Here is a 230,686-nt window from a genome sequence, read left to right on the forward strand (position 1 = left end):
AACACGCCTTGGAGTTGGCGGAGGATTTCTTCGGTGGGTTCGGGGCCGTCGTGGTCGATGACGTCGATCCAGCGTTTGGCTATTTTGGTGACGAAGTCGGGGTCGGTTTCGACCGCGGTGGTGGTGAGGGCGTGTTCCATCCGGGTGAGGGTGTCCTCGTCGGTGAGGTTCCGGACTTTGTCCAGGGCGGCGCTGATGATCGAGGCCGAACGGGAAGGCACCAGTGCGGAACCAACCGCTTGGGCGAGTATTTCGCGGCGGGCCGGGATCTCCTGCCCGGCCATTCCTGTCCGGGGGAGCACGTCGGGGGCGAGGGCGAGCCTGCGTTTGGCTTCGCCGATGCCGATCCTCAACCGTGCCCGCAAGAACTCCGCCGCGTTCCGGTACCCGTCATCCAGAACGCTGACCGCTCCCGGAGCCGTTGCGGCCGTGGCTGGTTCCGTCCAGCCCGTCCGCAATTCCGGCGCTGCCGCCGAGGACACCGGACCGGCCTGTAGTGCTTCCGTCCGGGTCCGTTCCACAGCCTGCGCTGCGACAACCTGCAAGTACTCCACTGACCGGGCGATCTCCTCGACCTTGCCGGCAAAATCAGCCGCCTCAACAAACCCGAACAATCGCGCTTCGGAGAACGCTGACGAACGCATGGAATCCACTGCGGCAGCGCTTTCGGGCAGCGCCGCTGCAAGAACAGGGGCTCCGTGTGCGGAATCCATGGGTGGGTGGGGACCGGCAGGGCCAGCTTGCAGGGAGTCAACGCCCTGCCAAGAATCCGGGTCCCTGGAGGGATCCGTGGAACTGAACATCGCGGTAGTGCCCCGAAACGATGCAATCCGGGCTGGCACGCTCATGTACCGACGGGAACGCTGACGCAGCAGGTCGACCGCGCGGGGCGATGCCGCCCGCCTCGTCAAGACCTGCCCGTTGTTTCCCATAGATAGAGGTTGTCATGAGGGTCTGACATTTTTACCCCGTCAATGTCACGACGTGCTTTTCGGCGAGAGGTGAACATCGCTCGAAGGAAATCAGCCGACGTGGTGATTCACCAAGGGCTACAGATCAGGCAGCAACCATGCGGGCTCGGGCCGGTGAACGCCGCGGGGCCTGTATCCCAATGCTTCGGCGCTGCCCAGGAGGTCGGCGAGGTACCACATGATGGCAAGCCACATCTCCGTCCCTTGAAGCGTTGGGAGATGCTGGTTTCCGCTCTCCTCCGCAGCGCTGAAAGCCATTCCTTCGGCCGGATGCCACCTGCCCAAGGCCTGCTTCAGCTGGCTTCCCGCCCAGCTGCTGATCTCTGCCCGGCGATGTGGGGTCTGCTTGGACGCCAGCCACAAAGGATGCACGACGTCCAGGACATTGCAGGCATTCTGCCGCCCGGGGGAGAAGAAGCGTGGATCCGAGGAGTGCTCAAGGACAGCGTCCACGAGGCGTTCAACGTGGGGGACCGGTACCCCGTACTGCGCAAAAGTGCCACGCGTCAGGCGGTAGTACCCATTGACGACCTTCAACCGGGTATCTGATGTGGGTGTACCCCACGTTCCGGCCATCGGGTTGGCGTGCGTCAGCAGCCAGCCGAACAGCGCCTCCAGCGAACCCACGGAATTGGGATGGTTCTGCGCAAGGTTCCAGTACGCGGCAGTGCCCCAGGCGTCCACCCAAGCACCTGATCCCCAGGCTTCCTTTCGCCACGGGAGGGCGTCCAAGGAAGAAATCAGCGTTGCCGGTTCCATGTCGGCGATGGAGTGCACCGGATGGCGGAACCGGCTCCCAAGGAGGTCCAGGGCATAACCAACCGAGAGGACGTGATAGGTGGGTGGCCCCTCGCCAAAGATCAGCGGAGCACGGGTGTCGGAGCCGAACTCCGGCACCAGCCCGGTCGCCGGGTCTTGGAGTGCCCGCAGCTGTTCGATGTGATCCTCCCGTGTGAGCTGCGGTGGGACCGAGCCCAGCAGGAGGTCGGCGATTTCGATGGCATCGCAGTGTGCCCTTACGGTCGGCGAAGTGTCAGGACGGTCCACATAGTGGCCGCCGCCGGCAGGGGTCCAACTCCTTGCGAGAATCAGCTCGGCATCGGTGCGGGCCGTATCGGCGAAGGCCCCCAACTCTGCCAACAACCCGCCGTCGGCCGCGGGTGGGTGCCCCGCCGTCCCTGCCGGAGCGGCATCCCGCCTGTCGCGGATCCTGCGGGCGGGGTTTCCGCCCACGATGGACCATTCGGGCACATCCTTGGTGACTACCGCGCCCGCGGCGAGAACTGCATGCGAGCCGACGGTGACTCCGTCAAGGACCACCACGTTGGACCCGATCCAGACGTCGTCCCCGATGCGGATGCCTTTGCTGGTCAGCGGCTGCTTGAAGACGGGTTCGGCGGGATCCATGGAATGGTTGAATCCGAGGATGGAGGTGTGGGCGCCGATCCTCACGCCGTCGCCCATGGTGATGTTGCCCCGGACCACAGTGAAGGCATTAACCGTGCAATCGTCGCCAATGGTGACGGTACCCGTGACATAGGCGTGGGCGGCAATGAAGGAATCGGCCCCGATTGACAGCGCATCGGGATCGATACTGGCCAAGGGAGACAGGAAAGCCCGCTCGCCTATAGTGACGCCATCCCGTGCGGCGAAGCCTTTTTGGTATGCGTGCTGGGCCTCGCGTTCAGCCTCCGCGGCATAACCCCAAAACGTCCAAGGGGAATAGTCATAGTTGAGGTGGTGCTGGGGATTCACGTCGTAGTCTCCGCGATGACAGATGGTGGAAAGCGCTTCCCCTCAGTATTCCCGGCGGCCTCACCCCCGGTCAATGCGTCCCACCCAAACAATCAGGGTCGATCACCCCGGGTAGCCAAACTCGGGTTACTGGTGGTGACGGAGAGGCTCTGCGTCTGCGGCCGACGCGGGAGTGGTCGCAGCCCAGCTTGCGAGCAATTGAAGGGCGTCCGCAGTGCCCGTCCCGGGTTCGGCGTTGTAGACGGTCAAGGTCAAACCGGCGTCAGCGGATAGTTCCAGGGCCTCGTAGAGCAAGTGCAGGTCACCGACTATCCGGTGCCGGAAGTGTTTTTTGCCGGTGAAATGCTGGCGGACATTGTGTGATGCCCAGCGGACCCGGAATTCCTCGCTGCGGGTGGACAGCTCGCCCACAAGGTCACTGAGCCCCCGGTCATAGGGATCACGGCCGGCCTCCGTACGCATGATGGCCACGGTGTCATTGGCGGCGCGCTCCCAGTCCGTGTAGAAATCGTGGCTGCGGGGATCAAGGAAGAGGAAGCGTGCATGGTTGGGCGGTCCGGATGGGCTGTCGTAGATGTCCGCGTACAGGGCCCGACCCAACGCGTTCGTTGCCAGGAGGTCCAACCTGCCGTTGCGGATGAAGGCCGGCGAGCCGGTGATCGCATCCAGCGTGAGTTGCACTCCCGGCCGGATGAGCTGTTTCCGGACAGGACGACGCCGGGACTTGCCGCCGTCGCTTGCCGCTCGGGCGAGGTCATACAGATGTGCGCGTTCGGCGTCGTCCAGCTGCAGGGCGTTGGCCAGCGACTCCAGCACACTTTCGGAGACTCCGGAGAGGTTTCCGCGTTCCAGCCGGGTGTAATACTCAACACTCACCCCGGCCAGCATGGCCACTTCTCCGCGTCGAAGTCCCGGGACCCGGCGGTTGCCGCCGTAGGCGGCCAGTCCCGCTTGTTCCGGGGTGATCTTCGCCCTCCGGGTGGAAAGAAAGTCACGCGTCTCGGTCCGGTTGTCCATGCTTTCAACGGTATGGCTTTTGTCCGGCTAAGGGAGTCCCTGTCATTACCCCTTACAGCAGTAACTCCTTGCGCCCAGGGAAAGAGTGTTAGATGGAAATATCCACCAACGTTCACAACGCAGGAGAAACATGCCTACCGCTAACGCTTACGCTGCCCCCTCGGCTACGGGCGACCTGACCCTGACCATCATCGAACGTCGCGAGGTCGGTCCGAACGACGTCCACATTGACATCAAGTTCGCCGGCATCTGCCATTCCGACATCCACACTGTCCGCGGTGACTGGGGACCGCAGCAGTACCCGCTGGCCCCTGGCCACGAAATCGCCGGCATCGTCACCGAGGTCGGGTCCGATGTGACCAAGCACCAGGTGGGCGACCGCGTTGGCGTCGGCTGCATGGTCAACTCCTGCAAGGAGTGCCGGAACTGCCTGGCCGGAGAAGAACAATACTGCCTCAAGGGAAACGTGGGCACCTATGGTGCCGTTGACCGTGACGGCACCATCACCCAAGGTGGATACTCCAGCCACGTGGTGGTGAACGAGGACTTTGTCGTCACCATTCCGGAGGGCCTGGAACTGGACGTCGCTGCTCCGCTGCTGTGCGCAGGCATCACCACCTACTCGCCCCTGCACCACTGGGGCGCCGGTCCTGGCAAGAAGGTTGCCGTCGTCGGGCTTGGCGGACTCGGCCACATGGCCGTCAAGATCGCCCATGCCATGGGCGCTGAGGTCACGGTCCTGTCGCAGTCGCTGAAGAAGATGGAGGACGGGCTTAAGCTCGGCGCGGACCACTACTACGCCACCAGCGATCCCGCCACGTTCGAGCAGCTGGGCGGCACCTTCGATCTCATCATCAACACGGTCAGCGCTTCGATCGACATCAGCGCGTATCTCCAGTTGCTGACGCTCGACGGAAGCCTGGTCAACGTCGGCGCCCCGGCCGAACCACTGCCGGTGAACGTCTTCTCCTTGATCACGGGGCGTCGCCGGTTCGCAGGCTCAGCCATCGGCGGCATCCGCGAAACGCAGGAAATGCTGGACTTCTGCGCAGAACACGGCCTTGGTGCCGAGATCGAGGTCATCCCGGCCAGCAAGATCAACGAGGCGTACGAGCGCGTGCTCGCCTCCGACGTCCGCTACCGCTTTGTCATCGACGCTTCCACGATCGGCTAGATACACAGCACCAGAGGAAAGGCCACGCCCGGTTCGCTCCGGCGTGGCCTTTCCCGTGCCAGGCAACAGGGACAATGGTCTGGTGACTTTCAGACTGGACACCATCGGTAAGGGGCTGGTCTTTGCTCAATCCCTCGCGGACCTGACCGCGGCGCTGGAACGCCAGGGCGACGGCGGCGTGGCGGTCGTGCAGGCGCCACCCGGCACCGGCAAGACCACGCTGGTGCCTCCACTGCTGGCCAACCTGCTGGCCAAACGCCGGTCTCACTCCGAACGGCAGGCCGGCCACCCGCGTGTCGTCGTCACCCAACCACGGCGTGTTGCCGCGCGATCCGCTGCCCGCCGGCTGGCGTCACTGGACGGCAGCCGCTTGGGCGGCCGGGTGGGCTACACCGTGCGCGGGGAGAGCAAGACCGGCAAGGACACGGTGGTGGAATTCGTTACGCCCGGCATTCTCCTCCGCCGGCTCCTGAGCGATCCCGGTCTGGAGGACGTTCATGCTGTGGTCCTGGATGAGGTGCACGAGCGCGGGCTTGATACCGATCTGCTGATTGGCATGCTTGCCGAGGTCCGTGAGCTCCGTGGCGACCTGACGTTGATCGCCATGTCGGCAACCCTCGACGCCCGGCGTTTTGCAGCTTTATTGGAGCAAAGCGGGACAGCTCACGACGACGGCGGCCCGGCTCCCGTGGTTGACTGCCCTTCTGCGCTGTACCCGCTGGAGGTTCAGTGGGCCCCCTCCGGTGAGCACCGCCTCAACGATCGTGGAGTGGCCCGCACGTTCCTGGATCACGTGGCCCGCACCGCAGCGACCGCCCACGGACTGGCTTTGGCTGCCAACCCTGATGCTGATGCGTTGGTCTTCCTGCCGGGCGCCCGCGAAGTGTCCGACGTCGCACATCGCCTCAACGCCCTGGTTCCCCGAGGTGTTGAGGTACTGGAGTTGCACGGCCAGATCGGCCCCGACGCCCAGGATCGGGCTGTGTCCGGCCGTGAGCCCGGAGGTCCGCCACGGATCATTGTGTCGACGTCCCTGGCCGAGTCATCCCTCACCGTTCCCGGTGTGCGGCTCGTGATCGATTCGGGGTTGGCCAGGGAACCGCGGAGGGACTCGGGGCGTGGAATGTCAGGCCTGGTGACCGTCTCGTGCTCGCGGGCTTCGGCCGAGCAGCGAGCCGGACGCGCGGCACGGCAAGGGCCAGGGGCAGTGGTCCGCTGCTACGACCAGCAGGCTTTCGCAGCGGCCCCGGCCCACCAAACACCCGAGATCTCGGTTGCCGACCTCACTGGAGCCGCGCTGGTCCTCGCATGCTGGGGTGCCCCGGGAGGCCTCGGCTTGCAGCTGCCTGACGCTCCACCTTCAGGAACCATGGATGAGGCTGTGGAAGTCCTCCGGGAACTGGGTGCAGTGGCCGGGGACGGATCCGTCACAGCGTTGGGCAAGGCACTGGCACGCATTCCGGCCGATCCCCGCCTGGCCCGCGCCTTGCTGGATGGTGCTGCAGTGGTCGGCGCGCGGGCAGCGGCGGAAACAGTAGCCCTCGTTGCTGGTGACCAGCGCGCACCCGGTGCAGACCTCACCGCCTTGCTGACGTCGCTGAGGTCCGGTTCCGATCCCGCCGCGCGCCGTTTCGCGGAGGAGGCCAAGCGGATGGAATCGATGGCCCGGCAGGAGGCGTCCGGCGTCGTGCCTTCACAACTTCCAACGGACGTTACCGCCAGGGAAGCGCCCGGGTTTGTGGTGGCGTTGGCTTTCCCGGACCGGGTTGCGCGTCGCGTTGCCGGCGATGGTTCCACGTATCTGTTGTCCTCCGGGACGCGGGCCGGACTTCCTGCCGCAAGTCCGTTGTCCGGGCATGAGTGGCTGGCAGTGTCCGAAGTGTCGCGGGCGCAGGGCCGCGACGCTGCAGGTACGGGTGCGGTGATCCGCTCAGCGGCGCCGTTGTCCGCGGAACTTGCCCAAGCTGCTGCCCCGGATCTGATGGTCACCAAAGTGCAGGCGAAGTTTGACCAAGGGAAAGTGACCGCCCGCCTGGAGCGTTGCTTGGGATCGATCGTCTTGTCCTCCACGCCTGTGCGACCCAGCGCCGACGCCGGACGTCACGCGGTGGGCGAGGCCTTGGCAAAGACCGGGTTGTCCATGATCGGGTGGTCAACAGCCGCCGACGCCCTGCGGAGGCGGCTCGCCATGTTGCACCATGAGCTCGGCGCGCCATGGCCCGACGTCCGCGAGGCCAGCCTGCTGGCCCGGCTGGAGGACTGGTTGGCCCCGGAGCTGGAACAGGTGGCCACCGGGACGCCCGTAAAGTCGATCAACCTGGCGGAACCCTTGCGTCGGCTGCTGCCCTGGCCGGAAGCAGCCCGCCTGGACAGCCTTGCTCCTGAGCGTCTGGAGGTTCCCAGCGGCTCGCGGGTCAGGATCGATTATCCCGAAGTGTCAGAGAAAGGACCGGAAGAGCACGACGGCGGCAGGCCGGTGGTGGCGGTCAAACTCCAGGAATGTTTCGGCTGGGACCGCACGCCACTGCTCGTCGACGGCCGGGTGCCTGTGCTGTTCCATTTGTTGTCGCCGGCAGGCAGGCCATTGGCCGTCACCGACGATCTCGCCTCTTTCTGGTCCGGTCCCTACGCCCAAGTCCGGGCCGAGATGCGTGGGCGCTACCCCAAGCATCCCTGGCCCGAAGACCCGTGGACTGCTCCGGCCACCGCCAGAACCAAGAACAGGATGCAGTCCGGCCCCGCCACCTAGGCGAGCCGCTCCAGCATGAACTGGATCTCGCCGTCCACGAATGTTCCCAGGACCGCACTGGCAGCCAACTCGTCGGGGTCGGTGGTCAGGGGATCCAGTTCGAAAGCCGTGAAGTCTGCCCGTTTGCCCACCGAGATGGAACCGGAGACATCCCAGAGGCCTGCCGCTTTTGCAGCATGCGAGGTGTAGCCCTCCAGAGCTTGGTACGCGGTGAGGCCTTGCGCCGGCGCGATGGGCTGTTGCCCGGGATGTCCGGAACGCCGGCGCAACTGTGCGTCCGCGATGATCGGAAGGGGTTCAAACGGAGCGATCGGCCAGTCAGAGCCGATGCCCAACGTCACTCCGGCTTCACGGAGGTCACGGCAGCGCCAGGCCCGGTCCGCCCTCTCGGCGCCCAGTCGGGTGGACCAGTTGTCGCTGTGGTCCGCCGCTGAATAATGGGTGCAGTGCGTTGGTTGCATACTGGCCACGACACCCGCACTCCTGAAGCGCTCCACGAGCCCGTCCGGAACTGTCTCGATGTGTTCAATGCGGTGGACGGTCCGGCGCAGGACATCGGCCGGTACCGTACCGGGCAACGACTCCAGGGCAGTCAACACATGTTCCACGCCTGCATCACCGATCGCGTGCGTCGCTGTCGGGATGCCGCGGGAGGCGAAGTAGCGGACGGCGGCCGAGTATTCTTCTGGCCGTGGCCAGAACGGCGCCGTGGATTGGCCGTAGGCGTCGGGTTCGTAGAGCCAGGCGGTTCCGTTGTCCACGGTTCCATCGACGAACAGTTTGATGGCCTCAACGGACCATCGTCGCCCGCCGGTTCCCACGGTGCGGGCAAGTTCCTTCCACTCGGATTCATCGGTGCCGGGCATGCACCACGGGGCGCTCCGCAGGCGCAGCGGCAGCCCGCCGTCGATTTCCAAGGCCCGGAAAAGGAGGGCGGATTCGTCGCTGTGGTCCATGATGTGGCCGCCGGTCAATCCTGCCCGGGCAAAGTCCTCCAGCAGGGCGGCGAGCCTGGCCTTCCGTTCGTCGAACGTTTCCTGGGGGATGTGCCGTTGGACAAGTTCCATGGCGGCTGCTTCGAGGAGGAGGCCGGTGGGAACGCCGTCGGCATCGCACACTACCTCGGAAGCCTGCTCGAAGTCGTGCCTGCCCCGGATACCTGCCACGTCCAGGGCCCGGCTGTTGGCGAGGGCTGAATGACCGTCGAACAAACGGATCAGCGCGGGCTTGTCACCGCTGACTGCATCCAGGACGCTCCGGTGCAACGGTACGGCGCCGAAGGCGTTGGGGTTCAGGCCCCAGCCACGCAACCAGCCGCCGTCGTTTTCTGATTCGAACTGGAGCAGGGCGCATACTTCCTCAAGGGTGGCAGCGCTGGAAAGGTCAACACCGATTGTCAGGTCCAGCCCGAACACCGGGTGGATGTGGCAGTCCACCAGTCCCGGGGTCAGCGTCGCGCTGCCAAGATCTACCACGCGGGTACCGTCGTGCGCCCAGTCCTGAGCTTCAGTTCGGCGCCCGACGGCGGTAATCACCCCATCGCGAACGGCTACAGCCTGGTGGGAATCGCCCATGTGGCCGTCCATGGTGTGGATGGTATCGGCGAGGACTATGAGGTCAGGATTCATGTTTTTCGAAGCTTCCAATCCGGGCAAAGACGTCAGGGCGGGTACTGCGCAGGCGGCGTGCAATCAGCAGGCCCGCCAGGAAAACAACAGGTGCCACCAGAAGGAGGATGGTATTGGTGAGGGGATCGGCAAACGTGAGGAGTTCGATATTGATGGCAATCAGCGCCACCACTCCGAACAGCAGAATGGCCGAGGCCACGCTCACGGGAAGTAGGAAGCGGTTGGTGACGGCCGCCCGATGGCGTCGCAAATAGATGAAGGCGGCCACGGACACCAGGCCCTGCAGGGCAACGATCCCCACGATTCCCGGTGTGTTCACCCAGATCAGCAGCTGCTTGTACGGGTCGGCGTCGGCGATCGCACAAATGATGATGACGACGGCGGCCAGGATGGTTTGGATCTGCCCGGCACGGTGCGGGGATTTGTACTTAGGGTGGGTCCTGCCGAGGAACGCGGGGAGCACACCGTCCTTGGCGAGCATATACACGTAGCGGTTGATGGCGTTGTGGAAGGCCAGTTGCGAGGCGTACACGCTGGTCACGATCAGCACGTACATCACTACCTCGGCCCACGGTCCCACGTACTGGCTGATGGTGGCGAAGAACATTCCGTCGGCCAGTTCACCGGCTGCGGCGACCACGTTCCCGTCGCCGAAAGCCTGAATGACTGTCCAGACAATAAAGGCGTAAAACACGGACATGAACCCGACGGCGATGTACGTTGCGCGCGGGACGGACTTGTCCGGGTTGCGGGCCTCGCGCCGGTACAGCACGGTGGATTCGAAGCCCATGAATGCCGCGAAGCAGATAGCCAAGATGGCCAGGACACCCGGCGTGAAGGCGTGCTCGGGGGAGAAGGAGGCGAAACTGATGCCGGCAGCTCCGCCGCGCACAAGGATCGCTACGCCCATGATTCCCAGGATGGCGGTTTCAGCGATGAGCAGTACTCCGAGGACCTTGGCGCCGACGTCAATGCCGCGGAATCCCAGAAGCCAGACGGCCGCGATGGCCACCAAGGCCACAACCGGCCATGGCACGTCCAGGCCAAAGAGCGTGCGGAGCATGGCCTGGGTCTGGACGGCGAACAACCCGTAGACGCCGATCTGCAAGCAGTTGTAGGACACGATCGCCAGTATGGCCGCGGCCAGTCCCGTTGTCTTGCCCATGGCCAGGCTGATGTAGGTGTAGAAGCCGCCGGCAGCTTTGACGTGTTTGGTCATGGCCATGAAGGCAATGGCGAAAACCAGCAGGACTGCCCCGGCAATGACGTATCCCATGGGGGCGCCAATGCCCCCGATGCCGATAGCCACAGGGGCTACGCCGGCCATCACTGTCAGGGGGGCTGCTGCCGAGATCACCAGGAAGGCGATGCCGCCGGTGCCGATGGCATTCCGTTTGAGCCCATTTCCAGCATCTGCTGCTGGAGGTCGGGTTTCGAGGTCAGACATGGGGATCCTCAGGTGTTGGGGGAAGGAATGTTCAAGGAGTGCCAGTCGTTAAGCGAAAGGCTTTCGTTTAGCGTAGGGCCTAGTGATTCAGAGCACAATACCTGGACGCAAAGTTCTGGCTAGAGTCGTAACAACAACCTTGAATGGAGACACCCGTATGGCACGCCCGCTGGTCCCGCTGATATCCATCGATGCCCTCGTCACCGCCGCCCTTGAGTTGGTGGACGAGGCCGGGGACTTCAGCCTGCCCAAACTGGCCAAGCGGATCGGCGTCAGCCAATCCTCCATCTACAACCATGTGAGCGGACGGGAAGAAATCCTTGAGCTGATGCGCGGCAGGATCATCGGCGAAAGTCCCTACGTCCTGGAGGACGAACAGGACTGGGAGGCGTCGCTTCGCGCCATTGTCCGGAGTTATCGGGATGCCTTCGCCCGCCATCCGAAACTCGCACCCCTGCTGGTGCTCCAAACAGTTCAGGACGACCAGGTGATGGCCCTCTACGAGAACCTTGCGGTTGCCCTCCACGCCGCCGGGTTCCGGGGCCGGGATGTCATGTCAGCGATTTCCACCATTGACAGCTTCGCCCTGGGTTTCGCCCTGGACCTGGCAGCGCCGGATGTCGTCTGGGCTCCACCTGTGCAGGGGTACCCTGCCCTGACCAATGCCTTGGCACAAGCTGGACCTGCCGTGGAGCGTGGCGAGGCGGCTTTCGACTTCGGCCTTGAGATCCTCATCGCCGGGCTGCATTCCCGCCTTAAGCCGACAGTGTTGTGAGGGCTGTGAGGCTGTCGGTGCAGGGAATCCGGAAGGCGCAATGAGCTTCTTTCACACGTGGTGGGACGCGGTCGTCCGCGGTTTCACCGAAACGCACACCACTGCGGTGCCACTGCCGGCCTTGCTGGGCATCCTTGCGTGTGCCGTTGTCCTGAGCATCCCGCGCGTGACCTGGCGCTGGTTCGGCCTGTACGTCACGTTCGTCCACGAGCTCGGCCACGCCTACGCGGCGCTGATGACAGGGCGCTTTGTGCACGGGCTCCGGATAGGGCTCGACCATTCGGGACGCCTTGTCAGCAGTGGCCGGAGTGCTTTTGGTGCGGCCTGGTCCGGGTTTTGGGGATACCCGGCACCGGCGGTTGTTGGCCTCGGGCTGATCGCCGCGTTCGCGGCAGGCCGTTCCGGCGCGGCCATGTCCATCGGGGCCTTGATCCTGCTGGTGTCGCTCATTTTCCTGAGGAATTTCACCGGGATTCTCGTTGCCGTGGTGAGCGCTGGAGTCGCCCAGCTCCTGATCCTGTTCGCTGCGCCGACAACAACGAACTATGTGGTCCTTGCCCTTGGCGTCGCCCTGTCAGTAGGCGGTGTCCGCGACCTCTTCAAACTGGCCAGTGTGCACACCAGCCGCCGGGACCGGATTGGTGCCTCCGACGCCTTCATCCTGGGCCGCACCACAGGCCTCCCGGCCTTCGTGTGGTTGACGGGTTTTACTGTGGTGATTGCCGGATGCGCGGCAGCGTCCGCCTGGTTGCTGTGGGGAATGCTCGCCCTGTAGTCCGTGGTTCAGCACACTGCCAAGGGCCCGACGACGGCTGGCCGGTTTTGCTGGCTGCCAGCCCTTGCCCTGTGGTCACCTCAGGGTGTCCAATCCTGTTTAACGTTCGAACGGGATGTGTTCGGACTCCGTGCCGGGATCCAACACCAGGAGGTGCCCATGTCCGCGAAGGGCACGCGCGAAACACCAAGAGGAGCCGGACCCGGCATGCCTGAAGCCCGACGGGGTGACAACGGAGCGGCCATGGCAGCAAGGGACCCTTCCCGCATCCGGAATGTTGCACTCGTGGGGCATTCGGGGGCCGGCAAATCGATGCTGGTCGAAGCATTGCTCGCCGCAACCGGAGCCATCACCAGGATGGGATCCATCAGCGAAGGCACCACCGTCAGCGACTCCGATCCGTCCGCGATCCACCAACAACGCTCAGTGGCCATGTCAGTCGCGCCAATCCTGGTGGGCGATGTCAAGGTAAATCTGATCGACACCCCGGGCTACACCGACTTCACCGGCGAATTGCGCGCTGGTTTAAGGGCCGCTGATGCGGCCCTTTTTGTTGTCTCCTGCGCCGACGGTATTGACGCAGCCACCATTGCTCTGTGGGGCGAATGCGAGAAGGTCCGCATGCCCCGGGCAGTGGTACTCAGCAAGCTGGACCATCCGCGCGGCGACTTCAGTGCCGCCGTCGTGCGGTGCCAGGAAGCTTTTGGTGAGTCGGTGCTCCCGTTGTACGTTCCTGGGGCGGGCAATACCGGCCTTGTCGGCATCCTCAATGGCCCCGCTGATGGAGATCCGGCATCGGTGACGGAGGTCGAGGAGGCGCGTGGCCCTTTGATTGAAGGGATTATTGCCGAGAGCGAAGACGAAACACTCATGGACCGGTACCTCGGTGGCGAGGAGTTGCCACTGGCAGATCTGGTCAAGGACCTGGAAACCGCTGTGGCCCAGGGAGGCTTCTTCCCGGTCATTCCGACGTCGGCGGAAACCGGGGTGGGCCTTCCCGAGCTCATGGCCTTGTTGACCGATGCCTTGCCATCGCCCCTGGAGCGCATCACCCCCGCGGTGATGAAACTGGACGGTTCGTCGATGAAACCGTTGGAGTGTGATCCTGCCGGGCGTCTTGCCGCCGAAGTGGTGCGGACCACCGTGGATCCATTCCTCGGCCGCGTGTGCCTGGTCCGTGTCTTCTCGGGGACGTTGCGGGAAGATTCTTCCGTCCATGTGGGCGGCAGGGGACTGGCGGACAGGGGCCATGAGGACCACGACGCCGATGAACGCGTCACCCACCTCTATTCTCCGGTGGGCTCCAGCTTGAAGGCAGTTCCGCAGTCTATTGCCGGGGACATGTGCGCCATCAGCAAGCTCGCCAGCGCCGAGACCGGCGATACGGTGTCCGACAGGGAAGCGCCGCTGCTGATCGAAACGTGGAACATGCCCGAGCCACTGATGCCCATCGCCATTGAAGGTGCTTCACGGAGTGACGAAGACGCGCTGGCAAAAAGCATCGGGAAGGTGGCGGCCGCTGATCCGACGCTTCGATTGGAACGCAACCAGGACACCCACCAGCTCATCCTTTGGTGCATGGGAGAAGCCCACGCAGAGGTGGTCCTGGACAGGTTGCGCAGCCAGGGCGTCAAACTGCAGACCGTGGACGTCATCACTCCGCTCAGGGAGACTTTCGCCGGCAAAGCCACGGGACACGGACGGCACGTCAAGCAATCCGGGGGCCATGGTCAGTTCGCCATCTGCGACATCGAGGTGGAGCCCTTGGCCAGAGGCGAAGGTTTCGCCTTCACGGACAGAATCGTCGGCGGAGCGATCCCTTCTACGTTCGTTACCAGCGTGGAGAAGGGCGTTCGTTCCCAGATGCTCAAGGGTGTATCCGCGGGATTCCCGGTGGTGGACATCAAGGTGACGTTGGTGGGCGGAAAGACCCACAGCGTTGACTCCTCGGATGCTGCCTTCCAAGCGGCCGGGGCGCTGGCCCTTCGGGAAGCTGCGGCGAACACCAAAATCCAGCTGTTGGAACCTGTCTCTTCAGTTGTTGTCAGCGTCCCCGACGAGTATGTGGGTGCCGTGATGAGTGATCTTTCGGGACGGCGCGGCCGGGTCACCGGCACTACTGCAGCCGACGCCGAGGGAACGGAAGTGAGTGCTGAAGTGCCGGACCAGGAACTTCTGCGCTACGCCATCGAGCTGCGTGCCCTCACCGCCGGTACCGGTAGTTTCCGCCGGTCTTACCTCCGCCACGAGCCCCTGCCAAAGTAGTGCCCAGAGACAGGCTTAGGAGTTGGCCCGCAGGAACGCAGCCACCGCGGGCGCCAACGATGCCCCGGTCTCGGACGCCCCCCGTTTGACGCCTTTGACCGCGAACGAGTGGTCACCGCCTTCACTCCACTGGAGCGACGCCGTCGGGCCTATCTTTTCCACCACGGACTCCAACAGTTCCGGTGTTGCGAACGTATCCCGCGTGCCTTGGAGGAAAAGCATGGGCGTTGTGACGCCGTAGAGGTGTTCGTCGCGCAGTTTTTCCGGTTTGCCGGGCGCGTGCAGGGGGTAGCCGAGGTACACCAATCCACTGGCAGGCATGCCTTCGGCCACTGCCATGGACGCCATCCGGCCGCCAAAGGACTTGCCGGCAGCCCAGAGGGGCTCGCCCTCACCCAGCTCCGCGGCCTTGTCCATGACGGCGCGCCACGTGGCGATGGCCAAGGGCGGGCGGTCGGGGAATCGCCGGCCTGCCTCGCGATAAGGAAAATTGAAGCGCAGGGTAGCCACTCCTTCGTCCGCCATTGCCTCAGCGAAGCCCTGCAGGAATGGATGTTCCATCCCAGCTCCGGCGCCGTGTGCCACCACCAACGTGGCAAACGGGCTGTCCGGCCTGATGTGGAGGGCGGAAATGTCGGATTCACCGACCGTGATGGTGATGGGTGTTTCAGTGTTTGGCATGTATCCATCATTGCCCACGGCAGCGAAATCGCCGCAGGTGCTGACGAACCAGCCCTTAACGGGGTAGCTTGTGCCCATGGCGAGCGAAGCAACCACTGTCACAGTGCCCGGTCCCGACGGCCCCCGGGAGGTCCGGATTTCCAGTCCAAGCCGGGTGATGTGGCCGGAAGCGGGGCTGACCAAACTGGACCTCGCCAACTATCTCATCGACGTCGGCGACGCGTTTGTTGCCGCCAACGGAAGCCGGCCAGTCAGCCTTCAACGCTATTCGGGGAACATAGATGGTGAGATGTTCTTCTCGAAGAACCCGCCCAAGGGCGCGCCGGAGTATGTCCGTTCCGTCCCGGTGACCTATCCCAGCGCGCGGTCCCATCCGCAACTGGTCATCGACGAGCCCGCAGCGGCCGTGTGGGCGGCACAGATGAACACCGTGGTGTTCCATCCTTGGGCCTCGCGGGCCGACGATCCCGATAACCCCGATCAACTGAGGATCGACCTCGATCCCCAACCGGGCACCGACTTCGACGACGCCATTCCCGCCGCACAGGAGCTCCGGTCCGTGCTGGAAGAAGCCGGATTGACGGCGTTCATCAAGACATCGGGCAACCGGGGACTCCACGTCTATGCGCCCATCCACCCCAAGCATGAGTTCCTCGACGTACGCCATGCCGTGATTGCGGCAGGACGCGAGCTGGAACGCCGCCGGCCCGACAAGGTCACTACAGCCTGGTGGAAGGAGGAACGCGGGGCCAGGATCTTCGTGGACTTCAACCAGGCAAACCGGGACCGGACCATCGCCGGGGCTTATAGCCCCCGTGCCGTACCCACGGCGCAGGTGTCCTGCCCGCTGACGTGGGATGAACTGGAGAGCTCAGATCCTGCGAAGTACACCATCACCACAGTCCCGGACCGTCTGGCGAAGACAGGCGACCCCTGGGCATCCATGCACGATCACCCCGGCGACATTGACGTGCTGCTCGAATGGTGGGAACGCGACGTCAAGAACGGCCAGGGCGAGATGCCCTTCCCGCCTGAATTCCCCAAAATGCCGGGTGAACCCATGCGCGTGCAGCCCAGCCGGGCCCGCAAGCCCGAGGAGTAAACCGGGAGTCCGCGTGCCGCGACGCCCAGGTCAGGGAGTAACAGGCCTCGCACTTGCGTGCGGGTTGTTTCTCTGTGGGTGCACCGCAACGCCGAACCCCCTGCCGACGCAGCCCACCACGCCAACACCGCCTCAGGTGACAACAACGGTGGCACCTACGACGACGACCCCTCCTTTGGTGCCGACGGTCACCGAAACACCAAGCGGGCTGCCCACGGACACCTCCTCGGTTTCGCCGGCCTTCCAGGAGCTCCGGGCCACCTTGGAGCTCTTCTCCCGGGAGAAACTGGAGGAGGGTGCCTCGGCGGTGCTCATCAGGGCAAAAGTCGGCCGGCAGGAATGGACCAGCGCAGCAGGATTGAGGAGCCGGGAAGTGCGCACGGCAGTCCAGCCCGGCGACAGCTTCCCTGTGGGTGGGCAACTCCGGACCATGGTGGCAGTGTCCATTTTCAAGCTCGCGGAAGAGGGGCTGCTGACGCTGGACGACGCCGTCACCACGTACCTGCCGGGTTCCGATGCTGCGGGCCGCCCCCTCACCATTCGGCAGCTCCTGGGAGTCACGACTGATCTCCCGGACATGACGCCTGCCCAGGCTGATGCCTTGCTGGGACGGGTGGTGGAGCAGCTCCGGGGTTCCCCGCTGGAAGCCGTCCTGCGGGCCGACATCCTGACGCCCCTGGACCTCGGGGCCACCCAGCTGCTGGTCCCAGGCTCCACGATGCCGGATGACCTTGTGCACGGTTACATCCAGGTGAGCGGCAAAACCGTGGATGTGACGTTTCCCTCTGCGCCACCCGGGATTGCACCAGGCGGCCTGGTGTCCAGCGTCGGGGACATCAGCACTTTTCAGGACGCCTTGCTAAGGGGGCGGCTGTTGGCACCGGCAAGCCTCATTGCCATGAAGGGCACCGTATTCGCCGAGTACGGCCTTGGCTTGGACCATTGGGACGACCGTTGTACAAACGGCTACTATTACGGCCATGCCGGAGATGTCCCAGGCTACGGAAGTGTTGCCCTCAGCAGCGCCGACGGCAACCGCCAGCTGGCCATTTTCGTGGCCTACCCTCCGACGCCTCTTGTCACGCAACCGTCCGCACTTTCCCTGGAGATGACAGGCGTTGCCCAGGTGGCCTTGAACTCAGGCTGCCGCTTCCAGTTCCGGTGAGCGTGCTTTCCAGGCATACTCACGCTTACTCGAAGCGTGAAGTATCGCCCATTCCGCGACGCACAACCTCGGCCACTCCGCTGGAGAAATCAATCACGGTAGTGGGCTCTGAGCCGGTATCGCCGGCGTCGATAACGCCATCCACCTGGTTGTCCAGGAGTTCCTTGATTTCCCAGCCCTGGGTCAACGGTTCTTCCTCGTCCGGCAGCAGCAGGGTGCTGGAGAGCAGAGGCTCGCCGAGTTCGGCCAACAGCGCCTGGACTACCTTGTGGTCGGGAATGCGCACCCCCACGGTCTTCTTCTTGGGGTGCAGCAGCCGCTTTGGGACTTCACGCGTGGCCGGGAGGATGAAGGTGTAGCTGCCGGGAGTGACGGCCTTGATGCTCCTGAAAATGTCATTGTCCAGCATCACGAACTGACCCATCTGGGCAAAGTCCTTGCACACCAGGGTGAAGTGGTGTTTGTCGTCCAACTGCCGGATGGTCCTGATCCGGTCCAGCGCTTCCCTGTTGCCGATCTGGGCGCCCAGCGCGTAGCAGGAGTCGGTGGGGTAGGCGATCAGGCCGCCGCCTTGGAGCATGTTCACCACTTGGCCGATGGCGCGTGGTTGTGGATCTTCCGGGTGCACGTCAAAGAATCTGGCCATGGGAAGAGCCTACGACAAAGCTACGACAAGACGTCCTTGCTGGAGAATTTGGCGTAGGCCAGCGCGCCGCACACTGCGATGTACCCGGCTTGGAGGAGCGCGTTGTCGCCGAATGACGTCCAGGAGATGGGTTGCCGCAGCAGATCCGCGAAACCCAGCCAATGGTGGCTGAACAGCCAGGGGTGAAGCCATTCAAGTTGGGGGAGGTTGTCCAGTACTTGCGAGACCACCGATAGGACGATCGTGGCCGCCATAGCCCCCACCGGTACGTCCGTGAACGTCGAAATGAGCAGGCCGATCGCCGACAGTCCCAGCAACGAGACCGTGATGTAGGCAGCGATCAGCAGTGATCGCACGGTGGATTCACCCACGCTGATGGTGTCCCCGGACAGCAGGGTCACCGGCCCCACAGGAAAAAGTACGACGCCGGCCAGGGCACCGGAGGCTGCGACAGTCGCCGTTGCGGCGAAACAGAAGGCAACGGCCCCGGCATACTTCACCAACAGCAGTCGGATCCGTCCTGCGGGAGCCAGCAGAAGGTACCGGAGAGTTCCACTGTTGGCCTCTCCCGCGATGGTGTCTCCGGCCACCACGCCAACGGTCAGCGGCAGGAACAGTGGAACGCACACCACCAAGGCAGTCACAGCCACGAAGAGACCGTTCTGGGTGATGCGATCCAGGAAGAGCGGTCCCCGCCCGGGCGTCGTGGGCCGGGACGACAACTTCACCGCCACGGCAATCAGCAGGGGAACTGCAGCCAAGGCGATCAGCATGGCCCACGTGCGGAGCCTGCGGAACAGCACGGACAGTTCGGAGCCCAGCAGCGCCCATCCGACTCCGGGACGAGCAGCGGCCGGGGCACGGTGACCAGCAGGTTCAGCCGACAACGTCGAACCCCTCTCCGGTCAGTGACACAAAGCGTTCTTCGAGGCTCGCGTTTTCCACGGCGAAGCCACGGACCCGGACACCCCCGGCAACCAGCGCGGCCACGATCATGTCGGGTTCCATGCCATTGAGCCCAGTGCCCAACAACGCCGTCTTTCCCCAAGGGCTGCCGGTACCGGGCGCTTCGCCGGGAACCATTCCCAGGCGGGCCAGGACGCCGGCGGCACGTTCGACGTCGGGTGTGTGGACCACAACGTGAGCCTCCCCGGCGGAGCGCAACTCATCCAAAGGTCCTTGGGCAACCAGCCGGCCGGCGCTCATCACGCCCACGTGGGTACACATCTGTTCCACCTCAGCCAGCAAATGGCTGGAAACGAACACGGTGGTCCCGCCCGCGGCCAGGGCACGGACCAGGCCCCGCACCTCCCGCGTGCCCTGCGGGTCCAGTCCATTCGTTGGTTCGTCGAGGACCAGCAGTTTGCGTGGCCGCAGCATGGCGTTGGCCAGGCCAAGGCGCTGCTTCATGCCCAGGGAATAGGCACGGACCTTCTTGCCCGCGGCGTGGCCAAGCCCCACCTGCTCCAACGCTTCATGGACGCGTTGCCGTCTGGTGGACGAGGCAGCATGGCGGTCGGCCGTGTCCAGGCGCATCAGGTTGCCCGTACCCGAGAGGAACGGATAGAAGCCCGGACCCTCCACCAAGGCGCCGACATCCGGCAGCACGGTCGCCAGCGACTGCGGCATCTCCTGGCCCAGCACGCGGATGTCGCCGCTGCTTGCTGAAGCCAGGCCCAGGAGCACCCGGATAGTGGTCGTTTTTCCCGAACCGTTGGGCCCCAGGAAACCGAAGACAGAGCCGCGGGGGACTGCGAGATCTATTCCATCAACGGCGGGCCGGTGTCCGTAGCGCTTGACGAGGCCGTGCGTTTCTATGGCGAAGTCAGTTGGAAAGGAGTCGCTCACTGGGCGGCAGCGGCTGACTGGAGCCGTTCCAACGGCACCATGCCCGCGTAGACGCGGCCGTCGTCGAGAATCAAGATACTGACCAGCGACGTCGTCAACGCACGGCCGCCGTCAACAGGTTGCAGGGCCTGGGAGAGCTGTGGGTTTGACGTGAGCCCGGCCGGGGCAGAGCCCGCCGGCACGGCGACAACCAAATCCCAACCCTCACCAGTGATGGTGGGGCGGGGCCGGACATGCTCCGGCGCACCTTCCGGTGTGGGCGTGCCGGGAGCGGCCATGGTGGGTACCGGCTTGGCCGGCAGTGCCTTTTCCGTCACGGTGGCGCCCGGCGGCGGGGTGAACTCGAACAACGCAGCATCCGGGGTGGACAGGTTCACCTCAGTGAAGGCCAGTGAATACGCGGGGTCGGACTGACCTTTGGCCCGCACTTCAACGCCCAGGGGCAGGCCGGTCTCAGCATCAACATCGATCGCCACAGACTCAACCAAGGTCGCGGTGCTGCGGGGATGCAGGCTGAGCCGGTACGCACTGCGGCCGGCAACCGAGGAGGAATCACCAACGGATACCTCGGTGCTGTCGTCGATCGCCGCCAGGAAGCGGCTGGCCATGGCCTCGGGTGTGGGCAGGTCCCGTGAGGACATGTCCGGTGAAGGCCGGTCCGTTGAGGGCCGGTCCGTTGATGAGGTGGGCGGAAGCGACGGCCTGGGGCCCGCGAAGGACGGGACCTCGGCTGGAGATGGCTGTGGCGCAGTTAAATGCGTGGCGCTGTTGTCCGCCGAGTTGTAGAACCAGGCGTCACGCCCGTTGATCACCACGTCACGCTCGGCCATACGGTCCATGATCTGCAACCGGGCCTTGGACGGACCGTCGAGGTAAACCCGGGCTGTGTGGGAGCCGGTCAACAACTCCATCGCAGAGGCCGCCCCGGGGGCAATCCCGGGGCCCGCCGCGGGGATTTCCGGCAAACCCAAAGCAGCGGTTTGTTCTACGGTGCCGGACAACGCACGAACTTCCGTCCGGGCAATCATCGCCAGGATTTCGTCAGCGGTCTTGGCCGGGAGGGAAACGGTGGCGCCGGCTTGAACCGAGCCGAACACGGCGGCCATCGCTGCAACAAGCGCGATCACGCCGGCAGGCAGCCATCGCTGCTTGGACCGCGCCATTGTCACCAACCACCGAACGTGAAAGGCATGAACCCAGACTACTCCGGTTACCTGTGCGGATCACCTGTCCGCGTGTCAGTCCTTGATGAGTTGGCGTGCAAGTTCCACCGCCCCGTGGACCGGGGTTTGGGAGAGAATCCGGATCGACGACGGATCTTCCAGAGAGACCTTCCGGGCAACGGAGCCCGCGAGTTGGCTGTGGTTGACCAGTAAGCTGCCGGCCATGACCAGCGGCAGCTCAAGGCCGAGCTCTCCCAGGACCTGCCTGGCCAAACTTGCCAAGTGGTGGGCGGCCTCAGCCTGAATCCGCACGGCTGCCGGGTCGCCTTCGGCCGCGAGTTCAAGGACCAGCGGGGCGAGAGTCGCCCAGTGATCCGGCTCCGGCTTGGCGTAGAAGGAATCCATGAGTTGCAAGGCGTCCACATTGGCCGTCGCGGCCATCAGCGAGCGGACCAACGTCCCGGGTTCCAGGCCTGCGTAGTACTCCCGAAGGGCTTCACGCACGGCGTCACGCACTACGGAGTAGCCACCGCCCTCGTCGCCCAGCAAGTAGCCATAGCCGCCACTGCGGGCTTCCACCCCGTCTGCGTTTCTGCCCCAGGCCACCGAACCGGTACCAGCAACCAGGACAACCCCGGCATCCAGGCCTGCAGCTGCGAGGACGATGCGCGTGTCATGGACCACCTCGACGCGGGCGCCCGGAAAGTGCTCAGTCAGGAGCGCGGACAGCACAGCCCGGCTGGCCGGGGTGTCGGCGCCGGCTGCGCCGGCACATACGGCTTCGATTCCGCTGCCCACGCTCGCGGCAATCCTTCGCAGAACTGCGTCGGCTCCTTGGTGGCCCACGGAGGAAAGATTGGCGCTCGCTTCGGTGATTTCGACGCCCCCGCCCTCCGCGGGGGTTCCGTCCCAGCGAACGGCATGCGCCTTGGAGCCGCCGATGTGCAGGCCGAGAACCGCCGGCCCGGAACTCTCCCCGCCGTTTTCACGCAACTGCTGTATATCCTCCAACTGACGTCCCTTCGTTTCCTGGCTTTGTCAGGTCAGCCTTTGTCAGGTCAGCGTGGTGCACGTGAGCCCAGTTCACATTGGCATAGACCAATTATGTTGTCTACAAGTAGGATGTCCAATATGCCCACAGACGTCGCGCCGGCAACGCCCAAGTACTACCTCCTCAAGACCGAGGTTCTTGGGCTCATCGCGGGCCTCCAGCCAGGAACGCTGATCCCCACCGAACGTGCATTGGCCGGGAGGTACGCCACGTCCCGTACTACTGTCAGGCAAGCGATCAGCGAACTGGTGGCCGAGGGCAAGCTGGGGCGGATCCAAGGGCATGGAACCTTTGTGGCCCCTCCCAAGGTGACGCATGTCAGGCAACTGACGTCCTTTTCCGATGACGCCCGCAACCAGGGGCTGCGGCCGGATTCCCGGCTGCTCTCCCTGGATGTGGTCGGGGCCGATGACGGCGTCGCAGTCCGGTTGGGACTTGAGCAGGGCCAGCCTGTGACCCGGCTCGAGCGCATCCGGTTGATTGAGGGGGAGCCGCTGGCCCACGAGGTCGCCTGGCTTCCAGGCAGGCTGCCGCGCTTCAAGTCCCATCTGGCTAAAGCCGGTTCGCTCTATGCCGTACTTGCCGATGTCTACGGCCTCCGCGTCGCCGAGGTTGAGGACACCGTGGAGACGGCCCTTGCCGGCCCGGAGGATGTCAGGCTGCTGGGGATCGAGATGGGCGCGCCCCTGTTGGTGGTCCACCGCCTGGCCCGTGACGCCAACGGCGCGCCGGTGGAATGGACCCGGAGTGCGTTTCGTGGTGACAGGTTCCGGTTCGTATCCCGCGTGAAGTCGGGAGGCTGAGGTGGCCAACTCGTCCTCGGGGGAGTCAATCATCAGGCGCCTGGTCCGACTGGTGGGAGCGTTCGACGACGCCCACCTCACCATGAGCGTCGCCACCCTGGCCAGGCGCTCCGGGCTTCCCGTGACAACTACCTACCGCCTGGTGGACGAGCTCTTGAATGAAGGTTTGCTCGAGCGCGAAGCCAATGGCGAGGTGCGGATCGGCACCCGGCTGTGGGAGCTGGTGTCCAGGAGCTCACGGATGGTGGGCCTCCGCGAAGCGGCCCTGCCCTTCATGGAGGATGTGCAGTCAGTGGTCCAGCACTCCACCACTTTGGGAATCCTGGATTCGGACGAAGTCCTGTATATCGAACGGATTGGCTCCCGGGATTCCCAGGTGGACATCACCAAAGTCGCCGGACGCCTTCCGGTTCATGGAACCTCGTCGGGGCTGGTGCTGCTGGCTTATTCGCCCCCTGCGTATCAGGACCTGTTCCTGTCGCGCACGCTGGAGAAATTTACCGATGCAACGCTGACCCAGCCCACTGACCTGCGCCGCCACCTGGCAAACATCCGGCAACAGGGGTTTACGTCCATGCCCGGAATCATCGTTCCGGAGTCCAGCGGAATCGCAGTCCCCATTTTTGGCCGTGCGAATACGGTGGTCGCCGCCCTGAGCGTCGTGGTACCCAGACATGAAGAAAACGTCGCAGCCCGGGTGCCGGTCCTGATGACTGCGGCGCGCGGCATCTCACGGGCGCTGGGCTGGCGGGGAGAGCTCAAGGGCGCTGTCCGGCAAAGCAACGGAAGCATCTGATTACCGTTCATCGGTAACCCTGTGGTTCCACTCACAAGCGCGCTGGCAGAGTGGAACCCAGCAGGGCATCACTGCCCAATCTCCACCTCTTCAGGGCCCCTGGGGCCCTGTTCCGTGCTGCCCTGCGTCGTACGCAGGTTTCAGTAGCCGCAACGCCGCGGCAGGAGGAGTTGGTCATGGAAACAGCAACGCAGGCAGGGCAGGAGACCTTCGGCGGGAGAGTGGCCGGCAAGGTCGCCGTGGTGACCGGAGGCAGGGGAGACCTTGGCGGTGCAACCGCCCGTCTGCTTGCCCTCCACGGAGCGCTCGTTGCCAGCCTGGACCGGGCAGGAACATCCGCCACAGCAAGCCACTCAAGGATCACTGAGTACGACGTCGATGTCACCAATGAAGCCAGCGTCGCCAAGGCCGTGCAGCAACTGACCGCTGACCTCGGCGCACCGGACATCCTGGTCAACGCGGCAGGAATCATCGGTCCGGCAGGTGCCAGCCATACTGCCGGCATGGACCAGTTCAACCTCATTTTCGACGTCAATGTCAAAGGCGTGTGGCTCCTGACCAAGCACGTCGTTCCGGCCATGATCGCCAAGCAGTCCGGCAGCATCATCAACTTTTCCTCCATCCATGGATTGACCGGTGGGCGCAACGTCCCCCTGTACCACGCCACCAAAGGAGCCGTCCGGCTCTTGAGCAAGTCGGATGCAGCGGCCTATGGCGCCTACGGAGTCAGGGTGAACTCCATCCATCCAGGATCCATGAACACCCGGATGAGCAGGCGCTCGGCAGAACAGTCGGACATCGGCGCGGAGGCCTACTATCAGCAACTGGTGGGCGGAAACCCGCTCCCGCGCCAGGGTGAACCGGACGAGATCGCCTACGGAGTGCTCTATTTGGCTTCCGATGAGTCCCGGTTCACCACCGGCTCCGAGCTGGTCATCGACGGCGGTTACACGGCCGTCTGACAGCCCCCCCCATCCATCACGTTCTTTGAGAGGTACCACCATGAAATTCCTGAACGGCACACCTTCCGATACCTATGACGTCGTCGTCGTCGGTTCCGGTGCCGGCGCCCTGACTGCAGCCGCCACGGCCGCACGTGCCGGCAAGTCCGTCGTCGTGCTTGAAAAGACCCACTTGCTGGGCGGAACAACCGCCGTCTCAGGAGGCATGTTGTGGGTCGCTGACAACCATCATGCCCGCGAAGCCGGGCTGAGCGACTCCAAAGAAGCGGCGGCCCAGTACGTCCGAGCCGTTGCCCGGGGCCGGAGCCGCGAAGAACTTCTGGACGCGGCGCTGACCTACGGCGACATCATGCTCCGCTTCGCCGAGGACGAATGCGGAGTCCGTTTCATCTTCCTGGACAATTTTCCGGACTACCGGCAGGACCTGCCCGGTTCCGTGGAAGGCGGCAGGACAGTTGAACCTGACCTGTACAACATTCGTGAAGCGCTCGGCGGGCTCGCCGGCCACGTCCGTTCCGATGGCCGGGCCCCCTTCACCATGCAGGAGTACGAGGCCTGGGGCGCTTTCACCAAGTTTCCGTGGGCGCAACTGCAGCAACGGCAGGAGCAGGGGCTGGTTGCCAAAGGCCAGGCGCTGGTCTCCATGCTGTTGGCCAGCCTGGTGCGGGATGACGCTGCGCTGGTGGTCGGCGCCCGTGGGCATCGACTCCTGAACGACGGCGGCAGGGTAGTGGGCGTGCAATTGGCGTCAGGCGAAACCTTCCATGCAAACGACGGCGTGGTCCTCGCCACGGGCGGCTTCGAGTGGGATAAGGCGCTGGCGGACTCGCTGCTCGCCTCACGCCTGTACATCATGTGCTCCCCGCCCTCGAATACCGGCGATGGCCTCAAGATGGCGCAGCGGGTGGGGGCACAAACCCGGGGAACCCGGGAAGCGTGGTGGGCTCCCATGTCCATTACGGGAGACACCCGGGATGGTGAACCGGTTGGTACGCTTCTGCGTTTTGAGCGGCAAGGGCCAGGATCTCTCATGGTCAACCGCCATGGCCGGCGGTTTGCCAACGAATCCCAGAACTATAACGACCTCGCCCGCTGCCTCCAATCATGGGATTCGCCCAACAACCAGACCCTGAACACCCCTGCCCACGTGGTGTTCGATCACAGTTACCTGGAGCGCTACGGCATCCTCGCGCATCGGGCAGGACAACCGACGCCGGCCTACCTGATGGAAGCCCCCACGCTGCTGGATCTGGCAGGGCAGATCGGCGTCCCGGCCGACAATCTGGCGGCCACCGTCGAACGATTCAACCACTATGCAGTCAACGGCGAAGACCCCGATTTCGGCCGCGGCGAAAGTGCCTACGACAAATATTGGGGTGACGACGACTGCCCTTGGCCCAACCCTTCCCTGGGTCCGCTGCAGTCCGGTCCGTTTTATGCGATGGAGGTGGTCAATGGTGCCTTCGGCAGCAACGGAGGCGTGGCCACTGACGGCCTGGCACGGGTCCTGGACGTTGACGGGGAGCCCATCCCCGGCCTGTTCGCCGCCGGAAACACAACGGAGAATGCCTACGCTGCAGGCTACCCCGGGGCGGGTGCCACCCTGGGGCCGATCATGACCATGGGCTATCTGGCAGGACGCACCATCGCAGGCGAACCGGCAGAGTACACGTCCGCGGGGTATCAGGGCGTAGCAGCAGGTGTTGAAGCATGATTCGACACGCGGTGCTTTTCAAGTTCAAGGCCGACTTTCCCGAGGCGGACAAGGCTGCCTGGCGGGATGGCCTGGACAGGATGAAGGGCAATATTCCCGGCCTGCTCCAGCTCACGCATGGGCCGGATGTCCTCCAGCATGACCAGTCCTTCGACTACGCCATCGTGGCTGACTTCCGCGCCGTGGAAGACGTAGAGGTATACGCCACGCATCCACTGCACGAGCCGCTCAAGAAGTACTCCTATCCCAACAGCGAGCAGATCATCGCCGTGGATTTCGCGCTCTAGCCTGCCGTTTCCTTCAAGGTTCGGCGAACAAACTCCGCACTGGGCTCCGCATAGGCGGCAACGGTCCGGCTGAACAGGGCCGAACCTTCGGCCCCGGGCCAGTCCTCCGGCAGGAATGCAGGAGGCAGCCCGGGGTCGAGGTACGGGATGATCCGCCATCGGTCGATGCACTGCACGTAGGTGGAGAACGCTTCAGCAGAAGGCTCTACCGTCCGGCCGGAAGACACGGGGACGCCACCACCGATGGCGCCGGCCGAACCGTGCTCATGGATAAAGTCCCTGTGCAGTGCGGCCACTGCTTCCAGGTCCCACCATTTGGAGGCTGCGTCCCGAAGGCTGCCGCCAACCATGGGTGTTTCCGTCACGAAGATCGTCGCCATGTCCCGGAGCGACAAATCCGTCAGGATTTCCTCCACTTCCCCACGCAGTGAATCAGGGCAGATCCACAAACCCGCCGCCACGGTCCCGCAACCGATCCAATGGAGCCGGCGCCGCAGCTGATGCCGCTTTTCGCGTTCCGTCTCCGGAATGGAGAAGGAGATCAGGCACCAGGGATCCTCCAGCGACATGCTCCGTGGGTTGTAGATCCGGCGGTCACCGCGCGCCAACATGGTGGCGGCCCCGTCGGTGAGCGTGAAACCGGGAACCCCGGCACGCGCCTCCTGAAGCACCACATCCTTTTTGCGCAACCGGCCCAAGGCGGTCCGGGTCACTGTTCCCGACGTGCCCAAGGCCTCCATGAGTGCCACGATGTCCTTGGCAGACATCCATCCGCCGGCGTCGCGCAGGTACAGGCCGATCACGGTACGCAGCAACGACGTCGTACTCCCCGGGCGGGAGTCCATGTCATCGAGGACGGCACTCATTTCCGGCTCACTGCATTTCGGAGAGTGCGTCGTGGATGGCTGCCACTCCCAGTTCAACTTCGGCAAAGCTGGTGCTCAAGGGGGACAAGCCAATGCGCAGGCCGTGCGGGGGACGGAAGTCGGGGATGACACCCTTTTCCCATAGCCTCGCCGTGACGTCTGCGAACAACGGGTGGTCCACGGTGATGTGGGATCCGCGCTCGGCCACATTGCGGGGGCTCACGATCTCCGCGCCGAGAGGCACCAGGAGCTCCTCGGAGAGTGCGATTGCATACTCGGTGAGCTTGATGGACTTTTCCCGGACCGCGTCCATCCCCACGGAGGCAATCAGTTCCAGCATGTCCTTCATGGGCTGCATGGCCAGCACGGGAGGAGTTCCCGTGATGAACCTGCGCATCCCCTGTGCGGGACGATAGGCGTCCGTCATGCCAAACGGATTATCGGCGCCCATCCAACCCCAGATGGGTTGCTGTAAACGATCCTGCTGCGTTGCGTTGACGTAGGCGAAGGCCGGCGAGCCGGGACCGCCGTTGAGGTACTTATAGGTGCAGCCCACTGCAATATCCACGCCCCACTTGTCCAGCTCCATGGGCACGGAACCTACGGAGTGGCAAAGGTCCCAGAGCATCAGGGCACCTGCCTGGTGAACCTTGGCGGTGATGCCCTCGGCGTCGGCCAGGAAGCCTGACCGGTACGCAACATGGCTGAGGACCACCACTGCGGTCTTCTCGCCCAGCAGTCCGTCCAGGTCCTCCGAGCGGACACCACTGGCAGGGTTCGCAGCGATCCACTTGATGCTCGCCCCACGTTCCGCGGCAATGCCCTCAATGATGAACCGGTCGGTGGGGAAGTTATCGCGGTCAATGATGATCTCATCCCGACCCGGCTGGGCATCCACTGCGGCGCGGATCATCTTGTAGAGCATCACGGATGTGGAGTCGCCTACGGTGGTCTGCCCTGCGGCAGCGCCCAGTGTCACCTCGCCAATGCGGTCTCCCACGACCGTCGGCTCATCCATCCACTGCTCGTCCCAACCCCGGATAAGGCGGCTGCCCCAAGCCCGGTGCACAAACGATTCGAGGTTCCCTGCCGTGACCTTCAGCGGGCGTCCCAGTGAGTTGCCATCCAAATATGAGGTGAGTTGGGCGGCGTCGGGCGCGTAGAAGGCCTCGCGTTGGGCGGCGAGGGGATCAGCGGCGTCCAGTTCGGCCGACGTTGGCCGTTGGGTTTGCTGTGCTGTGGTCATGGTTCCTCCTGCGGAAGTGTTGGCCCCGGCGATGGCCGGATGGTTGCCTGGGTGCTTAGTTGCCGATTTCGGTGCGTACGGCGTAGAGCTCGGGGAAGAAGGTCAGGTCCAGGGCGCGCTTGAGGAAGTCCACGCCGGACGATCCTCCGGTGCCCACCTTGAAACCAATGGTTCGTTGAACCGTCCGCAGGTGGCGGAAACGCCATGCCTGGAAGTTGTCCTCAATGTCCACCAGGTCTTCGCAGGCTTCGTAAAGGCCCCATTGGGTGTCGTCCGATTCGTAGATCTTCTGGAAGATCGGGACCAAATCCTTGCGGAAGGTCCACGGCTCGCTGGTGTCCCGTTCAAGGATGTCGGCGGGAATGTCATAGCCGGCGCGGGACAGCACTGCCAGGAAGGCGTCATACAGCGTGGGCTCTTCCAGGAGCTTGCTGAGCAAAGCGTGAGCCTCGGGTTCGCTTTCGAAAACACGCAGCATCCCGCGGTTCTTATTGCCCAGCAGGAACTCAACGCCGCGGTACTGATAGGACTGGAAGCCGGACGAGCTGCCAAGGAACCCCCGGAACTGGGCGTATTCACGTGGCGTCAGCGTCCCCAGGACCGACCATTGCTCCGTCATGGTTCGCTGGATGGCCTTGACGCGTGCGATGCACTTCAGCGCCTTGCCCAGATTGTCCGCGTCAAACAGTCTGCGGGCTTCCAGAAGTTCGTGAAGGACCAGCTTGAGCCAGAGTTCGCTGGTCTGGTGTTGGATGATGAACAGCAGTTCATCATGGTGTTCCGGCTCGCTCAGGGGATGTTGGGAGCTGAGCAGGTGATCGAGGTCCAGATATCCGCCGTAGGACATGGCATGGCGGAAATCGGTGCGGACCGTGTCCTCGATGTCCCGGACGCTGTGGGCGGAATGGACTGTGGGCTTTTCCATGCTCTGAGATTATCACTTCCATGACGCACGTCAAGGGATTGATTTCCGGGTGCGGAGGATTACCGTCACGTAGGCTGAAGCACAACCGTTGGGGAAGGGGGGAGTGCGATGGAAAGTGCGGAAAGGGCTGCCGCGCCCGTGTCGATCTACCTCGACGTCGACGGCGTGGTCAACCCCTTCAGTCCGGTCGGAACCACTGAATGGGGTGGCCAATGGACCACCGCCGACGCCGGGATTTTGGAGGTGGTCTTCGCGCCGGAACTCGTGGCTGGACTTAATGACCTTGCCCGGCATCCGGCTGCGCGTTTCGTGTGGCTGACCACGTGGGAGCGCCTTGCGCCCGAGTTCCTCTGCCCGGCTATCGGCCTCAAGGGGGAGGATTGGCCGGTACTGTCCAGCCAGGGCTGGGACCAAGGTCCGGAGTGGTGGAAACTTGTCGCCCTCCAAAAGGACCTGGCGGCTGCGGGAAGCCAGCGGATCGTATGGTTGGACGACCAACTGAGCCGGGAGTCCGACGCCCGCTCCTGGGCTGAATACCAGCACGACCGTGTGCTTTGCATCTCACCTGATCCCCGCAAGGGACTGTCCCCAAGCCACCTTGAAGCAGTACGGAAGTATCTGGGATGAAGCGAAGGCCGTGTACGTTTGTCCGCTCACTGGATGCCACGTAAGATTCTTAAGGTTTCAAGCCCGCCAGAGTGAATTCCGCAAGCCCGGTCAGTTGAACACTTGCTGAACTATGCTGTGGGTGGCAGGTACGGGGAAGTGAAACTGCTGAACGTCGACGACTCTGCAGATTGGGCAACAGGTGGATATCACCTTCATGGTCGCGCTGGTAATAGCGTTGGCCCTTTTCTTTGACTTCACCAACGGGTTTCACGACACGGCGAATGCGATGGCCACGCCTATCGCCACGGGGGCGATCAAGCCCAAAACGGCCGTTGCCTTGGCCGCTGTGCTCAACCTCGTCGGCGCGTTCCTCTCCACGGAAGTGGCCAAGACCATTTCCGGTGGACTGATCCGGGAGGGCTCGGATGGTATCCACATCACCCCGGACATCATCTTTGCCGGACTCATGGGCGCAGTTCTCTGGAACATGGTCACGTGGCTCAAGGGCCTGCCATCGAGCTCTTCGCATGCCCTGTTCGGCGGCCTGATTGGCGCGGCAGTGGTGGGCATCGGGCTCCACTCCATCAACTTCGAGACCGTGCTGCAGAAAGTGATCCTGCCCGCGATCTTCGCGCCGTTGATCGCCGGCCTGGTGGCTTACATCTGCACCCGCCTCGCCTACGCACTGACCTCGCGACACGATCCGGAAACCGGTGACAAGCTCACGCAGAAACGCGGCGGCTTCCGTACCGGGCAGATCTTTACGTCCAGCCTGGTGGCTCTCGCGCACGGCACCAATGACGCCCAGAAGACGATGGGCATCATCACCTTGGTTCTCATCGCAGGTGGAACCCAGGCTCCGGGCAGCGGTCCGCAGTTCTGGGTGATTGCGGCCTGTGCCTTCGCCATCGCCATCGGAACCTATGCGGGCGGCTGGCGGATCATCCGCACCATGGGCTCCGGCCTGACCGAGGTCAAGCCCGCCCAGGGTTTCTCTGCCGAAACCAGCACGGCTTCGGCCATCCTCGCCTCCTCCCACCTCGGCTTTGCCCTGTCCACCACGCAAGTCGCTTCGGGATCGGTCATCGGCTCTGGCCTTGGCCGTAAAGGCACCTCGGTTCGTTGGGGTACCGCAGGCAAGATCGCGTTGGGCTGGCTCTTTACCCTTCCGGCCTCGGCCATTGTCGGTGCGCTGACGGCGCTCTTGGTGAGCATCGGCGTCGTGGGCGTCATTATCGCGGCAGTTGTTGGAACATCAGCGGTGCTTTTCATGTTCGTGGCCTCAAGAAAGTCGCACGTGGGCCACCACAACGCCGTCGAGGTTGAAGAAGCCGGCCACGCCGTCCGGTTCCGCAAGAAGAAGAAGACCCGTAAGACCACCCAGAATGAGGATGTGCAGCGATGAAATGGTTGGAATTGCTGCAGGTAGGTGGAGTCACCCTGGTGGCAGCCGTGACCTTGGTGGTCCTGTATTCACTGGGGGTCCGCCTCACGGCGATCGCCGGTGACGCCCAGCAGAAGTCGCCTGTGCTGGTCCGGTCCCTGGCCTATGTTTGCTTTGGCGTGTGCGCCGCGGCCGTGCTGTTCGGGATCTACCTGATTGTTCCCTACTTCGGAAAGTAGCAGCCTCTCTGGCAGTCAGGGGCTTTCGGGAGAATAATCAGCAGTGTAGTTATGCACATAACTGCGTGGTTGTGATCCGGCAGATGCGGGGCTGTCATGAATTGCCCATCCCGAAGCCATCCCATCCGACTGGCCCTGGTTCCGGTCTTGATGCTGGGGCTCTCCGCCTGCCTTCCGCCCGCTGCTGAGGGTGGGGGATCACCCCCTCCGGGTTCCACCTCTTCCACGGCCGCCAACACCGGGCAACCAGCACCAAGCACGCTTGTTCCTACTGCCACACAACCGGTTGGCCCGGCAGGCCCCGGGGCGCCGCAGGCAGATGCTCCAGTGGTTCGGTGGGTGCCCATCGGACCGATTGGTCCGAATGATCCCACCTCAGGTCAGCGCTATCTGCTGCTCCAGCAGTTTCAATGCGATGCCTTGGTGCAGAGCGTGGAGGGTGCCGAGGACGCGGCAGTCTGGCTGGCGGGCGCCGCCGTGTGCAAGGCGCTTCAAAGCGGGAGCCAGCAGGATTGGCAGCGGGCTTCCATCGCAGTTGCTGCCACGCCACGGATTCCGCAAACCCAGTGCCTTGAATTCCGGGTGGCAGCCACTTCGGCGTCACTGCTCGCCCAACACCGCAGCAATCCCGACGCCGTTTTCACCGTGGAGCCGGGACAGGGCGAAGCATGCCCGAGGCAATTGGTTGGATTGACGGTGGTCGACGAAGAGCTCAGGCCGATCCCCGGGCTGGCACGCGCGTCCGGGCCTGGCAGTGGTGGAACGATCGTTCGATTGGACGGCTACTACGTCCGGGTGGGCGACGTCCTGTTCGACGGTGTTCCCGTGGATGCTGAGTTCGTTGGCGCCAGGGACGACTACCAGCCCGTCTATCTGCGGATGCCCTCCTCCGGTGGCCGGGACTCGATCCGGATCTCCATCACGGACACCGTGGATGTTGCCGGAACGGTGACCTTCTTCTATGACGACACCGGAGGTGCCTCTGGATCCGCGCCACCCCCGGAAACCGCAAGTCCGAGCACTGGCACGCCTGGCAGCAGTCCCTCCGACGCTCCATCCCCCACTGCGCCGCCGTCCGGCGATGCCTCCCCAACGGCTGCGCCGTGAGCGACACACCGGATACCGAAGAAGAAATCAACAACACACGCTGGCAGCGGACCCTTGAGGTCCTCTCCGTCATCGGCCCGCCTCTGACCATAGCCACGGCGCTGTTGGTTTATTTTGGGTGGGCCCGCACTGACGCGCAGGCCAAAGCCATGGGCCTCGATGTCAGCCTGTTCGGTTACACAGTCCAGGACTTTGTCCTGAGGAGTATCCAATCGCTTTTCCAGCCGTTGGCATGGCTCGTGGTCATCGGTTTGCTGTGGTTCATGCTGGACCGCGCAGTATCCCGGCTCCTTGAAGCCGGGCGGCACAGAAAAGCCGTCCACTTGACCGCCACCCTTGTGATGTTGCTCGGCTTTGCCTATGCCTCGGCGATGTGGCTGGCCATTTCAGCACGTCCCGGCCAGATCGTGCTGTACGCGCCTTTCCTGATCGCCGGGGGATTGGTGGTGGGGGCCTGGGGCCTGAGTGTGCGACGCCGGGCGGTTGAGCGCGGCCACGCGGCGCCGAGGATCACCCCAAGGGCCCTTGAGAGGTCGCTGGTGTTCGTGCTGGTGACGCTGCTGTTGTTTTGGGGTACGTCGGACTACGCCCAGGCACTGGGGCGCGGTGCCGCCCTCGACTACCAGGAACGGTCCAGCCTCTTGCCCACGGCGGTGGTGTACAGCAAGGAGCGTCTTGCAGTGGGTGCCCCGAACGTCCGCGAGGAGTCTGCGGGCTCGGAGGCGGCGCCCCTGTATCGGTACACCGGGCTGCGGTTGCTGGTGGTCAGCGGCGGACGGATCTTCCTGCTCAACGAAGGCTGGTCCCTTGAGCGGGGCCGCGTGGTGGTGCTGCAGGATGACGGCAGTGTCCGCGTGGAGTATGGGAACCCTGCGTCGGACTGACTAGTCTGGGCCCATGTCGACGTTTCAGTACTACGTAGCTTGCACCATCGACGGCTTCATAGCCTCCCCGGAGGACGACCTCGGCTGGCTCCTGCAGTTCGACCGGGTTGAAGGCGTGAACCAGGGCATCGAGGCCTTCATGGCGGGCGTCGGGTGCGTCGTCATGGGCGGGGACACCTACCGCTGGCTCATGGAACACGAGCCCGGCCAATGGCCCTATCCGGACACTCCTTGCTGGGTGTTCACCCACCATGAGTACTCGGCTCCGCCCGGAGCCGACATCACTTTCGTCCGCGGAGACGTCCGCGAGTTCGCCCCGGACCTGCTTAAGGACGCCGGGGACAAGAATGTCTGGTTGGTGGGCGGAGGCGACCTCGTGGCCCAGTTCGCCAATGCCGGGCTGCTGGACGAGATGATCGTCACGATCGTGCCCGTGGTGCTGGGCGCGGGGAAGCGGCTGCTGCCGCTTAAGGGCCCGACGGCGCCCCTTGAGTTGGTCTCGCACAAGATCATTGCCGGGGCCGCGGCCGAGCTGCACTACCGGCTGCCCAAGGGCACTGTTTAGGTCATCAGTGGCGGTTGTCCCGGATCATGTTGGTGATCCGGGCAGTCGAGAGCCGGCGGCCTTTATCATCGGTAATGACGATCTCGTGGGTGGCCAACGTGCCGCCGAGATGGATGGCCGTGCAGGTGCCCGTCACCAGCCCACTGGCCACGGAACGGTGATGGGTGGCGCCCACTTCGATGCCCACTGCGTGCCGGCCCCGGCCGGCATGGAGCGATGCGGCGAATGATCCCAATGTTTCGGCGAGGACTACGTGGGCTCCGCCATGGAGGATGCCCGCAACCTGGGTGTTTCCTTCCACCGGCATGGTGGCGACCATTCGTTCCGCGCTCATCTCCGTAAAACGGATCCCGAGCTTTACCACCAGCGCTCCCACACCGTGGGCTGAGAGCCATTCGTGGAATTCTTCGGGCACCCCTGCCTCGTTGAGCTCATCGACAAAGGGGTTCGGCGTGAAATTGTCCATCATGCCAACTAGGCTGGCATCTGTGAGTGAAACAACCAAACCGGACCAGGTTCCAACGGCCCAAGCTGCTGCCATCGCGACAGCACCCACCCCCTCTGCCACAGCATCGGCCAGCACCGCGGGGGAGGGGCGGCCCAGGTTGCTGGTCCTGGACGGCCACTCCATGGCGTTCCGGGCTTTCTACGCCCTTCCCGCTGAGAACTTCTCCACTGCCAGGGGGCAGTACACCAACGCGGTCCATGGGTTCACGTCCATGTTGATCAACCTGATCAAGGACCAGAAGCCCACGCACGTCGCCGTAGCCTTTGACGTCTCTGACGACACCACGTTCCGCAAGGCCGAATACAGCGAATACAAGGGCGGGCGCAACGCGACGCCCGCAGAGTTCGCGGGCCAGATCGGCCTCATCGCCAAGGTCATGGAGGCCTGGGGCATCAAGACCATCGCCATGCCCGGATACGAGGCAGACGATGTCCTGGCCACGTTGGCCGCGCAGGGCGACGCCGCCGGCTTCGAAGTCCTTCTGGTCTCCGGCGACAGGGATGCATTCCAGCTGATCAACGACAACGTCTTTGTGCTCTACCCCAAGCAGGGCGTGAGCAACATCCCCAGGATGGACGCTGCGGCCATCGAAGAGAAATACTTCGTCAAGCCCGGCCTGTACTCGGATCTCGCCGCCCTCGTGGGCGAGACCGCTGACAACCTGCCCGGCGTTCCGGGCGTTGGCCCCAAGACAGCCGCAAAGTGGATCAACCTCTACGGTGGCCTCGAAGGCATCCTGGAAAACCTTGATTCCATCGGCGGCAAGGTGGGCGGGGCACTCAAGGAGAACCTGGAGAACGTCAAGCGCAACCGCAGGCTTAACCGGCTGCTGACCGACCTCGAACTGCCCCTCACCCTTGCCGACCTGCATGAGCCACGTCCGGATCGCCAGGCGATCGAGGAACTCTTCGAGGAACTTGAGTTCAGGACCCTCCGCACGCGGCTGTTCGATCTTTACGGTGATGACACCGCAGGGGAGGCTCCGGACACCCTTGAGGCCCCGGAATTCGCGACGCTCACTGATGCTTCCGGGTTGGAGTCCTTCTTCACTGCAGGAGCTGGGATGCGCTCCGCCCTCGCCGTACACCTGGTTCCCGGCAGGATCGGCGACGATGCGAATGCCCTGGCTGTGGTCAGGAACAACGGCGCCGCGTATATAGACCTCACCACCTTGGACGCGGCAGCGGAGGCCGTAGTGGCTACGTGGCTGCGGGACCCCGAAGAAGCCAAAGTCCTGCACGAGTTCAAGTCGGCACTTAAGGCCCTGCACCACCGGGGGCTGGCCTTGGAAGGCGTAGTGGATGACACCTCCATCTCGGGCTACCTGATCCAGCCGGATCGCCGCAGCTACGACCTCGCCGAGCTCGCCCAAGTGCACTTGAAGATCTCACTCAGCACGGCCGTTGCCAGCTCCGGCCAGCTGGAGCTTGACCTCTCCGGTGAGACGGACCAAGCTGCCGCAGCAGCGCTCGTTCAGCAGGCCGCCGTCGTGCATGCCCTCAGCAAGCACTTCGAAACTGAACTCGCGGCCATCAAGGCCGATGCCCTGTTGACCACGCTGGAACTTCCCGTGGCCCGCGTGCTCGCCCACATGGAGCTGACGGGTATTTTCGTTTCCACGGACCGGATGGACGAACAACTGGCCGACCTCACCAAAGTGATTGAAAATGCCCAGGAACAGGCGTTCGCGGCAATCGGTCACGAGGTGAACCTGGGTTCTCCCAAGCAGCTGCAGACCGTCCTGTTCGAGGAACTGGGGCTGCCCAAGACCAAGAAAATCAAGTCCGGCTACACCACGGATGCTGCGTCCTTGAAGGGACTGCTGGAGAAGACCGGCCACGAATTCCTGGTGCAGCTCATGGCCCACCGTGAGTCCTCCAAGTTGGCCCAGATGGTGGAGACGCTCAAGAAGTCCGTGGCAGATGATGCGCGCATCCACACCACGTACGCCCAGAACATCGCCGCCACGGGCCGTATTTCTTCCAACAACCCCAACCTTCAGAACATCCCTGTCCGCAGTGAGGAAGGCCGGCGGGTCCGCGGAATTTTTGTGGTCAGCGAAGGCTACGAGTGCCTGTTGTCGGCAGACTACTCGCAGATCGAAATGCGCATTATGGCCCACCTTTCCGGTGACGAAGCACTGATCCAGGCATACCGCGATGGAGAAGACCTGCACCGTTTCGTGGGTTCCCGGATCTTCAATGTCGAGCCGGCCGACGTCACCAGCGCCATGCGATCCAAGGTGAAGGCGATGTCCTATGGCCTCGCGTACGGACTCACGTCCTTCGGACTCTCCAAGCAGTTGGAGATCTCCGTGGACGAGGCACGGACGCTCATGAAGGACTACTTTGACCGCTTCGGCGGCGTGCGCGACTACCTGCGTGGTGTCGTCGACCAAGCACGGACGGACGGCTACACAGCCACCATCGAAGGCCGCCGGCGCTACCTCCCTGACCTGACCAGTACCAACCGGCAGGCGAGGGAAGCAGCAGAACGCATCGCCTTGAACTCGCCCATCCAGGGCTCTGCAGCAGACCTCATCAAGCGCGCCATGCTGGGCGTGTCCGCCGAGCTCGCCAGCCAGGGCCTGAAGTCCCGGATGCTGCTGCAGGTCCACGACGAACTGGTACTGGAAGTGGCACCGGGAGAGCGTGAAGCCGTGGAGAAGCTGGTCATCGAACAGATGGGATCAGCTGCCGAGCTGTCCGTTCCCCTCGATGTCCAGATCGGCGTTGGCTCCAGTTGGTACGAGGCCGGGCACTAGCCCGGTCCCGGAATTTCCGGGTATCGCCGCAGGGCGCGCCGCCGAGATGGTGGCGCGCCCTGCGGCGTCTGGCTAGGCTCGGGATCGTGGCTGATCCCAATGAAACAACCTCCCGAAAATATTCCATCCAGCGGTTCCCCGCTGTCGCCGGCAAGGACGACTCCGATGCCTATGGCCGCTGTGCCACCTGGGTGCAGGCTGTATCGCACGGATTCCACCAGCAACGGCGTGATGACGAGTACCTCGCGAAGACCCTCGCCGCCTACCAGACCGACAAGCGCGAACTGACGGGCGTCTACGTCAACGGCACGGTCCCTGAGCACTCTCTCGGAGCGAATGTGCCGGTGGCAACCTATGCCACCATGCGCAAGGCCCTTAATATCGGGTTTGGCCGGCAGCTTGAGTCCAACCTGGTCACGGCTGTGACGGTCCGCGGAACACACCGCCGCCAAGGAATCCTGCGTGGCATGATCACGGCCGACCTGGAGGGTGCCAAGGATGACGGCCTGGCCATGGCGGCACTGACGGCTTCCGAAGGATCCATCTATGGTCGTTTCGGTTTTGGTGTAGCTACTTTTGAGCGCAGCATCAAGGTCGACACCGGACCCCGCTTCCGGATGAAGGGACAACCCGAGGGAACCGTGGAAGTCGCGGATCCTTCCGTCCTGCTGGAATTGGCGCCCCGGGTGTTCGAGCGCGTCCAGCGTCTGTCGCCGGGCTCGGTGGACCGGCAGGAGTATTACCGGCTTGTTGCCTCCGGTTCCATCGGGCATGACGGCAAGCCCGACACCAGCGTCCGATGCGCCCTGCACTACGATCTGTCCGGAGCACTGGACGGCTACGTTTCCTACCGGTTCAAGGGTTGGGACCACAAGCCCTACACCATGGAAATTGTGGACTTCGTGGCCGCTACCAACGCCGCCTACCTTGATCTGTGGCGCTTCATGGGCAGCATCGACCTCATCGACGACGTGACCTGGGCCGAAGCCCCTGTAGATGATCCCTTGGCATGGGCCCTGGAGGACCCACGGTGCATCGAAGCCTCCGAGGTCCGCGACATGCTGTGGCTCCGGATCCTGGATACTCCGGCCGCCTTGCAGGCACGGCGCTTCGCCTCTGCAGGACGCCTGGTCTTGGAAGTGACGGACTCCCTGTCCTTGGCAGGCGGCACTTGGGTCCTGGAGTCCGACGGCGGTGCTGCCGCCATCGTGACTGAAGCCCCGGGCCAATCCGCGGATTTGACGTTGGACGTGGCCGACCTTGCGTCCATCTATCTTGGTGCGGTCTCGCCGGTAACACTTGCTGCTGCGGGACGCATCCGTGAGAAGACGGCCGGTGCCGCGTTCCTGGCCCAGCAACTGTTTGCGGTGGAACGCCCGGCGCATTGCCTGACGCACTTCTAAGCTTCACCGTTTCGTCAAAAACCGTAGCCACACCTAATTAAGGACATCCAAGGGGGATTCCAAGCGGCGGCCTTTGGCCGGCCGGCGATCAGTGCTGCTTGGAATGGCAGGCATCGCATCGGCTGCGTTGGCGGCATGCGCGCCGGTCGAAGAAACGTCAGTAGCGCCAACACCTGCGGTTGCGCCGGCGACAGGCCCGGCCACGCCACCGCCGTCGATTGCTGCCATATCAAGCGAGCAGGCCGTTGCTGCCCTTGCCCCTACGGCAACCGCGACAGCGGCCACAGTGCCCGGCAAACAGGAGATCCTGGCCGAATTCGCCGGCAGGCGGCCCAAGGAGTGGGGGCTGCACATCCCGGGAGTGGTCAACAATTCGCCGTCGAAGCACGTGGCGCTGACGTTCGACGCGTGCGGCGGTCCTGGGGGCACTGCTTGCGACCACGCCCTGCTGAAGACACTCCGTCGGCTCAATGTCCCGGCGACGCTCTTCATCAACAGCCGCTGGCTCCACGCCAACCCATCGCTGGCCGCCGAGCTGGCCGCCGACCCATTGTTCGAGCTGGCCAACCATGGCACCGCCCACCTTCCTTTGTCAGTGTCCGGAAAGTCGGCCTACGGGATCGCCGGAACGGCCAACGCGGCCGCTGCCTATGACGAGCTGATGGGCAACCAAGCGCTGCTGCAGGAGCTCAGCGGCGCGGCTCCGAAGTTTTTCCGGCCAGGGACCGCGTTCTACGACGATGTCGCAGTGGAGATGACGCGCAGGCTTGGCATGCTGCCGGTCAATTTCACGGTTAACGGAGACGGTGGTGCCACCTATCCGGCAGCCACGGTCGCAGCGGAGGTGGCGCGCGCGGCTGCCGGCGACATCGTCATATCGCACTTCAACAGGCCTGCTGCGGGCACTGCCGAAGGCTATGCCCGGGCCTTGCCGGGGATGCTGGGCAGGGGCGTCACGTTCGCCCGCCTGCGGGACGCGCTGACCGCGTGACACTCCTTTTGACCCTGCTTTGCCAATACGACTAGAATAAACGGGCGTGTACTACGTGCATGCATCCATTTTGTATTAATCCACAAATCAGGATGACCCGGTATTTTGCCGTGTTCTGCCGTCCGGACCCGGACGGCAGCGGTTTGCCTGACCGACTCACTATCCACAACGGAGCCCCTACTACATGACCATCACCTCCACCGAGAAGCCCGGTACCCCCGTAGTCGCCATTAACGACATCGGTACCGCTGAGGACTTCCTCGCAGCTGTCGACGCCACCATCAAGTACTTCAACGACGGAGATCTCGTCGAAGGTACCGTCGTCAAGGTCGACCGCGACGAAGTTCTGCTCGACATCGGTTACAAGACGGAAGGTGTCATCCCTTCCCGCGAGCTTTCCATCAAGCACGATGTTGATCCCGGTGACGTTGTCGCCGTTGGCGATCAGGTCGAAGCTTTGGTTCTCACCAAGGAAGACAAAGAAGGCCGTCTGATCCTCTCCAAGAAGCGTGCTCAGTACGAGCGCGCCTGGGGCGACATCGAGAAGGTCAAGGAAGAAGACGGTGTCGTTACCGGTACCGTCATCGAGGTTGTCAAGGGTGGCCTCATCCTGGACATCGGCCTGCGTGGCTTCCTGCCCGCATCCCTCGTCGAGATGCGCCGTGTCCGCGACCTCGCTCCGTACATCGGTCAGCAGATCGAAGCCAAGATCATCGAGCTGGACAAGAACCGCAACAACGTTGTGCTGTCCCGCCGTGCATGGCTCGAGCAGACCCAGTCCGAGGTTCGTTCCACGTTCCTCAACAAGCTGGAAAAGGGCCAGGTTCGTCCGGGCGTTGTTTCCTCCATCGTCAACTTCGGTGCCTTCGTGGACCTGGGCGGCGTAGACGGCCTCGTTCACGTTTCCGAGCTGTCCTGGAAGCACATCGACCACCCCTCCGAGGTTGTCGAGGTTGGCCAGGAAGTCACCGTCGAGGTCCTCGAAGTGGATCTGGACCGCGAGCGTGTCTCCCTGTCGCTCAAGGCTACGCAGGAAGATCCGTGGCAGACCTTCGCCCGCACCCACGCCCTCGGCCAGGTTGTTCCGGGTAAGGTCACCAAGCTGGTTCCGTTCGGTGCGTTCGTTCGCGTCGAAGACGGCATCGAAGGCCTCGTGCACATCTCCGAGCTGGCTGTCCGCCACGTGGAGCTCGCCGAGCAGGTTGTCTCCGTTGGTGACGAACTGTTCGTCAAGGTCATCGACATCGACCTCGAGCGTCGCCGTATCTCCCTCTCCCTCAAGCAGGCCAACGAGGGCGTTGACGCTGACAGCACCGAGTTCGATCCCGCTCTGTACGGCATGGCCGCTGAGTACGACGAAGAGGGCAACTACAAGTACCCTGAGGGCTTCGACCCCGAGTCGAACGAATGGCTCGAAGGCTACGAGACCCAGCGTGCAGCTTGGGAGCAGCAGTACGCTGACGCCCAGACCCGCTGGGAAGCCCACAAGAAGCAGGTTGCCCAGCACGCTGCTGACGACGCTGCTGCTGCAACGTCCGGTGAGAGCGATTCCGGCACCACGAGCTACTCCTCGGAGCCAGCTGCTGCTGAGTCCAACACCGGCGGCGGTACCCTGGCGTCCGACGAAGCACTCGCCGCACTGCGCGAGAAGCTGACCGGCAACTAATTCCGCCTCCCTCACGGGATGTGCTGAACAGCCAAAGAAGGACCCCTGCCTCCGGGCGGGGGTCCTTTTGCTTTAAGCCTTCGCGATGCGGGAACTGCTCAGCGGGGGACGTCGACCCACTCGGTTCCCTGGGGCCGCAGCTCAAGATGTCCCGCCGTCAGGGAAGCCAACCGCGCGCGGGCCTCGGAGATGGCCGTTGCCTCGTCGGGCAAGGCGACTCGAAGAACCGTGTGCTGTGGCTCGTATCCGGTGTCCGCCATCACGTACCCGGCACCGCGAAGCTCGTTTTCCAAGCGGCCGGCCCCGGCATGGGGGACGTCAATGGCGCATAGACGCAATCTTCGACGGAGAACCAAAGGAGCCAGATCCAAACCTGCGGACACCGATTCGGAGTATGCGCGGACCAGTCCTCCCGCGCCCAGGAGGATCCCACCGAAATAGCGCACGACGACGACACTGACGTCGCTGAGGTCCGTCACCCTTGGTGAGGTCTCACGTTTGAGGAGTGCCTCGAGCATGGGGATACCCGCTGTACCAGAAGGTTCGCCGTCGTCGCTGGAGCGTTGAATCATCCGATCGGGCCCTATGACGAAGGCTGAGCAGTGGTGGCGGGCGTCGTGGAATTCACGCCGGAGATCATGGACCAGGGACCGCGCAGTTTCCTCATCCGGGGAGCGGCGAAGGACTGTGATGAAGCGGGACCTGCGGATCTCCAGTTCGTGTCGGAAATCCGGACCAACCGCGATGGTCGTATACGTTGTCGCGCGGCTGTCATCCTCATTTTCCACCGCTTCAGTCTAGTGTTGGAGGGTGCTGAAGATTGGGTTGACGGGCGGCATCGCCTCGGGGAAATCGCTGGTGGCGGCCAGATTACGGGAATTGGGTGCCATCCTTGTGGACGCAGACCTTCTTGCGCGGGAAGTGGTGGAGCCTGGGACTCCCGGCCTGACGCGCGTTGTGGAAGCATTCGGCCCTGAAATTCTCGACTCTCATGGGAGGCTTGATCGGCCCAAGCTCGGGGCTATCGTGTTCCACGATCCCTCACAGCGCGAAGTGCTTAATGGCATCGTTCACCCGCTGGTCCGCGAGGCAGCCGGGGCGGTCGTTTCAGGAGCCGGCCCCGGCGACATCGTGGTCCAGGACATTCCGCTGCTTGTCGAGACAGGGCAGGGCAGCACCTTCCACTTGGTGGTGGTGGTGGATGCACCGGAGAAGGTGCGCGTCCAACGAATGGTGGACTTCCGGGCGATGACTCCCGACGATGCCCGGGCCCGTATTGCGGCCCAGGCCACGCGGGAGGAACGCAATGCAGCTGCCGATGTTGTCCTGGTCAACGACGGTGACCGCGCAGAGCTCCTCGCCAAGGTTGAAGCCTTGTGGACGGACAGGCTGTTGCCTTTTGCAGAGAATCTCCGCCGGGGGACAAGAGCTGAACGGCATGTCGGTCCGGTCATGACGCCATCCAACAGTGAATGGAGCAGGCAGGCTGACCGCCTCGCCGCCCGTATTGCCGTTGCCGCCCCCCACCAGATCCTCGCAGTGGACCACATCGGCTCCACATCGGTGCCGGGACTGGCGGCCAAGGATGTGATTGACCTTCAGGTGGCGGTAGCCGATCTCGAGGCCGCTGATGTGATGGCGGATCAACTCACTGCAGCGGGGTTCCCTGCGGTCCCGGGAGCCACCCGGGACACACCGAAACCCACCCAGCCTGATCCCGCAGAGTGGCAGAAGCGGTTCCACGCCAGCGCCGATCCCGGCCGGCCGGTGAATCTCCATGTCCGCGTGGCCGGGTCGCCGGGGTGGCGGTATGCCCTGCTGTTCCGTGACTGGTTGCGCTCTGAGCCTTCCGCCATGGCGCTCTACGAGGCGCAAAAACGCACGTTGGCGACCACTTTTGCGGGGGAAAGTGGCACGGCCGCCTACGCCGACGCCAAGGAGCCGTGGTTTACCGACGTTGCCTGGCCACTCATGGATGAGTGGGCCAAACGCACAGGGTGGCTGCCGCCGTCGTATATCTCTTCTGCTGAAGGCAAACGCGGACAGTAGCTGTCCTGGGGCAGGGGTAGATTGGTTTCATGAGCCTTGCCCAGGAAATCAACCGTGTCGTCGCGCCGTTCGAAGTGATCAGTGAGTTCAAGCCCGCCGGTGATCAGCCGACAGCCATTGCGGAACTGACGGAACGCATCAACAACGGTGAAAAAGACGTAGTGCTCCTCGGTGCCACCGGTACGGGTAAGAGTGCCACCACGGCGTGGCTCATTGAGCAGGTCCAGCGGCCCACCCTGGTCATGGTGCAGAACAAAACCCTTGCCGCGCAGCTGGCCAATGAATTCCGGGAGCTGCTGCCCAACAATGCGGTGGAATACTTCGTCTCGTACTACGACTACTACCAACCCGAAGCGTACGTAGCGCAGACAGATACCTTCATCGAGAAGGACTCGTCCATCAATGAGGAAGTCGAACGGCTCCGCCACTCGGCCACCAACGCCCTGTTGACCCGTCGCGACGTCATCGTTGTAGCCACGGTGTCCTGCATCTACGGCCTGGGTACGCCTGAGGAATACATCGCCGGCATGGTCACCCTCCGCAAGGGCGCGGAGATGAATCGCGACCACCTCCTGCGGAAGTTTGTCTCCATGCAGTACGCGCGCAACGACATGGACTTCCACCGGGGCACGTTCCGTGTCCGCGGTGACACCGTGGAAATCATCCCCATGTACGAGGAACTGGCCATCAGGATCGAGTTCTTCGGTGACGAGATCGAGAACATCCAGACCCTCCACCCCCTGACCGGAGAGGTCCTCCGCGACGAAGAGGAGATGTACGTGTTCCCGGCATCGCACTATGTTGCCGGTCCGGAACGCATGGCCCGTGCCATCAAGCGCATCGAGGACGAACTTGCTGACCGCTTGAAGGTCCTCGAAGGCCAGAACAAGCTGGTGGAGGCCCAGCGGCTCAGGATGCGCACCACGTACGATCTCGAGATGATGCAGCAGATGGGTTTCTGCAACGGTATTGAGAACTACTCCGTCCACATTGACGGCCGTAATCCCGGGACCGCCCCGCACTGCCTCATTGACTACTTCCCGGACGACTTCCTGCTGGTCGTTGACGAATCGCATGTCACTATCCCGCAGATCGGCGCCATGTATGAGGGCGACATGTCACGTAAACGGAACCTCGTGGACTTCGGCTTCCGCCTCCCGTCCGCCATGGACAACCGGCCGCTGAAATGGGATGAGTTCCTGGAACGCATCGGCCAGACGGTGTATCTGTCCGCAACCCCCGGTAAGTACGAGCTCGGCAAAGCTGATGGCTACGTGCAGCAGATCATCCGTCCCACCGGCCTCATCGATCCCGAGGTAGTGGTCAAGCCCACCAAGGGACAGATCGACGACCTCCTCGGTGAAATCAGGACCCGCACGGAAAAGAACGAACGCGTTCTGGTCACCACGTTGACCAAGCGCATGGCGGAGGATCTCACGGACTACCTGGTGGGCCACGGCGTCAAGGTGGAGTATTTGCACTCCGACGTCGACACCCTCCGACGCGTGGAACTGCTCCGTGAGCTCCGGATGGGCGTGTTTGATGTCCTCGTAGGCATCAACCTCTTGCGTGAAGGCCTTGACCTGCCGGAGGTTTCCCTCGTGAGCATCCTCGACGCCGACAAGGAAGGGTTCCTGCGTTCTTCCACCTCACTGATCCAGACCATCGGCCGCGCAGCGCGTAACGTGTCAGGCCAAGTCCACATGTACGCGGACCGGATCACCGACTCCATGGCCCACGCCATTGAAGAAACCAACCGGCGCCGCGCCATCCAGGTGCAGTACAACACGGACCATGGCATCGATCCGCAGCCGTTGCGGAAGAAAATCGCCGATATCACGGACCAGCTGGCCAAGGAAGACGCAGACACCCAGGAGCTGCTCAAGAACAACCGGCTCGCCAAGGGCGGCAAACGCGGCAAGTCGGCCGCCAAGGGTGCGGCAACGGTTCGGCAGGATGGCCTCGCCGCCGCTCCCGCCGAGGACCTGGTTGGCCTCATTGAGAAACTGACCGAGCAGATGCACGGGGCTGCTGCTGAACTGCAGTTCGAAGTCGCAGCCCGCATCCGTGACGAAGTCAAGGAGTTGAAGCGCGAATTACGCCAGATGCAGTCCGCCGGGCACGCCTAAGGTAAGGTTGAGGTCACGTAGGGGAGTATCCCAAGCGCTACGTCCGTCAGCACGCAAGGCACAGATGCCTCGCCGGATGTAGCGGGCCGCCAATTTCTGCATTCACCGCACCCTGGCAGGCCGGAGAGACTTACACCGCTTTCCCGTACCCTGCGAAAGGCACCTTTAATGCAGCTTCCCGTCTGGTTTGAGATCGGCTCCTTTGTCGTTCTCGGAATCATCCTGCTGATTGACCTCCTGTTGGTCGTCAAGCGTCCCCATGAACCTTCCATGAAGGAAGCCGGCCTGTGGGTCGGCTTCTATGTAGGACTGGCACTGCTCTTTGCGGTAGCCATGTTCGCGTTCGCCGGCCCGGAATATGGCGGCCAGTTCGTCGCCGGTTGGGTCACTGAGTACAGCCTCAGCATCGACAACCTCTTTGTCTTCATCATCATCATGGCCCGCTTCTCCGTGCCCCGTAAGTACCAGCAGGAAGTGCTGATGGTGGGCATCATCATCGCGCTGATCCTCCGCGGTATCTTCATTGCCCTCGGCGCTGTGGTCATCGAACAATTCAGCTGGGTCTTCTACATCTTCGGCGCCTTCCTCCTCTGGACTGCCTGGAAGCAGGCCAAGGACTCGGGCGAAGACGAAGAAGAGGGTGCTGAGAACCCGCTGATTGCCCGCCTCCGCAAGGTCCTGCCGATGTCCGAAAAGTTCGACGGCAACAAGATCCGCACCGTCGTGGACGGCAAGAAGGTCTTCACCCCCATGCTGATCGTCTTCGTGACCATCGGCCTGACGGACCTTCTCTTCGCTGTTGACTCCATCCCCGCGATCTTCGGCCTGACCCAGAGTGCCTTCATCGTCTTCACCGCGAACATTTTCGCGCTGATGGGCCTGCGCCAGCTGTACTTCCTCCTCGGCGGTCTCATGACACGCCTGGTGTACTTGAAGCATGCCCTGTCCGTGATTCTGGCCTTCATCGGCGTCAAGCTTGTCCTGCACGCAATGCACGTTAACGAACTTCCGTTCATCAACGGTGGCCACCACATCGAGTGGGCTCCCGAGATCCCCACGTATGTGTCCCTGGCGGTCATTGTTGGAACCATCATCGTGGCTGTTGTCGCCAGCCTCCTGAGCCCGCAGGCACGCCAGGCCAAACTGGATGCCAGGCTCGAGGAAGATGCAAAAAAGAGCATGAGCGAGGCAGAGTAACTCTCCCCGGAAAGTTGTAGTCTCGTGAAGTGACTACCACTTCAACTACGGCGCTGGACCCACAACGGGTTCAGCGCCGTACTGTTTTCCTGCTCAGTTCCGCACAACTTCTTAGCGGGGTCGGCAACGGAGCCACGCTCTCCATCGGATCGTTGCTGGCAGTGGACCTGTCAGGTTCAGAAGCCTGGGCCGGTTCCATCACCACAGTGCTGACACTGGCCGCGGCGATCGCGGCTCTGCCCTTGGCGCGGCTGGCGGAAACGCGAGGACGCCGCACCGGTCTGGTGACGGGGCTGGTGGCCGCGATGATGGGGGCGCTCCTGATTATTGCGTCCGTGGTGGGTCAGTCCTTTGTGCTGCTCTTGTTGGGCGCAGCTTTCCTGGGTCTTGGTACCGCCGCAAACCTGCAGGCGAGGTTCGCCGCCGTCGACCTCGCTGACCCGGAGCACCGCGGACGGTCACTGTCCACCGTGGTGTGGGCCATCACCATTGGTGCTGTTGCCGGACCCAACCTGATCCAGCCCGGTGCAGTGGTAGGGGAGGCACTCGGGCTGCCGCCTATTGCCGGTCCCTTCGTCTTCTCTGCCGCCGGCCTGTTCCTTGCAGCCGTCCTGTTGTTTGCGGGCCTCCGCCCGGACCCCCTGTTGCTGTCCCGGCGGCTGGCGTCCCAGGCAAGCGGCGACGCAGGCGAGGGCGCGTTGCCCGCCAGGGGTACCATCCGTTCGGGATTGCGTGCCGTGCGCTCATCACCGTCGGCGATGCTGGCCTTGGCCGCCGTTGTGGCCGCGCACGGCGTCATGGTAGCCGTCATGTCCATGACGCCCCTGCACCTTCAGCAACTCGTCGGCGGTTCCCCTGCAGGACACCATGGCGGAACCACCGACAGCGCGGATGCTCTGGTGATCATCGGTCTCACGATTTCGCTTCACATTGCCGGAATGTTCGCGTTGTCGCCTCTCTGGGGGTGGCTGACTGACAAAGCAGGGCGCCTGCAAACCATCGCCATGGGCCACGGCCTGTTACTGGTTGCGGTGTTCATTGCCGGATTCGGCCAGCATGAGCCCGGTCTCGTCACCGCTGGCCTGATCCTCCTGGGCCTGGGCTGGTCTGCAGCAACCATCGCCGGTTCAACGTTGCTGGCTGAAAGCGTTGCCCCTGATGCGCGCGTTACCGTTCAGGGCGTCTCCGACACCCTCATGGGTGGTGCCGGCGCCATCGGCGGCGCCACCTCCGGCCTGCTGCTCGCGTGGATCGGATACCAGGGCTTGAACATCGCGTCCAGCGTTCTGGCCGCTGCGGTGCTGGCCTTGACGCTCGTCATGGCCGTAAGATCTGCAGGGGCCCAGGACGCGCCGACGCTCCAGCCACCGGCCTAACGGACTGCCCGAACCATCCCAAGGAGACGCGCGAAGATTCCCTCGCCATCTTCGCCGATACCATCGTGGTGGAAGTCTGCGGTGACCCATGGTTGAAGCCCACGCACTGCCGCAGCCGTTTCCAGGGACAGATCATGATCTACGTAGATATCGTCCTTGTACACGGCGGCAGCCACGGGGACGGTGTTTGCCGCCAACTGTTCGGGACTGTAGAGGGGCTTCCAGTCTTTCTTGGCGGCCAACTGCTCAGCCACATCCCGCAGGGGGACCAAGGCCGGATCCTGTTCGAAATACCAGGGGTAGACCATCTCACCGGTGAGCAGTGGCTCCTTGGCGTCGGGTTTGAATTCCGGATGGTCCTCCAGCACCCGCCACGCGGCCCAGTTGGTTGCCTCACCCTGTCCGTAAATCGACTCATGCACCACGGCGTACAGAGGGTTGGCCGCGCGGCTTACGAGGCTCCGCACTTGTTCAAGGAACGCCTCGGACAGGCGCGGGCCGGAGGGCGTGTCAATAAATGCATCCTCAAGGAGGTAGTGAAGCGCGTCCACCCGCGTGTTGCCACCGAGGAAGGATCCGATCATCTGGAAGCGCTCGGTCGTGAGCCGTTCGCCGCTGGCGAGGTATTCAGCATTCCGGTCCAAGTGGCGCGCGATCCGGGTGACGGCGTCCCGGTCTTCCGGGTACCAGGAGAAGTACTCGGCGTTCCGCAAACCGACGCGGTGGAAGGTGGCGTGGTACACGCGGTCCGCCGGACCGTGGAGCGGTGCCAGCCCGCCGGTGATCAGGACCTCGCGGAGGCCCTGCGGCGCGAAGGAAAGATACGTCAACGCGCAGAAACCGCCGAAGCTCTGGCCGAGGACGGACCACGGACCAGAGCCGAGCACATGGCGGATGTACTCAGCGTCAGCAACAATCGAGTCGGCACGGAAGTGTGTCAAGTATTCGGCTTGTGCTGCGGCGTCGCCCCGGAGTCCGAGTGACTGCGGTTCAACGGGAGTGGACAAGCCTGTGCCGCGTTGGTCGAGCATCAGGATGCGGAAGTCTTTCGCGGCCGCCTTCATCCAACCCGACAATGACGTGACCCGGTTGCCACGGCCGCCCGGGCCGCCTTGCAGGAACAACAACCAGGGCAATCCGGCCGCTTCATCGGCCGTGTGGTCGGTGGATGAGTATTCCCTGGCGAAGACCGTGATGGTCTCGCCGGCGGTGACTGATTCATCCGGTACATGCACCAAGGGAACGGTGAAGTAATGCTCCGCCGTTCGCAAGCCGCGGAACTCGTGGCGCGCGCGGACTCGGTGCACGCCGGCAGCGCTGCCGCCGGTGGTCTGGTTTGGGTTCCGGTCAGCCACGGGCGAGAGCCTCGTTGGCCTGGCCCGCTTTCGAGCCGAAGGCTTCAAGTGCCCCGCCGGTCAGGCGGAACGTGGACCACTCTTCCATGGGGAAAGCGCCCAGGTTCTTGTAGAACTTGATGGAGGGTTCGTTCCAGTCAAGGACGCTCCACTCCACACGGGCGTAGCCACGTTCGACGGCGGTGGCCGCCAGATGCTGCAACAGCGCCTTGCCATGGCCCTCGCCCCGTGCGTCGGGGATCACGTAGAGGTCCTCGAGGTAGATGCCGTGGACGCCCTCCCACGTGGAGTAGTTCAGGAACCAGAGGGCGAACCCCTGAACTGTGCCGGCACTGTTTTCGGCCATGGTGGCGTAGACGCGGGGGTTCTCGCCGAAGAGTACTTCGGTGAGCATGGCCGGGGTATTTTTTACCGCGTCCGGTTCCTTCTCGTAGATCGCAAGATCATGGATCATCCTGAGGATGGCAGGGACGTCGTCTACAGTGGCTGGGCGGATTACACTCATGGCTCCGAGCTTACTAGGGGAGCCCTGCCTGCCGCTCCCGGTTCTTCCTTACTGCCAGGCCAGGGCGGACGTTCCGTACTTCACCGGTGCCTTGCCGTACTGCAGGGGAACACAGTCCACGGTCAAGGGAGGCCCTACGAAGCGGAGTGGCCCGTAAGGGCTGTCCACCAGACGGAAGTCCGGAAGGGGCACTCCGCCGACGCCGCCGGCGGAGTCCACCAGACGGAAGTCCGGAAGGGGCACTCCGCCGACGCCGCCGGCGGGCCCGTTCGACGGCAAGCGGAAGAGCACCTCCGCCGTGCGGACCAGGGAAACGTGCGCTGATCCTCCGCGTCCTGTGTGGAGGCGTTCGGCCAGGAGTGCCAGTGCGCCTGCAGCGATCCCGTACCCCGTTGCGTGATCCAGTGCCTGGACGGGCAGCGCGCCGGCCTTCCAGCCGTCGTCGTCGTGTCCGTATCGCTCCGCGATTCCGCAGGCTGCCTGGACGAGGCTGTCGAAGCCCCGCCGGCCATTCCAGGGTCCTGTACTGCCCCAGGCGCTCATTGTCACCACCACCAGCCCAGGCCTGGCGGCGAGCATCTCGTCCGGGTTCAAGCCAAACCTGTCCAGTCCGCCGTGGCGGTAGCCGGTCACTACGACGTCGGCCGCCGAAAGCAGGCGGTGCACCACATCCAAGGCTCCGGCATTGTTGAGGTCGGCTTCGGCGCTGCGCTTATCGAACCCGGAGTCAACAAAGGCGTCGGTGAGCTCGGGAAGGCCGGGAGGATCGATCCGCAGGACATCCGCACCCAACGCCCCAAGAAGCCGGGTGGCCGTGGGCCCGGCTATGACGCGGGTCAGGTCCAGGACCCTGAGTCCGGTCAAGGGCCGGAACGGATCCGTGGAGGGCATCCACCGCGACAGCCGTGGACTTTCGTCCTGCACTGCAGAACGGGTGAAACCGATCCACGGTCCCGCGTTTGCCGTCGCATGCATGGGTGTAGCCATCCACTCTTCACGGGTACGGACGGCGGCGGCAACACCCCTCCCGGCAGTGATGGCTTCTTCTGCCTCCAGCGCGGTCATTGAACGCAGCACCCGGTCCAGCTCTTCAGGAGTAGTGGCCTGGAGCGTTTCCATCAACCGGGCCGCATGGTGCGGGTAGTTGGCATGCAAGCGGACCCACCCATCCAATGTGGGGCGGAACCCGGACATCGGAGCAAAACCCTGGGGTTTCCTGCCCGAGATCCTGAGGTGTCCCAACGAATCGAAAGAGGCTGCCGTCAGTTCTGACGACACCGAGTATCGGCCCGTGGAACCCGTCAGGGATTCGAGCGCAGTGGCTGCAGCCTGGACGGACCCCAACGCGAGCCCTTCGACGTCCAGGCTGCCACCCCACCACCAGCGTGGACCGTTGCAGGCTGCCGGTTCCGCCGCGCTGAAGGCTTCCAGCGACCGCAGGCTGCCGGTCAGGTCCGGAACCTGTTCCACGGCAATTGGCCTAGAGCCTGTTGGCGTCGGTCACCCGGACCACGGCGGTACCGGTTTCGTCGGATGCGGCCAGGTCTACTTCGGCCGAGATTCCCCAGTCATGGTTGCCCGCTGGATCGTCGAAGATCTGCCGCACTTTCCAAGTGCCGGGTTCCTCGGTGATGATAAGGAGTCCCGGACCACGGGCATCAGGACCCGTTCCGATGTCATCGTGTTCATCGAAGTAGTCGTCCAGGACTTCTTCCCAGCGTTCTGCGTCCCAGCCAGCATCGCCGTCCAGCTCACCCAGTGCCGCAGAATCCTCATCCGCGAACAGTTCAACCCTGCGGAACATTTCGTTCCGCACCATCACGCGGAAAGCCCGGATGTTGGACGTCAGGAGCGGCGGCGGGGGCGGTGGCGCGTCGTGTGGTGTGGGGGCGAGGCCCGAGGTGAGCTCTTCCCATTCATCCAGCAGGCTGGAATCAACCTGGCGGACCAGTTCTCCCAGCCACGCAATCAGGTCTTCAAGGTCTTCACGCAGGGAATCCTGGGGAACAGTCTGCCGCAGGGCGCGGAACCCGTCCGCCAGGTAGCGCAGGACGATGCCCTCCGAGCGGGCCAGGCCATAGAACTGAACGAACTCACCAAAGTTCATGGCGCGCTCGTACATGTCCCGGATAATTGATTTCGGCGCAAGCTCGAAGTCGCCCACCCACGGGGCGGCCTTGCGGTACACCTCAAATGCTTCGCCGAGGATCTCCGCCAACGGCATGGGGTACGTCACTTCGTCAAGCATGGCCATCCGCTGGTCGTACTCGATGCCGTCGGCTTTCATGGCCGCAACCGCCTCGCCGCGTGCCTTTTTCTGCTGTGCCGAAAGAATCTGGCGGGGCTTCTCCAGGGTTGACTCGATCACGGAGACCACGTCCAGGGCGTAGGACGGCGACTCGGGATCGAGCAACTCCAGGGCGGCCAAAGCGAAGGGGGAGAGCGGCTGGTTCAGGGCGAAGTTTGCCTGCAGGTGCACTGTAAGGCGTACGGAGCGCCCCTCAACTTCCCGCTCTTCCTCCGGGATCCGTTCAACCACACCTGCGGCCAACAGTTCACGGTAAATCCCCAAAGCCTTCTTCATGAGTTTGAGCTGGGCCGCGCGGTTCTCGTGGTTCTCGCTGAGCAAGCGCCTGGTTGCCTGGAACGGGTCACCAGGGCGTTCCATGAGATTCAGGAGCATTGCGTGCGTCACGGTGAAACTGGACGTCAGTGGCTCAGGCACGGACTCCACCAGCCGTTTGAAGGTGGGCTCACCCCAGGAGACGAATCCCTCAGGAGGCTTTTTCTTCACCACCTGGCGCAACTTTTTCTGGTCATCGCCGAACTTGGCCGTTGCCTTGGCCATCGCTTTGGTGTTCTCCACCACGTGGTCCGGGGCCTGGACTACCACCGTGCCGGCGGTGTCGTAGCCCGCGCGACCGGCACGTCCGGCAATCTGGTGGAACTCACGTGAGTTAAGCGATCTGGTGCGTACGCCGTCGTACTTGCTCAAAGCAGTCAGCAACACGGTTCGGATAGGCACGTTGATGCCCACCCCCAAAGTGTCGGTACCGCAAATGACTTTCAGCAATCCGGCCTGGGCAAGTTGCTCCACCAGCCGGCGGTACTTGGGGAGCATGCCGGCATGGTGGACACCGATGCCGTGGCGGACCAGTCTGTTGAGGGTCTTTCCAAAGCCGGCGGCGAACCGGAAACCTGCAATGAGCTCAGCGATCCGGTCCTTCTCCGCGCGGCTGCACATGTTGATGCTCATAAGGTTCTGGGCACGCTCAATGGCTTCAGCCTGGCTGAAGTGGACCACGTACACCGGGACCTGCTTGGTGGACAGCAGTTCTTCCAGGCTCTCGTGGACCGGGGTCAGGTGGTAGTAGTAGTGCAGCGGAATGGGACGCTCCGCTGAGCTGACTGTGGTGGTGGACCGGCCGGTGAGTTCGGTCAGCCCGGTTTCGAAGCGAGTGACGTCGCCCAGGGTCGCGGACATCAGGAGGAACTGTGCCTGGGGGAGTTCCAGCAGGGGGACCTGCCACGCCCAGCCGCGCTGCGGGTCGGAGTAGAAGTGGAATTCGTCCATGACCACCGAGCCGAGCTCCGCCGTCGGGCCTTCACGGAGGGCAATGTTGGCCAGGATTTCAGCGGTGCAGCAGATGATCGGGGCGTCCTGGTTGACGCCAGAATCGCCGGTAATCATTCCCACGTTTTCCGCACCAAAGATGTCGCAGAGGGCAAAGAACTTTTCGGACACCAATGCCTTGATCGGAGCCGTGTAATAGCTCCGCTGGCCGCGGGCCATCGCCTCGAAGTGTGCCGCGATGGCCACCAACGACTTTCCGGAGCCCGTGGGGGTGGCGAGGATGACGTTGGCGCCGGAGGCAAGCTCCATAATCGCTTCGTCCTGGGCCGGGTACAGCTGCAGCCCGCGGGTTTCGGTCCACTCAACGAACCGTGTATAGATTTCGTCCGGGTCCAGGGGACCGGTAGCGGTGGAACCGGGAAGCTGCTCAAGAAGTTTCATTGGTTTCAGCTTAGTGCCCGCACGGTTTAGGCTCGGCCCAGCAATGGTGGCAGATGCGAGGAGGCTTTAATGAAGTGGGATCCGTCCAAGTATGTGGAATTCGGAAACCATAGGGAACGTCCTTTCCATGACCTCGTCGCGAGGGTCCAGTCCAGTGACCCCCGCACGGTAGTGGACCTCGGCTGTGGCCCGGGAAACCTGACCGCTACGCTCACCGAACGCTGGCCAGGCGCCCGTGTTGTGGGCGTTGACTCTTCGGAGGAGATGCTCCGCAAAGCCGGCGCGCTCACGCAGCAGTTCAATCATCTGGAATTTACACTGGGCGACATCGCGGACTGGTCGCCCGCCGCCGATACCGATGTAGTCGTGAGCAATGCAGCCCTTCAATGGGTCCCGGGCCATCAGGAAATGCTGGCCGGGTGGCTGCGCGCCCTGAAGCCCGGCGGGTGGTTTGCCCTGCAGGTTCCCGGCAATTTCAGCTCTCCCTCCCACACTCTGATGCGGCAACTCGCAGAGTCGCCCCAGTGGTCGGCCCGGCTGGGCGGCGTTCTCCGACATGACGGGGCCGTGGGGAACCCGGCGGATTACTTGGGCATAATGCTCGACGCCGGATGCTCGGCTGACGCTTGGGAAACCACCTACCAGCAGGTACTTCCGGGCAGTGACCCGGTCCTGCAATGGGTCCGCGGCACAGGGCTCCGTCCCGTCTTGGCGGCACTGTCCGGTGAAGAAGCTGCCGGGTTCGAGACTGAGTACGCCGCGATGCTGCGTGAGGCGTATCCCGCAACAAGCCATGGAACCGTCTATCCGTTCCGACGCATTTTTGCCGTGGCCCGGAAGAATGCATGATGCCGGTGGAGTCTCCTCCCGGGATGGCAACGAACTTCCCGGGCAATGAGCTGCCTGGTGTTCTGCCTCGGCGTGGATGCCAAGGTACCCGCCGTCATGGCTTGTCCGCTGCCGTCGTCGCTGGTCTAATTCTCGACATGGACCAAGGACGCTTCCAACATCAGATGCCCCGCCTCATTCCGGCACGCGGTCGGAGGTCCTCGTGACTCCCTCAGGCGATTTCCCGGGGAATTGGCGACCCAACACCACCAGCGCCGTCGCCCTCTTTGAACAGTTGAGGTTGCGGATCATCGAGCTCGCTGACTCGGGAGTCCTGGCGGTGGGAGCAAAACTGCCACCAGTGCGCAATCTTGCCGGCGTGCTGGATGTCGCACCACACACCGTCGCCCGGGCTTATAAAGAACTGGAAGCTGCGGGCGTCGTGGCAACCCGCGGTCGGAATGGCACCGTGGTCTGTGCCCGGGACGATCGTTGGGGAGCGCTGGCCGAAGTGGCCGGGCAGTATGCGTCCGCGGCGAAGGCACAGGGTGCTTCTTTCGCTGAGGCAGTCCAGCTTCTCGCCGCAGCGTATGACGCGGATTGATACCGATCGGTAGCATGTGAGGCACGACATGGAAATTCGAAGAAGTTTTCGATTAGCATTGGTAAGTGCCCAAAGCCTTAGCTGAAGATACCGCCATCGAATCCCCGAACAGTATCCCTGTGGTTCCTGACACCAAACCCGCGAGGCCAGACCTTTCGCGGCTGGTGGTCAAGGGTGCCCGGGAACATAACCTGCGCAACGTGGACGTCGACCTTCCGCGCGATGCGATGATCGTGTTTACGGGACTCTCGGGTTCCGGTAAGTCGTCGTTGGCTTTCGACACCATCTTCGCCGAAGGGCAGCGCCGCTACGTAGAGTCGCTGTCAGCGTACGCGCGACAGTTCCTTGGCCAGGTAGACAAGCCTGATGTCGATTTCATCGAGGGATTGTCGCCAGCGGTCTCCATCGACCAGAAATCCACCAGCAAGAACCCGCGCTCCACCGTGGGAACCATCACTGAGATCTACGACTACATGCGGTTGCTGTGGGCCCGCGTTGGCCGCCCGCACTGCCCTGTCTGTGGCGAACCCATCGCGCGCCAGACACCGCAGCAGATCGTTGACCAGCTTTTGGAGCTTGAGGCGGGCACTCGTTTCCAGGTCCTGGCCCCGGTGGTCCGTGGACGCAAGGGCGAGTTCGTTGACCTGTTCAAGGAACTGACCGCCAAGGGCTATTCCCGTGCACGCGTTGACGGCGAGCTGGTCCAGCTGAGCGATCCTCCCAAGCTGGGGAAGCAGTTCAAGCACACCATCGAAGTGGTGGTTGACCGCTTGGTGGTCAAGGAAGATATCAGCCAGCGGCTCACGGATTCCGTGGAGACCGCCCTGGGCCTGGCGGAGGGCCGAGTCCTGGTGGAGTTCGTGGATCTTGACGCCGCGGATCCCGGTCGCATCCGGGCTTTCTCCGAGAATCTTGCCTGCCCCAACGAGCACCCTTTGGCGATCGATGAAATTGAGCCACGCTCGTTCTCCTTCAACAACCCCTTTGGTGCCTGCTCAGCCTGCAGCGGCATCGGAACCAAGCTTGAAGTGGACGAGGAACTCATCGTCCCCAATCCTGAGCTCTCCTTGGGCGAAGGCGCCATTGCCCCGTGGTCCTTGGGAACGGCGACCACTGAGTACTGGAACCGCCTCCTTGAGGGCCTGGCCCATGAGCTCGGCTTCTCAATGAAGACACCCTGGGAGAAGCTCTCCAAGGCAGTCCGGAACACCGTGCTGCATGGCAAGGACCACAAGGTTGTTGTCCAGTACAAGAACCGTTTCGGCCGTGAACGCAAGTACAGCACGGGCTTTGAAGGCGCCATTCAGTACGTGCACCGGAAGCACGGGGAAACCGATTCCGAGTGGGCCCGTGACCGGTACGAAGAGTACATGCGCCAGATTCCCTGCCCTGAGTGCAATGGTGCGCGCCTTAACCCGGCATCGTTGTCCGTGCTGATCAACGGCAAGTCGATCGCCGCCGTTGCTGCCATGCCGATGCGCGAGTGCGCAGAGTTCCTCGGCAGCCTGACCCTCACCAGCCGGGAGGCGCAAATCGCCAACCAGGTGCTGAAGGAGATCCAGGCCCGCCTGACCTTCCTGCTGGATGTGGGGTTGGAATACCTCAACCTCGAGCGGCCGTCAGGAACCCTGTCCGGTGGAGAGGCCCAGCGCATCCGGCTGGCAACCCAGATCGGTTCCGGCCTGGTGGGCGTCCTGTATGTCCTTGACGAGCCCTCCATTGGCCTCCACCAGCGTGACAACCGGCGACTCATCGAGACCCTGACCCGTCTCCGGGACCTCGGCAACACGCTGATCGTGGTGGAGCATGACGAAGACACCATCCACGAGGCTGACTGGGTGGTGGACATCGGACCAGGCGCCGGTGAGCACGGCGGCCAGGTGGTGCATTCAGGCACCTACAAGGAGCTGCTGGAGAACACGGATTCCCTGACGGGCGACTACCTGTCAGGACGCCGGAAGATCGATATTCCCACCAAACGCCGTAAATACGACAAAAAGCGTGAGCTCAAGGTTGTTGGTGCCCGTGAGAACAACCTCAACAATGTCGATGCCACGTTCCCGCTGGGGCTCTTTACTGCGGTGACCGGCGTCAGCGGTTCCGGCAAGTCCACGTTGGTCAACGAGATCCTCTACAAGGTCCTCGCCAATAAGCTCAACGGCGCCAAGCAAGTGGCAGGACGCCACCGGACTGTGGCCGGCCTGGAACACCTGGACAAGGTGGTCCACGTCGATCAAAGCCCCATCGGCCGAACTCCCCGCTCCAACCCCGCGACGTACACCGGGGTGTTCGACAACATCCGCAAGCTCTTCGCCGAAACCACCGAAGCCAAGGTTCGTGGATATCAGCCCGGACGGTTTTCATTCAACGTCAAGGGCGGTCGCTGCGAGGCCTGTTCAGGCGACGGCACCTTGAAGATCGAAATGAACTTCCTGCCGGACGTCTATGTTCCTTGCGAGGTGTGCCATGGTGCCCGGTACAACCGGGAAACCCTTGAAGTCCACTACAAGGGCAAAACCATTGCTGATGTCCTCAACATGCCCATTGAGGAGGGTGCGGAGTTCTTTGCTGCCTTCACCCCGATTGCGCGCCACTTGACTACCCTGGTGGACGTTGGCCTTGGATACGTACGTCTGGGACAGCCGGCAACCACGTTGTCCGGTGGGGAGGCCCAGCGCGTGAAGCTTGCCGCGGAACTGCAGAAGCGTTCCAACGGGCGCAGCATCTATGTCTTGGACGAGCCCACCACGGGCCTGCACTTCGAGGACATCCGAAAGCTCCTTATGGTGCTTCAAGGCTTGGTGGACAAAGGCAATACGGTCATCACCATTGAGCACAACCTCGACGTCATCAAGTCCGCCGACTGGATTGTGGATCTGGGCCCCAATGGTGGCTCGGGTGGCGGAAAGATCGTTGCCACGGGAACACCCGAACAGGTGGCAAAATCCACGGACAGCCATACCGCCACCTTCCTGGCCGAGATTCTCGGATAATCGGCAGAAGTATTCCGGTAGCGGCATGCGAGTTTCAGGCATGCCGCTACTCGTGAGAAACTAACCCGGTGACTCAAACAACGGTGCCCGTAATATTCGATCTGGACGGCACCCTTGTCGATCCGGCCGGCGGTATCACGGGAGGAATCTCTGCGGCCCTCCGTGAATTGAACCTTCCCGTTCCTGACCAGGCCGTGCTGAATTCCATGGTGGGTCCCAAGCTCAGCGATTCCCTGCTGCATTTGGCCAATGTCCCCGAAACGCTGGTCAATGAAACCATTGAGCGCTACCGGCGCCATTACAAGAAAACGGGTATCGGGCAGAGCAAGCTTTACCCCGGGATCCTCGAACTTCTTGAGTACTTTGCTGAATCCGGCCGTGCTGCAGCAGTTGCTACGCAGAAGCCGCAGTCCATTGCGAGGCTTGTTCTCGAGCACCATGGACTTGCCGATTTCTTCGTCTCCATTCGCGGGGCGGCGGACAACGAGTCGTTGGAAGCGAATACGGCATCCGGCAAAGTCGAAATTGTGGGGGCAGCCTTGGCTGACCTTCATTCACAGCCGGCAGTGATGGTGGGGGACAGGCACCAGGACGTTGCAGGGGCCATGGCAAACGGCCTGGATTGCATCGGGGTGGCTTGGGGATTCGCCCCGGACGGAGAACTCGAAGAAGCCGGCGCCGTGGCCGTAGTGCACACCGCAGCCGAGTTGCGGATCAAAATTGAAGAACTTGACGCTGTCCGTGCGGCAGCCCTGAGCGAGGTACAAAACGATGGCAGTCTTTGATGCGATCCGGTGGACTACCCGTGGACTGATTTCCTCCACGTGCCGGCCTACTGTCATTGGTTTGGAGAACGTTCCCAAAGAGGGACCCTTCATCGTGGCGCCCAACCACCTTTCCTTCCTTGACAGCGTGATCGTCCAGGCCCTGATGCCGCGTCCGGTCGCCTTCTTCGCCAAGGCCGAGTACTTCACCACCAAGGGCGTCAAGGGCGCCTTCATGAAGTCCTTCTTCGAAGCTGTGGGCTCCATTCCGGTGGAGCGCGGTGAGCAGGCTGCCAGCGTGCAGGCGCTCAAGACCTTGCTGGACATCCTCGAATCAGGCAAGGGCATCGGCATCTACCCCGAGGGCACCAGATCCCGCGATGGCATCCTTTACCGCGGACGCACGGGCGTGGGATGGCTCGCCCTGACCACAGGCGCGCCTGTCATTCCCGTGGGCCTGATCGGAACCGAAAAGCTGCAGCCTGCGGACAAGAACGCAGTAAGGCCACAGCACTTCACCATGAAGGTGGGTGAGCCGCTCTATTTCGAGAAGACCGGGCCGGACCACTCGCTTCCGGCGCGGCGTGAAGTCACCGATAGAATCATGGACGCCATCGCCGTGCTCAGCGGCCAGGAACGCTCTACAAGCTACAACCAGAGCAAATCCGTCGACTAGCAGCTGATGCCGCCGCGATGGCGTGGCTTTGGCTGTCGTTCCGGTTCACTAGACTGGAAACGTGGCAGATCCAGCAAGTTACCGGCCCCAAACAGGTGAGATTCCCACCACCCCGGGCGTCTATCGATTCCGTGACCCCCATGGCCGGGTCATCTACGTGGGCAAGGCAAAGAACCTCAGGTCCAGGCTCAATTCCTACTTCGCCAATCCGGCAGGGCTGCTTCCCAAGACCCACGCGATGGTGCATGCGGCCAGCAGCGTCGAGTGGACCGTGGTGGGCAGTGAGCTGGAGTCGTTGCAGCTGGAATACACGTGGATCAAAGAATTCAAGCCGCGCTTCAATGTAGTTTTCCGCGACGACAAAACTTACCCCTATCTTGCCGTCACCATGGGGGAGAAGTACCCCCGGGTGCAGGTCATGCGGGGCGAGCGCCGGAAGGGCACCAGGTACTTCGGCCCCTACACCGCGGGTGCCATTCGCGAAACGATGGATACCCTGCTGAGGGTTTTCCCGGTCCGCAGCTGCAGCACCGGCGTCTTCAAGCGCGCCGAATCCAGCGGGCGTCCTTGCCTGCTCGGCTATATCGACAAATGTTCGGCCCCCTGCGTCGGCCGCGTGAGTCCGGATGAACACCGCAATCTGGCCGAGGATTTCTGCTCCTTCATGGGCGGCGAAGCGAAACGCTTCATAGGCCGCTTGGAAAAGGAGATGGCAGCAGCCGTCGCCGAACTCGACTATGAGCGGGCTGCCGGGCTCAGGGACGACATCATCGCGCTGCGGAAAGTCTTTGAGCGAAACGCCGTGGTCCTCGCCGAAGATACCGACGCTGACGTTTTCGCCCTCCACGACGACGAACTGGAGGCTTCCGTGCAGGTCTTCCACGTCCGCGGCGGCCGGGTCCGCGGACAGCGCGGCTGGGTTGTGGAGAAGGTCGAAGACGCTACAACCCCTGAATTGATCGAACATTTGCTGCAGCAGGTCTACGGAGAGGACAGCGAAGTCCAGGGCCGGATTCCCCGGGAAGTCCTGGTGCCGGAAGCGCCCAGCAACCATGCCGAACTCACTGAGTGGCTGGGCGGGCTGCGTGGTGCCAAGGTGGACATCCGCGTGCCCCAGCGTGGTGACAAGGCCGCCCTGATGTCCACGGTGCGCGAGAATGCGGAGCAGGCCCTCAAACTGCACAAGACCCGTAGGGCCGGCGACATCACTGTCCGCTCCGTGGCACTTCAGGAATTGCAGGAGGCCCTGGAAATCCCGGTTCCCTTGCTGCGGATAGAGTGCTTCGATATCTCGCATGTGCAGGGCACCAATGTGGTGGCCTCCATGGTGGTGGTGGAGGACGGTCTGCCCAAGAAGGCGGACTATCGCAAGTTCTCCATCACGGGCGCAGCGGCAGCTGACGACACCGCGGCCATGCACGACGTCCTGACCCGGCGGTTCCGGCATTACCTGACGGACAAGGCCGCCCAGGTCCCCGTGGTATCCGGGGAGATCGTCAACCCGACGCGTGCGGGGGCAAAGAGCACCACTGAAGCCCCGCCGTCGGACCCCGCCATGCCGGCCCCCAAGGCCAAGTTCGCGTACCCGCCCAACCTGGTGGTGGTGGACGGCGGCCAGCCGCAGGTCAACGCTGCCAAGCGTGCGTTGGCGGAGCTTGGCATCGACGACGTCTACGTGGTGGGCCTTGCCAAGCGCCTGGAAGAAGTGTGGCTGCCCGACAGCGACTTCCCGGTCATCCTGCCAAGGACATCGCAGGGACTGTATTTGCTTCAACGGATCCGTGACGAAGCCCACCGCTTCGCCATCACTTTCCATCGGCAGAAGCGTGGAAAGGCCATGACGGTTTCCGTCTTGGACGGGGTGCCGGGCCTTGGTGAAGCCAAGCGCAAGGCCTTGGTGGCGCACTTCGGCTCGCTTAAAAGGATCAAAGCAGCTTCCGTTGAAGAGCTCACTTCTGCCAAAGGCATTGGACCAGCGTTGGCAGCTGCCGTGGTTCAACACCTGGGTTCTACGGACGACCCCGCCGGGGCAGTCCCGGCGATCAACATGACCACCGGCGAAATCCTTGAATCTTAGCTAGGGTTAGAACTTGGCCGATGGCCGCATCAGCGGTCACCGGCGCTTGAACATGTCGAGCGTGCGTTGACCCAACGGAAGCGCATCACAGGCTGTAAACACCACTTCGGACGAAACGGGGAGCAACTCATGGATGAGGCAACGGCAGGGTCCGGAACGGAGCAGGACGGCCTCACGCCCGTCAAGCCCCCGGAGGCGGAACTGCTGGTAGTCACCGGCATGTCCGGGGCAGGTCGCAGTACGGCCTCGGATGCCTTGGAAGACCACGGCTGGTATGTGGTGGACAACCTCCCGCCGCAGATGCTGGGAACCCTGGCCGAAATTGTCTCCCATGCTCCCAAATCCATTCCCAAGCTGGCAGTGGTGGTGGATGTCCGCAGCAAGGACCTCTTCACTGACATCCAGACGGCGCTGGGCGCGCTCAGCGCCAGCGGCATTACCTTCCGGGTGCTGTTCCTTGATGCCAATGATGACGTCCTGGTCCGCCGGTTTGAACAAGGACGCCGTCCGCATCCCCTGCAGGGCGGCGGCAGGATCCTCGATGGCATCGGGGTTGAGCGCGAGGTCCTGCGGGAACTGCGGGAGCATGCCGACGTCGTGCTGGACACGTCCGACTTCAATGTCCACGGCCTGGCGACAGCCATCACCGAACTGTTCAGCGACACAGGCCCGGTGACCCTGCGCCTGAACGTCATGAGCTTTGGATTCAAGTACGGCCTCCCCGTGGATGCCAACTTCGTGGCCGATGCCCGCTTCATTCCCAACCCGCATTGGGTTCCCAAACTTCGCCCGCACACAGGGCTGGATGAGGACGTCAGCAATTACGTGCTCGCTGCCGATGGCGTGCACGAGTTCGTGGACAGGTACGTCCGGGCCCTGGAGCCGGTCCTGGATGGCTACCGCCAGGAGAACAAGCACTACGCCACCCTGGCTGTTGGCTGTACCGGAGGCAAGCACCGTTCGGTGGCGGTCGCCGTCGAACTTTCCAAGCGTTTGGCGCAGTATCCCCGCGTCACCGTCACCACCACCCACCGAGACCTGGGACGCGAGTAGTGGGCGTCCTCACGGGCCCGCTGCCCCTGATTCCGCCCAAAGGCGTTCCCGGCAGCCAGCAGAAGAAAAGTCCGTCAGTGGTTGCCCTGGGTGGCGGTCACGGACTGGCGGCGTCGCTGTCGGCACTGCGCTTGCTCACCTCCGAGCTGACGGCAATCGTCACGGTGGCGGACGACGGCGGCTCGTCGGGGCGTCTCCGCGAGGAGTACGGCGTCCTTCCGCCCGGGGACCTGCGCATGGCGCTCAGCGCCCTGTGCGACGATACCGACTGGGGCCGGACCTGGCGGGACGTGATGCAGCACCGTTTCAATGCCGGGACCGCCAAAGGCGGCTCATTGGACCATCACGCCATGGGCAATCTGCTGATCGTGACCCTTTGGGAGCTCTTGGGAGACACTGTTGCCGGCCTGAAGTGGGCCGGCGCCCTGCTGGGAGCCAGGGGCCAGGTTCTGCCCATGTCCAGCGTTCCCCTCACCATTGAGGGCCAGGCCCACCTTGATCTTCCGGGGGGCGGCAAGGAACTGCGCACGGTCCGGGGCCAGGCCAAATGCGCTGTGGCGGGCAAGCTTGAAGACGTCAGGCTGTTGCCAGAGGATGCTCCGGCCTGCACAGAAGCCCTGACGGCCATCGAACTGGCAGACTGGGTCATTCTTGGACCAGGCTCCTGGTACACCTCGGTCCTTCCGCATCTACTGCTGCCTGAGCTTCGCCAAGCCCTGGGCGACACCGCTGCGAAGCGCTGCCTCACCATGAACCTTGACGTCGAAACCAAGGAAACCTCAGGCATGACAGCCGCGGACCATCTGGACGTCCTGCGCCGTTATGCACCTGAGTTCAGCGTCGATGTGGTCCTTGCGGATCCTGCTGCCATCCAGGACCTCAAAGCCTTCGAGAAGGCCGCGGGGATGATCGGGGCCGAGGTGGTGTTGGGTAGAGTAGGGGCGTCGAGGCGCCGCCCCGTCCATGATCCACTGCTGCTGGCAGCGGCGTACCACGATATTTTCGGGAACAGTTAGGAATACGCGATGGCACTTACTGCGTCGGTCAAGGACGAACTGTCCCGGCTGGACATCAAAAAATCTTCAGTCCGCAAGGCTGAAGTCTCGGCAATGCTGCGCTTCGCGGGCGGCCTGCACATCATTTCGGGCAGGATCGTCATCGAAGCTGAAGTCGACCTCGCATCCACGGCCCGCCGCCTCCGGGCCGCGATCGCGGAAGTGTACGGCCATCAGAGCGAAATCATCGTCGTTTCCGGAGGAGGCCTTCGCCGGGGGAGCCGCTACGTTGTCCGCGTGGTCCGGGACGGCGAGGCACTCGCCCGCCAGACGGGCCTGCTGGATGGACGCGGGCGCCCGGTACGTGGGCTGCCCTCGGTGGTGGTCAACGGCTCGGCTGCAGACGCCGAAGCTGTCTGGCGGGGAGCGTTCCTCGCCCACGGTTCGCTCACCGAACCGGGACGTTCTTCATCCCTGGAAGTTACTTGCCCCGGCCCCGAATCGGCGCTGGCGCTCGTTGGAGCTGCCCGGCGGCTCGGCATCCAGGCCAAGGCGCGTGAAGTGCGCGGAGTGGACCGCGTGGTCATCCGTGACGGAGACACCATTGCTGCCCTCCTGACCCGGATGGGAGCCCATGACGCCCTGATGGTTTGGGAAGAGCGGCGCATGCGCAAGGAAGTCCGGGCTACAGCCAACAGGCTTGCCAACTTTGATGACGCCAACCTGCGCCGTTCCGCCCAAGCAGCAGTGGCGGCCGGTGCCAGGGTGGACCGTGCCCTGGAAATTTTGGGAGACGACGTCCCGGACCACCTCAAGTATGCGGGGGAGCTCCGTGTTGCCCACAAGCAGGCCAGCCTGGATGAACTTGGACGCCTTGCGGATCCGCCCATGACCAAGGACGCCATTGCGGGTCGCATCCGCCGCCTTCTCGCCATGGCGGATAAACGTGCCCTTGACCTGGGTATCCCGGGTACTGAGGCAAATGTGACTCCGGAAATGATGGACGAGTAGTCCGCACCCATAGAATCGAAAATGCGTGGAGGAAATACTGCGAGGCCACCCGGGGTTGTTCCCGGTGGAGGCAAGAGCCAAGCTTCTTCGCCAAGGATTTCCGGCCGGCATGCTGGCCGGATGACATAACGAGAGTTACCAACCCGGACGTCAGTCCATTACATTGGAGGATTTCGTGACAGAGTACGTTCTGCCCGAGCTCGGCTACGACTACGCAGCACTCGAGCCGCACATTTCGGCAAAGATCATGGAGCTGCACCACAGCAAGCACCATGCTGCTTACGTTGCAGGCGCCAACAATGCCCTCTCCCAGCTGGCCGATGCCCGCGAGAAGGGCGACTACGCCAACATCAACCGCCTCTCCAAGGACCTCGCGTTCCACACCGGCGGACACATCAACCACTCCGTTTTCTGGAACAACATCTCCCCGGACGGCGGCGACAAGCCCGAGGGTGAGCTCGCAGCAGCCATCGACGACGCCTTTGGTTCGTTCGACGCCTTCCGTGCACAGTTCAGTGCCGCCGCACTGGGTCTGCAGGGCTCCGGCTGGGCATTCCTGGCGTACGAGCCCATCGGCGGCAACCTGCTCATCGAGCAGCTTTACGATCAGCAGGGCAACGTTGCAGTAGGCACCACGCCGCTGCTGATGCTGGACATGTGGGAGCACGCCTTCTACCTGGACTACGTCAACGTCAAGGCCGACTACGTCAAGGCCTTCTGGAACATCGTCAACTGGGCAGACGTTGCCAAGCGCTTCGAAGCCGCGCGCGCCAACGCCACGGGCCTCATCGTCCTCTAGTTGGTGAGCCCCGGTTCACGCAGATGTAACAAAAGTCACTTTTTGCGTGAATTGGGGCCAAATGCTGGAAAGCCTGCCTCCGCAGTTGCGGGGGCAGGCTTAGTTAAACGTAAGATGGATCACGGAAGGCGGTTAGCCTTCAGCAACGTGGCTGGTCGCCCTCCGATCTGATAATCACCTCTGCCCAAAGACGTGCGGGGTCTGTTGGTTGGAATTAATAAATCCGACTCACTAGGCGTGCTTGCAAGAGCACCAAGGAGATTGACACATAGTGACCACCCGTATTGGTATCAACGGCTTCGGCCGCATCGGCCGTAACTACTTCCGCGCAGCACTGGCCCAGGGCGCTGACCTGGAGATCGTCGCAGTCAACGACCTCACCAGCCCCGAGACCCTCGCCCACCTCCTGAAGTACGACTCCGTCGGTGGACGCCTCGCCCAGACCGTGGAAGTTGTCGATGGAAACCTGGTAGTCGATGGCAAGTCCATCAAGGTCCTGGCTGAGCGCGATCCCGCCAACCTTCCGTGGGGCGAATTGGGCGTTGACATCGTCATTGAGTCCACCGGCTTCTTCACCAAGGCCGCAGCAGCCCAGAAGCATATTGATGCCGGCGCTAAGAAGGTCCTGATCTCGGCACCCGCCAGCGACGAAGACATCACCATCGTCATGGGCGTCAACCACGAGCTTTACGATCCCGCAGCGCACAACATCATCTCCAACGCCTCCTGCACCACCAACTGCCTCGGCCCGCTGGCCAAGGTAGTGAACGACGCCTTCGGCATCGAGCGTGGCCTCATGACCACGGTCCACGCCTACACTGCCGACCAGAACCTGCAGGACGGACCGCATGGCGATCTTCGCCGCGCCCGCGCCGCCGCCATCAACATGGTTCCCACCTCCACCGGCGCAGCCAAGGCCATTGGCCTGGTCCTGCCGGAGCTCAAGGGCAAGCTGGACGGCTACGCCATCCGCGTTCCGGTCCCCACGGGTTCCGCTACGGACCTCACTGTCACCGTCTCCCGCGAAGTAACGGTTGAAGAAGTCAACGCAGCCGTCAAGGCTGCCGCTGAGTCCGAGCAGTTCGCCGGCATCCTCAGCTACACGGATGCTCCCATCGTGTCTTCGGACATCGTCGGGGACCCGGCGTCGTCCATCTTCGACTCCGGCCTCACCAAGGTCATCGGCAACCAGGTCAAGGTTGTTTCCTGGTACGACAACGAGTGGGGTTACTCCAACCGCCTCGTAGACCTCACGGAGCTCGTCGCATCCAAGCTGGGCTAGGGTAGACACATGACATCTCACACCCTCAACGAACTCATCGCTGAAGGTGTCCGCGGGCGGTACATTCTGGTCAGAAGTGACCTGAATGTGCCGCTCGACGGCTCTACAGTGACCGACGACGGCCGCATCAAGGCCTCACTTCCGGTCCTCAAGAAGCTCTCGGACGCCGGTGCCCGTGTGCTCGTTACCGCACACCTGGGACGCCCCAAGGGCGCTCCTGAAGACAAGTACTCCCTGAAGCCCGCAGCAGCCCGCCTCGCGGAACTGGCGGACTTCCCGGTACAGCTCGCTGCAGACACGGTGGGGGACTCCGCCAAGGAGCTCTCCTCCGGCCTCAACGACGGTGACGTACTCGTCCTGGAGAACGTTCGCTTCGATGCCCGCGAAACCAGCAAGGACGACGCCCAGCGCGGCGCCTTTGCCGACGAGCTGGTTGCCCTCACGGGAAGCAACGGCGCCTTCGTGGACGATGCCTTCGGCGCTGTCCACCGCAAGCACGCCAGCGTTTATGACGTGGCCACCCGGTTGCCGTCCTACCTGGGCGACCTCGTCCACACCGAGGTAGAGGTTCTCCGGAAGCTCACCACGGACACGCAGCGCCCGTACGTCGTGGTTCTTGGTGGTTCCAAGGTCTCGGACAAGCTGGCCGTGATTGAGAACCTCCTGGGCAAGGCGGACACCATCCTTGTTGGCGGCGGCATGCTCTTCACCTTCCTGGCCGCAGCGGGCCATAAGGTTGCGGGAAGCCTTCTCGAGGAGGACCAGATCACCGTCGTCCAGGACTACCTCCAGCGCGCGTCTGCTGCGGGTACCTCCTTCGTGATCCCCACTGACGTCGTGGTGGCCAGCCGCTTTGCAGCTGATGCAGACCACGAGGTCGTCAGGGCGGACGCCATTGAGGACAGCGCGTTCGGCGCTTCCGGTATTGGCTTGGACATCGGCCCGGAATCCGCTTCCGCGTTCGCCGCCCAGATCGAAGGCGCCAAAACCGTCTTCTGGAACGGGCCCATGGGTGTCTTCGAATTCGAAGCCTTCTCCAGCGGAACGCGGGCCATCGCCCAGGCGCTGACGGATACGGTTGCCTTCACCGTGGTGGGGGGTGGCGATTCCGCCGCAGCCGTTCGGACCCTGGGGTTCGAGGACGCGCAGTTCGGACACATCTCCACTGGCGGTGGCGCAAGCCTGGAATACCTTGAAGGCAAGGAACTTCCCGGCCTGAGCGTCCTGGACCGCTAAGTACCATCCGGCCGGCAGGACGCCATCGCGTTCTGCCGGCCGTTCCATATTTCAACGCATTCTTTGGAGTTCATGTGACTACCTCTGCCAACGGCAACTTTGTCCGCAAGCCCTTCATCGCCGGCAACTGGAAGATGAACATGGACCATGTCCAGGGCATCACCTTGCTGCAGAAGCTCGCTTGGACGCTGTCCGACGCCAAGCACGACTACAACCGTGCCGAGGTCGCTGTCTTCCCGCCGTTCACGGACCTCCGTGGCGTCCAGACGCTGGTCCAAGGTGACGACCTCGAGGTCGTCTACGGTGGCCAGGACCTCTCCCAGTTCGACTCCGGAGCCTACACCGGTGACATCTCGGGTCAGTTCCTCAGCAAGTTGGGCTGCGCCTACGTCCTGGTGGGCCACAGTGAGCGCCGCACCATCCACAACGAATCCGACGACGTCCTGAACGCCAAGGTCAAAGCCGGGTTCCGCCACGGCGTCACCCCTGTCCTCTGCGTCGGCGAAGGCCTTGAGATCCGGCAGGCAGGAACGCATGTTGAGCACACCCTCGCCCAACTGCGCGCCGGTGTTGACGGACTCACTGCTGAGCAGGCTGCGGAACTCGTGGTCGCCTACGAACCCGTCTGGGCCATCGGCACGGGTGAAGTTGCCGGTCCGGAGGATGCACAGGAAATGTGTGCAGCCATCCGCGCCGAACTTGCCGAACTCTTCGACGAAACCGTCGCAGCAAAAACCCGCCTCCTTTATGGCGGGTCCGTCAAGGCCAATAATGCAGCCGCCATCATGGCCGAAAATGACGTTGACGGATTGCTTGTGGGTGGCGCAAGCCTGGACGCCGCTGAGTTTGCTAACATTGTCAGGTTCGAGAGCCACCTCGTCACGGACTAGTCCGGCTCCCGTTTTCCGCTTCTTCGAAAGGCCGTCGTGGACGTTCTTCAAGTCATTCTGCAGATACTGCTGGGAATCACCAGTCTTCTGCTGACGCTGCTCATCCTCCTGCACAAGGGACGTGGCGGCGGTTTGTCCGACATGTTCGGTGGCGGAATGAGCTCCGGATTGAGTTCGTCCGGTGTAGCCGAGCGCAACCTGAATCGCTTCACCATCATTCTCGGTATTACGTGGGGAGCTGTCATCATCGGCCTTGGCCTGATCATGCGCTTCACTTCGGGTGGCGACTCCTAGTCACCACCCCAACGGATCTATGACAAGAGGAGTGGTTCCTGCCAAGGGACCACTCCTTTTATTGTTGGCTACCCAACACCAGTGCCGTCGTCGAGCCCTTCGCATTAGAATGACGGTGTTGGCCGAAAGGCCCACAGGCCGTGACGGCCGACCACCGAGTCGCTAGGGGTTCGAAAATGGTTCATGGCACGCCAGGATATCGGGGCACCCGCGTAGGCGTGGCCCAGGGTTCCACTCCGAGAAACCAAAGCGACCATGGCGAGGGAGTGCAGCTGCCGCGAATCCGGGTTCCCTATTGGTGCGCCAAAGGACACGAAACGCGGCTGGTTTTTCTTAAGCTGCCGGACGATCAAATTCCCAGAAACTGGGACTGCCCCAAGTGCGGGCTTCCGGCCTCACGGGATCCCGGCCATCCGGCCTCGGCCCGGCCGGGGGAGGAGCTCTTCAAATCGCACCTCGATTACGTTAAAGAGAGACGCTCCAGCCAGGACGCTGAAGTTGTCCTGGCTGGAGCGCTGGAGCGGCTACGCGCCCGCGGGGTCCTTCCGGACCAGTTGCTGGGGGACGCGTGACGCTGCGTTCTCGTCGATAAGCCACAGGGTCCGCGCACGGCCTACGGGGCCGGCTGCGGGCACCTGGACCGGGTTGGCACCCGCCAAGGCCAGGCCAACAGCTCCTGCCTTGTCCTCGCCGGCAACAACCATCCAGATCTCCTGGGCGGTGTTGATGGCGGGGAGGGTCAAGGAGATACGCGACGACGGCGGCTTGGGCGAGTTCTCGACCCCCACCACCGTACGTTTCTTCTCACGGACGCCGGCCTGCTCGGGAAAGAGCGACGCCACGTGGGCGTCCGGCCCGACGCCAAGAAGCAGGACATCGAAGCGTGGCAGGATGCCGGGCTCATCCGAGCGGTTATCAGACATATCAGCTGCATGCTCGGCTTCGGCTGCTGCCTTGAGTTCCTCGGCATAGGCAGAGGCGGCTTCGTCAGCTGTGGCGAACTGGTCCGTCGCACCAGGCTCGTGGATCCTGGCAGGATCTACAGCCAGGTGGGCCAGCAGGGCCTGATGCGCTTGACGGGTATTCCTGTCCTCGCTGTCAGCGGCAACGAAGCGTTCATCACCCCACCAAAAGTTAACCTTCGACCAGTCGACGGCCGGTGCTGCAGCCGAATCAGCCACGGCCTTCAGCGTTCCGATACCGACGGTGCCGCCGGTCAGGACCACCGTGGCCTCGCCATGCTTGTCTTGGACATCCACAAGCTTGGTAATGAGGCGTGCCGCGATGGCGGCCATCAACACCTTGGAGTCGGGATGGATGCTAACTCTTGGCTCAGCGTGCACTTGTCTGGACTCTCCTCTGGCTGGTAAGTGGCAGTCCCATCGTAATCACTTCTCCGAAGACTTCGTCGGGGTCGAGCCGTCGGAGTTCTTCGGCGAGGCAATCTTTCAGGCTGCGCCGGGGGAGGGTGATACGCTGTGCCGGCTGCCCGGGCTGGGTCAGCTCCGCCACGGACAGTCCGGGACGGAAGAGCTGGACGTCGCCACTTGCACGGGTCAGCCGGACGCGCCGAATGCCGGTACCTGCGGGGTCCGCCACAATCGTCACGGGCGCCTCCAGTGCCAGGCTCAGCCAGGCGGCAAGCAGCAGGGTGCTGGGGGAGTCCGATGCGCCTTCCACAGCCACAGCTGAGACGGGGTCGCTGTCGACCTGGTCGAAGACGGCGGCGAGTTGCATGCGCCAGTTGGTCAGTCGGGTCCAGGCGAGGTCGGTGTCGCCGGCTTTGTACGTTGCCCGGATGTTCTCCAGTGCCCGGCGGGGGTCGGGTTCATTGGCCGAGTCCGTGATGCGCCGGTGCGCGATCCGGCCGATGGACGTCTCGCAGGCACTCTCCGGGGCTCCGTGCGGCCACCAGGCCACAATCGGGGCATCCGGCAGGAGCAGGGCGGCCACGAGCGATTCGCTCTCGTGGGCCATATGCCCATGCCCGCGAAGGACGATGACCTCGGACGCGCCGGCGTCGCCGCCAACCCGGATCTGCGCGTCAAGACGGTCCGGACCCTCAACGCCGGCATCGGCCAGGACAATGATCCGGCAGGGGTGTTCCCGGCTGGCCTCATTGGCTGCCTCGATGGCTTCTTCTTCCTGCCCGGACTTGGTCACCACCACCAAAGTCAGGACACGGCCCAAGGCGATGACGCCGCCTTGTTCACGCAGCGACATGATCTTCTTGGAGATTTTGGAGGTGGTGGTGTCGGGAAGATCTACAATCATGGCCTTCTCCAGGTTCGTCCGTCGCGGGCGAGCAGGTCATCGGCCGAGGCCGGTCCCCAACTGCCCGGTGCGTAGGGTTGCGGTTGTTCGTCCAGGCCGGCCCAGTATTCCTCGAACGGGTCCAGGATCTTCCAGGACAATTCCACTTCCTGGTGGCGCGGGAAGAGCGGCGGCTCACCCAGGAGTACGTCCAGGATGAGTCGTTCGTAGGCTTCGGGGCTGGACTCCGTGAAGGAGTGACCGTAGCCAAAGTCCATGGTGACGTCGCGGACTTCCATCTGCGTGCCCGGGACCTTGGAACCGAAACGGATGGTGGCGCCTTCGTCGGGCTGGACGCGGATCACTACGGCGTTCTGACCGAAGTCGTCCTCGCCATGGTCACGGAACAACAGGTTCGGTGCGCGCTTGAACACCACGGCAATTTCGGTGACGCGGCGGCCCAGACGCTTACCGGCACGCAGGTAGAACGGCACACCATTCCAACGGCGGGTGTTGATGTCCACCCGGATCGCAGCGAACGTCTCGGTCTTCGAATCCGCAGGGATGCCGTCCTCGTCCAGGTACCCGAGGACTTCCTCACCGCCCTGCCAACCACCGGTGAACTGCCCACGCGCCGAATGGGTGGAGAGGTCATCGGGCAGCTTGACTGCCGCGAGGACCTTTTCCTTCTCCGCCCGCAAATCATCGGCATTGAAGGAAATGGGCTCCTCCATGGCCGTCAACGCCAGAAGCTGGAGCAAGTGGTTCTGGATCACGTCACGGGCAGCGCCCACACCGTCGTAGTAGCCTGCACGGCCGCCGGTGCCAATGTCCTCGGCCATGGTGATCTGGACGTGGTCCACGTAGTTGGCGTTCCAGAGCGGTTCGAACAACTGGTTGGCGAAGCGCAGTGCCAGGATGTTCTGGACCGTCTCCTTGCCGAGGTAGTGATCGATCCTGAACACTGCGTCGGCCGGGAACACCGATTCGACGATGTCGTTCAGCTGACGTGCGGACTCGAGGTCATGCCCAAACGGCTTCTCGATGACCACACGGCGCCACTGGCCCGGCTTGGCCTGCGCCAGTCCGTGCTTGGACAGTTGGCGGCAGACCTGCTCGAACGCCTTGGGCGGGATGGACAGGTAAAAGCCGTGGTTCCCCCGGGTACCGCGGGTCGCATCCAGCTCATCGAGGACATCACCGAGACGCTCAAAAGCGTCGTCGTCGTCGAACTCGCCCTGGACAAAGCGGATGCCGGAAGCAAGCTGTTCCCATACTGCTTCGTCGAACTTGGTTCGCGCGTGGGCCTTGACGTTTTCCTTGACCTCGGCCGCGAAGTCGGCGTTGTCCCAGTCACGGCGGCCGAAACCAACCAGCGCGAAGCTGGGAGGCAACAGGCCACGGTTGGCGAGGTCATAGACCGCCGGCATGAGTTTCTTACGGGCGAGGTCGCCGGTGACTCCGAAGAACACCAACGACGACGGCCCGGCAATGCGGTTCAGGCGCCGGTCGCGCGGATCCCGCAAAGGATTCCGCAGACCGGCGGTTTTCCTGCCGTTTTCAGTTTCTGGCATGTTTGGTTCTGTGCCTTAGCTTTCGAGTGCGCTGGCCTGGTCGGCCAACGCAGCGACGACTTCCTGGAGTTGGGCCACGCCGGCAGCACGCTCGGTGAGGTGCAGGCGCAATACAGGGCGGCCATGGCCTTCCAGGACCTGGGCGTCGCCCGTGGCTTGGGCGGCAATGAGCTGGCCGAAAGTGAAGGGCCGCTCCGGGATGTCCAGATCGGTGGAGGATGCTGCAGTGACCTGCAGGAACACTCCGATGGCCGGTCCACCCTTGTGGAACTGGCCCGTGGAGTGAAGGAACCGCGGACCCCAACCGAACGTCACCGGACGCCCGCTGACGGCTGCGAGTTCATCGCGGATACCTTCAAGGGGTGCGTGGGAGATACGGTCGAGGTAGGCCTGGACACTCAGGTATCCATCCGTGCCGAGCTGGCTGAGCAATGCCTGCACAGCCTCCGAAACGGTGGACGCTGAGCCCAGCCACCCGCCTCCGCGTACTTCCACAGCCCCGTCCGTGAAGGCCGCGGGGGTGGGTTCGGGACGGGCATCCAGCAAGCCGCGCGCTGCCACCTTGGCGGCCTCGACGTCGGGCTGGTCAAACGGGTTGATGCCCAGCAGCCGACCCGCTACAGCGGTTGCGAACTCCCAGACGAACATCTGCGAGGCCAGCCCACCGGCAATGGCAACCTCGTTCTCACGAAGCTCGACGTCGGCATCGGCACCGACCAGCCGCACCACCAGGACGTCCTCGGCACCGTTCAGGGCCTCAGGAGACGCCGGGCCGGCAACGACGGGCAGAACACCAGTGCCCAGCTTGCCGGTGGATTCCGCGATGAGCTGTTCGGCCCAGTCGGCGAAACCGACAATGCCTGAACCGTCTTCGGCGATGACGACCTTGTTGCGCAGCGGGCTTGTACCACCCAAAGCTATGCCCAGTGCCAGGCCGATGTTGTCAGTGGAGTCCTCGTTGAGGATCTCCGCAGCTTCCTCTGCCTCATCCAGGAAAGCCTGGATGTCCACACCGGCAAGCCCACAAGGGACCAGGCCGAACGCAGTCAGTGCCGAGAAACGGCCTCCCACGTTGGGGTCGGCGTTGAACACCGCACGGTAGCCTGCCTCGCGCGAAGCCTTATCCAGGGGCGACCCCGGATCCGTGACAATGATAATGCGGCTCGCAGCGTCGATGCCGGCGTCGTTGAACGCCTTCTCGAACACACGGCGCTGGGAGTCGGTCTCAACGGTGGAGCCGGACTTGGAGGAAACGACGATTGCCGTTTCCGCCAGCCGGTCGTTCAAAGCAGCACTGACCTGTTCAGGGTCAGTGCTGTCCAGCACAGTCAGCTCGACGCCGGCAGTACCGGCAATGACCTCGGGAGCCAGCGAAGACCCACCCATGCCACACAGGACAATGCGGGTAACTCCTTCGGCGCGAAGAGCGTCACGAAGTTCCAGAATGTCGCCGACCAAGGCCTGCGAAACTGTGGCGGCCTCCACCCAGCCGAGACGGATCGCGGACTCGGACTCGGCGTCAGGACCCCACAGGGTGTGGTCCTTGGCGAAAATCCGCGTGGCGATCCTGTCTTCGACCAGGCTGTCAATGTGCTGGGCGATGGCCTGCTGCGCGGCACCGCTGGCGTCGTAGCTGATTGTGCTCATAGTGGGTTAGGAAGCCTTCCGTGCGGTGGCGAGGGCGCCTTCGACGTCGGCGAGGAGTTCCTTCCAGGAGCCTACGAACTTCTCGAGGCCTTCGGTCTCCAGGAGGGTGACGACGTCGTTGTAGGAAACGCCAAGGGCTTCGAGTGCGTTGAGGGTCTCGTTTGCCTCGTCGTAAGTGCCGGTGATGGTGTCACCAGTGACGACGCCGTGGTCAAACGTGGCGTCCAGGGTTTTCTCCGGCATGGTGTTGACCACGCCGGCTGCCACGAGTTCGGTCACGTAGAGGGTGTCCGGGTAGGCCGGATCCTTGACGCCGGTGGAGGCCCACAGCGGACGCTGGGGGAGGGCGCCGGCTTCTGCCAGCACTGCCCAGCGCTCGGTGGAGAAGAGCTCCTCGTAGACCTGGTAGGCCAGGCGTGCGTTGGCGACGCCGGCCTTGCCCTTGAGTGCCTTGGCTTCATCGGTGCCGATGGCGTCGAGGCGCTTGTCGATCTCGGAGTCAACGCGGGACACGAAGAACGATGCCACGGAGTGGATCTTGGAGAGGTCGTGGCCGTTCTCCTTGGCCTGCTCAAGGCCGGACTGGAAGGCGTTGATGACCGCGCGGTAGCGCTCCAGGGAGAAGATCAGGGTCACGTTGACGCTGATGCCCTCGGCCAGGGTGGCCGTAATGGCTTCGAGGCCTTCCAGGGTTGCGGGGATCTTGATGTGGACGTTGTCCTTGTTGACCTTGGCGTAGAGGTGCTTTGCCTCGGCGATGGTTCCGGCGGTGTCCCAGGCAAGGCGGGGGTCCACCTCGATGGAAACGCGGCCATCCACGCCGTTGGTGGCGGCAGCGACCGGTGCGAAGAGATCGCAGGCGTCAGCGACATCAGTGGTGGTGATTTCGAAGATGGTCTCTTCGACGCTGGCGCCGGCTGCGGCCTGCGCAGCGATGGTGGCGTCGTAGTCCGTGCCGGAGGTGATGGCGGCGTGGAAGATGGACGGGTTGGTGGTCACACCAACCACGTTCTTTTCGTCGATGAGCTTCTGCAGGGTGCCTGTATCCAGGCGCGTGCGGGAGAGGTCATCGAGCCAGATGGAGACACCGGCGTCGGAGAGCTGCTGCGTGGGAGTGCTGGTCATGGGTTTTTCTCCTTGTGAGAGGGAAGCAGACTGTTATGCGTTGGAGTCTGCGAGGGAGTCTTTGGCAGCGGCTGCAACGGCTTCGGCGGTGATGCCGAACTCGTTGAAGAGCCGCTTGTAGTCTGCCGAGGCACCGAAGTGTTCCAGGGAGATGGAGCGGCCGGCGTCACCGACGAATTCGCGCCAGCCCAGTGCCAGGCCTGCTTCAACGGAGACGCGGGCCTTCACGGATGCCGGCAGTACCGACTCGCGGTAGGCCTCGTCCTGCTTGTTGAACCACTCAACGCACGGCATGGACACAACACGGGCGGCGATTCCTTCGGCCTGGAGGGTTTCGCGGGCCTGGACGGCGAGCTGGACTTCGGAGCCGGTGCCGATCAAGATGACCTGCGCGTCAACGGTTTCGCCGTCCTTGGAAGCTTCGGCCAGCACGTAGCCGCCCTTGGCAACACCTGCGGTGGAACCGAACGTGTCGCCCGTTGCTTCACCTTCGCCGCGGGCGTAGGTGGGGATGTTCTGACGGGTCAGGACAATGCCGGCCGGGTTCTCGTGGTTCTCCAGCATGACCTTCCAGGCAGCGGAGACCTCGTTCGCGTCGCCGGGGCGGACAACGTCCAGGCCCGGGATGGCGCGCAGTGAGGCGAGCTGCTCCACCGGCTGGTGGGTGGGGCCGTCCTCGCCCAGGCCGATGGAGTCGTGCGTCCACACGTACAGGGACGGAACACCCATCAGAGCGCCGAGGCGGATGGCCGGGCGCTGGTAATCGGAGAAGATCAAGAACGTGCCGGAGAAAGCGCGGGTGCGGCCGTGCAGGGAAATGCCGTTCACGATCGACGCAGCAGCGTGCTCACGGATACCGAAGTGCAGCACCCGTCCGTACGGGTTGCCCTTCCAGGCGTCCGTGGAGCGTGAGGTGGGGATGAACGACGGCGAGCCTTCGATGGTGGTGTTGTTCGACTCAGCGAGGTCGGCAGAACCGCCCCACAGCTCCGGCAGGACCGGGCCGATCGCGTTCAGGACCTTGCCCGAAGCCGCGCGGGTGGAAACATCCTTGCCTGCTTCGAACACGGGAAGCGCAGCGTCGATGCCCACGGGCAGCTTCTTCGCTTCGACGCGTTCCAGCAGGGCAGCGGCGTCCGGGTTGGCGGACTGCCATGCCTCGAACGAGCTCTGCCAGGCAGCGCGTGACTCCGCACCGCGGTCCAGGACCTTGCGGGCGTGGGCCAGAACGTCTTCGTCAACATCGAAGGACTTGGCAGGATCGAAGCCGAGCACGGTCTTCAGTGCTGCGACTTCCTCGGCACCCAGGGCGGAACCGTGGATCTTGCCGGTGTTCTGCTTCTTCGGAGCCGGGTACCCGATGATGGTGCGCAGCGAAATGATGGACGGCTTGTTCGTCTCAGCCTTCGCAGCGAGCAGTGCTGCGTAGAGCTCCTGGACGTCTTCGACGTAGTCGCCGGTCTTGGTCCAGTCCACGCGCTGGGTGTGCCAGCCGTAAGCCTCATAGCGCTTGAGGACGTCCTCGGTGAAGGCGATGTCGGTGTCGTCTTCAATGGAGATGTGGTTCTCGTCGTAGATCACCACGAGGTTGCCCAGTTCCTGGTGGCCGGCCAGCGAGGAGGCCTCGGAGGTGACACCCTCCTGGAGATCGCCGTCGGAGGCGATGACCCAGATGGTGTGGTCGAACGGCGATTCGCCGGCGGGAGCATCGGCGTCGAACAGGCCGCGCTGGCGACGCTGGGAGTACGCAAAACCGACAGCCGAGGCCAGGCCCTGACCCAGCGGGCCAGTCGTGATTTCCACGCCGGCGGTGTGCTTGTACTCGGGGTGGCCCGGGGTCAGAGAACCCCAGGTGCGCAGTGCCTCAAGGTCCTTCAGTTCCAGGCCGTAACCGGACAGGAACAACTGGATGTAAAGGGTCAACGACGTGTGGCCGGGGGACAGGACAAAACGGTCGCGGCCAAGCCAGTCCGGGTTCTTCGGGTCATGGCGCATCAGCTTCTGGAACAGCAAGTATGCTGCCGGAGCCAAGCTCATCGCCGTACCAGGGTGGCCGTTGCCGACCTTCTCCACGGCGTCAGCGGCCAACACGCGAACGGTGTCAACTGCCTTCTTGTCCAGATCGGTCCATGACAGTTCTTGCTCTTCCAAATGTGGCACGAAAACCGAGCCCCTCTCTGTGCTGACGGCAGGCGTATGGACACGGCACGCAGGAAGCACAGGATGGCGCCCGCTGCAATGTGTCTACCAGCCGTTCACCATTGAAACGTTGATCTCTCATCCAGACGCACGGACACCCGAGAATACGGTTTCCCGGATCGTCAACGTGTGCTGATCTGCTCAACAGCTTAGCCCTAAACGTGTCACGGAACTCAGGGAATCCCACTAACTGGACAGAAATTCCCTTATATGAATCACGATGGCCCGGAAGCGGAGTGAAGATTCGGAAACATTGACGAATTTTGCGGACATTGGGCCACTTCCGGCCACGGTATGATATTTGGAGGCCACCAGCGGTTCATGCGCCCGTGTCAGCTTTCGAAGACCGGGACGGCAGCCGTTGCGAGAACCCCAGAGCATAGAACAGAGTGACTGCCGCCGTGAGCACAACTGATACGCCCCTCAACGCGTCCCCGGCCCGGGGAAGCATCGGAATTTCCCGTAAGTTCAAGGCGTATCTGGCACTCACCAAACCCCGGGTCATCGAGCTCCTCCTGGTCAGCACCCTGCCCACCATGATCTTCGCCCAGCGTGGCTTCCCCTCCATCGGCCTGATCCTGGCCACCCTGGTCGGCGGAGCGTTTGCGGCCGGCAGCGCCGGCGTCTTCAACTGCTACATCGACCGCGACATCGACAAACTGATGCACCGCACCGAGAAGCGCCCCTTGGTCACGGGTGAAGTGACCCCGCGCGAGGCCCTGGTCTTCGCCTGGATCCTGGGTGCAGCGTCCATCGCCATCCTGTGGTTCGGCGCCAATCCTCTGTCCGCCTGGCTCGGACTCGGTGCCATCGTCTTCTATGTGGTCATTTACACCATGATCCTGAAGCGCCGCACGGCCCAGAACATTGTGTGGGGCGGAGCGGCCGGATGCTTCCCCGTACTGATCGCCTGGGCCGCTGTCACCAACACCGTGGAGTGGCCGGCAATTGTGCTCTTCATGGTGATCTTCCTGTGGACACCCCCGCACTACTGGCCCCTGTCCATGCGCTACGGCGAGGATTACCGCAACGCCAAGGTGCCCATGCTGGGTGCCATCGCCGGAGCCAAAGTGGTCTCGGTACAGGTTGTCCTCTACGCCTGGGCCATGGTTGCCTGCTCTCTCTTGATGGTGCCCGTTGGCGGTGCCGGCTGGGTTTACACGATCGTCGCCGTTGCCGCCGGCGCGTGGTTCCTCTATGAAAGCCACGCTCTGTACAAGCGCGCACAGGGTGGCGACGTGTCCAACAAGGGCGCCATGAAAGTCTTCCACGGCTCCATCAGCTACCTGACGCTGCTCTTCATCGCACTGGCCGTCGACCCGTTCATCGGCTCAGCGATCGTCGGCGGCTAAGTACCGCAGTTCCAAGGACGCTCGCTCACATCCCAAATGACGCAACCAAGTGAGTTAGCGGGGGAGGTGCCTTGCCAGCGGGCAGCGCAGAGACCAGCAAGGGAGCGTAGCGAATCTTGTTTCCGCTCCGGCCCCCTAAGAACCGCCGTAGCTGGGCTTCCACGGACCGGTCGCGCAGTGAGGGCTGGCGTTGGAGGAGCTTGAACGAGGCCAGCTCGCGTTGGGCCTCGATGACCTCAAGCACTGAGTTGATTCCCAGGCATCGGATAAGTTCATCCTCCAGATCGGAGTCACAAACTTCGAACCCGCGCTCTTCCAGTGGTCCGGATCCCATGCCGGCTCGCAGGAGTGCCTTGGCAATGCCTCGGGACTCAGCGGCGTCACATAGCCCAAGCAGCCGGTGGTCGGCTCCTTTCGGGCCGTAGCGCTCGAGGTAGTGCACGATACTCGTGGCACCGCCCATAGGGACGATTTGCACACCCTCTGATGCCAAGTCGTGGTCACATCGCAAGGCCAGGGCCTCCACGGCCAACCTGTCGCTTTCACCTTCGACCAGCACAGTTGTCACCCGCATAGGACAAGTATGTCGGCCGCGGACAGCGGATGGCCTAGACCCGCGGCGATACCTAGTAGGCCCATTGCAGCACCTAGTTTCGCCCCTCTAGGTACCTAATTCTTGCCCAAATGCCACCTAGTTTGCAGAAAAGTCGTCTAGGTGGTGCCGTGCGCAACCTAGTGTTCGAGACGGAACAGAGCTGTTCCACACCGCACGAGCATTGGGGACCACAGTGAAAGCACTCCTCCGTACCGCAGGAATCGTGACCATCGTTTCAGCTTCGGTTCTCACCGGGGTGACGGCCGCGCAAGCCGCACCGGCGTGCTCCACAGCCAGGGTCTGCCTCTACGACAACTACTGGTTCACCGGAACGCAGCGGACCTACAACTGGGTCGCATCGTATGTGGGCGACGCGGCCAACGATAAAGCCAGCTCCATCGTCTTAGGCCCGGCTGCGAACGTTCAATCTCCGTACGTGTATCTCTACAGGGACCTCAATTACTCCGGCCATGCAGTGATCTTCCGTGGTGGCAACGCAGTTAACGATCTTCGGGGTGTGTCAATGTATGCCGGCGTGAACTGGGACGACGAGATTTCAAGCATTTGGGGTTAGCCTTGCGATCTCCCGCTCTTCGTTCCACCGTGAAGATTGCCGCGTTCCTGGCAGGGATCGCGATGGCCGGCGCGGCCTGTTCCGCCCCGCCGGTATCGTCGCCCATTGAATCCATGGCCACTAGCCTGCCCGCCATCGATCGCTCTGCCGGCGCCGGGGCCAAGGCGTCCCTCAACGAAGCGAGCGGCGAGGTGCTTCTTCCCATGAGTGCCTACTGGTACTCGGACCGTGAGAACGTGATCGTAAATTCGGCGGTCGCCTTCCTCATCTACGACTGCGTGGAAGATGCCGGGTTCACGGTGGCGCCGTGGGGCGGCGGAGGCAAGGCCCTGCAGGACTACAGGTTTGGCCAATGGTCCCGTCCTTTGGCAGCCAGGAACGGCGCCATGCCGGAGATACGTGAGGTACCAGGGGTGCTGGACGAGCAACCGGAGCGCCCGCCCCTCAGCGCAAGGCACCAGGCGGAAGAAGTGAAGTGCACCAACTCCGTGGGGCGGGCAGGCTTGCCCGAACTCCTGGAGGGGCTGGCCGGCGACACATCCCTCCCACACCAGATCACCAGTAACGCCGTGGCGCTGACGGAGCACGATTCGGACTACGTCGCTTTCCGGAAGAGCTGGGAGGACTGTGTGGCCGGCAAGGGCCTGAAGGTCGCGGAGGAGGGTTCCTGGAATCTGTCATCGAGCGGCTCCAAGGAAGACGAGATCCGAGTCGCCTTGCTGGACTTTGATTGTAAAGAGGCCAGCGGCGGGGCCAGGAAACCTTATGACATTCTCGCTGAGTACCAGGCAGCACAGATGAAGGACCACCAAGCCGAGCTCAACGCCTTGGCAGACGAGAAGACGGCCGCCGTGGAGCGAGCCAAACAAATACTGCGGGACCATGGCGTGGCTGATGCAAGACTCTGAGTCAATGCTGATTCGCCGCGGCATGCGGCGTGTTCCGCGATGGTGGCTGATGCCCGTCGCCGTGCTCATCGTCCTTGCAGGTTTGGGCATAACCTACTGGGCCGGGGCTTCCAGCACGGCCGGGACGGAGCCGGTGCCACCCGCGCCCGGGGTGGTTCCTGTTTCGGCAACGGTGGAGCGCCGTGCGGTGGCCAAACAGGTGGTTCTTTCGGGAAAAGTCATAGCAGGAGCTCAGTCCGCATTGCAGGCAAGCCCGACCGAAGGTGTTGACAGGCTAGTGGTGACTGCCGTGGCCAAAGAGATTGGGAGCCTCGTCGTGCCCGGTGAACTGCTGGCGGTCGTCTCCGGCAGGCCCCTGCTGATACTGCCCAGTAGTGTGCCGTTGTACCGTGACGTCATCCATGGGGAGTCGGGACCTGACGTCATAGCCCTTCAAGCGGCTTTGGCGACGTTTGGTTTTGCATGCACCACAACAGGAACCTTCGACTTGGATACTCAGCAGGCACTGGGATCGTGGTACAAAGCCGCAGGGTTCGAAGCTCCCACCGCGCCCGCTCAACTCCCTCAGGAGGACGCTGGAAAGGCAGCCCCAAAGGCTGCCTCGTCCGACGTCATGTTCCGTTGGCGGGAATTCGTGCAGATTCCCGGCAACACCGGGACAATTGCATCCCTGGCTGGCCCGGGGGCTCTGCTGGCAGCGGATGGGATCGTAGCCCGCATAAGAGTTGCCGACGATTCAATAGTTGCGCGGGCCGACGTTGTCCAGTCCGAGAGTTTTGCGGTGGGCGCGCCCGTAACGGTCAGGGCCGGCTCAACGGTCCTGGACACCACCGTGGCGAATATCAGCGGCTTCTTGGAGGGTGACTCAAGCAAGAACGAAATCCCTGGAAAAGACATCACGGTGGCAATCCCCCCAGGGTCACCGGGATTCCCCGCGGACCAATCAGTCACCGTCACTGCAGGCAGCGCAACTGCAGAGTCCCTCGCCGTTCCCCTGATAGCGATTCGCCAGGATCGTGGGATACCGTACCTCTTGATTGAGGGGGACGACGAGCCCCGCCGACTTGAGGTGAAGGTCACCGCACAGGCGGATGGCTGGGCGGCGATCGGTGACGTGGACGGCCTGGTTGTTGGGGATCAGGTGAAACTCCAATGAGCGCACTGGCGCCCACTCACGAATCAGCAGGGCCTGCACAGCCCCTGCCTGTCCTTAGCCTGCGAGGCATAAACCGGGGGTTTCCCGGAACGAAGGCACTGGTGGACGTGGATCTCGATATCCATGAGGGCGAGTTTGTTGCCATTGTAGGACCCTCCGGTTCGGGAAAGTCCACGCTGCTTAACGTCCTCGGTCTCCTGGACACACCTACCGGGGGTTCTTATCGGATCAGGGATGTAAACGTCGCAGATCTCAGCGTTAGGGAGAAAGCAGCCCTACGGGCCGATGTTTTCGGCTTCGTCTTCCAGGAATCACATATGGTGGGCCGGGACGCCACGGCCCGCAACGCCGTGTTGGGGCTGCGTGTACGGGGCGTAGGTATGAGGGTCCAGAAACAACTGGTCATGCCCGCGCTGAAGAGATTTGGGCTCGCACAAAGGGCAGCAACTCCGGCGTCGCTGTTGTCCGGGGGAGAGCGTCAACGTCTGGCTATGGCACGGGCAGTAATCGGAGCGCCAAAGGTTGTCCTGGCAGATGAGCCCACAGGCAGCCTGGACACCGGGAACGGCAAGATCGTCATCCAGCATCTCCGCGAGCTCAGTGACGCCGGGACCACTGTGGCCATGGTGACCCACGATCCCGGTATTGCGGCGGCAGCGGATCGCATCATCACGATGCGCGATGGAGCCATCATCAAGGACACCGGACACACCAGGGACACCGCCAGCAGTCCAGCAGCAACGCAAGGGCCCGAAAGCAAACGGGCCTTCGCCCAGAGCCTGCGCCATGAGGCCGCAGATGCTGTTGCCGACGCGCTCTCCGGGTTGACCGTTCGCCCAGCAAAAGCCCTTTTGCTGATCATGGCATTCCTCCTTGGCAGTGGAGGGTTGGTAGCGGCCATCGGACTGAGCGAGAGCGCTTCTGTGAAGGTGTCCGCCCGGATCGACGCAGCCGCCAGCGATGAAGTCAGGGTGACACGCGAGGCTGGATATTCATCATGGGAAGCCGTCAAAAGCGATCTCAAGGCATCCATGAAGCTCTCCGGAGTGCATGATGCCGGCGTCATCGCCGAACTCTCATCGTCAGTGGTGCAGCCATCCACCTTTCGGGCTGCGTCCTTTCCTGAACAACCGACTTTCAACGGCGCAGTCCGGATCATCGACTCTGCGTACCTTAGGCTCCAAGGGGCAACCGTGTCCTATGGTGACGTTGCCTTGCTGGATCACTCATTTGGAGGGCCTGTCACCATCCTGGGCCAGGATGCCGCCCAAGAGCTGGGAATCGCGAAGCCAGGTCCCGGCGTCGTGGTGTGGCTGTATGGCCAGGCGGTCCCGGTGGTGGGGATCATTGACGAGCCTGGCCGTGACCCGGTCCTGCCATCAGCGGTGATGGTGGGTGTCGGGTCTTACGCTTTGACCAGCAACGTTGCAGCCAGCCTGGTCCTTCGGACGAGTCCAGGGATGCCGGCAGCCATAGCAGAGGCCCTTCCGAAAGCACTCAACCCTGCTGAACCCGGGACCGTGGAAGTACAGACGGTGGCCGACCTCCGGGAGCTCAAACAAGGGATCAATACGGACCTCGGCAGGCTGGTGGCCATTGTCTCCGTCATCCTGCTCGCCATGGCCTGCCTCAGCGCCGGAACCACCATGTATTTGGGCGTGCTGGCCCGATCAAGCGAGATTGCACTGCGACTGGCCCTGGGCATGCGACGCGGAGTGCTGGCCTCGATGTTCCTCACCGAAGGTGCCGTGGTGGGAGCATTGGGCGGGGCAGCAGGCGCAGCAGCCGGAATGGGCGCCATCCTGGCTTACGCATCCAGTGAAGGCTGGGCTGCAGTGATTCCCTGGTACGCATCGATGTGGGGCATGGGGGCTGGACTTGTCAGCGGGACCCTGTCGGCCGTATATCCGGCAATGCTGGCCATGCGGTCCAATCCTGCGCATCTGATCCGGGCGTAGGAGAGGCGTAGGAGAACTTATCTGACCGGGCTGTGCTTCGCAAGGTCGGCGGCATTGGTGGCTGCACTCATGAGGACGGCTGCCCCGAACATGTGCGCACCGACCAAGAGAGCCGGAATTCCGTTGTAGTACTGGGTGAAGCCGATAACAGCCTGCAGCAGTGTCACGCCCAGCAGGAGGTATGTCGCTGTCCGGAAGGGACCGGTGATCTTGTGACGGACCACCAAGTACACCGCGAACAGCGTTCCGGCCGTGATCAGGTAAGCGGGGACGGCGTGGATGTGGGAGAAGAGGTCCCAGTCGAGGTCGTTCCGCGGCGCGTCAGCGTCTCCAGCATGGGGACCTGCGCCAGTGACTACGACGCCGAGCATCACCGAGAGTGCGGAGAAGACGGCAACAGCCAGCATCACGGGACGTGCGACGGCGGGCAGGCCCGGGAGGGTCCGGTTCATGAAGCCTCCGGCGCGTCCATAGGCCCGGTTGACCAGCAGCGTTGCGAAAACCACCAAGGCCATGGAAACCAGGAAGTGGAGGCCAACAACCCAGGGGTTGAGGCCGGACAAAACCGTGATGCCACCGATGATGGCTTGGGCCGGGATGCTTGCCAGCAGGCCCAGGGCAAGCATGAACAGGTCGCGGCGTTCTTTGCGGAGGTTCCACAAGTACACCAGCATGAGCGCGGCAACGGCGGCGAGGGCAAAGGTCAGCATGCGGTTCCCGAATTCGATGAAACCGTGGATACCCATTTCCGGGGTGTTGACCAGTGAGTCATTGGTGCATCGTGGCCAGGTGGGGCAGCCCAAACCGGACGCGGTAAGGCGGACGGCACCACCGGTCACCACGAGGACTGTCTGCCCGATGAGTGACAGCAAAGCCAAGCGACGGACGGCCTTATTTACCTCGGTAGGCAACTTGGACGTGAACCGCTGAATGGTTTTGGGGAGGCGCGATGCCGTGCTCACAGTTTCTCACTTCTCACTTCTGCATTGTTGGTAGGTGCCCGGTTGAATTAGTTCCACTTGAACCAGCGGATGGCTGCGGCGCCGGCGAGTACCGTCCACAGCAGAAGGACAAGGACGGCGGGGAATGGTACGGCTCCTGCAAGGAAAGCATCGCGGAGCGCCTGGCCCAGGGCGCCGGACGGAAGGAAGTGGACGATGCCTTGAAGCAAAGAGGGCAGCCGATCGGCCGGCACCACAATGCCACCCAGGGCGCCCAGCAGGATCCACAGCAAGTTGGTGATGGCCAGCGTTGCCTCCGGACGCACGGTGCCCGCTACCAGCAAACCCAGTGCAGTGAAGGCGGCAGCGCCAAGAACAAGCAGTCCAAGCCCAGGGAGCCAAGCCTCGGGGCGCGGCTGCCACCCCAGGAAGCCGGCGATGGCGCCCACCACCACTACCTGCAGGAAAAGAACCACCAGCACGGCAAGGATCTTGCCGGCGATGAGCCCACCCCTGCCCAGGGGAGTGGTGGACAGGAACCGGAGTACTCCGTAGCGACGGTCAAAGCCGGTGGCAATACCCTGCCCGGTAAAAGCCGTGGACATTGCACAAAGCGCCAGGATGCCCGGTGTGGCAACGTCCACACGTGATCCCCCGAGGCCATCCAGGAGGGGAGTCACTACGAGTCCCACCAAAGCCATCAGGGGCAGGACGATGGCAAGGATCAGCTGTTCGCCGTTCCGCAGCATGGTGATGGTCTCATAGCGTCCCTGCTGCATGATGCGGCGCGGCAGTGATGCGGGTCCCGCGTTGGGGGAGAGGAGCTTGCTCATCGGAGGTCCCTTCCGGAAATGTCCAGGAACACGTCTTCAAGGCTACGGGCTTCCAGGCGGAGTGAGGCGGGCATGATGTTCCGTTCCGCCCACCAGGCAGTCAGCGCTGCAAGGTCTTTGGGTGTGATCGCACCCGTGATGGAGTAGCTTCCCGAGCGTGTCTCGGTCAGTTGAAGGCCCGGCCCGAGGGCACCGGCAAAGTCCAGTCCGCCCGGCGCATCGAAGTAGAGCGTCCGGTCCGTGATGGCAGAATCCGTGGCGTGGTCATGGCGAAGCAGTTCCGCGACGGTTCCCTCCACCACGTTGTGGCCGCCGTCGATGATGTAGACGTAGTCGGCCAAGCGCTCGGCGTCGTCCATCAGGTGGGTGGTCAGGACAATTCCCATGCCGGCGTCGCGAAGTTCGGCAATCAGGTCAAAAACCATCTGGCGCGATTGCGGATCCAGCCCCGCACTGGGCTCATCAAGGAACAGGATTTCCGGATTGCCGACCAAGGCAGCGGCCAGAGCCAGGCGTTGCTTTTGGCCGCCGGACAGCCGACGCACGCTGGTCCTGCTGAACTGGCTGATTCCCAGCCGTTCCACCAGCGCGTCAACATCCATGGGGTTTTGGTACATGCCGGCAACGTGCCGCAACAGCGGGATGGGACGGGCCGACGGCGGCAGCCCGCCGTCCTGGAGCATGACGCCTACGCGGGACCTCAAGTCGGCGCCTGCTCCATCAGGGTCCGCACCAAGGAGCGAGATACTGCCGCCGGTCCGTTTCTGCAGTCCCTGCGCACATTCAAGGGTGGTGGTCTTGCCGGCACCATTGGCGCCGAGGAGGGCTGTTACCTGGCCGCGCTCCGCAACAAGGGACAGTCCACTGACCACCCGGAGCATTTTGCCGTCAAGGGAGGCCAGGGGGCCTACATCCTTAATGAGTCCGTCTATGGTGAGGACAGGGGATTCGGGTGAGCGCACCAGAGTATTCTACGTGAAGTAGTACGGTCACACTTGGCGGGCGGCTGAGGTCAGTCTTGCCTTACTGGATGCATGAAACAAATTACGACATGATTGTGTTGTGTATTCCATGAGCAGTCCAACTTCCATGCCCTCACCACGGCATGCTGCAGCGGCAGGGGCATTCGTTGCCCCGCCTGCGCTGCCGGACGCGGATGACCGCACAAGGGACCGGGTGCTGAGCGCCGTTCTCGAGAACGGTCCGGTGAGCGCTGCGGAACTCGGCGACCTCCTCGGCTTCACACCGGCTGCAGTCCGCCGCCACCTTGACCATTTGGAACGAAGCGGCGTCATAGAGGTCAAGCGTGTGGCCAAGGCCGGCTCCGGGGCGGGCCGTCCCGCACGCCGCTACGTCCTGAGCTCCCAGGGGCAGTCCACTCTGGGCGACGACTACCTGAACATCGCCAGTTCGGCGCTCCGCCGCCTCCAGGAACTCGCCGGCGAAGACGCAGTCCGTGAATACGCGGAGGAACGCTTCTCCGATATGGAAAGGCGCTACGCTCCCGAGGTCGACGCTGCCGGAGATGACATCACCGCCCGGGCCATGGCACTCTCCAAGGCCCTGAGCCGCGACCGCTTCGTGGCTTCAGCACACTCCATTGAGGCCAAGGCCCCGTTGCCTGCTGCGCTGTCAAGCGTTCAGCTGTGCCAGGGCCACTGCCCCATCCAGCGGCTCGCCGCTGAGTTTCCGGTATTTTGCGATACCGAGACCAAGGTCTTCTCGCGTTTGGTGGGCGTCGATGTCCGGCGCCTCTCCACCCTCGCGCAGGGCGGCCACGTCTGCACCACCCACATACCTACCGGGCGCCCGGCTGCCACGGCATCCCCAGATGTCGCAGAGCAGTCCGGGAACCCGTACCAGGAATCAAACAACCAGCAAGAAAGGCCGTGATGACGGACCAAATAGCAGAGAAAGCGGTAGCTGACGGCACTGTGATCTCGGAGATTCTGGAGAAGAATCCCGAACTGCACGGTATCGGAAACTACGAGTACGGCTGGGCCGACAAGAACGACGTAGGCGCCAACGCCCGTCGTGGCCTCAACGAGGAGGTCGTCCGCGATATCTCCTCGAAGAAGAACGAGCCCGAATGGATGCTCGATCTACGGCTTAAGGGCCTGAAGTACTTCGACCGCAAGCCCATGCCTACCTGGGGTGCAGACCTCTCCGGCATCGACTTCGACAACATCAAGTATTTTGTGCGTTCCACCGAGAAGCAGGCGGCAACGTGGGAAGACCTTCCGGAAGACATCCGGAACACCTACGAGAAACTGGGCATTCCGGAAGCTGAGCGCAGCCGCCTCGTCTCGGGCGTCGCTGCCCAGTACGAGTCCGAGGTGGTCTACCACCAGATCCGTGAGGACCTTGAAGCCCAGGGTGTCATCTTCCTGGACACCGATACCGCGCTGCGCGAACACCCGGAGATCTTCCAGGAATACTTCGGCACCATCATTCCGGTGGGCGACAACAAGTTCGCATCGCTGAACACGGCTGTCTGGTCCGGCGGTTCCTTCGTGTACGTTCCCAAGGGCGTCCACGTGGACATTCCGCTGCAGGCCTACTTCCGTATCAACACGGAAAACATGGGCCAGTTCGAGCGCACGCTGATCATCGCCGATGAGGACTCCTACGTTCACTACATCGAAGGCTGCACGGCTCCGATCTACACCTCGGATTCCCTGCACTCGGCCGTTGTGGAGATCATCGTGAAGAAGGGCGCCCGCGTCCGCTACACGACCATCCAGAACTGGTCCACCAACGTGTACAACCTCGTCACCAAGCGCGCCATCTGCGAAGAGGGCGCCACCATGGAGTGGATCGATGGCAACATCGGTTCCAAGGTGACCATGAAGTACCCGGCCGTGTACCTCGTTGGCGAGCACGCCAAGGGCGAGACGCTGTCCATCGCTTTCGCCGGCGAAGGCCAACACCAGGACACCGGCTCCAAGATGGTGCACATCGCACCGAACACCAAGAGCTCCATCATTTCCAAGTCCGTGGCCCGCGGCGGCGGTCGTGCTGCATACCGCGGCTTGGTCCAGGTCCGCGAGGGCGCCAAGCACTCGGCCAACACGGTCCGTTGTGACGCCCTGCTTGTGGACACCATTTCCCGCTCGGACACGTACCCGTACATCGACATCCGTGAGGATGACGTTGTCATGGGCCACGAGGCCACCGTTTCCCGCGTCAGCGAAGAGCAGCTCTTCTATCTGATGTCCCGCGGCATGCCTGAAGACGAGGCCATGGCCATGATCGTGCGCGGCTTCATTGAGCCGATTGCCCGTGAACTGCCCATGGAATACGCCCTTGAGCTGAACCGCTTGATTGAACTGCAGATGGAAGGGTCCGTCGGTTAACAATGACTGATATCACTACTGAAAAGGCGCGCATCGGCGCGCCCTCGGCCCAGCCGTTTATCAACGGCTTCACCGAGGAAGGCGAGAACCTTTCGCCCGTAAACACTGGAACGAACACCAGCACGACGTCGGAGCAGCCTTCCGCAGGTCCGCTGGCCGGCGCTTCGGCCAAGAGCCACTCGCATGGCGGCGGCGTAGGCATCCCGGACAGCTCGCGTGCCGGCCGTCTCACCTCCTACAAGCTGGCAGACTTCAAGCCCCTGAACGGGCTTGAGGAAGACTGGCGTTTCACCCCGCTGAAGCGGCTTCGTGGCCTCCACACCGATGTCCTCAACGGGGCAGCTCCGGCTGTCAGCGTTACCGCACCCACCGGCGTCGTTGTTGAAACCGTTGGTCGCGATGACCAGCGCATCGGCCAGGCAGCCATCCCGGAGGACCTTGTGTCCGCCAACGCCTGGGAGAACTTCGCCGAGGCCACGGTCATCACCGTGCCCGCCGAGCTGCAGGCCGAGAGTGAAGTTTCGGTCCTGATCACAGGTGCAGGCGAGGCACCGTCTGCCCAGCACATCGTGATTGTGGCAGAACGCTTCTCAAAGGCTGTTGTGGTCCTGGACCACCAGGGCACCGCGGTGGTCTCCGAGAACGTGGAAATCATTGTTGAAGACGGTGCTGAACTGACCGTTGTCTCCTTGCAGGAATGGGCAGACAACGCCGTCCACGCGTCATCGCAGCAGGCAAAGATCGGCCGCGATGCCAAGTTCAAGCACATCGTGGTCAGCCTTGGCGGCGACCTCGTTCGCGTCACGCCGTCCACCCGCTTCACAGCTCCCGGAGCCGACGTCGAAATGTTCGGCCTGTACTTCGCCGATGCCGGACAACACCTTGAGCAGCGCCTGTTCGTTGACCACGCTGTGGCCAACTGCAAGTCCCGCGTTCTCTACAAGGGTGCCCTCCAGGGCCGCAACGCCCACAGCGTCTGGGTTGGCGACGTCCTGATCCGCAAGGAAGCAGAAGGCACGGACACCTACGAGGCCAACCGCAACCTGGTCCTCACCGACGGTGCCCGCGCCGACTCCGTACCCAACCTCGAAATCGAAACCGGGTTGATCGAGGGTGCCGGCCACGCCAGTGCCACCGGCCGGTTCGATGACGAGCACCTGTTCTACCTCATGGCCCGCGGCATCCCTGAGAAGGTTGCCCGCCGCCTGGTGGTCCGAGGCTTCCTCAACGAGATCATCCAGCAGATCAAGGTCCCGGCAATCGAAGATCGCCTGACCGCAGCTGTTGAGCGCGAACTCGCCGCGACCGACAACTAAGACAGGCCAGGCAGAGCAAGAATGAGTGAAGAAACCAAGGGCGAACTGGTATGCAACGCCAATGACATCCAGGTCAAGCAAGCGCTGCGCGTCCTGATTGATGACTACCCTGTAGCCATCGTCAAGGACTCGATGGGCGAGATCCACGCCATCGCCGATACTTGCTCGCACGCGGACATCTCATTGTCCGAGGGTGAGGTTGAAGGCTGCGCGATCGAGTGCTGGGGCCACGGTTCCCAGTTTGACCTCCGCAGCGGACAGCCGCTCCAGCTGCCTGCTTATGACCCCGTCCCTGTTTTCGCCGTCACCATCGACGGAGACGACGTGTATGTGGACGTGACCAATGTTGTGAACGGTGCCTCCGTAGATCACTACTGAGCACCCAGTACCGCCAGACTTACGAACGGAAAGAAAGAAGAGCATGTCAACTCTTGAAATCAAGGACCTGCACGTCAGCATCGAGACGGAGCAGGGCACCAAGGAGATCCTGAAGGGCGTCAGCCTCACCATCAAGACCGGTGAGACGCACGCCATCATGGGCCCCAACGGCTCGGGCAAGTCCACTCTCGCCTCCACCATCGCCGGGCACCCGCGCTACAACGTCACCAGCGGCACCATCACGCTGGATGGCGAAAACGTGTTGGAAATGAGCGTCGACGAGCGCGCCCGTGCAGGCGTCTTCCTGGCCATGCAGTACCCGGTAGAGGTTCCCGGCGTCACCATGACCAACTTCCTGCGCACCGCCAAGACCGCGATCGACGGCGAAGCCCCGGCTTTGCGCACGTGGACCAAGGACGTCAAGGCCGCCATGCAGCAGTTGCGCATCGACGCCGACTTCGCACAGCGCAATGTCAACGAAGGCTTCTCCGGTGGTGAGAAGAAGCGTGTTGAGATCCTTCAGCTCGAACTCTTCAAGCCGAAGTTCGCCATTCTTGACGAGACCGACTCGGGCCTTGACGTTGACGCCTTGAAGGTTGTCTCCGAGGGCGTTAACCGCGCTCATGAAGAGGGCAACATGGGCACACTGCTCATCACCCACTACACCCGCATCCTGCGCTACATCAAGCCGGACTTCGTTCACGTGTTCGTTGACGGCAAGGTTGTCGAAGAGGGCGGCCCCGAGCTTGCCGACCGGCTTGAAGACGAGGGCTACGACCGCTACGCCCCAGGCGCCGGCGTTGCCGTTGCTCCTGCCGTGCAGGCCTAGTTAGGATCGTGCCATGACCGAAATCAACACGGCGCGCACCAGCCTCGAGGACGTCGAGGAAGCGCTCAAGGACGTCATTGACCCCGAACTGGGGGTCAATATTGTGGACTTGGGACTTCTTTACGGACTGAAGTATTCCGACGACGACGGCGCTCTCCTGATCGACATGACACTGACCACTGCGGCTTGCCCGCTGACGGACGTGCTCGAAGAGCAGGTGGGCAAGTCCCTTGACGGCGTGGTTGATGATTGGCGCCTGAACTGGGTATGGATGCCGCCATGGGGTCCCGAGCGGATCACAGATGACGGCAAGGACCAGATGCGGGCCCTCGGCTTCAACATCTGATCAGCAGTATTCCGCTCGCTTCGGGCGAACACAAGGAAGGGTTCCGGGCTTAAGGCCGGGGGCCCTTCCTTTCTTCGGTTCAAAGCTCCTCCAGGCAAAGTCGAACGCGCTGGCTTAGGCCTACCGTGACGTTCCGCCACCGAGTAGGATACGGCCATCCGAGGCGCTATTCTCTGCATCCCTGGAGCAATGCCTCCAGGGGGGTGGCAACGTCTACTGGCTGGGGAGTGGCCGTGCGGGAGCGCGTCTGGGTGATGTAATTACTACTCGTCGATCAGAGGCACTCCCATGAAAGCGAAATTCGCAATACCAAGTGCTATTGCCATTGCCACTGCAGGGCTGCTCGCCCCGCCCGCATTTGCCGCGCCCCCAGCAGGTTCCCAGCTCTCAGGAGCCATCTTCACCACCAACGGATCTGGTGTCCCGGTAAATCTCAACATCTATGACGCCAAGGAGGACGTGTATCTCAACGGCGGACCCGGCATCAACGCTCCTGACGACGCTGCAGGGCTGCCCGCCGGAAACTACTATTTCCAAGTCACAGATCCCTCCGGCAAAACACTGCTATCCACTGATGACATCAGCTGCCGCGAACTTACCGTCAACAGTTCGGGTGTTTTCGAAGACGTCGTAACGGCCGGCGGCTGCGAGCATGTAACGGGAACGGATGGAGAGGACGGCGGCGCAACGATTCAACTTTTCCCGTTCGCTGATACCCCAAACAACGGCGGGGTCTACAAGGTGTGGGTTACGCCAGTGGACAGGTATGACTGCACGGCCCCGGGCAACAAGCAGTGTTTTGTCCCGCGATACAGCAAGGTGGACAACTTCAAGGTCCGCAACCCCTTGATTGTCGAGATTGATGTTCGCTTCTTCAAGAACGGCACAGCGCTGGATGGGTATGCCGCTGAGTGGACTGATACCAACGGTGCGCACAACATCAAGTTCTCTGAGTGGAATCCGGCAGTGCTGGCATATCACGAAGCACATTTTGAGGCGACGGAGCAGGGCGCGCACACCATCAAGGTCTCCAGCCAACCCGGCTGCGGGCTTGGAGCGGTGTATGGCCCGGATGGATCCCTGGCAAAGATCAAGGGCAGCAGCGCCACGGTCGGCGTCATTGTGGCCGACCATCGGGAGGGCGATTACACCTACCGAGTAGACGTCACCTGCAAGTAACGGACGGGCCCCCAAAAGAGCCTGATTCCACCAACCGGCCCGGAACTCGTTGGAGAGCCGGGCCGGTCGGCCGCTTGGACGGGCTTCCCGATCGACGGATCGCCTAAGGGGCAGCTACACCAAACGTGTCGCACTTATTGATGTCGCCCGTGGTGTATCCCTGATAGAACCATTTCTGCCGCTGCTCACTGGAACCGTGGGTCCATGACTCCGGAGAGACTCGGCCCGTAGCCGCCTCCTGGATGCGGTCATCGCCGACTGCGGAAGCAGCGGAGAGCGCATCCTGCAGATCCTGCTCGGTCAGGGGATCAAGGAAGGGTTTGCCGCTGGCGTCCGTTTGGGTCGTTGCATGCCTGACCCACAATCCCGCATAGCAGTCAGCCTGCAGTTCCACCCTGACCGCACCCGATTGCGGACCTTGGGGATCCTGCTGTGCCTGTTCCAGGTTTCCGAGGACATTCTGGACATGGTGTCCGAACTCGTGGGCCACCACATACTCCTGTGCCAGCGGTCCTCCGGAGGATCCAAAGCGGGTCACCAGTTCGTCGAAAAAGCCAGGGTCAAAATATGCGGTGGTATCTGCAGGGCAATAGAACGGACCCACAGCGCTGGTAGCTGCACCGCAGCCGGTGTTGGTGGCCGCACTGAAGATGACGGTCTTGGGCCGTGGGTACTGGACGTTGTAGTCGGCAAGGTAGTCAGGCCAGAAAGCGTTCAGGCTGTTCACCGTTCCGGTGATCCGGCAGTCCAGGCGTTTGTCCGCGTCAGCACCTGTCTGGCATTCCTGGACACCTCCGGCGCCGCCACTTTCGACGGCGGGCGGCTGGGTTCCGCTGCCTGTCAGGTCGCCCAGGATGTTGGGGTTTATGCCGAAGAGTGCCAGCAGCAGCACCACGATCCCGCCGCCAATGCCACCGCCGATCTTGGTCCCGCGGCCCATTCCACCGCCACGTCGGTCCTCCACCTGGGAGGGGTCAAGCTGTGCGCCGTCATTGAAACTCATACAGTCAGAATAGACGTCACTATTGATGCCCGGCGCCTGACACTGCCGTAAAATTGTGTGGATGCCTTTCCTGGAAAAACTTCAGCTCTGGGCCGATGAGCGCCCCCACGACACCGCGGTCGTTGTGGGCAGCAGCCGGCTCACCTGGGCGGGACTCCGCGACGCAGCAGCAGGGCTGCTGGATGATGCGACCGCCACTACTGTTCTTGCCGAGCCCAACTCGGTTCGCTTCGTAGAGCGCTACACGGCAGCAGTGGCTGGGGAGCGGAGCTGCGCCGTGCTCGACCCCGAATGGCCGATTCCGATGATCGAAGAAGTCACGTCCCGCATTGGTGGGGCCATCAGGCCGGTCGAGACCGGGTTGTTGGACGGGGACCCGTCCAGTACCTTCCTCATCGGCCTTACCTCAGGCACTACCTCCGTCCCCAAAGCCTTCACCAGGTCCCGCCGTTCCTGGCAAGTGTCCTTCGAGGCATCCATCGAGTTCTTCGGCCTCTCACAGAACGACCGGACACTGGCGCCCGGCCCTCTGTCAGCCAGCCTTAATCTGTACGCGCTCTCGGAATGCCTGTATGCGGGTGCCGCTTTTCACACGCTCGAATCCTTCGACGTCGGAGACGCCCACGCTGCCATCAGCCACGACGGCATCACCCGCTTGGTCCTCGCACCCACCGCGCTGCGGTTGCTCAGTGAACGGGGACTGGCAGGAGACGTGGACGCCTCAGGGATCCGCAGCATCATCTGTGCTGGTTCCAAGTTGGACGCCCGGACCTTGGAGGCTGCCCGGCGGTGGGCACCCCGGGCGGCCATCTACGAGTATTACGGCGCTTCCGAGTTGAGCTTTGTTTCGGGCACCCGCCTTGCTGCCGGGGAACCAATGGACGCCGGTGGTACCGGCATTGGCTCGCCTTTCCCGGGTGTTGAACTGAACATCCTTGACGACGCCGGCAAGCCACTGCCGGACGGCAGGCACGGAAATATCAGCGTGCGCAGCGGAATGGTCAGCAACGGCTACCTATGGGGAGACGATGGGCAAGCCCTGAGGTGCCTCGACGGTTGGTACACCGTGGGGGATCAGGGATTCCTGGAGAAGGGCACCCTTCACATCCTGGGCCGCCGCTCGGACATGATCATTACCTCGGGGAAGAACGTCTACCCGCATGAGGTGGAGCTCGCCGTCGCCTCCGTGCCCGGCGTGGACGGTGCTGTTGCGGCGGGAGCGCCCGACGATATCCGCGGCCAAAAGGTGATCGCCGGCGTCGTGCCTGCCTGCGGTGCGGTCACTGCCACCCAGCTCCGCACGGGACTGGATGGTCTGCTGGCACGGGACAAATGGCCCCTTCAGTACTACTTGTTGGCGGAGTTGCCCCTCACAGACCGGGGCAAAGTCAGCAGAAAAGTTCTCCTGGACTGGATCAAGAACCATGACCCCCGGGCGCAGCTCCTTGGATAGCGGCTACGACTCCGCCAGAGAAACCGACGAGTCCCGGCAACCGGTCATCATCGCTGCACTTCGATCTCCCATTTGCCGCGCCAACGGCCAGCTGAAGCATCTCCGTGCGCCGGACCTCCTGGCACCTGTGCTGGCTGCCCTGGTGGAAACAGCAGGTGTGGACCCGGCGGACGTTGACGACGTCATCGTGGGCAACGCCGTGGGCGGCGGCGGGAACGTGGCGCGCTTCGCAGCCCTCCAGGCGGGCCTGCACGTCACCGTTCCCGGAATCACCGTTGACCGGCAATGCGGTTCGGGCCTGGACGCCATCGCGCTGGCCTCCCGTCTGGTGGCGTCCGGCGGCAATCCGCTGTTCCTGGCGGGCGGCGTTGAAAGCATCAGTACCGCCCCCGCAAGGGCCAACAGGAACGACGACGGCGAACTCGACTTTTACTCCAGGGCCAGCTTTGTGCCACCACAATTTGGCGACCCCGACATGGGCGTTGCCGCCGAGAACGTTGCCCGGGGGTTTGGCGTGACGCGTGAGCGCCAGGATGAGTACGCGCTCCGGAGCCATCGCCGTGCCGTTGAAGCGGCCAGGGCAGGCTGTTTCTCTGCGGAAATCGTTCCGCTGAACTGCGGGGGAAAGATGGTGGATTCCGACGACGGCCCCCGGGCGTCTTTACAGGCATCGCTGATGGCCAGGTTCCCGGCGGCATTCGTGCCCGGCGGAACGGTCACGGCAGGGAACTCTTGCTTCGACGCGGACGCAGCATCCGCCGTCGTTGTCACGTCACTGAAGCGTGCCCGCACTATGGGGGCCACCGACGGATTGCTGGTGCTGGGGTGCGACACCACAGGGGTCGATCCGCAGTACCTCGGTATCGGCGCGGCGCATGCGGCTGGACGTCTCCTGGACACCCACGCGGTAGCGGCGCGTGATATTGATCTAGTGGAATTCAACGAGGCGTTCGCATCCCAAACCGTCGCCTGCCTGGAGTACGTGGGCATCGATCCGGAGAGGGCCAACCTGCAGGGCGGCGCCTTGGCACTGGGTCACGGCTATGGTGCCTCCGGGGCTGTCCTGGTGACCCGCCTGTTGGCCCAGGCGCGCAGCATCTGTTCCGCCGAAGGACAGGGCCCGCTGGCGTTGGCCATGATCAGCAGCGCCGGCGGCATGGGAACTGCAGCGCTCCTGCGGTACTCAAGGCTCTAGTCCCTGCCCTGGTCAGTCCCCTTCGCCCAATCCGCGGGCTGCCAGAGCATCACCGGTTTGCCGGGCATACGCCACAGTGGTGATGAAGACCGGAAGAACCAGCGCCCGGGGATTGCGTTCAAGTCCGCGTGCCCGCGCTGAGTCACGGACGTCCGAGAAAGCGCCGGCAATAAAGGGAATGCTCCTGAGCATCACCGCGATGGTCAAGGCGAAGCGCTCAGGGTCGGCACCGAAGCGCCGGAAGGGCTTAGCCAGTGCCACCACACCATCCAACAAGTCCTGCACGGGAGTGGTTGCTGTCAACACTGAAGCTGCCACCACACACACCAGCACGTTCAACACGATGCGGGCAGCGGTGGGCGCGCCGAGTTGCCACCACTGGAAGAGGCCGATGACCAAGAGGACTGGCATCACCATCCAGACAGCCCGCATAAGGCGGCGCAACCCGGCACCGGTCAGCATGAACAAACCACACATGACGGCAAGGATCGCCAGCGAAACGGCCCAGTCGACGATGAGGAACGACGCCGCTCCACAGACCGCCACCACCAGGAACTTCAGCCACAGGGGAGTGCGGTGGATGACCGAGTTGCCGCGAACGTAGTTGGCGATCAGGAAACCATGGCCTCTCACCTGGACACGTCACCCAAGCGGGCACCGGGCAGGGCAGTTGCGCACAGCGCACGGTAACGGGCAACGCCTTCGACAGCACCGCCGTCGAACACGATACGGCCGGACTCCACCACCAGGACCCTGTCCATGTCCAGCGCAAGGTCCAGATCATGCGTGGACATGATCACCTGTTGGTCCAGGCCGGCGACGGTACGCCGCAGGAGTTCACGGTTCCGAAGGTCCAGGAGCGTGGAGGGTTCATCGAGCACCAGCACCGTGGGATCGACGGCCAGGACTGCGGCCAAGGCCAGCAACTGCCGTTCACCACCGGACAGTTCGTAGATGCTCTGATCGGCCAGGTGCAGCAGGCCGAATCGATCCAGGACTGTTTCTGCCCGGGCCGCCCGCTTTGTGGAGTTCTTGATGGAGCGGCGCAAGGAAAGCTCAACATCTTCGCGCCCTGTGGGCATCACCAGCTGGGACAGCGGATCGGTGAAGACAAAACCCACGTTGCCCCGGACGCGGCGCACGGCGTCAACAGTGTTGTTCCCGTTGACCACTACGCTGCCTTGGGTCGGCTCAACCAAGCCATTTATGAGCCGCAACAGGGTGGACTTCCCGGATCCGTTGGCACCGATGACTCCGATCCGGCGTTCGGCCAGTTCAAGGGAAAAATCGTGCAGCAGGGTCTTGGGTATGTCGCTGCCATCGACGGCGACATGCACCGAAACCCTGCTGAAACTGATGGAATTCATGGAGTGATTGTTCCCGCTTACTTGACCCGACGCACCAGGACGTCCGGGAAGGCTTTGTGGATTGCCATGGCGATGATCACGGCCAGGACGTTCTTAAGGATATCTCCGGGGACAAAGGGAAGGTCGGCGAGGACGGCCTTGGAGAAGTCCAACTTTGCGTTGACCATCATGCCCACAACACCCAGCCCGTGGATGATGACGATGCTGCTGACCATGGTGGCGGCGAACAGCCAGAGGGCCCGGAACTTGACTGTCCGACGGATGATGACGGCCGCGAGGTAGCCGGTGGCTGCTGCCGCCAAGGGGAACGCAATGATGTAGCCGGCGGAGGCAGTCGCAAGGATTCCCAATCCGCTGCGGCCGCCACTGAAGATCGGCAGCCCCGCCAAACCCAACAGCACATAAAGCCCGACGGCGGCGAAACCGCGCCCGGCGCCCAGCACCAAACCGCTGAGCATCACCGTCAGGGTGACCAGGGTGATGGGCACGCCAAGGGCGCCTACCGGAATGCCGGGCACGATCGCGGAGGCCGCCACGAGGGCAGCGAAAACCGCGATGAGGCCGAGGTCGGTGGCAGTCCACCGCTTACGGGACGTTGGCTTGTGCTGCACGGTGGCAGCGTTGGTCTGGCTCATGACGGGTCCAATCAGGTGTGATGCGATGTGATGAATGCGGAGCTTTCTCCCCCTGTCCTTGAGAATACGGAGGGCACGGTTGCGGAATTTTGGAGCCTTCCCACAAAGCCGGCCAGGAATTGTTTGGTCGTTGGCACAGTTTCCCCCTGCGGGGCCCGATGTCACCCCGCGGCCGGGGTACCGGTAGACTTGGACAGGCTGTTCTCACAGCCGCAACCCGCCGCACTTATCGGACCCGCCGGTCCCCGCGAGCGTTCCCCATTGAAAGGCATCACCCGAATTGATTACCGTCCAGGACCTCGAACTCCGCGCCGGCGCACGCCTGCTCATGGACCAGGTCAACTTCAGGGTGGACAAAGGGGACAAGATCGGTCTCGTCGGACGCAACGGTGCCGGCAAGACCACCCTCACCCGGGTTCTCGCCGGCGAAGGTCTTCCTGCTGGCGGCAAGGTAACCCGCACCGGTGAGATCGGCTACCTTCCGCAGGACCCACGGACCCCGGACATGGAGCAGCTCGCCCGCGACCGCATCCTCTCCGCGCGAGGCTTGGACGTGGTGGTGGGCAAGCTCAAAAAGGCCCACGATGACATGGCGAGCGACGACGCAGCCGTCCAGCGCAAAGCAATGAACCGCTACGACCGTCTGGAAGCTGAATTCCTGGCCGGCGGCGGCTACGCTGCCGAGGCTGAAGCCGCCGCGATCTCCTCCAACCTCGCGCTGCCGGACCGTCTCCTCAACCAGCCGCTGAAGACCCTTTCCGGCGGCCAGCGCCGCCGCGTGGAATTGGCGCGTATCCTGTACTCCGACGCCGAGACCTTGCTCCTCGATGAGCCCACCAACCACCTCGATGCCGACTCCATCACGTGGCTGCGCGACTTCCTGAAGAACCACCAAGGTGGTCTGATCGTGATCAGCCACGATACCGAACTGCTGGAAGCAACGGTCAACAAGGTCTACCTGCTGGACGCCAACCGCGCCCAGATCGACTACTACAACATGGACTGGAAGCGCTACCTGCTCCAGCGCGAAACGGACGAGCGCGCCAGGAAGCGCGAACGTGCCAACGCTGAGAAGAAGGCCCAGGTCCTGATTGACCAGGCCAACAAGATGCGCGCCAAGGCCACCAAGGCTGTCGCCGCCCAAAACATGGCCAAGCGTGCGGAGCGGCTCCTGAGCGGCCTGGAGGCTGTACGCGAGAACGACCGCGTCGCCGCACTGCGCTTCCCGGACCCCTCGCCCTGCGGCAAGACTCCCCTCACCGCGGAAGGCCTCAGCAAGTCTTACGGTTCGCTGGAGATCTTCACGGACGTGGACCTCGCCATCGACCGCGGTTCCAAGGTAGTCATCCTTGGTCTCAACGGTGCCGGCAAGACCACCCTGCTGCGCATGCTGGCAGGCGTTGACAAACCCGATACGGGCGACATCATCCCCGGCCATGGCCTCAAAGTGGGCTACTACGCCCAGGAACATGAGACGCTCGACGTCGACCGCACCGTCCTGGAAAACATGCGGTCTTCCGCGCCGGACATGAAAGATGCTGAAGTCCGCGGCATCCTGGGTTCGTTCCTCTTCTCCGGTGACGACGTCGACAAGCCTGCAGGCGTACTCTCCGGTGGTGAGAAGACCCGCTTGGCCCTCGCCACCATCGTGGCTTCCAGCGCAAACGTTCTCCTCCTCGATGAGCCCACCAACAACCTGGACCCCGCCAGCCGCGCGGAAATCCTGGGTGCCCTCAAGAACTACAGCGGCGCCGTCGTCATGGTCAGCCACGACGAAGGCGCTGTGTCCGCACTTAACCCGGAGCGGGTTGTGTTGCTCCCGGACGGCGTGGAGGATCACTGGAACGAGGACTACTTGGACTTGATCACGCTGGCTTAGCCCTCGCTGGGCGGGCCGTTGGCGGTGCTTGCGTCCGCTGCGCGCTGTTGTTGCGTCCGCTGCGCGCTGTTGTTGCGTCCGGTGCGCGCTGTTGTTGCGTCCGCTGCGCGGCACGCTTGATGTGCCGCGTGCTCGCTCGTTCCTCGCTTGGACGCACGCTACGCACATCGAGCGCGTCGCTCCGCTGGTGACCAAGTCACCCCATGCGATTTATCGAACCTGCAGGGGTTCCGCGCTCGTGATTCGTGCCAGTTCTTCGTAGTTGATGGAGAACATGGAGTTGTGGTCTCCCGCTCCCGCCCATAGCAGAGGGTGTTCTTGAAGCGAGGTGTCCAGGATGGTGCGCAGTTTCTCTGGGTGGCCCACTGGCGCCACTCCGCCTACTTCCTGGCCGGTATGTACCAGCACGAATTCCGACGTGGCGCGGCGGATCTTGCCCGTGCCCAACTGTGCTGCAACCAATGCTGTATCAACCTTGGCCACACCGCTGGCCAGGATCAGCAGTGGTTGGCCGTCCAGCTCAAAGATCAGGCTGTTGGTGATCGCCGCGACATCGCAACCGAGCGCGGAGGCGGCGGCTGCCGCCGTCGGGACCTTGTCCTCAAAGATCCGGACAGTGTCCTCGGCTCCGGCGGCAATCAGGGCTGACTTTACGTTGAGTACGGGATCCGGAATCATTCAGTAGCCTTGGGCATCCAGGATGGCGTCTTCCTCTTCTTCGGACGTAGCACGCTTGTTCTTCCGGGCCGCAGGAGTGCGCTTCCTGGGCGTACCGCCCGCGGCGATAATCTGCTCGTCCTCTTCCTCTTCGGCATCGATGGCCGCGTTGCGGGCCTGCTGCCGTGCTGCGTAGCCGAAACCGATAAACATCAGGACGCCAAAGGCAAACCATTGCAGTGAATAGGAGAGGTGTGTCCCCTCTTCGGTGGCCGGTTTGGGGAACGGAGTCGGCATTGGCTGCACTGCGGGATCTTCGCTGGCCAGCTGCCCGTAGGCTCCGGTGGCGATGGGGTAGGGGAGCTCGCTGGCGAAACCGGCCAGGTCAATGGAGGCCAACTGTCCGTCCACCGCTCCGCGGTCCAACTTGGGTTCGGCAGGCTTGAGTCGCGCCACCACGGTAACTTGGCCCGTTGGAGGGTCCGGGACAACATCGGGACGGCCGGGAGTGTTGTTGCCGATGGGCAGCCAACCACGGTCAATGACCACCGCTTCGCCGGTGGTGAGCCGGAAGGGAACCACGACGTCGTAACCTGGCTGGCCGTTCAGAGGGCGGTTTCGGACAACCCGCTGGCCCTCCATGTCGTAGCTGCCGCGCAGCTGGACCTGGGTCCATTCACGTTCAGGATCCAAGGTGTTGAACTGGTCCTTGATTTCCGCGAAGGGAACAGGCGTGGCCGAGTAGTTGCTCACGACGCGATTGATTTCAGCCAAAGTCTCGGCACGGCGGTCCATCTGCCAGCGGCCCAGGAAAACGCACGCGGTGGCAAATATGACGGCCAGGACAAAGTACCCCAGCCACTTGCTGGAGAAGAGGAAGCGGTACATTCAGCCGGCCTCGTTCACTGCAGCTTCGCCCGCCGTGAAGGCGATCGTTTCCTTCCACAGTCCCCGGGTGGTCAGATACTCCTCCAACCACTCCCGATGGTCTCCACAGGAAAGCCATACCTTGCGCCGTTCCGGAGTGTGGATACGCGGGTTGTTCCACAGGAGTTGCCACTGGGCGCCGGACCGGCACCCTTTCCGCGAGCACACCGCCGGAGCCGTGGCGCGTTCGGAGTTCTGGCCGGCCGGACCTGGGCCGCCAAGGTTAAAGATGTTCATGAAGCCGCCCGTTCGTCGCCGGGGTGTCCGGCCTCGCTTGCAGGTCCCGTCGAAGGGCCACCTGGATTTCTTGTTGGTTCGTCATCCACCAGCTCGCCCTGAAGCACCGTGGGTCCCTCGGCCGTGGCTTCTTCCGGCTGGGAGGAGCGTTCGATTTCGGGGACTGCCACGTAGTCGAGCAATGACTCGCTGTGGTCCTCAGCTTTGTCATTGCCGTTGGCGATGACAACCGCGATCCAAGGGAGGAAAACAGCGCCGGCGATCGCAATGATCTTGAACCATCCATCCACCACGAAAATGAGGACGATGCAGACCATGCGGATACCCATGGCCACCGCGTACTTGATCATGCGCTCACGCATGTCCTCGGAGTGGGCAGCGGCGGCATCCGTGATGCTGTGGACCTCGGGGTCGCCGGAAAAAGCGTCCGGTTCCCCGGGCACTTGCTGCAGGGGACTGTTTTCTCGTGTCACAACTGAATCATCACGCTCCAAAGGCCTCTACCAATTCTCTCACCAAGGCTCTAACCACCCAAACCGCGCAGGTTGCTGGTTACCCGCGGGTTGGGATGGGCGGCGGATAAGATCGTCACAGGAAAATCCCCCTTCAATGCGGCACTTCGATGCCGCGGAACCTGGAGCCACAGCATGTCTGAAGCAGTCACAACCGGCCGCAGCGTCTTGATCACCGGCGGCAACCGCGGCATTGGCCTGGCCATTGCGGAATCGTTCCTCGCCAACGGCGACAAGGTGGCGGTGACCTACCGAAGTGAAACAAAGCTGCCTGAAGGCATCCTGGGCGTCCAGGCGGACGTCACGGACGAGGCCTCCATTGACGCAGCGTTCAAGATCGTCGAAGAAGCCCATGGACCCGTCGAAGTCCTGGTTGCCAATGCCGGCATCACCAAGGACACGCTCCTGCTCCGCATGAGCGAAGACGACTTCACCTCGGTCCTCGACACCAATCTCACCGGCGCATTCCGTGTGATCAAGCGGGCGTCCAAGGGAATGATCCGGCTCCGCAAGGGCCGTGTAGTCCTCATCTCTTCCGTCTCCGGCCTCTATGGCGCACCCGGCCAGATCAACTACTCCGCGTCCAAGGCGGGCATGGTGGGCATTGCACGTTCCCTGACCCGCGAGCTCGGCAGCCGGGGCATCACGGCCAACGTGGTGGCGCCCGGCTTCATCAACACCGACATGACGGCCGAACTGCCCGAAGACACCCAGAAAGCCTACCTGGCCAACGTTCCTGCAGGTCGTTTTGCCGAGGCCTCCGAGGTGGCTGACGTGGTGCGCTGGGTGGCCAGCGACGAAGCTGCGTACATCTCAGGGGCCGTGATCCCGGTTGATGGTGGCTTGGGTATGGGGCACTAGCCTGCACCGCAGTTTTTTGTCCGGGGCCCACAAGCGATTTCGTCCATGCCGCTGGCATGATGGAAGGCGAGGCCACGGAATTTGGATGAAGTGAACAAAAGGAGCATGAATGGGAACGCTGGATAACAAGACGGCCATCGTCACGGGATCTTCCCGGGGAATTGGGGCCGAAGTTGCCAAGATCCTCGCAGGCGAGGGCGCCGCCGTCGTCGTTAACTACCGGCAGAAGGCGCCCCGCGCCAACAAGGTAGTAGCGGGCATCCAGGAGGCAGGCGGCCGTGCGGCTGCAGTGGGCGCAGACCTCACCACTGATGAAGGAGTGCATGCCCTTGCCAGCAAAGCCATGGAGGAGTTCGGATCCCTTGATGTCTTGGTGCTGAACGCTTCAGGCGGCATGGAATCGGGCATGGAAGAGGGCTACGCGCTCAAGCTGAACCGCGATGCCCAGGTCAACATGCTCAACGCAGCCGTTCCTCTCATGCCTGAGGGTTCGCGCGTCGTTTTCGTGACCAGTCACCAAGCGCATTTTGTGGAGACTGTTCCCACCATGCCGGAGTACGAGCCCGTCGCGAAGAGCAAGCGCGCCGGGGAGGACGCACTGCGTGAACTGATTCCCCACCTCGCGGACAAGGGCATCTCTCTGGTGGTGGTCTCCGGAGACATGATCGAGGGCACAGTGACCGCGACCCTGCTGGACCGGTCCAACCCAGGAGCCATCGAAGCACGCCGTGCCGAGGCCGGCAAGCTTTACTCCGTGGAGGAATTCGCTGCCGAGGTTGCCAAGATGGTCACCGCGGACGTCGAATCCGGACACACGGAATACGTAGGCGGAGCCGATTACTTCGGCAAGACTGCCGAGTAGCAAATACACCATAGCTGTGGCCCGGGACCCTTTTCCCGGGCCACAGCTGTTTAACGCCGCACTGCCGGAGCAGCCACCTCACGCATTGAAGTACCAGTTTGATAAATTATGCGGATTCTCGCGTCACGAAATGGGAATCTTTGTTTCGCAAATTTGGCTTTGCATTATGAGAATCCTTCTGATTGACTCTCCAAGGCAGCCTCGCACGTAGTTGTCAGCACGTTGCAAAACCACAATGGGATGGTTTATGCATGCCTTAGGAGCTTCTTTGGACCTGTTATTACATGCTGATGATATTCACGCGTCGTACGATCAACGGCGCATCCTCAAAGGTGTTGGGCTTTCGTTGCATCGCGGCGAGATCCTGGGGTTGATTGGGACCAACGGCGCCGGCAAGACCACCCTGATGGGCGTCCTGGCCGGCTCCGTCAAGCACGACCATGGTCGGATTACCCTGGCCGGTGAAAAGTACGTGCCGGATTCCATCGCCGAAGCGCAGGCTTGCGGAGTGGGGCTTATTCCCCAGAACTTCCACATCGACCCGGAACTGACCATCACCGAAGCCATCTTTCGCGGGACCTTCCAATCGGGCCGGTCACACGCCGAACTCCGCGATCAAGCGGGCAAGCTCATCCGGGACATTGGCATCACCATGGACCCTGACGCGAAGGTCGGAACGCTGATTAGAGCCGAGCAGGCCTTGGTGGAGGTCCTCCGAATGGTGGCTGAGGAAGCGCAACTGGTGATCATGGACGAAGTGGCCGCGTCACTTCCGGACCACGATGTCGCGGTCCTGCATCAGGTGCTGAGAATGCTGACACGGCAGGGTCGGGCCATCATCTACATCACCCACCGCCTTGATGAGGTCCGTTCCATAGCCCACCGCATCGCCGTCATGCGCGACGGCGAGGTGCACAAGATCGTGGAGGCCAGCAAGACCGACGTCGACGAGCTTGCCTTCCTCCTGCTTCAGCACGAACTGGAGCGAATTTCCCGGCCTTCCGGCCCGGCGGCCGGGGGAGAGGCCCTGCGGGTCTCCAATTTCAGTGTGGAGGAGAAAGTCCGCGACGTTGGCTTCAGTGTGGCCAAAGGCGAAATCTTCGGCCTGGTAGGAACCCACAGATCGGGCGTCTATCAACTGATATCAGCACTGGCGGGCATCCGCCCTTGCACCTCGGGAAAGATCTACGTAAACGGAACGCACGTCCACATCCGCGGGCCCCAGGATGCACAGCGGTTGAGGATCGGTTACTCGCCGGATGCTGCCGATACCCTTGAGCCGGGGACCAGCATTGCGGAAGGGCTTCAGCAGGGCGCTGGGGCTGGCGCTGAAAGCCTGCGGGATGAGATCACCCACCTCAGGGGTGTCGCTGAGGTTGTGCACCGCATGCGCATCAACACCACCAACATCCAAGGCGCCCTCTCCACTCTCTCCGGCGGCGACCGCCAGAAGGTGGAACTGGCCCGATGGATCTCTACCGACTGTGACGTCCTGATCCTCAGTCATCCCAGCCGCGGGATTGATATTGGGGCCAAAGAGATTGTGTACAAGATGCTGACGCAGCTCAGCAAGACCGGCGTCGCCATCATTCTGTTGTCCTCAGATCTCTCGGAGATGGTCAACTGGTGCCACCGAATTGGTGTCATGCGGGACGGGGAACTTGTCACCATTGAGGCCAACGCCAATACCAATGAGGATGTCCTGGTTCACCATATGCTGGGCGTTAAGTTCGAATCGGGCAGCAGCGAGGCCCGGCGCGTGAAGATCTGACCCGTCCTGCATCACCGATGACTGAGGGGCGGCTGCGATATTCGCAGCCGCCCCTCACGATTAACATCAGGATCAGATGGCGATGGCCTTGGCGATGTTATTGAGCTTGTGCCGCGCCAGCGCCAGGTTGGCATAGGTCCGGTCCAGGACGAGGTAGACAAAGAGTCCCTTGGATCCTGCCGAGTTCAGGACATTGATGAGGTGGTACTGCGAATCCAGAGTGATGAGAACGTCCTCAATGGAGCCGTCCAGTCCGAGGTCGGCCATGGTTCGGAGCTTGGAGCTGACAACATTGGAGTTTCCGGCCGCAGCGACGCCCAGATCGAAGCCCGGGTTACCGCCCTGTGCCAGGGCCATTCCGCTGGTGTAGTCAACAATGGCCGCACCGGTGGCGCCTTCAATGGAAAGCAGTTGCTTCGTAGCTTCGTCAAGTGAGCTCATGATCAGTTCTTCCTGTTCTGTGGTTTCATCACTGGCAGCCATGAAATAAACGGACGGAACTTCCTGGTAGGCAGGAGCACCAGGACCGGAATCCCATTGGTTGGGAACCATTCCCGTTGCCACCGCGTCAGGGTGCCGCTCGCGAATGATCTCGTGGAGAGGTGTTGGAAAGGCTTCAAATCCTTCGCTGCGTTTCCACCATTTCCACGTACGCTCCGAACGGTTCACTTACTGACCCTGCACTTCCGTCATTCAGACTGCCGTATGTTTTACGGATTTCTTCGTCGAGTTTTTCACTCTACACATCAATTACGGGCAAAGGGAAAGAGCGTTCATTTCCCGTGGATTCCACGGCAAATAATGCGCCGTAAATGACATTTTGATAAATAGTCAGAATAATCGCGTCACGAAATGCGCATTGTTGTTTCACCCACCGGCAGCAGGTCGGCGCAGATTCGGCACCAGTTGTTTTTGGGCGCGCCACAGCGACCCGCAGCCAAGTGCGGGTTGGCCGTGGGTCACCGCGGCGTGGGCAAAGCAGGAGTCAGACGTTGGCGATGTGCCGGACGGCGTCCAGGTAGGGCATGTTGATTGCAGCGTCCGCTGCCGCACGAACAGCCGGCTTGGCATTGAACGCAATTCCTATTCCTGCCGCACTGAGCATGTCCAGGTCATTGGCGCCGTCGCCCACGGCGATGGTGTGCTCAAGGCTGATGCCCTCCGCTGCTGCCCACTCACGCAGATACTTCTCTTTGGCCGCCCTGTCGATGACAGCACCGAGCACCTTGCCGGTCAACACGCCGTCGACGATTTCGAGCTCATTGGCGATCCAATGGTCCAGTCCAAGGTCCACGGCAATGGGACGGAGGATCTGGTTGAAGCCGCCGGACACCACCGCCACAACGTGGCCTGCTTCCTTGAACGCGGCCACGAGTTCTGCAGCACCAAGACTGAGACGCACCTCTTTACGGACGGACTCGACGACGTCCACGGGCAGCCCGGCAAGCACGGCAACCCGGGCGTGGAGACTCTGGGCAAAGTCCAGCTCACCACGCATGGCGGCCTCGGTCACAGCGGCGACTTCCTCGCGCTTGCCCGCGTGGGCTGCCAGCAACTCAATGACTTCCTGCTGGATCAACGTGGAATCGACATCCATGATGAGGAGCTTCCGGGAGGCCTGGCGCAGGCCTTCGGGAACGATGGCGGTGTCAATACCGGTACTGGCTGCCGCAGCAACGTGTCGGCGAACAGTTGCAAGATCCGCCAACTTCTCCGCGCCGGCAGCAAGACCGGCCGTCATGACACTGAAGCGATGGTCACCACCCTGTGATTCCGATGACACTTCGACGCCGGCGTCAGCAAGTGCCTTCCGAAGGTCAACGAGGGATTCGGGGGACAGATGCACGCCATAGCTGACCGCAGCCAAGTTCGAAGTCATGGCCTCAATCCTACTGAGCGGTGCCTATCCGCCCGAATTCGTTTCGACCGACAAACACTGCCATGTGACCGGTTATCAGTCATATGGATTTTTGTCCTAGTGTCTACTGCTATGAGTGATGTTCTGGAATTGGCTTCCGTCAGCGTTGTCCGCGGCAAGAAAATCCTGCTGGACAAGGTTGACTGGGAGGTCAACGAAGGTGAGCGCTGGGTCATCCTGGGACCGAACGGCGCCGGCAAGACCACCCTTCTCCAAATTGCCGCAGCCCGGCTCCACCCCAGCAGCGGCACGGCCGGGATCCTGGATGAGGTCCTGGGCCGCGTGGACGTCTTCGAACTCCGCCCTCGGATCGGACTGTCCTCGGCTGCTCTTGCTACCCAGATTCCCGAGCACGAGAACGTCCTGAATGTGGTGGTAACCGCCGCCTACGGTGTTACCGGACGGTGGCGTGAGGGCTACGAGCGCGACGACGAGCGGCGCGCCTTTGGCCTGCTGAACGACTGGGGGATGGGCCCGCTGCTCAACCGGACCTTTGCTACGTTGTCCGAAGGGGAGCGAAAGCGTGTGCAGATTGCCCGCGCCCTCATGACGGACCCCGAACTGTTGCTCCTGGATGAGCCGGCAGCGGGCCTGGACCTCGGCGGCCGGGAGGAACTGGTCCACAAGCTCGGCGAGCTCGCCAGCGATGAAGCGGCTCCCGCGATGGTCCTGGTCACCCACCATTTGGAGGAAGTCCCACCGGGATTCACCCATGCCATGCTGCTCCGCGAAGGCGGAGTGGTTGCCGCAGGCCCCATCAGGGACGTCCTGACCGACGAACACCTCAGCAACACTTTCGGTTTGCCTCTGGACGTTTCAGAAAACGCCGGGCGATACACCGCCAGGGCCCGCCGCTAGGCCGGGGCGATAGTCAAAAGTGGACATTCTTAGCAGCATCCTGGTCTTTTTTGCGGGCTTGTGGGCCGGCACCATCAACGCGGTGGTCGGTTCCGGCACGCTGGTGACTTTTCCCGTGCTCATCGCCATTGGCATCACTCCCGTGGTTGCGTCCATGAGTAATGCCATGGGACTCGTAGCAGGAACTGCGGCGGGAGCGTGGGGTTACCGCCGCGAGTTGGCCGGCAGGGGACGGCAGCTGCTGAAGCTGCTGCCGGCCTCGCTGTTGGGCGGCATTACCGGTGCCTGGCTCCTGCTGCACTTACCTGAGAAGGTCTTCCACTACGTTGCTCCCGTCTTGCTGGTGATGGCCCTGTTGATGGTGCTGTTCCAGCCCAAGCTGCAGGCCTGGGTACGCAGCAGGGAACAAAACCCCGAACACGCCATCCGGGATCGCAGCCACGGCATCCTCCTGGTGGTTCTTGTCTACCTTGCCGGCGTCTACGGTGGCTATTTCGTGGCGGCGCAGGGAATCTTGCTGGTGGGCATCCTCGGTGTATTCCTCGCGGGAACCATGCAAAATGCCAACGCCATGAAAAACATCCTCGTGCTCGGCGTCAATTTGGTGGCAGCAATCTCCTACCTCATCTTCGCTTTCGACCGTATCGAGTGGCTGGTGGTCCTGCTCATTGCCGTGAGCTCCACCATCGGCGGTTTGGTGGGTTCAAAAGTTGGCCGGAAGTTGTCCCCGCGCGTCCTCAGGGCCGTCATCTTCACCCTTGGCATCGTGGCCCTTGGCTTCATGATTGCCAACCTGCTGAAATGACCTCCCGGTGACCTTCCACTACCTTGAGTCAGCGGATGATCCGCGCGTAACGGACTACACCACCCTCACCGATGTGCACCTGCGGAAGTTGCGCGAGCCGGAAGAGGGCATGTATATCGCCGAATCCTCCAGGGTCCTGCGCAGGGCACTGGCGGCCGGGCATCAGCCCCGCTCCTTCTTTTTGGCCGAGAAGTGGCTGGAAGACCTCCAGGACGTTTTCCAGGCATATCCGGACGTACCGGTGTTCATCGGCAAGGCCTCCCTGCTGGAAGAAATCACCGGTTTCCATCTGCACCGCGGTGCCATGGCAGCAATGCACCGGCCGGCCGCCGTTCCATTGGAAGTGCTCCTGGCCGGCGCGCAGCGCGTGGCCGTGCTCGAGGACATCGTTGACCACACCAACGTGGGAGCCATCTTTAGGTCCGCTGCCGCACTTGGCGTGGACGCCGTCCTGGTCTCTCCACGCTGTGGAGATCCGCTCTACAGGCGCAGTGTCCGGGTCAGCATGGGCACGGTCTTCCAGGTTCCCTGGGCGCGCCTGGAAAGCTGGCCTGGGGACTTGTTCCGCCTCAAGGAGCAGGGCTTCACCGTGGCGGCCATGGAGCTGACCGAGGACGCGTTGGACCTGGATGACCTTGCGGCAAAGCAGTTCCCCAAACTGGCCTTGGTGCTCGGTACCGAGGGTCCCGGCATGAGCCGGGACACGTTGGCCGCAGCTGACGTCGCGGTCAAGATCCCCATGCGTGCCGGCGTTGACTCACTCAACGTCGCCGCCGCCTCGGCGGTGGCCTTCTGGGAGCTGCGTCCACGGGACTGACCGCGGTTCGTCTGCCGGCGCGCTTTCCGCTATGATTGGTTGTTGGCCCGGCAGCTGGATTATTCATCCTGCAGCAACCGGACCACCTCCATTCATACCTGGCAGCTGGCAAAATCCAGTTGCGTGAACAAAAGGTCCCATTATGAAGTCTGATATCCACCCGAAGTACGAAGCTGTTGTTTTCAACGACCTGGCTTCCGGTACGCAGTTCCTGACCAAGTCCACCGTGTCTTCCTCGAAGACCATCGAGTGGGAAGACGGAAACACCTACCCGGTTATCGACGTCGAAATCTCTTCGGAGTCCCACCCGTTCTACACGGGCAAGCAGCGCATCATGGACTCCGCTGGCCGCGTCGAGCGCTTCAACGCCCGCTTCAAGGGCTTCGGCGGCAAGAAGTAACCACTTCACCCCAAGGCTTTCAAGGCCCGCATTGCCGGATTTCCGGCAATGCGGGCCTTTGCGTTTTCCGGCAAGATGGACATCATGACTTCCAGCCCTGAGCAGCAACCCACCATCAACGACGCCGACACCCGCCTTCACGGCGAATATAAAGTTCCCGGCGGCAAACTGGTGGTAGTTGACCTGGACGTCATGTCGGGGAAATTCGCCAACGTCTCGCTGAGCGGTGACTTCTTCCTGGAACCGGACGAAGCCCTGCAGGCCATCAACGCGGCACTCACCGGACTTCCGGACAGCTCAACGGCAGCAGACATCGCCGCAGCCGTCACGGCCGGGCTGCCCAGGGATGCCGTACTGTTCGGCTTCTCCGCAGAAGCTGTAGCTGTCACCGTCCGCCGTGCACTGTCCAAAGCCACAAGCTGGGCCGACCACCAGTGGGAAGTCATCCCACCCTCCGTCCTGCCCACCCAGGTGAACGTCGCCCTGGACGAGGTCCTCACAGAGGAGGTAGGTGCCGGACTGCGCAACCCTACGCTGCGCTTCTGGGATTGGGAGGAACCATCCGTGGTGATCGGCAGCTTCCAGTCGGTACGCAATGAGGTGGACCCGGAGGGTGTAGCCCGCCACGGCATAACGGTGGTACGACGCATCAGCGGAGGCGGCGCCATGTTCATGGAAGCCGGCAATTGCATCACCTACTCGCTCTACTTGCCGCAAACCTTGGTGGACGGCATCAGTTTTGCCGACTCCTACGCGTTCCTGGATGCCTGGGTGATGGCAGCCTTGGAGAAGCTCGGTATCACGGCTTTCTACGTTCCCCTCAATGACATCGCTACCGAACAAGGCAAGATCGGGGGCGCAGCACAGAAGCGCCTCGCGAACGGTGGCATGTTGCACCACGTCACCATGAGCTACGACATCGATGCCGACAAGATGGTGGATGTTCTTCGCATTGGCAAGGAAAAACTCTCGGATAAGGGGACACGGAGCGCTAAGAAGCGTGTTGATCCGCTTCGACGTCAGACGGGGCTCGCCCGCGCAGCCATCCTCGCGGCCATGCAGGAGGTCTTCGTGGAACGCTATGGCGCCGAGGAGTCCCGCCTCACCGAGGCCGAGCTCGGTGAGGCGAAGAAACGCGTCGAGGCCAAGTTCGGCACCGACGAATGGTTGAACCGGGTCCCGTAGGCCGTCGGCGGGAACTACACCCCGGCCGCTTGTGCCGTGAGTGCCCGCATCAGGTGGCTTCGCTGCTCGATGACTATCCGGCGCAGTGCTCGGGGGGCGTCGGCGTGCGTCGTCAGCCAATCATCTGTCCGCACCAGGACCGGGTGTTCGGCAGGCTGCATGCCTTCGGCCAGGTCCTGGGCGACCGGGAACAATCCGCGCACTATCCTGCCGGCAATCTCGATGCTACGTTCCGCCCATACCTGTTCAAGGCAGTCGAAGTAGCGTTCCACATACGGTTCCAGCAGGAACCCCGGCGCCGTGGCGAAACCGGTGATTGTCGCGCTCAGGATCTCGTTGGACAGCCCGGGGCTGTTAACCGCGGAATCCCAAGCAGCTGCCTTGACGGAGGCCTCCGGCACGGCGGCGGCAGCCAAGGCATGGCCCTCCCTGCCGGACGCTGTCTTATCGGCCTGCAGTTCCCGGTCCAATTCGGCACGTGACGCCTGGCCTCGGGCGGACAGGGCCTGCCAGAAGCTCCACCGCAGTTCCGCGTCGACCGCAAGTCCGTCAACGACAATGCTGCCTTCCAGGATTCCACGCACCAAAGGAAGTTCGGCATCTCCATGCCGGGACACGTCCGCCAGGGTCCTGGCCCATGCCAGCTGATGATCGGAGCCGGGGGCCGCTGCCTTCATCCTGGCCGCCACTACTGCCAGGAAATCTTTGCGTACCCCTTCACGGGCTGCCGCCGGAACGTAGCGTTCTATGGCGCCGGAGGCATTGCCAAGCACGTTCAACAGGACCCCGATGCCGGTCTCTGCGGACGCAAACTGCTCCACGGCGGCCACGTAGCGCACGGCGGGCGTGACACCGTCGCGGGCAGAGTCCCACAATGCGGTCCAGCACAGGGCGCGGGCCATGGGATCGGTGATTTTATCGAGCGACGTCCGGACAGTGTGTTCGGACCCTGGATCAAGGCGGACCTTGGCGTAGCTCAGGTCGTCGTCATTGACCAGAAGCAGGGCAGGACGGCGCGTGCCGTTCAGCTGGGGCACCAGGGTGCTGGGCCCTGTCACATCCAGCTCATGGCTTTCGGACCGGACGAGCCGGCCCGAAGCATCAGCGTCGTACAGACCCAACCGCAACCTGTGCGGGCGGAGTTCCTGATGACCCGTGATGGGGTCGATGGCATCCTGCCGGAGCGTCACGGCGCCAAGGACGCCGCCGTCGTCCACGATTTCCGCCGTAATGGTGGAGATGCCGGACGTCTGGAGCCATTGACGGGCCCAGTCTCCAAGGTCCCTTCCTGAAGCGGTGCTGAGTGCACGGAGGAGGTCCTGGAGGGAGGTATTGCCGAACGCATGGTCCCGGAAGTACTGACGGGAGCCGGCAATGAAAGCATCAAAGCCCACGTAGGCCACCAGTTGCTTCAGGACCGAGGCGCCCTTGGCATAGGTGATCCCGTCAAAGTTTTGCTTGGCGGCTTCAAGGTCCGGGATGTCGGCAACAATCGGGTGCGTGGTGGGCAGTTGGTCCTGGACATAGGCCCAGGCTTTGCGCTTGTTGGCGAAGTTCACCCATGCGGTGTCCCAATCGGTGGCACGGTCCACGCCAAGTGTCCCCATATAGTCGGCGAACGATTCCTTGAGCCAGAGGTCGTCCCACCAGTTCATGGTCACGAGGTCGCCGAACCACATGTGGGCCATCTCGTGCATCAAGGTGTTGGCGCGGGCCTGGTACTGGGCATCGGTGGCGCGGGAGGCGTAGACATACTTTTCCGTGAAAGTGACCAGCCCGGGATTTTCCATGGCTCCGAGGTTGTATTCGGGCACGAAGGCCTGGTCATACTTACCCCACGGGTAGGGGTAGTCGAAGAGGTCGTTGAAGAAGCCCAGCCCGCTCTTGGTCAACCGGAACAGTTCATCGGCATCGAAGGAGTCCGCCAACGAGGCCCGGCAGTAAAGTGCCAGCGGCACGTCAAGGCGGGTGTCGTCGTCGAACGTCGCCTCCCAGTGATCCGTTGCCTTGAAGTAGGGCCCCGCGAGCACGGTGGTGATGTACGTGGACATGCGTTGGGTTGTGGCGAAATCCCAGCGTGCGGCGCGGGTGTCGCCCGCCTCCGGTGTGCGCAGTTCCTCAACTCCGTTGGATGCCACTTCCCAGCCTGCCGGAGCGATCACGTGGAAGGTAAATTCGGCTTTGAGGTCGGGCTGTTCGAAGTTGGCGAAAACGCGGCGGCTGTCCGCAGGTTCGTACTGGGTGTAGAGGTAGCACTGGCCGTCGGCAGGATCAACAAAGCGGTGCATGCCCTCGCCGGAGCGGCTGTAGAGGCCTGTCCCGGTGACCGTGACCGTGTTCTCGGCCGCCAGTCCGGCCAGGATGATCCTGTCGCGGTCCACCACCGATCCGACGTCCAACGCCTGGCCGTTCAGCACCACGGACTGCACGCCGCCATGGATGAAATCCAGGAAGGTGGCAGAGCCTGGCTCAGCGGAGAAAGTGATGGTGCTGGTACTCGGGTAGCCGGAAACGGCGGGATCTTCCGCGTCGCGGACATCGAGGGTGACGTCGTAGCTGTGGGTGGTGATCAGGGCTGAACGGAGAGCGGCTTCATCGCGCGATAGATTGTGATTCGACACACAGCTATCTAATCATGATCAAGGCGGCGCCCAGGCCCAGCGATGCGATGAGCAGCCAGGAGCCCAGGGCCACCAGAACGGCACGCCCGCCGGTGTGGATCAGGGTCCGTATGCGCACGGCCGAGCCCAGTCCAAAGAGCGCCGCCGCCAGCAGAATGTCCTGGACCGCTGCCGCGATCTCCAAGGCCACCGGCGGCGCCCAGCCCAAGGACCGTACGGCCACCAACGCGAGGAAGCCCACCACGAACAGGGGAACAACCGGCGGGACCTTACCGGCTGTTCCGGCGGTTCCGGCCACTCCATTGGCGCGTTCCCGGACATCGAGGATCCGCTGATGAAGCCCCGCGGTGGCTGCTATCGGCGCCAGCAGGACAACCCTCGTCAATTTCACGACGACAGCGATCGCCAACGCCGAAGTCCCGGCGGTTTGGGCGGTGGCCACCACCTGGCCAACGTCGTGGACGGAGGCGCCTGTCCATGCACCGAACTGCTCAGGACTGAGGCCCAAGGGGTGCATGAGCAGGGGAAGCACTCCAATGGCCAAGGTGCCACAGAGGGTTACCAGCGCTACTGGCAGGACGGTGTCCTGGTGCCTGATCCGCCGGACTGCGGCCATGGCCCCGATCGCCGAAGCGCCGCAGATGGAAAAGCCGGTGGCAATCAACAACGCCGCCTCGCGAGGGAGGCGCAACAAGCGGGCCAGGCCGTACGTTCCTCCGAAGCTCACCAGGACCACCCCGGCGATCAGCAGCAGTGCCACCCACCCAAGTCCAAGGACATCGCCCATGCTGACCTTGAGTCCCAGCAGGACGATCCCCGCACGCATGAGGTGTTTGCCCGCGAAGTCGAGGCCCGGGCGGGCGCGCCCCGCCGTCAGGACAGCCGTGCCCGGTATATTTGCTGAGAGCAAGCCCAAGGCAACAGCGAGCGTCATGGCGGGAACCGCCGGAAACACGGTATGGATTGCGAAGGCAAGTCCCGTGGCGGCGATGCTCAGGACCAACCCGGGCCCCAGCCGGGACAGCTGGGGCGCAAGACTGTTGAAGGGCATGCCACAACCCTGCCGGATGGGGGCACGGAAAGGCGAACCGGGAGCATCCCGAAACCGCGACACAATCAGTGCGTAATGCGCTCGACTCAAAAAGGTGATTGTCTAATTCCCATGTCTGACCTATTCCAGGATTACTCCGAGGCCGCTGCGCGCAGCGGCGCCTATGACGAGATGTTTGCCCCCGGCCACGTTGCCAGAAAATCCTACGGTCAGGTTTCCGGCGCCTTGCGGGAGCTGTCCCTGGCCGATGTGACAGCCCGGGCCGACTCCATGGCGCGCACATTCCTGGACCGCGGTGTCACGTTCGACTACGCAGGGGAGGAGCGCCCGTTCCCGCTGGACATCGTTCCCCGCGTTATCCCTGCCGACGAATGGAATGTCCTGGAACGCGGGGTTGCCCAGCGGGTCAAAGCGCTGGAGGCCTTCCTCAACGACGTCTACGGACGGATGGCGGTAGTCACCGATGGCGTGATTCCCCGGCAGCTCATCACCACCAGCGCACACTTCCACCGGGCAGTCCATGGATTCGAACCATCCGGAGGTGTACGTGTCCATGTCTCGGGCATCGACGTCGTCCGGGATGCTGCCGGTACCTTCAGGGTACTGGAGGACAACGTCCGAGTTCCCTCCGGCGTCAGCTACGTTCTGGAGAACCGCCGGGCCATGGCCAAGGGCCTTCCAGAGGCTTTCGGCCAGCAGCACATCCGTCCCGTGGAGGAGTATCCCCGGCGTCTTCTCTCAGCACTCCGTAAGACAGCGCCGGCGGGCGTGGACGATCCCACAGTGGTTGTCCTGACGCCGGGCGTGTTCAACAGCGCCTACTTTGAGCACACGCTCCTAGCCGGCCTCATGGGTGTGGAACTGGTGGAAGGCCGCGACCTCATTTGCCGCGGCAACCGCGTCTACATGCGGACCACTGCGGGCGAACAGCGCGTGGACGTCATCTACAAGCGCATCGACGACGACTTCCTGGATCCGCTCCAGTTCCGTTCCGATTCCATGCTGGGTTGTCCTGGCCTGGTCAATGCTGCACGTGCCGGGGGAGTGACCATAGCCAACGCTGTGGGCAACGGCGTAGCTGATGACAAGCTCGTGTACAGTTACGTGCCTGACCTGATCCGGTACTACCTTCACGAAGAGCCGATCATCGCCAACGTTGACACTTTCCGGCTTGAGGAAAAGGAAGCCAGGGAGCATGTGCTGGACCGCCTTGACGAACTGGTGGTGAAGCCCGTGGACGGCTCAGGCGGCAAGGGACTGGTCATTGGACCTGATGCCACCAAGGACGAGCTCGATGCCCTGCGCAAGCGGGTTATTGCCGATCCCCGCGGATGGATCGCGCAGCCTGTCCTTCAGCTCTCGACCGTGCCGACGCTTTCCGGGGACAAATTTGGTCCCCGCCACGTTGACCTCCGGCCCTTCGCAGTCAACGACGGCGACGACGTCTGGGTCCTCCCCGGCGGACTGACCAGGGTGGCACTCAAGGAAGGTTCCTTGATAGTGAACTCCAGCCAGGGCGGCGGTTCCAAGGACACCTGGGTATTGGCCGACTCGCCGAAGCTCCCCGCCGAGGTCATCCCACGCCAGTCCGTCACCGTCCGTGAACAGGTATCTGTTTGGCCCGTGGAAAGCAATTGGCGTGACCGCCAAACGGAGCAGCAACAGTGACCCCGCTCCACCACCACTTGAACTTCGACCTGCACCACTCGAAGGAGGCAGTTCCATGCTGAGCCGTATTGCTGAGTCTCTCTTTTGGATCGGACGCTACGTAGAACGCGCCGATGGCACGTCCAGGATCCTGGATGTGCACCTCGAACGACTGAACCACCTGCCCCTCGAGGAGCAGCGGAGCGTAGCCAGGGAGCTCCTTGCCGTTATGGGTGCCAAACCCCAGAGCGAGGACTTCGGACTCCCTGAACTCCTGCATGCCCTGGCTTATGACAAGCAGAGCGCGTCCTCCATTGCCGGTTCCCTGGGTGCTGCGCGCGAGAATGCACGTCGTGCCCGGGAGACTGTCTCGCAGTCCCTCTGGGAAAGCCTCAACACCACCTATTACGGCCTCAACCAGCATCGCAAGGACGTGGTGGGAACCTACCGTTTCTGCAACTGGGTCCTGGAGCGGACAGCAATGGTCCGCGGTCTTGCGGACACCACCGTCAGCCATGACGAGAGCTGGTTGTTCATGGTGTTGGGCCGTTCCCTGGAACGGGCTGACATGACTGCCCGCATGCTCTCAACGCGCGATGTCCAGTCTGCGGGCATGTCGTGGGTCAACATGCTCCGGTGCGCCGGCGCCTATGAGTCGTTCATCCGTACGCGCAGGGCTGCCTTCGGCGACCAGCACGCCGCGGAGTTCCTGCTGCTGGACCGCTTGTTCCCGCGGTCCATCGTCTACGCCCTGCGCGATGCCGATGAATGCCTGGCGAAACTGGACCCATCAGCCCAGCGTGTGGGCTTCATCAACGATGCCCGGCGCATTGTTGGCCAGGCCCGGACGTTCCTCGAATTCCACCGCACAGACGACCTCATGTCCGAGCTGCCCGAGCACATGGAACGTGTGCAGAAGGCCGTGACGCAGGCCTCGGACGCAATTTCCCGTAAGTACTTCAATCAGGCTGATGAGCATGCCTGGGTGGGAGAAGTTTCATGACCCGGCTGAGCATCGTCCACAAGACGGCATACAAGTACAACCGCCGCGTGACGTTGTCCTACAACGAAGCCCGGATGACGCCCCTCACCGACGGCCAGCAGGTGGTCCTCGAGTCGTCTCTGAAGGTCTCACCCAACCAGGCGTCCGTCAGCACATACCGTGACTACTGGGGTACCAGGGTCACGGCATTCGATATGCAAATGCCGCATGAGAGCCTTGAGGTCCTCGCCACTGCCACCGTGGAAGTGCACCGCACCGAACGCGTGGCAGTCGAGGACGACATCGTCGGATGGGACGTCATCGCTTCGGACAAGGTCCAGGACGAGTTCAGCGACTGGTTGCCCCAGTCCAGGCTCAGTGGCCCGGGCGAGGAAGTCCTGGGCATTGTTCCCGGTGTTGTGGAAGGGAAGAATCCCCACGAGGCAGCCTTGGCGGTATTCGCCTGGATGGCCGGTGAGATGACCTATATGAAGGGCACCACCGGGGTGACGACCAATGCCGAGCAGGCGTGGTCCCAGCGCCAGGGCGTGTGCCAGGACCTGGCACATTTGGCCATCGGGGCATTGCGCTGCAGCGGCATCCCCGCCCGCTATGTTTCGGGGTACATCCACCCGAGGTCCTCGGCCGACATTGGCGAAACCGTTGCGGGCCAGTCACACGCGTGGCTGGAATGGTGGGATGGGGAATGGCGCAGCTGGGACCCCACCAACCACAAGCCGGCAGGGGATTACCACGTCACAGTGGCGCGGGGCCGTGACTACCGCGATGTTCCCCCGCTGAAGGGCATCCTGTCCGGTGGCGGCGGCTCGGGACTCTCCGTTTCGGTGGAGATCACGCGCCTCGCGTAGGAGTTTGAGTACAGATAAGGCCCTTAAGAGCTGCTCTTAAGGGCCTTATCTGTACAAAAACTCCAGGATTTTTTACCAGGGCGAGGGCTTGTAGTCCTTCAGGAAGACACCGTACTGGTCCTCGCCTTTCTCGCCCATCACGATGGGGTCGTAGACTCTCGCGGCACCATCCACCAGATCCAACGGGGCATGGAATCCTTCTTCCATGAGCCTGACTTTGGTGTAGTGCGGCCGTTCGTCAGTGATCCACCCCGTATCCACCGCCGTCATGAGGATGCCATCGGAGTCCAGCATTTCCTGGGCGCTGGTCCGGGTCATCATGTTCAAGGCGGCCTTGGCCATGTTGGTGTGGGGATGTCCGGGGCCCTTGTAGGCACGGGAGAACTGCCCCTCCATGGCCGAGACGTTGACGATGTACTTCCTGTGGGCCGTTGACCGCTTCATGGCATCCCGAAGACGGCTCACCAGCAGGAAGGGTGCCGTGACGTTGCAGAGCTGGACCTCGAGCATCTCCAAGGGATCCACCTCGTCCACCACTTGGGTCCAGCTGTTGATCGAGGCGAGGTCCGGAACCAAGCCGCCGGCATCGATCGCCGTTCCCGACTCGATCCGTTCCAGAGACGCGGACCCGGTGGAGAGCGCCAGAGAGGTGATCGCATCGCCGGCCAGGACGGGGTGCTCGGTAACACTGCTGGCCAGGGCCAAGGGGTGTTTGTCATGGGCATGTCCGAACGTGACCAGCTCCGGGCCACCGTTGGCAGCATCAAGGGCGGCAGGCAACGGCTCGTCCTCTGCGTCAACCAAGGGCTTGTAGGCATTGCCGGAGCGCCGAACGGTCTGGGCTGCGTTGTTGATGATGATGTCCAGCGGGCCGGCCTCGTTGAGGGAGTCCGTCAGAGCCATGACCTGAGCGGGGTCGCGGAGGTCAATGCCCACGATCCGCAGCCGGTGCAGCCACTCGCTGCTGTCTTCCATGGCGGCAAAACGACGGGCGGCGTCCTTGGGGAAGCGGGTGGTGATGGTGGTGTGGGCGCCATCCCTGAGCAGGCGCAGCGCGATGTACATGCCGATCTTGGCGCGTCCGCCGGTCAATAAGGCCCGGCGTCCCGTGAGATCGGTGCGGGCATCGCGCTTGCTGTGGCTGAAGGCCGCACATTCAGGGCAGAGCTGGTGGTAGAAGGCATCAACCTGCGTGTAGTGCTTTTTGCAGATGTAGCAGGGACGCGAGCGGATGAGGTGGCCGGCGACCTCACCGGTGGCGGAGGGTGCCAACTTGTTGCCGCGGGTTTCGTCGTCGATGCGGTCCGGAGCGGCGGTGGCCGTCAGGGCGATGACGGCCCGGTCAGCTTCGGCGATGGAGTCGCGCTTGGTGACCCGGCGGTGCCGCTTGACGGCTTTGAACATCTTGCCGGTGGCACGGCGGACTGCAACGTAGTCCGGGTGCTCCTCGTCATAGACGTGGATCGTGGTCAGAACCTTGAGGCAGGCCTGGATCTCTTCAGGCGTCAGATCGGTGGAGCTCATTGACCTGATTTTACAGCCTTGGGAGCCAGTGGCCTGCCTCGGGTTCTGTCGGCGTCAGCCGGGCGTCCTGCGTTTAGTGCGAGGCACCCTGCGCAGCGGCATCGGCTACGCGTGACTGGATTCCTGCTGCCACCTTTTCGGCAGAGTCGCGGATGTCCGGATCATCATGGGTGGCGGCCTTGACAGCCTCGGGCAGTCCACGGCGGTGTTGCGCGGACAGCGCGAGCTCTGCCTCACCGGGCTCAGGCACAACCTGGCCCTTGGCCAATACCGTGATGCCTGACTCCGTCACCTTGTATCCCCGTGCCTTATCCAGTGCGGGGTCCAGGCCGATGGCCGCACCTGCAGGAACCTTCACGTTCTTGTCCAGGATGGCGCGTTTGATCACGGCGCCTTCGCCGACCCGGACCTTGTCCATGAGGACGGAGTCCTGAACACGGCTGCCGGCGGCCACATAGGCGTCGTTGGAGATCACGGAACCTTCAACGATGCCACCGGATACCACCACGCCGCTGGCAACAATGGAATCGAGGGCCGTACCCACGGTGTTGTTCTCGCCCCGGACAAACTTTGCCGGGGGCGAGATGCTCTGGCGCGTGTAGATCGGCCACTCGGAGTTATAGAGGTTGAAGATCGGCACGGGGGAGATGAGGTCCATGTGGGCGTCATAGAACGAGTCGATGGTACCGACGTCCCGCCAGTAGGTGCGGTCCCGATCCGTGGCGCCCGGGATGTCATTGAGCGTGAAGTCGTACACGCCGGCTTCGCCCTGGTCCACGAAGTACGGAATGATGTCCCCGCCCATGTCGTGCTTGGTATCGAGTCGTTCCGCATCCACATGCAGGGCTTCAACCAGGGCGTCTGCGTTGAAGACGTAGTTGCCCATGGAAGCCAGGAACTGCGTGGGGTCCGCTGCCAGCCCGGGGGTGCTGGCCGGCTTTTCCACAAAGGCGGCAATCTTCTGGGGATCGTTCTGGTCTACCTCGATCACGCCGAACTGGTTGGCCATATTCAGGGGTTGCCGCACTGCAGCAACCGTCGCTTTGGCGCCACTGGCAATGTGCTGCTCCACCATTTGGGAGAAGTCCATGCGGTACACGTGGTCAGCGCCAACCACAACCACGATGTCCGGGGCGTCGTCATGGATGAGGTTCAGCGATTGGTAGATTGCGTTGGCACTGCCAAGGAACCAGCTCTTGCCCACGCGTTGCTGCGCGGGCACAGAAGCTACATACCGGCCCAGTTGCGTTGACATCCGCCAGGTCTCCGAGATGTGCCGGTCAAGGCTGTGCGATTTGTACTGCGTCAGTACGACGATTTTCAAATATCCCGAATTAACGAGATTGGATAGTGCAAAGTCAATGAGCCTGTAGCCGCCTGCGAACGGAACCGCGGGCTTGGCCCGATCCGCCGTCAGCGGCATGAGTCGATTGCCTTCTCCGCCTGCCAATACGATTGCCAGAACTTTCTTCAACGCCATGGTCACAGCTCCCCGTACGTCTTCGTATCCCCCAAAAGTCCGATTTTCCGGACTCTTTCACACTAGAACACATACGCCGGAACGACTACGTTGGTTAGCGTGCGAATAGACATTGTGACTAAAGAATTCCCTCCGGAAATTTATGGCGGTGCCGGTGTCCACGTTGCCGAGCTCAGCCGGGTGCTGGCAAAGCACGTCGACCTTCACGTGCGGGCCTTCGGTGCTCCGCGTGATGCCGACTATCACGGGGCTTCCGTGGCGTCCTACGCCACGCCTGAAGACCTCGGCGATGCCAACGCAGCCCTTCAAACCCTGGGCGTGGACTTGAGGATCGTTCCGGACATTGCGGGAGCGGACCTGGTCCACTCGCACACCTGGTATGCCAACATGGCGGGCCACCTCGCCTCGCTGCTGCATGGAATTCCCCACGTTCTCAGCGCCCACAGCCTTGAGCCCCTGCGCCCGTGGAAGGCAGAACAGCTGGGGGGCGGCTACGCGTTGTCCTCCTGGGTGGAGAAAACGGCCTATGAGGCAGCAGCCGCGATCATCGCTGTCTCCGACGGCATGCGCCAGGACATCCTCCGCAGCTACCCCGACGTTGATCCGGACAAGGTCCGCGTTGTCCACAACGGCATCGATGTTTCCCTCTGGGAACGCGATGAAGAGGATGACGCAATCCGCGCACTGGGCATCGATCCCGCCAAGCCCAGCGTGGTCTTCGTGGGACGCAACACCCGCCAGAAAGGGGTGCCGTACCTGCTTCGCGCGGCGTCCAGCCTGCCTGACGACGTCCAGTTGGTGCTGTGCCTCGGAGCCGCCGACACTCCCGAGCTTGCCGCCGAAACCGCACGGCTCATCGAGGAACTGCAGACCAAGCGCCAAGGGGTCGTCCTCATCGAGCGGATGCTGCCCCGGAAGGAACTCATCCAAGTGCTCAGCCATGCCACGGCATTCGCCTGCCCTTCGATCTACGAGCCCTTGGGCATCGTGAACCTCGAGGCCATGGCATGCGGCGCGGCAGTAGTAGCCAGTGCCACCGGCGGCATTCCCGAGGTGGTCCAGCACGGCGAAACCGGACTCCTGGTGCAGCTGGAGCAAGTCACCGACGGAACCGGAACGCCCCTTGACCCGGAGAAATTCGTCAGTGACTTCGCGGCTGCCTTGAACGAGGTAGTGGCAGATCCTGCACGCGCCCGGGAAATGGGCATTGCGGGGCGCCGCCGCGCCGAAGAGCATTTCTCCTGGGAATCGATCACTGAAACAACGCTTGAGGTCTACCGGTCCGTCCTGCGCTAGACCACCAGCGCTCCAACAGCAGTAGACAGAAAGTACGACGGCGCCGCCCCCTTTGGTGGGGACGGCGCCGTCGTGCTGTTCAACAGTTCCGCAGCTGTTAACCGTGCGGCTGCCTGGCTCTGCTAGCGGGTTTTGGACGCTTTCAGGGCAAGAAGGGTTTTCTCGTCGGCAGGGGCACTGCCGCTGGCCCGCTGCTCACGGAAATGCTTTCGGGCCTCGTCCTGACGGATGGATTCTGCGCCGGTCGCAATCGAGGCCCTCAGGTGCTCGGGACCGTAGCCGAAAGCATCAACGAGGTCCACGGCGTGCGGGCGGATCTTGACGAGCAACCGGTTGATGTACGTGCCCACCGTCCGGCCCCGCTGCATCGAGAGCCTGCCGTTCATCAAGTACCACGAAAGGTGCTTCTCAATGAGGGACAAACCGAACAAGTCGCGCAGCCAGGTCAGCACGCGCTTGGTTCCTTCATCCGTGACGTGGGTCAGGGCCTCGGTGAAGGCTTCCCACTGGAGCAGTTCAGCGTGCGCCTGGGCCGCTTCAATGAGTTCGTTTTGGTGCTGGTTGAACAGGGCCGCGGCCTGGTGTTGGGGGAGTTTGTTGGCGCCCTTCAGTGCAGAACCAACCTCGGCCACCATGGACTGCACGCGGTCAGCCAGGAGGGTGCGCTGGCCTTCCTCGTCCCGCAAAGCCAACGCCGCCTTCTGAACCGATCCGGTATCGGCCACAAACTGTGCTACCTGGCGAAGCCCCGTCCGGTGGAGGGCCACCCCGGCAGCCTGGTCCACCACGTAGCGTGCAAGGACACCGAAGTCAGCGCTGCGGAATTCCTTGGCGTAGTCGGCCAGGAGCCGCTTGGCCACCAACTGCAGCAGCACGGTGTTGTCGCCTTCGAAGGTGACATACACATCAAGGTCCGCGCGGAGGGATGCAAAGCGGTTTTCGATCAGGAATCCGGCGCCACCGCAGGCTTCGCGGCATTCCTGCAGCGTGTCCAGGGCATGCCACGTGCTCAACGGCTTGAGGGCGGCGGCCAACGTTTCCAGGTCCTGGCGGTCGGCGTCGGTGTCGTGCGCGCCGGAGAAGACGTCGTCGAATTTCTGCAGGAGTTGTTCGTGCGCGAAGCTGGCCGCATAGGTAGTGGCCAGACGGGTGAAGAGCCGGCGCTGGTGCCGCTGGTAGTCCAGGAGGACTTCCTCATCAGTTGCCGAGGAGGCGTTGAACTGACGGCGTTCAGTGGCGTACTGGATGGCAGTCTTCAATGCCAGCTTGCTGGCGGCAACCGCTGCTCCGTCAAGGGAAACACGTCCCTGGACAAGGGTGCCAAGCATGGTGAAGAAACGGCGCCCCGGGCTCTCGATGCTGGAAGAGTAGGTGCCGTCCACAGCCACATCACCGTAGCGGTTCAGCAGGTTGGTGCGGGGGATCCGAACATCGGTGAAGTGCAACCGGCCGTTGTCGATGCCGTTGAGCCCGCCCTTGATGCCGTCGTCTTCACCGCCAATGCCCGGAAGGAACTCCTTGGTGGTTGGATCCCGGAGTTCCACATAGAACGCATGGACTCCGTGATTGACGTTCCTGGTGATCAACTGGGCGAACACCACAGCGGCGAGGCCGTCGTTGGCAGCATTGCCGATGTAGTCCTTCCACGCCGCCCGGAAAGGTGTATTGATGACGAATTCCTGGCTGGCTTCGTCGTACGTCGCCGTGGTGGCGATGCTGGCAACGTCAGAGCCGTGGCCGGTCTCGGTCATGGCGAAGCAGCCGGGAATTTCCAGGCTCATGATGCCGGGGAGCCACTTGTCCTGGTGTTCCACCGTTCCGAGGTGCATCACGGCAGAGCCGAACAGGCCCCACTGGACGCCGGCCTTGATTTGAAGTGACGGATCGGCCGTGACGATCTCTTCGAAGCCGGCGATGTTTCCGCCGTGATCGTCGGAGCCACCCAACCGGGTGGGGAAGGCACGATGGACGGTGTTGTTGTCCACCAGGAACTTCAATTGCTCGAACACGCGGGCGCGGTGCTCGGTATGGTGAAGCCCTTCGATCTTTTGTACCGCCGGATTGCCCGCGACCTTGCGGGCCTCGTGGCGGATGTGCGCCCACTTGCCAAGGAGTTGCTCTCCAAGCCCGGCGACGTCCACCGCAGGCTCGGCGCCGGAGGCGGCATCCTTGCTGCCTGTGGGGTGCTGGGCGGATGCGGTCCGGTCCACTACTTCAGTCATGTTGCTTCCTTCTTTGGTTCCGACAACTGATGAGTCATTGCTGGTGTCAGGTGGATGTCTTGAGCGCTGGAGCAATGCCGAGGCACAGCCAGTCCGTGATTTGAGCTGCCATGGTTTCCTGGTCCGGCTTGGTGCCACCTGCCGGGCTCCCCAGCCACATTTCACCGGCGTTCCTGACGAGGCCGATGGCGGCGGTGGGCCAATACACAAGCACCGCTTCCTTCTCTTCGCCCAAGTACTCCCGCATGGGGGTGGCGATCATCCCGGTGATTTGCTCAAAGAAGTTTCCCAGCGCTCCTGACGCAGCAATGGCGTCCTGAGCTGAGGCTTCGCCGGGCGTGAGCCGGGTGATGAACGCATACACATGGGGGCTTGATTCGGCCATCTGGAGGTAGGCGGAGACCATGGCGAACAACCCTTCCCGGGGCGTCTGGGCCAGCTGCGCGGCTTCCTGCATGCGACGCTGCATTTGCCCCAGCACCACCTCGCCCATGGCTTGCTGAAGTCCGGCTTTGTCACCGAAATAGCGGTAGAAGACAGACTTCGACGTACCGGCGGCTCCCGCTATGTCCTCCATGGACGCGTCACTACCAAGCCTGTGAACGGCCTTTCGCGCTTGCCGGATGAGCTCGGCACGCCGCTCCTCACGGTGGGACTGCCAACGGGCAGCCCGGCCGTCGACGGCGGTATTCTGCGCATCCGCTGCGGCACTGGCGAATTCTTCGTGGCGACTGTTCACGATACCCAGCGTATCAGGTACGCTGGGTATCAGTAACTGGCATTGATCGAAGGAGACCAGCATGGCTGCAGCAGACGTCACCACAGGTGGGACCCGCGAACCGGGCTCCACCCCCCAAGCACCACGCAAGGCGGTCATCGTGGGCGGCAACCGCATCCCCTTTGCCCGCACCGGAGGCGCATACGTCAAGTCCTCCAACCAGGACATGCTCACCGCGGCACTGGACGGCTTGATTGCCAGGTTCGGGCTGCAGGACGAACGCATTGGCGAGGTAGCGGCCGGAGCCGTGCTCAAGCATTCGAGGGATTTCAACCTCACCCGGGAAGCCGTCCTCGGCTCGGCGCTGTCACCGGAAACTCCCGCCTATGACCTGCAGCAAGCGTGCGCAACCGGGCTCGAAACAGTGATCGGGTTGTCCAACAAGATCAAGCTGGGGCAAATTGAGTCAGCCATAGCCGGCGGAGTGGATTCTGCATCCGACGCCCCGATTGCCGTGAGCGAGGGACTGCGTGAGATCCTGCTGGACCTCAACCGCGCCAAAACCCCTGTCCAGAAACTCAAGATCATCGGCCGTATCCGCCCCAAGGACCTGGCTCCGGACGCACCGAACACGGGTGAGCCACGCACAGGCCTGTCCATGGGGGAGCACCAGGCGCTCACTACGGCGCAGTGGAAGATCAGCCGCGAGGCCCAGGATGAACTTGCCTTCAACAGCCACCGCAATCTTGCTGCAGCTTATGAGCGCGGCTTCTTCGATGACCTCATCACTCCGTACCGCGGCCTCACCCGCGACTCCAACCTGCGCGCAGACACCACCTTGGAGAAACTTGGATCGCTGAAGCCGGTCTTCGGCAAGAACCTCGGCGCGGAAGCGACCATGACGGCGGGCAACTCGACACCGCTCACTGATGGCGCATCCACCGTCCTGCTCGCAACGGGTGAGTGGGCTGACGCCCACGGCCTGCCCAAGCTGGCAACGGTCCTGGACGGCGAAGCCGCCGCAGTGGACTTCGTGCACGGCAAGGACGGCCTCCTCATGGCGCCCGTCTTCGCGGTTCCGCGCCTGCTGGCCCGTCACGGTCTGACGTTCGAGGACATCGATTTCTTCGAAATCCACGAAGCATTCGCCGGCACGGTCCTGAGCACACTCGCCGCCTGGGAGGACGAAGACTTTGGCCGTACCAGGCTCGGACTCGATGGAGCGCTCGGAAAGGTGGACCGGGCCAAGCTCAACGTCAACGGATCGTCATTGGCTGCCGGGCACCCGTTCGCCGCTACCGGTGGCAGGATTGTGGCATCACTTGCGAAAATGCTGCATGAGAAGGGCTCCGTGGACGGGCGTCCGGCCCGCGGCCTGATCTCCGTCTGCGCTGCAGGCGGCCAGGGCGTCGTTGCCCTTCTGGAAGCAGCATAGGGGGAACTCCATGACGGACAAATACACACAACTGGTGAGCCACGGCCTGGGAAGGGACGTCGCCAAACGGCTCGGATTGCCGCAGCCGGTGGAGCTTCGCCGCTATCAACCCGGCAGCCCGCTGGTCACCGGCCCGGTCCTGGTCAACGGAGACAGTCCGGGTGCGGATGATATTGCCACCACACTCCTCGGCTGGGGTCTTGACGTTCGGCGGAACGCATTGCCCAAGGAAAAACTGGGCGCCATCATTGTGGTCCTCGATGCTGTCCAGCACCCCGGAGACCTTGCCAAGCCCGTACTGACCGCAGGCACGTCGCTCCGCGATCTTGGCACCAACGCACGGGTAGTCACCATCTCCCGGACATCCCAGTCAGCCCAAACCCCTGCCGGGGCCGCAGCGCGCCAGGGCATTGACGGGCTGGTGCGGTCCTTGGCAAAGGAACTCCGTGCAGGCTCCACCGCCAACGGCATACTGCTCGACGACGACCTCGCCACCACCAGCCCCTCGGCAATGGGTGCACTCAGGTTCTTCCTCTCCGGGCGTTCGGCCTACGTGGACGGACAGTTCCTGACAGTCAGCTCGACGTTGGGCACCTTGCCCAGCGACCCGGACAAGCCTCTGGCCGGCAAGGTCGCAATAGTCACCGGGGCGGCCCGGGGTATTGGAGCTGCCATCGCCCGGACCCTGCACCGCGACGGCGCCACAATAGTTGCAGTGGACATCCCGGCGGCAGGGGACCACCTGGCTGCCGTAGCCAACGAGGTACGGGGCACCGCTCTTCAGCTCGATATCAGTCGTGACGACGCCGGCCACCGGATCATCGAGCACGCCGTGGAACGCCATGGCCGGCTCGACATCGTGGTCCACAACGCCGGAATCACCCGCGACAGGCTGCTGGCTAACATGGACGAAAGCCGTTGGCAGTCGGTGATCGCGGTCAACATCGCAGCCCAACTGAGCATCAACGAGGTCCTTCTGGCGTCCGAACACTTCAAGGACGCACCGCGCATCGTTTCGGTGGCTTCCACCAGTGGCATCGCCGGCAACAGGGGACAGACCAATTACGGCGCCTCCAAGGGCGGGGTGATCGGCATGGTGAGGTCCACGGCCCTGCTGATGGAACCCTTCAATGGAACCATCAACGCGGTGGCCCCCGGGTTCATAGAAACCGAAATGACGGCCCGGATGCCCTTTGCCATCCGCGAGGCTGCCCGCAGGCTTAACTCGCTCAAGCAGGGCGGACAGCCGCGGGACGTCGCCGAGACCATCTCCTTCCTGGCCAGTGACGCCGCTGGTGGAATTTCCGGCCAGGTCCTGCGGGTCTGCGGTCAGCAATTGGTGGGAGCATGACCAACCCCCAGCCAGTGATCCTCGGAGAGCTGCCCTCACTTTCCAAGCTCTACGTCAACGCGGCAGCAACGGCTGCCCGCCGCCGGGTGTTGGGCGCGGCAACAGGCCGGCACAGCCTGCCCTCAGTCAGCCACGAAGTGAGGAACGTCAAGGCAGACGTGGGAAACCTGACCGCGTACCAACATCTGGTGGGGGAGACGGCCAGCGACACCCTGCCGGCCGGATATGTCCATGCTTTGGCCTTCCCGGTGTCCCTGAGCGTCATGAACCGGGATGATTTCCCGTTGCCGCTCCTGGGAATGATCCACCTGAAGAACCATGTGGAGCAGCGGGTTCCCGTTGCCTTTTCCGAGGCCTTGGACATCCGGTCCTGGGCTGAGAACCTTGCGGGCCACAAAGCCGGAACCCAAGTGGATGTCGTGGCGGAGGTCCGTTCGGCCTCCAGTGACGAACTGCTCTGGCGTGGCGTCTCCACGTACTTGGCCAAGGGCATCTTCCTGCCGGGCATCGACAAACCCGGAAGCGCCAACGGAGCATCAGCACCCAGCAACTTTTCTCCTCCAAACCCCACCGCACTGTGGCAACTCGGCTTGGACACCGGGCGAAGCTACGCAACGGTCTCCGGCGACTTCAATCCGATCCACCTCAGCGTCCTTTCTGCCAAGGCACTGGGCTTGCGTGGGTCCATTGCCCACGGAATGTACCTTGCCTCCCGCGCGCTGGCTGACGTGGGGGCCGTCAAAGCCGACGCCTTCACGTGGGACGTTTCCTTTGAGGCTCCGGTGTTCCTCCCGGCACGGGTCGCCGTGGACATTTCGACGATCCAGTCAGGTACAGGAAGTTGGGAACGTTCGGATTATGCAGCGTGGAATGCCCGCAGCGGCCGGCGTCATTTCACCGGCACCGTGGCTTCGTTGGGCTGAGCTCCGTCCCGTGGATATCGACGACGGCGGCGGTCACCATATGGTGACCGCCGCCGTCGTCGTTAAACCGTCGTCGCTAAACACTGTCTGCTGCCCTGGAACTGCACGGGCCGACCATGCGGCACCACATCAACACGACAAGGGCCGCAAACAAAACAAGGCCCGGAATCCGTGGATTCCAGGCCTTGCGATAGTGCGCGGAGGGGGACTTGAACCCCCACCCCCTTTCGAGGACTAGCACCTCAAGCTAGCGCGTCTGCCATTCCGCCACCCGCGCAGGTGGTGTTCGGTTGAGTCATTTGCACCTTCCGGTGCTTCACTTTCCTCCGAAGCAGCGAGAAAAACTCTAACACGGTTTCCGGTGCCGATAAAATCGGCGCTGGTCAGGGCAGCACGGAGGGACACCCGGCGACTTCCGGCGCCATGCATTCCTGACGGCGGCCGCGTCCGGTGAGTAGGCTGATGGGATGGGGGACGCCTCACTGTGGAAGCCACAGTGCGCGTCGCCGAAACCTGCAGCCCAGCCACGCAAGGAGAGTTTCCATGTCTGTCATCCGCCCCGAAGATGAAGTTGTCCGGATCTGCCAGGAGCTGATCCGTATTGACTCCTCCAACTTCGGCGACGACACCGGACCGGGGGAGCGCGCGGCTGCCGAATACACGGCCGGCCTCATTACTGAAGTGGGGCTCGAGGCAGAAATCTTCGAATCCGCCCCCGGCCGCGCGAACGTCGTAACCCGGATGGCGGGCGAGGATCCGTCAGCCGACGCCCTGGTGATCCATGGACACCTGGATGTGGTTCCTGCCTTGAAGGACCAGTGGAGCGTTGATCCGTTCAGCGGCGAATTGAAGGACGGGTTGGTGTGGGGCCGTGGCGCCGTGGATATGAAGGACATGGACGCCATGATCCTTTCGGTCATGCGCGACTTCGCCAGGACCGGCCGCAAACCCAAGCGCGACATCATTTTCGCGTTCTTCGCCGACGAGGAAGCCGGCGGCACCTACGGCGCCCGATACGCGATCGAACACCGGCGCGAGCTTTTTGATGGCGCCACCGAGGCAATCTCCGAAGTGGGTGGCTTCTCCGCCACCATCGGCGGCCAGCGGACCTACTTGCTCCAGACAGCCGAGAAGGGCCTCTCCTGGCTCCGGCTGGTGGCACATGGCCGCGCGGGCCACGGATCGCAGATCAACACCGATAACGCGGTCACCCGGTTGGCCGCGGCCGTCACCAGGATCGGCGAATACAAGTGGCCGGTGGAGTTGACCCCTACCACCCGCCAGTTCCTGGACGGCGTCACCGAACTGACCGGCGTCGAGTTCGATGCCGACAACCCGGACATCATCCTGAAGGAACTCGGCACAGTAGCCCGCTTTGTGGGTGCGACGCTGCAGAACACCTCCAACCCCACGCTGCTGCGTTCGGGATACAAGCACAACGTCATCCCGGAGTCGGCCGAGGCATTCGTGGACTGCAGGACGCTTCCCGGCCAGCAGGAACTGGTGTTCGAGACCATCAAGGAGCTTGCGGGCGAGGGCATCGACATCAGCTATGTCAACAAGGATGTGTCCTTGGAAGTGCCGTTTGCCGGCAACCTGGTGGATTCCATGATCGACGCCCTGCACTCCGAGGATCCCGGCGCCAAGGTGCTTCCCTACACGCTTTCCGGCGGCACGGACAACAAGTCCTTGAGCAAGATCGGCATCACCGGGTATGGTTTCGCCCCCTTGATGCTTCCTGATGATCTTGACTTCACCGGCATGTTCCACGGCGTCGATGAGCGTGTCCCGGCCGAGTCCCTCCAATTCGGCGCCCGCGTCCTGAACAGGTTGCTGAACAACTACTAGACCGAAATCAACGAGAAAGAGGCCTGGTAATGGCTCCCGAGGAAATCCTCCCCGACGCCCTGCTTGAGCGGCTGCGCGGCCGCGCAGCCGGCTACGACCAAAACAACGGATTCTTCCACGAGGATCTTGAGGAGCTGGCCGCGGCCGGCTACTTGAAGCTTTTCGTGCCGGAGTCCGACGGCGGGTTCGGGCTCGGTCTCGAAGCGGCAGCTGCCTTGCAGCAGCGGCTCGCCACGGCTGCCCCGGCCACAGCGCTGGCCGTCAACATGCACTTGGTGTGGACCGGCGTCGCGCAGGTCATGGCCGCCCGCGGCGACAACTCGTTGGACTTCGTCCTGAAGGAAGCGGGGCAGGGGGAAGTTTTTGCTTTCGGCATTTCCGAAGCGGGCAACGACTCCATGTTGTTCGACTCGGGCACCGTTGCCGAGCCGCTGCCCGATGGAGGTTACAAGTTCACCGGCCGGAAGATCTTCACAAGCCTTTCCCGAGGCTGGACCCGGTTGGGCACTTTCGGAAAGGATTCCGACGCCAGGTCAGGTGAGGGGGAGCTGGTTTTCGGTTTTCTGCGCCGAGACGAGCCCGGACACGAAACCCTCAGCGACTGGGACACCCTGGGCATGCGGGCCAGCGCATCAAACAGCACGCTCCTGCATGGCGCTGTTGTCCCGGCTGAGCGGATCTTCCGCAAGCTCCCGGTAGGACCCAACAAGGACCTGCTGATCTTCGCCATTTTCGCGTGCTTCGAAACCCTCCTCGCCGCGGTCTACACGGGGGTGGCCCAACGCGCTTTCACTCTTGGAGTGGAGAACGTCAAACGCCGGGTGTCGGCCAAGCACGGGGGACGCAGCTTCGCCCAGGACCCTGATATCCGGTGGAAGGTGGCCGACGCCGCACTGGCCATGGATGGTATCGCGCCACAAATATCCAGCCTTGCCCGCGACGTCGACAACCTGGTGGACCACGGAGCCCAGTGGTTCCCCCTGCTGGTGGGACTCAAATCCAGGGCTACGGAAAACGCGCGCTACGTGGTGGATCTTGCCATTCGGGTCACGGGAGGCTCCAGTTATTTCAGGGGCTCTGAGATGGAACGACTCTACCGGGACGTCCTGGCCGGAATCTTCCATCCGTCCAACGACGAATCAGCGCACAACACGGTGGCCAACGCCTGGTTGGGGCCGCTGGACGATTAGGAGCCTAGACGGTCCGCTGCACCGAATACACTTTGCGGCGCAGCCAAAAACGGCGGCCACCGCCGAGGTAGAGAACGCTGCGTTCGAGCTCCCACTTGCCGTATTCGGAATGCTCCGCGATCCGGCGCCGTGCCTCGGGCAGGGAATCGTCAGGTCCCACCGTCAGGACGAGGTACTCGTACTGACGTGCATAGTCTCTTTGGCGCTCTACGGAGCTACCTGGAAATTGTTCTCTCATCCCTCTCCATTTTCGTCCTTTTCCGGCTAACGTGAAGGCATGAGCATCGATCCGCGTGTCGCGCTTCAATCATTGACCGCCGCCCTCGAAGAGCACCTGGCTGCCGCCTCCGCCCGCCGCGGCGAGGGGGACCCCACCGTCGAGGCCGCGTTCTTCGCTGTTGCCGACGCTTTCGAAGTCTATGAGGACGCACTCTACGAGGCGTATTCCGAGGTTACTCCGCTCCAGGTCTTCGATGATGAGGAAGACGAAGACGACGAGGTGCTCGACGAAGACCTCGAAATCGTCGAGGACTAGGCACCCCTCCGACCGGCCGCCATGGGGCGGCCGGTTTTTTGTGCCTTGTCGTCATCTTTGTAGCCCTTTATGCCCGGATTTCCGGGGATTTCTGCAGTCAGGGCACGTAGTCCCGGCACCCCCGGACAGGTACTTGCACGTAGGGGTCATAGGTAATGCTGCGCAAAGTTGAGTATCGACTACTGGTGCGCCTTCGGAGCGCCGCGGCTTCACTGATAGGTAGGCAACGGCAGGTCTGCAAAGAGGGCTGACATGGTGAAAGTTCCAGTCTTGGGATCAGGCAAGGCAGCGGCACCCCAGGGTGCGGCTCATGCCCCCGCGGGGTCAGCCTTCCGAACCGACCCTGCCGCCGCCAACGTCAATCCGCCGGCGTCTCCCTGGATTGGCAAGCCCGCTGCTGCACAGCGGACTGAAAAGGCGGGACTGGCGGCGCTGGGGTCGGATGTCACCCTGGACCTCGCGACGCCGCCAGTCACCCACCGCCGTACACGGATCAAGGCACCGCTCAAAGACCGTTTGACGTGGACGCGCTTCCTGACCACCAGCCTCCGGCTCGCTGACACAGCGTTGGTTTCCGGAGCTGTCCTGGCCGGGTCAGCGCTGAACCCCGGGGGAGTGGGCGCATCGCCCGGAAGCCCGGCACATGCCCAACACCTTTCCATGGGATTGATCCTCGGAGTGGTCTGGTTGGCGGCCTTGGAAGTGTACAGGACCCGCGATCCCAAAGTGCTCGGAGTAGGCCCGGAGGAGTACAAGCGGGTACTTTCTGCCAGCTTCCGGGTCTTCGGATTCCTGGGCATCGTTGCGGTGGTGTTCCGTTTGGAGGATGTCAGTTCCTTTGTCCTTGTCTCCTTGCCGCTGGGCCTGGTGGCCCTGACCGGAAGCAGATGGGGCTTCCGCCGCTGGCTGAGCCACGAAAAGTCGAAGGGCCGTTGCCTCTCCCGCGCGATCGTTGTGGGCGAACCGCAGGACGTCAGATACGTCATCAAGCAGATCAACCGAAAGTCCGGCGCCGCCTACGACATCCTGGGTGCCTGCCTCCCAGGTGCCCGTCGCGGTACTGTCCTGGCGGTGGACCACCTGCGCGTACCGGTCCTGTCTTCCATCTACGGTGTGGCGCATACCGTCCGGCAGACAGGTGCCAACGCCGTGATCGTTGCCGGCCCGGTTCCTGGTGGAAACCAGTTCATCCAGGAACTTGGCTGGCGGCTGGAGGAAAATTCCGCTGAGTTGGTTCTGGCCGCGACCCTGACCAACGTGGCAGGACCGCGCATCCACTGGCGGCCCGTAGAGGGACTTCCCCTGATGCACGTGGATATTCCGCACTACTCCGGCGGCAAGCATACGCTCAAGCGGCTGATGGACATCACAGTCTCTGCAGCGGCTTTGCTCGTCCTGGCACCCGTACTTCTCCTCCTGGCCGCGATCGTCAGGGCCGACAGCCCCGGGCCTGTCCTGTTCAAGCAGGAGAGGATCGGAAAGCGGGGCACAACCTTCCAGATGCTGAAATTCCGTTCCATGGTGGTTGACGCTGAAGCACATCTGGAGGCGCTCAGCAGCCAGGATGAGGGCGCCGGCGTGCTGTTCAAGATCCGCGGAGACCCCCGCGTTACCCGGTGCGGCCGGTGGATGCGCAAGTACTCCCTGGATGAACTGCCGCAGTTCTGGAACGTCCTGGTGGGGAACATGAGCCTGGTGGGGCCCAGGCCGCCACTGTCACGGGAAGTCAGCGGTTACGAGCGCCATACGCACCGTCGGCTGTTGATCAAACCCGGAATCACGGGGTTGTGGCAAATCAATGGACGCTCGGACCTTCCGTGGGACGAGGCAGTCCGGCTGGATCTCTATTACGTGGAGAACTGGTCAATAGCGGGGGACCTGATGATCATGTGGCGGACGTTCCGGGCGATGACCCGGCCGTCCGGCGCCTACTAGTGAACGCCATGCAGTACCTGACAAGAACCGCGCTTTCAACACAGAAGTCGAGTGGGAAATGAGCATACGAACAATTCCATCGGGACAACTGAACGGCCACGCAGTACGGCCCAGGCTTCGCATCGCAGTGGTCGGGGCAGGCTATTGGGGTCCCAATCTCGCCAGGAACTTGAAAGCAAGCCCTGACTGGGACCTGGTGGCCATTTGCGACCTGGACGTGGAACGCGGCCTCAGGCTCGCCGAAACGGTTGGTGGCGTGGCCGTCGTCGAGTCCTTGGACGAACTGCTGGACACGTACAACCTCGACGCCGTTGCGGTGGCGACACCGGCACATACCCATCACGGAGTGGTGATGACGGCGCTGCGCGCCGGGAAGCATGTGCTGGTGGAAAAGCCCTTGGCGGACAGCCGGGCAAAAGGCTTGGAAATGGTGGAAGAGGCCAAAGCCAGGGGTTTGGTCCTGATGGCAGACCATACCTACTGCTTCACCCCGGCAGTCTTGAAAATCCAGGAACTCGTAGCCACCGGCGCGTTGGGCGATATCCTCTACGTCGATTCGGTCCGCATCAACCTGGGCCTGGTCCAACCGGACGTCAACGTTTTCTGGGACCTGGCTCCCCATGACCTTTCCATCCTGGACTTCGTCCTGCCGGGCGGCCTGCATCCCACGGAGATCGCGGCCCATGGGGCTGATCCGCTGGGTACCGGCCGTGATTGCGTGGGACATTTGACGTTCGGCCTGCCCAACGACGCCATGGTGCACATCCACGTGAACTGGCTCAGCCCCACCAAGATCCGGCAGATGATCATCGGGGGATCGAAAAGGACCCTTGTGTGGGATGACCTGAATCCGCAACAACGCCTCAGCGTCTACGATCGCGGGGTCAGCCTGGAACACCAGCCCCGGTCAGCGGCAGATAAACGGACCTCCGCCATTTCCTACCGCCTCGGCGACACGTGGTCACCTGCCCTGCAGGAACGTGAGCCCCTGGGCCAGGTGGTGGCCGAGCTCGCTGCTTCCATCCGGAACCACACCATGCCCCGTACCAGCGGTGAATCAGGGCTCCGCGTCCTGTCTGTCCTGGAGGCCGTCACCCAAAGCCTGAGCAGCGACGGCCAGTCCACCGTGGTGGCCGGCAACGAGGTTAATCTCCAGGTCGCACGGTGAAACGGCTCCTGGGCGCCGACGTCCTGGTCACCGGTGGCGCCGGAACCATAGGGTCCACGCTGGTTGACCAACTGCTCGACGCCGGTGCGGCGCACGTGGACGTCCTGGACAACCTGGTGCGGGGACGCCTCGCAAACCTGGACGCCGCCTTGGCCAGTGAACGGGTGGACCTGGTGGAAGGTGACCTGGGGAACCGCGACCTGGTGCATGACCTCACCCGTGGTAAAGACCTGGTGTTCCACCAGGCCGCCATCCGCATCACCCAATGTGCCGAGGAACCACGGTTGGCACTTGAAGTGCTGGTGGACGGAACGTTCAACGTGATCGAGGCCGCCGCCCAACACCCCGTGGACAAACTCATCCTGGCCTCCAGTGCTTCTGTCTACGGCATGGCCGAAGAATTCCCCACCACTGAACGCCACCACCATCACAACAACGACACGTTCTACGGCGCAGCCAAGTCCTTCAACGAGGGCATGGCGAGGAGCTTCCGGGCGATGACCGGCCTGAACTATGTGGCCTTGAGGTACTTCAACGTATATGGCCCACGAATGGACGTCCACGGGCTGTACACCGAGGTGCTGGTCCGTTGGATGGAGCGGATCGTCGATGGCCGGCCGCCGCTGATCTTCGGCAGCGGTCAGCAGACCATGGACTTCATCCACACCGCCGATGTGGCCCGGGCCAACGTCCTGGCAGCAGTCAGTGACGTCACCGAGGGTGTCTACAACGTGGCCAGCGGAACCGAAACCAGCCTCGCCGGGCTGGCCCACACGCTGCTGGGGGTCATGGAGTCACCGCTGCACCTTGAGCACGGACCGGAAAGGGCCGTCAACGGCGTGGCACGCCGCCTCGCCGATACCTCGGCCGCACGGGAGGACCTCGGTTTCGAGGCTGCCGTTGGCTTGGAGGATGGACTGCGCTCGCTGGTCACCTGGTGGCGGCCACTGCGCGAAGAGATTGCCGCAGCACGGACCACCCACCGCCCTGGCGCTCCGGTAGCTGGTGCGAGATGACCGCCTCCGGCCTCCACCTGGCACGCATCGACGTCATGAAGCCGTGGCTGGGCGAGGACGAGGCGCAGGCCGTGGCCGAGGTGATCGCCTCCGGGTGGGTGGCACAAGGTCCCAAAGTCCGCCAGTTCGAAGAAGCGTTCTGCCTGCTGCAACAGGCAGACTTCGCCGTGGCGACCTCCAATTGCACATCAGCTCTGCATCTGGCCCTTGTGGTGGCCGGCGTGGGGCCTGGCGATGACGTAGTGGTCCCGTCGTTCTCGTTCATTGCCACAGCCAACGCAGCAACATACGTGGGGGCCCGTCCGGTGTTCGCCGACGTCGACGTCACCACCGGTTGTGTCACTGCAGAGACACTGCGTGCCGCCCTGACTCCGGCCACCAGGGCGGTCATCGCCGTGGATCAAGGCGGAGTGCCCGTTGATCTGGCTCCCATCCGGGAAATGTGCGATCCGCTGGGCATCACCGTGGTGGAAGATGCTGCCTGCGCCATCGGTTCCCGCTACCACGGCCGGGCCGTGGGGGCCGGCGCGGAAGTCGCCGCGTGGTCCTTCCACCCACGCAAGATCCTCACCACGGGGGAGGGAGGCATGCTCTCCACCTCGCGGCAGGACTTTGCTGATACGTCAAGGCGCCTTCGTGAACACGCCATGAGCGTCTCTGCTGCCGACCGGCACGCGAGCATTCTCGCGCCCCCGGAGGAGTACCTCGAAATCGGGTTCAACTACCGCATGACCGATCTTCAGGCCGCCGTCGGACTCGTCCAGCTGGGGCGACTCCGGGAAATCATCCAGCGGCGGCGGGAACTGGCAGCCACGTATGCCAACGCTTTCGCAGAAATCGAGGGGTTACGCCTGGTCGGCGACCCGGACTACGGGATCAGCAACTTCCAGTCCTGCTGGCTTGAAGTCGGCCCAGGTTTCCCCCTGGGACGCGACGGGTTGATGTCTGTTTTGGCCGAGGATGGAATCTCCGCGCGACGCGGCATCATGGCAGCCCACCGCCAACCGGCCTACGCCGGCAAAGACACCGGGAAGGCATCCTTGGAGGCCACCGAATGGCTGACTGACCACACGCTCATCCTGCCCCTGTACCACCAGCTTTCCCTGCACGATCAGGTCCGGGTCATCGATTCCGTACTCCGGGCAGCAGGTCCACTGACATGAGCGAACTTCTCCTCATAGCAGCCAGCGGCCTGGCCAGGGAGGTCCTGGCCATGGTCCGCAGCAACGGGCCCTTTGACGTGATCGGGATCCTCGACGACGACGAAGACAAACTCGGGCGGGTGGTGGACGGCGCCCACGTCCTTGGCCCCATCCGGGACGCCCTGAATTTCCCCCACGCATTGTTGCTGGTGTGCATCGGATCCGGATCGGGGCGGGAAGCCGTTGTCATGCGGCTCAGGACCCTGGGGCTGGATGAAGGGCGATATGCCACGGCCATAGACCCCTCCGTGCAGGTACCCGAAGGCTGCATGATCGGCAAGGGCAGCATCCTCCTGGCCCACGTGAGCATGACGGCCTCCGTGACGATCGGCGACCACGTGGTAGCCATGCCCGGAGTGACCTTCACCCACGACGACGACATCAGCGATTTTGCTACCTTCGCCTCAGGGGTCTCGCTCGGGGGCAACGTCCACATCGGCCGTGCCGCCTACGTCGGGATGAATGCCAGTGTCCGCGAGCGCACGTCCATCGGAGCAAACGCCACGATCGGAATGGGCGCGGCGGTCCTCACCGACGTACCGGCGGAGGAAACCTGGGCCGGGGTCCCGGCGCGGGTCATCAGGCGCGGAAATTCACCCGCACTGGAGGGCATCAAATGAAACTGATGCGTCCCGTCCCCCTTCGGCGCCCGGTGAGTGTTTCGGTGGTGGTGCCGTGCTACAACTACGGACACTTCCTGCCTGAGGCTGTTGCCAGTGCTTTGGCGCAGGAGGGCGTGGATGTCGAGGTCATCGTGGTCGATGATGCGTCCACGGATGGCAGCGCCGCCGTGGCCTGGCGCCTGGCCTCCGAGGACCCGCGCATCAGCGTTGTCCTCCACGAGACCAACAAAGGGCACATTGCCACATACAACGACGGCCTCTCCAGGGCGCGGGGCCGCTACGTGACGCTTCTCTCCGCGGATGATGTCATAGCCCCCGGTGCGCTGGCCCGGGCTGCCGCGCTGATGGAAGCCAACCCCCGGGTTGGAATGGTGTACGGCCTGCCCCGGGACTTCACGGACAAGCCGCCGGCCCCCTCCTCCTACGACCACAGCACCTGGACTGTGTGGGAAGGCCGGGCATGGATTTCCCTGGCGTGCGCCCGCGGGAGGAACTTCATCCTCTCACCCGAAGTAGTCATGAGGACCGCGGCAGTGCTCAGCGTGGGTGCTTACAGCACCACGCTGCCGCACTCCGGGGACCTGGAGTACTGGCTGCGGGCCGCGGGCTCCTGGGATGTGGGCAGGATCAACGGGCCGGTGCAGGCGTACTACCGGGTCCATGGGGCCAACATGCATCAGACGGAGTTCGCAGCGGCCGCCGTGGATCTCAAGCACCGCTTGGAGGCCTTCCGGGTCCTTGAAGACTCCCGGTTTCCGGGCAACCCGAACAACCGGGCACGGCAGGTGCAGCGGGCCAAGTGCGCCCTCAGCAAGGAAGCCGCCCAGTTGGGGTTCAGGGAAATCAACCAGGGCGGATCAGTGGAGGCCGCAGTCGAGCTCCGGAAATTCATCGAGGGCCTGCACGAGGTTCCCGGAAATATCCACAGGGCCAACGCGTTGCATGCCAGGATCACCCGGGCAGCCCGCGGCCGGAAACCAAGGGCAGGGAGGCTTGCCGCTGATTTTGTGCGGAGCCAGCTGGACCGGGTCCGCTGGCGGCTATGGGCCATGACGGGAATCTCGTGACCACCGTCAGCGGCCAGGACCGCACACTGGGCAACCGGGCTGCGAGCGCCACCCTCTGGGGTGGCGTCAACATGGCTTTGGGCCGGATCGTCCAGTTTGCCACCACCATCATCGTGGCCCGGATGATTGCTCCGGAGCACTTCGGGGCGCTGGCGGTAGCAATTGTGGTGCAGACCATCGCCACCAACATGGCCGAGCTTGGTGCAACCGCCGCCTTGGCGCGCGGCACCGGGGATCCGGACAAAATCGCCCCTACCGTCTTCTCCATTGCACTGGTCACCAGCGGCGTCATGACGGCGGCAGCAATCGCCCTGGCACCTGCCTTGGCAGCAGCGTTTGATGACCCCGCCGCGACGCCTGTGATCCAAGTGCTCTCGCTCACCATCCTCCTTCAAGGGGCTGGCGCCCTCCCTTCCACCATGGTGTGGCGGGAGTTCCTGCAAAAGCCGAGGGTCGTCGTCGACCTCTGCAGCTTGGTCACCGTGCTGGTACTGGTGGTTCCGATGGCCTTGGACGGCTGGGGAGCCATGGCGCTCGCCTGGTCCCGGGTGGGTGGGCAGCTGGTGGCCCTGGCGGGTTATTGGATCATCACTCCCCAGCGGTACGCCCCGGGCTTTGACCGTACAGTGGCCGCGGAGATCCTCCGCCTGGGAATGCCGTTGGCCTTGGCCAACCTGGTAGTGTTCGTGACCCTGAACGTGGACTATCTTCTGATAGGCAGGATGCTCGATCCAACGGCATTGGGCTTGTACCTGTTGGCGTTCAACCTGGCCGGGCTGCCAAGTTCGGTGATCACTGCGGTCATACGGGCCACTGCGGTGCCCACCTTTGGCCGACTGTTCGCGGAGGGCACCCTGGGGGCGGTGGCGGGCAGGTTTGTGGCCGGTATTTCCTACTGCGCATTCCCGATCTCGGCCATGGTGATAGCTCTTTCGCACCCTTTGATAGTGGTGGCCTATGGGGACGCATGGGCGCCGGCCGGGATAGCGCTGGCAACACTGGGAGTCTTCGGCGCTACTCGGATCTTGGTGGAAGTCTTCGCTGACCTGTGCGTGGGCGCCGGTCGAACTGTGTGGCTGTTCTGGTTGCAGGTGGCTTGGCTGGTGAGCCTCACTCCGGCACTCATCGTTGGGATTCAATGGTGGGGGATTGCCGGGGCGGGAATCGCGCATGCTGCAGTGGCCTGTCTGGTGGTCATCCCTTTGTATGTGGTGGCGCTCAAATCCGTGCTGGCTGTTGGCGCCTGGGAATTGGTGCGTGGAAGTCTTGTCCCTCTCGCGGCCGCCATAATCGCCGGATCAACGGCGTGGCTTGCAAGCGTCAGCGTGACGGAGCCTTTGATGGCGCTTCTGCTGGGGGGCTTCCTGGGTGGAGCGGTATACGTAGCGTTGACGTACCGGCGGGGGAGGCTGCTGGTGCAAACCGTGCGGGGGCTGCTCCGTGAGAGGACTTCCCTCCCTGCGGGCGGACATACTGGTGCGGGGGAATCATGATGGTAAACCTGCCAGTGAATGGTGCCGGTTCCTCACCGGGCAGCGACCTTGCGGTGGTCACACCAAGCTATGTGCCCGATCGTGAGTTGTGCATTGACCTTAACCGGTCGGTCCTCGAAATGACCGGCCCCGGCGTGGTCCATCACATCATCGTCCCGGATCGGGACTTGGGGGTCTTCGCTGTCCTCCGAGGGCCCAGGACAGAGGTGCACGCAGCCAGCGAATTCCTGCCGTCTTCGTTTATCAGGCTTTCGCGATTCAACGTCTGGATCAATGCAGCCCATCCGTGGCCGCCGGTTCGTGGCTGGATCGCCCAACAGATACTAAAACTCGCCGTGGTTGCAGCACTTCATGTTGACGGCGCCTTGCTCCTTGACTCCGACAGCCTGCTCATCCGCGATACCAACCTTGATACGTTCCGCAAGGACGGCAGGATCGCCCTCTACCGCGCACCAGGGGCTGTTGATGCGTCCCTTCCCGGGCACAGGCAGTGGCACGTTTCAGGCCGTCGGCTCTTGGGGCTGCCGCCTCCTCCCGAAGGTGACCTGGCTGACTACATCTGCTGGCCGTGCCTTTGGGAACCGGCCGTGGTGAGAAACCTGCTCCAGCACATCCAGAACGTTACGGGCCGAGACTGGCACACAGCTGTCGGAGCGGAGCTGCATTTCTCCGAGATGATGCTGTACGGCCTGTATGTGGACGAAGTCACCGGCGGCCCTGCCGCCAGCATCAGTGAGATGTGCGGAATTGTCCACTCCGACGAGGTGCCCTTGGACCAAGCGGACATCGAACGGCTGCTCCACGGGGCGGCCCCCGGCAAACATGTTGTGATGCTCTCCGCCAAGGCCGGCATACCACTGGATGTGCGCAGGCGTGCCTTAAGGTCGTTCCGGCAGACCGCCCCCGGTTCAGAACGGGGTGATATCCAGTGATCAACGTGATGGGACGAATTCTGGGCCAAGCCCGCAAGGATGGCTGGGGTTCGGTTGCCGCTAAAGTGCTGCAGAGGACTGCTGGCAAAGCACTGGAAAACCTGGCTTTCACCGAGCCCACGCTGCCGGTTCGGCCTGAGGACATCGTAGATTTTGATGTTTTATGCGCCGCAGGCAACCCACGCCCCAGAACGGGGAGCCTCGATGTCGGGTGGGTCTGCACACCTCCTGGACCCGGCTCAGGCGGACATACCACCTTCTTCCGCATGGTTCAGGGCATGGCGGACCGCGGGCACCGGTGCACGCTTTTCCTCTACGACCGCAACAGCGATGACGTTTCCCGGCACACTTCCACCATCAGGCAATTTTGGCCGGATCTCGATGCCCACGTGAGAAGTGTTACCGAGGGGTTCGAGGGAATGGACGCCGTGGTTGCCAGTTCGTGGCCAACCGCGTACGCGGCCGCGGCCCGGCGGGGCCCGGACATTCACAGCTTCTACTTCATCCAGGACTACGAGCCATACTTTTACCCCCGGGGCACCCTGTATTGGCTCGCAGAGAACAGCTACCGTCTGGGGTTCACCAACATCGGACTCGGAGAGATGATCACCGCTGTGATGAAGGCAGAAACAGGTCAGGAGCCCGCCGCTTCAGTACCCTTCGCCTGCGACACCGCGACCTACCGCCTGCTGGAGACGAAAGACGGAAAGAATACCCGCCAAGGAGTGGTCTACTACGCGAAGCGGGCGGTGGATCGACGCGGTTACCTCCTTGCCAAACTGGCCTTGGAGCAATTCCACGCTATGCATCCGGAGCAGGAAATACACGTCTACGGCGACAGGATCAGCGGCTGGTCCATTCCCGTGCACAACCACGGCAATCTCAGTCCTGCCGCTTTGAATGAGCTCTATAACCGCACCATCACGGGGCTTGCCATCTCTTTCACCAACATCTCCCTCGTCCCGGAAGAACTGTTGGCTGCCGGCAACGTGCCCGTACTGAATGAGTCGCCCTTCGCTGCACAGGTCTTGAGCGACCCGGACGTCCTGTGGTCACCCGCCATCCCACGCCGGCTTGCCGAAACGCTCGCAGAAGCGGTTGAGGCCCCTGATATCTCCGGGCGTGCGGCAAGGATCGCGCAACGTCAGCGACTGGACTGGTCAGCCTCCCGGGAATGCTTTGCCGCAGTGCTCGAATCCGTCTGTGCCAAAGAACCAGGAAGTCCGAGGCTGCCATGAATGGTGCGCGTAGTTTCCTTGGCCTTCGGCAACCGGCGCAAGATCCAGAGCTGGACGACCTCACCGTGAGCGACCGATCGGCCAGCCCCCGGGTGCCCTTGCTTTTGAAGTTTGCCGCTTTCGGAATCTTCTTCTTTCCCTCCAATATGGTGCTGAAACCGCTGGGCGCGGTGGGTACATTGCCTCTGATTTTTGCATTGCTGCTGTTGGCTGTGTGGCTGTGTTCCGTCCTCTTTGGGTTGACCAACCCGTTGGATACCAGGCACCCCGGCCGCATGGGCTTCGTTCTCCTCTGGGTGGGAACGTGCGCTTCCTATGCGGCCATGTACTCCGGCTACACCGGGGGAAGCGAAAGTCCTGCACGCGCTGCAGCTGACAGGTGGCTGATTCTCCTGCTGGCCAGTGCAGGCATCATCCTCGTTACCGCGGAGGCCGTGAGGACGCTCAACACTGCCATGGAACTGACCCGTGCCTTGTTGGCCGGTGCGGCCTTCTGCTGCCTTGTCGCCGCCGTTCAATTTTTCTTCCGGATTGATCCCATGCAGTGGTTGCAAATGGCAATGCCGGGCTTCACCAATAACGGGGGAAATACAACGTTCCAGATACGCGGGTCGTTGATGCGCGTCTCAGGGAGCACTTTTCATTCCATCGAGATGGCTGTGATCTGTGCAATGCTTCTTCCCCTCTCCATCTGGCGGAGCCTCTACGACCCTAAAGGCAGAAAGTGGGTCCATTGGACCATCACGGCGCTGTTGGTCTTCGCCATCGCCTCGACGGTTTCCCGCTCAGGCATCCTTGGCCTCTTGGCTGGCATGGCCGTCTTCCTGCCCTTCCTTCCCCGTCTGGCCAGGCAATGGGCCTACGTCGCAGCTCCCGTCACCGTGGCCGCACTGTTCCTCGGAGTGCCGGGCCTGATCGGGACCCTCACTGCGTCATTGACTGCCGGGGAAAGCGATCCTTCGATTACCACGCGGACCAACAACTACCCCCGTGTGGCAGCCATGGTGGAAGAGCATCCGTTCTTCGGAGTTGGCCCAGGCAATTACATGCCAAGCAACGCGATCCACATCCTTGACAACCAGTACCTGAACGCAACGGTCACCATAGGTTTGGTCGGGCTGGTCGGGTTGATTGCCTACCTGACCTTTCCCGGCCTGACGACACTCCTCGCGGCTCGCGCTTCCCGCCTTGCACCCCTGCGCTGCCTGGCAGGCGCCGTAGCCGCAGCAGGAATTGTTGCCGCTATCTGCTCGCTCACCTTCGACTCCATGTCCTTCCCGGTGTTCGCACTCACCTACCCCTTCATCGTCGGATTGTCCGGAGGGGCCTGGAACATGGTCCGGCGGGAACTTGAACTTCAAAAAGTGCGTACCTCTGCCGAACACCCATCCGGGCCGACCCAAAGCACCACGCAACTAGTCCCCAAGGAGGGAACATGGACCCCGTAGCCGTTCTCAAAACCCTTTGGCGTTACAAGGTATTCGTAGTGCCCGTTCTGCTGCTGACGGCGGTGGCCGCTGTGTACATGTTCTCTTTCGCTCCACGAACCTATGAGGCCCGGACCACCTATGCAATCGTCAACCCGCAGACCCCTACAGCGGAGCAAATCGAAAAAGATCCTGCCTTGGGTCTGCTCAATCCGGATAACCCCTACCTGCGGTCTGCCGACTCGTCCCTAGTAGCCCAAGTTGCCGTGACCCGCCTGAACGACGTTGCCACTGGCGACATCCTTGCGGAACAAGGGCTCAGCACCGACTACAAAGTAGAGCGTCCCTCCGATGCGTTCCTCATTGACATCTCCGGCATCTCGGACGACAAGTCACAGGCCATTGCCACTGCCAAAGCATTGGGGGAGCGCCTGGAAGAGGACCTTCGGACCATTCAAACGATTAACGGAGCCTCCGACAGGTATCTTTTCACCGCGCTGGCGGTAGCTTCGCCCGACAAAGCCACGGAGCAGTTCTCCAGTAGGCTGAGGTCCGTGATCGTCGTTGTGGTGGCCGGACTCGTCCTCACCCTTGGCGCGGTCTCCCTGGCCCGTGCCGTCGAGACAACCCGGAAGCGAGGAAAGACCACAAAGACCACGTCCGGCAAACGAGGGTCACCGATGGAACGCGAAACCAAACCGTCAACCCTGGACCTTCCCGGCGCAGGCCCAACGGTAAAAGAGACATCGTTACCACCCATGGAAGTCCTTCTTGGAGGCGATACCCGTCGACAAAACCAGGACAACAAGAGGGTCACCAGCCCACCGGCTGTTCAGCCAACCAACAGCCGTTAGGCTCAGGAAAGGTGCGGCCATGAACCGGTTTGGGTACCTGGTGCCGGAATTCCCGGGTCAAACACACGCCTTCTTCTGGCGTGAACTGAAAGCACTGACTGAGCTCGGACACCAGCCAGAACCAGTCTCCACGCGCCATCCAGGACAGTCCGGCCCCATACCTACATGGGCGCATGGGCGTATACCGGAAATCCACTACCTCGTACCACCGGACACGCTACAGATTGCAGGTACTGCCTTGACCGCGCTCTCCGGACTGCGGCACCTTGATGAGCTTCGAGCAGCCTCCGGCCTGAAAGGCAGTCCCCTCCCTCCAAGGAAACTGATCCAAGACCTTCCACGGAAGGCCGCCCTGTTCCTGGCCGGAGCCGCGCTGGCCAGGCATGCACGAACCAGAGGGTGGACTCACATCCACGTCCACTCCTGCGCAGACGCAGCCCAGGTTGCGCTCTTCGCCCACATACTCTCAGGCATTCCCTACAGCCTGACCCTCCACGGCCCCCTCAACGACTATGGACCAAACCAAAGCGAGAAATGGCGCAACGCCGAGTTTGCCATCGTCATCACAGAACAACTCCTTGCCGAAGCACAGGAGCACCTCAACGGGAGCCTGCCCACCACCGTGAAGGTTGCCCCCATGGGCGTCGAACTCTCCGCGTTCACCCGCCTCACCCCCTACAAGCCATGGACCCAAGGCACCCAGGCCCAAATCTTCAGCTGCGGACGGCTCAACCCCAGCAAGGGTCACATGGACTTACTCAGAGCCCTGCGGAGAGTTGTTGACTCCGGGGTGGATGCCGCCCTGACCATCGCAGGTGAAGACGAACACGGCGGCAGGGGCTACCGAACGGTCCTGCAACAAGCCATTACCGACTTGGGACTGACACGCCGCGTGACACTGCTCGGCGCAATCCCAGAAGACCGGGTCCGCGTGGAACTGGAGCGGACACACCTCTTTGCCCTGGCCAGTCTCCAGGAACCACTGGGAGTCGCCATCATGGAAGCCATGGCCATGGGTGTCCCGGTAGTCGCTACCGCTGCCGGCGGAGTTCCCCAACTCGTCACAGAGGGCCACAGCGGCCTCCTGGTGGAACCTCGACAACCGGCAAAGCTGGCCACCGCAATGGTCGACATTCTGCGAAACCCGGCCCAAGCCGCCGAGATGGGCGCCCACGGCAGAATCAGGCTCGAATCCACTTTTGACGTTCGCCAAAGCGCTTCTGCCCTGTCCGAACTCATGTCTTGTCCGAACTGACAAAAACACCAGGAGATACCGTGAGTGCAAAAACCGTGGGACTGTGGACCGGCGCTGCGCTCGCCGTGGCATTGATTGGCGTGGCAGCAGCCAACGGGCTGGCACCGACTGCCGGACAGCGGGAGCCTGTGTCGCAACCCGCAACTGGGGCCGCAGCTGGACCGAACACGACGGCGGTCACCCTCCGGACTGTTGACGGGGGAGCGGACTACTATGCCAGGTTCAGGAACAGTCTCCCGGCCGAGCCCACTTTCTTTCCTATTGGAGTGTGGCTGGAAAGTGTCCTCGACAAGGGGAATGTCGCCATGGACGCCGCGGCGGGACTCAACACCTATGTGGAATTGACCGCCAACTCAGACGTCCAGCTGATCCACGATTCGGGAATGTACGCCCTGCCCGCCTTCGCCCATGAAGCCGCGGCCGGATTCACCCTGAGCGACGAGGTGGACATGTGGGCTGGCCCCGGAAATGCGACTTGGACGGGCAACTATCCCGGCGAGGGCCCTCCCTGTTCCCCCGAGGGAACTCCGTGCGGGTACACCATCCAGAAGGACCGCCGGGCGGTGGCCCCACAAGGTGCACTGCTCTACTCCAACTATGGCAAGGGCGTAACCTTTTGGGAATCGGACGAGGAAGCTCGCGAATTCTTCGCAGGCCTTCAGGATGTGGTGTCCGCAGATAACTACTGGTTCACCGATCCCAACATTTGCGGCCAAGGCGAGGGCGGCGCCATCGTAGGCTACACAAGGGACCTGACAAAGGAGGAATGCCGGCTGGCTGCCAACTACGGCTGGACCATTGACAGGCTAAGGAATCTGCAGGACCCGGCCACCAGAATTCCCGTTTGGGCGTTCGTAGAGAACGGTCATCCATCCGGCGACGTCGCCAACACCTCCACCATTACCGGTCCCGAACTCCGCGCCGCCGTGTGGAGCAGCCTCATTCACGGCGCCCGGGGGATCATCTATTTCAACCACAACTTTGGCGGGGAATGCCTCACCCAGCACGTCATCAGGGACTGTGGGAAGGATATCGTTCCCACCCTCACCGCCGTGAACAGACAAATCACGGGTCTTGCTCCGGTTCTCAACGCACCGTTCCTCGACAATGCCACCACAGCAACCGGGCCCGTAGACTTCACCACCAAACTCCATGACGGAAAGGCCTACGTCTTCGCCGGAGCCAACAAGAAGGCGGGCGGCGAGGCCAGCTTCAAGGTCCGGTGTGGCGGCAGTACCGCCGTCGTACTTGACGAAAACCGGACCATTCCGGTGGTGGACGGCACCTTCACCGACACATTCGCTGACGGAAACGCCGTTCACCTCTACCGCATGGAAGGCGGGGGAAGCTGCGGCTTTTGACTAACGGCTGCTGTCGTCCCGCTCCCAGGCAGATGCAGGCTCTCCTCCCCGGAGCGGACGACGGCGACCACCAGCGGCGAAGGCGGCGTAAACAGCTGCGTCAACGGCGGAGAATGGCCCTCTCACGGAGGACAACAATTCCCGGACAGTCCGTGACGTCTCAGCTTCCGCCCCCATCCTGTCCTGCTGCGCATTGCCGCGATAGCTCCGACGAAGAACAGCCAGCAAGGCGGGACAGGTCCGAGGCGTCCGAACCACCACAGGCTCAGTAGGCAGCACGGCTTTCTCCTCTCCGCTGAAGAGCCGGTCAACGTAATAGTCATCACCTGTCAGCGATGGAAAGACTCCGAGCCGATCATGCCCGGCCTTACTGAGCGCATAGACCCCCGCACCCCAAAGGCCCTGCGCGGTGGAAGGAATCCGGCCCCTCGCCCGGTAATAGGACCTAACCAATGCAGAGGCACCATCAGTGTTGTAGCGGAACGCCGGACGGGCCGCCAGCAACGGGCCGTCCGAAAGAGCCTTCAGGACCGCATGGACGGCATCCGCACTGACTTCAATGTCCGCATCAAGATAAAGACGGGGCCAACGCACCGCAGCCTGGTCTGCCGCGTTCAACGCCGAGGTCTTGGAAGCAGCATCCACTCGCAGGACCCGCACGTCTTCAAACCTGGACGCAATGGCCTCCGTACCATCCGTACAGCCATTGCACGCAACAATGACCTCAACACTGCCCCAGGCCATGACACCCTGCAACGATTCCAGAGTCCTGGCGATGACCGCTTCTTCATTGTGTGCCGGGATGATCACAGCGCCCGATGGTGGCACCGCGCCCGTCACCTTGGAAAGCTCTCCGCGGGTAGCGTGCGGCAGCGCATCCCACCGCCTGCGGTCAACCACGGCAAGGGCAGCCTGACGATGCCCCGGCTTATGGAGCCGGACAAGCTCCGCAGCCATGACCACGGCAGTGAGCGCTGCCACAGTGCCCCGGCCGTGATACTTAGCCGCATAGCGCAAACGGTTCACGGACATCAGCGCGGTCAACTGTGGCGATGTACCCGACCCCCCACGTTCATGCCACATCCGCGCCAAGGGCTCAAACCAGATGGAAAGGCCCGCGGCTCGTACCCGTCGGCAAAAGTCTGTCTCCTCGGAGTACAGGAAGAACTGCTCATCCCAGCTGCCCACCTCACTCACAGCATCCGCGCTGATCAAGAGCGCCGCACCCGTCGCCCAATCAACCCGGTGCGCATACACGTAACTCTCCGGATCGAAGTCCATCTCAGACAACCAACCCGGCCTGCCCTGAAGGTGCCCGCCCAAAGCTGCGTCACCCAGCGCTCGCAGGACCCCCGGCTCCCACCTCAGTGATGGATAAACGCTGCCGTCGTCGTCCAGCAGGACCGGCACCACCATGCCTGCCCCTGACAGTGCCATCCGTCGCCGCATGGCCGCGATCGCCCCCGGCTCGACCCGCAGGTCCGGGTTGAGGATGAGATAGGCGTCCGCGTCACCAGCCACCCGCATGGCAGCATTGATTCCGCCGGCATAGCCAAGATTCCCACCCGTGCGTATCGCCAGGACATCCGGAAACCGGGCCAATTCGGCCATGGTCTTGTCGTCGGGGGAGTTATCAGCCACAACAACCCTGATGGTTTGTCCGGCGGTCTCCGCCCGGAGTCCCGCTACCAACGGCCCCACGTCATCTGCGTTGTCATAGGTCACCACGATCACGGCGACGTTGGCTTTGACGTCACCCGCGACGAACTGTCCCGGAGCACGGCTGGGCCCGCACTCCGGGACGGATTCAACGGCGTTGGAGGGCACCGCCGCCCCAGAGACGGTTAGCGGATCGGACGGGTCTGCGGCACTCTGACGCCGCAACGTCATGTATGCCTCCGGGCCGTCCACCAAGTATCGCCGGGCCAGTCTTCGCGGTTCCAACGCCAGCCGCCACGCCCACTCCATCCCGTGGCCACTCACCCAGGCCGGGGCGCGCCGGATCCGGCCCGCCAGGAAATCCACCACCGCGCCGAAGGCGAGCAACACCTTGGCTCCTGTCAACTGCCCGTACTCCTCAATCCACAGCTCTTGCCGTGGCTTCCCCAAGCCCACCACCATGATGTCCGGAGAAGCGGCAGCTATGTTCTTCGCCAACATTGAGGAGGCCTGCGCGTCTGCGAGGACCGATCGTTCGGGCGCCCACCAGCCCGCAACGCTTAAACCGGGACGTTCCGCAGCAAACTTATTTCGGATGAGCTCCTGCGCCTGGGGGCTTCCGCCCAGGATACCCACGCGGAGACCACGGTGTTCGGCCTCCTCCAGCAGCGGTCCAATGAGGTCGCTGCCTGCCAGTCTGGGCCACGTCCGGCCGGTGATCCGCGTGGCTTCTGCAACGAGCGGTGCCCCGTCCACCAAGGTCAGCCACTCCAGCGGGCCAGGCTGGCTCACAGTGCCGTTCCATCTGCCACCCGAGCCGAAATGGCGGAGGTGGTCAAGATTGGCTGAACAGACCGCCAACGGCTTCGCGTTCATGGCCTGTGTATGGTCAAGAATCTGGCGCATTGCACCATCGAAGTCCATGAGCTTGACCGGCGCACCGCCCAAGGTGACCCACTGTGCAGCCTCCGACTCGGTTGGACCGGGCTGGCTTGCGGAAGACGGGCCCCGCACTGGGGTCAGGAGCCACGACCCCCTGGAGCCCTGCCTGGGGGCCCGTGGGAGCACGGCGTGGGGGAGTGCGCTTTGTTGGGACGCGATCTTCGGCAGCAGCATTCTCGGCTCTCCAGGCTTCAGGGTCCAGCTCAGGACACAACAATTGAGCCGGCGATCCATGCTGCTGCACTGCCTGGATCGCCGCGGACAGCCAAGGCTGCCCCTCCAACGTGTTCACTTGAGTTGTCTCCCGGCCTGCCACAAGCGGGCTGCCGTACGGCCACTGTAGGCCCTTTTGGCGGACGCCGCTAGGGTTGCAAGCCCTCCAAATACTCCGCCAGGCGCAGGGGTCCGGGAGCCGGGTCAAATCCGGTGGCCCGGATCTTCGACAGGTCCAGAACGCTGCTGCGGGGGCGGGGCGCGGTACCGGGCGTGGCATAGTCTGCGGTGCTGACAGGCTTCACCCGGACCGGATCGGCCCCGCAGAGCCGGAACACATCCCGGGCAACGCCGGCCCAGGATGCCCGCTCGCCGCTGTTGCTGACGTTGTACGTGCCATAGGGGGCCTGATGGTCCACCAGGTGACGGATGGCCGCAGCGACGTCGACGGCGAAACTCAGCCTTCCCCATTGGTCATCAACTACGGAGGGAGAGACCCCCTGGGCGGCCAAAGCAGCCATGGTTCGAACAAAGTTTCGACCCTCACCCACGACCCAACTGGTCCGCACGATGTAATGCCGGGGAACAGTCGCCACAGCTATCTCTCCAGCTGCTTTGCTCTGGCCGTAGACCCCCAGGGGCGTTGGGTTTTCGTCCTCCGGGTGAATGTCGGCAGTTCCGTCGAACACGTAGTCGCTGGAAACATGAACCAGCGTCAGTGAATGCTCGACGGCGGTCCTCGCCAAGCGGGCCACGGCAGTTGCGTTGATGGCCCAGGCGGCCGCACGGCCATCCGCGGTTTCGGCGGCATCAACGCCCGTAAAAGCTGCCGCGTTGATGATGGTGGAGTACTTCCGCCAGTCCCGTGCCGCATACGATTCCCGCGATGTGAGATCGAAGTCTGCCCGGCCGGCGAATTCCACACTGGCCTCTCCGGCATACTCGCCCCGCAAGGCTTTGCCCAGTTGCCCGTCCGCTCCGAGGACCAGCGTTCGCCTCGGCTGCATGGGCTTAACGTCCGTCAAGCGTGGGTGGCTTTTGTCTTGGGCCGACAGAACAGCACGGTCCAACGGTATGGGCCACGGAACGGCTACCTGGTGGTCGGCCACGTTGAGGAAGGTGTAGTCCGTCTGCGCTTCAGCACTCCAGTGATCATTGACCAGGTACGTGTACGCCGTGTCAGCTTCCATGGTTTGGAAGGCGTTTCCAACACCGCGGGGAACGTACACCGCATCCTTGGCCGTCATTTCCGCGCAGAACATGGTGCCGAAGCCGGGCCCCTCGCGCAGGTCCACCCACGCGCCGAAAATCCTCCCCGTCGCAACCGAAATGAACTTGTCCCACGGTTCGGCATGGATTCCCCGGGTAGTTCCGCGTGCAGCGTTGAAGGAGACGTTGTTTTGCACCGGCCCGAAATCCGGGAGCCCCAGGTCCAGCATCTTCTGACGATGCCAGTTTTCCTTGAACCATCCCCGGTCATCCCCATGAAGCGGCAACTCGAAAAGCACCAGCCCGGGGATCGTCGTGGTCCGTGAACGCAACTGCTGTGCCTGCTCCACGGCTTAGTGGCCCTGGCCGGCGTATTTGGATTCAGTTGAGGCTTTCTGGGGCCGCCACCAGTCTTCGTTGTCCCGGTACCACTGAACGGTGGCCGCCAGGCCGGCGTCGAAATCCGAATACCGGGGCGACCACCCAAGTTCCCTGCGGAGCTTGCTTGAATCGATGGCGTAGCGCAGGTCATGGCCTGGGCGGTCGGTCACCAGATCGTAGGCGTCGCCGGGCTGGTTGGCGAGGGACAGCAGCTTTTCCACCACTTCCCTGTTGGACCGTTCTCCGTCGGCCCCGATCAGGTAGGTTTCGCCAACGCGGCCACCTTCAAGGATGGCCACCACCGCAGAGGAATGGTCTTCGACGTGGATCCAGTCGCGCACGTTGCGGCCATTGCCGTAGAGGCGCGGCCGGGTGCCTTCGAGGATGTTGGTGATCTGCCGGGGAATGAACTTCTCAACGTGCTGGTACGGACCGTAGTTGTTGGAGCAATTGCTGATGGTCGCCTTGAGGCCGAAGGACCTGACCCATGCCCGGACCAGCAGGTCCGAGCCTGCTTTCGTAGCTGAGTACGGACTTGTGGGCCGGTAGACGGATTCTTCGGTGAAGCGGCCCGGTTCATCCAGGGCAAGATCGCCGTAAACCTCGTCGGTGGAGATGTGATGGAACCGGGTGCCGTGCTTTCTTGCAGCTTCGATCAGGGTGAATGTTCCCAGCAGGTTGGTGTCGATGAAAGGCCGGGGCTCTTCCAGGGAGTTGTCGTTGTGGGACTCGGCGGCGAAATGCACCACTGCATCCACGGCGGCAGTCAGCGGATCCACCACTGCGGCATCACAAATGTCACCCTGGACGAATTCGAAGCGTTCAGGCGGCAACCCGGCAAGTGATTCACGATTGCCTGCGTAGGTCAATTTATCCAGGACCGTGACATGAAGGCCGGTGTGGCCCATGATGTAGTGGACAAAGTTGCATCCGATGAATCCGGCCCCGCCGGTGACAAGGATTCTCTGCATGGCCCTAGAGTAGCCGTCCGCGGCGGGACAGGGCACAGGTGAGGACGGCAGGTTTGCGAGGAATTATTCTTGCAGGTGGGACGGGTTCAAGGCTCCATCCCATCACGCTCGGAATCAGTAAACAGTTGGTTCCCGTGTTCGACAAACCCATGATCTATTACCCGCTGTGCACACTGATGCTCGCCGGGATCCGCGATGTCCTGATCATCACCACTCCCGGCGACGCCACCCAGTTCCAGCGGCTCCTGGGCGATGGTTCACAGTTCGGGATCAACCTTACGTACGCGGAACAGCCGACGCCGGACGGGTTGGCCCAGGCGTTCATCCTGGGGGAGCGGCACATCGGATCAGGCAAGGTGGCCCTCATCCTCGGGGACAACATTTTCAATGGACCCGGCATGGGCAACCAGTTACGCCACTACGTGGATGTCGACGGCGGTGCCATCTTCGGTTATTGGGTCAAGGATCCGTCCGCCTACGGTGTGGTGGAGTTCGACGACGACGGCCTGGCGGTATCCATCGAAGAGAAACCATCCATGCCCAAAAGCAATTACGCCGTCCCCGGCTTGTACTTTTATGACAACACCGTGGTCGCCATGGCCAAGGACCTCAAACCCTCCCCCCGCGGGGAACTGGAGATCACGGACATCAACAGGAAGTACATGGACCTGGGCCGGTTGCACGTACAGAAGTTCCCCCGCGGCACCGCTTGGTTGGACACGGGCACCTTCAGCGACCTGAACGATGCTTCAAACTACGTACGCACCACTGAGAACCGGCAGGGCTTAAAGATCGGGGCACCTGAAGAAGTTGCCTGGCGGATGGGCTACCTGGACGACGACGGCCTTCGACAACAGGCTGCCAAGCTGGCCAAGAGCGGATACGGCAGCTATCTACTGGACATCCTGGACCGGCAATAGACCGGCCTACAGGGCCGAAACGTCCTCCAGTGCGCGTCCTATCTCCGCAGGCAGAACCGTCAATTGTGCGTCCAACAGTTCCTTGAGCTGTACGGCGTTCCTCGCCCCGATGATTGCCGTCGCCACACCGGGGCGTGAGAGCAGCCAGCTGAGGGAGACATCCATGGGTGTGCGGCCCAGCCCGCGGGCAGCCATGGCCACCGCTTCCACCACACGGGAAGCCCTCGGTTCCAAATACGGCTCAACATAGGCAGCCAGGCGGTTCTGCGCGGCACGGGAATCCGCTGGAATCTGTCCACGGTATTTGCCGCTGAGGACGCCCCTGCCCAGGGGCGCCCACGCCATGAGACCCAATCCGGCGTCTTCTACAGCAGGGATCAGTTCGTCTTCGGCCTTGCGCTGGACCAGGGAATACTCCGACTGGTTGGCCACCAGGGTGAATCCTGCCACAGCAGCGGCTTTGGCGGTCTGCCAGCCGTTGTAGTTGGAAATTCCCACATACCGGGCACGTCCGGTCCTCTGGGCAAGTTCCAGCGCTGAAAGGGTCTCATCGAGGGGCACGTTCGCATCCCACTCGTGCGCGAACCAGATGTCGATGTAGTCGGTTCCCAGCCTTGCGAGGCTGGCATCGAGCGCGGACAGCATGGCGCCGCGTGAAGCATTAATGCTGCGCCGTGAGTCCGACGACGACACGCCGGCTTTGGTGGAGATGACCAGCTCGGAGCGGGCCACGACGTCGCCCAACATGGAACCCAGCATGGCCTCGGCCTGGCCTTGGGCATAGGAGGCCGCCGTATCAACCACCGTGCCGCCGGCAGCGACAAAAGCATGGAGGACTTCGGCGGCGTCCTGTTCATCCGTTTCCTGTGCCCAGGACATGGTTCCAAGGGACAAGGAGGACACGCGGAACCCACTGTTCCCGACATAACGCTGCTGCATAGCTGCTAGCTTACGGGGAGTTCCCAGTCTTCATGACGTAGGGTCTATTCACGTGAACTGGATAGAAGCAGCCTTGCTGGGCCTGGTGCAGGGCCTCACCGAATTCCTCCCGATCTCCTCGAGCGCACACCTGCGGATCGTCGGCTCATTCCTCCCGAATGCTTCCGATCCCGGCGCCGCGTTTACTGCCATCACGCAGTTGGGAACCGAAACCGCCGTCATCGTCTACTTCTGGCGCGACATCGTCAGGATCGTCCGTGCCTGGTTCGGGTCCCTCACCGGCAAAGTGGAACGCAGCAATCCCGATGCCCGCATGGGGTGGCTCGTTATTCTGGGCAGCCTCCCGATCATCGTCCTGGGCCTGCTGTTCCAGGACCAGATCGAGTCGGTATTGCGCAGCATGTGGATCGTGGCCACCATGCTGATCGTTTTCGGCATGATCCTGGCTGTCGCGGACGCAATCGGGCGGCAGGAGAGGGATCTCACACAACTCACGTACAAGCACGGCATTTTGTACGGGTTCGCCCAGGCCATGGCCTTGATTCCGGGCGTTTCCCGCTCCGGTGGAACCATCACCGCCGGACTGCTCATGGGCTACACCCGTGAAGCCGCTGCCCGGTATTCGTTCCTGCTGGCCATCCCGGCCGTCTTCGGCAGTGGCCTGTACCAGTTGTACAAGACGGTTTCCAACGATGGACTGGCCGGTCCTTACGGTTTGGCGGAGACCGCGATGGCCACGGTCATCGCTTTCGTGGTGGGTTACATCATCATTGGCTGGTTCCTGAAGTTCGTCTCCACCCGCAGTTACCGGCTGTTCGTCTGGTACCGGATTCTCCTGGGCCTGGCCTTGTATGTCCTGCTCTATTTCGGTGTCATCAGTGCCTAGCACTAAGGTTGAGTCGTGAAATCGTGGACCTCCCGCCCTGTTCCTGAGCTGCCCGGCAGCATGCCGCAACTACGCCTGTTCGACACAGCCCTTGGCCGTGTAGTGGAGGTTGAACGGCAACCGGAACAATCCATGTATGTCTGCGGCATCACGCCGTACGACGCGACCCACATGGGTCATGCCGCCAGCTATGTGGCCTTTGACCTCTTGAACCGCGCCTGGCGGGACGCCGGCCTTCGGGTCTCCTACGTCCAAAACGTCACGGATATCGATGACCCCCTGCTGGAGCGCGCCACCGCCACAGGCGTGGACTGGCGCGAACTGGCCCAGAGCCAGATCGAGCTTTTCCAGACCGACATGGACGCTCTCAATGTCCTTGCACCCAATCACTACATCGGCGCCGTCGAGGCCATCCCGGATATCGTTCCCGCCATCGAACGCCTCATTGCCGACGGCGTTGCCTACCGCGTTCACGGTTCTGACGGTGAGCCTGACGGCGATGTCTATTACGACGTCGAAATGGCCGGCAAGCGCTCGGACGCAACAGACGCCTGGACGTTGGGTGACGTGTCGGGACTGGGTGAAACAGAGATGCTGGCGCTATTCGCAGAACGCGGGGGAGACCCCGCAAGGGCTGGGAAACGCCATGCCCTTGATCCGCTGCTCTGGCGCGTGGCCCGCGAAGGAGAGCCACGGTGGCCTGGCGCAACCCTCGGAGACGGCCGCCCCGGTTGGCACATCGAATGTACGGTCATTGCGCAGAAGTATCTTCCGGCACCCTTTACCGTCCAGGGCGGAGGCTCGGACCTGGTGTTCCCGCACCACGAAATGGGGGCCGGCCACGCTTACTCTCTGTCCGGAGTACCGCTGGCACGGCACTATTCGCACGCCGGCATGGTGGGACTGGACGGAGAAAAGATGAGCAAGTCCAAGGGCAACCTTGTTCTCGTCTCCAAGCTCCGCGCGGCTGGTGAAGAACCGGCGGCCATCCGCCTGGCTATTCTGGCCAACCACTACCGTTCGGACTGGTCCTGGACCGATGAGGAGTTTACGGCAGCCAAGAAGCGGCTGGCGCGGTGGCGTGAAGCAGCGGAGCTGGCCCAGGCAGGTTCGGCAGGACCGCTGGTGGCCGCGATGCGCAAGGAGCTGTCCAATGACCTCAACGCTCCCGGAGCCATTTCCGCAATCGATCGTTGGGCAGAAGCCACCCTGCGGACCAATGCTCCGGCATCCGATCAGGACAGTGCCGTGATCTCCGACGCCATCAATGCCCTGCTTGGCGTGGAACTCTGAGCGCGCAGGGTCCTAAGAAACACACGCGAACCCAGTAGTCACACAGCAGCGGCCCCGACATGACGTCAGGGCCGCTGCTGGTTTTTACGGTGTTGGCGACTCAGGGCCGGTCCTTGCCGCGTCGTTTGAGGTACCGCTCGAATTCGCGGGCAATGGATTCCCCGGACGCCTCCGGAAGATCGGCCGTGTCCTTGGCCTCCTCCAGTTGCCGCACATACGCGGCAATTTCCGGGTCTTCGGTGGCGAGTTCGTCCACTCCGCGCTCCCAGGCTTCTGACTCTTCAGCCAGGGCCAGACTGTCCAAGGGAACCTGCAGCAGATCCTCAACCCTATGCAGAATGGCGAGCTGGGCCTTGGGGGACGGCGGCTGGGCCACGTAGTGGGGGACGGCTGCCCACAGGGAGACCGTCGGCAGGCCCGCCAGCATGGCAAATTCAGCGAGCACGCCGACTATGCCTACCGGTCCCTCGTATTGGGACGCCTCAAGGTTGAGCCGCTCCCGCAATGAGCTGTCCTCGGTGGTGGTGCTCACCGGAATGGGACGGCTGTGGGGCACGTCAGCGAGCAATGCGCCAATCAGAACCACGGAGTCAACCTTGAGTGCCTCGGCATGGACCAGCAATTCCGTGGTGTAGGCGCGCCAGCGGTAGGAAGGTTCGGTGCCCAGGACAAAGACGACATCCACGTTGCTGTCGGGAACGGCCGCCTTATAGATGCGGGTCGATGGCCATTTGACCTTGCGGGCCCCGGAAGATGTCCGCCGCACAGTAGGGCGCGTGAATTGGAAGTCGTAGTACTCCTCGGCATCCACCGTGGCAACCTTCTTACCGTCCCACAGCTTGTTCAGATAGTGCAGCGCATCGCTGGCGGCTTCACCGGCATCGTTCCAGCCCTCAAAGGCAGCGAGCATTACCGTGACACGCTGGCCTTCCGCAGGTTCCTTGAGGAAACGCTCGGGCTCCGCGGTGATGTCCTGTCCTTCGGGTGTCCCGTCCACACTGTTCATCCACTCACCCTACGTCCAAGACCCTCGTGGATGCATGGCATTTCACGTCGGTGCGTGTCCCTTCTTCGCCCACAGCGCAAAGCACGCACAGTCAGCCACGCGGTTCCACGTAGACTGGAAACCATGCATTCCTCACCCAGCCAGCCCCTCCTCAAAGCCGTGCTCTGGGATATGGATGGCACACTCGTGGACACCGAACCCTACTGGATCGCTGCCGAGCGCGCGCTGGTTGAGGAACATGGCGGCAGGTGGTCGCACCAGCAGGCCATGCAGTTGGTGGGGCAGTCTTTGCTGCATTCTGCTGCTGTCCTGCAGGCCGCCGGGGTCAGGCTCGAAGCCCGCGAGATCGTGGATACCCTCAGCGCCCAGGTCATTGAGCAGGTCCGCAAGGAAGTTCCGTGGCGGCCGGGTGCGCGCGAACTGTTGGATGAGCTCCATCAGGCAGGCATCCGCTGCGCCCTGGTGACGATGTCCGAGGGCCCGCTGGCCGGCGTTGTCGTGGAAAGCCTGCCGAGGCCCTACTTCGAGTTCATGGTCACCGGGGATACCGTCGCCAACGGAAAACCGCACCCCGAGGCCTACCTTACGGCTGTCGAACGCCTTCGCCTGGATGATCCGTCCCTGACGATCCACCACTGCGTCGCCCTGGAGGATTCCATTCCGGGCGCCACCGCCGCCATCGCTTCGGGCGTGATAACAGTGGGAATTCCGCATCAGGTACCGCTGCCGGAGGATCACCGCATGGTCATGTGGGACACCCTGGTGGGCAGGACTTCATCCGATGTCCAGCAACTGGTCGTTGACCGCTTCCAGGCAGCAAACCTCCTCGAAGGGGCCAACTAGGTGACAAGCTCCTCCGCCCCGCATCATGCAACCAGTAAGAAGGACGGCATACCCCTCGGAAAGATTGCCGGAATTCCTGTCTTTCTTGCCTACTCGTGGTTTGTGATCGCCGGCTTCACGGTCATCGTGTACGGACCCGCGCTCCTTGTACGGATGCCGGATCTCGGCATCGGGGCCTATTTTGTTGCTTTGGGTTACGCCTTGCTGCTGGCTGTCTCTGTGCTGGTCCATGAGCTGGCGCACGCGCTGAGCGCCAAAGTCTTCAGCTGGCCCACGGAAAAGATTGTGCTGAACCTTTGGGGCGGCCACACGCAGTTCGAGAATTTCACGGCTTCACCCGGTCGATCAGTAATAGTCGCCCTGGCGGGCCCTGCCTCCAACTTCGTCTTGGCGGCCGGGATGTGGGCCGTGCTTTCCACAGGAGTCCTCAGCGGTGTCTCGGACATCCTGGCCAACATCCTGATGTGGGCCAACCTCCTGATCGGCCTCTTCAATATCCTCCCCGGCCTGCCTCTGGACGGCGGGCGTTTGGTTGAGTCGGCCGTGTGGAAAGCAACAGGCAGCCAGGACAAAGGCACCATCGCCGCCGGCTGGTCCGGCCGTATCATCGTTGCCGCCTTGGTTATCTGGTTCATCGGCCTGCCGCTCATCAGCGGTTCGCCCTTGGACATCAACCTCATGCTCATCACCGTCCTCGTCTGCGGTTTCCTGTGGATGGGCGCGTCCAGTTCCATCCACCACGCGAAGCTCCGCAGCCGCCTCTACCTGGTGAGCGCTGCGGGCCTGGCAGAGCGCGCCGTGGGCGTACCGAACTCAGCCACCGTGGCCGACGTCCTGGACATAGCACCGACCGGAAGTCCCGCCGTCGTGATCTGTGGACCGGATGGCAAACCGCAGGGCGTGGTGGACTTCGGCGCAGCGGCCGCAGTGCCTCCGCAGTCGACGACGACGACGCCGGTCACCGCAGTGGCCCACGCCCTCGGCGCCGGGGCTTACGTCCCGGAATGGTCCAAGGGCCAGGAACTGATCCAGTACTTGGCGCGGCTGGAGGGCGGCGAATACGCTGTGGTGGACCACAACGGAATCGTCACCGGGCTTCTCCGCCAGCAGGCAGTAGTGACAGCGATAACAGGTAAGGAAGCCCGCCGGAGCGGGCGCCCCTGACTTCCTTGCCGGTAGAGTTGCATGCTGGCGGATTTACCGAAGAACCCATTGATTTTTGGCGCCCATCCGCCAGCACGATGTTGCGGCCAAGCCGTACAGGAGCGAGGAACAGTACATGAGCAGCGAAACTGCCGCCCCCGAAGCAAACGCCGGCACCGACGAGGCATCCGCCAGCCAGGCAACGACCGGCCCTGCCACGCAGCCGACGGGCGCTGCGCGCCGCCGCGGGCCTTTCCGCGTCGGCGAGCGGGTCCAGCTCACTGACGAGCGCGGCCGCATGAACACCATCACCCTGGAGGTGGGCGGTGCTTTCCACACCCACCGCGGCTTCCTGAACCACGACGAAATCATCGGCAAGGTGGATGGCTCCGTGGTCAGCAACAACGTTGGCCAGCAGTACCAGACGCTGCGTCCCCTGCTCTCCGACTTCGTGCTGTCCATGCCCCGCGGCGCTGCTGTGGTCTACCCGAAGGACGCCGGCCAGATTGTCACTATGGCCGACATCTTCCCGGGCGCACGCGTCGTGGAAGCCGGCGTCGGCTCCGGCGCCCTCTCCATCTCCCTGCTGCGCGCCGTGGGTGACGGTGGCTACCTGCACTCGTTTGAGCGTCGCGAGGAATTCGCCGACATCGCCCGCGGCAACGTGGAGACCATTTTCGGTGGACCGCACCCGGCATGGCAGATCTCCCTGGGCGACTTCCAGGAAGAAGTGGTCAAGGCTGAGGCCCCAGGCTCCGTGGACCGTGTGGTCCTGGACATGCTCGCTCCCTGGGAGTGCCTTGATGCCGTGGCCACCGTCCTTGCGCCCGGTGGCGTCTGGATCAACTACGTGGCAACCGTCACCCAGTTGTCCCGCACAGCCGAGGCCATCCGTGCTGACGGACGCTTTACCGAGCCTGACGCTTGGGAGTCCATGGTCCGCGGTTGGCACCTCGAGGGCCTTGCCGTCCGTCCGGACCACCGCATGGTGGCCCACACGGGCTTCCTCCTGGTCACGCGCCGTCTCGCGGACGGTGTCACCGGAATTTCGGTCAAGCGCCGCCCGTCCAAGACGGAGTTCAGCGAAGAGGACCTCAACGCTTGGACCCCTGGCGCAGTAGGGGAGCGGTCAGTTTCCGACAAGAAACTCCGCCGTGCTGCCCGTGACGCCATCGCCGGCACCAACGTCCAGGACGATCCCGCAGTCACAAACTGACAAAGGTCACAATAGGGTCCGCATTCCGAATGTCACCCAGCACCCTGAGCTTTTCGGGACTAAGGTCTTCTTAAGCGCAGGAAGGGGCTGATGAATCGTGGACACGTCAAACAACGACCTTGGACGGCCGACGCCGGAGGAAGCACACGCCGCAGCGGAAGAAGCAGCAAGCCGGGGGCTTTCCGCTGTCCAACCACCCGAGCCCTCGAGTGATCTGACCGTTGCCGAACGGCAAATCAATATCCTCCGGGACAAGCTTCGCCACATTGACCGCCAGTTGGCAGCCGCTACCCAGAACAACAGCAAGCTCGTGGGCATGCTGGAGACGGCGAAGGCCGAGATCCTCCGTTTGAAGGGTGCACTGGAGCAGGAGGGCCAACCACCCTACAGCTTCGGAACCGTGGTGCAGATCAATCCGCGGAAGCAGCCGGCTGCCGGCAGTTCCAGCCAGGCCGCCACCGAAGAGTCCGTGGACATTTTCAATTCCGGCCGGAAAATGCGGGTGGGTGTCAGCCCACTGGTCAATCTGAACCAACTCGCGGTGGGGCAGGAAGTCCTTCTGAACGAGGCGCTGCTGGTGGTAGCCGGCCTCGGCTACGAACGCGCCGGCGAACTGGTGACGCTCAAGGAAATGCTCGGGAAGGACCGCGCGCTGGTGGTGGGCCGGGCCGACGAGGAACGGGTGGTCCGGCTTTCGGGCGCCCTGCAAAGTGTCCACTTGAAGGTCGGAGACGCACTGTCCCTGGATTCCCGCACCGGTTACGCCCTTGAAAAGGTGCCACGGGCCGAGGTTGAGAACCTCGTCCTCGAAGAAGTCCCGGATATCACCTACCAGGACATCGGTGGCCTGGGCCCCCAGATCGAGCAGATCCGCGACGCCGTGGAGCTGCCGTTCCTGCATCCGGACCTTTACCGTGAGCACGGACTGAAGGCCCCCAAAGGCATCCTCCTCTACGGCCCTCCGGGCTGTGGCAAGACCCTCATCGCCAAAGCCGTGGCCAATTCGCTTGCAGCACGTGCGGCGGAGCGTGCCGGCAACACCGATCTCAAGAGCTACTTCCTGAACATCAAGGGTCCGGAGTTGCTGGACAAGTACGTGGGCGAGACTGAGCGGCACATCAGGTTGATCTTCTCCCGCGCACGGGAAAAGGCGTCCGACGGCAGCCCGGTAGTTGTTTTCTTCGATGAAATGGACTCGCTGTTCCGGACCCGCGGCACCGGCGTTTCCTCCGATGTCGAAACCACCATCGTTCCGCAGCTTCTCAGCGAGATCGATGGCGTGGAGCGCCTGGACAACGTGATTGTCATTGGCGCCTCCAACCGTGAGGACATGATCGACCCCGCCATCCTCAGGCCGGGCCGCCTTGACGTGAAAGTCAAGATCCAGCGCCCCGACGCCGAGGCAGCGGCTGACATATTCGCGAAGTACATCACCACTGACCTGCCCTTCCACGCGCAGGACCTGGCTGAATATGGCGGAGACGTCCAGGCGACCGTCGATGCCATGGTCCAGCGCACCGTGGAAGCCATGTACTCAACGGAGAAGTCCAACGAATACCTTGAGGTCACCTACGCCAATGGCGACACCGAGATGCTCTACTTCAAGGACTTCAACTCCGGTGCCGTGGTGCAGAACGTCGTGGACCGTGCCAAGAAGTACGCCATCAAGGATTTGCTGACCACTCATCAGAAGGGTCTTCGGATAGACCACCTGCTCCGGGCCGTGGTGGACGAGTTCCGTGAGCACGAGGATATGCCCAACACCACCAACCCGGACGACTGGGCACGGATCTCCGGCAAGAAGGGCGAGCGGATTACCTACATCCGCACCATCGTCCAGGGAAAGGCCGGCCAGGAACCGGGCAAGTCCATTGAAACCACTGCCAACACGGGCCAGTACCTGTGACAGCAAGACCCGAAGGTACGCCCACTGAGAAGTTGCCCGCCGGCGGTGCCATGCGCGTCATGGGCTCGGAAACTGAATACGGCATCCATGCACCATCGGCTCCCGGAGCGAACGCCACCATGATGTCCGCGAGGATCATCCAGGCGTATGCCACAGTCACCCGGCAACGGGCGGCCGGGGGAGCGGAAACACGCTGGGACTACACCGACGAGGAACCGTTGCACGATGCCCGCGGCTGGACCGTGGACCGGGCAGCGGCGGACCCCAGCCAGCTGACGGACCAGCCACCAGTGCTCGACGCCGAGGCAGTCGCGTTGGCCTATGGCCGCCAGGAGCTGGAACTCGATGGCTCGGACGAGTCGGGTTCCCTGCTGATGAACATGGTCCTGGGTAACGGTGCACGCCTGTATGTGGACCATGCCCACCCTGAGTACTCGAGCCCTGAGGTCACCAACCCCCGGGATGTTGTTGCGTGGGATGCGGCAGGCGATCTGGTTGCCTTGGCCACTGTCCGTAAGGTGGCGGCCGACGCCGGCCTCCCTCCCATCAACCTCTACAAAAACAACACGGACAACAAGTCAGTGTCCTATGGTTCGCATGAAAACTACCTCATGCCACGTTCTGTTCCCTTCGGCGACATCATTCGCGGCCTGACACCTTTCTTTGTGTCCCGCCAGGTCGTGTGTGGGGCGGGACGCGTTGGGCTGGGGCAGGACAGTTCGACCCCCGGGTACCAGATCAGCCAACGGGCCGACTTCTTCGAGGCAGAGGTGGGACTGGAAACAACCATCCGGCGTCCCATCATCAATACCCGGGATGAGCCGCACGCAACAGCGGACAAGTACCGCCGCCTCCACGTCATCATTGGCGATGCCAACCTCAGCCAGGCCTCGAACTACCTCAAGTTCGGCACCACTGCCATGGTCCTCAGCCTGATCGAGGCCGGCCAGGCGCCCAGGATCGAGGTCCACGAACCCGTCCAGGCACTTCAGGCCGTCAGCCATGACACGACGCTGACGGCGACAGTGAGGTTGCTTGATGGCCGAAGGGTGACTGCCCTGGACATCCAGTGGATGTACTACGAGGCGGCCGCCAAACTTTCCCAGGAAACGGGAGTGGCGGATTCCGTGACCGGTGACGGCCACACCCATGACGTTCTGTCGCGGTGGGAATCAACGTTGACAACACTGGGCAGCGACCTCAATGCCGCCGCATCCTCTGTTGAATGGGTGGCCAAGAGGTCGCTCCTGGAAGGGTATCGGAAACGCGACGGACTGTCGTGGGACGACGCCCGGCTGGGGCTGGTTGATCTTCAGTGGTCCGATATCAGGCCGGAAAAGGGTCTCTACTACAGGCTGCTGTCCAAGGACCGCATGCTGAAAATCGTCGACGACGTCGACATCGCCCGGGCGGTGACCGAACCGCCGTCGGACACCCGTGCATACTTCCGCGGCCGTTGTGTTTCGAGGTTCGGCAAGGACGTGGTCGGGGCAAGCTGGGACTCGGTTATTTTCGATGTTCCCGGGTTGGGCAAGCTGCAGCGGGTCCCCACTCGGGAACCCCTCCGGGGCACGGAGGCGTTGACTGGTGCGCTGTTTGAGCGTCACCAGGATGCAGGTGCCTTCCTGTCCGAGTTGATGGGCCGGAATGTGCCCCCGGCGAAGAGCTGACGGCGCTTCGCCACGGGGAGATCCGGGCCTGGTCAAAGCCGTACGCAGCAGCCCGCAGCGTGGCAATATGGCAGTAGGAAGTCTCCGTCATCAGGAGACTGACAGTAGGGAGAAAGAAAATGGCAGCACAGGAGCAGCAACAACCACAGTCACGGGACACCGATACTGAGGTGGACGTCCCTGAGGCCCCGCCCGCAGCACCTGCGGCACAGGCTTCGGACGCAACGCAGGGCGTGGATGACCTCCTCGACGAAATCGACGGCGTTCTCGAATCCAACGCTGAGGAATTCGTCAGGGCGTTTGTCCAAAAGGGTGGCCAGTAACCGGACCCGCTACAGGATGTACTGCCCGGCAGGCGTGAGGCCGCCGGGCATCGGAACGCAGAGTCGAAGGAGTGCAGCAATGCAGGACCCATCAACCGGCCCCCTGGCCACCCAGGCAACATCTTCTTTCACGGAGCATCTCCAACGCTCGCGTCCCGAACTCCTCCCGTTCAATCAGTCCTTACCCGCCGGCACCGTCCCGTCCTCGCCGCACGCCACCACGATCGTTGCTTTGACGTATCCGGGCGGCGTGCTGATGGCGGGGGATCGTCGCGCCACGATGGGCAACATCATCGCCAGCAGGCACATCGAGAAAGTGTTCCCTGCAGATGAGTACTCTGTCTTGGGTATTGCCGGAACAGCGGGCCTGGCCATCGACATCACCCGTCTCTTCCAGGTCGAACTGGAGCATTACGAGAAGATTGAGGGCACCTTGCTCAGCCTCGTGGGCAAGGCGAACCGCCTCGGCGCCATGATCCGTGGAAACCTGCCGATGGCCATGCAGGGAATGGCGGTCATTCCGCTGTTTGCAGGGTTTGACCACGTCTCCGGTGTGGGCAGGCTGTTCTCCTACGATGTCACCGGTGGCCGTTATGAAGAGCAGGAACACCACTCGGTGGGTTCAGGTTCAGTGTTTGCCCGCGGAGCCCTGAAGAAATTGTGGAAGCCCAACCTCTCCGAGGAAGCCGCCGTTGCGGTGGCTGTTGAGGCCCTCTATGACGCCGCCGACGACGATTCAGCCACCGGCGGGCCCGATCCTGTCCGCCAGCTGTGGCCCGTGGTCTACACCGTCAACCGCGCCGGGACCCGCCGTGTCCCGGAACGGGATTTGGCGGCCATAGCGGGCGCCATCGTCGAATCCCGCGCCATCGCTGGACGGGAGGCCTGAGATGACCCAGCAGTTCTATGTCTCGCCCGAGCAACTCATGAAGGACCGTGCGGACTTCGCACGGAAAGGCATTGCGCGGGGTCGGTCAGTAGTGGTGATCAGTTGCGCCGATGGCATCGCGCTGATCGCAGAAAACCCCTCTCCGTCTTTGCACAAAATTGGTGAAATCTACGACAAAATCGCATTCGCGGCGGTAGGCAAGTACAACGAGTTCGAGAGCCTCCGGCAGGCCGGCGTCCGCTACGCAGACGTCCGCGGCTATTCCTACGATCGCGAAGACGTCACCGCCCGCGGACTGGCCAGCGTTTACGCCCAGAGCCTCGGTGCCGTGTTCACGGCCGAACAGAAACCTTTCGAAGTGGAACTCGCTGTTGCTGAGGTCGGCTTGGCGCAGGAGCAGGACCACCTCTACCGGCTGACGTTTGATGGCTCCATCGCAGATGAGAACGGCTTCGTGGTCATGGGTGGACTCGCCGACCAAATTTCGGACGTCGTCAGCGGGGCCTGGGATCCTGAGCTCAGCCTGGCCGGCGCCATGCGTTTGGCCCTGCGAGCCCTGTCCACGGACAAGGACGCCGATGCCTTGCCGGCCACCGCCGTCGAAGCTGCAGTACTGTACCGCGCATCCGAAAGCCACCGCGGTTCCCGGAGGGCGTTCCGGAGGCTTTTGCCGGAGGACATGACCCGGTTGCTCACAGAGGAGGCTTGAGATGGACAAGAGAATATTCGGCATCGAAACGGAATTCGGGATCTCTTATTCCAGCCCGGATTCACGGCCCCTGGCTCCCGAGGAAGTAGCCCGCTACCTCTTCCGCAAGGTGGTCAGCTGGGGCCGTTCGTCCAATGTGTTCCTGACCAACGGCTCGCGGCTGTACCTGGATGTGGGTTCGCATCCGGAGTATGCCACGGCCGAGTGCGACGACCTCGCACAGTTGATCGCCCATGACAGGGCGGGCGAGCTTATCCTGGACGACCTCGTGGATGAGGCCCAGGCAAGGCTTGCGGCAGAGGGCTTCAACGGCACTGTTTACCTGTTCAAGAACAACACCGACTCCGCGGGAAACTCCTACGGCAGCCACGAGAACTACCTGATCCCGCGCCGCGGGGAATTTTCCCGGCTGGCTGAGATCCTCATTCCCTTCCTGGTGACGCGCCAGCTGATCGCCGGGGCAGGCAAGGTCCTTAAGACACCACATGGGGCCACCTTCGCGTTCTCCCAGCGGGCGGACCACATCTGGGAGGGCGTGTCCTCAGCCACCACCAGGTCACGCCCCATCATCAATACCCGCGATGAGCCCCATGCGGATGCAGAATTCTACCGCCGACTCCATGTAATCGTGGGGGACAGCAACATGTCCGAAACCACAGCCCTGCTCAAAGTGGGAACAGTGGACCTGATCCTCCGCATGATCGAGGCGGGCGTCATCATGCGCGACATGCGGATGGAGAACCCCATCCGCAGCATCCGCGAAATCTCACATGACCTTACGGGCCGCGCCCTGGTCAGGCTTGCCAACGGCAGGCAGCTCACCGCCCTGGATATCCAGCGCGAATACCTCAGCAAGGTCACTGAATTTGTCGCCACCAACGGGGCGCACAACCCCCACGTACCGCTCATCCTGGACCTGTGGAAGCGCACGCTGGACGCCATCGAAAGCGGCGATACGTCCACCATTGATACCGAAGTGGACTGGGCCATCAAGAAGAAGTTAATGGACGGTTACATGCGCCGGCACGACCTCAGCCTGGACTCTCCACGAATCGCCCAACTTGACCTCACCTACCACGACATCTCACGGCAACGCGGCATCTTCTTCCTGTTGCAGGCACGGGGGGCAGCACGTCGGCTGGTCACGGAAACAGAGGTCAAGGACGCCGTGGACGCACCGCCGCAGACAACGAGGGCGAAGCTGCGAGGAGACTTTGTCCGCCGGGCCCAGGAACTTGGCCGCGACTACACCGTGGATTGGGTCCACTTGAAGCTGAACGACCGTGCCCACCAGACAATTCTTTGCAAGGACCCGTTCCGGAGCGTCGACGAGCGGGTGGATGCGCTCCTGGACTCTATGAGCTGACTCCCAGCTTCACGGGCTATTCTGGATAGTGGTCTCTTCATGGGACCCAACCTGCTTGGAGGCGCAACGCGCCCTTCCGAGTGTCCCTTGCCCCGACGAAAGTGTCTTTTTTGTGCGCCGACTCCTAGCAATCCTCCTGCCCGCCCTTCTGCTCATCACCGCCTGTGGCGGCGGGAGCACGCCGGCCGCCGAGCCCACCAGCAAGTCCGTAGGCGACGTCTCCAAGCTCGACTCCGTCAAGGTAACGGACAACGGCAACGACAAAGCGCCGGGCATTGAGTTCTCCAAGCCCCTCACCGTCGCTGAGCCCACGGTTGACGTCGTCAGTGAAGGCGATGGAGCCCGCGTGAAGGCGGGGCAGACAGCCGAACTGGCCTACGTCGCCGTAGACGGCAACGATGGCAAGACCCTTGAGGACGGCTACGCGACCGGCCCCCAACCGATCGATCTGACGGATCAGATCAAGTCCAGCAATGAACTGATCTACAACGCCATTATCGGCGCCAAGGTCGGCAGCCACGTTGCCATCGCCGCCCCCGGCAATTCCTCGGGTGACACCCCTGCCGGCACGCAGCTGGTGGTCTTCAAGATCGTCTCCGCCAAGGATGCCGCTCCGGTCCTGGAGAAGCCCGAAGGTGAAGCAGTGACCCCTCCGGCCGGCCTGCCCACCGTGAAGGAAGACGACAAGGGCATTCCGCAGATTTCCGTGGATGGCGTCGCTGCACCCAAGGAACTCATCGCCCAGGACCTGATCAAGGGCTCCGGAGCTGCCGTCAAGGCCACTGACACCCTGACCGTCAACTACGTCGGTGTGAACCTCGTAGGTGGCACCAAGTTCGATTCGAGCTTCGACAGGGGAGAGCCCACCAGCTTCCCCCTCACCGGCGTCATCAAGGGCTGGACGCAGGGCCTTGAAGGCAAGACTGTTGGCTCGCGCGTGCTGCTGGTCATCCCGCAGGACCTGGCCTACGGTGAAACCGGCCAGGGTGAAGCCAAGGGCGACCTCGTATTCGTCGTCGACATTCTCGGCGTCAAGTAACGACCACCGCAACGTCGACAAGACTGCCGGGCACTGGCTTAAGCTGGTTCCTGACACCAATCCCGTCCCTCACACCAAGGAGCAACCATGTCATTTGGTCAGCGCGACTTTGACCGCACCAAGCCCGAAATCGACTTCCCGGAAGGCGACGTCCCCACGGACCTCGTCATCACGGACCTCATCGAGGGCACCGGCACGGAAGCCAAAGCCGGAGACACCGTCTCTACCCACTACGTTGGCGTCGCCTGGTCCACGGGCGAAGAATTCGACGCTTCATGGGGCCGCGGCGCTCCGCTGGACTTCCGCGTCGGCGTAGGCCAGGTCATCCAGGGCTGGGACCAGGGCCTGCTGGGCATGAAGGTCGGCGGCCGCCGCCGCCTGGAAATTCCTTCCGAGCTCGCCTACGGTTCCCGTGGCGCCGGTGGAGCCATCAAGCCCAACGAAGCCCTGATCTTCGTTGTAGACCTCGTGGCTGTCCGCTAGGACATCACTCGGCGCAAGGCGCGTTACCTTCCGGTTTTACCGGTCGGTGACGCGCCTTGCTGCTTTCCCGCCGGACTTTAGTAACGTAGCAACCGTGTCCGCATCCCGCACTGAACGACTTTTGAACCTTCTCCTGGCTTTGCTAAATACCAGGGTGGGCCTTCCACGCTCCGTCCTGCGCGAGAAGGTCTACCACGATTCCGCAGAGAACGACGTTGCCTTTGGGCGCATGTTCGAGCGCGACAAAGTGGATTTGAAACAGTTTGGCTTCGAGATCGAGACACTCACGGATCCGCGCCATTTCGGTGTCGACGACCCCGCGTCAACGCGCTACCGCATCGGCAAGGACTCAAACCGGCTGCCTGATGTGAACCTCACGCCTGCAGAATGCACCGTGTTGCTCCTCGCTGCGCAACTGTGGGAACGGGCAGCGCTTGGCTCCGCAGCAGCCAATGCCGTCCGCAAGCTGCAAGCCGCAGGAGGCTTCACGGAGGTGGACCTCCCCGCCGGCGTCCAGCCCCGGATCAAACCAGCCGGACAGGCCTTCGACGACGTCGTTGCAGCCATGCACGGCAATCATCCGGTCCGCTTCGGCTACCTCGCTGTCAGTACCGGGCGTGAAGAAGTCCGGGAGGTTGAGCCCTGGGGACTCGGCAGCCGCTTTGGCCAGTGGTACCTCGTGGGCTTTGACCGGGGGAGAGGAGCCAAGAGACTGTTCCGGCTCTCGCGGATGACTACCGCGGTGACCGTGGTGCCCGGGACCAGTTTCGAGCCTCCGGTCGGTTTCAATGCCAGGGCCGAATTGGACACCCTCCATGAACTGCCCGTACAGCGGGCCACCCTCTCCGTCGACAAGGACCGCCTGCTTGCCTTGCGCAAGAGAGCCGTCGAAACAGCCCCGGTTGATTCCACCCGTGACCGCGTCATGGTGGAATTCCGCGATCCCGAGGTACTCGCCGAAGAGCTGGCCTCATACGGCCCCCACGTTAAGGTGGACGGCCCGGATGAACTGCGTGCCGCCGTCGTGCGCCGCCTGCGAGGTGCCCTGGACTTCGATGCTGAACCGCCCGTACCCGTGGCGTTCCCCGAGGCCGCACGGGCGCAGCGTGCCCGGAAGCGCACTTCGGAGGACCAACTTGCCAGGATGCTGCAGTTGGTCCCGTTCCTGGTCCATCATCAGGGTCTCCACATCCAGGAAGTCGCAGACCACTTCGGCATTACCCGCAAGGCGCTGATTGATGATCTCAAGATCCTCATCTGCTCGGGCCTCCCTGAGGGCTATCCGGATGACCTCCTGGACATCCAATGGGAAAACGACCACGTGTATATCTCCGAACATCTGGACCTGAACCGCCCGGTGCGCTTCAGCGAGGACGAAGCCGCTGCCTTGCTGACCGGCCTGGCCATGCTGGGAGACCTTCCGGCGTTGGCGGGCATCTCCGAAGACGAGCCCGGGAGTGCCCTGGAATCCGTCACCATCAAACTGACTGGTGCTGCAGGGCAGGCGGGACGTTTGGCAGGCGCCGTAGCCGGGCAATCCGTTGAGCCCGAGCAGTCGCAGGCGTTCGCCGTCATTACCCAGGCCATCAGGGACGGCCGCCAACTGCGCCTGAAGTATCTATCCCGGCAGCGGGATGAGCTGACCGAACGTGACGTTGACCCCTTGCGGCTCTACTCGCTGGATAACACGTGGTACTTCGAGGCGTATTGCCACAGCAAGGCCGGAATCAGGAACTTCCGCCTGGACAGGGTGGAAATCGTCGAACCGAACGGGCGCCCTGCCTCAGGGACGGCCACTGCAGAGCAGGACTTCCCTGCCCGCTTGTTCACACCCAGCGACGACGACGTCCTGGTGGTGCTGCACCTGGCCAGGCAGGGCCTGGGGTTGGCGGATGACTACTATGCGGAGCGCACGGCGCAACTGCCCGACGGCGGCCTCCTCGCCGAGGTACGGTTCGGCACAGCGGAGTGGCTGCCGATGTTCGTTTCCCAGCACGGTGGCTCCGTCCGGATCCTGGACCCCGGGGCCCTGCGCGACCAAACCAGGGCATGGCTTAACGTGGCCGTGGAGCAGTACGACTCTCCGTCCGACCGCGCGGCTGGCTAGACTACTCAGATGCCTTGGTGGTTCTGGATCCTGTTGTGGATCGCGCTCATAGCCCTGTCGTTGCTGCTTCACCTGACGTTGGGGTATCGCTTGTTCAGAAAATTCATGTCAACTGTTCATGAACTGGGCGACGCGGGTAAACGTTTCAGCAACCTTTCACCTGTCGCCGAAACCTCCGACGTTGAACCCTCGGAAAACCGCTCCCGGCCTGGGTCCGCAATTTTTGCCTCACCGGATCAGATGCGTCATGATTACCTGACGGCCAAAGCCTTCCGCCAGGAAGTTCGTCGCCAAAAGCGGGTCAAGCGCAAAGCAGGGCGGGGGCAACCCCAATCCCTGCACGACATTGAATTCAGATAGACGTAGGATGTATCCAAAAGGAAAGGACCTCCCCACATGAGGCTCGAAGGCTGGCATCTCATCATCATCATCGTCCTGGCTCTGGTGCTCTTCGCAGCGCCGAAGCTGCCGTCCATGGCGCGCAGCATTGGGCAGTCGATGCGCATTTTCAAGTCTGAAGTCCGGGAAATGAAGAAGGACGGTTCTTCAGAAACGAAGGACTCCCAGGACGCTTCCGACGCTGTTGAAGGCAAGGTAGTAGGCCACCCGGACGCCAAGGCCAAGAACACCGGCGAGACTGACGTTCCGCCCTCCAACCGCGTCTAGAGAGAAGTGGTGGAAACGAAGGGGCGCAAGGCCAACCCCGAAGCCCGGATGGCGCTCCTTGACCACCTCAAGGAGCTGAAGAACCGGCTCTTCAAGGCTGCAATCGGCATCATCCTGGGCACCGTGGTGGGCTTCATCGTCTACCAGCCGCTCCTGGAGGCCCTGATCAAACCGATCAAGGACCTCAATGAGAAGGAGGGGCGCGCCGCCACCCTGAACTTCGACGGAGTGGCCAGTTCGTTTGACCTCATGGTGCAGGTCTCGGTCTTCCTTGGCGTGCTGCTCGCCTGCCCGGTGTGGATTTACCAGCTCTGGGCCTTCATTGTGCCTGGGCTCCACAAGAAGGAGCGGCGCTTGGCGTTGGCCTTCGTGGCAGCGGCCGTGCCCCTCTTTGTCGGCGGTGTACTCCTTGCCTGGCTGGTGCTCCCCAATGCCGTCAGGGTACTGACAGATTTCACCCCGTCGGGGGCCTCCAACTTCATCACCGCCCAGGTGTACCTGGCGTTTGTCCTGAGGCTCCTGCTGGCGTTCGGCATCGCCTTCCTGGTTCCCGTGGTGCTCGTGGGGCTGAACCTTGCCGGAATCGTCAAAGGCAAGCAACTCATCAAGAGTTGGCGCATTACCATCTTCCTGGTCTGCTTGTTTGCTGCGATGGCCGCTCCCGGCGCTGACGCCATGAGCATGTTCTATCTCGCAGCACCCATGCTGCTCCTGTTCTTTGCGGCCATCGGAGTCTGTGTCCTTAACGACCGTCGCCGTGAGCGCCGTGCCATCAAGCGGGCAGCTGAGACTGAAGCCACGGCAGACATCGCCACCCCGGCCACGGATCTGGAGAATCTCTAGACCGTGGGCCACTAGGCTTGATGCATGTCCTCCATATCCGGGTCTCCATCACCATCAGAGAGCTACCAGGCTGCAGCGCAGCGGGCCTCTGAGTCGAAAACCTATCTGGGCGCTTTTGCCCGTTCCCTGGACTTTGACCTGGACGACTTTCAACGCGAGGCCTGCAGGTCCCTCCAGGAGGGCCGTGGCGTCCTGGTGGCAGCACCCACGGGCGCAGGCAAGACCATCGTGGGGGAGTTCGCGATCTACCTTGCTCTGGAACGGGGCCTCAAGGCTTTCTACACCACCCCCATCAAGGCGCTGAGCAACCAGAAGTTCTCGGAGCTGGCATCAAAATACGGCGCTGCGAACGTTGGCTTGCTGACAGGCGATACCACCATCAACGGCGACGCGCCTGTGGTGGTCATGACCACCGAAGTCCTGCGAAACATGCTCTATGCAGACTCGGAGACCCTGGGCGACCTGGGCTTTGTGGTGATGGACGAGGTCCACTACCTGGCCGACCGCTTCCGCGGTGCAGTGTGGGAGGAGGTCATCATCCACCTACCAAGTGAGGTCCAGGTGGCTTCCCTGAGTGCCACCGTTTCCAATGCTGAAGAGTTTGGCGCCTGGCTGGATACTGTCCGGGGTGATACCGATGTCATCGTCTCCGAACACCGGCCCGTGCCGTTGTGGCAGCACGTCATGGTGGGCCGCGAAATAGTTGATCTCTTCGCAGGCGACACCACCTTTGATGAAATTGCGCCCCAGGCCACCGGCGCACCGGAGACTGAGGTGCCGGATATCTCCGAGGCCGCCGAGGTAGCCAGCGAACCTTCCACCACGGACCGACGGAACGTCCATGCCAAGCGTTCCTCCGCCGCCAAAGTCCAGCAGGCCGTCACCGGACCTGAGTTTGAGGTCAATCCGGATCTGTTGGCCATGGCCCGTTCCGAGAGCCGCATGAACATGAGCGGCCGCTTTGGCCACGGGGGACGCAGCCGCCGTCGCCAGGACCGTCACCGCGATGAACGCCAGCAGTCCGAGCAGCGCAGCCCGGTTCGCAAGGCGAGCCGGCCCCAGGTCATTGAGAGCCTCAGGCGCCAGGACCTGCTGCCTGCCATCACGTTCATTTTCTCCAGGGCCGGCTGTGACGCTGCCGTCGCCCAGTGTGCGGCCTCCGGGTTATGGCTGACAACGGAGCGTGAACAACAGATCATCGCCCAACGCGTGGACGAAGCCAGTCACGAAATTCCTGCGGACGATCTCGACGTGCTCGGTTTCTGGGGCTGGCGTGACGGACTCGTCAGGGGTTTTGCCGCCCACCACGCGGGCATGCTGCCCACCTTCAAGGAAGTGGTGGAAAAGCTCTTTGCCGACGGCTTGGTCAAGGCCGTCTTCGCCACCGAAACGCTGGCCTTGGGCGTCAACATGCCGGCCCGCTGCGTAGTGCTGGAAAAACTGGAAAAGTTCAACGGTGAAGCCCACGTCAATATCACAGCGGGGGAGTACACCCAGCTGACCGGCCGCGCGGGACGCCGGGGCATCGACGTCGAAGGCCATGCCGTGGTGCTGTGGCAGCCGGGGACAGACCCCGCAGCTGTGGCAGGCCTGGCTTCACGGCGCACATACCCCCTGAACTCGAGCTTCCGGCCCACCTACAACATGAGCATCAACTTGATTGCCCAGTTTGGCCGTGTTCGAGCCCGTGAAATCCTGGAGTCCTCTTTTGCCCAGTTCCAGGCAGACCGCTCCGTGGTCGGTATTGCCCGGCAGGTGCGGGGGCGCGAAGAGTCTTTGGCTGGCTACGCCAAATCCATGCAATGCCATCTGGGTGACTTCACCGAGTACGCAAAACTCCGCCGCGAGCTAAGCGACGCAGAGAATTTCGCGGCCCGCGACCATCAGCGGGCCCGCAAGTCGCACGTTGCCGATTCCCTGGCCCGGCTGATCCCCGGCGATGTCATCAGTATCTTCAGCGGCAGGCTGTCCGGCCATGCGGTGGTTCTCGAAGTGGATCCGAATGCCCGTGAGCCCCGGCCATCAGTGCTTACCTCGGACAACCAGCTTCGCCGGATCGGCGTGCACGATCTCGAGGGCCCGGTCTCGCCCGTGACGCGGATCCGCATCCCCAAATCGTTCAATGCCAAGGTGCCCAAAGCCCGCCGCGACCTCGCCTCCTCCATGCGCCACGCCATCAGTGAAGATGCACCGCACAGCCGCCGCAACAGCAGGCACGAGGACTTCGGCCTGGGGGCCCGCCTGCCCGACCAGGAAAAGAAGATCACTGATCTAAGGCGTGCGCTCCGGGCCCACCCCTGCCATGGCTGCAGCGAACGTGAAGACCATGCCCGGTGGTCGGAGCGCTGGTGGAAGTTGCGTAAGGAAACCGACGGCCTGGTCCGCCAGATCCAGAGCCGCACCAACACCATCGCCAAGACGTTCGACCGCGTGTGTGATCTACTCTCCGCGTACGGCTACCTGGAAAGCAACGACGCCGGCCATGTCACCATCAGCGTCGACGGCCAGCGGCTTCGCCGGATCTACGGCGAGAAGGATTTGCTCATTTCCCAGTCGGTCCGGCGCGGGGCCTTGAACGATCTCGATGCCGCCGAGTTGGCGTCCTTGGCCAGCACGCTGGTCTACCAAGCCAAACGCGAAGACCGCGGCCTGCGGCCCAAGATGCCCAGTGTTTCGCTGGAGTCCGCCGTGGATATTGTTGTCCGCGAATGGTCCCAGCTGGAGGACACCGAGGAACACCACAGACTCCCTTTGACGGGCGAGCCGGAACTTGGACTGATGTGGCCCATGTATAAGTGGGCCAAGGGCCGCCACCTTCAAGATGTCCTGAGCGGAACCGACCTCGCTGCCGGCGACTTTGTCCGCTGGGCCAAACAGGTAGTGGACCTCCTCGACCAATTGGCCAAGATCCCCCAACTCGACCCCCGAGTGGCACGGATCTGCAGGGAGGCCATCGATCTGGTCCGCCGCGGCGTTGTTGCTTACTCCACGGTGGCCTAGCGCCACCCTTCACTGATTGACTGTTTCCAACGCTCAAGGAGCACAACGCATGAACCAGCCAGGCGTGCCAGCCGGCCACCACAGCACTACAGAGGACCGCAAGGTCACCATGTACCGCAACGGGTCCATCTATACGGCCGCTGATCCCTTTGCCACCGCCATGGTGGTGGACGGCGATACCGTCGCCTGGGTGGGCTCCGAGCAGGCCGCCACGTCCATCGCTGACTCGAACATGGAGATCATCGATCTCCGCGGCGCCCTCCTTGCTCCCGGCTTTGTGGACTCCCATGCCCACCTCACAGAAACGGGCCTTGCCCTTTCCGGCGTGGACCTTTCCCCAGTGCGTTCAGCCAGGGAATTGCTCGACGCCGTTGCCACCGCCGGCGGCAACGGAACCATTGTGGGGCACGGTTGGGATGAGACAGCATGGAACGACACCTCGCTGCCCACCATGGAAGAACTTGACCGGGCTGGGGCTGGACGGCATGTCTACCTTTCCCGCATTGATGTCCACTCCGCCCTGGTTTCTTCATCGCTGGCCGCAGCTGCCGGCCTGAAAGGCGTGGACGGGTTCTCCGGCGGCGCACGGGTGGTACGTGCAGCGCATACCGCCGCGCGCCTGACGGTCCGGCAGTTCCCCGAAGCGGTGCGGCGTGGACTCCAGGAACGTGCCCTCAAAGAAGCGGCGTCCCATGGCTATGTGGCCTTGGCTGAAATGTCGGCACCCCACATCTGCGGCCCGGACGACCTGCGCCTGGCAGCGTCGTGGAACGGCCTCGGTGGCAGCCCTGAAGTGCTCCCGTACTGGGGCGAGCTGGCCTCGTCTGTGGAGCACGCCGGGAACATTCTGGGCGGCCTGGGGACCAAGGTCCTGGGCCTCGCCGGAGACCTTAACGTAGACGGTTCGCTTGGTTCCCGAACAGCTGCCCTCCTGGATGACTATTCCGACGCGCCCGGGAACCGCGGCAGCCTGTACCTCTCTGTAGATGATGCAGCCCAACACCTTGCTGCAACCTCCCAGCTGGGCGTCCAGGCGGGCTTCCATGTCATTGGCGACGCTGGCCTGGCCGTTGTTCTTGAAGCCTTGGACGTTGCCGCAACTGAGGTAGGGGAGCAGCGGATCCGGGCCGCGGGCCACCGGCTGGAGCACGTTGAACTTGCCGATCAGTCCGCCATCGACAAACTGGCCAAGTACTCCATCACTGTCAGCGTACAACCTGGCTTCGATGCCGCATGGGGCGCTCCAGGCGGACTCTATGAACAGCGTCTGGGAGATCGAAGCAAGGCCATGAACCCCTTCGCGTCCTTCTACGCAAGCGGTGTCCCCATCGCCTTTGGCAGCGACAGCCCTGTCACGCCTCTTCGTCCGTGGACCAGCGTGCGCGCGTGCTTGGAACACAGCAACCCGGAACAACGGATATCAGCCAGGGCGGCTTTCCTGGGCCATACACGCGCCGGCTGGCGTGCCGCGAAGTTCCGCAACCCCCTGATGGGCCAGCTGGTGCCTGGTGCACCTGCCAGTTTCGCCGTGTGGGAAGTCGAGGAGCTGATGGTCCAGGTGGCAGACAGCCGCGTCCAGTCATGGAGCACGGATCCGCGGGCGCGGACACCGCTGTTGCCCGCCCTGGATACCGGCAACGACCCGCGGTGCTTGCAGACCGTCCGTGAGGGACAGGAACTGTTCGCCCACGAGTCGCTCCGCGTTTAGGGGAATCAATTTCAAGCCTGCCGACGGCCTGCTGAACTGGGCCGACGCCAGGATCTGCAGGTCACCGGCCGGTTGACAGCGTGTGGTGAGTCCGTAGCATTGAGGCTCAACGGATGATCAGCCCGGGGGCCAAAGCCACGGTTTGATGGTCCGGTCGCGGCCGGAGCACGTTCATGGTGGCGGCAAACAGGTGGGCAGGTCCGCAGCGACCCAGAAAACAGTTTGTCCGGGACTCAGTTGCCCGGCGCCACTGGACCTGGGCTTGTGGACCTGCCCGCGGCATGCCGCCCCCGGCGCCGTGGGCTGTGTCCCACGCCACTACCGCCCAAGGAGTGCGCTTCGGCGTCCTATAATGGAGAGTTGCGCCAGAATGCCAGCCGCCACGGCTGGTCCGGCACACTGACCGCTCCATCAAGGAAAGGCCTCTTCTTGCGTGTCCTGACGATCATTCCCACCTACAACGAGCTCGAATCGCTCCCCGTAACCCTGGGGCGGCTGCGCGCAGCAGTTCCCGAGTCCGATGTTTTGGTGGTTGACGACAACAGCCCTGATGGTACCGGACAACTTGCCGACGAGTTCGCTGCCACGGACCACCAAGTTCACGTGCTGCATCGAAAGGGCAAGGAAGGCCTCGGGGCCGCCTACATCGCCGGCTTCAAGTGGGGGCTCGCTGCAGGATACGACGTCCTGGTGGAAATGGACGCCGACGGTTCGCACAAGCCGGAACAGTTGCCATTGCTCCTGGATGCCGTCAAGGACGGAGCCGACCTCGCCATGGGCTCACGCTGGGTCCCCGGAGGCAGCGTGGTCAACTGGCCGCTCTACCGCCAGGCCATCTCACGTATCGGCAGCACCTATGCACGCATCATGCTCGGCGTGAAGATCAAGGACGTCACCGGCGGCTACCGCGCCTTCAAGCGCAGCACCCTGGAAGCCCTGAACCTGGATGAGGTCGAGTCGGTCGGCTACGGCTTCCAGGTGGACCTCGCATGGCGGGTGGCCAAGCTGGGTCTCCGCATCGAGGAACGCCCGATTACCTTCGTGGAGCGGGAGCTTGGTGCCTCCAAGATGAGCGGCAACATTGTGGTGGAAGCCATGATCAACGTCACCAAGTGGGGACTGGCGGCCCGCTGGGCAAAGCTCACCCGCAAGTCGCCCGCCACGGCAAAGTAGCCTTCCAACAGACAAGTAGCTTCAAACAGAAAGGCCGGGTCTGGTTCCCCAGGGAACCAGACCCGGCCTTTCTTGTCCGGGCTTACTTTTGTCCGGGTTACAGACTAGGCGGAGCGGCGCTCTCCACGGCGCTCACGCAGAATGTTCAAACGATCCTCAAGGATCTGTTCCAGCTCAGGAAGGCTGCGGCGTTCCAGCAGCATGTCCCAGTGGGTGCGGACGGCTTTCTCGTTGGCATCCACAGGACGCTCGCCATCAACCAGAAGAGCTTCCTTGCCGGTCTTGGAAACCCAGACCGGGGGAATCTCGGCCTCGGAGGAGAAGGTCACGAAGACCTGTTCGCCGTCCTCGCAGCGGTACTCGACCCGCTGGCGCGGTGCCGGTTCAACGCCGGATTCGGTTTCCATGCTTTGGGCGCCAAGACGCATACCCCGCAGGCTGCGATCGCTCATGATTACTCCCTCTGTCTGTACGCGGAGCAGGAACCCCGCGCTGGCCGTAAGCCGTTTTCACGATCCTTACGGACTACTTCTGCACACCTTGCATCACTAATTGCAACGCCTGGCCAAGCTTTTATGTTCCATCCAGGCTGAACCAGCCGGACAAATATCCCATTATACGCGGAACATCCCTTACGACTCAAAAGCCACGACACGCAACGAGCGGCCAGCCGGAATGGCTGACCGCCCGTTGGGCCTGAACCTGTGGTTATTCGGCGGGCCGTGCATGCTCGGCGGACGCTGCAGGAGCGGGCGCCTTGCTGTCGTCATTGCCACCGAAGAGACCGACGGGGGAGTCCCCGTTGTTCCCACCGAGGGCGCCGCCGATGCCCTTAAGTGCTTCGCCGACTTCGCTGGGAATGATCCAGAGTTTGTTCGAGCTTCCTTCCGCGATCTTCGGGAGGGTCTGCAAATACTGGTAAGCAAGAAGCTTCTGGTCCGGGTTGCCCTTGTGGATGGCGTCGAAGACCTTCTGGATGGCCTGGGCTTCACCGTCTGCGCGGAGGATGGCTGCCTTGGCATCACCCTCAGCTGCGAGGATGGCCGCTTGGCGCTGGCCTTCAGCGGTAAGGATCTGCGACTGCTTGGTACCTTCTGCGGTCAGGATGGCCGCACGACGATCCCGCTCTGCGCGCATCTGCTTTTCCATCGAGTCCTGGATGGAGTGGGGCGGATCAATCGCCTTCAGCTCCACGCGCGATACGCGGATTCCCCAACGGCCCGTGGCTTCGTCAAGGACGCCGCGCAGCTGACCATTGATCTGGTCGCGCGATGTGAGCGCTTCTTCGAGGTTCAGCCCGCCCACCACGTTACGGAGCGTGGTGGTTGTCAGCTGCTCGACTGCCTGGATGTAGTTGGCGATCTCATAGGTAGCCGCCCGGGGATCAGTGACTTGGAAGTAGACCACGGTGTCGATCGAGACCACCAGGTTGTCCTCCGTGATAACCGGCTGCGGCGGGAAAGAAACCACTTGTTCGCGGAGGTCCAGGAGCGGCAGTAGCCGGTCGACGAACGGGATCAGGATGGTAAGGCCCGGGTTCAGCGTGCGCTGGTACTTGCCGAGCCGTTCAACGACGCCGGCGCGGGCCTGCGGGATGATCCTGACCGAGCGGACCAACACTATGATGACAAAAATAACGAGAACAATCAGCACAATTGCTGCTGCTGTTCCTCCTAAGCCGTCCATACATCTCCTTCGTTCCCCAATTGCGTGGTTTGATGCGGCGGTCCGGCCAGGCTGCCGAACCGCGTGAATTTAAGGCGCGTTGTCAGCGCGGGCTGTTTTCGGCCGGCGAGGTGACTACCGCCGTCGCGCCGTCGATTTTGGTGACCTGGACTGTGGCGCCGGCGTCGATGACACCGGTGGTGCTGCGGGCGCTCCAGACGTCGCCGCCAATTTTGACGAGCCCACTGGTGCCGCTCACGGCTTCAATGACGAGAGCGGGCTGCCCAATCAGCCGGTCGATGTTGGATCGCTGCTCTTCGGGACCTTTGTGAAGGTGTTTCAGCGCTACGGGCCGCACGAAGGCGATCATCAGGAGGGAAACCACGCAGAAGATGACGATCTGAAGCCAGAAGTCCGCGCCGGCAAAGTCAGCCACCAATCCGGCCAGGGCCCCTCCGCCCAGCATGATGAAGAAGAGGTCCAAGGTGAGCATTTCCACCACTGCGAACGCGAGGAAGACTGTGAGCCAGAGGGCCCACCAATTCTCGCCGAGCCATTCAAACATCATTTCCCCCTTGGTCCCAGACCCCGCGGGCGGGATCACAGTCGCTGTTCTTCCATCCTAGCCCGATGCGCTGTCCCACGTCAGGACGCGGTAAAGACGCTGATCCGGAATCTCGCCGTGGTGGCCACGGAACCAGTGGGCTCGCCTGCCTGTCCCTGATCCCGAAGATGGTGGCCGGCGGGACCCATAAACGCGAGGTCGCCCATCTGCGGGCCCGTCAGCTCCAACGGCACATCCAGGCCGAGCACCCCGGCAGGGGTGAAATACCCCTTTATGGTCTCAACCAGACGTTCCTCCTTGCCGTCTTCGATGCCCAGCATTCCCGTCCGGGCGGCAACCTCGGCAAGATGGCCCGGCCTGGGCGTCACCACGATCAGTTTCCCGCCGGGGCGGATGACCCTCGCAAACTCGGCTGGGTTCCGCGGGGCAAAGACCACCATGACCACGTCCACCGAATTGTCAGCCACCGGTAAAGGACGCCAAATGTCCCACACAAGGTTTGCCGCCTGGGGGTTGAGCCGAGCCGCCCTGCGGAGCGCGAACTTGGAGATGTCCAGGCCGATCCCCGCAGCCCCGGATTCTTCGATGACTGCATGGAGGTAGTGCCCGGTGCCGGTGCCGGCATCCAGAACCACCGCGCCGGGAAGGCGAAGTGCGCCGGCCGCTTCTTCTGCGACTGCTGCGGCCAAAGCAGCATAGTGGCCAGCATCAAGGAACCGGCAGCGTGCTGCCACCATGTCGGCAGTGTCGGCCTCAAAGACTGTGCCCTTGCCCGTCAACAGGTTGAAGTAGCCCTGTTTGGCTGAGTCGAATAGGTGTCCGGACCCGCAGGCCAGCGTCCTCTGCGGTTGTTCCCTCAGTTGGAGCGCCCCTTGGCACAGCGGACAGCGGAGGGCAGCGACGGCGTCGGACAACATGGCTCCAATCCTACGGCTGGACGGAGTGTCAGGTGCCGGACACCGGGCTACCGGGCTAGGCTCACCCTCGTGAAACCCGAGCAACTGCCACTGTTGAACTCCGTGTCCGCCCCTGCCATCCACCCCGATGGAACCAAGGCGGTGGTTTCTGTCACCAGGCCGGATTTTGACGCGGACAGTTATGTTGGCCAGCTGTGGACAGTTCCCTTGGACAGCACCAAGCACCCGCGTCGCATTACCCGCGGTTTCAGGGACAGCTCGCCTGCCTTCTCGCCCGACGGCCTGGTCCTGGCCTTCCTCCGGAGTGATCCCGAGGGCAAGCCCCAGTTATTCGTCGTGGAGGCTGCCGGCGGCGAACCTCAGCGGATCACAAATCAGCACACCGGAGTGGCAGGTTTCGTGTGGGCGCCTGATTCGCACCGGATTGCCTTCCTGGCGCGCGTCCCGGAACAAGGGCGTTACGGAACGGTGGAGGGTGTGACCTCCGGCAGTGAGGACGCCCGACTGCTCACGGAAAACCAGTACAGAATGAACGGCGTGGGGTACACCTCCGATCAGCGCCAGCAGGTATTCATTGTCGAGGTTCCGGAGCTGGGCGGCGAGCCTGCAGTAGCGCCCCGTGGGCGCGCTGCCCACGAACAGCCGGCACCCGCGGCGCCCGGGATTCCAGCGGCCAGGCAATTGACGTTCGGCGATTCAGACCACGAGTCCCCGTGCTTTTCTGCCGACGGCTCGCACCTCTACTTCGTGGCGGCGCTGCATGAAGGGCACGACGACGATCTTGTTACCTCGGTTTACAGGGTGGACGCCGGCGGAGGCGAGCCGTCCGTCGTCGAACCATCCAATGCCGGCCTTCAAACCGTCACGGGCGTCCGGGCCTCCTTGGATGGACGCTGGCTGTTCTATACCGCCCAGAACCTGGGAACTACAGGCAAGGATTTCGTTGCCCGGAACGGCGTCCTGTATGTCATGCCGGTTGGCGGGGGAGAAGCAACAGCCCTGACCGATGAAGAACACCTGGACGTTTCGGGGCCTTTGGAACCGAGCGGACCTGCCAGCGTGCTTGTCCTGAACACGGCACTGGGCAGCGTTGAACTGCTCGACGTACCCGCCGATGGCGAGATCATGCCCCTGGTCCATGGTGCCCGGGTGGTCATTGGTGCAACGGTTGCCGCCAACGGTGAGATCGCGGTGAGTCTCTCCGACGCAGCGACCGTGGGCGACGTCGCTTCCTTGGTACGTGGGGAACTGCGGTTGTTGACCGACTTCTCAGCCGCGCTCAGGAACAACTCCCGGGTCAGCGAGCCATTGGACTTCGAGGCCGAATCCTCTGACGGGCATCCGGTGCATGGTTGGCTGGTCCTGCCGGACGGACCCGGACCGCATCCGGTGTTGCTCTCGATCCACGGTGGCCCGTTCGCCCAGTACACCGGAGCTTTCTTCGATGAAGCGCAGGTTTACGCTGCCGCCGGATACGCAGTGCTGATGTGCAATCCCCGTGGCTCAGCCGGTTACGGCCAAACGCACGGCCGCGCCATCAAGGGGCGCATGGGAACCGTGGATATGCAGGACGTGCTGGCGTTCCTGGATGCGGCCTTGGCCGCCCATGGCGCGGTGCTGGACAAGGACCGCGTGGGCATCATGGGAGGTTCCTACGGGGGGTACCTGACCGCCTGGACCATCGCGCACGATCACCGCTTCAAAGCAGCGATCGTGGAGCGCGGCTTCCTGGACCCGGTCAGCTTCGAGGGGTCCTCGGACATTGGCTGGTTCTTCGGCGGTGAGTACACCGGTGGCACTCCTGAGCAGATGACGGCCCAGAGCCCCATGGCAGTTGTGGGTGCCGTCCAAACTCCAACGCTGGTGGTGCACATCGAAAACGACCTTCGATGCCCCATCGAACAAGGACAGCGCTACTACTCACACCTGAAAGCCCAGGGAGTCGAGACCGCTTTGTTGGTTTTCCCGGGCGAGGACCACGAATTGTCCAGGTCCGGGACGCCGCACCACCGGAGGCAGCGCTTTGACCACATCCTTGGCTGGTGGGCACGGTACCTGCCTGCTGCGTCGAATCCCGTGGAGGCTTAGCTGCAACCCAGCGGACCGCTGTGCCTGGCCTTGGCCGTCAGCGCAGGAAGCCCAGGCTCCGGCGTGCATCCTCGATCTCCGGAGTTGCCCAGCGGGCAGAATGCTCAGCATTGCTGGACAACGACCTGATTTCGGCACGGTCCAGGTACAGCGTGCCGAGGAGGTGGTCCGTCTCATGTTGCACAATGCGCGCCTGCCAGCCTGAGAACCATTCCTCCACTGGCTCACCTGCGGGTGTAACGTAGCTCAGCTCTACATTCCGGTGACGGGTCACCACTGCCTGGTAACCGTTGACGGAGAGGCAGCCCTCATAGAAGGAGGCCGTCTCCACCCCCAGCGGACGGCACTGCGGGTTCACGATGGCGAAGAACTCCATATTGTCCCGATGCCGCACGGCAGCGGACACTGGATCAAGGTCGTACTGGTCCTCCAGCACGGCCAACTGCAGGGGGATGCCCAGCTGGGGCGCGGCCAAACCGACGCCGGGAGCGTCATGCATAACCTCGCGCATCCGATCCACCAGGGCCACCAGTTCGACGTCGTCCAGCTGGCCATCGTACGGGGCGGCGAGTTGACGCAGCACGGGGTGTCCTGCCTGGACGATCGGGGGAAGTTCTTCCGCATCAAGCAACCTGCGCACAGCGTCCCGGATCTGGGTGGGGTTGAAGTCCGTGGCCGGGCTCGCGGCCTCGTGATGAGGTTGATGGTTCATGGCACGAGCCTATCGCCACGGCTGTCCGTTGCGTTGGGCTAGGCTCGACGAATGACCGATTCATCTTCTTTGGACCGCGTACTGGGGTTCGTCCGGACTGTTGAAGCCGGCGGTGGAGCAGCTGAGCTGCGGCCGTACCTTGCCGAAGATTTTCAACTCACTGAGTGGCCCCATGCCTTGAACAAATCAGGGTCCACCAGGAATCTGCAGGACACCCTGGCCGGTGCCGACCACAGCAAGGACATTGTTGCCGATCAGCGATTCGAGGTAGTCCGCACCACCAGCGAAGGCGACCGCGTGGTCCTCGAGATGAACTGGTCGGCCACGCTCCTCCTTGACCTGCCGCACTGGGACAGTGGGGATACCATCAGGGCCAGGAGCACAGCGGTCTTTGAGCTGCGGGACGGGCTGATTGTCAGCCAGGACACGTACGACTGCTATTACACGACGCCGCAATAGCTAACGCATGGTGAAACGCCGTTCCACCAACCCTGCTACCGAAGGAAGCCCGAGCACGCCGGCGAAGAACTTGTTCCGGGCTTCCATGACCGACGGTGGCAACGGCCTGCCCAGCGCCATGTTGAGTCCGGCCTGACGCGAAGCCCGTTGGGCTGCCTTTCTGCGGGACCTCTCGAAGTGCTCCAGCAGCCGCCCCACGTCGGCCCCACTGAATGAAGCATCCATGATGGGTGCAAGTGCCGCTGCGTCCAACCAGCCCAGGTTCATGCCTTGACCACCGATCGGGCTGATCTCGTGGGCGGCATCGCCGAGAAGCACTACCCGCCCGTGGACCATTCGCGCCGCAAGCCGGGACCGCACCTCGAAGGCACTCAGCATGGTGTTGCTCCGGTGGTCCGGCACTTCGCCCGTTCTTGCGCCGATCAGCTCGGCCAGCCCGGCCGCCGTCGTGCCCTTGTCCGGTGACCCCAGCCTCACCACCCATCTGCGGATCCCGCCCGGCAACGGAAACGACTCCACTATCCCGGCCGGCTCAAGATAGAGGACGGCATCCGTGCCGTGGGAAGTGGCATCAGCGAAATCGCCCATGATGTAGCAATCCGGATAGCTCCTTGACGGCAAGTGCGGCAGAATCCTTTGGCGGATCGCTGAGTGTGCCCCGTCAGCGGCCACCACCAAGCGGGCGCGGAACTCTTGGTTGCCGGCGGCTGAAACCGCCGCGACGCGCACGGACCTGAAGTCATCCACCACGTCCTGGACATCCGCCCCGCGGACGATCGCGGCGGAGTCCAGATCCATAACGGTTTTCTCCAGGACCTTTTCGGTAACCGTCTGCGGTACCGCAAGGATGAAAGGGAAGTCGGGGTCGCCGTCGAACGCCAGCCGGGCAACCATGCGTCCCTGGCTGTAGCCAACGCCTCGGTGGATCTGGACCCCGGCGGCAACCAGCTGGTTGGCAACCCCGGCGCGGGCCAGCTCCGCCAACGCCGGCGGATGGATACCGATGGCCCGCGAACGGTCACTTTGCCTGTCCCTCCGTTCCAGGATCCGCACCTGATGCCCTTGTTGAAGCAACAGGGCTCCCATGAACAGGCCCACGGGTCCGGCACCGACGATCACAACGTCAAACATTCTCTGCCCCCGGTTCAGAAGCCGCGCGTTCCTCGTGGACCAGCAGGTGGTGCCAGGGGCCGTTTGCCTCGACCCTCCAGCTCGCCGGAACGGTGGATGCCAGTTCCTCGGCGGTGTAGCTGCGTTTGATGGACACCAAGCCGTCACCCCAGATATAGGAGCCCGGGCCCAAGGGCCAGAAGCCGGCCATGAACAGCAGGTAGGAGAGGTTACTGCGTTTGAGGTCGTTGTGGAGGACGAGTCCGCGGCTGAGCGACACCGAGTCGCGCAGGACACCGGCGATTTGGCCGGCGTCGAGGTGGTGAAGGATGTGGTTGGAGATGACGAAATCGAACACCAGCCCTTCTGCGACGAGCTGGGAGCTGTGGGCTTGACGGTAAGTGACACCCTCCATCGCGGGCAGCTTCGAAGCAAAGGCAAAAGCCCTGGGATCCGGATCGACCGCGGTCACCGTGAGGCGGAAGCCATCCTTCCGGGCCCACGCAGCAAGGCTCCGGGCCACATCACCGCTGCCGCACCCGATGTCCAACAGCGACGCTGAGCCCTTGGCAGCCAACACTGGGCGGATCCTGTGGCGGTAGGTTTTGTGCCACCCCGACAGAAGACTGTTGACCACCGGAAACCTGGCATAGGTCCGGGTGAGGCGTTCGGGGTCGCAGTCAACCCTGTCCATTTCCTCAACGGATGACAGATCCCTCTTCCGAAGGGAGCCCCAAGGACTCACAGATCGGGGGAGACCAGCGTGAAGAGGCCTGTCTCCACCGTCAGGCCCGGACCGAACGCCATGGAACAGATCCGTTCCTCACGTTCGGAGGCGGCCTGGCCCATCATGTACTTCAGGACGAAGAGCACGGTGGCGCTGCTCATGTTGCCGTATTCACGCAGTGTCTCCCTGGCCGGAATCAGCTGCTCCTGGGTCAATTCCAGCTTGGACTCCACTTTGTCCAGGATGCTGCGGCCCCCCGGATGGATGGCCCAGTGGGTGATGTCCCGGTACGGGAGCCCCGCCAATTGGGGCTCCTTGGCGAGGAGCGGTTCCAACGCCCCCGTGATGTGTTCCTCGATGATGTGCGGAACGTAGGAGCCCAGCACCATTTCGAAGCCTTCGTCGCCGATATTCCAGGCCATGGCTTCCTCGCCCACAGGCGTGAGAACCGTTTCGAAGTGGTCCAGCCTGATGACCGGGTCCGGTCCTTCCGGTTCCCGTGCCGTCACGACGGCGGCCGCCGCGCCATCACCGAAGATGGCCGAACCCATGATGGTATCGGGATCGTTGGACGTGCGGACGTGAAGGGAACAGAGTTCAACGCAGATCACCAGGACCACGGCCTCGGGATCGGCGACGCAAAACTGTTTGGCGGCTTTGAGGGCAGGGAACGCGGCGTAGCAACCCATAAAACCCAGGTGGTAGCGCTGAACGGCCGGGTTCAGGCCCAAGGCCCTGACAACCTTGTAATCGGGGCCCGGGTTGAAGAAGCCCGTACAGGACACGGTGATGACGTGGGTGATGTCGTCGAGGTCGATACCGGAGGCTTGGGCAACCGCCGTCTTGCCGGCCTCCACAAACAGCTTGGTGGCTTCGGTAGCGAAAATCTCGTTGCGCACTTTGGTGCTGGGGCTGAGGACCCTGTTGGTTTCGGGGTCGAAAAACCTGGGATTCTCCGGGTGGGCGTCAAGGCTGAGCTCGGCAACGGCCGTATAGCGGGTGTCGATTGCTGCTGAGTCGAAACAGGTGGTGACCAGGCGAGTTCCCAATCGTGTCAGGCCCGGTTGGGAGGCGAAGACTTCGCGGGCCTGCTGCTGGACGAGGATTGTTGGCGGAACTGCGGTTTCAAGGGACCTCACGTATACCGGCATGCTTCATTCTTAGCGAGTAAACGGTGGAAGACAATGGCAGAATCGAACTTACTGACCGAGGTTGGTCACGGATAGCCAGGCGACGCCGACGGGGGACTGTTGGGCAGCGCCGCCCACAGATGGAGAAATGATGACTATTGCCGCGAGCACTGACACGGAGTCTCCCGAGTCGCATGTCGCAGACACCCACGATCTCATCAGGGTCCAAGGTGCGCGCGAAAACAACCTGAAGGACGTCAGCATCGAGATTCCCAAGCGCCGCCTCACGGTGTTCACGGGTGTCTCTGGCTCAGGAAAGAGCTCCCTGGTTTTCGCCACGATCGCTGCAGAGTCGCAGCGCATGATCAACGAAACGTACAGCGCTTTTGTGCAAGGGTTCATGCCGTCGCTGGCCCGCCCCGACGTGGACATGCTGGAAGGCCTGACGACGGCGATCATCGTGGACCAGGAGCGCATGGGCTCCAATCCCCGTTCAACAGTTGGCACCGCCACGGACGCCAACGCCATGCTGCGGATCCTCTTCAGCCGCCTCGGCCAGCCGCGCATCGGCTCACCCAACGCCTACTCGTTCAACGTCCCGACGGTGAAGGCCAGTGGAGCCATCACAGTAGAGCGCGGCGAGGGCAAAACGAAGACAGAGAAAGCTACCTTCAACCGCTTGGGCGGTATGTGTTCACGCTGTGAAGGCATGGGGTCCGTCAACGACTTCGATCTCACGGCACTCTATGACGACACCAAGTCGCTCAGCGAGGGCGCACTCACCATTCCCGGTTACACCATGGATGGTTGGTATGGACGGATCTTCAGCGGTTCCGGGTTCTTCAATATGGACAAGCCCATTGCCAAATTCACCAAGAAGGAACTCCACGACCTCCTGTACCGTGAGCCCACCAAAATCAAGGTAGAGGGAATCAACCTCACCTACGAAGGCGTCATCCCCAAGATCCAGAAATCGATGCTCAGCAAGGACGTGGACGCCTTGCAGCCCCACATCCGCGCATTCGTTGAGCGGGCCATCACCTTCACTACATGCCCGGAGTGCGAGGGCACCAGGTTGAGCCCCGAAGCACGGTCTTCCAAGATCAAGGGCAAGAGCATTGCCGACGTCTGCACCATGCAGATCAGCGACCTCGCCGGCTGGATCCGCGAACTTCATGAGCCCTCGGTGGCGCCCCTCCTGAAAGGACTCCAGCACCTTTTGGATTCCTTCGCGGAGATCGGCCTCGGCTATCTTTCGCTTGACCGGCCTGCCGGCACGTTGTCCGGGGGAGAGGCCCAGCGAACCAAGATGATTCGGCACTTGGGATCCTCCCTCACGGACGTGACCTACGTCTTTGATGAACCAACCATCGGACTCCACCCGCACGACATCGAGCGGATGAACCAGCTGTTGTTGCAGTTGCGGGACAAGGGCAACACCGTGCTGGTGGTGGAGCACAAGCCCGAAACAATCGCGATTGCAGACCACGTGGTTGATCTTGGTCCCGGCGCAGGAACCGGCGGGGGCTCCGTCTGTTACGAGGGAGATCTGGATGGTTTGCGGGGGAGCGACACCATCACCGGGCGTCATCTGGACGATCGTGCTTCGATCAAGGACACTGTGCGTTCAGGTTCCGGCCAGTTGGAGATCCGGGGAGCCTCAACCAACAACCTCAAAAACGTCGACATCGACATCCCCTTGGGCGTTCTCTGCGTCCTGACCGGTGTGGCCGGCTCCGGCAAAAGCTCACTGATCCATGGCTCGGTGGCGACGCGTGAGGGCGTGCTGGTGATCGACCAAGGCGCCATCCGCGGCTCGCGCAGGAGCAACCCCGCCACCTACACCGGACTCCTGGAACCCGTCCGAAAAGCCTTCGCGAAGGCAAACGGTGTGAAGCCGGCGCTGTTCAGCTCCAACTCGGAAGGTGCCTGCCCTACATGTAATGGCGCAGGCGTCATCTACACAGACCTCGGCGTCATGGCAACCGTGGAATCCACCTGTGAAGAATGCGATGGAAAGCGCTTTCAGGCCTCAGTCCTTGAATACACGCTGGGGGACCGCAATATTGCAGAAGTGCTTGCAATGTCTGTGGATGAAGCCGAAGTCTTCTTCAAAGAAGGAGAAGCCAGAACGCCGGCCGCCCACAAGATCCTGGACCGCTTGTCAGATGTTGGCCTCGGCTATCTGACACTGGGCCAGCCGCTGACCACGTTGTCCGGCGGTGAGCGCCAACGCCTGAAGCTGGCCACGCAGATGTCCGACAAGGGTGACATCTACATCCTGGACGAGCCGACCACCGGCCTGCACCTGGCCGATGTACAGAACTTGCTGGGAATGCTGGATCGCCTGGTGGAGTCGGGCAAATCCGTGATCGTGATCGAGCATCACCAAGCCGTCATGGCGCACGCTGACTGGATTATCGACCTGGGACCAGGTGCAGGACACGACGGCGGCACGATCGTTTTCGCCGGAACACCAGCCGAGCTTGTGGCGGGGAAATCGACGCTGACGGGCAAGCACTTGGCGGCTTACGTAGGCGCCTGACACAGCTCCAGGAACTGCAGCCGCTTCTACTGCCGTACTTATAACGCCGATAATCCACATTATGTAAAGTAAAGCGAAAAGGCTCCTCCTCGGGCTCCCGACGACACCGTCATTTCGGCCTGTTTCATGCCACGACACTTCGCCCCAAACTTCGCACCAGTGAAATCCAGCGCAGGACTGACGTCAGGACATGGCGCACCGTTCTTGTTACAGGAAATATCCGGCTTCGCCTCACTTGACCCTTGCCGCACTCCTGCTAGTATCGAAAAAAGCGAGGGCATGTCCTATCAAAAGAACAAAGGGTGACATACTCGGCACGTCGCAGTAGTGACGGAGCGGAGTTGAGCCGGGAACGCGGGGAACATTCAGTGGCGAATCAACTTGGTCTGAACATCGACCGTTCCTCCCCCGTGCCCCTTTACCATCAGGTGGTCCAAGGCATCGAAGCCGCAATCCACAGCGGGCTTCTGGAGCCGGGAAGCCGGTTGGATAACGAGATCGATCTCGCAGCGCAGCTCAACTTGTCCCGGCCCACCATGCGTAAAGCCATGGATGAACTGGTCCGTTCCGGTCTTCTGGTCCGCAAACGCGGTGTCGGAACTCAGGTGGTCTCCAGCCAGGTCCGCCGGCCGCTTGAGCTCTCAAGCCTGTTTGACGACCTCACCAACAACGGTAAGAAGCCCACTACGGAAGTACTGAGCTTCTCCCACATGGAGGCAGATGCGCCAACTCTGGCGACCCTCCAGCTCCCTGCCGGTTCCAAGGTCTACCACTTCACCCGCCTGCGCAAAGTGGGCGGAAAGCCATTGGCGCTGATGGAGAACTGGGTCCGCGACGACGTCGCCACCATGGATGAAGCCATGCTTGCTGCCGAGGGCCTCTATGCGATTTTGCGCAGAGGTGGTGTGAACTTCCGCCTGGCCACACAGCGCATCGGCGCAATGATCGCCAATGACTATCAGGCACCCCTTCTTGAAACCGACGTCAACTCTGCTTTGGTCACCATGGAACGTACCGCGGTAGACGACACCGGGCGGCGAGTCGAAACCGGCCACCATGTGTACCGCGCCGACTCCTACAGCTTTGAAATGACCCTCGTACAGCGCTAAACGCAAAGGACTCCCCTGCCATGACCAATTGGGTCTACCCCCTGGGCACTGCCTCCGACGGCGACTGGGATATTTCACTCGGAACCTCCGACTCCGCAACGGTGGTGGACGGCTGGGCCCATACGGGCCTGAAGGTCGCCACCCTCGCCGCGGGCGCCGCCGTCGAGCTTCCAGCCGACAGTGAGGAACGGATTGTGGTTCCCCTCAACGGATCCTTCACTGTCACGGTGGACGGCGTCGAATACTCCCTTGCGGGGCGACCCTCCGTATTCGACGGGCCCAGTGACGTCCTGTATTCAGGCATCGGGAAAGCAGTCACCATCAGTTCGTCCGACGGCGGCCGCGTCGCCGTCGCCACTGCCCCGGCACAAGCCTCCTACCCAACGCGGCTGGTGACGGCTGCCGAGACGCCGGTTGAATTGCGTGGAGCCGGCAATTGCTCACGGCAAGTCCACAATTTCGGGACACCCGCAGCCCTGGAAGCAGACCGTTTTATTGTCTGCGAGGTCATCACCCCCGCCGGCAACTGGTCCTCCTATCCCCCGCATAAGCATGACGAGGAGAAGGACGGAGAAACGCACCTCGAGGAGATCTACTATTTCGAGACCCAGGTTGCCGCCGGCTCGGGCGCTCCCTCCGATGCCGATGCCATTGGCTACCAGCGGGTATATGCCTCTGATGAGCGCCCCATCGATGTTTCGGCCGAGGTCCGCACAGGTGACGTCGTCCTGGTCCCCTATGGCTGGCACGGCCCCGCCATGGCGGCTCCGGGCTATGACATGTACTACCTCAACGTGATGGCCGGACCCGGGCCGGTCCGTGAGTGGCTCATCAGCGACGACCCCCACCACGGCTGGGTTCGGCAGAGCTGGGACGGCCAGGACATCGACCCACGGCTTCCGTTCGGGGTTTAATCCGGCCGGCGGCCTTTCGCTGCAAAAGAAGAAAGCCTCCTCCTGAATCCGTTGGATCCTGGAGGAGGCTTTTTTGTTCGTCAGAACGTGACTGTCAAAGCCACCTTGACCGGTGCTCCGGTGACCAGCGATTCCTGGGCCGCGTCTGCCACCCGGGATGCTGCCACGGCATCTTCCGGCGTGCATGGGTTCTCCCGCTCGCCCAGAATCAGCTCAACGAATGCCGCCATTTCGGAGCGGTATGCCGCCTCGAAACGCTCGGCAAAGGTCTGGTGTGGAGTCCCTGCCGGGAAGGTGACACCCGGTTCAGCCGAAACCATCGCGGTCTTAGCGTCCAGGCCCACCATGACTGAATTGTTGGAACCCTGGATTTCCAGGCGTACGTCGTGGCCAGCCCCGTTATAGCGGCTTGCCGAGACCGTACCCATGGTGCCGTCGTCGAAAGTGACAACGGCCAGTGCCGTGTCCACATCGCCCACATCACCAATGGCGGGATCACCGTTGTTGGATCCCTTGGCATACACCTCAACAATTTCCCGCCCTGTCAGCCAGCGGAGGATGTCGAAATCGTGCACCGAGCAGTCGCGGAACAGACCGCCGGATGACGCCAGGAACTCCACGGGCGGCGGCGTCATATCGCAGGTAACGGCCCGCAACGAATGGATCCACCCCAGTTCGCCGGACTGGTAGGCACGTTGCGCTTCAAGGTAGCCCGCGTCGAACCGGCGTTGATGACCCATCTGCACCACGCCGTTGTTGTCCCTGACGTAGTCCAGCACCGGAAGCGCGTCTGCGACGTTCATTGCCACCGGCTTTTCGCAAAAGACCGGAATGCCGGCGTCCACGCCCGCCCGTATGAGCTCAGGGTGTGTCCCCGTTCCAGTGGCGATGACCAGGCCGTCCACTCCGGAGCCGATGAGGTCCGCGACCGTCGGCACAAATTCAGCGCCGAGGTCCTCCGCGACCGTCCGCGCGTGGTCAGCGGCAACGTCAGTGAGGCGAAGCCGCACCTTGACGCCCTTACCACTGAGGCCCGCGTTCAAGGCAGTGATGTTGTTCGCGTGCATGACGCCTATGCGTCCCACGCCGACCAGGCCGAGGATGATGTCTTTCATGATGTTCCTTCCGGGAAAGTACTGCTACAGGATCGGGGTGGGCTGAACCAGCTTGCCGGTTTCGCCAGGGAACACGATCCCCAGCTGGCGGCGGATCTCGTCGGCGACTTCAAGTGTGCTGATGGAATCCGCGAGCATTCTTTGGCCCGCTTGCAGGCCACCTTCGGCAATGGTGCGGGCCACGGCTGCTGCCTCGTAGTGCAGGCCTTCGAAATGTCCGGCTGCTGCTTCGTCGTATCGAAGTCGGGTCCCCTCAGGGAATCTGACTTCGAACGCTCCCGGCATGTTGAAGGGGCCTTCGATCACCAGAGTGGCCTTTGTACCCACAATGGTGGCTGCCGTGGGCGTGAAATTGTGCAGGTGGGTGTTCACGGTTGCCTGGGCACCGCCGTCGAACGTCATGATGGCTGAGACTTGGGCGTTGGCCCCGCTCTCGTGGGGCTGCCCGAGTGCATGCAGCCGGAGTGGACTGCCCAACACCTGCGTGACCAGTGCCAGCGGGTATGTGCCGAGGTCAAGAAGCGGGCCCCCGGCCAGTTCGGGGTTGAAGATGCGGTGGGAGGGATCGAAGTGCTCACCATACTCAGCTACAACAGTGGTGATGGTTCCCAGCGTTCCAGCCTCCAGGAGTTGCCTGATTACATCGAATTTCGGCAGGAAAAAGGTCCACATGGCTTCAGCGGCGAATACTCCCGCCGTTTCTGCCCGTGAAGCAATGTCACGTGCCTGATGGGAGTTGAGCCCAAGCGGCTTCTCGATCAGAACATGCTTGCCGGCATCGATCGCCACCACCGCTGAAGCGTGATGCGCGGTGTGGGGAGTGCAGACATAAACGATGTCCACGTCCGAAGCGGCTGCGAGTTCCTCATAGCTGCCATAGGCGGCCGGTACGTTGAATGTCTCCGCAAAGGCTTTTGACCGGCTCAGCGAACGGGATCCGACGGCGGTTATCACCTGCCCGGTATGCGCCTGGACAGATTCCGTGAACCGTTCGGCGATCCACCCCGGCCCCATGATGCCCCAGCGAAGGGTCGGGGCATCCCGGGATTCCGGAACGCGGGACGGTGGGAGCAAAGCAGGCGTCATGAGTAGCTGACGTTTGTCGAGGCGCCGTTGCTGTGCAGTGACTGAATCATTGCCTGCGCAACGAGGGCTGCGTTGAGCCCTTCCTGTGCGCCAGCCAGTGGCGGCTTCTCTCCGTTGGAAAGTGCGGAGATCCAGGCCTGCAACTGGATCCGGTACGCGTCGGCGAAACGGGGGCGCCAGTCAGGCGGGATGACCCGCTGCTTTGTTCCGTCCTGTTCGATGCCGAGCAGGGAAATGTCCTGCAACGCCGTGGTTCCCAGCTCGGAGACCACTTCGCAGCGGGTGGTGTAGCCATACCGGGCATTGAGATACAGCTCCAGCGTGGTGAGTGTTCCGTCTGCGGTTCGAAGTGTCATGAACGACGGATCGTGCAGCCCGTCTCCTGCATTTCGGGTGCTTTTACCTGCCTGCCACGACACTTCCGTGATAGGCGAGTCCAAAAGCCAGGGAATGATGTCCAACTCATGAATGGCCGAATTGGTAATGGCGGATTCCGAGGTGGTTCCGGGTGCTGCGGCGGCATTGCGACTGATGCAATGAACCATCAGGGGCTCCCCCTGCGACCTCTCCTGCACGGTTTTCCGGAGTGCAACGTAGCCCGGGTCAAACCGCCTCATGAAGCCAAGGGAAAGAAGCGAGCTTCCCGTTGCCGCAACCATGTCGGCGTCGGCAGCCACCACTTCCAGGCTTTCCAAAAGCGTCGGTGCCAGCGGCTTCTCGCACAGCACCGGAGTCATCGCCTCGAAGCATTCCAAAACCAAACCGGCGTGCGTGGAATCGTGGGAGGCAACCACCACAGCGTCCACCACACTGGAATGGATCAGTTCTGATGGGTCCGTAGTGACGCGCGCGGAAGCCGGCGCCGCCGCAGTGGCGCGTTCGGCGTCGAGATCTGCCACAAAAGTGACTTCGGCTCCGCCGATGGTGGTGGCAAGGTTCCTGATATGGTCTGCGCCCATGATTCCGGCGCCAATGACGCCTACCCGGATCGGCATGGTGTTCCCTTCTGATGTATGACGTGAGACCCGTCTGGATGGAGTGCACAGCGACGCGGGGTGCTCCGGAACAAGCTCCGGAACACCCCGCCTCCTTTTCGCGTCAGGCGTGTTTCGGGCCGCCGGCGTTCACAGTGTCGTCGACGTCGGCTACCTCGGCCTTGACCGCTTCGACAACATCGCCATGGCCCCCCAACTGCTCCAGTTCGTGGGCGAGTTCGGCAAGCTCTGCTCCGCCGGCCATCTGAGCCGTCAGCTCGTCCAGGGTGATGTCCTTCTTGTCGTAGTAGCCAATGGACTTGCCGCGTTTGAGCAGCAGGAACCGATCACCCACTGGGAAGGCGTGGTGCGGGTTGTGGGTGATGAAGATGACGCCCAGGCCGCGATCGCGGGCCTGCAGGATGTAGCGCAGCACCACACCTGACTGCTTGACGCCCAACGCCGCCGTGGGTTCGTCCAGAATGAGGACTTTGGCGCCAAAGTACACGGCACGGGCAATCGCGACACACTGGCGTTCACCGCCGGAAAGCTGCCCAATGGGCTGCTCCACATCCCGCAGATCAATGCCCATCTCGGCCAGTTCCTTGAGCGTGATGGTCTTCATCTGTTCAACATCCATGCTCTTGAACGGTCCGAAGCCCTTGGTTAGCTCCGAGCCGAGGAAGAAGTTCCGCCAGATCGGCATCAACGGAACCACTGCAAGGTCTTGGTACACAGTGGCGATACCCGCATCCAAGGCATCACGGGGGGAACCGAACTTTCGCTCCTCCCCCATGATGTTGAGCAGGCCTTCATCGTGCTGGTGGAGGCCTGCGATGATCTTGATCAGCGTTGACTTGCCCGCGCCGTTGTCGCCCAGCACACAGGTCACACGGCCGTTGTCCACGGCCATGGTGACGTCACTCAGCGCGATGATGTTGCCGTAGTGTTTGCCCACTCCCTCAAGGGAGAGAAGGTGCACGGGTGTATGGGTCAGGGGGTCGCTTTCGTTCTTAAGCAGAGTTTCCTGGTCGATCGCTTTAGCATTCATTTCCTTGGCCCCTTACTTGAGTTCCGCGCGGCGCTTGACGATGAGGTTGACGATGGTGGCGAGCAACAGCATCAAGCCCAGGAAGAACTTGAACCAGTCAGGGTTCCACTGTGCGTACACAATTCCCTTGTTGGCCATGCCGAAGATAAACGCGCCGATAGCACCGCCCACCGCTGAACCGTAACCGCCGGTCAGAAGGCAGCCACCGATGACTGCAGCGATGATGTAGAGAAACTCATTGCCCACGCCTTCGCCGGACTGCACCGTGTCGAAAGCGAAGAGGTTGTGCATGCCCAGGATCCAACCGCAGAAGCCAACGCCCATGAACAGCCCAATTTTGGTGGCCTTGACCGGAACACCAACCGCCCGGGCGGCATTCGCATCGCCTCCAACTGCGAAGATCCAGTTCCCTACCCGGGTCCGCATGAGCACCCAGGTGGCAACCGCTACGAGGGCGATCCAGATGAACACTGTGATCTTGACGTCGATGCCCGCGATGTTCACCGACGAGGCGAAGACCCCACGTGCGGTGTCGAAACCGTCCATGTTCGAGATGGACGGTGAGGAGACGGAGCCACCGATCAACCGGGTCAAACCCAGGTTCAGGCCGGTCAGCATCAGGAACGTAGCGAGGGTCACGATAAAACTGGGGAGCTTGGTCTTCATGAGGATCCACCCGTTGATGAATCCGATGGCCAGTGACACCACCAAGGCCAGGATCACACCAACCCAGACATTAGTGCTGAAGTACCAGCTGAACATCGATGCAGTCAGGGCCGAAGAGATCACCGCGACACCTGTGGAGAGGTCAAACTCTCCACCGATCATCAGAAGTGAGACTCCAACCGCCATGATTCCGATGGTTGAGCTTCCGTACAGCACGGTGGCCAGGGCGTTGGGCTGGGTGAACGTCGGGGAGACCAAAGCAAAGAAGATAAAAAGTACGATGGCGCCGACGAGGGCACCAACTTCGGGCCGCCCGAGCATCTTTTGCAGTGGGCTGCGGCGGGCGACCCGCTCATCAAGGGCGGGAGGCGTGAGCTTTTGAGTGATGGTCATGATAATTCTCCTTGTTGCCGGGTCGGCCATAGGGCCGGCCCGGCCAACTGGCTGTTAGCGGATACCCTGTTCAGCGAACTTCAAGACGTCGGCAGCATTGGACTGGTCAACGATGGCCGGCCCGGTGAGCACTGACTGCCCGCCGCCGACCTTGAAGCCGCCGCGCTTGTTCTGCCACAGAGCATCCACGGCACCGTAGCCCTGGAGCCACGGCTGCTGGTCCACAGTGAACAGGACACTGCCATCGGCAACCTTTTGGGCGAGTTCCTTATTGAGATCGAAGCTCGCCACCTTTGCCGAACTCCCGGCCGTGCTGACTGATTTCAACAGCGTCAGGGTGATGGGGGCCCCGAGGCCGATGATGACGTCGGCATCCTTGGAGGCCTGCAGTTTTGCCGTGGCCGTAGACTCCACCGATGTCATGTCAGCTCCATTGACGTAGAGGATCTCCGTCCCTGGGACTTTTGCTTTAACACCTGCACACCGGGCTTCAAGTCCTACGTGCCCTTGCGCCTGGATCACGCATACCGGGTGCTTGTATCCGCCATCTGCCAGGCGGGTACCCACTGCCTCGCCGGCGAGCTTTTCATTTGAACCGAAGTGCGTAAACGCTCCAAGCTGCGCGGAGGCGGCCTCGCCGGCATTGAAGCTGACGATCGGAATGCCGGCGTCCGTTGCCTTCTTCAAGGCATCTTTCAGTGCATCCGGGGTGGCAAGCGTGACGGCGATGCCGTCCACCTTTTGATCCACTGCCTGCTCAATGAGTTGCGCCTGCCGGCCGGCCTCCGGATCGGAGGTGTACAGGAGCTCCACATTGTCCTTCGCTGCGGCTTCTTCGGCGCCCTTCCGTACGGTGTCCCAGAAAGTGTCACCCGCGGGTGCGTGGGCAATCAACGCAATCTTCATCCGCTCCGTGGTGGCCACCTGGCCTCCCCCACCGACGGAGCCAGCCTCGGGAGCCCTCCCGCCGCTACTCGAACAAGCACTTAGAGCCACCATCGGCACAACTGCCGCAACGAGTGCTGCTTTGCGCCACGAAAAACCAGTCACCATAATCTCCTTTGATCCCAGGCCCGGGCCGCCACCTTGCAGCCTCCGGAGCACCGTCTACGTTTGATCATCGTGACTTGGCTCACGAATGTCAATAGTTTGTCCTGACATTAGTATGTTTGTACTTTAGGGACCTGACCTCAATGCCTGACTGCCGGTCCAGCGGTTGTTCCCCGGACAACCAAAGCGGGATCGATCAACTTTCTGTGGGTTTCCACGGCGTTGCCCGTAATTCGATGCAGCAGCGCCCGCGCCACCTCCATGCCCACCAAGTCACTGCGGTTATCCACGGACGTCAGCTCCAACAAGCGCGACTTTGCCAAGGATGAATTGTCGTAACCGACCAATGAAATATCCTCCGGTACCGCCAGGCCACGGGCCTTAATGGCACCGAGGGCGCCCAGCGCCATGGTGTCGTTGGCAGCGAAAATCGCCGTAATGCCGGGATGATGGTCCAAAAGCCAGCACGCGGAGGCGTAGCCGTCCTCTTCCGAGGTACCTCCCTCCTCCCCGACAACCACCAGATCCATGCCGGCCTGCCGTGCACGCCCCTGAAAACCCGCCCTTCTGTGCGCAGCTGCGCCACCTGATCCAGAAAGGTGGCCGACACTACGGTGCCCGAGGTGCATAAGGTGGTCCGCGGCCATGGCGCCGCCCCCGTCGTCGTCGTTCGTTATCAGGCTTACCTCCGCCGGCACGCCATGACGCCACCCGGCCACGACCGTAGGAACTACGGTGCCGCCCAGCACGGCTGCCCCGGGTTCCGCCGCAATGACCAACCCATCAACGTGCATCGCAAGCAAGCCATCGGCAGCTTCCTTGATGCGGTTTTCACCCGGACGCGAGTCCGCGAGCATGACCTGGAAGCCCGGCTCCGTCAGGACGGATTCCATACCGCGCAGCAGGTCAACGAACCAGAGGTTGCGGTAGTCGTCAATGACGAGCCCGATACTTTTGGTCCGGTTGCTCGCTAGCGTGGTCGCCGCCCGACTGGGGCGGTATCCCAGCTCCGCAATGGCGTTCCGGACCGACTCGCGGCGCTTCTCACTGACCCGCTCAGGATTCTGCAGTACCAGCGAAACCAACGACGGCGAGACGCCGGCCGACTTTGCGACATCGTAAATAGTTGGTCGTCGAACCTGGGGATTGCGTGGATTCATGAGGCATGCCCCCCAAGGCCGTGGACGTCGAACAAACAATGATTGACAGGACATATAGACATAGCTACGCTCAAAGTCAGCATACAAAATTGTAGCGCTACAAAACGCCGTTGAGCCTCCTCGCCGCGGCTGAAATTTCAAAGGAGAAATCATGGCTGACAGCCTTGGTGTCGCAGTTATCGGCGCAGGTATGGCCGGTAAGGCCCACGCGGCGGCCTACCGGACAGCATCTACCCTCTACAGCCCGGTGCTGCCGCAGATCCGATTGGTTTCCATTGGTGACGTCAACGCCGAATTTGGCTCACTCGCTGCCCGCCGCTTTGGCTACGAGCGGCACGACACCTCGTGGGAGGCTATCGCCGAAGCAGACGATATTGACGTAGTCAGCGTTGTCATTGCCAACTCGCTCCACCGTGAAGTAGTTGAAGGCCTCCTGGCCGCCGGCAAGCATGTGTTGTGCGAGAAGCCCCTCAGCGATTCCTTGGAGGATGCACGCGCCATGGCTACAGCTGCGCGGGCAGCCGAAGGCCGCGGAAACCTGGCCCGAATCGGCTTCACCTTTCGCCGCACCCCGGGCATTGCCTACATCCGGGACCTCATTCAGAACGGCGTTCTTGGCAACGTCCTGCACTTCAGCGGCCGGTACTGGACCGACTACGGGTTCAGCCCCTCCGCCCCCATGAGCTGGCGCTACAAGGGCGGCCCCGGCTCCGGCGCGCTGGCCGACGTCGGAAGCCACCTGACCTACGTATCAGAATTCCTGTGCGGCGACATCACATCCATCAGCGGGGGCCGACTGACCACCGTGATCGACAAGCGGCCCTTACCGCTGAGCGCCGTCATGGGTCACGACCACGTGGCCGTCAGCGACACCTTCGAGGCCGTGGAAAACGACGACTACGCAGCCTTCAACGCAGAGTTCGCCAGCGGCGCCGGTAGCTTCGAAGTCTCCCGCGTCGCCGCGGGCCATGCCAACAGCCTCCAGTTTGAGGTGTTCTGCGCAAACGGCGCAGCAAAGTTCGACCAGCGCCGCCCCAGCGAAATCCAGCTGTTCCTCAACGACGGGTCCGGCAACGAGAATGGCTACCGCCAGGTCATCCTTGGCCCAGGCCACCCGTACATCACGGGCGGACTGGCCATGGACGCTCCGGAGGTCGGCTTCGGTCAAAACGACGCGTTCGGGTACCAGGCCCGCGCGTTCCTCGAAGAAGTGGCAGGGCTCAGCGGCGAAGAATCCCTGCCCCGCTGCGCCACGTTCGACGACGGCGTACGCAACATGGAACTCCTGGGCGCCGTCACCGAATCCGCCCTGAACAACGGAAAGAAGATCCAGCTATGAAGCTCGGCGTCTACAACGCGATTCTCCACGACCGTCCGCTGCCGGAAGCTTTGAAAGTCATTGCGGATCTGGGACTCACGGGAATTGAGATCAACACCGGCGGCTTCCTGCCCGCCGTGCATGTCCCAACTTTTGACGAGATCCTCCAGAGTGACGCAGCCCGCGATGATTACCTCGGAATTTTCGAGGGAACCGGCGTTTCCATTGCAGGGTTGAATTGCAACGGCAACCCGCTGCACCCCAAGCGGGAAATCGGTGACAAGCATGCCGAAGACATCCGCCGCTCCATCCGGTTGGCCCATCGTCTGGGACAGAACCGCGTGGTGACCATGTCAGGTCTGCCCGGTGGCGAGCCCGGAGCCACTACGGTCAATTGGGTGGTCAATGCTTGGAATTCCGCGGCACTGGACGTGCTGGACCATCAGTGGGGCGTAGCCGCGGAATTCTGGAAGGAAACCGACCGCCTTGCTGCGGACCATGGGGTGAAGGTGGCGTTGGAGCTGCACCCGCAGAACATCGTCTTCAACACCGCGGACGTCTACAAACTGATCGAGCTCACGGGCGCCACGCACGTCGGGGTTGAGCTGGACGCTTCCCACCTGTTCTGGCAGCAGATGGACCCTGTCGCTGTAGTCCGCGAACTGGGCCCGTTGGTGTTCCAGGCAGCCGCCAAGGATGTCCGCGTCAACACGGAGAATGCTGCACTGTACGGCGTACTTGACAACAGCTTCCGCCGGCTTTCCGCAGACGAGAACCGCACCAACCTCGGCGGGGACGAATGGGCCAACGAATGGCCGAAGAACTCCGCCTGGGACTTCGTGGCCCTGGGCCGGGGACACGACACCGGGTTCTGGACAGAGTTCCTCCGTGCACTGCATGAGGTGGACCCGGAGATGATGGTCAACATCGAGCATGAAGACGTCTCCCTCGGCCGGATCCAAGGATTGCAGGTGGCAGCCCAGGTCCTGCTGGACGCAGATTCGGCTCTGTCAGCATCCTTGAAGCCAGCCCAAACCTAAACAACATTGAACTGTCGGGCATGACATCCCGACTCCGAGGGGACGGCGCCAACGCGCCGTCCCCCTCTTTTTACCCACAACATCATCAGGAGGAAAGATATGCGCATTGGCATCGTCGGATACGGAGCAGGTGGGCAGTACTTCCACGCACCGTTCATTGAAGCGGCCGAAGGCATCGAGCTGGTGGGGGTTGTAGCCCGTTCGGAGGCAACCAAGTCATCGTTCGAGTCCGACTTTCCGGGGCCGCCCACCTACGCGAGCCTGAGTGGGCTCATCGCCTCCGGCGTTGATGCCGTCACCATCACCACCCCACCGCACACCCGCTATGACCTGGTGATGGAAGCCATTCGTTCGGGCGAGCCACGTGCACGCGACCCTCGATTGGACTGACCGGTTCGGGGAGCGAACGGACTGCGGCTTCTTTGTCACCATGACCCATGCCTCGGGGGCAATCTCCAGCGTGTCCGCCAGTAAGCTGAACCACTCCACCACCCGTGAACTACGCGCCTACGGCAGCGAGGGCAGCTACATCGCCTCGGGATCCGATGTTCAAGCGGAAGCCTTGATGCAGGGGCTCAGGCCGGCAACTGATCCCGGATCGTGGGGCATCGACGCACAGGAGAATTGGGGAACACTGGCCCGGAGGGGCCGGCGAGAGCTTGTCCCGTCCGCGCAGGGAAACTACGCCGGCTTCGACACAGAGTTCGCAGGGGCAATCCGTGGCGAAGGCCCCCAACCAGTTCCGGCCTCAGAAGGGATCCAGACCCTCGAAGTCCTGGACGCGGCCCGCCGCAGCGCGCTGGAGAATGGTGTGATTGCACTCTGAAGAGGCCCTGCTCCAATATTGCCAGTCAGCCGGTAACTCCGGCCTTCTCCTTGAAAAGGTGCTCAAGTTCCTCAAGGGACTTGCCCTTGGTCTCCGGAACAGTGCGCTTGACCCACACAATGGCACATAACTGCAGCGCCACGAAAATAAAGAATGTCGCGGAGACTCCCATCAGCGAGACCAACTGCGGGAAGAAGAAGCCGATCAGGAAGTTGATCATCCACAACACAAAAACGCAGATACCCATGCCGATGCCACGGACGTGCATGGGGAAGATCTCGGACATGGTCAGCCACGTCACGGTTCCAATGCATCCCTGCATGGAGGCAAGGAACGTCACCATGAACAGCAGCACCAGGTAGCCACGCAACGTACTTTCCGGCAAGGCAAGGGAAATGAGCGCAATGGCCGTCAGTGATGACGCCGTCCCGATCAACCCCGCAATGAGCATGGGTTTCCGGCGCACCCGCGTCATCAAATACATGCCCGCGATGACGGCCGCCACGGACGTCATGCCGTTGAGGACGTTGGCAATCAGGGCACCTTGGTCCCCAAATCCGGATGAGGACAAGATGGTTGTCCCGTAGTACATGATGGCATTGACGCCGCTGATCTGGTTGATGATGGCCATGCCAAGACCGACCACGAAGATCCTGCGTATCCAAGGCACGGCGAGATCCTTGAACGTGCCGAGTTTGGACTGATAGTCCTCCCTGGCCGCCTGGCGCACTTCGTCGAACTCTGCCCCGACATCCCCTGCACTCCGTGTCGCGCGCAGCACTTCCAGGACTTCGCCGAATCGACCGGCTGACGCCAGCCACCGTGGGCTCTCCGGCAGGACGAGCATGCCGAACCACAGAATCACGGCAGGAAGCGTGGCGAGTACCAGCATCCAGCGCCACACGTGCATCTCTTCCGGGAACAGGTTTCCCAGCACCGCATTGGAGGTAAAGGCCAGGAACTGGCCGGTGACGATCATGAGCTCGTTCTGCGTAACGATCCTGCCGCGCTGGGCAGCCGGCGACATCTCCGCCAGATAGACGGGAACGATGACCGAGGCACCGCCGACGGCGAGACCCAGGACTGTACGGGCAAGGACCAGGAGCTCCGTGCTTGGCGCCAGGGAGCAACCCACGGTGGCAAAGGCGAAGATCAGGGCCAGGCCCATGATCGTCTTGCGCCGTCCAAACCGGTCAGACAACCGTCCCGCGCTGATCGCGCCGAATGCTGCGCCGAAAAGCAGCGTTGAGGTGACAAGACCCTCGGTCAGCGGAGTCAGGCCGAGGTCCTTCTGCATGAACGGCAATGCACCATTGATCACGCCGGTGTCATAGCCGAACAGCAGTCCGCCGAACGTGGAGAACAGCGCTACCTTGCGGAGAAATTTCTTTGGATCAGTCGGCTTGCCGGTCTTCCCGGAAGTGGAGGGTGGGACAGCTGGCCGACCAGTTTCGGTCTCGATGGAAGAAGACTTGGTCATGGTTTCCTTTTCCCGCTACCGCCCCTTAGTTTGTCCGGGCAACATAGTCCACCATTGTCTTGAGCTGGTAGATGGAGACGTCCTCCGCATTCTCATCCTCAGCGAAGACCGACGAGACCATCACGGTGTTCGCCTTATCCAGGAATCCGATCTCCTTCAGACCGCCAAAGAACTCGTCCCAGTTCACGTCGCCGTCGCCGATCTTCAGGTGCTGGTGGACGCGGACAGCATTGCCGGGCGGGTTGGTGATGTAGCGCAGGCCGTGGGAGGCGTGGTGGTTCATGGTGTCTGAGACGTGCACCAAACGGAGCTTGTCCCCTGCTGCCCGCATAATCTCCAATGGTTTGTTTCCCATGTGGAAACTGTGCGATGCAACGTAAACCATCCCGATGTTCGGCGAGTTGACGCCCCGTATGACGCGCAGGGCTGCCAGTCCGTCTTCCACGAAGTCATCAGGGTGCGGATCTATCAGCACGTCCATGTCCTCGCGTTCAATGATCGGCAACAGCTCTTCCATGGAGCGGTAGAACGCGCGCTCGGATTCCTCGGCCTTCTCCGGACGCCCGCTGAACTCGGTGTTCATGGTCTGGACGCCGAGGTCAACCGCGATCTGGATGGCACGCTTCCAGTAGCGAACGGCTGCCTCCCGGGCATCCTCGTCCGGTCCTGACCAGCGAAGAACGGGCAGGACGGAGGCGATTTCGACACCGGCGTCCTTACACGCTGCTTTCAGCTTGGTCACCAGTTCGTCATCCGCCTTGGGGTGGTTGTAGAACGGGATGAGGTCCGCATGCGGTGTCATCTGCAGGTACTTGTAGCCAAGGTCTGCAGCCACCCGGGGGAACTCCAGCAGGCTGTGGCTGTGGTGGAACGGCGTGGGATCAAGTGCGATCTTCATGGCCCATCCCCTACTTGTAAAGATCCGGTTTGGTGTTCAACTGGACCTTTACCTTTTCGCCGGACTTCTGGGCTTCGACGCCTGCCTCGCAGCAGGCAGCGGTGGCATAACCGTCCCAGGCGGTTGGACCGCCGATCCCGCCGCGAAGGGCGGCGTCCACCCAAGCCTGCACCTCGACGTCGTACGCTGCCCCAAAACGGTCCTCGAAGCCGGGCGTGACGTTACCGCCCCACTTGCCCGCACTTTGAACATAGGGGCCGTTGTCGCCACCGATGCTGACGATCCCGTCTTCGAAGGAGGCCTGCGTGGCCACCTGGTAGCCGAACTTTGCGTTGACGTAAATTTCGACGTCGGCCAGCACACCTGACTGGGTCTCCAGCAACACATGCTGCGGGTCATGCTGGCCGTTCGGCGCGCTTCGCGTCGGCTTGCCCAAGCGGACCTGGACGGAGGTGATCTCTTCGCCGGTGAAGTAGCGGATCGCGTCGAACTCATGGACCACAGAGTCGTTGATCAGCATCTCGTTGGTGAAGCCCTCGGGCGTGCTCGGGTTGCGGTGCTGGTGGTGCAGCATCAACAGCTCCCCCAATTCGCTGTTGCGGATAATGGCACCCAATGCCGAGTACTCGGCATCGAAGCGGCGCATGAAGCCCACCTGGATGCGTTTGTGGCCCAAGGCCTGCTCAGCCTGGACAACCTTCCACGCACTTTCGGCATCCGGCGTCAGGGGCTTCTCACAGAGAATCGGGAAGTCTTTCTCCAGGGCCTTGTACAGAATTTCCTCGTGGAGGAAGCCGGGGGTCGCGATCAGGACGGCGTTCACGTCGCCGTTGTTCAGCGCCTCATCGGCGCTGGACAGCGCGACCGCGCCATTGATGCCCTCGACGGCGGCCTGCGCCCTGGCAAGGTCGACATCGACGACGGCGGCAACTTCAGCGCTGTGGATGCGGGTGCTGAGGCGCTTGATGTGGTCCGCACCCATGCGGCCCGCACCGATGACGGCAACGCGGAGAGTCTTGGTCACTGTATTTGTCCTTCGTGAAGTTCTTCTGGGTGGCTGTTGCTGGCGGTCTTACTGGACCCTGGTACGGGATCCGCAGGACAGCAGGTAATTGCGGGTTCGCTTGGCGATCGGCATGGGTACGTCGAAGGCTACCGGGTACATGTCCTGTTCCACGATGCCGAAGATCGGCCGGTTGAGCGCCTCGACGGCTTCGATGACGGCACGCAAATCGGGGAGGCCGTTCGGCGGCTCGGTCATGACACCGGCCAGGTTGGCGGCTGCCCAGGTCATGTTCTTTTCGTTGACCTCTGCGAGGACCTCAGGATTGATCTGCTTCAGATGCAGGTATCCAATGCGGTCCGGGTAGTTCTTGATGAGTTCCAGGCTGGACGCGCCGCAGTACTCCGCGTGCCCAGTGTCCAGGCAGAGGTTCAGGTACCGCGGATCCGTGGCTGCAAGAAGGGTCTCAATGTCCTGCTGGGCACCAACGTGGGAGTCGGCGTGGGAGTGGAACTGCTGGTGCAGCCCGAAGTCCTCCAAGAGGACCTTGCCCATGCGGTTGTGGCCTGCGAACAGGTCAGCCCACTGCTCGTCCGTGAGTTCGCCATTCTCCACAGCTTCGCCAGTGACGTCGTCGCGCCACATCGCGGGAATGACCACGATGTGTTCACCGCCCATGGCGGCTGTGAGTTCGGCAACCTTCCTGGCGGGCTCCCATGCTTCGTCATATTGCTTCGCGCCACGGTGGAACGCGGTGAAGACAGTTCCCGCGGTGACTTTGAGGTCGCGCTGCTTCAGTTCCTCAGCCAGCCGGGTGGGGTCATTGGGCAAGTAGCCATACGGCCCCAGTTCAATCCACTTGTAGCCGGACTCCGCTACTTCATCCAGGAATCGCTCCCATGGAGTCTGCTGGGGGTCATCTGCGAACCACACACCCCAGGAATCGGGGGCGGTACCGATGATCAGCTTGTTCTCGACATCAGTCATGACGGCGTTGTCTTCCTTTGCGGCGGTGGGAACGGATTAGTTGGAGGGGAAGTTGTACGAGGCGCCGGAGGCGTGGGTGGGTTCGGGCCAACGTGAGGTGATGACTTTGCCGCGGGTGTAGAAGGAGACGCCTTCGGGGCCGTAGATGTGCTTGTCGCCGAAGAGGGAATTCTTCCAGCCGCCGAAGGAGTGGTAGGCCACCGGGACGGGCAGGGGCACGTTGATTCCGACCATGCCCACGGTGACCGAGCGCTGGAACTTGCGGGCGTTCGCACCCGAGGAGGTGAAGATCGCGGTCCCGTTTCCGTAGGGGTTGGAGTTGATCAACGCGATGCCCTCTTCGAGGTCGGCGACGCGGACTACTACCAGGACCGGCCCGAAGATCTCCTCGGTGTAGGCGGTCATTTCCGTCCTCACGTGGTCGATCACCGTGGGGCCTACCCAGAAGCCGTCTTCGTGGCCGGGGACCACAAGGTCGCGGCCGTCAACCACCATGGCCGCGCCGGCGGTTTCGGCTTCGGTGACGATCTTGACGATCCGTTCCTTGGAGGCGGGGGTAATGACAGGACCCATTTCGGCGTCGGGTTCTGTGCCGTTCTTGACCTTCACGGCCAAGGCACGTTCTTCGACCTTCTTCACGATCAGGTCCGCAGCGTCACCCACAGCAACGGCAACAGAGATGGCCATGCAGCGCTCCCCCGCAGAGCCGAAAGCAGCAGCAGCGAGGTGGTCAGCTGCGTTGTCAAGGTCGGCATCGGGCATCACAATGGCGTGGTTCTTCGCCCCGCCCAAGGCTTGGACGCGCTTGCCGTGCTTGGTAGCGGTCTCGTGGACGTACTGGGCAATCGGGGTGGAGCCAACGAAGGAGATGCCGTCCACGTCCGGGTGGGTCAGCAGCCCGTCGACGGTTTCCTTGCCGCCGTGCAGGACCTGGAACACACCATCGGGCAGGCCCGCCTGCTTCCACAGCTTTGCCAGGAGCATCGGGGCGGATGGGTCGCGCTCGGAGGGCTTGAGGATGAAGGCGTTGCCCGTGGCGATGGCCATCGGCGCCATCCACAGCGGCACCATGACCGGGAAGTTGAACGGGGTAATACCTGCCACGACGCCCAAGGGCTCGCGGAAGGAGAAGACATCGATGCCGGTGGAGACCTGGTCCGAGTAGTCACCCTTGAGCAGTTGCGGGATTCCGCAGGCGAACTCGATGACTTCCAGGCCACGGCCGATCTCGCCCTTGGCATCCGAGAGGACCTTGCCGTGCTCGGCGGTGATCAGCTCGGCGAGATCGTCCACGTGTGCGGCGACGAGTTCGCGGAACTTGAACAACACCGCGGTGCGCTTGGCCAGGGAGATGTCACCCCACGACTCAGCGGCTTTCTTCGCCGCATCCACAGTGGTGTTCAGGTCTGCCTCGTTGGCCAGGCGAAGTTCAGCCGAAACCTGGCCGGTGGCCGGGTTGTACACGGGCTGGGTGCGGTCGCCTTCGCCGGTGGTTTCAGCGCCGTTGATGAAGTGGTGAATGGTGGTCAGTGTGGTCGTCGTCGACATGTGCGGACTTCCTTGGTATGTAGGGTCTGTGTGTCTAAGATTCAGCCGAGCAGTTTGCGCTGGCGGTTCTTATGGTCGGTGTACGTCTTGTAGGCCTGCTGGGTGGATTCGAGGTCAGAGACCTGCGAGACGGGAACGTCCCACCAGGACTCGGAGCTCGGGGCGTCCAGCAGAGGATCAGACTCGATGTGGATCACGATCGGGCCTGTTTCCGGAGCGGCTTTGGCTTCCTTGATGGCAGCGCCGAGGGCGTCGATGACGTGCTCCCCCGGTTCGATCCGGATGACTCTCGCGCCGAGGGATTCGGCGTTGGTGGCGAGGTCGATGGGAAGGTTCTCGCCGGCGTCGAAGCTGTGCTGTTCCTTGTCCAGGACCCGGTACTGCGTGCCGAAGCGCTGCGAGCCGAGGGATTCGGAGAGCGAACCGATGGAGGCGTAGCCGTGGTTCTGGATGAGGACCACGATCAGCTTGATGCGTTCGGCGACGGCGGTGACCAGTTCGGTGTGCATCATCAGGTAGGAGCCGTCCCCCACCATGACCACGACATCCCTGTCGACACCGCCAGCGGCCGCTTCAGCCAGTGCGGCGCGCTTGACGCCCAAACCGCCGGGAATTTCGTAGCCCATGCAGGAGTAGGCATATTCCACGTGATAACCGAAGGGGTCACGGACACGCCACATTTTGTGCAGATCACCCGGCAGCGAACCCGCGGCGCAGATGACAACATCCTGGTCATCCATCGCCTTGTTGGTGGCCCCAATGATCTCGTTCTGTGCCGGCAACGGCGTGTAACGGGTCTCAAACGCCTCGTCCACAATTCCGTTCCAGCGCTTCTTCTCTGCTGCGACCTTCTCTTCAAGGTCGACGCCAACGCGGTAACCGCCCAGGGCCTGGTTGAGCTTCACCAGCGCCTTGCGGGCATCAGCGACGATCGGCAGCGTGGTGCCGTGCTTGTACGCGTCGATCGCCGCGACGTTGATGTTGACGAACTTCACGTCCGGGTTCTGGAACGCCGTGCGGGACGCGGTGGTGAAGTCCTCGTAGCGCGTGCCGATCCCGATGATCAGGTCCGCTTCCGCAGCGATGGCGTTGGCCGCCGTCGTGCCCGTTGAACCGATCGCACCGAGCGAGTGCTTGTGGTCCCACGGCAGGACGCCGACGCCTGCTTGGGTGTTGGCTACCGGGATACCGGTCAGTTCAGCGAACCGGGCGAGTTCGTCGTTGGCGTATGCGTAGAGGACGCCGCCGCCGGCAATGATCAGGGGGCGCTTTGCGGCGCGAATGGCCTCGACGGCGCGGCGGATGTCCTCGTCCTCGGCCTCGGGTCGCCGGATCCGCCATTCACGTTCGGCCAGGAACTCTTCCGGGACATCCAAAGCCTCGGCCTGGACATCCTGCGGCAGCGAAATGGTCACCGCTCCGGTCTCGGCAGGGTCCGTCAGGACACGCAATCCATGGTGGAACGCGGAGAACAGCTGCTCCGGACGGGACACCCGGTCGAAGAACCTGGACAACGGTCGGAACGCATCATTGACCGTGATGTCATACGCGTACGGGAGTTCCAGCTGCTGGAGGACGGGGTCGGCTGCGCGGGTGGCAAACGTATCGCTCGGCAACAGCAGCACGGGAAGACGGTTGGTAGTGGCCAACGCTGCACCGGTCAGCAGGTTCGAGGAACCCGGACCGATGGAGGTGCTGATGGCAAACGTCTGGCGGCGGCGTGTGTGCCGGGCGTATCCAACGGCCTGATGTACCTGGGCCTGCTCATTGCGGCCCTGGTAGTACGGCATGATCGCAGGGTCCGCAGCCTGGTACTGCTTCAGCGCCTGACCCACACCGGCCACGTTTCCGTGCCCGAAGATACCGAACGTGCCCGGAATCAACCGCTCACGATACTCCATGCCATTGATGGAATCCACGGTGTATTGCTTGGAAAGGAACTCGACCACGGCCTGCGCCACGGTCATCCGACGGGTTGCTGTACCCATTGCTAGCTACTCCGATACTTTCACTGGAATACGTTCTGACAAGCCTCGATCACCTGAAGAGGTGGCCTCAGGCGTCGTATTGTTCAGCAGCGAGGCAGCCGTCGCTACGGCACCGGCCACGTCGCCGTCGGCCGGGTAAAGAAGTGTCCGCCCAACGGTGAGGCCCTGAACGCCGGGCAGTGCCAGCGCTGCCTTCCAGCTGGCGAAGATCTCGTCCTGCGTCCCGGCAGGGTCTCCACCCAGCAAGACGGTGGGAAGCGTGGTGGAAGCCATGACACGTTCCATCTCTTCCACCACGGGCAGTTTCATCCAGGTATATGCGCTGGTCGACCCCAGGCCTTCGGCGATCCCGACCGACTTGATGACGGCGTCCGCGCGGAGGTCGTTGCGCACCTTGCCATGAGAATCGCGTACCGAGAGAAAGGGCTCAACCATGGCAATGAGTTTGCGTTCGGCCAGGGAGTCAATGGCTTTGGCCGTGGCTTCGAGGGTGGCCACAGTGTCCGGGTCGCCCAGGCAGATGCGTGTCAGCATCTTTCCGCCATCCGCACCGAGCGCTTCCAGGGCGGCCGCGGTGTGACCGGTGAAGCGGTCGTCGAACTCGTTGACCAGGCCTGCCAGGCCACCGCGGTTCATGGAACCGAAGACGAGCTTGCCTTCCAAGGCACCCAACAACAGGAGGTCGTCCATGATGTCCGGCGAGGCCAGGATGCCATCAACGGCGGGGTTCGCCAAGGCAATCTGCAAACGATCCAGAAGATCCCTTCGATCAGCCATGGCCATCGGCTGCGAACCAACGGAGAGCGCGCCGCGTGCCGGGTGGTCAGCTGCCACAATAAAATTCTGCGTGCCATGCTTCAGTCCTGGATGCCTTCGCCGGGTGGCGGCCGCCCGGGCTACGGCCTCCGGGTCCTCCAACCGGACACGGCTCAAGTGCTCATACCGGCGGGGGTCATCATTGAGGCTCATCGCACTGCTCCTTCTGCGAGGGTGGACGCCGTTCGTGCTGCACCGGGCACAGGCCGGCCACGCGCTGCCAGCAACGAGATAACCTCATCCGGCGTCGGCATTGCATCGGCACAGGAAAGGCGGGAAGCGACGATCGCACCGGAGGCGTTGGCGTAGTCGAGCACCTCGGAAAGCGGCCAGCCCGACAACAAACCGTGGCAGAACGCGCCACCAAAAGAATCGCCGGCACCCAGGCCATTGAGGGTTTCCACGGGGACCGGTGCGGAAACCACGCGTTCGGTACGGGTCTTGGCCATGACGCCTTCGGGCCCGAGTTTTACGACGGCAATTTCGACGCCGGCAGCCAGCAAGCGGTCCGCCTGCTCATCGGGGGTTCCCTCGCCTACGGCAACAGCGCATTCTTTGTCGTTGCCGATTGCCACTGTTACGTGCGGGAGAACCTTCGCAACCTCTCCACGGGCTTGCTCTTCGGAAGCCCAGAACATCGGGCGGTAATCCAGGTCCAGGATGGTGAACTGGCCTTCCTTGAGTCCGGCGCGGGGGCGGGCCTCGTGCGCTTTGATGTGGGCGTTGCGGCTGGGTTCCTGGCAGAGGCCGGTGACGGTGGACCAAAAGATCCCGGCGTCCCGGATAGCGTCGAGATCGAGGTCTTCAGCCTTGATCTGCAGGTCGGGGGCGGTGGGAAAACGGCCGTAGAAGTACAGGGGGAAGTCTTCGGGCGGCTTGATCGCGCAGAAGGTCACGGCCGTGGGATACTCCTTGACCGGCGAGACGAAAGTATCGTCCACGTTGAACTTGTGCAGTTCCCGGTGGAGGTAGTTACCGAACGCGTCGTCACCGGTGCGGGTGATGATTCCCGAGCGGCGACCATGGCGTGCGGCAGCGACGGCCACGTTGGAGGGCGAACCTCCAAGGTATTTGCCGAAGGACGTGACGTCTTCCAGGTCCACCCCAATGTCGTTCGGGTAGATATCAACGCTGATGCGCCCGATCGTAAGCAGTTCGTGGGTCACGATGATCGTTGACCTTTCTCTTGTGAACTCTGAACCTTTGAGCGCTGGGCCCCAATGCCTTGCCACCCCTCAGTGAGCGGGGCCACATGACTACTCTGCACCAGAATCAATGTCCTGTCAAAGGTTTGTACTGACATATTTACAACGAAACGTAGTTACCCCGAGCTGCTCCCGGAAGCACACACTTCGCGGGCCCGGCGGCGACGCCACTGAGCCTTGCAGCGGAGCCTACTTTCGCGGAACCGTCAGTTCGCCCGTCACGTACTGGGCACGGCCAAAGCCAAAGGACCAGTCGCTTGCAGTGTTTTCGACATATCCGAGGAAAACATCCTGACCTGCCACCCCAACCTCACCCAGCCGCGCGGCAATAGCCGCGAACAGGGACTGCTTTGCTTCGCGGCCCCGCCCCTCCTGGGTGAATATTTGGATCATGACGACGTTCGAACTCCGCTCAAAACCCAACCCGGCATCCTGGGCATAAATCTGGCCTTCGGCATGCTCCGTGACGATATGGAAGTAGTCGCGCTCGGGAATGCCGTACTCAGCGAGGATCGCATCATGGATACTTCGGCTGATCCTATCCAGATCTTCCGGACTCCTGCCGGCGTTTACGTCAATTCGAACCAGCGGCATCTCGACTCCTTTTGTAGTTTGTCCTGACATACTAACAAAGAGGATTTGTCTGATGCAAGGGAAGGCAGCTTAGTGCCATGCCTCAGGTCACCGTGGAGGCATCGCCCTTGGGTCGCTCCGTCATGGCTTCATCGATCTCCCTGAGGTAGGCCACCACATCACCACAGCGGGGACAGCCTGATAGATGGTGGGCAATGCGCTGCCGCGCAGCCCTCCGCACCGCGTTTCGCACGAACTTGCCGAAGTGCCGGGAGAAGTCAACGCAGGGGTCGTCGGGCCTCCGGGCCACATGTTCCTGGAGGTAGGCCTGACGCAGGCCCTCCCTCGCCCTGATTAGCAACGACGAAACCCCGTTGGGGCTCAGTTCCATGACACGCCCCGTTGCCGCCGGCTTCAGACCCTCAACTTCGACACACCACAGTACGGCCTGCCACCGCACCGGCAAGGAACGGAACGCACGCATCAAAATCGTTGCCTCGAAGGCTTTGATGGTCGAGTTTTCGTCAAGGACCAGAACATCCATAACGCTGCTGTAGCCCAGGGTGGCAGCACGCCGGCTGCGGATATTCCTGCGGTGGGCCATCCGCCGAACGGTGGTGGTCAGGTAGGCCTGAAAAGACTCCCTCGGCCCCTTGCCCGCCAGCAAGGCCTCCAACACCGAGGCGAAGGCCTCCGCGACCACATCTTCCGCGTCACTGGAGTTGTCCGTTTCCGCACGCGCGACGTAGCCTGCCACCGCAAGATGACTCCTGTAGAGCTCACTGAACGCCGCGAGATCCCCCTGACGAACCAGATCAACCAAGTGAAACTCATGAGGATCCACGTGATGTGGTGTGGCAGCGGACCGGCTTGTTCGCCCAGACCACCCGGCGGATGTACCAACACCCGGTGCGGGGGGTTGAACTGCCGGCCCGGGGTAGCGGGTTGCTGCGACATTTCTGCCTTTCGGAAGGGGGTGTTGAGCGCACCCAAATTAGGCAGGCAATGGTCACAGAATGCAGGTTTAGAGCGGGAATAAGGGACTCAATGCAGGATTATGATCTGGACGAGCGCGATCTTCGCTTATTGCACGCACTGCAAATCCGTCCGCGCGCCCCGTGGGCTGCTCTGGCACCCATCGTCGGCGCCGATGCCGGGACACTTTCCAGGCGATGGGCTGCGCTGAAGGACGCAGGATTGGCGTGGGTCACGTCTTATCCAGGATTGGGGACAAAATACTCCGGGGCCATCGTAGAGATCGACTGTGCGCCGGCAAGCATCCTCCGGGCGACTGAAGAACTTGCCGGTGATCCGGAAGTCTTGACCATCGACCAAACGGCCGGCGGCAGGGATCTGGTAATCACTCTTTTGTGCGCGACGGAGGCCGACTTGAGCCACTTCCTGCTTGAACGGCTCTGCACAGTGGAAGGTATTCGCAGTACGCGCACCCACAGATCGATCAAACTGCTGACCGACGCAAAGCAGTGGCGGCTCCGCTCCCTGCATGGCGACGAAGCACGCTTGTTGGAACGAAACCTGCCAGAGCCCGCGTCGACCGGGCGCGGTATCACCGCCGACCACGAAAAACACCTTGCCGCTCTCCTCAAAGCGGATGGGCGCACCTCCATAGCGAAGATTTCCGGGGTGCTGGACATCAGTCCCGCGAAGGCAAGGAACGCCGTCGCCACGGTGATCGCCGATGACCGTTTGGCTTTGCGGCTGGAAGTTGCCAGGTCCTACACACCCTGGCCAGTGTGCGTCTGGTACTTCATGCGCGTACCGGCTACCAAGGTGGAAGTGGTGGCGCGGAGGCTGTCCGGCCTGGAGGAGGTCCGAATCGTGACTACCACCGGAGGCATCTACTCCATCATCATGTCCGTATGGCTGCGCCGGGTCGAGGACATGACAGTGCTGGAGCGGCAACTGGGCGAGAGACTGCCTTTTGCCGAGATCATGGACCGTTCCATAGTCCTGCGCACGCCAAAACACATGGGTCATCGACTTGACCCCAGCGGCAAGCGGATGAGATGAGCTGAACCACGAATGCCCCGCCTTTCCGGGAAAGGCGGGGCATTCAGCCCTCGGCTGCGGCGCTATTCGGTGGCCCGGTCCCCCTGTTGCGCGCCGGCGATGTTCACCAGCCACCCAATGCCGAACCTGTCGACGCACATTCCGAAGGTGTCACCCCAGGGTGCCGTTTCCAGCGGTACGGTGACGGTGCCGCCGTCAACCAGTTTGTCCCAGTAGCCCCGGAGCTCACTTTCGTCGGCCTCTTCGCCGCTCAGCGACACTGAGATGTTGTCTCCCGGGTTGAAAGGCATGCCATCGGGCGTGTCAGCCGCCATCAGCGTCAACCCGCCCGGGGTTTCCAGCATGGCGTGCATGACCTTGTCGGCTTCGGCAGGATCCTGGCTTGCCTGGTAATCGCCGAAAGTGCTGATGTTCAGTTCGCCACCGAAGACGGATTCATAAAAGGTGATGGCATCGCGGGCGTTGTCCTGGAATGAGATGTAAGGGTTAAGACGGGTTGTCATTGTTCGGTCTCCTTCTGGATGATGTTTGGTTGGTCACAGAGGTGCATTCGTCACAGTGCGGCAAGGTGACTGCGCCGGATGGCGCCTGTTCCGCAAAGTCCTCAACCGCCGTCGTACGCCTTTTGAAGGATGTTGATGTCCAGTTTCCGCATCTGCATCATGGCCTCCATGGCACGCCGCGACCCGTCGGGATCCGAGCCACCTAAAAGGGCGGACATGGCCGTGGGGACAATCTGCCACGACAAACCAAACCTGTCTTTCAGCCACCCGCACATGCTCTCTTCTCCCCCGGCGAGGAGAGCATCCCAGTAACGGTCCACCTCCTCTTGGGACCCGCAGTTCACCATCAGGGAGACGGCCTCATTGAACTTGTGGGCCGGTCCACCATTGAGGCCCAAGAAGCGTCGGCCGTCAATCTCGAATTCAACGGTCAGGGCGTGGCCATCGGGCCCGGGCATGATCTGCCCTACGGAGGATTTATCAAAAATCGATGTGTAGAACTCTGCCGCCTCGGCCGCCTGGCCATCGAACCATAGACAGGTGGAAATCTTCTGCATGAACCACTCCTCCGCGTTCGGGGGAAGCCCTGCTCCCCAGACAGACGCTAGTACTGTGAGCCGCTGCACACAACGCTCCACTCAAGCAAACGCGACTTCGCGCCGGCGTGACACCCCGGATAGTGTCAGAGGCATGCCATCACCATCACGACTATGGATACCCATAGCCATCGCGGACGTTCTGTTGATTCTCGTCTTCGCAGCCATCGGCAGGGACGCGCACGCCCGTGGAGACATAGTCTCCGGTGCCTTCGCCACGGCGTGGCCCTTCCTGACCGGAGCAGCCCTTGCTTGGCTGGCAGCGCGCGTCTGGCGCACGCCCTTGGCTTTATGGCCAACAGGGGTCCTCGTCTGGATCAGCGCAGTGCTGGTAGGAATGCTGCTCCGCGCCGTTACAGGCCAAACAGTGGTCCTGCCTTTCGTGATCGTCGCGTTAATCACCCTCGGGATCTTCCTGCTCGGCTACCGGGCCGTAGCCGCACTGTGGCTGCGCGCCTCCCGGAGGCGGCGACGCCGCGTTTGAACAGGGCCTGTCCCCTGCCGATGCACTAGGCTGAAACAGTCCGCAATGATGCTTTTCCGGAAAGGCCCCACGTGATCACCGCTTTCGTCCTGATCAAGACAGATGCCTCACGCATCCCGGAGACCGCAGAGCAAATCTCTGCCATCCAGGGCATCAGTGAGGTCTATTCAGTGACGGGTGAATGGGATCTCATAGCGGTAGCCAGGGTGACCAAGCACGAAGAGTTGGCCGACGTCATCGCCGACAAGTTATCGAAGGTGGGTTCCGTGGTGCATACCACCACCCACATTGCCTTCCGGGCCTACTCGCAGCACGATCTTGACGCGGCGTTCGCGCTCGGCTTCGAGTAAGCGGCACCCTGCCTTAAAGATCGCTCCGGCTGAGTTCCGTCCACTTCGATAGGACGCCGGCAGCCTTCCCTGAGTCCACCGACTCGGCCGCACGGGCGAATGCCGCACGCATGCGTTCAGTCAGGGTTCCCTCGGCCTCCAGGTCATAGGACACCAGGCCTGCGGCTGCGTTGAGGAGCACGGCGTCCCGCACCGGGCCCGTCTTTCCGTTGAGGATGTCGCGGACAACTCCCGCGTTGGCGGCAGCGTCACCTCCACGGAGATCGGCCACCGTAGAGGGACCGATACCAAGTTCCCCCGGAGAAAACACCTGCTCGGCGACTGTGCCATTCCTGATTTCCCAGACTGTGGATGGTCCCGTAGGCGTGAGCTCATCCAGTCCGTCATCCCCACGGAAGACCAGTCCACGGCTGCCGCGGCGGGCCAGCACGCCGGCCACCAGCGGAGCCATCCGGACATTGGCGACGCCCACAGCCGAGGCCTGCACGTGAGCCGGGTTGGTCAGCGGACCCAGGAAATTGAAGGCAGTGGGAACTGCCAATTCGCGGCGGGGCACAGCCGTATGCCGGAATGAAGGGTGGAAAACCTGGGCGAAGCAGAAGGTGATTCCTGCCTCTTCAGCGTTCCGGGCCACTTGCTCGATGGAGAGGTCCAGCCGAACACCCAAGGCCTCCAACACATCTGCCGAACCGGAAGTCGACGAAGCTGCCCTGTTTCCGTGTTTGACCACCTTGGCACCGGCGCCGGCAGCAACGAGTGCTGCCATGGTGGAGATATTCACGGTATTGAGCCGGTCTCCACCGGTTCCGACGATGTCGAGCTTCTCGCCGGTGATCCCGATCGGGTTGGCGTGCTGGACCATGGCTTGGACCAGGCCGGCCAATTCTTCCACCGTTTCGCCCTTGGCCCGGAGGGCAACAAGGAACCCGGCAATCTGCGCAGGAGTCGCTTCGCCGGACATGATCGTGTTCATGGCCCACTCTGTATTGCCCACTGCAAGGTTGTCGCCGTTGATCAGTGCTGAGATGAGCCCAGGCCAGGTATTGCTGGCTGCAGGTGCCGATGCCGGAGAAGTCACCCACTGATGCTATCGACCCTGCCACGCCGATGACCAATGTGAACGCAGCCGGGAACTTTTCCGCGCGATTTCGCGTCTTTGTAGAAAAAGTCTCCCGAATCGGTGGTTTGCATTGGGAACTCTGGACTTTTACAGACATAATGTCCTTGTGACATCTGCGACCCATGCCCCCAGTACCCCGGCGCACCCGACGCTGAACCGCCCCAACCTGGTTTCTGTTGGAACCGTTGTTTGGCTGTCCAGTGAGTTGATGTTCTTCGCCGGCCTCTTTGCCATGTACTTCACCCTGCGCTCCACATCCGGACTGATGTGGGCCGAGGAGACGGCCAAGCTCAACTTCCCGTTTGCGCTCGTCAACACGATCGTCCTTGTGGCAAGTTCGTTTACTTGCCAGATGGGCGTTTTTGCCGCCGAGCGGCTCGAACCGCGCCGTACCGGCCGCCCGCTCCAAATCACCCGCTGGGGCATGTCTGAATGGTTTGTCCTCACCTTCATCATGGGTGCCTTCTTCGTAGCCGGACAGACCACGGAATACGCCATGCTCGTCTCCGAGCACGTGTCCTTGTCCTCCAACGCCTACGGCTCCGCCTTCTACATGACAACGGGCTTCCACGGCCTGCACGTCATTGGCGGCCTGATCGCCTTCCTGTTCATCATTGGCCGCGCTTTCGCAGCCAAGAAGTTCGGACACTTTGAAGCGACGTCGGCGATCGTCACCTCGTACTACTGGCACTTTGTCGACGTTGTGTGGATCGGCCTCTTCCTGGTCATCTACGTCCTCAAGTAAGCCCGGCTTTGACTCTTTTTCTACAAGAGGCAGAATTTCAAGAAGCGGCTCGCGGAGCCGACGCAGGATCGAATAAAGGAACCACCACGTGAAGGCACTATCGCAGAAGCGACGTCACCCACTGGCAGCCATAGCGCTGCTGTTGATGGGCCTCCTCCTCACTGGTGGGCTGTACGCCGTTGCCACAACTGTCAACCAGGCCAAGGCCGACACCACCAGCTACAGCGCCAGTGACGTAGAAGAAGGCGGCAAGCTCTTTGCCGCCAACTGCGCCACCTGCCACGGCATGGGTGCGTCCGGAACCCAGGACGGCCCCTCGCTGGTCGGCGTGGGTGCTGCAGCTGTTGACTTCCAGGTTGGCACCGGACGTATGCCCATGCAGATGAGCGGACCGCAGGCCCAGCAGAAGCCCGCCCAGTTCAACGCAGAGCAGACCAAGCAGCTGTCCGCTTACGTTGCTTCCCTCGGAGCAGGTCCGGCCATTCCCGAGGAACACCTCCTCGACGGCAAGGGGGATGCCGCCAATGGTGGCGAACTCTTCCGCGTCAACTGCGCCATGTGCCACAACGCAGCCGCAGCCGGCGGTGCACTGACCCGCGGTAAGTTTGCTCCCGCACTGGCTGGCGTCAGCGCAGAGCACATCTACGAGGCCATGGTGACCGGACCGCAGAACATGCCTGTGTTCAGTGATTCCAATGTCACTCCTGAAGACAAGCGCGACATCATCACCTTCCTGAAGACCATCGAAGCCAACGGTTCACCCGGTGGCGCGGACCTGGGAGCACTTGGCCCGGTGTCTGAAGGCCTCTTCGTCTGGGTTGCCGGTTTGGGTGTCATCATCGCATTCACCATCTGGTTGACGTCCCGCACGTCCTGATCCGGACACAACAAAACTTCTGCTGCACAGTCAGCAGTTTGAAACTGAAAATAACTCGGCCCCGGCCGAGACAACGAGAGAAGGATGAGGCGAATTATGGGCAACCATAGTGACGGCAGTCCGAACCACTCGGGCACCGTAGCTACGGCTGGTCAGAATGAGGTGGAGAAGTTCCAGGATCCTGGACTCCCTCCGCATCGTTTGCGCCTGGCTGACACGGACCCGGTAGCCGCAAAGCGAGCCGAGCGTCAGGTAGCCATTCTGTTTGGCACCTCCGTCATTGGCACGCTGGTCTTCCTGGTGGCGTACTTCGCCATCGATCTGGGCGACGACACCACCATTGCGACCATCCGTAACCAAAACCTCCTTTTGGGGCTGGGCACGGCATTCGCAATGCTCGGCATCGGCACCGGTATCGTGCACTGGGCCAAGGCCCTGATGCCCGATCACGAAGTGTCTGAAGAGCGCCACGCCATCCGCACCGAAGAAGATCGCCAGGCAGCTGTCCGGATCGTCGACGACATCGTCGAAGAGACCGGCATCAAGCGCCGCCCGCTGATCCGCAACACCCTTCTTGGTGCAGTTGCACTTGCCCCGCTGCCTGCTCTCGCCATCTTTGGCGACTTGGGCCCGCGTCCTGACGATGCTCTGGCACACACCATGTGGGCTCCTGAAGGCGGCAAGCTCAAGCGCCTGACCCGCGACCCCGATGGCACTCCCATCAAGGCCTCGGACGTCACCATCGGCTCTGCCTTCCACGTCATTCCCGAAGGCCTCAATGAGCTCCACGAAGGCAAGCTGAACGAAAAGGCGAAAGCCGTCGTCCTGCTCATGCGCCTGGATCCGAACTCACTGCACCCCTCGGAAGGCCGTGAAAACTGGAGCTACAACGGAATCGTTGCTTACTCCAAGATCTGCACGCACGTAGGCTGCCCCGTTGCTCTTTACGAGCAGCAGACGCACCACCTTCTGTGCCCGTGCCACCAGTCCACGTTTGACCTCACGCAGGAATGCAAGGTCATCTTTGGACCGGCAAGCCGTCCGCTCCCCCAGCTGCCTATTGCAGTTGACGCAGAGGGCTACCTCGTCGCCACCAGCGACTTCAGAGAACCTGTAGGACCGAGTTACTGGGAGCGTGACGAGCATGAGCGCCTCATCAACAGCTGAAGCCCCCTTCGTTCCGAAGACCAAGGTTGGTAGTTTCACCAACTTCGTGGACGAGCGCGTGGGTGGCTCCGGCATCCTGCGTGAGTTCGGCCGGAAGGTCTTCCCCGACCACTGGTCGTTCATGTTCGGTGAGGTGGCGCTGTACTCCTTTGTCATCCTGCTGATGTCAGGTACCTTCCTGACCTTCTTCTTCGATCCGTCCATGGCGGAAACCCACTACCAGGGTTCGTACACTCCGCTGTACAACGTCGAAATGTCCGTCGCTTACAGCTCGTCACTGAACATCTCCTTTGACGTTCGTGGCGGTTTGTTCATGCGTCAGGTGCACCACTGGGCAGCCCTGCTCTTTGTGGCCTCCTTGGGCGTGCACATGCTGCGCGTCTTCTTCACTGGCGCTTTCCGCAAGCCCCGTGAAATGAACTGGGTAGTGGGCGGCGTGCTGCTCATCCTGGCGATGGCAGCCGGCTTCACCGGTTACTCACTCCCCGATGACCTGCTGTCCGGCAACGGCCTGCGCATCATCGATGGCGTTATCAAGTCCATCCCGGTAATCGGAACATACATCTCCTTCTTCCTCTTCGGTGGGGAATTCCCGGGAACCGCCATCATCGGCCGCCTGTATGTCCTGCACATCCTCTTGGTCCCGGCACTCATCCTGCTGATGATCGTGATCCACCTCTTCATGGTGGTTGTGCACAAGCACACCCAGTACCCGGGCCCCGGCCGCAATGACGGCAACGTCGTCGGCTACCCGCTCGGCCCGGTATACGCAGCCAAAGCCGGTGGATTCTTCTTCATCGTCTTCGGCGTCCTGGCACTCATGGCGGCCGCGTTTACGATCAACCCGATCTGGAACTATGGTCCCTACGATCCCTCGCCTGTGTCCGCCGGCACCCAACCGGACTGGTACATCGGGTTCGTCGATGGTGCCCTGCGCCTCATGCCGGGTGTCATCAATGACTTCCACTTCGAATGGGTCATCTTTGGCCGCGTACTGACGCTGAACGTTCTGTTGCCGGCCCTTGTACCCGCAGGCATTATCTTCACCGTCCTGTTCATGTACCCGTGGATCGAACGCTGGGTCACCAAGGACAACCGCGAACACCACGTTCTCGACCGTCCCCGCAACGTGCCCACCCGCACAGCGATCGGTGTTGCAGGCTTTACCTGGTACTGCGTGATGTGGGCAGCCGCCGGTTCCGACCTCATCGCAACTCACTTCCACGTGTCCCTCAACGACGTGACCTACTGGCTGCGAACACTGTTCTTCATCGGCCCGGTCATCGCCTTCATCGTGACCAAGCGCATCGCACTCGCCCTCCAGCGCAAGGACCGCGAGATTGCCCTGCACGGCCGGGAAACCGGACGTATTGTCCGTCTCCCCCACGGTGAGTTCATCGAGGTCCACGCTCCACTGGATGAATACAAGCGCTACAAACTCGTTGGATTCGAATCACCGGCTCCCCTGCCGGCCGAGCCGAACGAGCACGGTGTTGTCACCAGCAAGGAAAAGCGCCGCGCGGCACTTTCCAGATGGTTCTTCGAGGACCGTGTCGCTCCGGCAACACCCGCCGAACTCGAAGCCGCCCACGCACATGGCCACCATGAAGCCATTGAAGCAGGCGAAGACCAGAAGAGCCTGAGCCACTAACGCTTGGAACTCTCATAAGCAAGGGCCCGGTCCATTGGACCGGGCCCTTGCTTTATGTGCAGTTGTTTCTATAGGTGGAGGTGCGCCGTCCATGCGGGTGCTACGGCTGGGTGCGGTACCCCGAGGAGTAGTTGCGGGTGGGCCTCACTCCGGGGCGTTGGAGGGGCACCCAGAGCTTGTAGCGGTCAGCCCGATAGTAGGAAACTGAATAGTCCACCATGGCACGAGCCACGAAGGCGTGGCGTTGGATCTTAAGCAAAGGGGCACCGACATCGACGTTGAGAAGCCGGGCGGTGGAGGGCGACGCTGCCGTGGCCTCAATCATGTCCTCGCCCCACTCCATGACCAAACCAAAACGTTCGCTGAGGACGTTGTACAGGGATGTCGGCGGCGCTTCATCCAACAGGCCTGGGACGCGATGGGCGGGTATGAAATTCTCATCAACGCTCATGGGCTCATTGTCAGCGAGCAGCAAACGCCTGAACCGGACCAGAGGCGTGCCTTCCTCAAGCTGTAGCTCCCGTGCCAGGAACGCACTGGCTGCGATCTGCTCGAAGCTGAGTACCTTTGCGGCCGGGACCATACCTCGGCGTTGCATCTCTTCGCTGTAGGACGTCAGTTTCACTTGAAGATCCAGCTTGGGCTTCCTCACGAAAGTCCCCAGCCCTACTACACGTTCAATGACCTCCTCACCAACCAAGGCGTCAATGGCCTGGCGTACCGTCATCCGGGCCAGACTAAAGCGGTCAGAGAGATCCCGCTCCGAGGGAAGGGCTGAACCTGGAGGGCATGATTGGGCTATGAAGGCCCGCAGGATCTCCCGGAGTTGTACGTAAATCGGCGTGCCACTGGTGCGGTCGATCTCGCCTGCAATACTTGCTGCCTCAGGCACCGCGGCGGTCCAGCAATTGAGTCATGCTTCAAGGATAATTCAGTGGTGCTTCAGGTCTAGACCACTTGCGGTTCGTGTGGAGCTGTGGGGCTCAGGGAGCTACGCTTGTATGGACAATTTTCCGACGGATGATCCGTCGACTACCAAGGGAGCTGGGTTGCCGGAGCAGAAGGCCATCGTTGCCGCGGAAATCGGATTGCACGCACGCGCGGCAGCTGTGTTCGTCCGTGCTGTCACTGACACCGGCCTACCGGTCACCATACGCAAGCAGGACGGACAACCTGTTGATGCGCGCTCACTGCTGGAAGTAATGACGGAGGATTTCGGTCACGGCTGCGAAGTCCTTCTGGAAGTGGCTCCAGGGGCGCTGATCAGCGGACAGACCGTTCCCGAAGTTGAGAGTGCCTTGTCCGCTCTTTCGGCCGTCCTTGCGGCCACAGAGGCGCGCTGAGTCCCTATTCAGGTAAAAGAAATGGGCCCCACCTTCCGGTGGGGCCCATTTCGTGTTCCAAGAACCAGTTGCTAGTGCGCGTGGTCGCCGCGGCTGTATTCAAAGACCCAGCCAACCAATGCCACGAGGGCAAGGCCACCGGCGACGTAGGTCACCCAGAAGCCAATGGCGAGACCAAGGAATCCACCGGCACAAGCGAGACCCAGAACCAGCGGCCACCAGCTCCAAGGGCTGAAATGCCCTTGCTCGCCGGCGCCTTCGTGGATCTCGGCGTCGGGACGGTCCTCGGGACGAAGACCGATCCGCTTACCAGTGAAACCAAGATATGCACCGATCATGCCCGCCAGGCCACCGACAAGGAGGATGCCCAGGACACCAACCCACTCGGACCATTCAGTCAGGAATCCGTAGGCAATGGCCACGGGGACGAAGAAGAAGACTCCGGCTCCAAAGAGCCACGATTCGATTTTCACTTACTGACGTCCTTCTGGTCGGCATTACCCAAAACAGCTGCTGCAGGCGACGGGGCCTCGGCAGTGTGGACCTGTGCCAACTCAGGGTGGTGCAGGTCCAGCGCCGGGCGCTCGGAACGAATTCGCGGCAAGGAAGTGAAGTTGTGACGCGGCGGCGGGCAAGACGTTGCCCACTCCAGAGAAGCGCCGAAGCCCCACGGGTCGTCCACTTCTACCTTCTTGTTGCTGCGCCACGTGATGTAGACGTTCCAGAAGAACGGCAGGAGCGAAGCGCCGAGGACGAAGGAGGAGATGGTGGAGAACTGGTTCATCCACGTGAAGTTATCCTGCGGCATGTAGTCGGCGTAACGACGCGGCATACCCTCAACACCCAACCAGTGCTGGATCAGGAAGGTGCCGTGGAAGCCGAGGAACAGGAGCCAGAAGTGGATCTTGCCAAGGCGCTCGTTGAGCATCTTGCCGGTCCACTTTGGCCACCAGAAGTAGAACCCTGCGAACATGGCGAACACGACGGTACCGAACACCACGTAGTGGAAGTGCGCTACCACGAAGTACGAGTCGGAAACGTGGAAGTCAAGCGGCGGCGAGGCCAGGATGATGCCGGTGAGACCACCGAAGAGGAATGTCACCAGGAAGCCAATGCTCCAAAGCATGGGCGTTTCAAACGTTATGGACCCCTGCCACAAAGTACCGATCCAGTTGAAGAACTTCACGCCCGTGGGCACTGCGATCAACATGGTCATGAAGGCGAAGAACGGCAGGAGAACCGAACCGGTCACGTACATGTGGTGTGCCCACACGGTGACGGACAGCGCCGCAATGGCGATGGTTGCGTAGACAAGACCCTTGTAGCCGAAGATCGGCTTGCGGCTGAACACCGGGAAGATCTCCGAAACGATGCCGAAGAACGGCAGCGCGATGATGTACACCTCAGGGTGCCCGAAGAACCAGAACAGGTGCTGCCACAGCACTGCACCGCCGTTCTCGGGGTCGAAGATGTGGGCACCAAAGCGTCGGTCGGCGCCAAGGGCGAACAGGGCAGCTGCCAGCGGCGGGAAGGCCATCAGGACCAGAATTGCCGTGACCAGCGTGTTCCAGGTGAAGATCGGCATACGCCACATAGTCATGCCCGGTGCACGCATGCAGATGATGGTGGTGATGAAGTTGACGGCACCAAGGATGGTTCCGAACCCCGACAGGGCCAGGCCGAAGACCCACAGGTCACCGCCAACACCAGGGCTGAAGGTGGTGTTCGACAACGGCGCATAGGCGAACCAGCCGAAGGAAGCAGCTCCCTGGGGAGTGATGAAGCCGGAGACTGCGATGGTCGAGCCGAAGAGGAAGAACCAGAAAGCCAGGGCGTTCAGACGCGGGAAGGCGACATCGGGGGCGCCGATCTGCAACGGCATGATCACGTTCGCGAAGCCGGCAAACAGCGGCGTTGCGAACATCAGGAGCATCACGGTGCCGTGCATCGTGAACATCTGGTTGTACTGCTCTTTGGTCTGCAGGATCTGCATACCGGGCTCGAACAGTTCAGCG

Annotated in this window: 209 protein-coding genes and 1 tRNA gene (1 of these 210 cut by a window edge); 125 read left to right on the plus strand and 85 right to left on the minus strand. The window is 62.6% G+C overall.

The genetic code is table 11. The annotated features are described in order from the left end of the window. The 3 genes from ACIQLI_RS07665 to ACIQLI_RS07675 all read right to left on the minus strand — a co-directional run. Positions 1–932, minus strand: a 932-nt coding sequence (locus ACIQLI_RS07665; protein ID WP_400386788.1) for a DUF222 domain-containing protein, incomplete at its 3' end; no start/stop codon positions are given. A gap of 117 nt (positions 933–1,049) precedes the next feature. Further along, positions 1,050–2,726 carry an acyltransferase gene (locus tag ACIQLI_RS07670; protein ID WP_400386790.1) on the minus strand — a complete coding sequence of 559 codons (1,677 nt, stop codon included), beginning with the start codon at positions 2,724–2,726 and terminating at the stop codon, positions 1,050–1,052. Positions 2,727–2,852: 126 nt separating this feature from the next. Further along, positions 2,853–3,743, minus strand: a complete 891-nt coding sequence (locus tag ACIQLI_RS07675) for a helix-turn-helix transcriptional regulator (RefSeq protein ID WP_354226540.1) — start codon at positions 3,741–3,743, stop codon at positions 2,853–2,855. Between the two features lie 130 nt (positions 3,744–3,873). Here ACIQLI_RS07675 and ACIQLI_RS07680 point away from each other — a divergent pair, with 130 nt between their 5' ends. After that, complete coding sequence (locus ACIQLI_RS07680; protein WP_400386792.1) at positions 3,874–4,917, plus strand: NAD(P)-dependent alcohol dehydrogenase; 1,044 nt, start codon at positions 3,874–3,876, stop codon at positions 4,915–4,917. Between the two features lie 82 nt (positions 4,918–4,999). Continuing rightward, on the plus strand, positions 5,000–7,666 hold the full coding sequence (hrpB, locus tag ACIQLI_RS07685) for an ATP-dependent helicase HrpB (protein WP_400386795.1): 2,667 nt from the start codon (positions 5,000–5,002) through the stop codon (positions 7,664–7,666). Here hrpB and ACIQLI_RS07690 read toward each other — a convergent pair. Then, on the minus strand, positions 7,663–9,294 hold the full coding sequence (locus tag ACIQLI_RS07690) for an amidohydrolase (RefSeq protein ID WP_400386798.1): 1,632 nt from the start codon (positions 9,292–9,294) through the stop codon (positions 7,663–7,665). The genes hrpB and ACIQLI_RS07690 overlap by 4 nt on opposite strands. Continuing rightward, positions 9,284–10,741: an APC family permease gene (locus ACIQLI_RS07695; RefSeq protein ID WP_400386801.1), complete on the minus strand. Its 1,458-nt coding sequence runs from the start codon at positions 10,739–10,741 to the stop codon at positions 9,284–9,286. Before ACIQLI_RS07695 ends, ACIQLI_RS07690 begins: the two co-directional genes overlap by 11 nt. Positions 10,742–10,898: 157 nt before the next feature. Between ACIQLI_RS07695 and ACIQLI_RS07700 the strand changes: the two genes are divergently transcribed. The 3 genes from ACIQLI_RS07700 (at position 10,899) to ACIQLI_RS07710 (ending at position 14,556) form a co-directional block, all read left to right on the plus strand. Then, a complete protein-coding gene (locus tag ACIQLI_RS07700; protein WP_400386804.1) occupies positions 10,899–11,516 on the plus strand; it encodes a TetR/AcrR family transcriptional regulator C-terminal domain-containing protein in 618 nt (205 codons plus the stop codon). Between the two features lie 40 nt (positions 11,517–11,556). Beyond that, positions 11,557–12,291 (plus strand): M50 family metallopeptidase, encoded by a 735-nt coding sequence (locus ACIQLI_RS07705; RefSeq protein ID WP_400386807.1) that lies wholly within the window; start codon positions 11,557–11,559, stop codon positions 12,289–12,291. Positions 12,292–12,450: 159 nt separating this feature from the next. Beyond that, on the plus strand, positions 12,451–14,556 hold the full coding sequence (locus ACIQLI_RS07710; RefSeq protein WP_400386810.1) for an elongation factor G-like protein EF-G2: 2,106 nt from the start codon (positions 12,451–12,453) through the stop codon (positions 14,554–14,556). A 15-nt stretch (positions 14,557–14,571) separates the two neighbouring features. Here the strand turns inward: ACIQLI_RS07710 and ACIQLI_RS07715 are convergent, their stop codons facing one another. Next, positions 14,572–15,237, minus strand: a complete 666-nt coding sequence (locus tag ACIQLI_RS07715; RefSeq protein ID WP_400386813.1) for an alpha/beta family hydrolase — start codon at positions 15,235–15,237, stop codon at positions 14,572–14,574. 76 nt (positions 15,238–15,313) lie between these two features. Between ACIQLI_RS07715 and ligD the strand changes: the two genes are divergently transcribed. Continuing rightward, positions 15,314–16,339 (plus strand): non-homologous end-joining DNA ligase, encoded by a 1,026-nt coding sequence (ligD, locus tag ACIQLI_RS07720; RefSeq protein ID WP_400386816.1) that lies wholly within the window; start codon positions 15,314–15,316, stop codon positions 16,337–16,339. 136 nt (positions 16,340–16,475) lie between these two features. Continuing rightward, positions 16,476–17,504 (plus strand): serine hydrolase domain-containing protein, encoded by a 1,029-nt coding sequence (locus ACIQLI_RS07725; RefSeq protein WP_400386819.1) that lies wholly within the window; start codon positions 16,476–16,478, stop codon positions 17,502–17,504. Between the two features lie 25 nt (positions 17,505–17,529). On the opposite strand, the gene ACIQLI_RS07730 is transcribed toward ACIQLI_RS07725, so the two are convergent. From ACIQLI_RS07730 to ACIQLI_RS07750, 5 genes are all read right to left on the minus strand, one after another. Beyond that, complete coding sequence (locus ACIQLI_RS07730; RefSeq protein ID WP_089595019.1) at positions 17,530–18,150, minus strand: L-threonylcarbamoyladenylate synthase; 621 nt, start codon at positions 18,148–18,150, stop codon at positions 17,530–17,532. Between the two features lie 20 nt (positions 18,151–18,170). Beyond that, a complete protein-coding gene (locus ACIQLI_RS07735; protein ID WP_400386823.1) occupies positions 18,171–19,037 on the minus strand; it encodes an ABC transporter permease in 867 nt (288 codons plus the stop codon). Next, positions 19,027–19,998 carry an ABC transporter ATP-binding protein gene (locus ACIQLI_RS07740; protein ID WP_400386826.1) on the minus strand — a complete coding sequence of 324 codons (972 nt, stop codon included), beginning with the start codon at positions 19,996–19,998 and terminating at the stop codon, positions 19,027–19,029. Before ACIQLI_RS07740 ends, ACIQLI_RS07735 begins: the two co-directional genes overlap by 11 nt. Then, entirely contained in the window at positions 19,995–21,161 is a 1,167-nt protein-coding gene (locus ACIQLI_RS07745) for an outer membrane lipoprotein carrier protein LolA (RefSeq protein ID WP_400386829.1), read from the minus strand. The genes ACIQLI_RS07740 and ACIQLI_RS07745 overlap by 4 nt, the downstream gene beginning before the upstream one ends. Positions 21,162–21,236: 75 nt before the next feature. Further along, positions 21,237–22,172: an N-acetylglucosamine kinase gene (locus ACIQLI_RS07750; RefSeq protein ID WP_400386832.1), complete on the minus strand. Its 936-nt coding sequence runs from the start codon at positions 22,170–22,172 to the stop codon at positions 21,237–21,239. A gap of 120 nt (positions 22,173–22,292) precedes the next feature. Here ACIQLI_RS07750 and ACIQLI_RS07755 point away from each other — a divergent pair, with 120 nt between their 5' ends. The 5 genes from ACIQLI_RS07755 (at position 22,293) to ACIQLI_RS07775 (ending at position 26,774) form a co-directional block, all read left to right on the plus strand. Beyond that, positions 22,293–23,015, plus strand: a complete 723-nt coding sequence (locus tag ACIQLI_RS07755) for a GntR family transcriptional regulator (protein ID WP_400386835.1) — start codon at positions 22,293–22,295, stop codon at positions 23,013–23,015. 1 nt (position 23,016) lies between these two features. Beyond that, a complete protein-coding gene (locus ACIQLI_RS07760) occupies positions 23,017–23,811 on the plus strand; it encodes an IclR family transcriptional regulator (protein WP_400386838.1) in 795 nt (264 codons plus the stop codon). Positions 23,812–23,987: 176 nt separating this feature from the next. Further along, positions 23,988–24,773 (plus strand): SDR family NAD(P)-dependent oxidoreductase, encoded by a 786-nt coding sequence (locus ACIQLI_RS07765; protein WP_400386841.1) that lies wholly within the window; start codon positions 23,988–23,990, stop codon positions 24,771–24,773. Between the two features lie 40 nt (positions 24,774–24,813). Continuing rightward, a complete protein-coding gene (locus ACIQLI_RS07770) occupies positions 24,814–26,487 on the plus strand; it encodes an FAD-dependent oxidoreductase (protein WP_400386844.1) in 1,674 nt (557 codons plus the stop codon). Next, a complete protein-coding gene (locus ACIQLI_RS07775) occupies positions 26,484–26,774 on the plus strand; it encodes a Dabb family protein (protein WP_400386847.1) in 291 nt (96 codons plus the stop codon). The genes ACIQLI_RS07770 and ACIQLI_RS07775 overlap by 4 nt, the downstream gene beginning before the upstream one ends. On the opposite strand, the gene ACIQLI_RS07780 is transcribed toward ACIQLI_RS07775, so the two are convergent. Genes ACIQLI_RS07780 through kynA form a run of 3 tightly spaced genes read right to left on the minus strand, consistent with a single transcriptional unit; the run spans position 26,771 to position 29,811 of the window. Next, positions 26,771–27,640 (minus strand): PaaX family transcriptional regulator C-terminal domain-containing protein, encoded by an 870-nt coding sequence (locus tag ACIQLI_RS07780; protein WP_400386850.1) that lies wholly within the window; start codon positions 27,638–27,640, stop codon positions 26,771–26,773. The two genes, ACIQLI_RS07775 and ACIQLI_RS07780, sit on opposite strands and share 4 nt — an antisense overlap. 7 nt (positions 27,641–27,647) lie before the next feature. After that, complete coding sequence (locus tag ACIQLI_RS07785; RefSeq protein ID WP_400386854.1) at positions 27,648–28,886, minus strand: kynureninase; 1,239 nt, start codon at positions 28,884–28,886, stop codon at positions 27,648–27,650. Positions 28,887–28,941: 55 nt separating this feature from the next. Further along, positions 28,942–29,811 (minus strand): tryptophan 2,3-dioxygenase, encoded by an 870-nt coding sequence (kynA, locus tag ACIQLI_RS07790; RefSeq protein ID WP_400386857.1) that lies wholly within the window; start codon positions 29,809–29,811, stop codon positions 28,942–28,944. A 108-nt stretch (positions 29,812–29,919) separates the two neighbouring features. On the opposite strand from kynA, the gene ACIQLI_RS07795 reads away from it, so the two are divergent. The 6 genes from ACIQLI_RS07795 to ACIQLI_RS07820 all read left to right on the plus strand — a co-directional run bounded on the left by ACIQLI_RS07795 (position 29,920) and on the right by ACIQLI_RS07820 (position 34,599). Continuing rightward, positions 29,920–30,438, plus strand: coding sequence for an HAD domain-containing protein (locus ACIQLI_RS07795; protein ID WP_400386860.1), 519 nt, complete (start codon positions 29,920–29,922; stop codon positions 30,436–30,438). A 181-nt stretch (positions 30,439–30,619) separates the two neighbouring features. Then, complete coding sequence (locus tag ACIQLI_RS07800; RefSeq protein WP_089595030.1) at positions 30,620–31,825, plus strand: inorganic phosphate transporter; 1,206 nt, start codon at positions 30,620–30,622, stop codon at positions 31,823–31,825. Then, positions 31,822–32,043, plus strand: coding sequence for a hypothetical protein (locus tag ACIQLI_RS07805; RefSeq protein WP_089595031.1), 222 nt, complete (start codon positions 31,822–31,824; stop codon positions 32,041–32,043). Before ACIQLI_RS07800 ends, ACIQLI_RS07805 begins: the two co-directional genes overlap by 4 nt. Before the next feature lie 339 nt (positions 32,044–32,382). Continuing rightward, positions 32,383–33,150, plus strand: coding sequence for a hypothetical protein (locus tag ACIQLI_RS07810; protein ID WP_400386864.1), 768 nt, complete (start codon positions 32,383–32,385; stop codon positions 33,148–33,150). After that, positions 33,147–34,034: a hypothetical protein gene (locus ACIQLI_RS07815; RefSeq protein WP_400386874.1), complete on the plus strand. Its 888-nt coding sequence runs from the start codon at positions 33,147–33,149 to the stop codon at positions 34,032–34,034. The genes ACIQLI_RS07810 and ACIQLI_RS07815 overlap by 4 nt, the downstream gene beginning before the upstream one ends. Positions 34,035–34,047: 13 nt before the next feature. Further along, positions 34,048–34,599, plus strand: a complete 552-nt coding sequence (locus ACIQLI_RS07820; RefSeq protein WP_400386876.1) for a dihydrofolate reductase family protein — start codon at positions 34,048–34,050, stop codon at positions 34,597–34,599. Between the two features lie 4 nt (positions 34,600–34,603). Here ACIQLI_RS07820 and ACIQLI_RS07825 read toward each other — a convergent pair whose 3' ends face one another. After that, a complete protein-coding gene (locus ACIQLI_RS07825; RefSeq protein WP_400386878.1) occupies positions 34,604–35,068 on the minus strand; it encodes a hotdog fold thioesterase in 465 nt (154 codons plus the stop codon). 160 nt (positions 35,069–35,228) lie between these two features. Between ACIQLI_RS07825 and polA the strand changes: the two genes are divergently transcribed. Both polA and ACIQLI_RS07835 read left to right on the plus strand, forming a co-directional pair. Continuing rightward, on the plus strand, positions 35,229–37,871 hold the full coding sequence (gene polA / locus ACIQLI_RS07830) for a DNA polymerase I (protein ID WP_354227242.1): 2,643 nt from the start codon (positions 35,229–35,231) through the stop codon (positions 37,869–37,871). Positions 37,872–37,957: 86 nt separating this feature from the next. Further along, positions 37,958–39,274, plus strand: coding sequence for a GNAT family N-acetyltransferase (locus tag ACIQLI_RS07835; RefSeq protein ID WP_400386880.1), 1,317 nt, complete (start codon positions 37,958–37,960; stop codon positions 39,272–39,274). A 33-nt stretch (positions 39,275–39,307) separates the two neighbouring features. On the opposite strand, the gene ACIQLI_RS07840 is transcribed toward ACIQLI_RS07835, so the two are convergent. Further along, entirely contained in the window at positions 39,308–39,571 is a 264-nt protein-coding gene (locus tag ACIQLI_RS07840) for a hypothetical protein (RefSeq protein WP_400386883.1), read from the minus strand. Between ACIQLI_RS07840 and ACIQLI_RS07845 the strand changes: the two genes are divergently transcribed. After that, a complete protein-coding gene (locus ACIQLI_RS07845) occupies positions 39,561–40,265 on the plus strand; it encodes a polysaccharide deacetylase family protein (protein ID WP_400386886.1) in 705 nt (234 codons plus the stop codon). The two genes, ACIQLI_RS07840 and ACIQLI_RS07845, sit on opposite strands and share 11 nt — an antisense overlap. 184 nt (positions 40,266–40,449) lie before the next feature. Then, on the plus strand, positions 40,450–41,931 hold the full coding sequence (rpsA, locus tag ACIQLI_RS07850; protein ID WP_026540604.1) for a 30S ribosomal protein S1: 1,482 nt from the start codon (positions 40,450–40,452) through the stop codon (positions 41,929–41,931). 98 nt (positions 41,932–42,029) lie between these two features. Here the strand turns inward: rpsA and ACIQLI_RS07855 are convergent, their stop codons facing one another. Further along, positions 42,030–42,719 (minus strand): IMPACT family protein, encoded by a 690-nt coding sequence (locus ACIQLI_RS07855; RefSeq protein ID WP_400386889.1) that lies wholly within the window; start codon positions 42,717–42,719, stop codon positions 42,030–42,032. 22 nt (positions 42,720–42,741) lie between these two features. Here ACIQLI_RS07855 and coaE point away from each other — a divergent pair, with 22 nt between their 5' ends. The 4 genes from coaE to ACIQLI_RS07875 all read left to right on the plus strand — a co-directional run bounded on the left by coaE (position 42,742) and on the right by ACIQLI_RS07875 (position 48,682). Continuing rightward, the gene (gene coaE / locus ACIQLI_RS07860; RefSeq protein WP_400386892.1) at positions 42,742–43,980 is read left to right on the plus strand and encodes a dephospho-CoA kinase; all 1,239 of its coding nucleotides are present in this window, start codon (positions 42,742–42,744) and stop codon (positions 43,978–43,980) included. Positions 43,981–44,009: 29 nt separating this feature from the next. After that, positions 44,010–46,109: an excinuclease ABC subunit UvrB gene (uvrB, locus tag ACIQLI_RS07865; RefSeq protein ID WP_400386895.1), complete on the plus strand. Its 2,100-nt coding sequence runs from the start codon at positions 44,010–44,012 to the stop codon at positions 46,107–46,109. A 168-nt stretch (positions 46,110–46,277) separates the two neighbouring features. Further along, entirely contained in the window at positions 46,278–47,306 is a 1,029-nt protein-coding gene (locus ACIQLI_RS07870; protein ID WP_354226608.1) for a TerC family protein, read from the plus strand. Between the two features lie 29 nt (positions 47,307–47,335). Continuing rightward, positions 47,336–48,682: an MFS transporter gene (locus ACIQLI_RS07875; RefSeq protein WP_400386898.1), complete on the plus strand. Its 1,347-nt coding sequence runs from the start codon at positions 47,336–47,338 to the stop codon at positions 48,680–48,682. Here ACIQLI_RS07875 and ACIQLI_RS07880 read toward each other — a convergent pair. Genes ACIQLI_RS07880 through ACIQLI_RS07895 form a run of 4 tightly spaced genes read right to left on the minus strand, consistent with a single transcriptional unit; the run spans position 48,679 to position 54,557 of the window. Next, positions 48,679–50,037, minus strand: a complete 1,359-nt coding sequence (locus tag ACIQLI_RS07880; protein ID WP_400386902.1) for an alpha/beta fold hydrolase — start codon at positions 50,035–50,037, stop codon at positions 48,679–48,681. The genes ACIQLI_RS07875 and ACIQLI_RS07880 overlap by 4 nt on opposite strands. After that, positions 50,030–50,542, minus strand: coding sequence for a GNAT family N-acetyltransferase (locus ACIQLI_RS07885; RefSeq protein WP_354226614.1), 513 nt, complete (start codon positions 50,540–50,542; stop codon positions 50,030–50,032). The genes ACIQLI_RS07880 and ACIQLI_RS07885 overlap by 8 nt, the downstream gene beginning before the upstream one ends. Before the next feature lie 48 nt (positions 50,543–50,590). Beyond that, positions 50,591–52,012, minus strand: coding sequence for a CoA transferase (locus ACIQLI_RS07890; protein WP_400386905.1), 1,422 nt, complete (start codon positions 52,010–52,012; stop codon positions 50,591–50,593). Positions 52,013–52,022: 10 nt separating this feature from the next. Continuing rightward, positions 52,023–54,557 carry a DEAD/DEAH box helicase gene (locus ACIQLI_RS07895; RefSeq protein WP_400386908.1) on the minus strand — a complete coding sequence of 845 codons (2,535 nt, stop codon included), beginning with the start codon at positions 54,555–54,557 and terminating at the stop codon, positions 52,023–52,025. Positions 54,558–54,626: 69 nt separating this feature from the next. On the opposite strand from ACIQLI_RS07895, the gene ACIQLI_RS07900 reads away from it, so the two are divergent. The 15 genes from ACIQLI_RS07900 to ACIQLI_RS07970 all read left to right on the plus strand — a co-directional run bounded on the left by ACIQLI_RS07900 (position 54,627) and on the right by ACIQLI_RS07970 (position 70,631). After that, complete coding sequence (locus ACIQLI_RS07900) at positions 54,627–55,406, plus strand: trans-aconitate 2-methyltransferase (protein WP_400386910.1); 780 nt, start codon at positions 54,627–54,629, stop codon at positions 55,404–55,406. Between the two features lie 202 nt (positions 55,407–55,608). Further along, entirely contained in the window at positions 55,609–55,989 is a 381-nt protein-coding gene (locus ACIQLI_RS07905) for a GntR family transcriptional regulator (RefSeq protein ID WP_400386912.1), read from the plus strand. Between the two features lie 65 nt (positions 55,990–56,054). Continuing rightward, positions 56,055–58,982, plus strand: a complete 2,928-nt coding sequence (gene uvrA, locus ACIQLI_RS07910) for an excinuclease ABC subunit UvrA (protein ID WP_400386915.1) — start codon at positions 56,055–56,057, stop codon at positions 58,980–58,982. Positions 58,983–59,050: 68 nt separating this feature from the next. Beyond that, on the plus strand, positions 59,051–59,767 hold the full coding sequence (locus tag ACIQLI_RS07915) for an HAD hydrolase-like protein (RefSeq protein ID WP_400386917.1): 717 nt from the start codon (positions 59,051–59,053) through the stop codon (positions 59,765–59,767). After that, a complete protein-coding gene (locus tag ACIQLI_RS07920) occupies positions 59,754–60,422 on the plus strand; it encodes a lysophospholipid acyltransferase family protein (RefSeq protein ID WP_400386919.1) in 669 nt (222 codons plus the stop codon). The genes ACIQLI_RS07915 and ACIQLI_RS07920 overlap by 14 nt, the downstream gene beginning before the upstream one ends. A 61-nt stretch (positions 60,423–60,483) precedes the next feature. Then, positions 60,484–62,499 carry an excinuclease ABC subunit UvrC gene (gene uvrC / locus ACIQLI_RS07925; protein ID WP_400386922.1) on the plus strand — a complete coding sequence of 672 codons (2,016 nt, stop codon included), beginning with the start codon at positions 60,484–60,486 and terminating at the stop codon, positions 62,497–62,499. A gap of 129 nt (positions 62,500–62,628) precedes the next feature. Further along, positions 62,629–63,552, plus strand: a complete 924-nt coding sequence (rapZ, locus tag ACIQLI_RS07930) for an RNase adapter RapZ (protein WP_089595052.1) — start codon at positions 62,629–62,631, stop codon at positions 63,550–63,552. Next, positions 63,552–64,568, plus strand: coding sequence for a uridine diphosphate-N-acetylglucosamine-binding protein YvcK (gene yvcK, locus ACIQLI_RS07935; RefSeq protein WP_400386924.1), 1,017 nt, complete (start codon positions 63,552–63,554; stop codon positions 64,566–64,568). Before rapZ ends, yvcK begins: the two co-directional genes overlap by 1 nt. A 9-nt stretch (positions 64,569–64,577) precedes the next feature. Further along, positions 64,578–65,558, plus strand: coding sequence for a DNA-binding protein WhiA (gene whiA, locus ACIQLI_RS07940; RefSeq protein ID WP_018777554.1), 981 nt, complete (start codon positions 64,578–64,580; stop codon positions 65,556–65,558). 175 nt (positions 65,559–65,733) lie between these two features. After that, entirely contained in the window at positions 65,734–66,357 is a 624-nt protein-coding gene (locus ACIQLI_RS07945) for a superoxide dismutase (RefSeq protein WP_089595054.1), read from the plus strand. A gap of 271 nt (positions 66,358–66,628) precedes the next feature. Then, positions 66,629–67,639, plus strand: coding sequence for a type I glyceraldehyde-3-phosphate dehydrogenase (gap, locus tag ACIQLI_RS07950; protein WP_089595055.1), 1,011 nt, complete (start codon positions 66,629–66,631; stop codon positions 67,637–67,639). 9 nt (positions 67,640–67,648) lie between these two features. After that, entirely contained in the window at positions 67,649–68,875 is a 1,227-nt protein-coding gene (locus ACIQLI_RS07955) for a phosphoglycerate kinase (RefSeq protein ID WP_400386927.1), read from the plus strand. A gap of 74 nt (positions 68,876–68,949) precedes the next feature. Continuing rightward, on the plus strand, positions 68,950–69,765 hold the full coding sequence (tpiA, locus tag ACIQLI_RS07960; protein ID WP_400386929.1) for a triose-phosphate isomerase: 816 nt from the start codon (positions 68,950–68,952) through the stop codon (positions 69,763–69,765). A 36-nt stretch (positions 69,766–69,801) separates the two neighbouring features. After that, the gene (gene secG / locus ACIQLI_RS07965) at positions 69,802–70,059 is read left to right on the plus strand and encodes a preprotein translocase subunit SecG (RefSeq protein WP_024821019.1); all 258 of its coding nucleotides are present in this window, start codon (positions 69,802–69,804) and stop codon (positions 70,057–70,059) included. A gap of 176 nt (positions 70,060–70,235) precedes the next feature. Beyond that, a complete protein-coding gene (locus tag ACIQLI_RS07970) occupies positions 70,236–70,631 on the plus strand; it encodes an RNA polymerase-binding protein RbpA (protein WP_400386933.1) in 396 nt (131 codons plus the stop codon). On the opposite strand, the gene pgl is transcribed toward ACIQLI_RS07970, so the two are convergent. Genes pgl through tkt form a run of 6 tightly spaced genes read right to left on the minus strand, consistent with a single transcriptional unit; the run spans position 70,584 to position 78,818 of the window. Next, a complete protein-coding gene (gene pgl, locus ACIQLI_RS07975) occupies positions 70,584–71,402 on the minus strand; it encodes a 6-phosphogluconolactonase (protein WP_400386936.1) in 819 nt (272 codons plus the stop codon). The two genes, ACIQLI_RS07970 and pgl, sit on opposite strands and share 48 nt — an antisense overlap. After that, positions 71,392–72,333 carry a glucose-6-phosphate dehydrogenase assembly protein OpcA gene (locus ACIQLI_RS07980; protein ID WP_024821021.1) on the minus strand — a complete coding sequence of 314 codons (942 nt, stop codon included), beginning with the start codon at positions 72,331–72,333 and terminating at the stop codon, positions 71,392–71,394. The genes pgl and ACIQLI_RS07980 overlap by 11 nt, the downstream gene beginning before the upstream one ends. Next, positions 72,330–73,886, minus strand: a complete 1,557-nt coding sequence (zwf, locus tag ACIQLI_RS07985) for a glucose-6-phosphate dehydrogenase (protein ID WP_400386939.1) — start codon at positions 73,884–73,886, stop codon at positions 72,330–72,332. The genes ACIQLI_RS07980 and zwf overlap by 4 nt, the downstream gene beginning before the upstream one ends. A gap of 15 nt (positions 73,887–73,901) precedes the next feature. Then, positions 73,902–75,533 carry a glucose-6-phosphate isomerase gene (locus tag ACIQLI_RS07990; protein ID WP_400386942.1) on the minus strand — a complete coding sequence of 544 codons (1,632 nt, stop codon included), beginning with the start codon at positions 75,531–75,533 and terminating at the stop codon, positions 73,902–73,904. 6 nt (positions 75,534–75,539) lie between these two features. Further along, complete coding sequence (gene tal / locus ACIQLI_RS07995; RefSeq protein WP_400386945.1) at positions 75,540–76,658, minus strand: transaldolase; 1,119 nt, start codon at positions 76,656–76,658, stop codon at positions 75,540–75,542. A gap of 33 nt (positions 76,659–76,691) precedes the next feature. After that, positions 76,692–78,818, minus strand: a complete 2,127-nt coding sequence (tkt, locus tag ACIQLI_RS08000) for a transketolase (protein WP_400386948.1) — start codon at positions 78,816–78,818, stop codon at positions 76,692–76,694. Between the two features lie 428 nt (positions 78,819–79,246). On the opposite strand from tkt, the gene ACIQLI_RS08005 reads away from it, so the two are divergent. Beyond that, entirely contained in the window at positions 79,247–80,209 is a 963-nt protein-coding gene (locus ACIQLI_RS08005; RefSeq protein WP_089595064.1) for a heme o synthase, read from the plus strand. Positions 80,210–80,234: 25 nt separating this feature from the next. Here ACIQLI_RS08005 and ACIQLI_RS08010 read toward each other — a convergent pair whose 3' ends face one another. Then, positions 80,235–80,783: a TOPRIM nucleotidyl transferase/hydrolase domain-containing protein gene (locus tag ACIQLI_RS08010; protein ID WP_400386951.1), complete on the minus strand. Its 549-nt coding sequence runs from the start codon at positions 80,781–80,783 to the stop codon at positions 80,235–80,237. A gap of 214 nt (positions 80,784–80,997) precedes the next feature. Between ACIQLI_RS08010 and ACIQLI_RS08015 the strand changes: the two genes are divergently transcribed. Genes ACIQLI_RS08015 through ACIQLI_RS08030 form a run of 4 tightly spaced genes read left to right on the plus strand, consistent with a single transcriptional unit; the run spans position 80,998 to position 85,400 of the window. After that, positions 80,998–81,378 (plus strand): peptidase inhibitor family I36 protein, encoded by a 381-nt coding sequence (locus ACIQLI_RS08015; protein WP_400386954.1) that lies wholly within the window; start codon positions 80,998–81,000, stop codon positions 81,376–81,378. A gap of 29 nt (positions 81,379–81,407) precedes the next feature. Further along, positions 81,408–82,286 carry a hypothetical protein gene (locus ACIQLI_RS08020; RefSeq protein WP_400386957.1) on the plus strand — a complete coding sequence of 293 codons (879 nt, stop codon included), beginning with the start codon at positions 81,408–81,410 and terminating at the stop codon, positions 82,284–82,286. A 4-nt stretch (positions 82,287–82,290) separates the two neighbouring features. Next, complete coding sequence (locus tag ACIQLI_RS08025; protein ID WP_400386960.1) at positions 82,291–83,442, plus strand: hypothetical protein; 1,152 nt, start codon at positions 82,291–82,293, stop codon at positions 83,440–83,442. Beyond that, the gene (locus tag ACIQLI_RS08030; protein WP_400386962.1) at positions 83,439–85,400 is read left to right on the plus strand and encodes an ATP-binding cassette domain-containing protein; all 1,962 of its coding nucleotides are present in this window, start codon (positions 83,439–83,441) and stop codon (positions 85,398–85,400) included. The genes ACIQLI_RS08025 and ACIQLI_RS08030 overlap by 4 nt, the downstream gene beginning before the upstream one ends. Positions 85,401–85,417: 17 nt before the next feature. Here ACIQLI_RS08030 and ACIQLI_RS08035 read toward each other — a convergent pair whose 3' ends face one another. The 3 genes from ACIQLI_RS08035 to ACIQLI_RS08045 are packed head-to-tail and all read right to left on the minus strand — an operon-like array spanning position 85,418 to position 88,136. Beyond that, a complete protein-coding gene (locus ACIQLI_RS08035) occupies positions 85,418–86,362 on the minus strand; it encodes a heme A synthase (protein WP_400386965.1) in 945 nt (314 codons plus the stop codon). A gap of 47 nt (positions 86,363–86,409) precedes the next feature. Beyond that, entirely contained in the window at positions 86,410–87,174 is a 765-nt protein-coding gene (locus ACIQLI_RS08040; RefSeq protein WP_354226668.1) for an ABC transporter permease, read from the minus strand. Further along, entirely contained in the window at positions 87,171–88,136 is a 966-nt protein-coding gene (locus tag ACIQLI_RS08045) for an ABC transporter ATP-binding protein (protein ID WP_400386968.1), read from the minus strand. Before ACIQLI_RS08045 ends, ACIQLI_RS08040 begins: the two co-directional genes overlap by 4 nt. A 109-nt stretch (positions 88,137–88,245) precedes the next feature. Here ACIQLI_RS08045 and ACIQLI_RS08050 point away from each other — a divergent pair, with 109 nt between their 5' ends. The 7 genes from ACIQLI_RS08050 to ACIQLI_RS08080 all read left to right on the plus strand — a co-directional run bounded on the left by ACIQLI_RS08050 (position 88,246) and on the right by ACIQLI_RS08080 (position 94,578). Continuing rightward, entirely contained in the window at positions 88,246–89,067 is an 822-nt protein-coding gene (locus tag ACIQLI_RS08050) for a helix-turn-helix domain-containing protein (RefSeq protein WP_354226672.1), read from the plus strand. Continuing rightward, positions 89,067–90,530 (plus strand): Fe-S cluster assembly protein SufB, encoded by a 1,464-nt coding sequence (gene sufB, locus ACIQLI_RS08055; RefSeq protein WP_011774792.1) that lies wholly within the window; start codon positions 89,067–89,069, stop codon positions 90,528–90,530. The genes ACIQLI_RS08050 and sufB overlap by 1 nt, the downstream gene beginning before the upstream one ends. Before the next feature lie 2 nt (positions 90,531–90,532). Further along, positions 90,533–91,846 (plus strand): Fe-S cluster assembly protein SufD, encoded by a 1,314-nt coding sequence (sufD, locus tag ACIQLI_RS08060; protein ID WP_354226675.1) that lies wholly within the window; start codon positions 90,533–90,535, stop codon positions 91,844–91,846. Between the two features lie 21 nt (positions 91,847–91,867). Continuing rightward, positions 91,868–92,224 (plus strand): non-heme iron oxygenase ferredoxin subunit, encoded by a 357-nt coding sequence (locus ACIQLI_RS08065; protein WP_089595076.1) that lies wholly within the window; start codon positions 91,868–91,870, stop codon positions 92,222–92,224. 43 nt (positions 92,225–92,267) lie between these two features. After that, positions 92,268–93,053, plus strand: a complete 786-nt coding sequence (sufC, locus tag ACIQLI_RS08070; protein ID WP_089595077.1) for a Fe-S cluster assembly ATPase SufC — start codon at positions 92,268–92,270, stop codon at positions 93,051–93,053. A gap of 13 nt (positions 93,054–93,066) precedes the next feature. Further along, positions 93,067–93,399, plus strand: a complete 333-nt coding sequence (locus tag ACIQLI_RS08075) for a metal-sulfur cluster assembly factor (RefSeq protein ID WP_089595078.1) — start codon at positions 93,067–93,069, stop codon at positions 93,397–93,399. Positions 93,400–93,687: 288 nt separating this feature from the next. Continuing rightward, positions 93,688–94,578: a hypothetical protein gene (locus ACIQLI_RS08080; RefSeq protein WP_400386974.1), complete on the plus strand. Its 891-nt coding sequence runs from the start codon at positions 93,688–93,690 to the stop codon at positions 94,576–94,578. Between the two features lie 103 nt (positions 94,579–94,681). On the opposite strand, the gene ACIQLI_RS08085 is transcribed toward ACIQLI_RS08080, so the two are convergent. Further along, on the minus strand, positions 94,682–95,581 hold the full coding sequence (locus ACIQLI_RS08085; protein WP_400386977.1) for a neutral zinc metallopeptidase: 900 nt from the start codon (positions 95,579–95,581) through the stop codon (positions 94,682–94,684). A gap of 61 nt (positions 95,582–95,642) precedes the next feature. On the opposite strand from ACIQLI_RS08085, the gene ACIQLI_RS08090 reads away from it, so the two are divergent. Both ACIQLI_RS08090 and ACIQLI_RS08095 read left to right on the plus strand, forming a co-directional pair. Beyond that, positions 95,643–97,034 carry a class I adenylate-forming enzyme family protein gene (locus ACIQLI_RS08090; RefSeq protein ID WP_400386980.1) on the plus strand — a complete coding sequence of 464 codons (1,392 nt, stop codon included), beginning with the start codon at positions 95,643–95,645 and terminating at the stop codon, positions 97,032–97,034. Further along, the gene (locus ACIQLI_RS08095) at positions 97,006–98,229 is read left to right on the plus strand and encodes a thiolase family protein (protein WP_400386983.1); all 1,224 of its coding nucleotides are present in this window, start codon (positions 97,006–97,008) and stop codon (positions 98,227–98,229) included. The genes ACIQLI_RS08090 and ACIQLI_RS08095 overlap by 29 nt, the downstream gene beginning before the upstream one ends. Before the next feature lie 12 nt (positions 98,230–98,241). Here ACIQLI_RS08095 and ACIQLI_RS08100 read toward each other — a convergent pair whose 3' ends face one another. Genes ACIQLI_RS08100 through ACIQLI_RS08110 form a run of 3 tightly spaced genes read right to left on the minus strand, consistent with a single transcriptional unit; the run spans position 98,242 to position 100,231 of the window. Continuing rightward, entirely contained in the window at positions 98,242–98,862 is a 621-nt protein-coding gene (locus tag ACIQLI_RS08100) for an energy-coupling factor transporter transmembrane component T family protein (protein ID WP_400386986.1), read from the minus strand. Next, positions 98,859–99,596, minus strand: coding sequence for an energy-coupling factor ABC transporter ATP-binding protein (locus ACIQLI_RS08105; RefSeq protein WP_400386988.1), 738 nt, complete (start codon positions 99,594–99,596; stop codon positions 98,859–98,861). Before ACIQLI_RS08105 ends, ACIQLI_RS08100 begins: the two co-directional genes overlap by 4 nt. 17 nt (positions 99,597–99,613) lie before the next feature. Next, positions 99,614–100,231, minus strand: coding sequence for a biotin transporter BioY (locus tag ACIQLI_RS08110; protein ID WP_400386991.1), 618 nt, complete (start codon positions 100,229–100,231; stop codon positions 99,614–99,616). Between the two features lie 280 nt (positions 100,232–100,511). On the opposite strand from ACIQLI_RS08110, the gene ACIQLI_RS08115 reads away from it, so the two are divergent. Continuing rightward, positions 100,512–102,110: an ABC-F family ATP-binding cassette domain-containing protein gene (locus tag ACIQLI_RS08115; RefSeq protein ID WP_207593534.1), complete on the plus strand. Its 1,599-nt coding sequence runs from the start codon at positions 100,512–100,514 to the stop codon at positions 102,108–102,110. Between the two features lie 210 nt (positions 102,111–102,320). On the opposite strand, the gene ACIQLI_RS08120 is transcribed toward ACIQLI_RS08115, so the two are convergent. Genes ACIQLI_RS08120 through ACIQLI_RS08135 form a run of 4 tightly spaced genes read right to left on the minus strand, consistent with a single transcriptional unit; the run spans position 102,321 to position 104,425 of the window. Next, positions 102,321–102,788 carry a YbaK/EbsC family protein gene (locus ACIQLI_RS08120; RefSeq protein WP_261608157.1) on the minus strand — a complete coding sequence of 156 codons (468 nt, stop codon included), beginning with the start codon at positions 102,786–102,788 and terminating at the stop codon, positions 102,321–102,323. Then, entirely contained in the window at positions 102,789–103,655 is an 867-nt protein-coding gene (locus tag ACIQLI_RS08125; protein ID WP_400386995.1) for an SURF1 family protein, read from the minus strand. Then, a complete protein-coding gene (locus ACIQLI_RS08130) occupies positions 103,656–103,931 on the minus strand; it encodes a hypothetical protein (protein ID WP_400386998.1) in 276 nt (91 codons plus the stop codon). Further along, positions 103,928–104,425 carry a DUF3099 domain-containing protein gene (locus tag ACIQLI_RS08135; protein WP_354226695.1) on the minus strand — a complete coding sequence of 166 codons (498 nt, stop codon included), beginning with the start codon at positions 104,423–104,425 and terminating at the stop codon, positions 103,928–103,930. Before ACIQLI_RS08135 ends, ACIQLI_RS08130 begins: the two co-directional genes overlap by 4 nt. A 153-nt stretch (positions 104,426–104,578) precedes the next feature. On the opposite strand from ACIQLI_RS08135, the gene fabG reads away from it, so the two are divergent. From fabG to ACIQLI_RS08150, 3 genes are all read left to right on the plus strand, one after another. After that, entirely contained in the window at positions 104,579–105,304 is a 726-nt protein-coding gene (gene fabG, locus ACIQLI_RS08140) for a 3-oxoacyl-ACP reductase FabG (protein ID WP_089595088.1), read from the plus strand. A gap of 109 nt (positions 105,305–105,413) precedes the next feature. Next, positions 105,414–106,166, plus strand: coding sequence for an SDR family oxidoreductase (locus ACIQLI_RS08145; RefSeq protein ID WP_207593540.1), 753 nt, complete (start codon positions 105,414–105,416; stop codon positions 106,164–106,166). Positions 106,167–106,434: 268 nt separating this feature from the next. After that, a complete protein-coding gene (locus tag ACIQLI_RS08150) occupies positions 106,435–107,937 on the plus strand; it encodes a sugar ABC transporter ATP-binding protein (RefSeq protein ID WP_400387003.1) in 1,503 nt (500 codons plus the stop codon). A gap of 72 nt (positions 107,938–108,009) precedes the next feature. Here the strand turns inward: ACIQLI_RS08150 and ACIQLI_RS08155 are convergent, their stop codons facing one another. Beyond that, positions 108,010–108,606 carry a hypothetical protein gene (locus tag ACIQLI_RS08155; protein ID WP_400387006.1) on the minus strand — a complete coding sequence of 199 codons (597 nt, stop codon included), beginning with the start codon at positions 108,604–108,606 and terminating at the stop codon, positions 108,010–108,012. A gap of 316 nt (positions 108,607–108,922) precedes the next feature. Next, positions 108,923–109,816: a phosphoserine phosphatase SerB gene (serB, locus tag ACIQLI_RS08160; RefSeq protein ID WP_400387008.1), complete on the minus strand. Its 894-nt coding sequence runs from the start codon at positions 109,814–109,816 to the stop codon at positions 108,923–108,925. 111 nt (positions 109,817–109,927) lie between these two features. Here serB and ACIQLI_RS08165 point away from each other — a divergent pair, with 111 nt between their 5' ends. The 5 genes from ACIQLI_RS08165 to ACIQLI_RS08185 all read left to right on the plus strand — a co-directional run bounded on the left by ACIQLI_RS08165 (position 109,928) and on the right by ACIQLI_RS08185 (position 113,920). Beyond that, positions 109,928–110,713 (plus strand): ABC transporter ATP-binding protein, encoded by a 786-nt coding sequence (locus ACIQLI_RS08165; RefSeq protein ID WP_400387010.1) that lies wholly within the window; start codon positions 109,928–109,930, stop codon positions 110,711–110,713. A 19-nt stretch (positions 110,714–110,732) separates the two neighbouring features. Next, on the plus strand, positions 110,733–111,518 hold the full coding sequence (locus tag ACIQLI_RS08170; RefSeq protein WP_400387012.1) for a sulfite exporter TauE/SafE family protein: 786 nt from the start codon (positions 110,733–110,735) through the stop codon (positions 111,516–111,518). 7 nt (positions 111,519–111,525) lie between these two features. Further along, positions 111,526–112,335, plus strand: a complete 810-nt coding sequence (locus ACIQLI_RS08175; RefSeq protein WP_400387015.1) for a TrmH family RNA methyltransferase — start codon at positions 111,526–111,528, stop codon at positions 112,333–112,335. A 142-nt stretch (positions 112,336–112,477) separates the two neighbouring features. After that, entirely contained in the window at positions 112,478–112,735 is a 258-nt protein-coding gene (locus ACIQLI_RS08180) for a type B 50S ribosomal protein L31 (RefSeq protein ID WP_017200906.1), read from the plus strand. A gap of 75 nt (positions 112,736–112,810) precedes the next feature. Beyond that, positions 112,811–113,920, plus strand: coding sequence for a biotin/lipoate A/B protein ligase family protein (locus ACIQLI_RS08185; RefSeq protein WP_400387571.1), 1,110 nt, complete (start codon positions 112,811–112,813; stop codon positions 113,918–113,920). 14 nt (positions 113,921–113,934) lie between these two features. Here ACIQLI_RS08185 and pepN read toward each other — a convergent pair whose 3' ends face one another. Further along, entirely contained in the window at positions 113,935–116,541 is a 2,607-nt protein-coding gene (gene pepN / locus ACIQLI_RS08190) for an aminopeptidase N (RefSeq protein WP_400387019.1), read from the minus strand. A 4-nt stretch (positions 116,542–116,545) separates the two neighbouring features. Next, positions 116,546–117,592 (minus strand): YeiH family protein, encoded by a 1,047-nt coding sequence (locus ACIQLI_RS08195; protein ID WP_400387021.1) that lies wholly within the window; start codon positions 117,590–117,592, stop codon positions 116,546–116,548. 111 nt (positions 117,593–117,703) lie between these two features. Here ACIQLI_RS08195 and ACIQLI_RS08200 point away from each other — a divergent pair, with 111 nt between their 5' ends. Genes ACIQLI_RS08200 through ACIQLI_RS08210 form a run of 3 tightly spaced genes read left to right on the plus strand, consistent with a single transcriptional unit; the run spans position 117,704 to position 121,090 of the window. Then, positions 117,704–119,260, plus strand: coding sequence for a circularly permuted type 2 ATP-grasp protein (locus ACIQLI_RS08200; protein WP_354226716.1), 1,557 nt, complete (start codon positions 117,704–117,706; stop codon positions 119,258–119,260). A 55-nt stretch (positions 119,261–119,315) separates the two neighbouring features. Further along, entirely contained in the window at positions 119,316–120,242 is a 927-nt protein-coding gene (locus ACIQLI_RS08205; protein ID WP_026540668.1) for an alpha-E domain-containing protein, read from the plus strand. Next, positions 120,239–121,090, plus strand: a complete 852-nt coding sequence (locus ACIQLI_RS08210; protein WP_089595100.1) for a transglutaminase family protein — start codon at positions 120,239–120,241, stop codon at positions 121,088–121,090. Before ACIQLI_RS08205 ends, ACIQLI_RS08210 begins: the two co-directional genes overlap by 4 nt. 72 nt (positions 121,091–121,162) lie before the next feature. Here ACIQLI_RS08210 and ACIQLI_RS08215 read toward each other — a convergent pair whose 3' ends face one another. Further along, the gene (locus ACIQLI_RS08215; RefSeq protein ID WP_354226719.1) at positions 121,163–122,614 is read right to left on the minus strand and encodes an SDR family NAD(P)-dependent oxidoreductase; all 1,452 of its coding nucleotides are present in this window, start codon (positions 122,612–122,614) and stop codon (positions 121,163–121,165) included. A 73-nt stretch (positions 122,615–122,687) separates the two neighbouring features. Continuing rightward, positions 122,688–124,100, minus strand: coding sequence for a glucose-1-phosphate adenylyltransferase (glgC, locus tag ACIQLI_RS08220; protein WP_172322769.1), 1,413 nt, complete (start codon positions 124,098–124,100; stop codon positions 122,688–122,690). A 93-nt stretch (positions 124,101–124,193) separates the two neighbouring features. Between glgC and glgA the strand changes: the two genes are divergently transcribed. Continuing rightward, complete coding sequence (glgA, locus tag ACIQLI_RS08225; protein WP_354226721.1) at positions 124,194–125,390, plus strand: glycogen synthase; 1,197 nt, start codon at positions 124,194–124,196, stop codon at positions 125,388–125,390. Between the two features lie 122 nt (positions 125,391–125,512). On the opposite strand, the gene ACIQLI_RS08230 is transcribed toward glgA, so the two are convergent. Continuing rightward, entirely contained in the window at positions 125,513–127,612 is a 2,100-nt protein-coding gene (locus ACIQLI_RS08230; RefSeq protein ID WP_400387028.1) for an acyl-CoA dehydrogenase, read from the minus strand. Between the two features lie 46 nt (positions 127,613–127,658). Beyond that, positions 127,659–128,414, minus strand: coding sequence for a TetR/AcrR family transcriptional regulator (locus ACIQLI_RS08235; RefSeq protein WP_354227244.1), 756 nt, complete (start codon positions 128,412–128,414; stop codon positions 127,659–127,661). Here ACIQLI_RS08235 and ACIQLI_RS08240 point away from each other — a divergent pair. From ACIQLI_RS08240 to ACIQLI_RS08250, 3 genes are read left to right on the plus strand one after another with little or no spacing between them, the layout of a single operon-like run. After that, positions 128,413–129,765: an acetyl-CoA C-acetyltransferase gene (locus tag ACIQLI_RS08240; protein WP_400387031.1), complete on the plus strand. Its 1,353-nt coding sequence runs from the start codon at positions 128,413–128,415 to the stop codon at positions 129,763–129,765. The two genes, ACIQLI_RS08235 and ACIQLI_RS08240, sit on opposite strands and share 2 nt — an antisense overlap. A gap of 10 nt (positions 129,766–129,775) precedes the next feature. Then, positions 129,776–131,116 (plus strand): 3-oxoacyl-ACP reductase, encoded by a 1,341-nt coding sequence (locus tag ACIQLI_RS08245; protein ID WP_400387034.1) that lies wholly within the window; start codon positions 129,776–129,778, stop codon positions 131,114–131,116. Then, positions 131,113–132,039 carry a MaoC/PaaZ C-terminal domain-containing protein gene (locus tag ACIQLI_RS08250; protein WP_400387037.1) on the plus strand — a complete coding sequence of 309 codons (927 nt, stop codon included), beginning with the start codon at positions 131,113–131,115 and terminating at the stop codon, positions 132,037–132,039. Before ACIQLI_RS08245 ends, ACIQLI_RS08250 begins: the two co-directional genes overlap by 4 nt. Positions 132,040–132,233: 194 nt before the next feature. On the opposite strand, the gene ACIQLI_RS08255 is transcribed toward ACIQLI_RS08250, so the two are convergent. Further along, positions 132,234–132,316 (minus strand) — tRNA-Leu (locus ACIQLI_RS08255). A gap of 266 nt (positions 132,317–132,582) precedes the next feature. On the opposite strand from ACIQLI_RS08255, the gene ACIQLI_RS08260 reads away from it, so the two are divergent. Together ACIQLI_RS08260 and ACIQLI_RS08265 are read left to right on the plus strand one after the other, a co-directional pair. After that, positions 132,583–133,887, plus strand: coding sequence for a M20/M25/M40 family metallo-hydrolase (locus tag ACIQLI_RS08260; protein ID WP_400387039.1), 1,305 nt, complete (start codon positions 132,583–132,585; stop codon positions 133,885–133,887). Positions 133,888–133,916: 29 nt separating this feature from the next. Beyond that, positions 133,917–135,077, plus strand: a complete 1,161-nt coding sequence (locus tag ACIQLI_RS08265; RefSeq protein ID WP_400387042.1) for an acyl-CoA dehydrogenase family protein — start codon at positions 133,917–133,919, stop codon at positions 135,075–135,077. Between the two features lie 4 nt (positions 135,078–135,081). Here the strand turns inward: ACIQLI_RS08265 and ACIQLI_RS08270 are convergent, their stop codons facing one another. Next, positions 135,082–135,315, minus strand: coding sequence for a DUF5703 family protein (locus ACIQLI_RS08270; RefSeq protein WP_354226735.1), 234 nt, complete (start codon positions 135,313–135,315; stop codon positions 135,082–135,084). Between the two features lie 39 nt (positions 135,316–135,354). On the opposite strand from ACIQLI_RS08270, the gene ACIQLI_RS08275 reads away from it, so the two are divergent. The 14 genes from ACIQLI_RS08275 (at position 135,355) to ACIQLI_RS08340 (ending at position 151,183) form a co-directional block, all read left to right on the plus strand. Continuing rightward, positions 135,355–135,612, plus strand: coding sequence for a hypothetical protein (locus ACIQLI_RS08275; protein ID WP_089595109.1), 258 nt, complete (start codon positions 135,355–135,357; stop codon positions 135,610–135,612). A gap of 252 nt (positions 135,613–135,864) precedes the next feature. Continuing rightward, positions 135,865–137,547: a sugar transferase gene (locus tag ACIQLI_RS08280; protein ID WP_400387046.1), complete on the plus strand. Its 1,683-nt coding sequence runs from the start codon at positions 135,865–135,867 to the stop codon at positions 137,545–137,547. Positions 137,548–137,605: 58 nt separating this feature from the next. Beyond that, entirely contained in the window at positions 137,606–138,715 is a 1,110-nt protein-coding gene (locus ACIQLI_RS08285) for a Gfo/Idh/MocA family protein (RefSeq protein WP_400387049.1), read from the plus strand. Then, on the plus strand, positions 138,712–139,731 hold the full coding sequence (locus tag ACIQLI_RS08290) for an NAD-dependent epimerase/dehydratase family protein (protein ID WP_400387052.1): 1,020 nt from the start codon (positions 138,712–138,714) through the stop codon (positions 139,729–139,731). Before ACIQLI_RS08285 ends, ACIQLI_RS08290 begins: the two co-directional genes overlap by 4 nt. Further along, on the plus strand, positions 139,728–140,894 hold the full coding sequence (locus tag ACIQLI_RS08295) for a DegT/DnrJ/EryC1/StrS family aminotransferase (protein WP_400387055.1): 1,167 nt from the start codon (positions 139,728–139,730) through the stop codon (positions 140,892–140,894). The genes ACIQLI_RS08290 and ACIQLI_RS08295 overlap by 4 nt, the downstream gene beginning before the upstream one ends. Beyond that, positions 140,891–141,553, plus strand: a complete 663-nt coding sequence (locus tag ACIQLI_RS08300; protein WP_354226747.1) for an acetyltransferase — start codon at positions 140,891–140,893, stop codon at positions 141,551–141,553. Before ACIQLI_RS08295 ends, ACIQLI_RS08300 begins: the two co-directional genes overlap by 4 nt. A 5-nt stretch (positions 141,554–141,558) precedes the next feature. Beyond that, entirely contained in the window at positions 141,559–142,623 is a 1,065-nt protein-coding gene (locus ACIQLI_RS08305) for a glycosyltransferase family 2 protein (RefSeq protein WP_400387058.1), read from the plus strand. Next, positions 142,620–144,116: an oligosaccharide flippase family protein gene (locus tag ACIQLI_RS08310; RefSeq protein WP_354226751.1), complete on the plus strand. Its 1,497-nt coding sequence runs from the start codon at positions 142,620–142,622 to the stop codon at positions 144,114–144,116. Before ACIQLI_RS08305 ends, ACIQLI_RS08310 begins: the two co-directional genes overlap by 4 nt. Then, positions 144,113–145,048 carry a DUF6492 family protein gene (locus tag ACIQLI_RS08315; protein WP_354226753.1) on the plus strand — a complete coding sequence of 312 codons (936 nt, stop codon included), beginning with the start codon at positions 144,113–144,115 and terminating at the stop codon, positions 145,046–145,048. The genes ACIQLI_RS08310 and ACIQLI_RS08315 overlap by 4 nt, the downstream gene beginning before the upstream one ends. Positions 145,049–145,056: 8 nt before the next feature. Beyond that, on the plus strand, positions 145,057–146,286 hold the full coding sequence (locus ACIQLI_RS08320) for a glycosyltransferase family 1 protein (protein WP_400387062.1): 1,230 nt from the start codon (positions 145,057–145,059) through the stop codon (positions 146,284–146,286). 65 nt (positions 146,287–146,351) lie between these two features. Beyond that, the gene (locus tag ACIQLI_RS08325; protein ID WP_400387064.1) at positions 146,352–147,734 is read left to right on the plus strand and encodes an O-antigen ligase family protein; all 1,383 of its coding nucleotides are present in this window, start codon (positions 146,352–146,354) and stop codon (positions 147,732–147,734) included. After that, positions 147,722–148,567, plus strand: coding sequence for a chain-length determining protein (locus tag ACIQLI_RS08330; RefSeq protein ID WP_354226757.1), 846 nt, complete (start codon positions 147,722–147,724; stop codon positions 148,565–148,567). The genes ACIQLI_RS08325 and ACIQLI_RS08330 overlap by 13 nt, the downstream gene beginning before the upstream one ends. Positions 148,568–148,586: 19 nt before the next feature. Continuing rightward, on the plus strand, positions 148,587–149,822 hold the full coding sequence (epsE, locus tag ACIQLI_RS08335) for an exopolysaccharide biosynthesis GT4 family glycosyltransferase EpsE (RefSeq protein WP_400387068.1): 1,236 nt from the start codon (positions 148,587–148,589) through the stop codon (positions 149,820–149,822). Positions 149,823–149,842: 20 nt separating this feature from the next. After that, positions 149,843–151,183, plus strand: a complete 1,341-nt coding sequence (locus tag ACIQLI_RS08340; protein WP_400387071.1) for a hypothetical protein — start codon at positions 149,843–149,845, stop codon at positions 151,181–151,183. On the opposite strand, the gene ACIQLI_RS08345 is transcribed toward ACIQLI_RS08340, so the two are convergent. The 3 genes from ACIQLI_RS08345 to rfbB form a co-directional block, all read right to left on the minus strand. After that, positions 151,184–153,748: a WecB/TagA/CpsF family glycosyltransferase gene (locus tag ACIQLI_RS08345; RefSeq protein ID WP_400387074.1), complete on the minus strand. Its 2,565-nt coding sequence runs from the start codon at positions 153,746–153,748 to the stop codon at positions 151,184–151,186. 398 nt (positions 153,749–154,146) lie between these two features. After that, positions 154,147–155,556, minus strand: coding sequence for a sugar nucleotide-binding protein (locus ACIQLI_RS08350; protein ID WP_400387077.1), 1,410 nt, complete (start codon positions 155,554–155,556; stop codon positions 154,147–154,149). Positions 155,557–155,559: 3 nt separating this feature from the next. After that, a complete protein-coding gene (gene rfbB / locus ACIQLI_RS08355) occupies positions 155,560–156,558 on the minus strand; it encodes a dTDP-glucose 4,6-dehydratase (RefSeq protein WP_400387080.1) in 999 nt (332 codons plus the stop codon). A 53-nt stretch (positions 156,559–156,611) separates the two neighbouring features. Here rfbB and rfbA point away from each other — a divergent pair, with 53 nt between their 5' ends. Then, positions 156,612–157,478 (plus strand): glucose-1-phosphate thymidylyltransferase RfbA, encoded by an 867-nt coding sequence (gene rfbA / locus ACIQLI_RS08360; RefSeq protein ID WP_354226768.1) that lies wholly within the window; start codon positions 156,612–156,614, stop codon positions 157,476–157,478. A gap of 6 nt (positions 157,479–157,484) precedes the next feature. Here the strand turns inward: rfbA and ACIQLI_RS08365 are convergent, their stop codons facing one another. Beyond that, on the minus strand, positions 157,485–158,417 hold the full coding sequence (locus tag ACIQLI_RS08365) for an aldo/keto reductase (protein ID WP_354226770.1): 933 nt from the start codon (positions 158,415–158,417) through the stop codon (positions 157,485–157,487). Positions 158,418–158,469: 52 nt separating this feature from the next. Between ACIQLI_RS08365 and ACIQLI_RS08370 the strand changes: the two genes are divergently transcribed. Both ACIQLI_RS08370 and mshC read left to right on the plus strand, forming a co-directional pair. After that, positions 158,470–159,303, plus strand: coding sequence for an undecaprenyl-diphosphate phosphatase (locus ACIQLI_RS08370; protein WP_354226772.1), 834 nt, complete (start codon positions 158,470–158,472; stop codon positions 159,301–159,303). 15 nt (positions 159,304–159,318) lie between these two features. Then, positions 159,319–160,596, plus strand: coding sequence for a cysteine--1-D-myo-inosityl 2-amino-2-deoxy-alpha-D-glucopyranoside ligase (gene mshC / locus ACIQLI_RS08375; protein ID WP_400387085.1), 1,278 nt, complete (start codon positions 159,319–159,321; stop codon positions 160,594–160,596). Between the two features lie 100 nt (positions 160,597–160,696). On the opposite strand, the gene ACIQLI_RS08380 is transcribed toward mshC, so the two are convergent. Then, positions 160,697–161,602: a PAC2 family protein gene (locus ACIQLI_RS08380; RefSeq protein ID WP_400387088.1), complete on the minus strand. Its 906-nt coding sequence runs from the start codon at positions 161,600–161,602 to the stop codon at positions 160,697–160,699. 30 nt (positions 161,603–161,632) lie between these two features. Between ACIQLI_RS08380 and ACIQLI_RS08385 the strand changes: the two genes are divergently transcribed. The 18 genes from ACIQLI_RS08385 to ACIQLI_RS08470 all read left to right on the plus strand — a co-directional run bounded on the left by ACIQLI_RS08385 (position 161,633) and on the right by ACIQLI_RS08470 (position 182,686). Continuing rightward, complete coding sequence (locus tag ACIQLI_RS08385; RefSeq protein WP_400387091.1) at positions 161,633–162,445, plus strand: HAD family hydrolase; 813 nt, start codon at positions 161,633–161,635, stop codon at positions 162,443–162,445. Beyond that, positions 162,446–163,609 carry a site-2 protease family protein gene (locus ACIQLI_RS08390; protein WP_400387094.1) on the plus strand — a complete coding sequence of 388 codons (1,164 nt, stop codon included), beginning with the start codon at positions 162,446–162,448 and terminating at the stop codon, positions 163,607–163,609. Between the two features lie 115 nt (positions 163,610–163,724). Further along, positions 163,725–164,804 (plus strand): tRNA (adenine-N1)-methyltransferase, encoded by a 1,080-nt coding sequence (locus tag ACIQLI_RS08395; RefSeq protein ID WP_400387096.1) that lies wholly within the window; start codon positions 163,725–163,727, stop codon positions 164,802–164,804. Between the two features lie 97 nt (positions 164,805–164,901). Next, positions 164,902–166,710, plus strand: a complete 1,809-nt coding sequence (gene arc / locus ACIQLI_RS08400) for a proteasome ATPase (protein ID WP_354226784.1) — start codon at positions 164,902–164,904, stop codon at positions 166,708–166,710. A gap of 50 nt (positions 166,711–166,760) precedes the next feature. Then, positions 166,761–168,380: a depupylase/deamidase Dop gene (dop, locus tag ACIQLI_RS08405; protein WP_400387575.1), complete on the plus strand. Its 1,620-nt coding sequence runs from the start codon at positions 166,761–166,763 to the stop codon at positions 168,378–168,380. Positions 168,381–168,499: 119 nt separating this feature from the next. Then, complete coding sequence (locus ACIQLI_RS08410; RefSeq protein ID WP_400387100.1) at positions 168,500–168,703, plus strand: ubiquitin-like protein Pup; 204 nt, start codon at positions 168,500–168,502, stop codon at positions 168,701–168,703. Between the two features lie 79 nt (positions 168,704–168,782). Continuing rightward, a complete protein-coding gene (gene prcB, locus ACIQLI_RS08415) occupies positions 168,783–169,592 on the plus strand; it encodes a proteasome subunit beta (protein WP_089595133.1) in 810 nt (269 codons plus the stop codon). Position 169,593: 1 nt separating this feature from the next. Continuing rightward, positions 169,594–170,301, plus strand: coding sequence for a proteasome subunit alpha (prcA, locus tag ACIQLI_RS08420; protein ID WP_354226787.1), 708 nt, complete (start codon positions 169,594–169,596; stop codon positions 170,299–170,301). A gap of 1 nt (position 170,302) precedes the next feature. Then, positions 170,303–171,667 carry a Pup--protein ligase gene (gene pafA, locus ACIQLI_RS08425; RefSeq protein WP_354226789.1) on the plus strand — a complete coding sequence of 455 codons (1,365 nt, stop codon included), beginning with the start codon at positions 170,303–170,305 and terminating at the stop codon, positions 171,665–171,667. 112 nt (positions 171,668–171,779) lie between these two features. After that, entirely contained in the window at positions 171,780–172,706 is a 927-nt protein-coding gene (locus ACIQLI_RS08430) for an FKBP-type peptidyl-prolyl cis-trans isomerase (protein ID WP_354226791.1), read from the plus strand. Positions 172,707–172,793: 87 nt separating this feature from the next. Next, a complete protein-coding gene (locus ACIQLI_RS08435) occupies positions 172,794–173,189 on the plus strand; it encodes an FKBP-type peptidyl-prolyl cis-trans isomerase (RefSeq protein ID WP_011774867.1) in 396 nt (131 codons plus the stop codon). Positions 173,190–173,283: 94 nt separating this feature from the next. Further along, positions 173,284–175,296 carry a helix-turn-helix transcriptional regulator gene (locus ACIQLI_RS08440; RefSeq protein WP_400387107.1) on the plus strand — a complete coding sequence of 671 codons (2,013 nt, stop codon included), beginning with the start codon at positions 173,284–173,286 and terminating at the stop codon, positions 175,294–175,296. A 9-nt stretch (positions 175,297–175,305) separates the two neighbouring features. Continuing rightward, positions 175,306–175,656, plus strand: a complete 351-nt coding sequence (locus ACIQLI_RS08445) for a hypothetical protein (protein ID WP_400387110.1) — start codon at positions 175,306–175,308, stop codon at positions 175,654–175,656. A gap of 36 nt (positions 175,657–175,692) precedes the next feature. Further along, entirely contained in the window at positions 175,693–175,962 is a 270-nt protein-coding gene (gene tatA / locus ACIQLI_RS08450; RefSeq protein WP_089595138.1) for a Sec-independent protein translocase subunit TatA, read from the plus strand. A gap of 6 nt (positions 175,963–175,968) precedes the next feature. Beyond that, the gene (tatC, locus tag ACIQLI_RS08455) at positions 175,969–176,805 is read left to right on the plus strand and encodes a twin-arginine translocase subunit TatC (RefSeq protein ID WP_354226799.1); all 837 of its coding nucleotides are present in this window, start codon (positions 175,969–175,971) and stop codon (positions 176,803–176,805) included. A gap of 24 nt (positions 176,806–176,829) precedes the next feature. Beyond that, positions 176,830–179,805, plus strand: coding sequence for a DEAD/DEAH box helicase (locus tag ACIQLI_RS08460; protein ID WP_400387114.1), 2,976 nt, complete (start codon positions 176,830–176,832; stop codon positions 179,803–179,805). Positions 179,806–179,854: 49 nt separating this feature from the next. Further along, positions 179,855–181,513: an amidohydrolase gene (locus ACIQLI_RS08465; RefSeq protein WP_400387117.1), complete on the plus strand. Its 1,659-nt coding sequence runs from the start codon at positions 179,855–179,857 to the stop codon at positions 181,511–181,513. Between the two features lie 429 nt (positions 181,514–181,942). Next, entirely contained in the window at positions 181,943–182,686 is a 744-nt protein-coding gene (locus tag ACIQLI_RS08470) for a polyprenol monophosphomannose synthase (RefSeq protein ID WP_089597431.1), read from the plus strand. Positions 182,687–182,790: 104 nt separating this feature from the next. Here ACIQLI_RS08470 and ACIQLI_RS08475 read toward each other — a convergent pair whose 3' ends face one another. From ACIQLI_RS08475 to ACIQLI_RS08490, 4 genes are all read right to left on the minus strand, one after another. After that, a complete protein-coding gene (locus ACIQLI_RS08475; protein WP_011774875.1) occupies positions 182,791–183,138 on the minus strand; it encodes an RNA polymerase-binding protein RbpA in 348 nt (115 codons plus the stop codon). A 256-nt stretch (positions 183,139–183,394) separates the two neighbouring features. Then, the gene (locus ACIQLI_RS08480; RefSeq protein ID WP_400387120.1) at positions 183,395–184,372 is read right to left on the minus strand and encodes an SPFH domain-containing protein; all 978 of its coding nucleotides are present in this window, start codon (positions 184,370–184,372) and stop codon (positions 183,395–183,397) included. An 82-nt stretch (positions 184,373–184,454) separates the two neighbouring features. Further along, entirely contained in the window at positions 184,455–184,916 is a 462-nt protein-coding gene (locus tag ACIQLI_RS08485) for an NfeD family protein (RefSeq protein WP_354227250.1), read from the minus strand. 80 nt (positions 184,917–184,996) lie between these two features. Next, positions 184,997–185,833, minus strand: a complete 837-nt coding sequence (locus tag ACIQLI_RS08490) for a putative RNA methyltransferase (protein WP_400387123.1) — start codon at positions 185,831–185,833, stop codon at positions 184,997–184,999. Positions 185,834–185,902: 69 nt separating this feature from the next. Between ACIQLI_RS08490 and ACIQLI_RS08495 the strand changes: the two genes are divergently transcribed. Then, positions 185,903–187,921 carry a S9 family peptidase gene (locus ACIQLI_RS08495; RefSeq protein WP_400387126.1) on the plus strand — a complete coding sequence of 673 codons (2,019 nt, stop codon included), beginning with the start codon at positions 185,903–185,905 and terminating at the stop codon, positions 187,919–187,921. A gap of 37 nt (positions 187,922–187,958) precedes the next feature. Here the strand turns inward: ACIQLI_RS08495 and ACIQLI_RS08500 are convergent, their stop codons facing one another. After that, positions 187,959–188,633, minus strand: a complete 675-nt coding sequence (locus ACIQLI_RS08500) for a peptide deformylase (protein WP_400387129.1) — start codon at positions 188,631–188,633, stop codon at positions 187,959–187,961. 51 nt (positions 188,634–188,684) lie between these two features. On the opposite strand from ACIQLI_RS08500, the gene ACIQLI_RS08505 reads away from it, so the two are divergent. After that, the gene (locus ACIQLI_RS08505; RefSeq protein ID WP_400387131.1) at positions 188,685–189,092 is read left to right on the plus strand and encodes a nuclear transport factor 2 family protein; all 408 of its coding nucleotides are present in this window, start codon (positions 188,685–188,687) and stop codon (positions 189,090–189,092) included. Here ACIQLI_RS08505 and ACIQLI_RS08510 read toward each other — a convergent pair whose 3' ends face one another. From ACIQLI_RS08510 to ACIQLI_RS08520, 3 genes are read right to left on the minus strand one after another with little or no spacing between them, the layout of a single operon-like run. Further along, on the minus strand, positions 189,093–190,223 hold the full coding sequence (locus ACIQLI_RS08510; protein WP_400387134.1) for an FAD-dependent oxidoreductase: 1,131 nt from the start codon (positions 190,221–190,223) through the stop codon (positions 189,093–189,095). Next, the gene (locus tag ACIQLI_RS08515) at positions 190,216–190,947 is read right to left on the minus strand and encodes a class I SAM-dependent methyltransferase (RefSeq protein WP_400387137.1); all 732 of its coding nucleotides are present in this window, start codon (positions 190,945–190,947) and stop codon (positions 190,216–190,218) included. The genes ACIQLI_RS08510 and ACIQLI_RS08515 overlap by 8 nt, the downstream gene beginning before the upstream one ends. Next, complete coding sequence (locus ACIQLI_RS08520) at positions 190,944–192,080, minus strand: type III polyketide synthase (RefSeq protein ID WP_354226822.1); 1,137 nt, start codon at positions 192,078–192,080, stop codon at positions 190,944–190,946. The genes ACIQLI_RS08515 and ACIQLI_RS08520 overlap by 4 nt, the downstream gene beginning before the upstream one ends. Before the next feature lie 130 nt (positions 192,081–192,210). Here ACIQLI_RS08520 and ACIQLI_RS08525 point away from each other — a divergent pair, with 130 nt between their 5' ends. From ACIQLI_RS08525 to iolB, 3 genes are all read left to right on the plus strand, one after another. Beyond that, a complete protein-coding gene (locus ACIQLI_RS08525; RefSeq protein WP_400387140.1) occupies positions 192,211–194,604 on the plus strand; it encodes an ATP-binding cassette domain-containing protein in 2,394 nt (797 codons plus the stop codon). 368 nt (positions 194,605–194,972) lie between these two features. Then, positions 194,973–195,713, plus strand: a complete 741-nt coding sequence (locus ACIQLI_RS08530) for a GntR family transcriptional regulator (protein WP_400387143.1) — start codon at positions 194,973–194,975, stop codon at positions 195,711–195,713. Positions 195,714–195,733: 20 nt separating this feature from the next. After that, positions 195,734–196,627: a 5-deoxy-glucuronate isomerase gene (gene iolB / locus ACIQLI_RS08535; protein ID WP_400387146.1), complete on the plus strand. Its 894-nt coding sequence runs from the start codon at positions 195,734–195,736 to the stop codon at positions 196,625–196,627. 80 nt (positions 196,628–196,707) lie between these two features. On the opposite strand, the gene ACIQLI_RS08540 is transcribed toward iolB, so the two are convergent. The 7 genes from ACIQLI_RS08540 to ACIQLI_RS08570 form a co-directional block, all read right to left on the minus strand. Next, positions 196,708–197,742 (minus strand): Gfo/Idh/MocA family oxidoreductase, encoded by a 1,035-nt coding sequence (locus tag ACIQLI_RS08540; RefSeq protein ID WP_400387149.1) that lies wholly within the window; start codon positions 197,740–197,742, stop codon positions 196,708–196,710. Between the two features lie 24 nt (positions 197,743–197,766). Continuing rightward, the gene (locus tag ACIQLI_RS08545) at positions 197,767–198,828 is read right to left on the minus strand and encodes a Gfo/Idh/MocA family protein (RefSeq protein ID WP_400387152.1); all 1,062 of its coding nucleotides are present in this window, start codon (positions 198,826–198,828) and stop codon (positions 197,767–197,769) included. Beyond that, positions 198,825–199,823, minus strand: coding sequence for a Gfo/Idh/MocA family oxidoreductase (locus ACIQLI_RS08550; protein WP_400387155.1), 999 nt, complete (start codon positions 199,821–199,823; stop codon positions 198,825–198,827). The genes ACIQLI_RS08545 and ACIQLI_RS08550 overlap by 4 nt, the downstream gene beginning before the upstream one ends. Before the next feature lie 103 nt (positions 199,824–199,926). After that, entirely contained in the window at positions 199,927–200,853 is a 927-nt protein-coding gene (locus ACIQLI_RS08555; protein WP_400387157.1) for an ATP-binding cassette domain-containing protein, read from the minus strand. 12 nt (positions 200,854–200,865) lie between these two features. Beyond that, the gene (locus ACIQLI_RS08560; RefSeq protein WP_354513376.1) at positions 200,866–201,912 is read right to left on the minus strand and encodes an ABC transporter permease; all 1,047 of its coding nucleotides are present in this window, start codon (positions 201,910–201,912) and stop codon (positions 200,866–200,868) included. Positions 201,913–201,966: 54 nt separating this feature from the next. Continuing rightward, positions 201,967–202,962 (minus strand): substrate-binding domain-containing protein, encoded by a 996-nt coding sequence (locus ACIQLI_RS08565; RefSeq protein WP_400387578.1) that lies wholly within the window; start codon positions 202,960–202,962, stop codon positions 201,967–201,969. A gap of 140 nt (positions 202,963–203,102) precedes the next feature. Then, positions 203,103–204,122 carry a LacI family DNA-binding transcriptional regulator gene (locus ACIQLI_RS08570; protein ID WP_400387160.1) on the minus strand — a complete coding sequence of 340 codons (1,020 nt, stop codon included), beginning with the start codon at positions 204,120–204,122 and terminating at the stop codon, positions 203,103–203,105. Positions 204,123–204,273: 151 nt separating this feature from the next. On the opposite strand from ACIQLI_RS08570, the gene ACIQLI_RS08575 reads away from it, so the two are divergent. The 4 genes from ACIQLI_RS08575 (at position 204,274) to ACIQLI_RS08590 (ending at position 207,306) form a co-directional block, all read left to right on the plus strand. After that, positions 204,274–205,461, plus strand: a complete 1,188-nt coding sequence (locus ACIQLI_RS08575; protein ID WP_400387163.1) for a Gfo/Idh/MocA family protein — start codon at positions 204,274–204,276, stop codon at positions 205,459–205,461. Further along, positions 205,458–206,480: a sugar phosphate isomerase/epimerase family protein gene (locus ACIQLI_RS08580; protein WP_400387166.1), complete on the plus strand. Its 1,023-nt coding sequence runs from the start codon at positions 205,458–205,460 to the stop codon at positions 206,478–206,480. Before ACIQLI_RS08575 ends, ACIQLI_RS08580 begins: the two co-directional genes overlap by 4 nt. Before the next feature lie 99 nt (positions 206,481–206,579). Then, positions 206,580–206,870 carry a Gfo/Idh/MocA family oxidoreductase gene (locus ACIQLI_RS08585; protein WP_400387169.1) on the plus strand — a complete coding sequence of 97 codons (291 nt, stop codon included), beginning with the start codon at positions 206,580–206,582 and terminating at the stop codon, positions 206,868–206,870. Beyond that, positions 206,845–207,306 carry a Gfo/Idh/MocA family oxidoreductase gene (locus ACIQLI_RS08590; protein ID WP_400387171.1) on the plus strand — a complete coding sequence of 154 codons (462 nt, stop codon included), beginning with the start codon at positions 206,845–206,847 and terminating at the stop codon, positions 207,304–207,306. Before ACIQLI_RS08585 ends, ACIQLI_RS08590 begins: the two co-directional genes overlap by 26 nt. 25 nt (positions 207,307–207,331) lie before the next feature. Here ACIQLI_RS08590 and ACIQLI_RS08595 read toward each other — a convergent pair whose 3' ends face one another. The 10 genes from ACIQLI_RS08595 to ACIQLI_RS08640 form a co-directional block, all read right to left on the minus strand. Then, positions 207,332–208,786, minus strand: a complete 1,455-nt coding sequence (locus tag ACIQLI_RS08595) for a sugar porter family MFS transporter (protein ID WP_400387174.1) — start codon at positions 208,784–208,786, stop codon at positions 207,332–207,334. Positions 208,787–208,811: 25 nt separating this feature from the next. Continuing rightward, positions 208,812–209,684 carry a sugar phosphate isomerase/epimerase family protein gene (locus tag ACIQLI_RS08600; RefSeq protein WP_400387177.1) on the minus strand — a complete coding sequence of 291 codons (873 nt, stop codon included), beginning with the start codon at positions 209,682–209,684 and terminating at the stop codon, positions 208,812–208,814. Between the two features lie 10 nt (positions 209,685–209,694). Further along, positions 209,695–210,708: a Gfo/Idh/MocA family protein gene (locus ACIQLI_RS08605; RefSeq protein WP_400387179.1), complete on the minus strand. Its 1,014-nt coding sequence runs from the start codon at positions 210,706–210,708 to the stop codon at positions 209,695–209,697. A 48-nt stretch (positions 210,709–210,756) separates the two neighbouring features. Continuing rightward, the gene (locus ACIQLI_RS08610; RefSeq protein WP_400387181.1) at positions 210,757–211,674 is read right to left on the minus strand and encodes a sugar phosphate isomerase/epimerase family protein; all 918 of its coding nucleotides are present in this window, start codon (positions 211,672–211,674) and stop codon (positions 210,757–210,759) included. 36 nt (positions 211,675–211,710) lie between these two features. Continuing rightward, entirely contained in the window at positions 211,711–213,222 is a 1,512-nt protein-coding gene (locus tag ACIQLI_RS08615; protein ID WP_400387184.1) for a CoA-acylating methylmalonate-semialdehyde dehydrogenase, read from the minus strand. 41 nt (positions 213,223–213,263) lie between these two features. Continuing rightward, positions 213,264–215,210, minus strand: a complete 1,947-nt coding sequence (gene iolD / locus ACIQLI_RS08620; protein ID WP_400387187.1) for a 3D-(3,5/4)-trihydroxycyclohexane-1,2-dione acylhydrolase (decyclizing) — start codon at positions 215,208–215,210, stop codon at positions 213,264–213,266. Between the two features lie 6 nt (positions 215,211–215,216). Beyond that, the gene (locus ACIQLI_RS08625) at positions 215,217–216,179 is read right to left on the minus strand and encodes a deoxyribose-phosphate aldolase (RefSeq protein ID WP_400387190.1); all 963 of its coding nucleotides are present in this window, start codon (positions 216,177–216,179) and stop codon (positions 215,217–215,219) included. Continuing rightward, positions 216,176–217,192 (minus strand): 5-dehydro-2-deoxygluconokinase, encoded by a 1,017-nt coding sequence (iolC, locus tag ACIQLI_RS08630; RefSeq protein WP_400387193.1) that lies wholly within the window; start codon positions 217,190–217,192, stop codon positions 216,176–216,178. Before iolC ends, ACIQLI_RS08625 begins: the two co-directional genes overlap by 4 nt. A 228-nt stretch (positions 217,193–217,420) precedes the next feature. After that, positions 217,421–217,825 (minus strand): tautomerase family protein, encoded by a 405-nt coding sequence (locus ACIQLI_RS08635; RefSeq protein WP_400387196.1) that lies wholly within the window; start codon positions 217,823–217,825, stop codon positions 217,421–217,423. 82 nt (positions 217,826–217,907) lie between these two features. Continuing rightward, a complete protein-coding gene (locus ACIQLI_RS08640; protein ID WP_400387198.1) occupies positions 217,908–218,627 on the minus strand; it encodes an RNA polymerase sigma factor in 720 nt (239 codons plus the stop codon). Between the two features lie 224 nt (positions 218,628–218,851). Here ACIQLI_RS08640 and ACIQLI_RS08645 point away from each other — a divergent pair, with 224 nt between their 5' ends. Next, entirely contained in the window at positions 218,852–219,835 is a 984-nt protein-coding gene (locus ACIQLI_RS08645) for an Lrp/AsnC ligand binding domain-containing protein (protein ID WP_400387201.1), read from the plus strand. 62 nt (positions 219,836–219,897) lie between these two features. Here ACIQLI_RS08645 and ACIQLI_RS08650 read toward each other — a convergent pair whose 3' ends face one another. Next, positions 219,898–220,338 (minus strand): VOC family protein, encoded by a 441-nt coding sequence (locus tag ACIQLI_RS08650; RefSeq protein ID WP_400387203.1) that lies wholly within the window; start codon positions 220,336–220,338, stop codon positions 219,898–219,900. A gap of 101 nt (positions 220,339–220,439) precedes the next feature. Next, positions 220,440–220,895 carry a VOC family protein gene (locus ACIQLI_RS08655; RefSeq protein ID WP_400387206.1) on the minus strand — a complete coding sequence of 152 codons (456 nt, stop codon included), beginning with the start codon at positions 220,893–220,895 and terminating at the stop codon, positions 220,440–220,442. 133 nt (positions 220,896–221,028) lie between these two features. Between ACIQLI_RS08655 and ACIQLI_RS08660 the strand changes: the two genes are divergently transcribed. Both ACIQLI_RS08660 and ACIQLI_RS08665 read left to right on the plus strand, forming a co-directional pair. Continuing rightward, positions 221,029–221,418 carry a DUF3054 domain-containing protein gene (locus tag ACIQLI_RS08660; protein ID WP_354226865.1) on the plus strand — a complete coding sequence of 130 codons (390 nt, stop codon included), beginning with the start codon at positions 221,029–221,031 and terminating at the stop codon, positions 221,416–221,418. Between the two features lie 71 nt (positions 221,419–221,489). Beyond that, on the plus strand, positions 221,490–221,768 hold the full coding sequence (locus ACIQLI_RS08665; RefSeq protein ID WP_026540747.1) for an Lrp/AsnC family transcriptional regulator: 279 nt from the start codon (positions 221,490–221,492) through the stop codon (positions 221,766–221,768). Positions 221,769–221,781: 13 nt separating this feature from the next. Here the strand turns inward: ACIQLI_RS08665 and trpD are convergent, their stop codons facing one another. Then, a complete protein-coding gene (trpD, locus tag ACIQLI_RS08670; RefSeq protein WP_400387209.1) occupies positions 221,782–222,846 on the minus strand; it encodes an anthranilate phosphoribosyltransferase in 1,065 nt (354 codons plus the stop codon). 112 nt (positions 222,847–222,958) lie between these two features. Here trpD and ACIQLI_RS08675 point away from each other — a divergent pair, with 112 nt between their 5' ends. The 4 genes from ACIQLI_RS08675 to ACIQLI_RS08690 all read left to right on the plus strand — a co-directional run bounded on the left by ACIQLI_RS08675 (position 222,959) and on the right by ACIQLI_RS08690 (position 227,328). Continuing rightward, complete coding sequence (locus ACIQLI_RS08675) at positions 222,959–223,633, plus strand: heme-copper oxidase subunit III (protein ID WP_198318220.1); 675 nt, start codon at positions 222,959–222,961, stop codon at positions 223,631–223,633. Between the two features lie 88 nt (positions 223,634–223,721). Beyond that, on the plus strand, positions 223,722–224,510 hold the full coding sequence (locus tag ACIQLI_RS08680; RefSeq protein WP_089595179.1) for a c-type cytochrome: 789 nt from the start codon (positions 223,722–223,724) through the stop codon (positions 224,508–224,510). 96 nt (positions 224,511–224,606) lie between these two features. Beyond that, positions 224,607–225,677, plus strand: a complete 1,071-nt coding sequence (locus ACIQLI_RS08685; RefSeq protein ID WP_089595180.1) for a ubiquinol-cytochrome c reductase iron-sulfur subunit — start codon at positions 224,607–224,609, stop codon at positions 225,675–225,677. Next, on the plus strand, positions 225,655–227,328 hold the full coding sequence (locus ACIQLI_RS08690; protein WP_400387213.1) for a cytochrome bc complex cytochrome b subunit: 1,674 nt from the start codon (positions 225,655–225,657) through the stop codon (positions 227,326–227,328). The genes ACIQLI_RS08685 and ACIQLI_RS08690 overlap by 23 nt, the downstream gene beginning before the upstream one ends. 100 nt (positions 227,329–227,428) lie before the next feature. Here the strand turns inward: ACIQLI_RS08690 and ACIQLI_RS08695 are convergent, their stop codons facing one another. After that, positions 227,429–228,220 (minus strand): GntR family transcriptional regulator, encoded by a 792-nt coding sequence (locus ACIQLI_RS08695; protein WP_400387215.1) that lies wholly within the window; start codon positions 228,218–228,220, stop codon positions 227,429–227,431. 157 nt (positions 228,221–228,377) lie between these two features. On the opposite strand from ACIQLI_RS08695, the gene ACIQLI_RS08700 reads away from it, so the two are divergent. Beyond that, positions 228,378–228,671 (plus strand): HPr family phosphocarrier protein, encoded by a 294-nt coding sequence (locus ACIQLI_RS08700; RefSeq protein WP_354227254.1) that lies wholly within the window; start codon positions 228,378–228,380, stop codon positions 228,669–228,671. A 71-nt stretch (positions 228,672–228,742) separates the two neighbouring features. On the opposite strand, the gene ACIQLI_RS08705 is transcribed toward ACIQLI_RS08700, so the two are convergent. Together ACIQLI_RS08705 and ctaD are read right to left on the minus strand one after the other, a co-directional pair. Next, complete coding sequence (locus ACIQLI_RS08705) at positions 228,743–229,144, minus strand: cytochrome c oxidase subunit 4 (protein WP_089595184.1); 402 nt, start codon at positions 229,142–229,144, stop codon at positions 228,743–228,745. After that, positions 229,141–230,686: the 3' portion of a cytochrome c oxidase subunit I gene (ctaD, locus tag ACIQLI_RS08710; RefSeq protein WP_089595185.1), read on the minus strand. 179 nt of this gene lie beyond the right edge of the window; the window shows 1,546 of its 1,725 coding nt (coding positions 180–1,725); the start codon falls outside the window, past its right edge; it ends in the stop codon at positions 229,141–229,143. Before ctaD ends, ACIQLI_RS08705 begins: the two co-directional genes overlap by 4 nt.

This window comes from Paenarthrobacter sp. NPDC091669 (genome assembly GCF_044756725.1).
GTDB lineage: Bacteria > Actinomycetota > Actinomycetes > Actinomycetales > Micrococcaceae > Arthrobacter > Arthrobacter bambusae_C.

Bases quoted from the DNA above. Each gene is read 5' to 3' on its own strand.
- ACIQLI_RS07675 (WP_354226540.1), bottom strand. From the start codon at position 3,743: ATGGACAACCGGACCGAGACGCGTGACTTTCTTTCCACCCGGAGGGCG.
- ACIQLI_RS07680 (WP_400386792.1), top strand. From the start codon at position 3,874: ATGCCTACCGCTAACGCTTACGCTGCCCCCTCGGCTACGGGCGACCTG.
- ACIQLI_RS07690 (WP_400386798.1), bottom strand. From the start codon at position 9,294: ATGAATCCTGACCTCATAGTCCTCGCCGATACCATCCACACCATGGAC.
- ACIQLI_RS07695 (WP_400386801.1), bottom strand. From the start codon at position 10,741: ATGTCTGACCTCGAAACCCGACCTCCAGCAGCAGATGCTGGAAATGGG.
- ACIQLI_RS07700 (WP_400386804.1), top strand. From the start codon at position 10,899: ATGGCACGCCCGCTGGTCCCGCTGATATCCATCGATGCCCTCGTCACC.
- ACIQLI_RS07705 (WP_400386807.1), top strand. From the start codon at position 11,557: ATGAGCTTCTTTCACACGTGGTGGGACGCGGTCGTCCGCGGTTTCACC.
- ACIQLI_RS07710 (WP_400386810.1), top strand. From the start codon at position 12,451: ATGTCCGCGAAGGGCACGCGCGAAACACCAAGAGGAGCCGGACCCGGC.
- ACIQLI_RS07715 (WP_400386813.1), bottom strand. From the start codon at position 15,237: ATGCCAAACACTGAAACACCCATCACCATCACGGTCGGTGAATCCGAC.
- ligD (WP_400386816.1), top strand. From the start codon at position 15,314: ATGGCGAGCGAAGCAACCACTGTCACAGTGCCCGGTCCCGACGGCCCC.
- ACIQLI_RS07730 (WP_089595019.1), bottom strand. From the start codon at position 18,150: ATGGCCAGATTCTTTGACGTGCACCCGGAAGATCCACAACCACGCGCC.
- ACIQLI_RS07745 (WP_400386829.1), bottom strand. From the start codon at position 21,161: ATGGCGCGGTCCAAGCAGCGATGGCTGCCTGCCGGCGTGATCGCGCTT.
- ACIQLI_RS07755 (WP_400386835.1), top strand. From the start codon at position 22,293: ATGCCCACAGACGTCGCGCCGGCAACGCCCAAGTACTACCTCCTCAAG.
- ACIQLI_RS07765 (WP_400386841.1), top strand. From the start codon at position 23,988: ATGGAAACAGCAACGCAGGCAGGGCAGGAGACCTTCGGCGGGAGAGTG.
- ACIQLI_RS07770 (WP_400386844.1), top strand. From the start codon at position 24,814: ATGAAATTCCTGAACGGCACACCTTCCGATACCTATGACGTCGTCGTC.
- ACIQLI_RS07775 (WP_400386847.1), top strand. From the start codon at position 26,484: ATGATTCGACACGCGGTGCTTTTCAAGTTCAAGGCCGACTTTCCCGAG.
- ACIQLI_RS07780 (WP_400386850.1), bottom strand. From the start codon at position 27,640: ATGAGTGCCGTCCTCGATGACATGGACTCCCGCCCGGGGAGTACGACG.
- ACIQLI_RS07785 (WP_400386854.1), bottom strand. From the start codon at position 28,886: ATGACCACAGCACAGCAAACCCAACGGCCAACGTCGGCCGAACTGGAC.
- kynA (WP_400386857.1), bottom strand. From the start codon at position 29,811: ATGGAAAAGCCCACAGTCCATTCCGCCCACAGCGTCCGGGACATCGAG.
- ACIQLI_RS07795 (WP_400386860.1), top strand. From the start codon at position 29,920: ATGGAAAGTGCGGAAAGGGCTGCCGCGCCCGTGTCGATCTACCTCGAC.
- ACIQLI_RS07805 (WP_089595031.1), top strand. From the start codon at position 31,822: ATGAAATGGTTGGAATTGCTGCAGGTAGGTGGAGTCACCCTGGTGGCA.
- ACIQLI_RS07820 (WP_400386876.1), top strand. From the start codon at position 34,048: ATGTCGACGTTTCAGTACTACGTAGCTTGCACCATCGACGGCTTCATA.
- ACIQLI_RS07825 (WP_400386878.1), bottom strand. From the start codon at position 35,068: ATGATGGACAATTTCACGCCGAACCCCTTTGTCGATGAGCTCAACGAG.
- polA (WP_354227242.1), top strand. From the start codon at position 35,229: ATGGCGTTCCGGGCTTTCTACGCCCTTCCCGCTGAGAACTTCTCCACT.
- rpsA (WP_026540604.1), top strand. From the start codon at position 40,450: ATGACCATCACCTCCACCGAGAAGCCCGGTACCCCCGTAGTCGCCATT.
- uvrB (WP_400386895.1), top strand. From the start codon at position 44,010: ATGAGCCTTGCCCAGGAAATCAACCGTGTCGTCGCGCCGTTCGAAGTG.
- ACIQLI_RS07870 (WP_354226608.1), top strand. From the start codon at position 46,278: ATGCAGCTTCCCGTCTGGTTTGAGATCGGCTCCTTTGTCGTTCTCGGA.
- ACIQLI_RS07885 (WP_354226614.1), bottom strand. From the start codon at position 50,542: ATGAGTGTAATCCGCCCAGCCACTGTAGACGACGTCCCTGCCATCCTC.
- ACIQLI_RS07895 (WP_400386908.1), bottom strand. From the start codon at position 54,557: ATGAAACTTCTTGAGCAGCTTCCCGGTTCCACCGCTACCGGTCCCCTG.
- ACIQLI_RS07900 (WP_400386910.1), top strand. From the start codon at position 54,627: ATGAAGTGGGATCCGTCCAAGTATGTGGAATTCGGAAACCATAGGGAA.
- ACIQLI_RS07920 (WP_400386919.1), top strand. From the start codon at position 59,754: ATGGCAGTCTTTGATGCGATCCGGTGGACTACCCGTGGACTGATTTCC.
- rapZ (WP_089595052.1), top strand. From the start codon at position 62,629: ATGGATGAGGCAACGGCAGGGTCCGGAACGGAGCAGGACGGCCTCACG.
- whiA (WP_018777554.1), top strand. From the start codon at position 64,578: ATGGCACTTACTGCGTCGGTCAAGGACGAACTGTCCCGGCTGGACATC.
- ACIQLI_RS07955 (WP_400386927.1), top strand. From the start codon at position 67,649: ATGACATCTCACACCCTCAACGAACTCATCGCTGAAGGTGTCCGCGGG.
- ACIQLI_RS07970 (WP_400386933.1), top strand. From the start codon at position 70,236: ATGGTTCATGGCACGCCAGGATATCGGGGCACCCGCGTAGGCGTGGCC.
- ACIQLI_RS07980 (WP_024821021.1), bottom strand. From the start codon at position 72,333: ATGATTGTAGATCTTCCCGACACCACCACCTCCAAAATCTCCAAGAAG.
- zwf (WP_400386939.1), bottom strand. From the start codon at position 73,886: ATGCCAGAAACTGAAAACGGCAGGAAAACCGCCGGTCTGCGGAATCCT.
- ACIQLI_RS07990 (WP_400386942.1), bottom strand. From the start codon at position 75,533: ATGAGCACAATCAGCTACGACGCCAGCGGTGCCGCGCAGCAGGCCATC.
- tal (WP_400386945.1), bottom strand. From the start codon at position 76,658: ATGACCAGCACTCCCACGCAGCAGCTCTCCGACGCCGGTGTCTCCATC.
- ACIQLI_RS08010 (WP_400386951.1), bottom strand. From the start codon at position 80,783: ATGCGGGTGACAACTGTGCTGGTCGAAGGTGAAAGCGACAGGTTGGCC.
- ACIQLI_RS08025 (WP_400386960.1), top strand. From the start codon at position 82,291: ATGCTGATTCGCCGCGGCATGCGGCGTGTTCCGCGATGGTGGCTGATG.
- ACIQLI_RS08030 (WP_400386962.1), top strand. From the start codon at position 83,439: ATGAGCGCACTGGCGCCCACTCACGAATCAGCAGGGCCTGCACAGCCC.
- ACIQLI_RS08040 (WP_354226668.1), bottom strand. From the start codon at position 87,174: ATGAGCAAGCTCCTCTCCCCCAACGCGGGACCCGCATCACTGCCGCGC.
- ACIQLI_RS08050 (WP_354226672.1), top strand. From the start codon at position 88,246: ATGAGCAGTCCAACTTCCATGCCCTCACCACGGCATGCTGCAGCGGCA.
- sufB (WP_011774792.1), top strand. From the start codon at position 89,067: ATGACGGACCAAATAGCAGAGAAAGCGGTAGCTGACGGCACTGTGATC.
- sufD (WP_354226675.1), top strand. From the start codon at position 90,533: ATGACTGATATCACTACTGAAAAGGCGCGCATCGGCGCGCCCTCGGCC.
- ACIQLI_RS08065 (WP_089595076.1), top strand. From the start codon at position 91,868: ATGAGTGAAGAAACCAAGGGCGAACTGGTATGCAACGCCAATGACATC.
- sufC (WP_089595077.1), top strand. From the start codon at position 92,268: ATGTCAACTCTTGAAATCAAGGACCTGCACGTCAGCATCGAGACGGAG.
- ACIQLI_RS08075 (WP_089595078.1), top strand. From the start codon at position 93,067: ATGACCGAAATCAACACGGCGCGCACCAGCCTCGAGGACGTCGAGGAA.
- ACIQLI_RS08080 (WP_400386974.1), top strand. From the start codon at position 93,688: ATGAAAGCGAAATTCGCAATACCAAGTGCTATTGCCATTGCCACTGCA.
- ACIQLI_RS08085 (WP_400386977.1), bottom strand. From the start codon at position 95,581: ATGAGTTTCAATGACGGCGCACAGCTTGACCCCTCCCAGGTGGAGGAC.
- ACIQLI_RS08090 (WP_400386980.1), top strand. From the start codon at position 95,643: ATGCCTTTCCTGGAAAAACTTCAGCTCTGGGCCGATGAGCGCCCCCAC.
- ACIQLI_RS08095 (WP_400386983.1), top strand. From the start codon at position 97,006: ATGACCCCCGGGCGCAGCTCCTTGGATAGCGGCTACGACTCCGCCAGA.
- ACIQLI_RS08105 (WP_400386988.1), bottom strand. From the start codon at position 99,596: ATGAATTCCATCAGTTTCAGCAGGGTTTCGGTGCATGTCGCCGTCGAT.
- ACIQLI_RS08110 (WP_400386991.1), bottom strand. From the start codon at position 100,231: ATGAGCCAGACCAACGCTGCCACCGTGCAGCACAAGCCAACGTCCCGT.
- ACIQLI_RS08120 (WP_261608157.1), bottom strand. From the start codon at position 102,788: ATGATTCCGGATCCCGTACTCAACGTAAAGTCAGCCCTGATTGCCGCC.
- ACIQLI_RS08125 (WP_400386995.1), bottom strand. From the start codon at position 103,655: ATGTACCGCTTCCTCTTCTCCAGCAAGTGGCTGGGGTACTTTGTCCTG.
- ACIQLI_RS08130 (WP_400386998.1), bottom strand. From the start codon at position 103,931: ATGAACATCTTTAACCTTGGCGGCCCAGGTCCGGCCGGCCAGAACTCC.
- fabG (WP_089595088.1), top strand. From the start codon at position 104,579: ATGTCTGAAGCAGTCACAACCGGCCGCAGCGTCTTGATCACCGGCGGC.
- ACIQLI_RS08145 (WP_207593540.1), top strand. From the start codon at position 105,414: ATGGGAACGCTGGATAACAAGACGGCCATCGTCACGGGATCTTCCCGG.
- serB (WP_400387008.1), bottom strand. From the start codon at position 109,816: ATGACTTCGAACTTGGCTGCGGTCAGCTATGGCGTGCATCTGTCCCCC.
- ACIQLI_RS08165 (WP_400387010.1), top strand. From the start codon at position 109,928: ATGAGTGATGTTCTGGAATTGGCTTCCGTCAGCGTTGTCCGCGGCAAG.
- ACIQLI_RS08180 (WP_017200906.1), top strand. From the start codon at position 112,478: ATGAAGTCTGATATCCACCCGAAGTACGAAGCTGTTGTTTTCAACGAC.
- ACIQLI_RS08185 (WP_400387571.1), top strand. From the start codon at position 112,811: ATGGACATCATGACTTCCAGCCCTGAGCAGCAACCCACCATCAACGAC.
- ACIQLI_RS08195 (WP_400387021.1), bottom strand. From the start codon at position 117,592: ATGCCCTTCAACAGTCTTGCGCCCCAGCTGTCCCGGCTGGGGCCCGGG.
- ACIQLI_RS08200 (WP_354226716.1), top strand. From the start codon at position 117,704: ATGTCTGACCTATTCCAGGATTACTCCGAGGCCGCTGCGCGCAGCGGC.
- ACIQLI_RS08205 (WP_026540668.1), top strand. From the start codon at position 119,316: ATGCTGAGCCGTATTGCTGAGTCTCTCTTTTGGATCGGACGCTACGTA.
- ACIQLI_RS08210 (WP_089595100.1), top strand. From the start codon at position 120,239: ATGACCCGGCTGAGCATCGTCCACAAGACGGCATACAAGTACAACCGC.
- ACIQLI_RS08215 (WP_354226719.1), bottom strand. From the start codon at position 122,614: ATGAGCTCCACCGATCTGACGCCTGAAGAGATCCAGGCCTGCCTCAAG.
- ACIQLI_RS08230 (WP_400387028.1), bottom strand. From the start codon at position 127,612: ATGACTGAAGTAGTGGACCGGACCGCATCCGCCCAGCACCCCACAGGC.
- ACIQLI_RS08240 (WP_400387031.1), top strand. From the start codon at position 128,413: ATGGCTGCAGCAGACGTCACCACAGGTGGGACCCGCGAACCGGGCTCC.
- ACIQLI_RS08235 (WP_354227244.1), bottom strand. From the start codon at position 128,414: ATGCTGGTCTCCTTCGATCAATGCCAGTTACTGATACCCAGCGTACCT.
- ACIQLI_RS08245 (WP_400387034.1), top strand. From the start codon at position 129,776: ATGACGGACAAATACACACAACTGGTGAGCCACGGCCTGGGAAGGGAC.
- ACIQLI_RS08250 (WP_400387037.1), top strand. From the start codon at position 131,113: ATGACCAACCCCCAGCCAGTGATCCTCGGAGAGCTGCCCTCACTTTCC.
- ACIQLI_RS08260 (WP_400387039.1), top strand. From the start codon at position 132,583: ATGTCTGTCATCCGCCCCGAAGATGAAGTTGTCCGGATCTGCCAGGAG.
- ACIQLI_RS08265 (WP_400387042.1), top strand. From the start codon at position 133,917: ATGGCTCCCGAGGAAATCCTCCCCGACGCCCTGCTTGAGCGGCTGCGC.
- ACIQLI_RS08270 (WP_354226735.1), bottom strand. From the start codon at position 135,315: ATGAGAGAACAATTTCCAGGTAGCTCCGTAGAGCGCCAAAGAGACTAT.
- ACIQLI_RS08275 (WP_089595109.1), top strand. From the start codon at position 135,355: ATGAGCATCGATCCGCGTGTCGCGCTTCAATCATTGACCGCCGCCCTC.
- ACIQLI_RS08280 (WP_400387046.1), top strand. From the start codon at position 135,865: ATGGTGAAAGTTCCAGTCTTGGGATCAGGCAAGGCAGCGGCACCCCAG.
- ACIQLI_RS08285 (WP_400387049.1), top strand. From the start codon at position 137,606: ATGAGCATACGAACAATTCCATCGGGACAACTGAACGGCCACGCAGTA.
- ACIQLI_RS08295 (WP_400387055.1), top strand. From the start codon at position 139,728: ATGACCGCCTCCGGCCTCCACCTGGCACGCATCGACGTCATGAAGCCG.
- ACIQLI_RS08300 (WP_354226747.1), top strand. From the start codon at position 140,891: ATGAGCGAACTTCTCCTCATAGCAGCCAGCGGCCTGGCCAGGGAGGTC.
- ACIQLI_RS08305 (WP_400387058.1), top strand. From the start codon at position 141,559: ATGCGTCCCGTCCCCCTTCGGCGCCCGGTGAGTGTTTCGGTGGTGGTG.
- ACIQLI_RS08315 (WP_354226753.1), top strand. From the start codon at position 144,113: ATGATGGTAAACCTGCCAGTGAATGGTGCCGGTTCCTCACCGGGCAGC.
- ACIQLI_RS08320 (WP_400387062.1), top strand. From the start codon at position 145,057: ATGGGACGAATTCTGGGCCAAGCCCGCAAGGATGGCTGGGGTTCGGTT.
- ACIQLI_RS08330 (WP_354226757.1), top strand. From the start codon at position 147,722: ATGGACCCCGTAGCCGTTCTCAAAACCCTTTGGCGTTACAAGGTATTC.
- epsE (WP_400387068.1), top strand. From the start codon at position 148,587: ATGAACCGGTTTGGGTACCTGGTGCCGGAATTCCCGGGTCAAACACAC.
- ACIQLI_RS08345 (WP_400387074.1), bottom strand. From the start codon at position 153,748: ATGCGCCAGATTCTTGACCATACACAGGCCATGAACGCGAAGCCGTTG.
- rfbB (WP_400387080.1), bottom strand. From the start codon at position 156,558: ATGCAGAGAATCCTTGTCACCGGCGGGGCCGGATTCATCGGATGCAAC.
- ACIQLI_RS08365 (WP_354226770.1), bottom strand. From the start codon at position 158,417: ATGCAGCAGCGTTATGTCGGGAACAGTGGGTTCCGCGTGTCCTCCTTG.
- ACIQLI_RS08380 (WP_400387088.1), bottom strand. From the start codon at position 161,602: ATGAACAGTGTGGACGGGACACCCGAAGGACAGGACATCACCGCGGAG.
- ACIQLI_RS08385 (WP_400387091.1), top strand. From the start codon at position 161,633: ATGCATGGCATTTCACGTCGGTGCGTGTCCCTTCTTCGCCCACAGCGC.
- ACIQLI_RS08395 (WP_400387096.1), top strand. From the start codon at position 163,725: ATGAGCAGCGAAACTGCCGCCCCCGAAGCAAACGCCGGCACCGACGAG.
- dop (WP_400387575.1), top strand. From the start codon at position 166,761: ATGCGCGTCATGGGCTCGGAAACTGAATACGGCATCCATGCACCATCG.
- ACIQLI_RS08410 (WP_400387100.1), top strand. From the start codon at position 168,500: ATGGCAGCACAGGAGCAGCAACAACCACAGTCACGGGACACCGATACT.
- prcB (WP_089595133.1), top strand. From the start codon at position 168,783: ATGCAGGACCCATCAACCGGCCCCCTGGCCACCCAGGCAACATCTTCT.
- prcA (WP_354226787.1), top strand. From the start codon at position 169,594: ATGACCCAGCAGTTCTATGTCTCGCCCGAGCAACTCATGAAGGACCGT.
- pafA (WP_354226789.1), top strand. From the start codon at position 170,303: ATGGACAAGAGAATATTCGGCATCGAAACGGAATTCGGGATCTCTTAT.
- ACIQLI_RS08435 (WP_011774867.1), top strand. From the start codon at position 172,794: ATGTCATTTGGTCAGCGCGACTTTGACCGCACCAAGCCCGAAATCGAC.
- ACIQLI_RS08445 (WP_400387110.1), top strand. From the start codon at position 175,306: ATGCCTTGGTGGTTCTGGATCCTGTTGTGGATCGCGCTCATAGCCCTG.
- tatA (WP_089595138.1), top strand. From the start codon at position 175,693: ATGAGGCTCGAAGGCTGGCATCTCATCATCATCATCGTCCTGGCTCTG.
- ACIQLI_RS08460 (WP_400387114.1), top strand. From the start codon at position 176,830: ATGTCCTCCATATCCGGGTCTCCATCACCATCAGAGAGCTACCAGGCT.
- ACIQLI_RS08465 (WP_400387117.1), top strand. From the start codon at position 179,855: ATGAACCAGCCAGGCGTGCCAGCCGGCCACCACAGCACTACAGAGGAC.
- ACIQLI_RS08475 (WP_011774875.1), bottom strand. From the start codon at position 183,138: ATGAGCGATCGCAGCCTGCGGGGTATGCGTCTTGGCGCCCAAAGCATG.
- ACIQLI_RS08480 (WP_400387120.1), bottom strand. From the start codon at position 184,372: ATGGACGGCTTAGGAGGAACAGCAGCAGCAATTGTGCTGATTGTTCTC.
- ACIQLI_RS08485 (WP_354227250.1), bottom strand. From the start codon at position 184,916: ATGTTTGAATGGCTCGGCGAGAATTGGTGGGCCCTCTGGCTCACAGTC.
- ACIQLI_RS08490 (WP_400387123.1), bottom strand. From the start codon at position 185,833: ATGTTGTCCGACGCCGTCGCTGCCCTCCGCTGTCCGCTGTGCCAAGGG.
- ACIQLI_RS08500 (WP_400387129.1), bottom strand. From the start codon at position 188,633: ATGAACCATCAACCTCATCACGAGGCCGCGAGCCCGGCCACGGACTTC.
- ACIQLI_RS08505 (WP_400387131.1), top strand. From the start codon at position 188,685: ATGACCGATTCATCTTCTTTGGACCGCGTACTGGGGTTCGTCCGGACT.
- ACIQLI_RS08510 (WP_400387134.1), bottom strand. From the start codon at position 190,223: ATGTTTGACGTTGTGATCGTCGGTGCCGGACCCGTGGGCCTGTTCATG.
- ACIQLI_RS08520 (WP_354226822.1), bottom strand. From the start codon at position 192,080: ATGCCGGTATACGTGAGGTCCCTTGAAACCGCAGTTCCGCCAACAATC.
- ACIQLI_RS08525 (WP_400387140.1), top strand. From the start codon at position 192,211: ATGACTATTGCCGCGAGCACTGACACGGAGTCTCCCGAGTCGCATGTC.
- iolB (WP_400387146.1), top strand. From the start codon at position 195,734: ATGACCAATTGGGTCTACCCCCTGGGCACTGCCTCCGACGGCGACTGG.
- ACIQLI_RS08540 (WP_400387149.1), bottom strand. From the start codon at position 197,742: ATGAAAGACATCATCCTCGGCCTGGTCGGCGTGGGACGCATAGGCGTC.
- ACIQLI_RS08545 (WP_400387152.1), bottom strand. From the start codon at position 198,828: ATGACGCCTGCTTTGCTCCCACCGTCCCGCGTTCCGGAATCCCGGGAT.
- ACIQLI_RS08550 (WP_400387155.1), bottom strand. From the start codon at position 199,823: ATGCCGATCCGGGTAGGCGTCATTGGCGCCGGAATCATGGGCGCAGAC.
- ACIQLI_RS08555 (WP_400387157.1), bottom strand. From the start codon at position 200,853: ATGAATGCTAAAGCGATCGACCAGGAAACTCTGCTTAAGAACGAAAGC.
- ACIQLI_RS08560 (WP_354513376.1), bottom strand. From the start codon at position 201,912: ATGACCATCACTCAAAAGCTCACGCCTCCCGCCCTTGATGAGCGGGTC.
- ACIQLI_RS08570 (WP_400387160.1), bottom strand. From the start codon at position 204,122: ATGAATCCACGCAATCCCCAGGTTCGACGACCAACTATTTACGATGTC.
- ACIQLI_RS08575 (WP_400387163.1), top strand. From the start codon at position 204,274: ATGGCTGACAGCCTTGGTGTCGCAGTTATCGGCGCAGGTATGGCCGGT.
- ACIQLI_RS08580 (WP_400387166.1), top strand. From the start codon at position 205,458: ATGAAGCTCGGCGTCTACAACGCGATTCTCCACGACCGTCCGCTGCCG.
- ACIQLI_RS08585 (WP_400387169.1), top strand. From the start codon at position 206,580: ATGCGCATTGGCATCGTCGGATACGGAGCAGGTGGGCAGTACTTCCAC.
- ACIQLI_RS08595 (WP_400387174.1), bottom strand. From the start codon at position 208,786: ATGACCAAGTCTTCTTCCATCGAGACCGAAACTGGTCGGCCAGCTGTC.
- ACIQLI_RS08600 (WP_400387177.1), bottom strand. From the start codon at position 209,684: ATGAAGATCGCACTTGATCCCACGCCGTTCCACCACAGCCACAGCCTG.
- ACIQLI_RS08610 (WP_400387181.1), bottom strand. From the start codon at position 211,674: ATGACTGATGTCGAGAACAAGCTGATCATCGGTACCGCCCCCGATTCC.
- ACIQLI_RS08615 (WP_400387184.1), bottom strand. From the start codon at position 213,222: ATGTCGACGACGACCACACTGACCACCATTCACCACTTCATCAACGGC.
- iolD (WP_400387187.1), bottom strand. From the start codon at position 215,210: ATGGGTACAGCAACCCGTCGGATGACCGTGGCGCAGGCCGTGGTCGAG.
- ACIQLI_RS08625 (WP_400387190.1), bottom strand. From the start codon at position 216,179: ATGAGCCTCAATGATGACCCCCGCCGGTATGAGCACTTGAGCCGTGTC.
- ACIQLI_RS08635 (WP_400387196.1), bottom strand. From the start codon at position 217,825: ATGCCGCTGGTTCGAATTGACGTAAACGCCGGCAGGAGTCCGGAAGAT.
- ACIQLI_RS08645 (WP_400387201.1), top strand. From the start codon at position 218,852: ATGCAGGATTATGATCTGGACGAGCGCGATCTTCGCTTATTGCACGCA.
- ACIQLI_RS08650 (WP_400387203.1), bottom strand. From the start codon at position 220,338: ATGACAACCCGTCTTAACCCTTACATCTCATTCCAGGACAACGCCCGC.
- ACIQLI_RS08655 (WP_400387206.1), bottom strand. From the start codon at position 220,895: ATGCAGAAGATTTCCACCTGTCTATGGTTCGATGGCCAGGCGGCCGAG.
- ACIQLI_RS08660 (WP_354226865.1), top strand. From the start codon at position 221,029: ATGCCATCACCATCACGACTATGGATACCCATAGCCATCGCGGACGTT.
- ACIQLI_RS08685 (WP_089595180.1), top strand. From the start codon at position 224,607: ATGGGCAACCATAGTGACGGCAGTCCGAACCACTCGGGCACCGTAGCT.
- ACIQLI_RS08690 (WP_400387213.1), top strand. From the start codon at position 225,655: ATGAGCGCCTCATCAACAGCTGAAGCCCCCTTCGTTCCGAAGACCAAG.